Origin of the sequence: Aeromonas sp. Marseille-Q5825 (assembly GCF_946892685.1) — a bacterium.
Lineage (GTDB): Bacteria > Pseudomonadota > Gammaproteobacteria > Enterobacterales > Aeromonadaceae > Aeromonas > Aeromonas rivipollensis.
In genome coordinates, this window is the sequence record NZ_CAMPOU010000001.1 from 458243 (window position 1) to 683550 (window position 225308).

The following is a 225308-nucleotide window of genomic DNA, read 5'->3' on the forward strand; positions in this document are numbered from 1 at the left end:
GGGCGGTGCCGTGGCGCTGCTCGGCCCGACCGGGGTGGGCAAGACCACCACCATCGCCAAGCTGGCGGCCCGTTTTGCCATGAAGTATGGCGCCGAGCAGGTGGCCCTCATCACCACGGACAACTACAGGATCGGGGCCCACGAACAGCTGCAGACCTATGGTCGCATCATGGGTTGCCCGGTGCGTCAGGTACGGGATGCCGAGGAGCTGGCCAACGCGCTCTATCAGTTCCGTCACCGCCGGCTGGTGCTCATCGATACCGCCGGGGTAGGGCAGCGGGATATCCGTCTGACCGAGCAGCTCGACACCCTGGTCAAGAATGCCAAGGTGCGCATTCGCAGCTATCTGGTCATGTCAGCCACCTCCCAGCGCCGGGTGATGCAGGAGGCGGTGGATCACTTCCGGCGCATTCCGCTCTCCGGCTGCATCCTGACCAAGCTCGACGAGAGCCTGAATCTGGGTGAGGTGATTAACGTATGCATTCAGAACGCCCTGCCCATCAGCTACATCACAGATGGGCAGCGGGTGCCGGAAGATATTCAAGTTGCCAATGCGGCGCTGCTGGTCGGCGCGGCCATGGGCTCGCTGGAGCGGGAAACAGAAGACCCTTACTTCTGGGGTTCAGGCTTTGGCGAGGCCGAAGATTCGGAGTTTTATGAGTAACATCTATATGGATCAGGCGAGTGGTCTGCGCAAAATGCGTCAAAACAATCGAGTAAAAGTGATCGCCGTGTCTGGAGGCAAGGGGGGCGTTGGCAAGACCAACGTGACCCTGAACGTGGCGGGAGCCATGGCCGCCCAGGGCAAGCGGGTGTTGGTGCTGGATGCCGACCTGGGTCTGGCCAACGTCGACGTCATGCTGGGGCTGCGGGTGCACCGCAACCTCTCCCATGTGCTGGCGGGGGAGTGCACCATAGACGACATCATCGTCGAGGGGCCCTACGGCATGATGATAGTGCCGGCCACCTCGGGCACCCAGTCCATGGTCGAGCTGTCGCCGGTGCAACATGCCGAGCTCATCCGCGCCTTCAGCGAGATGAAGACCCAGGTGGACGTGCTGCTGGTGGACACGGCTGCGGGGATCTCCGATATGGTGCTGAGCTTCACCCGTGCGGCCCAGGACATCATGGTGGTGGTGTGCGACGAGCCCACCTCCATCACGGATGCCTATGCCCTCATCAAGATCCTCTCCAAGGATCACGGGGTGTTCCGCTTCAAGGTGGTGGCCAACATGGTTCGCTCCCTGCGCGAGGGGCAGGAGCTCTTCGCCAAGCTGACCCGGGTCACCGACCGTTTCCTCGACACCTCCCTGGAGCTGGTGGCCTGCGTGCCTTACGACACCAACCTGCGGGCCGCGGTGCGTAAGCAGAAACTGATCGTCGAGGCGTTTCCCAAGTCGCCCGCCTCTCTGGCATTCCGTGCCCTGGCGAACAAGGCGGCGAGCTGGCCCATCCCGAACCAGCCGGGGGGACACCTCGAATTTTTCCTGGAAAATTTATTGCAAAAGCCGGTCATAGCACAGGAAGACTCCCGTGAATAAAGCCCAAGCATACTTGCGTCATCAGGATTCCTACGTGCTGGTCGAGCGTCATGCTCCGCTGGTCAAGCGGATTGCCCAGCATTTATTGGCTCGCCTGCCAAGCAGTGTCTTGCTGGATGACCTGATCCAGGCAGGTATGATTGGGCTGCTCGAAGCCTCCCGCAACTTTGACGGCAGCAAGGGCGCCAGCTTTGAAACCTATGCCGGCATCCGCATCCGCGGCGCCATGCTCGACGAGATCCGCCGCGGGGACTGGGTGCCCCGTTCGGTGCACCGCAACAGCCGTGCCATCGCAGAGGCGATCGAGAACGTGGAGCAGGCCCATGGCCGGGATGCCAGAGACACCGAGGTAGCCGCCAACATGGGGGTCTCCCTTGGCGAATACCATGCCATGCTGCAGGATGTCTCCTGCGGCAAGATCATCGGCATCGAGGATCTCGGGGTCAGCGAGGATGTGATAGGGCATCCCGATGACGCCAGCGGTCACGGCGGCTTTGACGATCTGGCGGCCGAGCGCTTTCAGGGCGCCCTGGCCGAACACATCGCCCGCCTGCCCGAACGGGAAGCCCTGGTGCTGTCCTTGTATTACGACGAAGAGCTCAACTTGCGTGAAATCGGGGAAGTCCTGAGCGTGAGCGAGTCTCGGGTGAGCCAGATCCACAGCCAGGCCATGCACAGGCTGCGGGCCCGTTTGAGAGATTGGAATTTATAAGTGGTTGTACTGGCTACACTGGAACGCAACTCTAAGGCATAATCCGCACCATAAAACCTGCGATCTGCATCATGTAAGTGAGCCGTTTTGGCGGCTATTTAGGAGGGAATTTTGGACAAGAACATGAAAATCCTCATCGTCGACGATTTTTCAACGATGCGCCGGATTATCAAGAACTTGCTGCGTGACCTGGGATATAACAATACCCATGAAGCAGACGATGGCAACACGGCCCTGCCGATGTTGAAAAACGGCGATTATCAGTTCGTGGTCACCGACTGGAACATGCCCGGCATGCAGGGCATAGACCTGCTCAAGGCGATCCGTCTCGATGACAAACTCAAGCACCTGCCGGTACTGATGGTGACTGCGGAAGCCAAGCGCGAGCAGATCATCGAAGCCGCCCAGGCCGGGGTCAATGGCTATATCGTCAAGCCGTTCACTGCCGCCACCCTCAAAGAGAAGCTCGACAAAATCTTTGAACGAATCGGCTAAGGAGCGGCAGGGATGAAGGCCAAAACGAGTGCCATGATCTCGCTTGAACAGGCAAGGATGCTGGTTGCCCACCTGGAGCGAGAAGAGTTTGAACAGGCCGATACCATCCTCGCCGATGTGTGCGCCCCCAATGCGGCGGCCCTGTTTGACAAGGTGGGGCAGCTGACCCGCCAGTTGCACAACTCACTGCAAGATTTTCGCCTGGATCCCAGGATCCCCGACCTGGCCACCCATGAGATCCCGGATGCCCGGGAGCGGCTCAGCTATGTCATCGACATGACTGACAAGGCGGCCAATCGCACCATGGATGCGGTCGAGGCCAGTCTTCCCATCGCCGATCGGCTCAATGACAACATTCAGCTGGTGATGCCCAATTGGAATGCCCTGATGAGCCGGGATCTTGAACTGGGTCAGTTCAAGGCACTCTGCCATCAACTGAATGATTTTATTAAGGCTTCGGAGACGGATGCCGATAAGTTACGACAACTGCTGACTGAAATCCTGATGGCTCAGGATTTCCAGGACTTGACCGGTCAGATGATCCGCAAGGTGATCAAACTGGTGCAGGAAGTTGAAACAAAGTTGATAGAGATGCTGACCATGTTTGGTGAGGCCGTCATCGAGAATTCGGCGCGCAGCCTGCCGGCGAGCGGCATCGAGGCAGAAGGCCCCATCATGAACCCGCAGACAAGGTCCGATGTGGTCAATGGTCAAGATGATGTGGACGATCTGCTGTCTAGCCTGGGATTCTAATGGAGTGACGCATGGCCTTCGAAGTTGATGAAGACATACTGCAAGACTTTTTGGTCGAAGCATCAGAAATATTGGAACAGTTGTCTGAACAACTGGTCGACTTGGAAAAGCGGCCCGATGACAAGAATCTGTTGAATGCCATCTTTCGCGGCTTCCATACCGTCAAGGGGGGAGCGGGTTTCCTCTCCCTGACCGAGCTGGTGGACGTCTGCCACGGTGCCGAGAACCTGTTCGACATGCTGCGCAACGGCAAGCGAACCCTCAGTGCCGAGCTGATGGATGTCATCTTGCAGGCCCTTGATGCCATCAACGTCATGTTTGCCCAGGTGCAGAACCGGGAGCCGACCAGCCCGGCCTCTGCCGATCTGCTGCACGATCTGCACGAACTGTGCAAACCCGAAGGGCAGGAGCAGCTGCGTACCGCCAGTGTTGCCGCCCCGCAGCAGCCCGAGCCGGAACCCGAACCCGTCATCGTCGCCGAGAGCGCGCCTGTGGCCGTCAACGGTGGCGGCTCCATCGACGAGATCTCTGCCGACGAATTCGAGCGCCTGCTGGATGAACTGCACGGTGCCGGCAAGGCGCCGACGGTCTCTGCCGCCCCGGTATTGAGCGGTTCAGGCGACATCACGGACGACGAGTTCGAGGCTTTGCTCGATCAACTGCACGGCCAGGGCCAGCATGGCGGCGCTCCGGATCTCTCCCCGCTGCAATCGGTACAAAAAGAGGTGGATGAGCTCATCGACGATGACGAGTTCGAACGCCTGCTGGATGAATTGCATGGCCGTGGCCAGGCGCCGCAGCACAGCATGGCGGCGGCTGCTCCGGCTCCCGAGCCCAAGGCTCCCGCCGCGCCCGTGACCCCGCCCAAGGCGCCGGTCGCGGCCAGCGCCGCCCCCGCCAAACCCGCTTCTGCACCGGCCAAGCCGGCCCCGGCTCCCGCTCCTGCCAAGCAGGCGGCCCCCGCCGAAAGCAGTGCGGTGCAAAACGACACTACTGTGCGGGTGGATACCAAGACCCTGGACGTCATCATGAACATGGTGGGGGAACTGGTGCTGGTGCGAAACCGCCTGGTGAGCCTCGGCATCGCCAGCAACGACGAAGAGATGTCAAAGGCGGTGGCCAACCTGGATGTGGTGACCGCCGATCTGCAAGGCGCGGTCATGAAGACCCGCATGCAACCTATCAAGAAAGTATTCGGCCGCTTCCCGCGCGTTGTGCGCGATCTCGCCCGCACACTCAAGAAAGATATTGAGCTGGTGATGGTGGGTGAAGAGACGGATCTCGACAAGAACCTGGTGGAGGCCCTGGCCGATCCCCTGGTTCACCTGGTGCGCAACTCCTGCGACCACGGCGTCGAGATGCCGGACGTGCGGGAGAAGGCGGGCAAGCCCCGTCAGGGCACCATCACCCTGAGCGCCTCCCAGCAGGGTGACCATATCCTGCTCTGCATCGAGGATGACGGCGCCGGCATGGATCCGGAGAAGCTCAAAGCCATCGCCATCAGTCGTGGCGTGCTCGATGCCGACAGCGCGGCGCGCATGAGCGACAACGATGCCTACAACCTGATCTTCGCCCCCGGTTTCTCGACCAAGTCCGAGATCTCTGACATCTCGGGCCGTGGCGTCGGCATGGATGTGGTGAAGACCAGCATCGTCAGCCTCAATGGCTCTGTGCACATAGATTCGACCTGGGGCAAGGGCACCCGCCTTGAGATCAAGGTTCCCCTGACCCTGGCCATACTGCCGACCCTGATGGTGGAAGTGGGTGAACAGACCTTCGCCCTGCCGCTTGGCTGCGTGAACGAAATCTTCCATCTGGATCTGAAGAAGGCCAACGTGGTGGACGGCCAGCTCACCATCATAGTCCGTGACAAGGCGATCCCGCTGTTCTACCTGCACAAGTGGCTGGTCCGCGGTGCCGGCAGAACGGCACGCCAGGACACAGGCCACGTGGTCATAGTCCAGATCGGCACCCAGCAGGTGGGCTTCGTCGTGGACAACCTCATCGGCCAGGAAGAGGTGGTGATCAAGCCTCTGGACAATCTGCTGCAAGGGACCCCCGGCATGGCCGGCGCCACCATCACCAGCGACGGCGGCATCGCCCTCATCCTGGACGTGCCCAGCCTGCTCAAGGCCTATGCCCGCCGCCACTGAGCGTCTGGCCCAAGGAGTTAAAAGAATAACAATGGCAGTCAAGGTATTAGTGGTCGACGATTCGAGTTTCTTCCGTCGCCGGGTCAGCGAGATCATCAATCAGGACCCCCTGATGACGGTGATCGACACGGCCCAGAACGGTCGGGAGGCGGTAGACAAGGCGCTGCAGTTGCGGCCTGACGTCATCACCATGGACATCGAAATGCCGGTGCTCGACGGCATCAGCGCCGTGCGCGAGATCATGGCCAAGTGTCCGACCCCCATACTGATGTTCTCCTCGCTGACCCACGAGGGGGCCAAGGCGACCCTGGATGCACTGGATGCCGGTGCCCTGGATTTCCTGCCCAAGAAGTTCGAAGACATAGCCCGCGACAAGGATGAGGCCGTCAAGCTGCTGCAACAACGCGTCAGGGAGATAGCCCGCAAGCGCTTCCTGATGGCGGCCGCCAGACCCCGGGCGCCGGAGCCCTTGGTGCGCCCCGCCCTTGGCGCTGCCTTGACGCGTCCTCTTGATCGTCAGCCCGAGCCGGTCCGCGCTGCGGCGCCCGCCAGCTTCAAGCGCAGCGGCAAGAGCTATCAGCTGGTGGCCATCGGCACCTCCACCGGTGGCCCTGTGGCGCTGCAGAACGTGCTGACCAAGCTGCCCGGTGACTTCCCTCACCCCATATTGCTGATCCAGCATATGCCCGCCACCTTCACCGCCGCCTTCGCCGCCCGTCTCAACGGTCTGTGCCAGATCGGGGTCAAGGAGGCGGAGGACGGTGACGTGCTCAAGCCGGGTCACGCCTACCTGGCCCCCGGTGGCAAGCAGATGCTGCTGGAGGGGCGCGGGCCCGGGGCTCGCCTTCGCATCATAGAGGGCAATGACAAGGTCAACTACAAGCCCTGCGTCGACATCACCTTCGCCTCGGCCGCCAAGATCTACGGCGACAAGGTGCTCGCCATAGTGCTGACAGGCATGGGAGCCGATGGCCGGGACGGGGCGCGTCTGCTCAAGGAGCAGGGCGCCACCATCTGGGCCCAGGATGAAGCCTCCTGCGTGGTCTACGGCATGCCCCAGGCGGTTGCCAAGGCGGGCATAGCAAGCGAATCCCTGCCGCTGGATCGGGTGGCCCAGCGCATCCTGGTCGAGTTGGGTCGCTGACCATGGGCATGTTCGGCCTGGTGCTGGCGCTGCTCGCCGTGGCCGTCGCCCAATGGTGGCACGGGGGCAGCCTGCTGACCCTGCTGGATGGCCCGGCCTTCGTCATCGTGGTCGGGGGCACCTGGGGTGCCGTCATACTGCAGACGCCCCGCAAGTACATGCTGGCCGCGCTCGCCCAGGCCCGCTGGATGCTGTTCCCGCCGCAACTGGATCTGGTGCAGCAGGCCGAACGCCTGCAGGCCTGGGCCCAGTTTGCGCGCCAGCAGGGGTTGCTGGCGCTGGAGAATCAGGCCGAAGGGGAGCCTGATCCCTTCACCCGCCAGGGACTCACCATGATAGTGGACGGTGTCTCCATCGAGGATATCCGCCGCCTGCTGGAGGCGGACATCGACATCGAGCAGGAGCGCAACGAGCACGCCGCCAGGGTGTTCGAGGCCATGGGGGGCTACAGCCCGACTATAGGCATCATAGGGGCCGTGATAGGGCTCATCCAGGCCATGTTTCACCTGGAGGAGCCGGGCACCCTGGGCGCCGGCATCGCCATCGCCTTCGTCGCGACCATCTACGGGGTGGGCTTTGCCAACCTCCTCTATCTGCCGATAGCGAATCGCCTGCGGGCATTCCACTACCACTACGGTCTCTATCAGGAGATGACGCTGGAAGGGTTGCTGGCCATCGCCCACGGGGAGAATGGCCAGCAGGTTGAACGGCGGCTACGGGCTTATCTGAAAGGGGAATAGCCATGCGCAAGCGCTATCGTTTGCACCTGCAAGGGCGAGAACATCTCGATCGCTGGCTGGTCTCCTATGCCGATTACATGACGCTTATCTTCGCCCTCTTCGTGGTGCTCTACTCCGTGGCCATCGTCAACAAGGAGCAGTACCGCGCCGTCATCGAGGGCATGACCCAGGCTTTCAACCAGGTACCGCGCAGCGATGGCTTGCTGGAAGGGCAGGGCAACTCCCTGCTCAACCACCCGGTGTCGGCCGCACCTTCCCTGCTGGAGAGCCAGGCCTCCCCGTCGCCTTCGCGCGCCCCCATCACGGGCACCCCGATCCAGCAAGATGGCACGGCCCTTGCGACCATAGACCTGCAGTTGCAGGAGGCCATGGGCGCCCTGGTGGAGGCCGGCGTGGTCAAGCTGGCGAAGGATGACAACTGGCTGACGGTGGAGCTGAGTTCCGGCCTGCTGTTTCGCAGCGGCAGCGCCTTTCTGGGGAGCAATGCGGCCCCTGTGCTCGATACGCTTTCAGGTATTCTGAAACCGGTCGATAACTATGTCAGGGTGCGGGGTTACACGGATAACCAGCCGATCAACAACGAAATGTTTCGCTCCAACTGGACCCTGTCTGCCGCCCGCGCCGAGGCAGTGCTCGGCGCCCTGGTGGCCAAGGGGATAGCCCCCGAGCGGCTCGCCTACGAGGCCTATGGGGAGTTCTCCCCCTTCGCCGACAACGGCAGCGAGCAGGGGCGGTTACAGAATCGCAAGGTCGTGGTCGCCATATCCAGATTCGCCTGGGTGCCGCGAACCTCCGTCAACGCCCTGACGGTGACGCCGGCCCCGGCCGCGCCACAGAGCGTCGACAGCGAGGACGTCAGAGTGGTGACGCTGCCCGGTGGTGGCATACGCATAACAACAAGGCAGGATTGATACAGTGATTGTTTGGACGGTTGCCAATCAGAAGGGTGGAGTCGGTAAAACCACCACGGTCGTCTCCCTGGCGGGCATTCTGGCCCAACGTGGCCAGCGGGTTCTGCTGATCGACACCGATCCCCATGCCTCCCTGACCTCTTATTTCGATTTTGACTCGGACCGGCTGGAAGGCACCCTCTACGAGCTGTTCCAGGCGGCCAAGCCGAGCAGCGAGCTGGTCAACCGCATGACCCTGAAGACCAAGTTCGAGAACATCCACCTGCTGCCCGCCTCCATCACGCTGGCGACCCTGGACAGGGTCATGGGCAACCGGGAGGGCATGGGGCTGGTACTCAAGCGTGCCCTGTTGCGGGTGCAGGATCAGTATGACTATGTGCTCATCGACTGCCCGCCCGTGCTGGGGGTGATGATGGTCAATGCGCTGGCGGCCTGCGATCGCATCCTGGTGCCGGTGCAGACCGAATTTTTGGCCTTGAAGGGGCTGGAGCGGATGATGAAGACCTTCGAGATCATGCAGCGATCCAAGCGGGACAAGTTCCGCTATACCGTGATCCCGACCATGTTCGACAAGCGTACCCGGGCCTCCCTGATGACGCTGCAGTCCATCAAGGAGCAGTATGGGGAGGCGGTGTGGAATGCGGTCATTCCCATCGACACCAAATTCCGGGATGCCAGCCTGCTGCACATACCCCCGTCCATCTATGCACCGGGCAGCCGTGGCACCTATGCCTACGAGACACTGCTCAACTTTATTGATGCGCTGGAGCGTCAACGAACCCAGGAGGTGAAGCCATGAGAGAGACCACCCAGGTTCGGGCCATGGATGACTATTTCCACTCCCTGCTGCTCGATGATGTCCTGCTGCGGGACGATCCGGACGACGAGGCACCGGCCCCTGCGCCGCAGTTGCAGCCTCAGCCCGCCCCCTTGCCCGAGGTGGTTGCAGCCCCCTATCTCGAAGCCGACAGCCGGCTGGCGCAACTGAGCGAGCTGCTCGCCCAGGTGAGCCAGGTGCAGGACGAGATGGATGTCCTGAGTCATGAAGAGCTGCATGTCGAGCCCTTCCAGCTAGAGGCCGAGGTCGAGCCCGAGCCGGTCGAGGTGACCCTGGCGACGCCCGAGGTGATCCCGGTGATCGCCGAGCCCGTCGCACTGGCACTGGCCGAACCCGCGCTGGCGGCGGAACCTGAGCCTGCCCCTGCGGCCTGGGAAAATCTGGATACCGGCAACGAGTTTCAGGCGCTCTTCTTCGATGTGGCCGGGGTGACCTTCGCTGTGCCCCTGACCGAACTCGGCGGCATCCACCAGCTGGGGGAGGTGACTTCCCTCTTCGGCCAGCCGGGCTGGTACAAGGGGATCATGACCTCCCGGGAGCAGAAGATGAACGTGGTCGACACGGCCCAGTGGGTCATGCCGGGCCAGCATCTGGAGATAGACGAGTACAAATATCTGATTATGCTGGGGGAATCACCCTGGGGACTGGCCTGTCATCAGTTGAAGGGCACCGAACTGCTGCATCGGGATCAGGTGAAGTGGCGCCATCAGGAGGGGAAACGCCCCTGGCTGGCGGGCATGGTCAAGGAGAAGATGTGTGCCCTGCTGCACGTCAGGGAGCTGCTGGTGCTCCTTGGCCGAGGCGTGAACATTGAAGGCCGCTGACAACATCGGCACTGCCATGGTTTTATTGCTAATTTTACCCGTTGACGGGTTCATACAAGGATCAAGAAGATGACAGAGAAGCGCAATATTGCACAAAATCTGGCCGAAGACGAAGTGCTGCAGTGGGTGACCTTCCAGTTGGAAAACGAGACCTATGGCATCAACGTGATGCAGGTCCAGGAGGTGTTGCGCTACACCGAGATAGCCCCGGTACCGGGTGCGCCCGACTATGTGCTGGGCATCATCAACCTGCGTGGCAACGTGGTGACCGTCATCGACACCCGCTCCCGTTTCGGCCTGCCGGCCGGTGATGTGAGCGAGAATTCCCGCATCGTCATCATAGAGGCGGAGAAGCAGGTGATCGGCATCATGGTGGACAGCGTGGCCGAGGTGGTCTATCTGCGCTCCTCCGAGATCGACGCCGCCCCGGCGGTGGGCACCGAGGAGAGCGCCAAGTTCATCCAGGGTGTCAGCAACCGCGACGGTCAGCTGCTGATCCTGGTGGATCTCAACAAGCTGCTCTCCGACGAAGAGTGGGACGATATCGGCTCCCTGTAACGGCGGGTCAAAAAGTGATACAACAGCGGTCCCGGATCTGCCCGCGGCACCTTGATGCCGAGCGGGACCCTGTGATGAGGAAGGTGACAGTTTGATGATTGAATTCGCAGCCTTGGGGTTGTCCTTGTTGGCACTGGTGCTGGCCCTCTACGGTCTATTGGGTCACCGCCGCCGTCAGCGAGAGTCCGAGGCCAGAATGGAGACGCTGCAGGGGCAGCTCGAGAGTCTGCGCAAGCAGATGATGGAGCTGCATACCGGTGCCATCGGCATGGGTCAGCGCCTGCAATCCGCCGAAGGGGCCATGCAGAAGATCCAGGATAGCCAGCAGGAGTTGACCCTGCAGGATCCGGAGCGCCGCCTCTACAGCCGCGCCGCCAAGATGGTGGAGCTAGGCGCCGATCTCGACGAGGTGATGAGCGAGTGCGAGTTGCCCCAGGCCGAAGCCGAGTTGCTGATCTCCCTGCGCAAGGGTCGCAGCTGACCCCTGCTCCTGACCGAGAGGGGAGGCTCAGGCCGCCCCTCTTTTCCCTGCCACATCTTCCCCTGTCCATGCGCGATCTCCCCACTTTTCCCCTGCCACCCCTTCCTCCGCCAGTGCCTGGTCACTCCAGTTTCCCCTTGCCACATCTTCTTCTGCCGGTGCGCGATCTCCCCCACAAATCCTGTTGATTATTGGCATCTTTGAAAAGACGCCTCCGGATCCTGTGTTAAGATGCAGGCCGCCTCATTTTCAACGATTACACCCTCATGCTGCTTCAAGCCAACAATCTGAGCTGCGTGCGTGAAGATCGCACCCTGTTTGAACATCTCTCCTTCGCGGTGCGTTCGGGCGATCTGATGCAGATTGAAGGCCCCAACGGGGTGGGCAAGACCAGCCTGCTCCGGCTGCTGACCGGCCTCTCCCAACCCTTCGCGGGGGAGGTGTGCTGGAACGGGGAGAACATCCGCCACTGCCGGGATGAGTACCATGCCAGCCTGCTTTACCTGGGCCATCAGCCCGGCGTCAAGGCGACCCTGACCCCCCTCGAGAACCTCTCCTTCTACCAGAAGCTGCACGGCACGGCCGAGGCTTCCGTGGATCTCTGGCAGGTACTGGCCCAGGTCGGACTCGCCGGCTTCGAGGATTATCCCGCGGGCCAGCTCTCGGCAGGGCAGCAGCGGCGGGTGGCGCTGGCCAGGCTCTGGCTGTCGGAGCGCCCGGCGCTCTGGATCCTCGATGAACCCTTCACCGCCATCGACAAGCAGGGGGTCAGGGTGCTGGAGCGGTTGTTCCTGACCCATGCGGATCGGGGGGGCATGGTGGTGCTCACCACCCATCAGGACCTGACCCTGATGCAGGGGCGCCTGAAGACACTGTCGCTGACCTCGTTGTTGCAGGAGTAGCCATGCTGCGCGCCGTCATACACCTTATTCACCGCGAGTTGCTGATGGCCCTGCGCCAGCGCGCCGACATCTTCAACCCGCTCTGGTTCTTCCTCATCGTCATCACCCTCTTTCCCCTCGGCATCGGGCCCGAGCCCCAGCTGCTGGCCCGCATCGCCCCCGGCATCATCTGGGTGGCAGCCCTGCTGGCGGCCATGCTCTCCCTGGAGCGGCTGTTTCGCGATGACTTCAGCGACGGCGCTCTGGAGCAGATGATGCTGATGCCCCATCCCCTCGGGCTGCTGGCGCTGGCCAAAGTGATCGCTCACTGGTTGCTGACCGGCCTGCCACTGCTGCTGGTCTCCCCGCTGCTCGCCATCCTGCTCTCCCTGGACATGAAGAGCTATCTGGCGGTGGTGGCCACCCTGGCCCTGGGTACTCCGGTGCTGAGCCTGCTCGGGGCCGTCGGGGTGGCGCTGACGGCGGGCCTGCGCAAGGGGGGCGTGCTGCTCAGCCTGCTGCTGCTGCCGCTCTATATCCCGGTGCTGATCTTCGCCACCTCCGCCATAGATGCGGCCAGCATGGGGTTGCCCTACGGGGGGCAGCTCGCGATCCTGGGGGCCATGCTGGTGGGGGCCCTGACCCTGACGCCCCTGGCCATCTCGGCGGCACTGCGGGTCAGCGTCAACTGATTAATTATCAAAAAAGCCTCTTTTGAGGCTGTTTTATGAAAAATATAATTGAGATAGATCAAGGGGATGGCTGCTTATTGCTTTGGGGGGATATGATGTTTCCCGCCGGTGGGTATGGTAGGCCTCGCCACTTAAAAATTAATAACTGAAAGGTTCTGTGAGCTATGTGGAAATGGTTGCACCCTTATGCCAAACCCGAGCGCGCCTATGGGCTGGCCGGCACCCTGCTGTCCTGGTTTGTCGTGACAAGCCTGCTCGCCTTCATCATAGGCACCGTCTGGGGGCTGGCCTTTGCCCCCGCCGATTATCAGCAGGGAGACTCTTTCAGGATCATCTACATTCATGTGCCTGCCGCCATCCTCTCCATGGGAGCCTACTCCACCATGGCGGTGGCGGCCTTCATCGGCCTGGTGTGGCAACTGCGCATGGCGGACATGACGGTGGCGGCCATAGCCCCGGTGGGCGCCGTCTTCACCTTCATCGCCCTCTTCACCGGTGCCGCCTGGGGCAAGCCCATGTGGGGCACCTGGTGGGTGTGGGATGCGCGCCTCACCTCCGAGCTTATCCTGCTGTTCCTCTATCTTGGTGTCATCGCCCTCTACAACGCCTTCAGCGACAAGGTAGTGGCGGGGCGCGCCGCCGGCATACTGGCCCTAGTGGGGGTGATCAACCTGCCTATCATTCACTACTCGGTGGAGTGGTGGAACACCCTGCACCAGGGCGCCTCCATCACCAAGTTTGACAAGCCCTCCATCTCCCCCGAGATGCTGTGGCCGCTGCTCATCATGATACTGGCGTTTGCCACCTTCCTCGGGGCCCTGACCCTGATGCGGTTCCGCAACGAGCTGCTGATGCGGGAGTGGCACCGCCCCTGGGTTGCCGACATCGCCAGACAGGAGAAGTAAGCATGCACTTTGCCTCATTCAGCGACTTCATGGCCATGGGCGGTTACGCCTTCTACGTCTGGCTCTCCTTCGGTCTGACCGCGCTCTGCCTGGTCGGCATCGTCATTTCCACCCGGTTGAAAACCCGCAGCCTGCTCGGCGAATTGCGCAACAAGCAGGCCCGCGAGGCTCGTCGCAAGGCGGCCCAGCAGATGGAGAACACCCTATGACCCCGAGACGCAAGAAACGCCTCACCATCATTCTGGCCATCAGCCTGGGCCTCGCCAGCGTGACTGGCCTGGTGCTCTATGCCCTCAGCCAGAACATCGATCTCTTCTATACCCCGAGCGAGCTGGTGGAGGGCAAGGGGCCGGAGAAGGTCAAGCCGGAAGAGGGCCAGCGCCTGCGCATCGGCGGCCTGGTGGTGCCGGGCTCGGTGCAGCGTGATCCCCAGAGCCTCAAGGTGGCCTTCAAGCTGGTGGACAACGGCGGCCATCTGGTGACGGTGGAATTTGACGGCATACTGCCGGACCTGTTCCGGGAAGGGCAGGGCATAGTCGCTCAGGGCACCCTCAAGGACGCGACCACAGTCGCCGCCTTCGAGGTGCTGGCCAAGCACGACGAGAACTACATGCCGCCGGAGGTGGCGGACGCCACCAATGGCATGCACTTCAAGCCCGAATATACCGAGGCGCAATTGCAGGGGGCCAAGCAATGATGCCTGCAATCTTGATCTCGTGTTCAGCTCGTTTCGCCGCCGGATCTGTATGTCTCACCCTGCCATCGAAAGGAAATAGTCAATGATCCCCGAATTTGGGCAGTTCTCACCGTCTCATGCCTGTGCGCCGGTTCTGGTCGCGGCGCAATTGAAAGGAAGTCAGCCATGATCCCTGAACTGGGGCAGTTCTCACCGTCTCATGCCTGTGCACCGGTTCTGGTCGCGGCGCAATTCAAAGGAAGTCAGCCATGATCCCTGAACTGGGGCAATTCGCACTGATCCTGGCCTTTGCCACCGCCCTGCTGCTGGGGAGCTATCCGCTGATCGGCGCCAAATTGGGGCGCCTCGGCATGATGTCGGCGGCCCGTCCGCTCGCCTACAGCCAGTTTCTGCTGCTGCTGCTCTCCTTCCTCTGCCTGACCTGGGCCTTCGTCGACAACGACTTCACCGTGCAGTACGTGGCCACCAACTCCAACAGCCTGCTGCCGCTGCAGTACCGCATCTCGGCGGTGTGGGGGGCCCACGAGGGTTCCCTGCTGCTCTGGGTGCTGACCCTGGGGGGCTGGACCGCGGCCGTGGCCCTGTTCAGCCGTCGCCTGCCGCTGGATGCGGTGGCGCGGGTGCTGGGGGTGCTCGGGCTCATCTCGGTGGGCTTTACCGCCTTCGTGCTGTTCACCTCGGATCCCTTCACCCGCACCCTGCCGTACTTCCCGGTGGATGGGCGCGACCTCAACCCCCTGCTGCAGGATCCTGGTCTCATCTTCCACCCGCCCATGCTCTACATGGGCTACGTGGGCTTCTCGGTGGCCTTCGCTTTTGCCATCGCCTCCCTGATGACAGGCAGGCTCGATGCCACCTGGGCGCGCTGGTCCCGCCCCTGGACCATGGCAGCCTGGGTCTTCCTGACCCTTGGCATAGTGCTCGGCTCCTGGTGGGCCTATTACGAGCTCGGCTGGGGCGGCTGGTGGTTCTGGGATCCGGTGGAAAACGCCTCCTTCATGCCTTGGCTGGCGGGCACGGCCCTGCTGCATTCGCTGGCGGTGAGCGAGAAGCGCGCCACCTTCAAGGCCTGGACAGTGCTGCTGGCGCTTTCGGCCTTCTCCCTGAGTCTGCTGGGGACCTTCCTGGTGCGCTCCGGCGTGCTGGTGTCCGTCCATGCCTTTGCCTCAGACCCGACCCGTGGCCTCTTCATTCTGGGCTTCCTGCTGGCGGTGATAGGCAGCTCCTTGCTGCTGTTCGCCTTCAAGGGCTCCCAGGTCAAGAGCCACGGCAAGCATGAGCTGTGGAGCCGCGAGACCCTGCTGCTTGGCAACAACATACTGCTGGTGGCGGGCCTGCTGACCGTGCTGCTCGGCACCCTCTTGCCCCTGGTGCACAAGGAGCTGGGGCTTGGCAGCATCTCCATCGGCACCCCCTTCTTCAACCACATCTACAGCTGGCTGATCATCCCGTTCGCCTTGCTGCTGGGGGTCGGGCCGCTGTTCCGCTGGCGCCGTCAGGAGCTCGGTGAGCTCAAGGGCAAGGTGGTGCTGGCCCTGGGGCTGAGTCTGGCCGCCGCCCTGCTGCTGCCGCAGCTCTTCGCCGGTGAGTTCAAGCCCTGGGCCGCGCTCGGCATAGGCCTGGGTACCTGGATCATCATCACCAGCATCCAGGAGACCTGGGTGCGCGCCACCCACAAGCACAGCTTTGCCACCGGCGTGCGCCGCCTCGGCAACAGCCACTGGGCCATGATCCTGGGCCACGTGGGGCTGGCGGTCAGCATCATAGGCATCGCCTGCACCCAGAACTACAGCATCGAGAAGGACTTGCGCATGCAGGCCGGTGACAGGGTGCACTTCGCCGACTACGAATTCGTGTTCACCGGTATCAGCGAGAAGAACGGCCCCAACTACGACGGCTTCAAGGGGGTGCTGGAGGTGCACAGGAACGGCAAGCAGGTGGCCCTGCTCAAGCCCGAGAAGCGGATGTACAAGGTCAGTCGCATGCCGATGACCGAAGCCGCCATCGACGCCGGCTTCACCCGTGATCTCTATGCGGCGCTGGGCGAGCAGCTCGACAACGGCGCCTGGGCGGTGCGTATCTACTACAAGCCCTTCGTGCGCTGGATCTGGTTCGGTGGCGTCTTCATGGCCATCGGCGGCGTGCTGGCCATGCTGGACAAGCGCTACCGGTTCGGCCGTCGTGACGAGGAGACCAAGGCATGAGCAAGAAGACCTGGCTGTTTCTGCTGCCCTTCATCATCTTCCTGATGGGGGCCGTGTTCCTGTTCAAGGGGCTCTACTCGGACCCCACCAAGCTGGAATCCGTGATGGTGGACAAGGAGGTGCCCGTGTTCACCCTGCAGGATATCTATGACCTGGGCAAGCAGCATGACAGGAGCATCTTCAAGGGGCGCCCCATGCTGCTCAACGTCTGGGCCACCTGGTGCCCGACCTGCTATGGGGAGCACACCTACCTCAAGCAGCTGGCGGGGCAGGGTATTCCCATCGTCGGCATGAACTACAAGGATGAGCGGGACAAGGCCATCAAGTGGCTGGCTGAGCTCGGCAACCCCTATGAGGTCAACCTCTATGATCCGGACGGCATGCTGGGGCTGGATCTGGGGGTCTACGGTGCCCCCGAGACCTTCTTCATCGACAGCCAGGGCATCATCCGTTATCGCCACGTGGGGGACGTCAATCCCGAGGTCTGGGCCTCGACCCTCAAACCCATCTTCGACGCCATGAAGTGAGGGCCGCTCCGATGAAAACGCTTATTGCATCCCTGTTGCTGCTGGGGGGCCTGCTGGGTGCCGGCCAGGCCAGTGCCGCCATCGACGTCTACACCTTCGACAGCGATGCCCAGGAGCAGACCTTCCGCGAGCTGACCAAGGAGCTGCGCTGCCCCAAGTGTCAGAACCAGGACATCGCCGACTCCAATGCGGGGCTCGCCAAGGATCTGAGGGACAAGACCTACCAGATGGTGCGGGACGGTAAAAACAAGGAGGAGGTGGTGGATTACATGGTGGCCCGTTACGGCAACTTCATCCTCTATGATCCGCCCCTGATGGCCTCCACCCTGATCCTCTGGCTTGGCCCCCTGCTGGTCATCGTCATCGGTGCCGCCACTGTGGTGGTGCGCAGCCGCCGTGCCCCGGCGGCGACAAAACGAATGAATAACGCCCTGAGCGAAGAAGAGCGGCGCCGTCTGGCCGAGCTGCTCAAAGAGGAAGAGAAACAATGACCGCATTTTGGATAGTGATCGCGGCCCTGCTGGTGCTGGCGAGCCTGGCGCTGATCCTGCCGTTGTGGCGCGGCGAGGGGCGCCAGAGCATCAGCCGTTCGGCGCTCAACAAGCAGCTCTATCGCCAGCGTCTGCTGGAGATAGGCGAGGAGCGTGAGCAGGGAATACTGGCCGAGGAGTCCGAGTCCCTGGTGGAGCTGCAACGCAGCCTGCTGGACGACATCCCCGACGTGGAGCAGAGCGCCCGCGGCGGCAAGAGCCTGATCTGGATCCCGGGTGTGCTGGTGCTGGTGGTGGTGAGCCTGGGGCTCTACTACCAGCTGGGGGCCTGGCAGGAGGTGAGCCGCTGGCAGGATGCCAGCAGCCGGCTGGGGGAGCTGAGCAACCGCATCCTGGTGGAGCGGGATAGCGAGGTCACCGAACAGGATCTGCTGGACTTCACCCTGGGGCTGCGTACCCGGCTGAAAGAAGAACCGAACGACTACCGTGGCTGGCTGCTGCTGGGGCGTCTGACCCTGGATGGCAATGACCCCGAGATGGCCCGCGAGGCGCTGGAGCGAGCCTACTCCCTGGCGCCGCAGAAGGCCATGGTGGCGGTACCCTATGCCCAGGCCCTGATGATGACGGGGGAGGAGGCCCGGGCGGATCAGCTGCTGCAGGCGGCCATCGCCCAGGATCCGGCCAACATAGAGGCGCGCTCGGTCCATGCCTTCATGGCGCTGCAGAAAGAGGACTTCCAGACCGCGCTGGTGCGCTGGCGAGCCATGTTGCCGCTGCTGGAGAAGGGCTCGACCCGCCACGCCATGGTGGAGCGTTCCATCGAGTATGCCGAGCAGCAACTGCGTCAGCGCGGCATCGCCGTGACAGCCGCCCCCGCCGCTCAGGCCGGGCAGGGCAGTGCTCAGGTGCTGGCGGTGAAGGAGGGTGAGTATCCCCTGCACATCACCCTGGCACCCGGCATCCAGCTGCCGGAGGATGCCCACCTGTTCGTCTTTGCGGTGATCCCCAATGGCCCGCCCATGCCCATCGCGGTCAAGCGCATCCCGGGTCCGCAGTTGCCCCTCACCCTGTCACTGGGGGATGGGGATGCCATGATCGAGGGGAGCAAGCTGGCGGCCTATCCCGAGCTGCAGTTCAAGGCGCGCCTCTCCCGGGGCGGCAACGTCATGAACAAGGAAGGAGCCTTCGAGGGGGTCTCGGTCACAGTGCCGACGACCAGCATCCCTACAGCGCCGATTGACATCCGCATCGATCACGCACTCTAATACCCTCTTGGCCCGACCCCGGGATGGGGCGGGCCTACCTATAATCCATAAAGATTCCCAAAAAAGCTTAGGACTTTCATATGTATCTGCGTTCAGGAGCATTGGCAGTGGCACTGCTGTTGGGGGGCTGTGCGGGTGGCCCTCCCAAGCCGGGCCCAGAGAGCCTGGATCTCAACGAAACCCCCAGCCGCCCCGGGGCGTCCAGCACGGCCAGCGATCCCCGTGACCCCTTCCAGGGGGCGAACCGGGCCATGTGGGCCATCAACTACGACGTGCTGGAACCCTATGTGGCCCGCCCCGTGGTCCATGGCTATGCCCGCTATGTGCCGCAGGGGATGAAGGACGGCATCGACAACCTGGTGGAGAACTTCGACGAGCCGAGCAGCATGGTCAACCATCTGCTGGTCGGTGATCTGAAGGGGGCGGGGACCAACCTGGGCCGCTTCACCCTTAACACCACCATAGGTCTGCTGGGGATCTTCGACGTGGCCAAGCATGCCGGCCTCGAGCGCAACATGCTGGAGATGGATACTGTGCTCGGCAAGGCGGACATCGGGGATGGCGCCTACATCATGGTGCCCGTCTATGGCCCGACCACCACCCGCGAACTGGTGGGGGATACCATTGATACCATCTACTTCCCCTATGCCCTGCTGACCTTCCCGATGAAGTTCGTGCACTGGGCGCTGGATGGTCTGGGCACCCGCTCCAAGCTGATCGATCAGGAGCGGATCATCGACAACGCGCTCGATCCTTATGCCCTGACCAAGGACTTCTACCTGCAGTACAACGACGGCAAGGTGACGGGTCGCCAGCCTGAGCTCAAGCAACAGGGCCAGCAGGAGGATGACAGCAACCTGGACGAGTATCTGGACGAGATAGACCAGTAACGACCCATGGTTATCGAAAAGGCGCCCATGGCGCCTTTTTCGTTGCTTGTTCGCCATAAAAAAACGCCCCGCAGTGCGGGGCGTTTTGGCAAGAAAGAGGCTATCAGGCAGCCAGGTTCTTGGCCACGAATTCCCAGTTGACCAGGGTCCAGAAGGTTTCCATGTACTTCGGACGCAGGTTGCGGAAATCGATGTAGTAGGCGTGCTCCCACAGGTCGACGGTCAACAGCGGGGTGGTCCCGGCTTCGGTCAGCGGGCAGCCTGCGTTGGAGGTGTTGACGATGGCCAGGGAGCCGTCGGCTTTCTTCACCAGCCAGGTCCAGCTGGAGCCGAAGTTGCCGATGGCAGACTTGGTGAACGCATCCTTGAACTCGGCGAAGGAGCCGAACGCCTTGTTGATGGCATCGGCCAGGGCGCCGGTGGGCTCGCCACCGCCGTTCGGGGAGAGGCAGTGCCAGTAGAAGGTGTGGTTCCAGATCTGGGCGGCGTTGTTGAAGACACCGCCAGTGGAGGTCTTGATGATCTCTTCCAGAGACTTGCCTTCAAACTCGGTACCCGGCACCAGGTTGTTCAGGTTGACCACGTAGGTGTTGTGGTGCTTGCCGTGGTGATATTCCAGGGTTTCCTGGGAGATGTGCGGTTCCAGAGCATTGATTGCATAGGGCAGAGCGGGAAGTTCGAAAGCCATTTTCTACTCTCCATTGGCTGGGCCGTGCGAAGGCGACGGTTGCAAGACATTGCGTACTCTTTTCTATGTTGAAAAGAATTGTTCTTGAAATGATGGGGCCAGACGGCCCAAAGCCCGTCGATTGTAGCAGCATCAAAGATGGGCGAACAACTCTTGATTCTCGCCATGATCCGGATCAAGCTGCGGCGTATTGATTCATCACTTCTTGCATTCGGGACGGTTTGCCAGTTTGTGGTCTGCCCGGTTTGCAGTAGAATGGCCGCCGAAATCGCTCTAGTGAGGCATTTATGGAAACTATTGAAAAGATCAAACAGCAGCTGGCTGAGAATCCCATCATCCTGTACATGAAGGGATCCCCCAAGCTACCCAGCTGCGGTTTCTCTGCCCAGGCCTCCCAGGCCCTGATGTCCTGTGGCGAGCCCTTTGCTTACGTCGACATCCTGCAAAACCCGGACATCCGTGCCGAGCTGCCGAAATTTGCCAACTGGCCGACCTTCCCGCAACTCTGGGTGGAAGGTGAGCTGGTCGGTGGTTGCGACATCATGATCGAGATGTTCCAGGCCGGCGAGCTGCAGACCCTGATCAAGGAAGCTGCCGCCAAGCACAAGCAGGATGATGCCGCCGCCGAATAAGGTCGCATCCGCATCATGCAAAAAGGGGAGCCATTGGCTCCCCTTTTCTATGGGTGCGCAGGGCCTTAGGCGATGCGCTCGATCCGCGCCATGTAGAAACCGTCGAAGCCGGTCTCGGAGGGGCTGACAGTGTGGTCATCCCGCAGGCGATAGTTCTCGTTGGCCGCGAGGAACTTGTCCACCTGCTGGCGGTTCTCCTGGGGCAGGATGGAGCAGGTTGCATAGACCAGCAGGCCGCCCACCTTCACCATCTGGCTGTAGCGCTGCAGTATCTCTTCTTGCAGGGCGACCAGCACCGGCAGACGCTCGGCGGTATCACGCCACTTGGCATCAGGATTGCGCTTGAGTACGCCAAGACCGGAGCAGGGCACGTCCAGCAGTACGCGGTCGGCGCTCTCCTTGAGGCGCTTGACTGTCTTGCTGCTGGTGATGACCCGGGTCTCCACGTTGTGGGCACCGGCGCGGCGGGCGCGCTGCTTGAGGTTCTCCAGCTTCCACTCTTCCACATCCATCGCCAGCAGACGACCCTTGCCCTCCATCATGGCGGCGATGTGCAGTGTCTTGCCACCGGCACCGGCGCAGGCGTCGATGACCCGCATGCCAGGGGTCACTTCCAGGGCGGCGGCGACCAGCTGGGAGCCGGCATCCTGCTGCTCGAAGCAGCCATCGGCAAAGGCCTTGGTGCGGAACAGGGCGGCGTCAGAGGTGACCTGCAGGGCAGTCTCAACACCATCAACGGGAATGGTGGTGACATGCTCTTTGGCCAGAATGGCCTGCAGCTCTTCCCGGGTGCACTTGAGGGTGTTGACCCGCAGGTAGCGCTTGGGCATCCAGGCCAGGGCGGCACGCTCGGCAGGCCAGGCCTCGCCCAGCTGCTCGTTGCCCAGCTTCTCCAGCCAGGCAGGGCAACCATCCATCAGCACCGGGTTCTTCTTCGCCTCGGTCAGACGGCGGCGGAATGCCTCTTCATTGAAGCGATCCAGGGTCGGATTGTTGGGCTGGGCAATCTTGTGGAAGGCGTGCCAGCTGTGCAGCAGCGGCCAGACATTCTTTTCGGCCTGACGCACCTGGATGCCGGTCAGGAAGCAATAGAGGCTGAGACGACGCAGCAGGTCGCCGGTGACCAGGGCAATCCTTGCCTGTTCTTGCGGTTTGAGTTCGATGCCGGAGAAGTGACGGGCATAGGCGCGGTCCAGGGTGAGACCCTGACCGAGTACATCGTCAACAATGGCAACGACCAGATCCCCGAAACGGGGCAACAGTGGGGATTTGAGCATGAGATTAACCTTGGCCAAAAAAGGATGAACCGGCCCGTGACACAGGAGGGTTCTGAAACGGACAAATCCGCGCCATGATAGGGGCTAGACTGCATTGGTGCAACCGTCCCCATTCGGGGAATGTACAGAGGATGGGACTGGACTTCTCACCCGGGCAGGAAAATGATGCTGAGGCAGTTCAGGCGAACGCATGGAAAAAGGGATAATAAAGATGCAGTTGATGAAATACTCTCCGCTGGCGTTGCTGGTGGCCGGTCTGATGAACGCCACCGGCCTGGCCGCCAGTGAGTGGAATACGGTGGCGGCGCGGGCCACCGCTGCCGATGGCTATGAGGTGCGGGCCAGCCAATATCGCATTGCCACTGTGCCGGCCGATTACTTCGCCGGTTTGCAGGGAGGGGATCCTCGACTGACCCTGCCCCTGCCGGACGGCAAGGAGGTGACCTTCAACCTGCAGCCCTATGATCTGCTGCCATCGGATCTCGCCGCCAGGTATCCTGGCATTCTGGCATTCAAGGGATATGACGAGTCCAACCCGGTGGAGACGGGGCGCTTCGATCTCGGTCCCCAGGGTTTCCACGCCATGTTCAGCCACCAGGGCCGCATGGTGTTCGTGGATCCGCTCAGAAACGGTGACGGCTACGCCATCTATTACCAGCAGGATGCCCACAGCCGGCTGGAGGAAGAGGCGGACAAGGTCATCGGGACCCAGGCCAAGGCCCTGGCCCGTCAGGTCCTGGTGGATGGCAACCAGCGCAAGCGCTACGTCATCGCCATCTCGGCGGCGGGGGAGTACACCCAGTATCACGGCGGCACCGTCGAGGCGGGTCTCGGCGCCATCGCCACCCTGCTCAACCGGGTCAACGAGGTGTACCAGCGTGACGTCGCAGCCGAGTTCCAGCTCGCCAGCGGCAACGACACTATCATCTTCACCGACACCGCCACCGATCCCTTCAACAACGATGACGGTGACATAGATGCCAACGTCACAGTGCAGCAGAATGCACAGACCCAGGCTGGCACCAAGCTCGGCCCCTTCGACATAGGTCACGTGGTCAACACCGGGGGCGGCGGTCTGGCGGGGCTGGGAGTGCTCTGCACCGCTGAGAAGTCGGCGGGCATGACGGGCTCCCCCAATCCGGTGGGGGATGCCTTCTTCATCGACTACGTGGCCCACGAGATTGGCCACCAGTTCGGCGCCGACCACACCTTCAACGGCACCACCGGCAGCTGTGGCGGTGGCAACCGGGAGGCCAGCCAGGCCTGGGAGCCCGGCAGCGGCAGCTCCATCATGGCCTATGCGGGGATCTGCGGGGAGGAGAACCTGCAGGCCAACAGCCTGCCCTACTTCCACAGCAAGTCCATCGAGCAGATGCGGGCCCACATGGCCAAGGTCGCGAGCTGTGGCACTTCCCAGAGCCTGACCAACAACGCGCCCCAGGTCGCCGCCGGCAACGACTATGTGATCCCGGCCAACACCCCCTTCGTGCTCAAGGGCGCCGGGGCGGATCTGGATCAGGATCCCCTGAGTTACACCTGGGAGCAGATCGATCTCGGCACCGAGTCCTTCAGCGTCGCCAGCATGGTGGACGACGGCAGTCGCCCGCTGTTTCGCTTCGTGGCGCCGACCGCGTTGCCGGAGCGCACCCTGCCAAGCCTGCCCTCCCTGCTCTCCAACACCCTGGCGAAGGGGGAGGCCTGGCCTGCCACCAACCGGGCTCTCAACTTCCGCCTCACGGCGCGGGACGGCAAGGGCGGTGTCGCCAGTGACGACATGAAGATCCAGGTGGTCAATACCGGCAGCGCCTTCCGCCTGACCAGCCCGCTGGTGACCCCGCTGGGAGCCGGCGCCAACCAGACCATAGGCTGGGACGTGGCCGGCACCAACGCGGTCCCCATCAATTGCAGCAAGGTGGATCTCTCCCTGACTCGGGACGAGGGGGTGAGCTGGACCCTGCTCGCCAGCGGCCAGCCCAACTCCGGCTCGGCCAGCGTCACCATACCCGCCGGCAACGACGGCACCGCCAGGCTGAAGGTGGCCTGCAGTGACAACCTCTTCTTCGCCATCAGCCCGCTCAAGCTGTCGGTGACCCAGCGTGGGGATGAGGGCGGCGGTGGTGGCGGTGGCTCCCTCGGCTTCTGGACCCTGGCCCTGGCGTTGCTGGGCTGGCAACGGAGGCGGGCATGAGGCTGGCCGGCGTGCTGCTGCTCGCCCTGCTCGGCGGCTGTCAGGCGGATGCCGACACCCTGGATCAGGCAGTCAGTGACAGCCTGGCCCAGCAGGATTACCGGCTGATAGTACGGGCCGGCCGTGGCGAGGTGGCGCCCGGCATAGCGGCGGATCAGCAGGCGGCGGCCAAGGCCCGCTGTGGGGTGCGCTATCTGGAGGGGCTCGGCGATGTCATCAAGCCGGATCAGAAGGAGGCCCACGCCAGGCTGAGCGCCTATGCGGCGGAATATAACCAGCGCATGCTGGCCCATTGCCCGCCGATTGACGGCAAACCATAGGCAGGTGGCAAGCTGCAGACAGAAAAAGGGAGGCACAGGCCTCCCTTTCTGTTTTTGGTGCCAGCATTTGGGCGCCCCCAGGCTTGTACCCATGCCGTGCTCGTCGCACAATGCCCCCCATCCACAGCCGCACGGGCGGCAAAGAAAGAGAGAAGGAAAATCAAGATGATGGATGTGGCTGATCTGCGTCGTGAATACACCAGGGGCGGACTGCACCGGGCCGATCTGCCGGCCGAGCCTCTCGCCCTGTTCGAGAAGTGGCTGGCCCAGGCGTGCGAGGCCAGGCTGACCGACCCCACCGCCATGGTGGTGGGCACAGTGGATGCCGACGGCCAGCCCTGGCAGCGCACAGTGCTGCTCAAGCACTACGATGCCCTGGGCATGGTGTTCTACACCAACATGGGCAGCCGCAAGGCGCACCAGCTGGAAGGCAATCCCCGCATCAGCCTGCTCTTCCCCTGGCACACTCTGGACCGCCAGGTGCACGTGACAGGCCGGGTGGAGAAGATGAGCACCTTCGAGGTGATGAAGTATTTCCACAGTCGCCCCAAGGATAGCCAGATAGCCGCCTGGGTCTCCAAGCAGTCGACCCGCATCTCGGCCCGTGGCGTGCTGGAAGCCAAGTTCCTCGAGCTCAAGCAGAAATTTGCCAATGGCGAGGTGCCGCTGCCGAGCTTCTGGGGCGGTTTCCGGGTGGTCATCGATACGGTGGAGTTCTGGCAGGGGGGCGAGCATCGCCTGCACGATCGCTTCTACTACAGCCGCGAGGGGGATGGCTGGCACATAGAGCGACTGGCCCCCTGATGAACATAGCCCGGCTCAAGAACTTCACCGAGATAGTGAAGAACAACTTCAATATCTCGGCGACGGCGGAGAAGCTCTACACCTCCCAGCCGACCCTCAGCAAGCAGATGAAGATGCTGGAAGACGAGCTGGGGCTGGCGCTGTTCACCCGCAAGGGCAAGAACCTGGTGGGCCTGACCCCCATGGGGGAGCAGGTGATGGAGCTGGCCAAGGGGGTGGTGGCCCAGGTCGAACAGATTGGTCAACTTTCCCTCGGTGATCAGCTGGCCACCAGCGGGGTGCTGCGCATCGCCACCACTCATACAATGGCCCGCTACAAGCTGCCGTCGGTGATCACCGCCTTCTCCCACCGCTTCCCCGAGGTCAGCATCCAGCTGCATCAGGGGGCGCCGGCCCAGCTGGCACAGATGGTGCAAAACGGGGATGTGGAGATGGCCATCGCCACCGAGTCCATGCACCTGTTCGACGAGCTGGCGACCATTCCCTGCTACCGCTGGGGGCGCGGCGTTGTGGTGCCCCACGGCCATCCGCTGCTCGATTGCCAGCCGCTCTCCATGGCAGATCTGGCCCGTTATCCCCTCATCACCTATGTGTTCGGCTTCACCGGTCGATCCAAGATGGACAAGGCGTTCGGCCGTCATGGCCTCAGCCCGCGCATAGTGCTGACCGCCACCGACAGCGACATCATCAAGCACTATGTGCGCCTCGGCATGGGGGTGGGGGTGATCGCCACCTCGGCGTTCGACGAGGGGGACAGGGAGAGCCTGGTCTGCCTCAACATCGATCATCTGATCGCCTCGAGCGTGGCCCATGTCTGCCTGCGCAGGCACGCTCACCTGCGGGATTACATGTATGACTTCATCCACCTCTATGCCCCCCACGTGAGTCGGGAGACGGTGCAGCTGGCGCTCCTCAACCAGTCGACCCCCGCCAGTGCGGCGACCCTGCCCTGGTTGTAGCGCCGGATCTGTGCTGCGGCCCTGAATGGCAGAGACAAAAAAAGAGAGGCCATTGGCCTCTCTTTTGTTTATCGGTATGCGGGATTAATCGCGTCTGGTCGCCAGTTTGACAAAGATCTGGGCGCCGCTCAGCAGGCAGTCATCGTCCAGGTAGTAGGGGTTCCCATGCAGGTAGTTGCAGAGCCCCTGTTGCCCCTCAGGCTGCCCTGGTCGCCAGATTGACAAAGTCTGGGCGCCGATCAGCAGGCAGTCATCGTCCGGGTAGTAGGGGTTCCCATGCAGGTAGTTGCAGAGCCCCTGTTGCCCCTCAGGCTGCCCTGGTCGCCAGATTGACAAAGATCTGGGCACCGATCAGCAGGCAGTCATCGTCCAGATAGTAGGGGTTCCCATGCAGGTAGTTGCAGAGCCCCTGTTGCCCCTCAGGCTGCCCTGGTCGCCAGATTGACAAAGATCTGGGCGCCGATCAGCAGGCAGTCATCGTCCAGATAGTAGGGATTGGCGTGCAGGTAGTTGCAGATCCCCTTGGCCTGGCAGCCGCTGCCGAGGAAGAACATGGCCCCCTTGCGACCCGGGGTGGCGTTGATCATGTAGCTGAAGTCCTCGCTGCCTGTCATGGGCTGGCCCCGGGGGTTGATGCCCTCGGCCGGCAGCACGCCGGCGGCGGCCTGCAGCAGGCGCTCGCAGGCCTCTCCATGGTTCTCCACCGCCGGGTAGCCGGCATGGACCATGGTGGTCTTGAAGCCGCGCAGCTCGCTCTGGGCGACCATGTCCCTGAAGCTGTTTTTCAGGATCTGGTCGGTCTCGGCGTCCATGGCACGTATGGTGCCGCGGGCCTGCACATGATCGGCGACGGCGTTGGGGATGGTGCCGCCGTTGATCATGCCGCAGCCAAACACTGCGGGGCTGAACGGGCTGGTGCGCTTGGCGACTATGTAGTCCATGTCCTCTATGATGCGCACCGCCTCGCGGATGGCATCCAGCCCCTTGTGGGGGGTGGAGCCGTGGGCTGAGATGCCGTGCACATCCAGGGTCCAGGCCGAGCCCCAGGAGGACATGACCCCCTGATTGAACTTGATGGTGCCCGTCTCCATGGCGCCGTCGTTGTGGAGGGCGTAGATCTCGTCCACCCCCTTCATGCAGCCGAGCTCCACCATCTTCTCTGCCCCCGGCACCCGCATGTCCTCCTCCGCCATCTGGAAGATGACGCGAACGTTGTAGCGCAGCCGCTCCCTGTGCCCTGCCAGGAATTTGGCGGTGGTCAGGGCGATCGCCATGTGGGAGTCGTGGCCGCAGTTGTGGGCCATGCCCTCATGGGTGGATTTGAACGCCACCTCGCTCATGTCGTGCATCTCAAGGCCATCCATGTCGGCACGGAAGGCGATGGTGGGCAGTGTGGGATCAACGACCAGATCCCCGTGAAAACCGGTAAAGCCCGGATACTCGGTGATCTTGTAGCCAAACTCCTCCATCAAGCCCCGGCAGTAGGCGGAGGTCTTGAACTCGGCCCCCGAGTATTCCGGGATGCGGTGCAGGTGGTGGCGCACCTCGTGGCTGAAGTCGCGCAGGGCAAGGAGGTCAGGTTCGATATGGTAGTGGTTCATCAGATGATCCCTTGAATGGAGAAGCCGAGTTGGGCAACCAGCGAGGCGCCAAAGAAGCAGCAGGTGGAGACAATCATGAAGATGAGGATCACCTTCCAGGACATCTTCTTGAGCTCCTCGAGCTGACCGCCGACGGAGAGACCAGCGAAGGCCAGCAGCGGCACGCAGCAGGAGAGGAAGGAGATCTTCGCCACCGCATCGATGAAGAGGCCGCGCACCGGGGTTTCGGGCAGGCAGATGAGGATGCCGATGATGGTGGCATAGGCAAAGGCCGGCAGCGAAGAGGGCAGATAGCGCTTGGCCACCAGGGAGGCGAACACCACCAGGGACATGGCGACGAAGCTGTCGCCCATCAGCCAGAGCGGGGTGCCCGTGGTCAGGGTCTGGGTAAACATGGCCAGCAGGATCGCCAGAAAGACGAACCGCATATCCATCACGATGCTCTTCATGCTTTCTCTCCTTTGTCAGTCAGGGCATAGATCTTTTCGGCAAGGGGCAACCCCAGGTAGGTGAGGGAGAGGGCCCCCAGGGCAGACGAGAGCAGGTTCGAGGCGGCGGCTATGCTCAGCACCTGCTGGGCCAGCGCCTCGTCGAGGCCGTTGATCAGGGCGCCGGAGGCGGCGCTCAGCATGGAGCCTGAGCCCACGCCGGAGCCGGCGGCCAGGGCCAGCGGGTGCAGACCTGTGAGGGGCGCTATGCTGCCGAGTACGCTGAACCAGAGGGTGCCGATGACGGAGCCGCACAGGTAGATGGCGAGCACGCCTATGTACTCCTGGGAGCCGGTGCCGAACTTGCCCTGGATCACCGCGACCGAAGGCTCACGGCTGATGGAGGAGCAGGCCCCGATGGCGCGACGGCCGAAGCCGAATTTCACCGCCAGCGGAATAGCGATGAGGATGGGCAGCAGGTTGCCTATCTCCTGCAGGAAGAGCGGCACGCCGACGCTGAGGATCATCTTGAGGTTGGGGATGATCATGCCCGCATACTGGGTACCCAGGATCAGCAGGCTGAAGCCCACCATCTTGCCGCAGAAGCCCTCTTCCTTTTCGCTGAAGAGGCGCTTCCAGCCCGGGATGCGATCCTTGACCGGCTTGGCGGAGACTATCATGCCGATGATGACGGCAAAGAGCATGGGCAGTATGGGGATGATGGCGATGCCTATCCTGATCTCCTGTTTCCCGATGAGGTACTGGGCCACGAAGATCAGCAGGGCGGTCGCCAGGGTACTGACTAACACCGTTTTGAGGGGAGTGGTTTGCTGCATAGTGTGTTCTCTTGTTATGCGTTGTCATTCACGAGCGGCGCTGGCCGCTGCGAGATGGGGGCATGATAGGAAGGGCAGGGGGGCATTAATGTGACCGCCATCAAGCTGGCCATATGGCATTTTTTCATGGGGTATGCCGTTTAACCATGCTAAAGATATGGGTTAACAAACCATTAGCAGCCGGTTATGCTGCGCCGTTCGGCGGTCGCAGGGGGAAGGATGGAACTGTTGATAGAAGAGGCGCTCTGGCAGCCCCGCTGGCAGGAGGTGCTGCAGAGGTGGCAGGGGCAGGGCAACCGTTGGCAGTTGCTGCACGGCAGGCGCGGCGAGCAAGGGGCAGTGACCCCTGCGCCCTGGGCCCGCTGCCCGCCCGACGGCATCCTTTCGGCCAGCGGCTTGCTCGCCGCCTGGTTGGGGGAGGGTGAGTCACCCCTCATGACGGCGGACCCGAGCTGCCAGATCCTGGTTTCTGCCTCCAGCGTCCTCCTGACCCTGGCCAAGGAGAGCGGCCTGCTCACCCTGGGGCCCAATGGGGCGGATATGCTCCTCGGCGCCGATGGGGATCTGGCCGCCGCGCTGCAACGCCTGCTGGCCCGGCGCCTGACCACGCCCCTGCTGCGTGAACCCGGGGGCGCAGCCTCTCCAGCCCTGGTGCTGCGGCCGCTGCAAGCCGCTGACGAATCGGCCGTCCTGCGCTACTGCTCGGATGAGGCGCTCGCCCGCTACACCCTCAATATTCCTCACCCCTATCCAGCGGAGGCGGCCCGCGACTGGCTCGCCATGAGCGGGCGCAAGGCCGCCCTCGGGCTGGGGCGGACTTGGGCGCTGACATTGCCCATGGGTGATGAGTCGGCCCCCCTGCTCGGGGTCATCTCCCTGCACTGGCACGGCGAGTTGGCCTGGTGGGTGGGGGTCCCTTGGCAAAACCGCGGGCTGGCCACCCGGGCGGCGCGGCTGGTCAGGGCCTTTGCCTTCGAGCAGTTGCGCCTGCCCGCCCTGACTGCCCGCCACATGCCGGGCAACCTGGCCTCAGGCCGGGTGATGGCCAAGCTCGGCATGCACCATTGCGGGCGGCGGCCCGGGTCGGCGCGCCAACCCGCTGAACTGGATCATTGGCGGCTGGATCGCCCGCCGTGCCTGCCGGACGACCTCAAGGAGGCGCTGGCCCCTTGGCTCGAGGACGAGCGGGTGGCGGTGGCCATTCTCCATGAGGACGAAGTCGGGGGGCAGGAGGTGGCGCTCTTCATGGAAGGGGCCGGGGCGGACGGTGAGCGGCGCCTCCCCGCAGGGCTGACGGTCAGATGCTATCCACTCGCCTGGCTGGGGCCTGAGGCCCCCGGGGTGCAGGCCCATGGTGGTGGCGTCCTGCTCAAGGACAGGGGCGAGCTTGGCCTCGGGTACCTGCTGCGATTGCTGGAGCCTGGTGCTTGATGCTGGCAACGTCGGCGGGAAGAGGGGGTAGAGGGGGTATTGCGACGCTTGGCGCATGGATTGCCATTCGTTTTCCTGAGTCAGCCCTCCCATTTTCGGATAAAGGCGCTCAAGTCAGGAGCCACTTCTGTGAAATAATGGCCGTCCTGCTGTACGAGGAGTAACGCTGTATGTTGAGAACCGAGCGTCCCGGCGACATGCTGCCAGTCTTTGAGCTGGTGAGCGCCGCCTTTGGTCGTCCCGACGAGGCCGAACTGGTCAATCGCCTGCGCGAGTGTGGGGCCGCCGTGGTCACCATGGTCGATGAGGAAGAGTACGAGTTCATGGGGCACCTGATGCTGAGCCCGATCACCATTGACGGCCAGGAAGGTCCCTGGCTTGGGCTGGCGCCGGTGGCCGTCCATCCGGACTGGCAGGGGCAGGGCATAGGCTCGGATCTGGTGCGGGAAGGGCTGGACACGGCCCTCGAGATGGACTGGAAGGCGGTAGTGGTGCTCGGCGATCCGGCTTACTATGGCCGCTTCGGCTTCAGGCCCGCCAGCGACTTCGGCCTGCACTGCATCTACGAGGTACCCGCCGACTGCTTCATGGCGATGGAGCTGCAGCCCGGGGGGCTGGCCGGCCTGCAGGGCGAGGTGCTCTACCACCCCCTGTTCGATGAAGAGCCGGTGGAATAATCGCCTGAACACCATAGAAGAAGGACCCGCTAAGGGTCCTTCTTTATTTCAATTGCTGCCTCACTGGGCCAGAGACTTCAACTGCTGTTTGCCCGGCGGGTTGTTCCAGTCGATGGGGCCGTGGGTGAAGCGATACTGCAACCTTGGCAGACTGAGCTCCAGCCACTCCTCCCTGAAGTAGGCATAGCCCTGGTCCCAATCCGGGTCATTGGCCCAGCCAGTTTGCAGGAAATGGAGCCGGGTGCCCTGACCTTCGGGCACGAAACGCAGGCTGACCTGGGTCTTCTGCTGACGGATATGGGGAAACTGGGGCGGGAAATTCCAGCTGAAGCTGAGCAAGTCATGGGGCATGACCGCCATCACCCGGCACCCTTCACTGCCGCGCTCCCCCAGCGGGGCTTCTGGCCTGAAATAGATTTCGAAAGGACCGTTGGGTTCCGGCACCATCAGACATTCCGGCGCCAGGAAGCTGCGCAGACCGCTCTCCGTGGTCCAGGCCCGCCAGACATCGTCGATGTGGGCGGGTACCAGAATGCTGCCTTCTATTTGCTTGTTATCCATAAATCAGTGAACCTCAAACCAGTCATGGACGGGACCCAGGCAGTATAGCCCCTAAGGCGATAAAATAGGCAGCCCTGCGTCACAGCATCATGTATTCAAGAGGGTCCATCTTGCCGATTTGACACGGCGGCGGTATCCATCGAGAGTGGGAGGTAGTGAGCAGGCAAATCAAGGATGTCTTCATGATCAGAAAGATGCGAGAGGCAGATGAACCCATGCTGGCGCAGCTGTTTCTCAAGGGGAGGCGGCAGGCCTTCCATTGGGTAGAGCCCTCCCTGTTTAGGCTGGGGGATTTTGCCGAGCAGACCCGGGGGGAGCAGATCTGGGTGGCGGAGAAGGGCGGTACCCCCTGCGGATTCGTCTCCATCTGGGGTCAAGACAGTTTCGTGCATCACCTCTATGTGGTGGCCGACTGGCATGGGCAGGGAATGGGGCGGGCCTTGCTGGCCGCCGGGCTGGCCGGACACAAGCCCCCGGCATCCCTCAAGGTGGCCACCCGCAACACCACTGCGCTGGCGTTCTATCACCGCCTGGGCTGGCAAAACACGGACGAGACCGGCCACTGCGAGATAACGGGCCCCTGGCGCAGGCTGGTCCTGACATCCGGCGACTAGTCTCCCTCTCGAGGCACGCCCTCTGCCCCGGCAGAGGGCGGCAGCAGGGCCATCTCGCCCGCTACAGCGCCCCGGACAGGCCACCAGAGCCGGCTCAGGCATGAACGCAACCCACAAAAAAAGGCCACTTCCTGCGAAGTGGCCTTTTCCAAACGTTTGGGCTGGGGGATGTTGAACTAGACCGTTAATTATTTGATTTTAAATAAAAATTGCCAATTCAGAAAATTTCAATATGCCTAACTGTATGCCTAACATCAGAACTTCTGCAGTAACATAGTGTTATCTGGGCTGGAATGGCTCGTAATGGCTCATTGGCAGTGAAGGAAATTTTAACTCTTACCTTTCTCAAAAGGTAACTGCCTCTTGCGAAAGTCGGCGCTCTCTGTTGTATCAGTTCCTCGATTGGAAAAAAATTCCCCGTCCAAATTTGCCTATTCATAGAACCCGGAATCGTTCGTTCAACTTCAGATGGCAAATCACAGGAGAACGCTATATCAGTGTCCCCATCCTTCGATGCGCTTTAGGTTCGCTCTATTTCTGTAACACAGACATCGCTTGTGCAAGCAAGTCTGCAGTTACGAGCAACTCTTGCTTGGTGGCACAACGCAGCCCATTTTGAGCCCGCTGGTTAGCTAAGAGGCTTAACGCCTCTGGGTTGTCGATCAAGTGGTTAATCAGTTCTAGGGGGGTCATTCCCTGAGAGTTGCGCTGCCGTGCGAGTTTGGGGGATAGCTGCAGCAAGCGCCTGACGGCATGCAAATTGGCAGTCCAACTCGCCGTGTGCAGTGGTGATTGCCCGTCATCCGTGAGATTGCCTCGCTTGCACGGGTGATCGAGGAGTATATCCACACAACTATCTACCCCAGACTTGATCGCCGAATGTAGAGCAGTCATTCCGTTACTGCTTTGTATTTCTGGATCAGCGCCAGCTTTGAGCATGATGGTTACTAACTCGGTATCTCCTTTCTCAGCCATCAGCATCAAGGGGGTTTGCCCTTTAATATCGGGGATATTTAGTTGTTTAGGGCTCTCTTGTGCCAGTTGGCCGATAAACGAGCGCCAATGCGCCAACATGGCCTCGAACCGACGCGTTTCACTTTGCAGCTCGAGTGGAACAATTAACTTCATTGGAGGCATTATCTGCATAAAAGAAGAATACATCTTGAGAAGAGCCATCAATACGGAATTTCCATCGACATCAGGCAGGCTAGATTTCAACAATGAACGATTGGCTTTGATCCATTTTTGCAATCCTTCTTCATCACCAGCTTGGAACAATGGCAGCAGGTCGTTAAGTAACTTATCCATCGTACTTTGTATGCTACGGATTTCGGCCTCAATACCTGGATAGGGTTTGTATAGGTCATCCCAAAAGTAATCTGATGCCCAGCGTGCAATATCCTCGATAGATGGAATCGTATCGCACTCGGCCATCATTCCTCCGGCCAGCATCTCCCGATAGTATTTTTCGTGGTTATTGGTGATTAGTTTCTGGTTGGCAACTTCTAAGGCCAGACCATCCCTCGCGATCTCACCACGCACTGGGCCATAATTTCGTTCCAAAGCAGCGTCCAGCGCCTCTCTGAACAGTCTGGTTGCCCCCTCAAAATCATTACTGGCAAGCAGGTGCTTGGCTTTGTATTGCAAAATTGGGGCTTTCCATAACTCATACCCTGAGCTGGCTTCAGCTTCATCGAGTAGGATTTGTACCTTGGTTATTGTGTCTTTTGGCCTTTGTTTGCGATCACCATTCAGGTAGCCGTCCAGCCCGAACAGAATTGTTTGGACGGTTTCGGCTGGTGTTGCTGCTATCTCTTGCAAACGCTGGACCGCTGCCTCTTTGGCTCGTGGAGTTAGGGACGGATGCTGCGCGACCTGACTGACGACCCAATATCGATGCTCTGCCTGCAAGGCGCGCCAAGGTGATGAGGTTCTCATCCGGTCAATCAACCGATAGGTAGCTTGTGTCTCATCAGCATGCGCCTTGAGGAGTTCCAACTTTTTTTGAATGATGGGCATAGCGGATGCAGCGTCGAGTGCAAAGTGATCTTCAAGCATCGCCCCAGGCTGCAAATGGTAGAAATGATGAGTCAATAACTGAGCGAGTTCTAGGTTTGCAGTTTCCCAACGAGAAGGAAGGATCGAAAGGAATATGCCGTTTTTGTCCCATTCAGGCAGATGTGCTTCGAACCACACATTTTCAGCGGCTTCCCCCTGCTCTCTACAATATCGGTATGCATCGATAGTCAGGTTGTAGATAGCCTTATAGATGGCGAATAGTTGAAGTAATTTATTTTGCTGGGGATCTGCACACAACTTGTCAATATTGGGAAATAGGTATTTGAGTAGCCGTACATAACCATCCTGCACCGTCCGAGCAAGTAACAAGCGTTGGCGGATAGTGTTGGGTAAAGGTGCTGCATAACGCTCTGCGATGCATTTAACGAAGGTGGCTTGCTCGTCTTCATCTGCCTGCCCGGCCAGAATTGACTCTATGCGACCAGGTTGAGTCATGGGGATTTCCAACAGCAGCTTATCGGCACTCAGCCCTTTTTTTTCCAAAAAACTCAGAACGTTGTTGAATTGTGCAGAAGGGCTGCAATCGTTGTGGAGTAATATCGCGCCGTCAAAACGTAGTTTTATCTTGTCAGAAAAGTACTTATCGATGGTCTCTGGGCGAATCGTGGTTCCATTACGCCAGTTATATAAGGATCGGCGTAAACCATCATTGCCATCCTCGATCAATCCACTATGTTGCTCTGCGAATGCCTCTAGAGGCATACCCAGCAGGTCCAACAGCCAATCGACCACTTGGGCAACCGGCATATATAGGCTAGGTTTGCCATTCACCTCGCAGGGCTCTGGAAGATACCAGAAACGCCCACCCGGCATACCTCTATCTAGTGTTTGCTCAAGGTTCCAAAACCCCATCCGGCGGGCCAGACTCGGCATATAGAAATGCGTCAACATCGTCCAGATGATCTGGCGTTGATCTGCGGCGAATGTCCAAGTATTGAGCTCGAGCAACTTGTAGGCATGCACAAATTCCATGAAGTTGTCGAGTGCATCTAATTGTGCCAGTGGGTCCATTCCTAGCGCCCTGAGTATATCGTCAAAGACTTCTTCGACCATACTTTTGTGAGCTTTAAGACTTATCTGGCCGGTTGCAAACTTTGTTTTCTTGGTAGTCGGATAGCTTTGGCAGCCAAGGCTTTGATGAATTTCCAGCAAGATGGCTTCGGGTAGTGGCAAGGTGCTCATGTTGTGTCTCATCCTGAGGTTGTTTGATGTCTCGGCCATTCTGGCAATGTGTATCCATCGGATCACTGAAATACCCTGTACCCCCCTCTCACAGTCCGCAAAACTGGGGGATACACGGTGTTTCATATCGTTTAAGCCAACCCATAGGCACCCTTTGCGTATCCTTGACCAAAGAGAGCCTAATCATGTCGTTACCCGTTCAAATCGTTATCAATTGGCACTTAACGGAAGCCTGTAACTATCGTTGCCACTACTGTTATGCGACTTGGCATAAAATGACTTGCCAGAGAGCGCTGATCCGAGATCCGGAGCAAACCACTAAGTTTCTGACCGAGCTGTACCGTTTCTTTCGACCGGCTAACCGTGCAAACCCATTAGCTAGCCAATTAAAATGGAGTTCAGTACGGCTCAATCTGGCTGGTGGGGAGCCATTGTTGCATGCGGGCAAGCTTCCATCCATCGTCAGTCAAGCGCGAGACCTCGGATTCGAGGTCTCGTTAATAAGTAACGGCAGCTATCTCAACGATGGGCTGCTAAACCGTCTGGCGCCATATCTGACTTGGCTCGGTATCAGCATTGATTCGGCTTCAGCCGCAAACAATCATGCAATTGGGCGAGTAGATTATCGTGGCCGACAACTTGACTTGAATGGTCTGGCCGCCAACTTGGATAAGGCTCGTCAATTAAACCCAGAGCTGCGTATCAAGCTCAATACCGTGGTTAACCAGATCAACCACCACGAAGATCTGGGCCCACTGATCGTGAGTCTTGCGCCTGATAAGTGGAAAGTCCTGCGCATGCTGCCGGTAGTGAATCAACACCTGACTGTTAATGACGAGCAGTTTGCTGCGTTTGTTTCTCGCCATAACCCCTTCTCTCAAATCCTCTGTATCGAGGACAACCTAGACATGCATGAGTCATATCTGATGGTTGATCCATACGGGCGTTTTTTTCAGAACACCCCTCTGTTGCCTGCTGGTCAGGGTTATGCCTACAGTCGGCCAATCCTCGAGGTTGGTGCAGGGATGGCTTTTAGCGAAATGAGCTTTGACCATAAGCGATTTTGCACACGCTATATCCAGACCAATACGGATGTGGGCGTATGAAGTACTGTACAAATAAAGATATCGATCAGTTGATCCGCCAACTGATTCGTCAGGGGTGGGCCTTTCAAAATGGTGGTAAACATGGGCGACTGATCAGCCCTGATGGGCTGCTGACTTTGACAGTGAGCAGGTCACCCAGCGACAGCCGTTGCTTGTATAATCTACGGCGAGATTTGCGTAAGGGTATTTTATCTGTAGAGAATATGCGTGTTTTATAGGTATATCCTGCGGCCGTATGATGTTTGAGCTGGTGAATGTGGCTCTACCTCGCCACCGGCAGGTCCTCCCAGCGGGTGGTGTAACAGGGGCTCAAGTGCTCTTGTCGCATCATCCACTCAGGCGACCCCGTGCCTTGGCTGGCAAAGCCTACGCGCCCCAATCCCTTGGCTTTGATCTGGTCCATCACTGCCATCAGCGCATCCGATTGAGCGGAGGACGGGGCAAACAGATCTGCCTGTTGCTGTCCCTTGGAGGTGAACTCACTCAGCATGACACCCCCCTTCTGATAACGGTAACCGTCGCGCCAAATCTGTGGTAGCAGCACGTTCACTTGCTGCAGCAGCAACCGGGTATCATCGCTAGGGCAGACCAGCCGGACGCCAGCCTGCTCACTGTTGTAAGGGGCTTGTTCATCAAAGGGGCTGGTGCGCACGAACAGGTGCACCCGCTGGCAACACATCCCCTCGGCCCGCAGCTTCTCGGCTGCGCGAGCCATAAAGCCTGACAACGCTTGAGCCATTTCTCCACGGTCAGTCACGCGCTCCCCAAAGGAACGGCTCGAGAGGATCTGCTGCTTCGCCGCCGGTTGAACGGTCAGCTCTGCGCAAGGCAGGCCACGCAGCTCCTGTACGATCCGCTCGACCACCACGCCGTATTGGGCGCGCAGCCCTTTGGCATCACTGGCCACCAGGTCAGCCACGGTGTTGATGCCTTGAGCCACCAACTTGGCCCCCAAGCGCCGCCCTATGCCCCACACCTCATCCACCGGGGTGATGGCCATCAGCCGGGCGCGGCGCAGCTCGTCACGCAAGTCCACGACGCCGCCAGTGGCAGGCCACTTCTTGGCTGCATAGTTGGCTAGCTTGGCGAGGGTCTTGGTGGGGCCGATCCCGACCCCTACCGTTAGTCCGGTCCACTGCCACACTCGCTGCCGGATCTGTTGCCCATAGACTGTCAGGTCTCCGGCAAACGACTCCGACAGTGACAGGAATGCTTCATCGATGGAGTAGACCTCCAGCTCGGGGGCAATGGTCTCCAACGTGCTCATCACCCTGCCAGACATATCGCCATAGAGCGCGTAGTTGGAGCTGAACGCCACACCGCCATGCGCCTCGAACTGCTCGCGGATCTTGAAGTAGGGCCCGGCCATCTTGATGCCCATCGCCTTGGCCTCGGGGCTGCGCGACATCACGCATCCATCGTTGTTGGAGAGCACCACTATTGGGCGGCCACGCAGCTCAGGGCGAAACAGCCGCTCACAGCTGGCGTAGAAGTTGTTTACATCAACGAGCGCTATGGCCATCACGCTGCCTCAGATTGCCAATCACATGGGTGACCACCCCGAACAGCTCCAGGGAGAGGCTCATGCAAGGGTCGATAGGTGCGAACGCCGGATTGGCTGGCAACAGCCGCAACTTCGGCTTGAGCTGCAAGGTCTTTACCGTGAAGCCGCCATCGAGTAGTGCAATCACCACATCTCCATGGCGCGGGGTTAGGCTCTTATCGACTACCAGCAAGTCACCGGGAAAGATGCCGACCCCGGTCATGCTCTCCCCCTCGGCACGCAGATAGAAGGTTGCTGCAGGGTGTGGCACGCAGTGGGTATTGAGGTCCAACTTCCCTTCCAGATAGTCGCTGGCTGGGCTGGGAAAGCCGCAAGAGGCGCGGTGCAAGAACAGCGGGATGGTCACCTCGGCGGGTGATGGGTCTGGGGTTAACAGCTTCATGGCAAAACGTCTGTATTTATATACAGTCATTATAGTGCACCACCTTTGAACCAGCGCAAGTCCTGCATTCCACTGATGGCGTACCATAGTGCCAATGGATAACAAAAGCATCAGTAATGCAGATGCCACGTTGTTAGTTAGTTCCATTCAAGCTACATCGATTTGAGAAGCAACGTCGACATTCGTTTGTTAGTGGTTCATGGCACCAAGCATCGCACTGACCTACAAATTAACTTTTCTGTCAGCAGTGTTAGAAATAATGTTCTAAATCAATGGCCTCCAATCGAATTTTTGATTAAATTATTGCATTTGTGACCGACATTTCAGATCACAAAAGGCCTTTTAGGCACATTCATCACAGACCAAACCGTGAGAAAAAGGCTAGGCAAACAGAATGTGTTCATATTGAGTCTGTTACCATGGGTTTTGATAAAGAAAATAGGCTGTAACCATTTTGCAATTGGACTTAGCTTTTACCCATGCACGATCCCACAGACTGTATATCAGACCAGCACATAGTTCAGAGTGACAGTCGGTCATAGGCACTCAGATGCCCAACATGAAGTAGCTAGTTCGGTGCTGGCTACTAGATTCACTCCCGCTGAGTAGCTTTATCATGCTTGAAAATCAATCACCCCCCAGAATCAGTGCGATGTTGCGTTTTGCAATCAAATCCGGTGCCAAGGCTGCAGTGGAACTACAGATACGTAACCGCTCCATGCTTGATGCTAGAGATGATCAGGGGAGGACACCGTTGATGCTCGCTGCGGAAAAAGGAAGCCAAGAGTTGTGCGAGCTGTTGCTTGATGCGGGGGCCAATCCAGCACTGGTTAGCAACGAAGGTAAAACAGCATCTAGCATAGCTGCGGAGATGGGTTATGACGTGCTCGGATGCATGCTGCATCGCGCCCAAGATGAACCAGCTGGTTCTTCGTTATTTGAAGTTGTAGTGACGCCTGAAGACATTCATCGGCATGAAATAGTTGGTGATGATAAAGCTGCAGTTCTAGGGGATGAAAGAGCTGCTGAGTCCACATCCTTGGGTTATTTCATGGCCGTCCAAGCCGTATCTCAGACTCACCAAGATGTATTTTCTGCCGGAAGTTCTGGTGTTTCTTCAGCGGATACAGGTCCATCTGATTATGGAGATTCAGGGGATGAAGATATAGCTAGGTCCACTGATATTGAAGGTGATTCCTGTCAGTGGATTGCCTTATCAGATAATCTTGGTAAGGGGGGTACGCCGATCGTTCCGGATGTATTACTGAGCCAGCCAGATGTAATTGGTATAGAACAACAGAGGGTTAATTCCAGTTGGAATGAAGCATCTGATGGTCTAATTGATTTCCCCCCTTCGGAGGATTCTGCATGGGTTGATGCAGATACAAGTGCGCAGTTTGATGATATTGCACAAGCCGAGCCACATGATTTTGTTCGTTTGCGCCTTCCTTTTTCAGATGTTCCTGTTACTGAGCTGGAGGAGGAAAATGACTCAGCTCATTTACATGAAGAAGATGATTCTGGCTGGAAGGCAGAGGAGGAAGTGGTAACGCCAAAATCAGATGTGTCCCTTCTGATTTCCCTGACGCAAACCCATAGTCGTATATCCAGACACCGTGCTTTGAATACTGACGAATCTTGGGAGGATGTGGAGCTTGAGCTGCCAGAGGTGAAACCTGCAGTCATCCGGGGCTCCGAGGAGCAGGAGTTTCTGAGAGCAGTCTTTGTCGAGGGTTTTCAACGTGGGTGGGTCACTTTTGACAAGGTCGCTGAGGCTTGCCAGCTTGATGCGGGCCCTGCTGCTGATGCATTACTTCCCGCTACTCTTCAGATACTTGAAGATTTTGGTATCAAGGTTGAAGAAGCCAATCAGGACAGTTTCGCAGCGGAAGGTGTGGTGAATGAGGAGCTTGCGGTTCTGCTGGATGAGGCATTCGAGAGGTTGGAGGCATACCTAAGTGAATCATTGTCAGAGGTGCATACATTCAATTCAAGCACTCTGAGAACGTATTCGCAGGATGCACGTGCAGTCGGCTTGATTTCCAAAGATGGGGAAATATTGCTGGGGACCCGTATGGACTCCGCCATCAAGGCTCTTGCACGGTATCTGGCTGCCTTGCCCGATAGCGCTTGGGTGGACTGTTTTGAGGATGTGCAGCCGCAACAAGAGGTAAGTGCTGATGAGCTCGATGAGGATGAAGCTGCCGATCTGGAGCAGATCGAGAGAATTGATGAAGAAGGTCGTTTTTCCGGAAATTTTGAAGATTATGTAAACACTTTACGTGCCGGAGATATATCTGGTAAGACCGATGAAATGATCCCTCGTCCTTCTGCATTGTTACTGACCGGTTTGATAAAGAAATTACATCTGTTTGATCCGGTGCTTCAGCCTGAGCTGGCGTTAGAGCATATTCAGATCTTCGAGAAAGCCCGCAATGATCTAGTTAATGCCAATCTGCGATTGGTCATGAGCATTGCGAGCAAATATAGCAATAGCGGCATGTACCTAGAAGACATGATCCAAGAGGGTAATATCGGCTTGATGAAAGCTGCCGAGAAATTTGAAGTTCAACTTGGCTTCAAATTTTCTACTTATGCTACTTGGTGGATTCGTCAGGCCATTACCCGCTGTATTGCTGACCAGCTTCGTCTGGTGCGGGTGCCGGTTCATTTAGTGGAAAAAATCAACAAAGTGCAACGCGGTATTCGTGAGCTGGAAGGAAAATCTCCTGATGTTGTAAGCGATAGCGAGTTAGCGGTGTCGCTCGATATGAGTGTCGAGGAAGTCTGCAAGGTAAAACAAGTTGCCGGTCGCGAAGTAATTTTCCTTAGTAGCTTTGATGAAATTGACAGTCCGGAATTACTTGCTGGGAACGAGTCTGATGGTCTCCATTGCTTAGAAGAAGACGAGCTCGAGGATGCAATCAAAATAGCTCTGTCCGAGCTGTCAGATCGTGAACACATGATTATCAAATATCGTTTTGGCATAGGACTAAGAGACGATTTGACCCTAGAACAAGTCGGCCAAATTTTTGATTTAACGAGGGAACGGATTCGTCAGATTGAAGCCAAGGCCCTGCGCAAATTGCGTCATCCGTTTCGATGTGAGGCACTGGCTGCGTTTTGGGATGAAAACGGTCTATCTGATGATATTCGTGAAGGTTGATGAATATGAAAGTACAGAATATGCGACATGCACCGCCCCGTGCGGCCGCAATGATCGAAGCCTTGCGCGGGTTGGGTTACAACACTGCGACCGCGCTGGCAGATATCATCGATAACAGCATTGCTGCTGGTGCCGTAACGGTAGACTTGCGCTTTGTTTGGGACAATGAGCAGAGCCGGATTGAAATTCAGGACGATGGCCGCGGTATGAGCGCCGCCGAAATCGACAAAGCAATGCGGCTTGGGGAAAAGAGCCCTCTCGATGAGCGCAGCGCAGATGACCTAGGGCGTTTCGGCCTCGGCTTGAAAACTGCTTCGTTTTCACAATGCCGTTGTCTGACCGTGGCTGCTTGTGGGCCGGATGGTTTGCAATGCCTGCGCTGGGATTTGGATGTACTTGCCGCTGGAAAGAATGATGGTTGGTACTTGCTTGAAGGTCCAGCTGAAGGTTCAGAAGGATTTTTGGCTCCTCTCAAGAAGGCTGGGCGGGGGACTCTCGTTCTGTGGGAAGCGATGGATCGTATTGTGACTAAAGGAGTTGGAGAGCAGGAGTTTCTGGATCTGATCGATGCGGTAGACCGGCACCTTGGCATGGTTTTTCATCGTTATCTGGAGCATCCCCGACGTTTGTTGTTACGTATCAATGGTCAGCCGGTGAAACCATGGGACCCGTTCCTTATTGGGCATCCTGGCAAACCATGGCAATCACCTTCCGTATCACCGCCAGGAAATGCGGCAGTCAAGCTGCAATGCAATGTGCTACCGCATAAGGATAAGTTATCACCGTCCGAGTTCGAGACTGCAGAAGGACCTGACGGCTGGACGGCGCAGCAAGGGTTCTATGTCTATCGCAATGAGCGTCTTCTGGTTGCAGGCAGCTGGCTGGGGCTTGGCCAAGGGCGATCGTGGACAAAAGACGAGGCGCACCGTCTGGCGCGTATTCGCCTTGATATTCCTAACACAGCTGATGCCGACTGGAAAATCGATATTCGCAAGTCTACGGCTAGGCCCCCCGTTGCATTGCGAAGCTGGTTGATTGGATATGCCGAAGATACACGTTCCAGAGCCCGCAAAGCATTCGTGCATCGCGGAATCGCACCGAAAATGCCTGGGGGGGGGGAGGTTGCACAATCTTGGAAAGCAGAGCACTTTGCGGGCGGTATGCGTTACCGGATTGATACGGACCATCCGGTGGTCCGTTCAGTATTGGATGATGCAGGTGTTTTGCTGCCTCAGATAAAGGCCATGCTGCGCGTCTTGGAAGAAACTGTACCAGTTCAGAGAATCTGGCTGGACACCGCCGAGAATAAGGAGGCTCCGTGCACCGGCTTTGCCGGGGAGCCACCCGCAGAAGTGAAATCGGTGCTCGAGGTGCTTTATCGAAATATGGTAGGCGTGAAAGGAATGTCCTCGAGCATGGCGCGCGAACGGCTATCGAGAAGCGAGCCGTTCAATCAATATCCAGAGCTGGTTGCCAGCTTGCCTGATCAGCTATAAACAAGGAATGCCGTGTGTCTTTAATAGGTGAAGCAAACAAGATCAGTGTGGTCAAAATCGTTCAGGAATTGTTGCTGGCAGAAGATGCTCAGTCTATTCCGCACAGTCTGATCTCTGAAAAAATAAACCTCGTGCTCGCACTGAATCCTCGCTGGACTGAAGATCTGGATCGTGAATCCGTTATTAACGAGCTGATCCGCCGCCATAGCGAATGGGTTGGAACGGGGGGCATGCTCGGCGATGTGTCGGATCACGTTGCTTGGTTGACCGCGCAACGTAAGAAGGAATGGCGTTACTGGCAGCGTTATCGTGAAATGCAGGAGACACGACTATCAGCAAATGCTGTTGCCAATCTCGATGAAACATCCGATCAGGTTTTGTCCATGCTGGAGGATCCTTGCCGCGAAGGTGCTTGGGATCGCCGAGGTCTCGTAGTCGGTCATGTGCAATCAGGCAAAACGGGCAACTATACCGGGTTGATCTGCAAGGCGGCTGATGCTGGTTACAAGGTCATCATTGTTCTGGCTGGAATGCACAACAATTTGCGCTCTCAAACTCAGATGCGTCTTGATGAGGGGTTTCTGGGGTATGAGACACACTCTTCCAGTAACGAACCCCGGCCGATCGGTGTCGGTCTGATTGACCGGGATCCTGCGATTCGCCCGCACTACGCAACAACACGTTCTGAAAAAGGTGACTTCAGCATGGCCGCCGCGAAGAATCTCGGGATTTCTCCGGAAGAGCGACCGTGGTTGTTTGTTGTCAAGAAGAATAAGAAAGTCCTTGAACGTCTGCACAAGTGGATCGTCAATCATGTAGCCAACACCGTCGAGGCAGAGTCCGGTCGCAAGATCGTGACACATCTTCCCTTGCTGGTCATCGATGATGAGGCAGACAATGCTTCTGTTGATACGGGTGAACAAATTTTTGGCGAGAATGGACTGCCTGACGAGGAGCATCAGCCTAAAGCCATTAATGGACTTATTCGTAAGATACTGCACGCTTTTCAGCGTAAGGCCTATGTTGGCTATACAGCTACACCGTTTGCGAACATTTTCATTCATGAGCGAAATGCCACCCCGAAAGAGGGGCCAGATCTCTTTCCGGCCGCATTTATTGTCAATCTCGGCGCACCATCCAGTTATGTAGGGCCAACGCGCCTGTTTGGAATCAACAATGGTGGAACTCGTGCGGATGCATTGCCTCTTGTACGCAAGGTTGATGACCACTGTTCTGACGATGGCAAGGCTGGCTGGATGCCGATATCTCACAAGAATGGACACAATCCCAAAATCGACAATGAATTTGGCATGCCTGAGTCATTGGTACAGGCGATAGATTCATTTGTACTTACGTGTGCATTGAGAAAACTGCGGGGACAGGGTGATTCCCATAGTTCAATGCTTATTCACGTAACAAGATTTAATCAGACTCAGGCGGCGGTACATGCTGTAGTAGATCAGTATATTCGACAACAGTTGCAACGAGTAGAACGTCAAATCGGCCATGAAGGATTTTTGGGGCGCCTTGCCGAACTCTGGCAAAAGGACTTCTTGCCTGTTTCCACCGAATTGCATGCACAAATACCTGATATGGTCAGCCGGTACGATTATTCGTGGGAGCAAATTGTTGAGCAGATACCGGATATTGTTTCGGAACTTTCTGTCAGGATGATTAATGGTACGGCCAAGGACGCACTGGATTACGCAGATTCTGGAAAGGGACTCAAGGTTATTGCAATTGGTGGTGATAAGCTCGCACGGGGGCTGACCTTAGAGGGACTATGTGTAAGCTATTTCCTGCGTGCATCAAAAATGTATGACACTTTGATGCAAATGGGAAGGTGGTTTGGTTATCGGCCTGGTTACCTTGATCTTTGCCGTCTCTACACGACAGCGGATCTGGTCGAGTGGTTTGAGCATATTGCCGATGCCTCAGAAGAGCTGCGTGAAGAGTTCGACATGATGGTTGCCAGTGGTGGGACACCACGTGATTACGGTCTCAAGGTCGTATCGCACCCTGTACTGATGGTGACTTCTCCCTTGAAAATGCGATCTGCAAAGACATTGCGACTTTCCTTTAGTGGGCATGTGGTCGAAACAGTGTCAATGCACAAAGAGTCTGTGATTGTTCGTGCAAACTTCGATTCGTTCCAGAGTTTTGTTTCTGTGATCGGAAAGCCTTCAACCATACCGGAGAGGAAACGTGGGGATGGACGCGATCGCTGGACCGGAGCGTACTGGTCAAATGTATCCCATGCTGAGGTGACGTCGTTTCTTGCCGGTTATACGACTCACCCTAGCGCGTACAAGGTGAACAGCCAGATGCTGTGTGAGTTCATCGACTCAATGGCGCTTGATGGTTATCTGCTGAACTGGAACGTGGCTGTAGTTGGCGGAAGCATTGACAAGGGCGCTTGGCAGATCGAAGACCTTGTTGTACCGCTAACCCAACGAGCTAATCGACAGCAGGCCGCCGGTCGCTACGCAATTGGCCGACTGCTGTCTCCGCGAGATGAGGCGCTGGATCTTGACGAAGTAGCTTGGCTTGCTGCGCTCGATGAAACGAAAAGACTCTGGCATGCCGACCCCGCCAGACCGGATGGCAAGAAGGAACCTGTGACTCCAAATGGGCCAGCCCTGAGAAAGATACGTGGATTCGGTGCGGAGAGAATTCCTGCCTCCCCGGAAACGGGATTATTGCTGATTTATTTGCTGAATCCAGTGGATGCAGGTTTACCTGAGGGTCATGAGCCTGTCGTGGCATTCGGGATCAGTTTTCCCAGCAACAACAGTGGGATCAAGGTCGACTACAAGGTCGGACATATTTTCTGGGAGCAAGAATTTGGATCTGCTGAGTAAGGAAGACATCCTCGGGACATGGCGCGCGTTATCAGGTGTGTCGAACGAGGACGTATGGAGAACGATTTTGCTTGTGCCGGAAGGTGTGTGTACTTTGCGAGCTGGCCGTTGTTTTCCTGGGAATGAGGAAGGTTTGTTAGTCCGGTTTGGCAATGGAGATATTGGTTCATTACATGGACTACCTGCGGCCACTGGATTCAAGGTCAAAAAAATTAAGCTAGGGAATAATAATGAAGAGTGGTTGGCATTGGTACGCCAGCCAGGAGGAAACCTTGATCTGTTTGCTACGGTCGTGGCAGATCTTGTTGCAGTTTTGTTGGGTAGCTCAATTCTAGATGGGCGCCAACTATTGAATATATTCATGAAGCGTTTGCGTGCGTGGATGAGCTTCATGAAGAAAGGAGCTACCATGCTCAGCCCCGAAGCGGAGTTGGGTCTAGTTGGTGAATTACAGTGCATGTCCACATTGCTAGCTGCAGGCTGCTCGGCTGAAAGTGTTGTGGAAGGCTGGACTGGCCCGATGGATGGCTTGCAAGATTTTCAGCTTGGACATGGGGCTATTGAAGTCAAAAGCACATTGGCAAGAGACGGATTTTCCGCCTCTATTCTGTCGCTTGAGCAGTTAGATGACAGTGTTCGCAAACCTCTGTTTCTTTGTGCTTGCCGATTTTCAGTTGATCCGTCAGGGGTTTCTCTGCCTGTTCGTATTGCATCGTTAAAAGAGCAGATGGATGAGGCCACAGCAGTTGTTTTCGGTTTTGCCTTACTGCATGCGGGGTACCTCGATGCGCACGCCGATTTGTATACAAGACAGTTTGTCGAAGTGAGTACACGTTACATGCTTATCGATGAAACTTTTCCGAGGCTTACTGGCGGGAATGTTCCGGTTGGAGTGGTCCGTGCAAAGTATGAGATAGAGCTGGATGCGATTGATGCTAAAGAGTGCCTAGCTGACGCAGCAATTGAAATGATTGGGATGAATTGAATGGAATTGGTTGATTTTTTGCGTCAAACGCAACAACAGGTTCGTGATGAAACTGTCGAAAGAGGGATTGAGGGCGGAGAAGCAGCATTCCCGGAGCTACTTTTTACTGAGATCGTTACAAGACATATGGCCGATATCGGGATGACTTTTGATCCTGAAGTGTGTGCATACGATGCCAGAGTTGGAAGTGGATTAGGTTCAGGAAATGTGAGGTTGAGTGGTTTCGCTGTTTCTGAAGACAATGAACAGCTAGATCTGTATGTGAGCGACTACGAAGGCCTAGATGAAATTGTCGACATTCCTAATGCCGAAGCACAGAAAGCAGCCGAACAATGCCTGCGCTTTCTTTCGATGTGTGTGGAGGGCAAACTAGCCAAGGAAATGGACGAGTCCCATCCGGCATATGCTCTAGTGCTCACAATTAAGCAGGTTTATCCTGACCTTGAGCAGATCCGAGTCTTTGTTTTGACCGACAGGCGTGCAAAAGTTCGTACATATCAACCGCGTACAATATCCGGTAAGGTTGTAAAGCTTGAAGTTATGGATATCCAGCGTTTGTTTAATCACTGGCAGGAGGGGCGTCCACGAGATGAACTCATTGTCAATTTCCAGGATATATCTGGCGGCCCTCTGCCCTGTATCTGGGTTCCGGACCAGATGGGGGAATATGATTATGCAATGACAGCTATTCCCGGTGAAGCCCTACGATTTTTGTATGAAAAATATGGTGCACGTATTCTTGAAGCCAATGTCCGTTCGTTTCTGAGCCAAGTTGGCGGGGTCAATAAAGGGATTGCAGAGACTTTACGCAAGCAGCCTGAACGGTTTATGGCCTACAACAATGGGGTTGTCATTATTGCTGATGAGGCCAGCTTGGGACGTACCGAGGATGGCAGCCTCGGTATTTTCGGGCTTAAAGGCATGCAGATCGTGAATGGTGGTCAGACGACAGCATCGATGTTCTTCACGAAGAAAAAATTTCCAGATATTAATCTCTCTCAGGTCAGAGTTCCCGCTAAAATCATCGTGTTGAAAAATGTAGGTTCAGAGCAGGAAGAACGTCTGATTTCAGATATATCACGCTATGCCAATAGTCAGAATAAAGTTCAACTGTCTGATTTGTCTGCAAATATGCCTTATCACGTAGAGCTCGAAAAACTTGCTATGGCTACATATTGCCCTGATGGCGTTAGTCGGTGGTTCTACGAGCGGGCCACAGGCAGCTACAAAGTGATGCTTGAACGTGAAGGTAAAACACCAGCTGGTATCAAGCGTATACAGGAAGGTATACCATCAACTCGCAAGATTACTAAAACGGATCTTGCAAAATATCAAAGTGCTTGGATGCAGCGACCAGACTTGGTGAGTCTAGGGGGCCAAAAGAACTTCAAAGCGTTCATGGATATTATTAATGCAGCTGGCGAGGCTAGGGGGCTGACTGATGTTGCTGAGTACAAGAGCATCATTGCTCAAGTCATTTTATTCAAGGAAGCGCAGCGTAGAATACGCCCACGCTTTGCCGCATTCCAAGCGAACGTGATTGCATATACAGTCTCTCTTGTGTCCCTGAAGCTTGGTGAGCGTCTGAGTCTGGAGCGTATTTGGTCCACCCAGACTGTATCGCCGCAACTTCTCGAGCAGATTGAAATATGGTCAGACGAGGTGAATGCACAGCTTCATGCGACTGCAAACGGGCGAATGATTTCAGAGTGGGCGAAGCGGCCTGAATGTAGGGAGATTATGTTCTCTCGTCCATTTTCTCAGCCAAGAGTAGATATTCCAGAATTAAATTTCTCCTAATATTTAACATCGCATAGGTTAATTAAATTTATCGTATTAATCCTTACACTATGGCTTGGACTTACCAAGCCATAGTGTTATGGTTTCTTATGTACTTCTGACACAGATAAGACATCTAAGATATCAGCTTCTATAAGTAGAAGATTTTTGAAAAATGTCTAACACCAAACGAGCTATTTTATTTGCTAATAGGGGAGGCACTGCATTACCCACTTGATGATATTGCTGAGTTCGTCCACCTTGGAAAAAATAATTATCAGGAAAGGTTTGTAAACGAGCAGCTTCTCTTACTGTGAGGCTGCGACACTGTGTCGGATCAGGATGAATGAAGTAATGCCCATCTTTAGATATATGACTTGTAATTGTTGTAGAAGGTGCATCAGAAAGTTGAACTCGGAACCGATCCGAAAAATGCCCACTTTCCCAATTCTTGTGCGCTGGAGCTAAGGAGTCAAGACAAAATTCTTTGTGCCCCTTTGGCGATCTTCCTTCTATTTTAGCAAAACATGCAGCAAATCCGTATCGAATCAAATCATCAATTCTATGACCTCTGGTTTCGTGGTTCAGCCAAACTTTCAGTCGGTCATCATTGAACCATTTGTCAAGTTCACTAATACCAGTAGTACCTTCATTTTTCTCTCTTGGATATTGGAGAGAGCCTGTATCAACGTTCTGAAGAAAATCAGCTGTTTTACGAATATTATCTATCAGCTCTGAAGTGAGTTTGGACTCTTTAATTGCATTGTTTGCAAGCAGTTTTAATCCTTCTCGGATTTTTTGTTCCCATGCAGCAGCAGAGTCCTCTTCTCGACTTAATTTACTGCGTAATGGGGGCAGATTACCAATAGCATTATTAACTGTAATCCGACTCTCTTTGTTTAGCTTAGGCAAATTATGGCTGAAACGATCGTCTCTGATACCGAGTAGAATTACTCTATGACGAGCCTGAGGTATTCCATAGTCTTCGGAGCGAATAATGAAATTAGTTGCATCTATTTTTTGTGGATCATCACCATCCATGAATGTTTCATCATTGACAAGAGATACGATATTATATCGTAAGCCATTATCTTTTTTATCCAATGCCATGCTAGGATTTGCAAGATCTCTTAGGATTTGATGAAAAATAAAACCACCATTTATTTTTGATGAAAGAATACCCTTCACGTTCTCCATGACAAAAATGTCTGGTTTATTGTTTTTTATGATTCTTAAATACTCCAAGTATAGGAAGTGCCTAGAATCATCTTCGGGTATATAGTTAGAGTTACCTTTATTCCTCGAGCGCCCAGCAAGAGAATATGCTTGACATGGAGGTCCGCCAATGAGGACCCATGGTAAATCCTTATTGCCTAATGCAGCTGTAATTGCAGAGTCAAGGGCTGCATTCCCCTTATCACTACCGATAGCAATACACATCGCTTCATGATTTGCTCGCTCCCAATACTCATAGGTTCTCTCAGTGAAAGGATTAGGTAATTTCCCATTGCAAAACTGATAGTAATCTGATAGTCCATCAGGAAAGTTGCTTTTGAGTAATCGATAGTAAGCCCTGAGTCTTAGAGTCTGGTGAGCAACAGGATCCTTCTCTGCAGAGACCATAATCTGGAAGGAAGAACCTTCATTAAGTGAAGAGAAACCTTCGCCTAGTCCTCCTGGACCAGCAAATAAATCGATAATTGGGATCGGTGATAAAACGGTGTTCATGGTCTAATACTGTGTTTTTGATCAGCTAACAAAGATACCAGGAAGATGCGTGAACGGGAAGCCAAAGCGTGGCTCTTGTCGATAAAAAGCCTTGCGTAAGGCTCATGGCGGGGGCTGGTAACATCGGATGTATGCCGGAGAAGGCTGTTCAATCGGTTCCGTATGATGCATGGCGTCGGTGCCATGGCCTTATGAAGGCTTTCTTGGGACAACATCGCTATGACTTGCTTACTACCAAGTGTTAAATTATCTATCTGAGCTAAGCTGGTAGGTATTCGCCCAGCTTGATGTATATTGGGGGCTTTACATCGTTGCTTTCGCCATGTTTTCGCACGATTAATTGGGCAGATTGATAGTAACTTGGAATTTATTGTAATGGTTATGCATTTATAATATTTTTGAAAATTCCATCTGTATGAAAAATTATGTTGTTTTTAAAAAGAAATTTTTAGGATGTGGATGGAATAATTTATAACATCTGTTAACCCTCCTGAATATAACATTCTTTCATGGCGGTCTTCGTTTTTATAATAGAAATCAATAACTTCATAGCATTCTCTGTCCTCATTTTCAAAGATAACGGTCCCATTGTTTTTACTTCCATTTATTAACCATGTCTGGAATATCCAATCAGCAGATAAACCGACCATAGGAAATTTTTGGTTTAGCATGTCAATTTTATTAGTGTTGCCCATTTTATATCCCTTTGATATTAACTTATACTTTAATATGTTTAATCCGTAATGAAGGCGAAGAAGGGTTATGACCTCTATCGCACTTACAATTCCTACTGTAACAAATATTCATCGATAATAACCGTACTCTTTGCCTATGTCTGGAGATCAGTCTGGCTGGCGATCGTCAACAGCTCATCTTCGTTAACCAGAGCGGTGAGGAGATAGGTGCCGGGTTGCTCCCCGGCGATCAGTTTGTGATGCAGCATGATGGTGCTAGATACGCCATCGCCCCACTGCATGGGAAGCGGTAGGGTAGGCGAGGTGGTTAATGACAACAATCAGCTCGAAAGGTCAACAGCCTCTAATCATGCCAAAACATCCTCAACCACTTCCTCATCCTGATCTTCAGGCTCCGGTTCAGCTTGGATAGACTGCGAAATATACACACGACTTTTCAGCCGTTCTTTAAGCGCTGCTCTGCGCGCGGCAAAAAATTCCGGAAAATCCTCAAAGCCCAGATCGACACCCTCTACCAGCAGGTTTGCCGCTGTCAGATGAACAGAAGAGTCCTCAAGCCACTCCTTCAGTGGCCGATCAGACTTACTCCGGTTCTGGGAGTCATTCAGCAGATGAAGATTGGTAATAGTGTTCCAATGGCTGGAATCTGCATAAAACTCCATTCGCTCAGAATTATTGAGAAGGGCATCCACTTTAGCCAAACGCTTCTTGTCAAAGTGACTACGTGGGTGCAAGTGATCAATATGAAATACTTCCGTTGCATTCATTTCCGGGAACAACAAATGCAGCAGTGCACGGCAGCGCCCTTCGCCATGCTCAATATTCAGTACGCTCTCCATGTATTCATCATCAAACCGCAAATCCTTGTTGGTTGCCGTGTATCTCTCCACCACCTGCTGCAATGGGAAGTACTGCTCGTCCATATGCTGATCCAGCACATCACGCATCGATTTCAGGATGGTATCTGCTTGCCCGCCAAATACCCCTTTAAGCAGCGCCATATAAAACCAGCGACTGATCAGGTCTCGCTGCTCATTATGCTTGGAAAGATTGTTTATGCTCTTGAAGAGAGATTCATTGCCAACCTGCTTTTTGTACAGGTAGTAACAAATCGGGATCACCGCATTTTTGGATGTCAGCGATTGGGAGTTAATGCCCATGCGGCGGATCAGCCGCAGTGTTTCCAGAATGCAGTCACGTATTTCAGCCCATGCGTCTTGGATCTGGCGAACCTGCTCGGCACTGAAATTTTTCACTTTAAACCGCACGTCCGCACCGATAAGCACCAGGCAGGCTTTGAGCACCCAGTCGCGATCCATGTAGAAACCAATATCGGCGCTTTGATGAATCTGACGAATCAGCCCATCCACATCCTGACGGAAGTCACCATCCCAGTTTGCTACCGCAATCGACATCAACAGATCAGAAAAGTCCAGCTTGGTACCACCACTGTTGGTGCGGATAAACACATCCAGTACGTGGTCTATTTCCTGACTGCTCTCATTGAAGTAATGAACAATACGCTGCGAACGGATGACGTCATACAACTGACCCAAGGTGTCAGCAGCAAACTCATTCGCCTGCAAGTTATGGGCTTCCAGGTAAGGCTTGGTCACCTTGTTCCAGATATGGTTGCCACCATCAACCTGCGGCATCTTGAGGATGTCATGCAGGCAAAACCAGTGATGCTTACTATCCGATGCCGCCAAGGCGCTCTTGTACTGGGCGTCGGTCAGAAATTTAAAGTTGTAATGCATCAGTGATTCGTTGTCTTGCGAGTCGACAGCCTGTGCCAAGTCGAGGTACAACTTGCGTGGCGGCAGCAGCTTGTCATCCCGAGTTGTCGGCCACCACACCCGTGGTTGCTTGTAAGCATAAGTGCCACATAAGCCAATATACAATGAGGTAAGGCGCTGCTGGCCGTCGATGATGGCCTTGAAGTTTTTATAACTGGCAGTGGTCGGCTTATGCGGATTCTCCTCACTGAAGCGCTGGCAGTAGCACTTCAGGAACTCATAAAACTTGTAGTCGTTCTTGATTTCAGCGCTGTTCACCTCCCACATCATGAAGGAGTTAATCGGATATCCCCGCATGATGGAATCGAACAGCACACAGATCTGGTGACTGCTCCAGACAAACTTGCGCTGAATAGCAGGCAACAGATAGTCCCCACCATTAATGGCCGCAATCGCTTCCTGAATGGTAATTGCCTTTTCATACTCACCTGCCATGTTTAGTCCTCTTTCGCATGCATCTAGGCCTACGCTCTTCTTCAAGGCCGCGCCGAGTTTGAGATTGTAAAGAAAGTCACTGAATCAGAAAATTCTGATTCAGTGACTTGTATCAAACTATCTCGATGTTATCTGCAAGCCAGCCGCGTCGCTCGATGAGTATGTCTAGGCTGATAAGTGTAAGGTTCATATCAGTCCCCGTTCTGCCAGCGACACCACGCCCTTAGTACCGACGACCAGATGATCCAAAATCCGGATATCCACCAGTGCCAGGGCATCCTGTAGGCGCAGGGTGATCTCGATATCTGCCCGGCTGGGTTCCGGGTATCCCGATGGATGGTTATGCACCAGCATCAGGGCGGCAGCATTGTGGTGCAGTGCCCGCTTGACGACATCGCGGGGGTAGACGGTTGCTGCGGACAGGGTGCCAAGGAACAGCTCCTCGTAGGCCAGTATCCGGTGTTGGTTATCGAGGAACAGTGCCGCAAAAACTTCGCGATCCCGTGTTTGCAGCAGCCCTTGCAGGGCTTGATGGGCTAAGTGTTTATCGGTAATAGCTTCACCCTTGGCCAGTTTCTGCCGGGCAATAGCTTGGGCGATGGTGAGCAGGTCATCGTCGGTGACAAGGTCAGTCACCCGGTAGGTGCCGGGGGTCTCCCCGGCGATCAGTTTGTGATGCAACATGATTAGGCTCCATACGCCATCGCCCCACCGCATTGGACGCGGCAGGGTAGGCGAAGTAGTTGGTTAATGGGTTACTGAATGGGGTGTGACCGCAGGCTTGGTTGGCTGTGTTCAGGCCGCCAAGGTGTGCGGGGTGTAGTCGTGCAGCGGAATGTGGTAACTGGTGGCGAGCATGGTGCCTAACTGGGTTAGCCAGCGGTGATCCGGATGATCGCACAGCCATTGCGCCAGTGCATCGCCCCGTTCGTTTTCATAGCGCAAGTAGAGGGCATAACCGTTCACTGGTTGGCCTTGGTCATGCACCACTTCAATCTGACCGTTGTGCTCAAGGTAAGCCTCCAGCTCGATAGCGATCATGGTATTAATCATCCTTATTCTCCTGTTGCTCAATGGGGTTACTCTCTACCCGATAGCCACGATGGATGCAGATGCGCTGCAGGTCTGCCAGAAAGCTGGCCAGCACGCGGGGCTGTTCGGTGAGCGGCACGGGCCCTGCTTGGCATTGCCAGAAACAACTTCGCTTGGGGTCGATGCAGATCTCATCCCTCGGCTGGCTCATGGTGTGCCAGTCCTCAGCATTAGTGAGGGAGAGCAGTTGCCACTGCACGCCAGACCAACGCACTTGTAAGGTGACTGTGCGGGCTGGTGGGCTATCCGGTGTCAGGTGCAGCAGCCAACGCTGACCACTGCGAGTGGGGGTTAGCTTGGCGCTGGTGGCGACTCGTCCCAGCCACTGGCGTGAGTAGTGGGAGAGCGCTAATTCTTGGATCATCGTGACCTCCTAATCTCCTGCGACCGTGACGCTGAAGCATTCCAACCGGCAGTAGGCAATGAAGTTGCTTTGCCAGGTGTCGAACAATTCCCGCGCTTCGGCCAGCCGCAGAGGCCCCAACCCAGCATGGTGTGTTCCCCATCGAGGAAGTTGAAATCGAGCTCCTTGCAGAGCTCGGCATACTGCCCCAGCCCTTGATAACTGAAGTCGGTGACGTAATCGAATAGCCAGCCATCGAGTCCACGGATCAGGCGGATCTCGACCGGGTGTACGCCTCCTTGCTCGGCGCTGTAGCCGGGGTTACGAAAGTTGAAGGTCAGTTGGGTTAAGCGCTCGATGTCGAGCTCGGTTTTAGCGACTTCCTGGTTGAGCAGAACCAGCAACGCTTGGGCAACGGGCAGGGCAAAGCCATCCAGAAAAAAGGGAATGGTCATGGTGTACTCCTTGTGGGGTTTAATCTTGGCCGAACAGCTCGCGCATTTTTCTGGCTGCACGGGCACGGATCTGGGCGTCAATAAAGGCGGTAATGCTGGCGAGCGCCGCACTGAGTACCGCGATGTCATCGGTTAGCCCCATCGGTAACACGTCCGGGATCGCATCGATCGGTGAGATAAAGTAAGCCAGCGCACTGTAGATCAGCAGTTTGGCCCAAAGCGGCAGGTCATCCTTCTGGCTGGTGTAGTAGAGCAACAGGCAGGTCTCGATAAAGGGCCGACCGGCCCGTTTGGCGAAGGCCCAGAGTTTTTGCCAAAAACCTGGGTGATCAAACGGCTCGCATTCAGGGGGAATACAGGGGGGCATAGTGCGTCTCCTTTACGGGTGGGTGAATTGCAGAAATAAAAAGAGGAGGCAAATGCCTCCTCTTGGATGGGAATGGGTATGAGCTATTGGTCCCACATCAAGCAGTCAAACTCGGGGGTATTGGTGGCGGGCAGTACAGATGCGACCTCTTTGGTTGGCAGTGCGAGTTGCTTGCCGTCAGCCGTCAAAATGCGGATCGACTTGGCCTTGCGCAGCTTGCCCCACATGTCGAAAAAGTTGTTCTCACCGACACGGGACTCGGTCTCATAGGGCGCATCGTATTGGCTGCCATCGACGATGATGGAGAAAGCCTGCCCAGCATAAGAGCCGTACTCCTTGCCCTGCACAGTGGCCGTCATGCTGACTTTGCGGGTGTCATTACAGGCGATATAGAGATGGTTCTGTTCGTTGACCACCGCTGTGTATTCGCTGGTGCCCTGACCCCAGCCACTGCTCCAGCGTCCGGCCTCGCCATAAGCTAGGGCGTTGCCGCACAGCAGCAGTGCTGTTGAGATAATGAAGAGTTTATTCATCCCAGTGACTCCTAAAGGCTCAAGAATTTAGATGAGCCATTAACGTGGTTATTTTTTGTAAAGCACGCTGAGTGAGTTATCCACCAGGTGCTTGACGATTTCATAGTCTGGATTGTAAGTGGCGAGATTATGTGCCGCGATGGTGACGGCAGATGCGATCCCGGCTAGACCGGTAATACCGCCAAAGACGCTGGCCCCTGCTGCGGCGATCCGACCCTTGGTATAGACCCGGCATTTCAGCCCAGCAGGTTCGATGCTGTTTTCAAGTTTTGTCACAGCGGCGCTCATTCGCCCCGATAGCCCCACGACTTCGAAAGATTTTCGTGCACAGATCAGTGAGGTCAGCTTGTCAGTACCCAGATCTTCATAAGTCAGTCTTTCCATGTTTTGTGTCCTTGGTCGTGTAGTGAAAGCGTCTTATGGAGCCCACCTGTTGCGAGTTAGTCACGATGGTTTATTGGCTGAGGGCCTCGCATCCGTGTCAAATCAGCATCAATTGCTGTCTGGTGGACTCATTAAGTCTTTAGTCTACCTTTTGGGTCCTTATCGTCAATGGGTCCATGGTCAACCATACGGGTTGACTGGAGGAACCATGACAGATATCAACCTTGAGCTGTTAGCCAAGAGCGTTGGCAAGGCGATTAGCCACAAGCGTACTCAAGCCGGATTCACGCAAGAGCATGTGGCTGAACACCTCAATATCGGGATGGAAGCCGTCTCTCGGATGGAGCGGGGAATTGTGGTGCCGACCGTGGTGCGCCTGGCGGAGCTCGCTCAACTGTTTGGTTGTGAGCTAGCCGACTTTCTGCGTGAGACTAGTAACCGCCCGACCGAGCAGGGCATTGTGCTGAGCCAGCAACTGGCCCGGCTCGATGATGCTGACCGAACTCTGTTGCTGGAAACGGTAGAACGGTTGGTGGAGCGGTTGGCGCGTCCCCGCTGATCATCCACCATTCACTGGGGAGGGGATGGGTTCTCTTTCCCCAATTTGTTGGTGAGTGGACTCCTTCTTGGTTGTGGTCTCTGTGGCGTTCTGGTTGCTTGGCTTTGTGGTGGGTTAAGCGAGGCAGTCGCCACTGCCCCTGCGTTACCATTCGCCGTCTCGTCGCTGCAGACTTGCGGATAGAACTCCTCCAGCAGCATCGGCACCTCCTCATCGATATCCTCAAACTGGCCGTTACGCAGCAACTCACGAGCAGCCTGCTCCATCTGGTCGATGGCAAGGCCAGCCTCTTGGTCACGCTGGGCGGCCTCCTGTGCCAGCCTGACTGCTTCGGTCAGATTGGACTCTTCCCGCAAGGTCAAATCCACGTAGTAGACCGGTGTGCGGTAGGACTGGGTGGTGCTCTTGGCTCGTAGCCGTAGGGTGAGCGGCAAATAGCGGGTATGGCCACCGCTCACAGCCTCTAGGTATTTCAGTCGTGCCGCCAGGGTGCGTACCGAGTTGTAGCCGGTGGTGCGGAAAATAAAGCTACCCAGCTCATCCCCTTGCCCCTCCACAAACAGGTTCAGTCGCCCGTACAACTTGCAGCCCTGTTGCCCGGCAAAGGCACAGCGCTCAGGCCCAGTGCAGCTGACCTCCTCCATGCCTTGCGCCCCTACACGTCTCGCCACCTCCCCATTCCCGACACAGAGCGGCCTGCCGGTTTGCCGGTCAAAGGCGCTGTATTCCGCCCGCAAGTTCAAGTCGCTATCGTTGAACAGCACCCGCACCGGAATGGCGCGGATCTTAGTTTGTTCCTGCCCTTGGCCACTCTTTTGCGATGAATAGTGTTGATGCAGGGGATGGAGCAGCCATCCTCCCTTTTGCTGTATTTGGGTGGTGAGGGTGAAGCTGTCGTCCTTCTCCGGTACCCACTTATCCTGTTTTTGCACCAGCTTGCCGATGCAGATCCGCCCGATCACGGGCGGGGTAATTGCCAGTCCTTTGATCATGGTGTTTGCCTCAAGGGTTGAATGGTGAAACGGCGTACGCCGGGCACCGGTTTGACGTAACGGGTGAGCAAGTCTGGATGATCCTGTCCGAGCTTATCCAGATCCGGTGCCAGCCGGTCTTTGCTGCGCTTCCAGGTGATCTTGCCATCGGCAAACAACCCGGCTGTCGCTTCACCCAAGGTGGCTTGCAGCCGCTGCTTGAGTTGTGACTCTTGCAGCTCGACGGCTTCCTTTTGCTGACGCAATTGCAGTAGCTCGCCAAACAGCCGGTTGAACTCGGGGGAATCGGAGAGATCCACCGTCTGACCATCATCGCGGGGAAAGAGCCAGCTCAGGGCATTGGCGGCATCACTGGATCCATCAGGCTCGGGCTGTTGGTCTTGTTGCACCATCTGCCAGAACTGCGCTTCCCGCTCGGTGAGATCCTGGATCTTCTCCTCATCGCGCTCGATGCGGTAAATCCGAAAATCCTGGCCGCCGATCAGCACTGCCACCTCAGCCCAGGCATGGCCGGTGACGGCCAGCTGATGGAGTACCTGACACTGGTAAGCCACCGGCACCCCTTCCTCCCACTGGGGGGCGCTGTGATAGCTGGCGGTCTTGATCTCCAGAATGCCCGGCCCATCGGGATGGCCGACTATCTCCCGGTCGAGGTTGGCGAGCATGAAGGGTTGCTCGGGGTGTTGCAGTACAGCATTGACCCGGCGCACCTTGTAGCCAGTGCGCTTGGCATAGACCTGCGCCAAGACCGGTTCCAGCTCAATGCCCCACAGCACTGCTTCCTTGTGGGAGATATCTTCCGGCTCCTTGCGGCCGGTCTTCTCCAGCCACAGGCTGAGTGGGCACTTGTAAGGGGAGAGCCCCACTGCCACGGCGGCATCGGAGGAACCAATGCCGAGTTTGCGGATAGCGAGCCACTGCTCGCGGGTTAATTGGGTAGTGGAGGCCAGCCGCAGGGCTTGGCCGTATTTGGCTTTTGATTTCATGACGACTCCTTTTTGACGGCATAAATGGCAACGCCCGGATTGGCATGCGCCAGTCCGGGTGAGTTCGTTATGCGGTTTAAATGGGGAAGCGGGATTACTGCAGCAGAGTGAGTGCCTGATTCAGAGCCTGGGATTTGAGTTGGGCCCCCTGACCAAACCAGGCGGAATCGAGCCGGTGATCTTGGCTGCGGGCACGGCGGTGGTGATCCACGTATTCCGTTACCGCATTGACCAACCCCCAAGCGGTATTGCGGGAGCTGGCAAGCTCTGAGCCCATGCCTGCGCCCATATACAGCTCGTGCAGTTTTTGGGCGGGACGGCTGAGAATAATATTCTCATCATCGCCAGCCTGATCATTGAGTAGTTCACCGAAGAAATTAAGGGCTTCCACGGGTGATACCGGACGATTGCTCAACGATGTCATCTCTTGTTGGAAACGATCCCAATTTGCCATACCAAGGCCCAATGCCTCTTTGACGGCAGCAGCATTAAATTGAGTGGAGTGGGGAACCTTGATCGCACCAGTATTATCCCGTAGTGCTATTCGCAATGTGTTATTACAGACGACTCGTAGCGAGGTAAATTGTGCTGTGGTGCACAACGTACCATCACAACTGGTGGCGAGCAGTAGGTAGGATTTCACCCTGTCTCCCCCTTTCAATTTCATATCTTGCCCCGTTTTTGCAAGCGCCCATAATTTGCGGCCGCCCTTGAGCGAACCTGCAGTTTCCAACTCAAAGCCGCCCACTTCTACTAGATCTTGATAAAAATGCAGCACCTCATGAGGCTGTACCACATTATATCGGCGAGAGACGACGGATAGAGGCTCCAGATTATCAGAGCGGTACAAAACTTTGCTGTCTGAATAAGGGCGAATATGGAGTGCATCGGAGGCGACGTTAAACATTACGTCACTCTGCTCGATAGTCCAATCCATCCCGGCTGCCTGTAGCCAGATATCCAAAGATTGCCGTGGCGGCAATATATTGCCAAGGCCATGCCAGGGGGGTTGGCCGGTGTAGGCTATGGTGTCGATCAGATGTGCCATGTGTAAAATCCCATTCATTGGTTAATTCAAGATGGGAATATAGGTTTAAAATTATTTTGAGTTTCTTTTTGTTAAAATCAAAAAACAAGAAAGAATTCCAAAGGAGTCTCTTCTAGAGTGCTTTTTTTTGCTATTGTAGCGGGAGTAGCAGAAGCGCACTTCGCTGGAGGTGTATTGTTGGAACTGATTGTTATTTTTTTAATCGTTTTTTTATTTCGTTGGAAAATATTTCAAATGCATAATGGTTATACAGTTCCTCTTCAAGAGGAAAAGGAACATACTCTTGTAAAATACGCTGGCCATCACTCTTTAAAGTTAACTCGGCATAATTGAGCACATCATGATTTTTATGAAAATCTATTTTGTATCGATAAGGATCAATTGAATGAAGAATTTTTCCTTTTAAGTAAATAGATTCGCGACTAAATCGTTGAACATTAACGGATTGTTCCATTATCCAAGATGGCCAAAAATCAATGAGTGAATTTATCTCGCATAGACAGTTGTAAAGTGTAGATTTTGGTATGTAGGGAATGCAATTACTTTTCATGAATGGCGTCAATAATACTCTGATTTTATCTAATGGCGCAGAATGCAAGTCAGGATATGAGCTATAAAGTGTATTCAGAGCCCTTTCTAGCTTATTTGGAAATGGGATCATCATTGCTATTTTTTCTTCCATTGAAAGTGTCTCAATACACTCCAAAACATCTGCATAGGTTTGAATGGAAGAGAATGCATAAAGGATTGATGGTGTAGAAAACACACTTTCATTGACTTCTTTAAATGGATCTTGAGGGCTTTTCTCTAACGAAAAGCCTGTACCTCCAAGTAAAAATGCTACTTTCGCAATATTCTCATATTCGCGGTGTTTTATACTGGAAACATACAGCTTTATCTTTAATGCTAACATTAAACGGATTAAAATACTGTGGAATCGCCCGGCTGAAAAGTTATTTTCGCTATTTAGAATTGATAGCGAACGCTCGTGAGACTTTATTAGCTCACCATTGGCAATAAACGAGATTACAGCATTGAAGTCGTAACAGAATTGGATGATAGGCTTTATTATTTTTCCTTGTGGTGGGAGGATATTATATTTTGAACTATCTGATATAGTATTAAATATCACGTTAAGTTCGCCACTTGTTAGCGAGGATTTAGCTATTTTCGTACTGACTTTGTCAAAAAATGCCATCAGTGTATCTGAGTGCAGGTATGGAGAGTCAGATTTTAATAAGTCTGTGAATAAAGATAGACAGTTGTCCTTCAGCTCTTCAAGTGCATACATAGGACTAATTGAAAAATCAATATGTCTAGAGAAAAATATTGCAATTCTAGCCCCATACCAAAATGATTTCAGCTCATTCATTGAGGGAAATTCCTTAGAGGAAACAGAGACGTTATCCTCATGTAATTCCTGACAGAGCTTGTCGATAGTGTGCAGACTGATTATAGATGTTTTTCCTCTATACCCCCGAAGAGCCTTTTTAAAAGTTGTTCCAACACCATGGCTGAGAAATTTTTTTGTCTACACATCCATGCGTTAACGTTTACTTCGGCGTGTTGCAGATATTCAGGAGTCAGCATGTACAGCAGGTGAGTCATCAAGTTATCTGCTCGAAACTCATTTCTATCCAATGGTGAGTAGAAAATAGGTTCGTCTTGATTGGTGATAAGTGCGATTGCTTGTCTCATGAAAGGCAATTGCACATCACGTAGAAAATGTACATACAGTTGAGTTCTTGATAAATCAGAAAATATTTCAGTTCTATTGAAATGCAGTAACATCTGGTTCATGAAGTCAAACATGACCATGAGCTGATCTGACAGCATGAGCACATTGGTGCTTTTTCCATTATTACTCACAAGATGTTTAGCAAGGCCCATGGTCATTTTTTCGACCATATCTGAAAGGGCATCAATACTCTTTAATTCTTTAAGCTGATGTTGACGGCCATCCCTCAATCCAAAAGCGTCATACATAAATGTAACGAACTCATCGAGGCTATGGCTATTTAGTCTCAGCTTATCTGTTGTTGGTTGTGACACCTTGTTTAAACCTCTGCATATGTGCTGTGTTTTTAATTTTCTTCCCCGCATCTTTACTTCCGTCCAGTCTGCAAAGAAAAAAGCAAGCAGTGCTACGGGTCAACCATACCATGGCCTGTTCCTATACAAAATTTCTTGTCGAGGGGTTTGAAAGGCTCTCCAGCTTTAGCCATATCTCTGCACATTTTCGGCGTTTTCATTTTTCAGGAGGAGTTAGTCTGCCCTCAGTCCAAACCGAAGCGGAGATGAATCATGAACTTGCAAGAAGATGGTCACTACTGGGATCGTGAGACGCTACATCGAGTTGTGCGCATCAAGGAACTAGCTCGCATCCTGGGGCTTTCACGTTCGACCATCTACAACAAACTTAACCCCAAATCCAAGTCCTATGACCCCGACTTTCCCAAGCCGTTGCGCTTGGGGAGTAGTTCAGTGGGGTGGCTGCTGTCATCGGTACATCAGTGGCTTGTCTCACGCATCCAGTAGTTCCTCCCCTGTATTAACGAAGGAGATCTAAAAATGTACACAACCCCCGTGAAGCTCAATCTGATTGGAGAATTTCCTGTTCATGTACTTGATGAACAGCTGCAAGGCGTAATGCGTCAGATCCAACAGCAGACTCAAGCTCCCCTTGGGCTGATTGCCTCGTCCGTACTCAGTGCGATGGGACTGGCTTGCCAAGATCTGGTGGATGTCAGTCCTAAAGCAGACCTTATTCACCCAGTCTCCCTGTTTTTTATTACAAAGGCTGACTCGGGTGAACGAAAAACAGCGGTTGACGAGCTGGTGATGAAGCCTTTTCGTAAACTGGAACTATTGGCAGAACAGCAATATCGTGATGCGCATGCACAATACACGATCGAGCTCAGTGTTTGGGAAGAAGAGCAAAAGGCATGCAAGAAGGCGTTGCATAAAGCCATTTTGGCGAAAGGAGACGCCTCGCCTGAAAAACAGGCATTAAGAGATGTGGAGGCGGCAAAGCCTTCACTTCCATCGAATAAGAAGTGGCTTCTGAATGATGTGACGAGTGCAGCCATCAAACATGCCATTAGCGCCTATGGTCACACCATTGGCGTCTTCTCGGATGAGTCCGCACATCTTTTTGCCAGTGATTTCATGCGCGAGACCTCTGTACTGAACTCTTTATGGGGGGCAAAACCAATTTCGGCTCTGCGAGTATCGACTCAGGGGGCGACAACGATCGGTGATTACCGATTTAGCCTTTCCCTGATGGTTCAGGGGCCGCTCTTTGAACGGTTTCTTGAGCGTCAAGGTGATCAGGCTCGCGAGTCGGGTTTTTTCGCACGCTGTTTGTTGTCTGAGCCCCATTCAACCCAGGGATCGCGATTGTTCAGTGATGAATTGTCGCCAGGTGGCGTCAATGCCACCTCTTTGAACGACTTCTACCACACGGTAGAAAAACTGCTTAAGGCATCTCAGATGCGTCGTGAATTGAGTGAGTCCAGAGTGTGCTTAACATTGTCGCCAGAAGCCCGTGCTCGCTGGTTCGAAGCATCAAACCACGTTGAAAGCAAAATTGGTCCCTTCGGAGAATGGCGCGAGTACCGTGACTTTGCTTCTAAATTCATGGAGCATGCATCAAGAATTGCCGCAGTCTTGCACTGCTTTACTGAGCGTAATCCAGTCATCTCTGACGTGAGCATGCATGCATCGATAGTTATTGTTCACTGGTACTTCCAGCATTTCATCCAACAATTTAAAGAACGTACAGTGCCGAACGATATTCGCGAGGCGAATGAACTAGAACGTTGGCTGGAAAGCAATCTGCATCGCAGCCAGAATGGTGTATTCAAGAAGAATGATATCCGCAAATTTGGTCCAAATTGCATCAGGAATAAAGTGAAATTGGAGCAAGCCCTGAATGCACTTGTTAATCACATGGCAGTGACCCAGTACCAATTTAATGGCACGAGTTATGTCAACTATTACCTGCCAGGGCAAAGACGGTTACTTGTGTAACAGCAAGTGTTTTAATACGTAGCATCTAACACATTTCATATGTAGCTATAGAGTTGCTTATATAGCAATAAGCATATTTATAGCCAGCGGAGATAATGTTAAGCATCTACATAGCTAACATTGACTAACAAGAACTACTCTGGGTTAGATGATGGCGTGAGTACAGAGAAGGGGGTAATAGACCCTAACTATGCAAATTAAAAAAACTCTCACAGAGCATGTTTTTTGGCGAAATCAAGGTGTGCTCGAATGTTTTGTTCAAAAAAAATCGTGCCATTGAATCATGAATATTGGTTTTTAATGTTATTTATAGTTCGTCTAACTCATTACTCAACATAAATATAAACAACTACTTAGCTGGTTATCCAATCATTCAGACTCTCAGTCGACAATGATGGAGCAGAGTACAGGCGTAATCAACAGGATGAAGCCTGTAACCAGATGTACGAGTAGGACATGATCACATGTCCTTACACGCCACCAAAACCAAGGATTAAATGAAGGGGTAAATATGCCTAAGTATGTTCGTAATAGTATCGACATTGATGCTATCCCTATACAGAGAGAACCAAGGAAAGCATTGCGTATGAATAATGCAATTCCCATAACAAGAGCGTTGCGTGAAATGCTTGTTCAATCTGTTCATTATAAGGCGTTATTCAAATTCATCGAAAAACTGGAACAGATGGATGCCTACCCTGCTCTATTTTCGGCTGAAATGCTGGGGAGTATTTACCCCCTTACTAAGGAGGGGAGAGAACTATCAGATATCGTCACGCTTGCTATGCAGGTATACAAACATCAGGAGTGTTTTAATTTGCATCCCAAACTGGCCTGCTTGTGTAATTTCGTCTTCAAGCATCAACTTCGTGAGATGATCATCGATGGTGGCACCAGCCAAGATGCGCAGAAGAAGCTGGACCTCAGGTATCAGCAGCTGATGTCGGAATTGAAGTCTGAAGCCATGCAGGGCAAGTGCTGCACCTTCATGAAGGGAGCGCAGAAGAATACAGCATCACTGCATCGATACGTGAATGGGCTGTTTGGGCGATATGCTCGCCTCTTGGTACTGCGGGTTGATTTGTACTACAAAGCGGAGTTCTTGGATGCGCTTTCTATTGAGGAGATCATCAAGCACAAAAAAATGTTGTTTAAAACCCGTCGTAAGGGGACATTAACTGCCAATTGGGTGGGGTATGTTTGTCGTTTGGAATTTGCACCTCTAACAGGCTTTCATTTTCACTTGGCAGTTTTTATGAACGGTGCTCACTTCCAGCGTGATGTTTTCTACGCAGATGCCACCATTAAGGAATGGTTGCGTATCACGGGCAATCGAGGCAGAGGGCATAATTGCAATCAGAAAAAGGCTGAATACCGGGAGTGCGGGATTGGCATGGTGGGGCATGCCGACAAGACGAAACGGTGCTATTTACAAAAAGCCCTTGCTTATCTGACCAAATCAGAGTCAGCCGCTAGGCTGAAACTCAAAAAGCACCGTACCTTTTTCAAAGGCAACTTGCCCAAGCACGACACTGCACGAGGCAGACCGCGTGTGAAGGCGGCACTGAATTAGATTACCTGACACCGGCCTTAAACCGGTGTTTTACTTGTACAAGTTCAGACTTTATCTGACAGTTATCCTGCTTTTGTGGACGGTAGCCAAGTCAGTGCAGAGCCCGTTTTCGCTGCTGCATCAATATGCTCTGACCACCAGACCATCATTTCCCGGCGGCGGTCCAGATAATCAGTGCGGTTGTATGCACTACGCACTTCGTCTTTGTCAGAGTGCGCTAAGGCAGATTCTATAACGTCTCGATCAAATCCTCTCTCGTTAAGGGTCGTGCTGCCCAAGGCTCGCAGGCCGTGAGCGACCAAGGTCCCTTCATATCCCATTCGTTTCAAGGCAGCATTAGCCGTTTGCTCGTTGGTGTGCGTTTTGGGGTTACGGATACCAGGGAAGATGAACTCACGATGGCCGCTGATCGGTCGCATGAGGTCCAGATAGGCAAGTGTCTGTGGCGTCAAGGGTACGTCATGACCTCTGCGCTTCTTCATCCTCTCTGGTGGAATCCGCCAGAGTTTCTTTTCCATATCGATCTCTGCCCACCGGGCTCCGGCTGCTTCGCTGGGGCGAGCCAAGGTATGCAGGCTCCATTCGATGAGACAGCGGGTCTGCAAATTGATGCTTGCTTTGGAAAGCCGGTTCATCAGTTCTGGTAGCTGGTTGGGGTTAATGCTGGGCATGTGTTGCTTGGCTGGCCGCTGAAACACCTTGCTGATCCCCGAGCAAGGGTTGGCATCGATCAGGCCGGAGTTAACGGCAAAGGTCATGATCTCGTTCACCCGCTGGGTGAGGCGACGCACGGTTTCAAGTTTTCCGGCGGCGGCGATGGGCTCGATGATCTTGATTGTCCGCTGCGCCTTTATCTCCATCACGGGCACAGTACCGATCTCCGGAAACAGATACATTTCGAGCGAACGCCAGAGATCCTCGGCATATGCCGGGGTGACGGAAGGGCGCTTAACATCAAACCAGCGCTTGGCGACGGCTTCAAAGGTGTGCTCGCTCTGTGATAACGCAGCGGATGCCTGCTCATCACGATGGTGTTGGGGATCGATGTTTTGTTGCAGCAACGTTTTGGCTTCGGAGCGTTTCTCTCTCGCTTCAGCCAACGACATCTCCGGCCAGGAGCCAAAGCTGATCATGTTTCTCTGTTTAGTTAGGGGGCGGTAGTAACGCAGGCGCCACAACTTGGAGCCATTGGGCTTTCCAGACCAGCCCCGTCGCAGAGGGTGTATTCCTTCTCTTTGGGCTTGGCTGCTTTGATCTCGGTTGGGGATAAGGGACGGGTGATACGAGGCATAGGCATACGCTCCGGAAGGCATACAAAACGATATGCCTAACGATATGCCTAAAAGGGCTGGATGGCAACGCACCCCATTGGACAGCGTAAGACAACAAAAAACCCGCAAAGCCTTATGCTATGCGGGTTTCTTGGACTTCGTTGGTCACTGTTGGACCGGTATTTGGTGGAGCTGGGGGGATTTGAACCCCCGTCCAAAATTACTACATCCTCGGTACTACATGCTTAGTCACTCTTTACATTCGCCAACACGCTGCGGAGAGACACGCCACGCATTGACTAGCTCGATTGGTTTTAATGCTTCCGCCCCGAGCAGGACTTCCACACGATCCTGTGAAGGATGACCTTCCAATTCCCTAGGACACAGGCAAGCTAGGGGAGAAGGGCTCAGCGCAGGTTATTAAGCTGCGAGTGCGTAGTTTTCGTCGTTTGCGACTATTTTTTTGCGGTTTGTTAACGAGGCCTACCGCACCTCGGCATGCACCTTGGGTTTCGTGAATCTTGTCGAATCCAGAATCAGCCCCAAGTTGTCAAAAGCGATTGTACGCAAAAATCCTGCCATGGCAAGGCGTTGATGGCAATCGACCGGCACGGGCCGGTCGATTGCTGGTTTATTGGTCGCCCCACGGGCGCTGGCGGCGCACAATCAACCGCGGTTCTTGTTCTTCATGATGCGGGCCTTCTCCCGGTCCCATTCCCGGGCCTTGGTGTCTTCCCGTTTGTCGTGTTCTTTCTTGCCCTTCACCAGGCCGATCTCGACCTTGACCCAGCACTCTTTCCAGTACAGCGCCAGCGGCACTATGGTATAGCCCTGGCGGGCGGTCAGGCTCTCGAGCTTGTCGAGTTCACGGCGGCTCAGCAGCAGTTTGCGGGTGCGGGTCGGGTCACACACCACGTGGCTGGAGGCGGCGTTCAGCGGCAGGAAGCTGGAGCCGAACAGGAAGGCTTCGCCCTGCAGGAAGATGACATAGGCTTCGCTGATGTTGGCCTTGCCCGCCCGCAGGGATTTAACTTCCCACCCTTGCAGGGACAGACCGGCTTCCACGCGCTCTTCGATGAAGTACTCGTGACGGGCGGTTCTGTTGAGTGCAATGGTGCTGGACCCGGCTTTGTTTTTACTGTTCTTTTTGCTCATGACGGGGGCCTTCGGCAATGTTTAGGAAGGCGCATTATACGTGGGTGGCGGCGGCTGTAAAACGCGCAACCACTCGAGTGGCGGCTTTGTGAGCAGTTCAGTGATGTTTTTGGCCGGCAAGGTGATCTCAAGCTGGTCATCCGGGGCCGCAAAGGGGGGCAATTGCGCGCGTGGCGGCCAGGTGAGCAGTTTCGGCGGTGATTTTGGCTGGCAAGGTGATAAAATCGGCCCGATTGGATGAGGAAAGCCCATGCCCCGTATTACTCGCAGTGCCCTGGTGATGTTCAGCGCGGAACAAATGTTCCGTCTGGTCAATGATGTTCACGCTTATCCCGAGTTTCTGCCCGGTTGTGTCGGCAGCCGCGTTCACGAGACGGGTGAGGACTACATGATGGCCTCGGTGGATGTGGCCAAGGCAGGCATCGCCAAGACCTTTACCACCCGCAACTTGCTCGATGCCAACCGCGCCATCAAGATGGAGCTGGTGGAGGGCCCCTTCAGCAAGCTGGCGGGCTGGTGGACCTTCACGCCGCTGGATGTGGATGCCTGCAAGGTGGAGTTCGATCTCGACTTTGAATTTACCTCCAAGCTGATCGAGCTGGCTTTTGGCCAGATCTTCCGCGACCTGGTGGGCTCCATGGTGCTCGCCTTCTCCAACCGCGCCAAGGTGGTCTACGGTGTCTGATCTGCTCAATGTCGAAGTGGCCTATGCCCTGCCCGAGCGGCAAACCGTGTTGTGCATCCGAGTGGCCCCGGGCACCAGCGTGCTGGCTGCCATCGAGCAGTCCGGCATAGTGCAGAAACACCCGGAGATCGATCTCTCGGTCAACAAGTTCGGCATCTACAGCCGTCCGGTCAAGGGAAGCGAGCCGGTGCAGGACGGGGATCGCATCGAGATCTACCGCCCCCTCATCGCCGATCCCAAGGAGATGCGAAAGAAGCGGGCGGAGAAGGCCAAGGAAGAGGGACGGGCCGACGTGGTCACCGGCGGGCGTCCCGATGTGCACCGCAAGCGGGACGACGGCGAATCGACCTGATGCGGGGAGACCGAGCAATGAAAAGAGGCGCCACGGCGCCTCTTTTCTATTGGATGTTTTACCACAGGGGTTGCACTGGCCTGGGCCTTACAGGGTGAGCAATCGCTCGTTCTGCACTATCTCGACCCCCTGAGCCTGGTCGGCGAGCACCGTCATGGCGTGGGCCACCTGGCTCGCCTCTATGGCCCGCCAGCGCCTGAGGGGCCCCTGCAGCAGAGGTTTTATCCAGGGATAGATGGCCTGAACTATCTGCTCGGATCTGCGCGGTGGTTGGCGGTGGCCGAGCAGCATGGCGGGGCGCAGTATGACGAGCCGCTGCCACGCCTGCGCCAGCAAGGCCTGCTCCATCTCGCCCTTGGTGCGGGGATAGAGGGCGGGGGAGCTTGGATTGGCCCCCAGGCTGGAGACGACCAGCAGACGGCGGCAGCCGTGGCGGCGGGCGAGAGCGGCAAAGGCCAGCACATAGTCGTGATCGACCCGGCGAAAGGCCTCATCGGAGCCGGCATCCTTGCGGGTGGTGCCGAGGCAGCAGAAGGCCATGTCGACGGAGTTGGGCAGCGCCACCTCGTCGAGGCGTTCGAAGTTCACCGGCAGCCAGTGCCGATTGGGGGCAGCCTCGCCCGGCTGGCGGCAGAGCAGGGTCAGCTGGTGCTCGGGGCCGAGCTGACGGATGAGGGCCTGGCCGACCAGACCGGTTGCCCCGGCGATCAGGATCTGGCTCATGTGATCTCCTTGAGGGGATGACGAGGGGTGTTGACCTCCTTGATCATGGTTCAGGGAGTGCGCCCCTGTGAAACCCGATCGGGGGCCAGACAAGAGAAAACCGGCCTTGGCCGGTTTTATGATGCTATCAGAGCGGTGTCGTGAAGGCGGCGGGGAGGGGGAAGTCACCCGTGGCGGTGGCGAGTCTGTCACCCACGAAGTTCAGGGTCAGCTCCTTGCGCTCCTTGTCACCACGACCTGGCTGGAACTCATAGAGATAGTACCAGGTGTTGGGGTCAAAGCCGTCGCGCAGCATGGGAGAACCCAGCACGAACTCGACCTGCTCGCGGGTCATGCCCTGGCGCAGCTTGTCGACCTGCTTTTGTTCCACATAGTTGCCCTGAGGAATATCGATGCGATAGACCAGGCTGCAACCGGACAGGGTGAGGGCGGTCAGGGCCGCGGCAATCAGGTGTTTCATCCGCATATCGGGTTCAGATCATCCATACAGTCTTTTTAGCTCGGCAAATCATACCCACTCCCCGTGCGGAAGTAAAAAGCCATTGATCCTCCTGCCAATAAAAAGGGCCGCGTGGCGGCCCTGACACATAATCGCTCCGTCACATGGCGGCGCGGAAGATGGCGACTATATCTTCGTGGCTTGCCTGCCTGGGGTTGGTGAAGCCGCAGGCATCTTTCAGGGCATTGCTGGCCAGCAGGTCGAAGTCATCGGCCTTGACGCCCAGCTGCTCCAGCCCGGCCGGGATCTTCACGTCCAGCGCCAGCTGCTTGATGGCGGCAATCGCCGCCTCGGCACCCTGTACGTCGCTCATGGCGCTCACGTCCACTCCCATGTGGCGGGCCACCTCCTTCAGGCGAGCCGCGCTCACCTGAGCGTTGAACGCCTGAACGTGGGGCAACAGCACGGCGTTGCAGACCCCGTGGGGCAGGTCATAGAAACCGCCGAGCTGATGTGCCATGGCGTGCACATAGCCGAGGCTGGCGTTGTTGAAGGCCATGCCGGCCAGAAACTGGGCATAGGCCATCTGCTCGCGGGCGTGCAGGTCGTCCCCCTGGTTGACGGCGGTTCGCAGGTGTTTGGCGATGAGCTGAATTGCCATCACGGCACTGGCATCGGTGACCGGGGTGGCGGCGGTGGAGACATAGGCCTCGATGGCGTGGGTCAGGGCATCCATGCCGGTGGCGGCGGTGAGTCCGGCCGGCTTGGCCAGCATCAGCTCGGGATCGTTGACCGACATCAGCGGGGTGACATGCTTGTCGATGATGGCCATCTTCACCTGGCGCGCCTCGTCGGTGATGATGCAAAAACGGGTCATCTCGGAGGCGGTACCGGCTGTGGTGTTGATGGCGATAAGGGGCAGCTGCGGCCTGGCGGAGCAGTCCACCCCTTCGTAATCCTGGATGCAGCCCCCGTTGGTGGCCACCAGGGCGATGCCCTTGGCGCAGTCATGGGGGGAGCCGCCCCCCAGCGAGATGACGCAGTCGCAGCCATGGGCCTTGATCATGGCCAGACCGGATTCGACGTTGGTCATGGTGGGGTTCGGTTTGGTTTCATCGAAAACCACGCTTTCAATGCCATGTTCTGCCAGCAGGGCGGTGAGCCTGGCGACCACGCCTATCTGGTTGAGGATCTTGTCGGTGACGATCAGCGCCTTGCGAAAGCCATGACCCTGGATGTCGGCCGCCGCCTCTTGCAGGCAGCCCGCCCCCATCAGGTTGACTGCGGGAATGTAGAACTTGAATGTCGCCATGGTGGACTCCGTATGATTAGCCATTAAGTGGTATACGGGCCTCAACATAACAGCGCCAGAGGGGATGAAAAGGGGTCAATGGTATCTGATTGGCAACTTTATGGACTCGATCACGTACCGAAAAACCGGGGCCAGGCGGGGATTGACAAGGGCCCTTGCCTCTTGTTCGGTATAAAAACGTTTTTCAAGAAATTCATCAGGTTAGCAAACGTTTTGCCGGTTTTTTAGGGCCGTGGATGCGCGGAAGTGTGAAGCGCGTCAAGGAATTGGAAAGCGCTTTCGACCATAGTTGGCGCCTTCCCCAATGGAGGGAAACAGGCTCGAAAATACCATAAAGAATCACCTTAACTGCGCTCGGCTGCGAGGCGGCGGGATGCAACCAGGAGTCCACTATGTCTGATGTATTTCACTTGGGTTTGAAGAAAGCGGATCTGCAAGGCGCCACCCTGGCGATCGTTCCCGGTGACCCCGAGCGCGTGAAGCGCATCGCAGAGCTGTTGGACAACCCTGTGCACCTGGCCAGCCATCGTGAGTTCACTACCTGGCGCGGCGAGATGGACGGCAAGGCCGTGATCATCTGCTCCACCGGTATCGGCGGCCCGTCCACCTCCATCGCGGTGGAAGAGCTGGCCCAGCTGGGCATCAACACCTTCCTGCGTATCGGCACCACAGGCGCCATCCAGCCGCACCTGAACGTGGGCGACGTCATCGTCACTACCGGTTCCGTGCGCCTCGACGGTGCCAGCCTGCACTTTGCACCCATGGAGTTCCCGGCCGTGGCAGACTTCGACTGCACCACTGCGCTGGTCAACACCGCCAAGGAGATGGGTTCCAAGCTGCACGTGGGTGTGACTGCCTCTTCCGACACCTTCTACCCGGGTCAGGAGCGTTACGACACCGTATCCGGCCGCGTAGTGAGCCGTTTCCAGGGTTCCATGAAAGAGTGGCAGGCCATGGGCGTGCTGAACTACGAGATGGAGTCCGCCACCCTGCTGACCATGTGCACCAGCCAGGGCCTGCGCGCCGGCATGGTGGCCGGTGTCATCGTGAACCGTACCCAGCAGGAAATCCCGAATGCCGAAACCATGGCGAGAACCGAATCTGATGCCATCAAGATCGTGCTGGGCGCCGCCCGCAAGCTGATCTGATAGCACCACCACGAGTGGGGGGTGGGGGCCGTTGCGAAAGCGCGGCCCCTATCTTTATCCGCCGTTTGCCGCTGTTCTCACTTTCCCCTTCTCCGCGTTACGCTTTTTGCCCCGTCATTGCCCCAAGCACCTCCTCAAAGGGCGCCTCACATCTGATTTGCATCGGCTCGCCGCTCACCGGATGCACGAAATCAAGCGCGCTGGCGTGCAGCATCAGCCGTGGCGCCTGCTCACAGCCCGGCAACAGCAGACCGCCGTAGAGATCGCAGCCGAGTATGGGGTGACCCAGCAGCTGGCTGTGGATGCGCAGCTGATGGGTGCGGCCCGTCTCCGGCACCAGGCTGACCCTGGTCAATGGCAAGGGCTCGCCCCCAGCGCCCTCGCGCACCAGTCGCTCCACCACCCGATAGCGGGAGCGGGCGGGCTTGCCGCTGGCGCAGATCTTCATCAAGGGGAACAGCGCCGGATCCTTGGCGATGGGGGCGTCGATCACCCCCTCATCGTCCGCCAGATGGCCGCACAGCAGGGCGTCATAGGCCTTGCCCACCGCCCGCTGGCTGAACTGCTGGCACATCATCCCGTTGATGGCCTTGTCTCTGGCCACCACCATGAGACCTGAGGTGCCAAAGTCGAGGCGGTGCACCAGGGTGCAGCCGGGGTAATCCCGCACCAGCCGATGGTGGACAGAGTCGAGGTTCTGCGGGGTCTTGCCCGAGAGGCTCAGCAGGCCGCTCGGCTTGTTGATGAGCAGCAGGTGTTTATCCTCGAACAGGATCTCTATTTGGGCATTGCAAGGGGGGGCGATAAAGGTGTCGACGATGGCGGACATGGGCGGCTGCGGGCTGGAAACGGGGGGCGATCATACTCCAAGCGGCGGCGCGGGGCGAATCGGGACGAACTGGCCAGTGACTGCCCGGCGGACCTGGTGGCAAGTGATTGATAATGCAGGAAGACGCCGTTTTGTGACCCCTTCCAGAGTTCATTCGGCGCTGGCTTGCTAAGGTATGGCTCCCTGTCATGTCGTAAGGAGCCTCTCCATGGCGTTGCCCGTTATTCTCGATTGCGATCCCGGCCACGATGATGCCATCGCCCTCATACTGGCGCTGGCGAGCCCAGAGCTCAAGGTGCTGGCGGTGACCACCAGCGCGGGCAACCAGACCCCGGACAAGACCCTCAACAACGCCCTGCGCATCCTCACCCTGCTCGGTCGCCACGACATTCCGGTGGCGGCGGGGGCGCCCAAACCCCTGATGCGCGATCTCATCATCGCCGACAACGTCCACGGGGAGTCGGGACTCGACGGCCCCACATTGCCGGATCCCGCCTTTGCGCCCCAGGCCATGACGGGCCTCGAATTGATGGCCAAGTGCCTGCGCGAGAGCCCGGAGCCGGTCACCCTGGTGCCGACCGGCCCCCTCACCAACGTTGCCCTGCTGCTGGCGGCCCATCCTGAGTTGAAATCCAGGATTGCCCGCATCGTGCTGATGGGCGGCGCGGCGGGGGCGGGCAACTGGACCCCGGCGGCGGAATTCAATATTTATGTGGACCCGGAAGCAGCCGATATGGTGTTCAACGCCGGTATCCCCATCACAATGTGCGGGCTGGATGTGACCCACGAGGCCCAGGTGATGGACGAGGATATAGCACGGATGCGTGCCATCCCCAACCCGGTGGCCCAGTGCGTGGCGGACCTGCTCGATTTCTTCATGATCTACCACAGGGATCCCAAGTGGGGATTTGCTGGCGCGCCGCTCCATGACCCCTGTACCATCGCCTGGTTGCTGGCACCGACGCTGTTCCATGGGGTAGAGTGCCGGGTCGATATCGAAACCGGAGGCACCCATACTACCGGCATGACGGTAGTGGATCGCTACGGGCTCACCGGCAGACCGGCCAATGCGCGGGTGTTGCTGGGGCTGGACAGGGTCGGCTTTATCGATCTGCTGGTGGGGCGTCTAAGGGCATTTGACTAAGAACTCGGACATCGAATAAGGGGTTGGGCATGTGGAAAGGGACGTTGGCACTGCTGACATGTATGCAATTGACGGCCTGTGCCACCCCCTTCGAGAGGATGTGGCAGGGGCTGGCGACCTGCGATCTGGACGATCTCTACCTGGACAGCGAGAGCGGTGAGCCGTCCCACCCGCTGCTCAAGACCTTCACCCCCGACAAGACGTCAGACGGCTTCGCCTGGTACAAGACCCACCAGGAGCTTCATGGCCTGCCCATCACGGGATTTCTGATCCCGGCCTCGACCTTCGAGGTGCACGCCCTGTTTGTGGATACCCCCATCGCCAATGCGCGCAGGCTGACCCACAACGCCTACGGCAGCGAGTTTGCCGACGAGCAGAAGCACGACAGGGGGGAGGCCCCCCTGCTGCTGCGTGACCCGGGCAACCCCAAGCGCTCCATCATCGACTGCACCAAGGGGGAGTCGGCGGATCCGCTGCCGGAGGAGCCCTTCCCGGAATAGGGGGCACATCCTGCAGATAAATAGAGAGGGGAGCCTGGGCTCCCCTCTCTATTTATCGATTGCCAGCTCGCCCTCAGGGATAACCCAGGGTCTGCTTGATGACCGGCAGCTGAGCCTTGATCCAGTCAGGATTGATGGGGCCCCAGTCGCTGATGCGATAGTGGCCCTGCAGGTGGCGAGCCCCCTCGGTCTGCTCGAAGGCGCAGCTGATATCGAGTTCGGCCAAGGCACTCAGGGTGTCCTGGGCGGTGCGGCGCGGCATGCCGGTGGCGGCCATGATGGCGGGCACAGTGTCCGTGCCCTGGCTTATCAGATGGGCCACGTAGAGCCGCCGGTAGAAGCTGGTGCGGGTCTTGCTCGGTTCCGTCATTGCCCGTCTCCGCCTGATGCCGGTGTGCCCCTCATATCTCGTCCTCGAGACGGTCGAAGTAGCGCCAGGTCGCGATGGCGGCCTTGCCCATCACCAGCGCCCAGACACCGAACCAGAACCAGCGGAAGAAGCTCCAGGTGGAGGCATCGGGCTGGGTGCTCTCTATCTTGGTGACGTTGGGGAAGAGGGAGAACATGTTCACGCGCCAGCCGTAGGAGGTGATGATGGCCAGGCGCTTCTCGAACTCCATGGACTTGGCCTTGGCCTGGACGTCGGCGGCATTGAACTTGAAGTAGAAGGGCCAGCCCCAGCCGGTATCTTCATTGCGGAACACCCGGATCTTCTCGCCGGGACGCTCGGTGTAGATGTAATAGACGTCGGTGATGGGGCCGTCGGCCGGGTTCTTCTGGCTGATGGGACCATCCTTGTCGGTGCGCTTCACCTCGACCCCTGTGATGGTGGCTATGGTGTGTTCCGGCAGATAGAAATCGAGCCAGGTGGCGGACACGAGGGCGATGAGCCCCAAAGCGATAAAGGCGGGTTTCTTGAACTTCAGGCTCATGGTGTTCTCTGGGTGAGGGGGAATGACGTGCCTCTACCATACCCATATTTGTGGATGCAGCCCAGCCCCTAATGGCGCCTTGTGGGCAAAAAGCCGTTTTAAACGGGAGGGGGCAGACCCCGGTGCCGGGCCCGGAGTCTGCCAAAGAGAAGGGGGAGGATTACAGCTGGAACTGGGCGAGCTGCCTGCGCTGCTGCTCGGCGAGCTGTGACAGTTCGTGACTGGCGGCGGCGCTCTGGGTGATGCCGGCCACGTTCTGGTTCACTATCTCGTGGATGTTGGTGATGTTGCGGCTGATGTCGGCGGTGACGCAGGACTGCTCCTCGGCGGCGGTGGCCACCTGGGCATTGGCGCCATTGATCTGGTTGACCGCCTCCGTGATGCCCCCCAGCAGGTCTTGCACCTCGGCGGAGAGACGCTGGTTGTGGCCGAGGATCTCCAGGGTCTCCTGTACGCCGCTGTTGGCCGACAGGGACTGGCTCTGCAACTGCTCTATGATGGCCTGGATCTCCTTGGTGGAGTCCTGGGTCCGTGCCGCCAGCAGGCGTACCTCATCGGCCACCACCGCAAAGCCACGGCCGGTTTCGCCGGCGCGGGCGGCCTCGATGGCAGCGTTGAGCGCCAGCAGGTTGGTTTGCTCCGAGATGCTCTGAATCACCTCTATCACCTTGCCGATCTGCTCGGACTGGGACTTGAGCCGCGCCACTACGGTAGCGGCGTTCTCCAGGCTGCCCGCCATGCGGCCGTTGGCCTGGATGCTCTCGGCAAACAGGGCCAGCCCCTGCTCGACCCGGCTGTTGGCCTCTCGCGCCAGCTCATCGGCCAGGGCGGCATTGTGGTTGACGTTGTCGGCTGTGCTGGCCAGCTCGGTGACGGCGGAGGCCACCTGCTCGGTCTCGCTGCGCTGCTGCTGGGCATTGGCCTCGGACTGGGTCATGACGGCGGCCAGCTCGGTGGCGGCGGAGGCCACGTTGCCGCTGATGCCGGTCAGGGCCTGGATAGTGCTGCCAAGCTGGCTCAGGGTCTGGTTGATGTCCTTGGCCAGCTGGCCCAGCTCGTTGTTGCCTTCGGCTTTGGCGCGCACGTTGAAGCGACCGAGGGCGACGGCGTGCATCACCTCCTGCAACTGGCCTATGGGCTGGACGATGCGACCGGAGAGCCACCAGCCGCCGCAGAGCGCCGCGACCAGGGTGGCGGCCATCAGCAGCAGGGTTTGCAGCAGGGTGGCCTGATAGTGGGCCTGCTCCAGGGCTATCTCCTGCTGGATTAGCTGATTGATGTGGGCAGAGAGGGTGTCAATCTGCTTGATCAACTGCTCCCCCAGCTCGCGAAAACGCAGCCTGGATTGCTCATAGCCGGCGGGCTTGGTCCCGTCTCTGTACTGCTGGGTCAGCAGTGGCAGCATGTTGCTGCGGGTGTGGCCGAGATAGGCCTGCAGGGCTGCGGCCACCTGGCTGTTGTCCTGCTCGGCACCGGGGATCACCAGCCGGGACAAGAGGCCATTTATCTCCTGCTCGGCGGCATTGAGCGTGCCGGGCAGCTCGGCGAAGCGGGCCTGATCGTAGAGGCCGTAGATGGCATTGGTGCGCAGCCGGTAGGTGGCGTGGATCAGGGCTGCGATGTCATCCTTGTGGCGGGTGACGCTGGTGGTGGTGTCGTTCATGTCCTTGATGGCACCGTCTATCTCCTGCTTGCTGATCACGGCCATGAGCAGCATCAGCAGGCTGGCGAGCAGTAGTGGAATGAGAACTTGCAGACGAATGGACAGATTATTCAAAGACATGAAAGATCCTAACCCAAAAGAGGAGTGAGGCGGCATCTTACACAGGCGCGACAACTCTTGTCACAGGGTTTTTAATGCTGAATTCTTGCTGAACGCAAAGGTTTTTCTTGTGTTAAAAGAGTGTGATAGGCAAGATCGACTGCTTGTTACCTGGAGGTGTAGTGTGTCCGACTGGATTGATCCCGCCATCTTGGCGCTCTTTGTTCCCACGTTTTTCTTTGTCTCCGTGACCCCCGGCATGTGCATGACACTGGCGATGACCCTGGGCATGAGCCTGGGGGTGCGCCGAACCCTGCACATGATGTGGGGAGAGCTCATCGGGGTCGGCCTGGTCTCTGTGCTCTCCGTGGTCGGGGTGGCGGCCGTCATGCTCAACTATCCGGCCCTGTTCTCGGCCTTCAAGTACGTGGGTGGAGCCTATCTGGTCTGGCTCGGCATCCAGATGTGGCAAGCCAAGGGCAAGATGGCGATTCCGGCGGATCTCTCGGCTGGCCAGGAGACCAAGCCGCTCGGCCTGGCGCTGCAGGGTTTCGTCACCGCCATCGCCAATCCCAAGGGGTGGGCCTTCATGGTCTCCCTGCTGCCGCCCTTCATCAATGCGGCCAAGCCGATGGCACCCCAGATCAGCGCCCTGGTGGTGCTCATCCTGGTCATAGAATTCTCCTGCCTGCTGCTCTACGCGAGCGGTGGCCGCACCCTGCGCCACTTCCTCGCCAAGAGCGGCAACGTCACCCTGATGAACCGCATCGCCGGCTCGCTTATGCTGTTTGTCGGCGTCTGGCTGGCCTTCGGCTGAGGCGATCGGAATGAAAAATGCCACCTCCCCCGGTGAAGGGGAGGTGGCATTTTTATTGGGCGTCCGGCGAGGTGTCAGTCGGTGAGGCAGTCCGGATCGAACACATACTCCCCCGCCAGCCAGCGCAGGATCTCGTTCACGCAGCTCTGATCCTGGAACGGCAGGTAGCGGTGCTTGAGGTGGGTGAGTTGCTCGGGGGTGAGCTGGGCCAGGCCTATGTCCTGAAACAGCGGCAGATCCGCCTCTATCATGGCGGAGATCTGCGGCCCGCAGGTGGCGTTGAGGGAGGTGTGCAGCGCCTGATCCGGATCGTACTGGTGGCCGAGCCGGTAACTCATGGGCAGGGTGGCGAGCGGCAGCACGGAGAGCGCCGCCTGCTTCATGGGATTGACCGCGTGGCCGGCGGTCAGCTCCGCCAGCTCGGCGGGGCGGTTCTCGAAGGCGCGCAGGTGCAGGAAGCTGCTCGCCTTACTGCCGTCGTTGACCGGGTAGTTGTCCCACAGGAAGGGCTTGCGGTGCAGCCAGTCGGCGGCCTGCTTGAGGTGCGCGGCCGGGTAGTCGGTGGAGCAGACTCTGGGTCCTGTCCAGAAGATGTCAAAACCCTTGTCCAGCCCCTGGCCCAGATCCGTCAGATAGTGGGGGGGCATGGCGCCGAACACCTTCTCCAGCACAGGATCCGTCGAGTAGTAGCTGGGACAGAAGATGAGACGGCTGGCGCCGGTGTGGGCCGCGATGTCGTGGGCTATGGTGAGCTGCCAGTGGGCGAGATCCGGGGTGTCCCCCTTCATGTCGTCAAACAGCACCGCCAGTATGTCGGGCTTGAGCGCCTCCTCGATGAGGCGCACCTTCTCGAGCAGGGCCGGGCGCTTGTGCGCGTAGTCGTGATGGGCGCCCATGGGGCTCAACCCCACACCGAAGGCGAGGCCGTTGTCCCGGCACTGCTGGGCCAGCTGGCGCAGGTGGTCGAGCTGCTCCCTCGGCCAGGGTTCGGCCCAGTGCTTGCGCAGATAGCCGTCTTCCTTGGGGGCATAGAGGTAGAAACCATAGCCATGGCGGGGCAGCCACTGGGCATAGCGGGCGCGGGCCTCCCAGCTCCAGCCCTTGCCGAAGAAGCCCTCGATCAGCCCCAGTCGGGGGGAGGGAGGATAGAGACCAGACAACAGGGTTTGATAAGGCATGGGTCACTCCCTTCTCGCCGGGCGCCGGTTCACCGTCCTGGCGGGAACGGGCGCCGAGTATGTGTATTGAACAGGGTCCGGCTTGCGTCCTAGACCGGATCTTCTTCCAGGAAGCGTACCCCTATCTTGCGAGGCTCACCCTCTTCCATCTCCGCCACCGTCCAGAGCAGGCCCTGCCAGGCGACGTGGTCACCCACTACCAGATTATCGCCCAACTGAAGGGCAATGAAATCGCCCAGGGTCTGATCCGCCACCTCGCTCACATCCAGCCCGTAGAGCGGGGCGAGATCCACCAGCCTGGCGGTCGCCTCCAGCAGGAAGTCACCGAAGAAGCGCGGGCCCAGATCCTGCTCCGGCGCCTGGCTGAACAGCTGGCCGAGGGCGGGGAGATCCCGCTCGTGGCCGATGACGCAGAGGATGTCGTCCGACTGCAGGCAGGTACTGCCCGAGGGGTGCAGCAGCTCCTGGCCGCGGAACAGGGCGCAGATGCGGGTACCCTCCGGCATGCGCAGCTCCCGCAGGGGGGAGCCTATGCACCACTTCTCGGCGCTCAGGCGATAGACGAAGGTCTCCCACTGGCTGTCGAGATCGATCTCGAGCCCGGAGCGGTTGATGGGGGACGGCGGCGCCGGTACCTCCACCCGCGCCAGCCTGGAGGCCAGCGGCAGCGAGCTGCCCTGCAGGATGAGGGAGACCAGCACCACGAAGAAGGCGACATTGAAGTAGAGCTGGGCATTGGGCAGCCCCGCCATCATGGGGAAGACCGCCAGTATGATGGGCACGGCGCCACGCAGGCCGACCCAGGAGATGAACCAGCGCTCCCGGGGGGCGAAGTTCTTGAACGGCAGCAGGCCTATCCAGACCGATACCGGGCGGGCAAAGAGGATCATCCACATGGCCAGGGCCAGCGCCGGCACGGCGATGGGCAGCAGATTGCTCGGGGTGGCGAGCAGCCCCAGCACCAGGAACATGCCGATCTGGCTGAGCCAGGTCAGACCGTCCAGCACCGACAAGGTGGTGCTGCGGCTGCGCAGGGAGAGGTTGCCGAGCAACAGGCCGGTGAGGTAGATGGCGAGGATGCCGCTGCCCCCCACCGCCGTGGTGAGGGCGAAGATCAGCAGGCCGCCGCTCACCGTGAGCAGCGGATAGAGCCCAGGGGCCAGGCGGGCCGTGTTGATGAGCCGCCACAGCAGCCAGCCCCCTGCCAGGCCTATGCCGGCGCCGAGGCCAAACTGCTTGATGAGTTGCAGCAGCAGGAAGCCGGCGTCCAGCCCCTGCTGGGCGCTGGCCAGCACCTCTATCAGGGTGACGGTAAGAAAGACCGCCATGGGATCGTTGCTGCCGGACTCTATCTCCAGGGTGGCGCTGACCCGCTCGTTGAGGCTGCGTCCGCCGAGCAGGGAGAAGACAGCCGCCGCATCGGTGGAGCCGACGATGGCGCCGATCAGCATCCCCTGCATCAGGTTGAGGTCAAACAGCCAGGCGGCGGCCAGACCGGTCAGGCCTGTGGTGATGGCCACCCCGACGGTGGCCAGCGACAGGGCGGGCCAGAGTGCGACCCGAAAGGAGGAGACCCGGGTGCGCATGCCGCCATCCAGCAGGATGATGGCGAGCGCCAGGTTGCCCACCAGGTAGGCGACAGAGTAGTCGGCGAAGTGGATGCCGCCGGGACCATCCTCACCGGCCAGCATGCCGACGGCGAGGAAGATGACCAGGATGGGGATGCCGACCCGGGACGAGAGCGCACTTAACAGGACACTGGCTCCCACCAACAAGGCACCGATAAAAAAGAAACTGTTGATGGTGGTGGCATCCAATGGCGAACTCCTTATGGCGGGCGGCAAAACAGGCACATTATATGCAGATTGCACCCCTTTGTGTGGCTTAATTGTGCATCGATTTGCAGTTTTTTACGGTTGTTGTGCTGTTTTTAAGCAGTAGGCGCGGGGCCTGAGGGGACGAGAAAGAGGGGGAAGGAGTGGCGATTGGTGCCCATTTTCAGGGGCGGGTGCCGGGTTGTCAGCAGGCCGGGGTGGGGGCGCAGGAGCGCCATCGGGCTCCTGCGGGGGAGGTCAGTCGTCCTCGTCGTCCTTGACTTCCCGGATCTTGTCCTTGTATTTCGGCAACTGCTTTTCGAGCTGTTTCATGTCCTTGATGGCATTGAGAAACAGGCCGAGCAAAAACAGCAGCGGCAGGCCTATCCATAACCACACACTCATCGGATTCTCCTTTCGGTGTGACCGGCAGTGACATAACGGGCCAGGATCTCGTCGAGATGGGACAGTATGCACGCCTTGCCTTCAATATCCGCCTGTTGCAGGCAAAGCGCCAGCGCATCCGGATCCAGCCGCTGTTCAGCGGACTCCAGGGCGAAGCTGATGTGCCAGGGCTCGTAGGCGACCCCCTGAGCCGCGTCCAGCGGTTTGGCATAGGGCAGGAAGAAGCCGAAGTCGCTCATGTGATCCCCGAGCCACTCGCCGAGATCGGCAAACCAGCCTCCCGCCTCATACTCCCAGGGCTCCAGCGCCAGCCTGGTACCGGCGGGCAGGCAGTCGGGATCATAGATGTCGAGATCCGTGCCCCAGTGGTGGCGGCTGGTACCCGGCAGGGCGCTCCAGCGCAAGATGGCGTGCAGCCGCTCTGCCTCCCCCAGCTGCAGCGCATCCAGCGGCTGGTTGTCGGCATCCAGCAGGGGCCGCTCCCCGCGCCACTTGCCATTCCAGATGGCGAGCTGGCGCTCGAAGCTGCGCCAGCTGGAGGCGGCCTGCAGGTTGAACCCTTCATAGGCGGCCGCCACCTGCATGTCGTTGAAGGCCGCCGCCGTGGCGGCGGTCAGGCGGTGAGGCCCGCGCCCCACCAGGATGAGGTGGCTCTCGTCGAGCCCAAGCAGTTGATCCTGGGTCATGCCAGCAAGTGCTCCAGCACCCCTTGGTACATGTCCGCCAGCAGATCCAGATCGTCCGCCTTCACGCACTCGTTCACCTTGTGGATGGTGGCGTTGACCGGGCCCAGTTCGATGACTTCAGCCCCGGTGGGGGCGATAAAGCGTCCATCGGACGTTCCGCCCGTGGTGAGCAGGGCTGGTTGCTGACCGTTGACCGCGGCCACGGCGGCGACTGTGGCCTCCAGCAGGGCGCCGGTGTCGGTCAGGAAGGGCTGGCCTGAGAGGGTCCACTTCAGCTCAAAGTCCAGACCGTGACGGGTCAGCAGTGCCTCGACCCGCTCGCGGATATCCATGTCGGTCAGTTGGGTGCTGAAACGGAAGTTGAACTGCACCTGCAGTTCGCCGGGGATGACGTTGGAGGCGCCGGTTCCGGCCTGGATGTTGGCTATCTGGAAGCTGGTGGGGGGGAAGTAGGCGTTGCCCTCATCCCAGACGGTGGCGGCGAGTTCCGCCAGGGCAGGCGCCGCCTTGTGGATGGGGTTGTCTGCCAGATGGGGGTAAGCGACGTGGCCCTGTACCCCGCGTACCAGCAGATCGCCGGTGATGGAGCCGCGACGGCCGTTCTTCACCACGTCCCCTACCACTGCGGTGGAGGAGGGCTCGCCGACGATGCACCAGCGGATCTTCTCGTTGCGCGCCTCCAGGGTGTCGATGACGCGCACAGTGCCGTTGATAAAGGGCCCCTCTTCATCCGAGGTGATGAGAAAGGCGATGGAGCCCTGGTGATCCGGGTGGGCCGCCACGAAGCGCTCGGTGGCCACCACCATGGCGGCCAGCGACCCCTTCATGTCGGCGGCGCCCCGGCCATAGAGCATGCCATCCATGATGGTCGGCTCGAAGGGCGGCGTATGCCATTTGTCCAGCGGCCCTGCGGGCACCACATCGGTGTGGCCGGCGAAGCAGAACAGCGGCCCCTCGCTGCCACGGCGGGCCCAGAGGTTGGTGGTGTCTTCAAACACCATGGGTTCGATGACGAACCCGAGGCGCTCGAGGCGCTCCGCCATCAGGGTCTGGCACCCTTCATCCAGCGGGGTAACTGAGGGGCGGCGGATAAGATCCTTGGCCAGTGCGATGACATCCGACATCGGCGTTCCTTAACAGAAAAGTTTAACGAGAGAAGAGGGATTGGTAGTGGTCTGCCTTGAACCCCAGGGTGAGCTCGCCATCGCGATCCAGCAGCGGGCGCTTGATCATGGCGGGGTGCTCCAGCAGCAGTGCACGGGCTTTTGCGGTGTCCAGCCCTTGCTTGGCCTCCTCCGGCAGGGTGCGGAAGCTGGTGCCTCGGGTGTTGAGCAGGGCTTCCCAGCCCAGCTGGTTCAGCCAGCCGTCCAGCCGGGCAGGCTCGAGGCCGTCGGCCCTGTGATCGTGAAAGCGATAGTCGATGCCTGCCTCGTCCAGCCACTTGCGGGCCTTCTTGATGGTGTCGCAGTTCTTGATGCCATAGAGGGTGGTGGCCATGGGAGATCCTATATCTGCGGGCCCTGGGCCCTGAAATCCGAACGTGAAATCATGCAAGGGCCCGATTCTGGCATTGTGGCCCAGCCATGGCAACGCTCATGGCCGGGCTGGCTGGTTTTACCAGGGGGGAGGGGGGAGAAAACGCGAGGGGCCAGATAGCCAAAACGCGCCTGGGGGCGCGTTTTGTGGGAAGGGGGCTATCAGTGCAAGGTGGTCCACTGGTGGTCGAAGACCCGGGCCCGCTCCCAGGGCGCATCCGGCAGGCTGGAGGAGAGGCCTGTGTATTTGCCCACGTCGTCCACCACTATGGCGGAGAGGATCGGCAGGTTGTTTTCGGTGCAGTACATGCGGATGCGTTGCAGCAGGGTGCGCAGCTCATCCTGGCACTGTTCCAGCCCGGCCTGCCTGGCCAGCTTGGAATAACGAATGGTGGTGCGTTCCTTTGCAGACTCGACGAGGATGTCCCACAGCTTGTAGTCGCAGGTCGAAGTCCCTGCGGTGGCTTGGCTTGTCATAACTCTCTCCGGTGCGAAATGGTCGCTCTGTGTCGATGGGCATCTTGGCCAGTTCACCCCTGACGGGCGTTGATCCAACGCAAAAAAAGTGGAGGTTGTTGGTCAGGATCTGATGCAGGGCATTCTAGTGCGTCGGGACTGGATTGATGTACCAATTTTATTTGATAAATCAAAATTTAATGCTGCTTTTTGTCATTCAAGCCACTTTTATTGATAGGGATCAAGGGGAAAGGAGGGGCTCGCCACTAGATTTCGATCCTCGATAATCTTATCAGGAGCGCATTTTGGAACTCATATTCGTCTTGCTTGTGCTGGCGGCCGTGGTCTACGGCATCGTCAAGGATTACAACCCCCAGGCGGTGCTGGCGCTGGCAGGCATGGCCATCTTCGCGGTGGCCTACTGGCTGGGGTTGCACCCCATACTGCCTGCCGACAAGAGCACGGGGTTCGCGCTGTTCGACCTGTTCGAGGTGTTCAAGGGGATCTTCTCCTACCGGGCGGCGGGGCTTGGCCTCACCATAATGGCGGTGGCGGGCTTTGCCACCTACATGTCACACATAGGCGCCTCCCAGTCCCTGGTGCGGGTGGCGGTCAAGCCGGTAGCGGGCATCCAGTCCAGCTACCTGATGCTGGCCATCTGCTATCTGGTGGCGGTTTTCGTGTCGCTGTTTGTCACCTCCGCCACCGGCCTCGGCCTCTTGCTGATGGTCACCATGTACCCCGTGATGCGCAACCTCGGTATCAGCCCGGCGTCTGCCTGCGGCGTCATCGCCACCTCCCAGGCGTTCGAGATTGGCCCGACCCAGACCAACGCCATCTTCTCCGCCGGCCAGTCCGGCATGGATCCGACCAGCTACTTCGTCGACTACCAGATCTGGCTGGTGGCCCCCATGCTACTGGTGACCATGGTGCTGCACTTCTTCTGGCAGCGTCACTGCGATCGCCAAGATGGCTGGGATCCGGCCCTGCATCGCGGCGATCCGGCCGAGCTGGACGAGCAGGGGAAGGAGGAGGTGCCGGCGCCGACCTGGTATGCCCTGCTGCCCATCATCCCCTTCGTGCTGATGATGACCTTCTCCAAGCTGCTGGTGACCAGCATCAGCGTCAGCGTGGAGGTGGCCATGCTGCTGTCGGTCTTTATCGGCATGCTGTGCGAGCTGCTGCGCACCCGCTCGGTGCGCACCGCCATGGCCGGGCTCTCCAGCTTCCTCGACGGCATGGGCAAGGTGTTTGGCCCGGTAGTGGCGCTCATCGTCTGTGCCGAGCTGTTTGCCGAATCCCTCAAGGCCATCGGTGCCATCGACACCCTGCTGCACTCTGCCAGCAATGCCGGGATCGGCAGCGGTCTGATGACGCTGGTGATGGTGGGACTCATCATGGTGGCGGCCGTCATCATGGGCTCGGGCAACGCGGCCTTCCTGAGCTTCTCCACCCTGGCACCGGCGGTGGCGGCCAAGTTCGGGGTGCCGGCGGTGACCATGCTGCTGCCGATGCAGCTCGCCTCCAGCATAGGCCGCACCGTCTCCCCCATAGCGGCGGTGCTGATCGCCTGCGCGGGGATCGCCAAGGTCTCCCCCTTCGTGGTAGTCAAGCGCACCTGCGTGCCCATGGCCGGCGCCCTGGTGACGGCGCTGGCGCTCAACTATCTGCTGTTTATGTAATGGCGGGGCGGGTGGCCAGGCTGCCCGCTCCATTCACTCTGCGCAAGGGCGAGGCCCGACCTTTTGCCCTTTGGAGACGATGATGACAGATCCTCGCAACGCTTTTTCCCTGGACGCCTATCTGGCGGATCTGGCCCCCCTCATCAACCTGGATTGCGGCACCCGCACCCCGGCCGGGGTGGCTCGGGTGGCCGACATCCTGACCGAAAAATATGAGGCCATCGGCTGGCAGGTGAGCCGCCACCAGTTTGCCCCCGAGTGCGGCCCCTGCCTCGAGGCAACCAATGCCCCGGGGGCGGATCACTATGACGTCATGCTGGTGGGCCACATGGACACCGTCTTCCCCGAGGGGACGGCGGCCAAACGCCCGCTGAAAGTCGAGGGCAATCAGGCCTTCGGCCCCGGTGTGTCGGACATGAAGAGCGGCCTGCTCTCCACCTGGTATGCATTGAAGGGGATGGATCCGGCGCTGCTGGCCAGGCTCCGGGTGTTGGTCTGCTGCAATTGCGACGAGGAGATTGGCTCCCCCTGGTCCAGGGATTGGCTGGTAGCCAAGGCCAGGCAGAGCGGCTGCGTGCTGGTGGCCGAGGCAGCGCGCCCGAGCGGGGATCTCATCAGCGCCCGCAAGGGCAACGCCAAGTACCGCATCCGCTTCCACGGCAAAGCCTCCCACGCGGGCTCTGCCCTGGCGGAGGGGGTCTCCGCCATCACAGAGCTGGCCCATTGGGTGCTGGCCATCAACGAGCAGGTCAACATGGAGACGGGCACCACCATGAACGTGGGTGTGGTACAGGGCGGCACCGGCGTCAACGTGGTGCCGGACTTCGCCGAGGCCATAGTCGACCTGCGCTTCTGGAGCAATGACGAGGCTGCCGCCGTGCACGAGCGGCTCGGCTTTATGGCCAACAACCCCTTCCTGCGCGGTTGCCGGGTCGAGGTGGAGCGCCAGAGCTTCAAGCCGGCAATGCGCCCGAGTGGCGACACCGAGGCGTTGATGGCGCTGGTGGAGGCGGCGGCAGCGGATGAGGGGATCTCCTTCAACTGGCTGGAGGCGGGGGGCGGATCTGATGCCAACTTCACCGCCGCTGCGGGCGTGCCGTCCCTGGATGGCTTCGGCCCCATGGGCGGCGGCTTCCACTCGGAGGCGGAGTTCCTGCTGCTGGAGAGCATAGCGCCGCGCATCCGCCTGCTGCAGCGGGTGCTGGGCAAGCTGGCGAAATAGGTCGGTGTGCACGGCAAGCAAAACGGGAGGCCATCGCCTCCCGTTATTTTATGGTTGCTCGGTGGGCACAGGCTCGTCCTGGGCCAGATAGGCCAGATGATCCTGGCGCGCCAGCTGCCAGCCATCGAGGTGCAGCGGGGCGGCAAAGCCCGGGCCGTCAGTCACCATGCTGTGGTACTCCCCCTGCTCGCCACAGGCATCGAATCCCTCTCGCTCGGCCAGTTGCTGCAGCTCGCTGAGGGTGGCGGCATCCAGTGAACGCCCCACCCATTCCGGGGCCAGCACCCGGGTATCGACGCAGGAGAGGTGAGCCACTATGCCGCGGGCCAGCATATCCGCCAGCAAGGCTTGACGAGATTGCTGCCAGAGCGGGGTGTGGACGGTGAGCCCCAGCGGCTGGCAGCGTTCGCGGATCCAGTTTGGTGCGCCCCCCACGCTGTCGATGTCACCTGTCACCACACCATCGAGGGCCCACTCCTGCCGCAGGCGACTCAGTGCCATCTCATAGCCCTGCTCGAAGGGCGCTTCTATGGTGATCAGCAGATGGGGCAGCCCCAGGGCCGACGCCTGACGGCGCACCAGCGGCAAGGGGTGAGCCAGAAATCGGGGCTCTAGCGGTGCAAAGGTGGCCAGGGCCACCACCTGATGACCTGCATCGCGGGCATGGCAGAGGGCCAGCATGGCATCTTTGCCACCGCTCCAGAGCAGTATGACGCGAGACATGGGGGGAGATTCCGATGGTGAAAGAGGGAGCACATGCTACCCAGTGGCGGGGGCACAGGTAAAGCCGCAGCGGGAAATCGTGGCAGGAATTGACCGAGGGGAGAAAAGAGCAGGCCCCCAAAGCGGGGGCCTGTCTGGCAATGGCGTGCTAAACGCGACTGCGATTAGAGCAGAATGGTGGTCAGCACATAGCCCAGGGCGCAGGAGCTGCTGACCCCGATCAGCCCAGGAATGATGAAGCTGTGGTTGATGATGAACTTGCCGATGCGGGTGGTGCCGGAGCGGTCGAAACCGATACAGGCCAGATCGCTCGGGTAGGTCGGCAGCACGAAGTAGCCGTAGCTCGCTGGCAGGAAGGCGATCAGCAGCTTCGGCTCCACCCCCAGCGCCAGCCCCATGGGGGCGATGGCGGTCAGGGCGGCGGCCTGGCTGTTCACCAGCTTGGAGATGAGGAAGAGCACCAGGGCGTAGGTCCAGGGCTGGGCCTGTACCACGTGGGCCAGGGTCTCTTTGAGCAGCGGCATGTGGGCCTGGAAGAAGGTCTCGCTCATCCAGGCAACCCCGAACACGGAGAAGATGGCGACCATGCCGGCCTTGAAGACGGCGCCGTTGGAGATATCACCCGGCTTGACCTTGCAGCGCATCAGAATGATGGCGCCGGCGATCAGCATCATCATCTGGATCACCAGGTTCATGGAGAGGGGGCCAGTCTTGTCCTTGATGGTGAACACCGGACGCAACCCTTCGTTGGCACCGAGCAAGACCACGGCAGCGATGGCGGCGAAGAAGATCCAGGTAGACCAGTAGGCCTCTTTCGGGAACTTGGTGTTGAGCAGGGTTTCACCGCCGCCATAGACGAAGGCGCGCTGCTCCGGATCCTGGATCTTGGCCTGGAACTCTTCATCCTTGTCCAGATCCTTGCCACGGCGCAGGCTCCACAGGGCCGCCATGACCACACCGGTCAGGGAGGAGGGGATGGCGATCATCAGGATGTCGAGCAGGCCGTAAGCCTGACCTATGCCGTGACCGGCCGCCAGAATGGAGACCATGGAGACCACGGCAACGGAGACCGGGGAGGCGCAGATCGCCATCTGGGAGGCAACGGAGGCGACCGCCATGGGGCGCTCGGGACGGATGTTCTTCTGCAGCGCTATGTCGGCGATGATGGGGAACATGGTGTAGACCACGTGGCCGGTACCGCACAGGAAGGTGAGGGTCCAGGTAGTGAGCGGCGCCAGGATTGTGATGTACTGGGGGTGACGGCGCAGCAGGCGCTCGGCCACCTGCATCATCAGGTTGAGGCCACCGGCGGTCTGCAGGGTGGCGGCGCAGCCGATCACCGCCAGTATGGTCAGCATCACCTGCACCGGCGGCTCGCCCGGCACCAGGCCGAACACGAAGGTCAGCAGGAAGAGACCTATGCCACTGATGAGACCCAGTCCCATGCCCCCAAAGCGGGTACCCAGCAGCAAGCAGCCGAGCACCACCAAAAATTCCATCAAGATCATTCCATTACCTCGTGTGATTGAATCCATGTCCGCATTGGCCCTGGGGCCCGGGAGCATCAGTCGTTATTTGCCCCTAAAGGGTTAGTGGGTATTCTGGCACCCCTAAAGGGGTAAAAAATTGAGGTGGTTCAATAACAGACTCTTTTCCGATTTAAGTGCATAAAAACTATGGATATGCCCTTGAACAGGGGCGATCGGGAGGATGGCAGGCAGGGGAAGAGGGTGGTGGGATTTATTCGAGGATCAGGATGAGAGGCGGGGGGCCACAGCCGGGAGAGCAGGAAAAAAAAGCCGACCCAAGGGTCGGCTTTTGCAGGGTGCGAGTCTGGCTCGGCGCGTCTTAGAACTCGGCGGTGCGAGGGGTACGCGGGAAGGGGATGACGTCGCGCACGTTCCCCATGCCGGTCACATAGACCACCAGACGCTCGAAGCCCAGGCCGAAACCTGAGTGCGGTACTGTGCCGTAGCGACGCAGGTCGCGATACCACCAGTAATCTTCCTTGTTCAGGCCCATTTCGGCCAGACGGGCATCCAGCACCTCGAGGCGCTCCTCACGCTGGGAGCCACCGATGATCTCGCCGATCCCCGGGGCCAGCACGTCCATGGCGGCGACGGTTTTGCCGTCGTCGTTGAGGCGCATGTAGAAGGCCTTGATGTCTTTCGGGTAGTTCTTCACCACCACAGGAGACTTGAAGTGCTCCTCGGCCAGGTAGCGCTCGTGCTCGGAGGAGAGATCGATTCCCCAGGAGACAGGGAACTCGAAGCTCTTGCCGCAGTTTTGCAGCACTTCGATGGCGTCGGTGTAGTCAATCTGGGCGAAGTCGGAGGCGACGAAACGCTCCAGGCGGTCGATGGCATCCTTGTCGATGTGCTGGGTGAAGAACTCCAGATCGTCACGGCGCTCACGCAGCACGGCATTGAAGACGTATTTGAGCATGGCTTCGGCCAGGGCGGCGTTATCTTCCAGGTCCGCGAAGGCGATTTCCGGCTCCACCATCCAGAACTCGGCCAAATGGCGGCTGGTGTTGGAGTTTTCGGCGCGGAAGGTCGGGCCGAAGGTGTAGACCTTGGACAGGGCGCAGGCATAGGTCTCGACGTTGAGCTGACCGGAGACGGTCAGGAAGGTCTCCTTGCCGAAGAAGTCCTTGTCGTAATCCACCTTGCCTTCGGGAGTGCGCGGCAGGTTTTCCATGTCCAGGGTGGAGACGCGGAACATCTCGCCGGCGCCTTCGGTGTCGGAGGCGGTGATGAGGGGGGCGGCAATCCACAGATAGCCTTCTTCATGGAAGAAGCGGTGAATGGCCTGGGCCAGGCAGTTGCGCACCCGGGTCACGGCGCCGACCACGTTGGTACGGGCACGCAGGTGACCCTGCTCGCGCAGGTATTCGATACTGTGGCGCTTGGCAGACATGGGGTAGGTGTCCGGGTCTTCGACCCAGCCTACTACCTTGACGTCGGAGGCTTGCAGCTCGAAGGCCTGGCCGCTGCCCTGGGAAGCCACGACCACACCGGTCACTTCCACTGAGCAGGCGGTGGTCAGACGCAGCACTTCATTCTCGTAATTGGCCAGGGTATTGGGAACGACGGCCTGTACCGGATGGAAACAGGAGCCATCGGATATGGCCAAAAATGAGATCCCCGCCTTGGAATCGCGGCGGGTCCGGATCCACCCTTTCACTGTCTGGGTGGTGCCAACCGCATACTTACCGGTCAGCACATCTACTACGGATGCGTGCGTCATCGAAATATTGTCTCCAGCTTGTTCTTGCAGCGCTATTTGCAACACTAGGGGTCTGGCCCGGGCGTGAGTGGCCCACCATGGCAGACTAAGCCGTTAATCTTACCCGCGCGGGTTTGATAAACAAGCAAAAATGTCGGACCCTTGCGGGGTTTTCCCCATGAATCTTGCATGGATCCGGTCGGTTGGGCAGGGGGTGAGAGTGAAGGAACGCAGGCGGGGGCCGGATGGCTGGATACGGGTACTCCAGGGGCTGGTGATCCTCTGCTGGGGCGGCTTCATCGTCCTGCTCTCCCTTTACCACCATGCTCGTCCCGATATTGCCTACGGCTTTCTGGTCTATGGCGGAGTCAAGGTGCGCGACTATTGGGAGCCTGCCCTGACCCCCTGGCTGGTACACGGGCTCTGGGGTTGCTGCCTGCTGACCTTGGGGGTCTTGGCGCTGGAGCGCAGGCGCAGCCGACGGCAAGAGGATGCGCTGCATGTCAATTTGTTCATCCTGTTGCTGATCCTGATTGCCAGCCTGCTGTTTTACTATCTGGCGTGATCCGCCGGCTTGTCGTCCTGTGACGAGGGGGCGGGGCGCTTGCCGAGCTGGCGCTCCACGCTGTCGAGCATCTGGTTGTAGGCGAGTGCCACCCGGCCTATCTCGTCCCCTTCATCCCCCTCCAGCCGGTGGCCGAAGTCGTGCAGGTCGGTGGCCTCTTCCATGGAGCGGGTCAGCTGGTTGAGGGGGCGGACTATCCAGGTGCGGATGACCCAGAGGGTCAACAACAGCCCCAGCCCGAAGATACCGGTGAGAATAAGTGCCGAAGTGAGAATGTTCTGCTCGACCCGGGTAAAGAGGGTATCGAGGGAGTAGTCAAAGCGCACAGCCCCCAGCACGGTATTCTCCGGCACCTGGTGACAGCTGGTGCAGTCGGTGCCGCGAAAATCCGTCTTGGCCAGCAGGGGGCGGGTCACCACCAGCTTGCTGTGGGTGCCGTCGTGCACCACCTCCAGGCTCCCCTTGCCCGCCAGGGCCAGGGCATCGAATCTGTCCTTGGGGGCCTCGGTCTCGCGACCCGCCCCGTACTGCTTGTTGATCGCCGCTCCGCGCACTATGCGGGCATCTTCCACGTGGGCGTGATCGAGGAACTTGGCGCGCAGGGTGTCGCGGGCCTCCATCTTGCCGGTCAGCATCAGCATGTTGAGGCCGTCGAAATAGGCCTCGGTCTGCTCGCGGCTCTGCTCCTTGATGAGGGTCAGGATGAGGTCGCGCTCGCGCACCGCCTGATAGGCCGCGGAAAACACCAATACCATGGAGAAGATGAAGAGCAGGAAGAAATTGATCTTGGCAGTGATGGAGAGGCGCATGGGAAAGGTACATCTGTTGGGTAAAACCCGCGCAGTCTACTCCCCTCGCCAGCCGGGTTCTGGTGTCTCGCTCACATTCTGATGAAAAAGAGCCAAAAGGCCCTGCATTCTCATGCAGGGCCTATTCATCCAGACTCAGAATTCGCCGCTGGCGATGGCCTCATGGATGGCGCGGGTCAATACCCGCAGCTCCTCGGGGCTGATGACGAAGGGGGGCATCAGGTAGATGAGCTTGCCGAACGGGCGGATCCAGGCCCCAAGCGACACGAACTTGCGCTGGATACGCGCCACGTCCACCCGCTCCTTCATCTCCACCACGCCGATGGCGCCGAGTACCCGCACGTCCGCCACCGCCGGGTTGAGGGTCAGCTGCACCAGCTCGGTGCGCAGCTGATGCTCTATGGCGGTTACCCTTTCCTGCCACGGTGAGGCCAGCAGCAGATCGATGGAGGCGTTGGCCACCGCGCAAGCCAGCGGATTGCCCATAAAGGTGGGGCCGTGCATAAAGACGCCGGCCTTGCCGTCACAGATGGTGCGGGCGACCTGCTCCGTGGTGAGGGTGGCCGACAGCGTCAGGTAGCCGCCGGTGAGCGCCTTGCCAAGGCACATGATGTCGGGGCTGATGCCGGCCCAGTCACAGGCAAACAGCTGGCCGGTGCGGCCAAAACCGGTGGCGATTTCGTCGGCAATCAAGAGCAGGCCGAACTCGTCGCACAGGGCGCGCACCCACTGCAGGTAGCGGGGGTGATAGAAGCGCATGCCGCCCGCTCCCTGGACTATGGGCTCCAGCACTATGGCGGCTATCTCTTCGTGGCGATCGGCAACCAGCTCCGCCAGCTCCACCACGCAGCTCTCGTCCCACTGGGCGTGGAAGCGGCAGCTCGGGGCGGCCAAGAAATGGTGCTCCGGCAGGAAGCCCTTGTAGAGCTCGTGCATGCCGCCATCCGGGTCACAGACGCTCATGGCGCCGAAGGTGTCGCCGTGATAGCCGCCCCGCAGGGAGACAAATTTGGCCCTTGGCGTCCCCTTGGCGTGCCAGTACTGCTGGGCCATCTTGAGTGCCACCTCCACCGCCACCGACCCCGAATCCGCCAGAAACACCCGATCCAGCCCAGCCGGGGTGATCTCCACCAGCTTGCGGCACAGCTCCACCGCAGGAGCATGGGTCAGGCCGCCAAACATCACGTGGGACATCTTGCCGAGCTGGGCAGTGGCGGCAGCGTCCAGTTCCGGCACCTGATAGCCGTGGACGCAGGCCCACCAGGAGCTCATGCCATCCACCAGTTCACGGCCGTCGCTGAGGGTGAGGGTCACCCCCTTGGCGCTGGCCACTTCATAGCAGGGCAGGGGATGGGTGAGGGAGGTATAGGGGTGCCAGACGTGGTGCAGGTCGAATTCTTGATTGGTCATTTTGTGTTCTGTTGTCAATTGGTTTGATCTGGTCGGTGTTGACAGTCTACGCGCGCTCTCTACACTAGCCAACAATTTCAGCCACTTGGCGCCAGGCCTCACAACGAGGAGGTCGGCCTGTGGCGGCTTTTGCGGTCCTTCATCCCAGGATGGCGGCGCAGGATCCCACTTATAACAACTGGAAGCCATGTATGAATGCTCTCACCCTGGGCGGTCACGCCCTTCGTCACGACTGGACCCTCGCCGAGGTTCAGGCCCTGTTTGCCCTGCCATTCAACGATCTGCTGTTCCAGGCCCAGACGGTACACCGCGCCCATTTCGACCCGAACGAGGTGCAGGTGAGCACCTTGCTCTCCATCAAGACCGGCGCCTGCCCGGAGGATTGCAAATATTGCCCCCAGAGCGCTCGCTACCACACCGGGCTCGAAACCGAGCGGCTGATGGAGGTGGAAAAAGTGCTGGAGCGGGCCCGTGAGGCCAAGGCCAATGGCTCGTCGCGCTTCTGCATGGGGGCCGCCTGGCGCAACCCCAAGGAGAGGGACATGCCCTACATACTGCGCATGGTCGAGGAGGTGCGTGGGCTGGGGATGGAGACCTGCATGACCCTGGGGATGCTGACTGCGGATCAGGCTGCTCGCCTCGGCGCCGCCGGCCTTGACTACTACAACCACAATCTCGATACCTCGCCGGAGTTCTACGGTGACATCATCACCACCCGCACCTATCAGGACAGGCTGGATACCCTGGAGCACGTGCGCGGCGCCGGCATGAAGGTGTGCTCCGGCGGCATCGTCGGCATGGGGGAGCAGGCCAAAGATAGGGCGGGCCTCTTGATGGCGCTGGCTAATTTGCCGCGTCACCCGGAGAGCGTGCCCATCAACATGCTGGTCAAGGTGAAGGGCACCCCGCTGGAGAACGAGGAGAACCTGGATCCGTTCGAATTTATCCGCACCATAGCCGTGGCGCGCATCATGATGCCCGCCTCCCACGTGCGCCTCTCGGCAGGGCGGGAGAAGATGAACGAGCAGATGCAGGCCATGTGCTTTATGGCCGGGGCCAACTCCATCTTCTATGGCTGCAAGCTCTTGACCACCCCCAACCCCGACGAGAACAGCGACATGCAGCTGTTCAAGCGGCTCGGCATCCGTCCCGCCCAGCGGGCCCAGAAGCCGGATCAGGTACAAGAAGAGGAGCTGCTGGCCGAGGTGAGCCGCCAGAGCGAGCCGACCGAGATCTTCTACGATGCCACCCGTCCCCGCGCAGGTGCCGTCCGTCCATGACTTCCCCTGTTGTCACCGGCCCCTTTGCGCTGGGGGAGGCGCTGGCCGGGCGCGAGCAGGCGGCCCTGCTGCGCCGCCGCATCGCCACCGATGGCCCCACTGGCGCCAGGCTGGTGGTCGATGGGCGCGACTACCTCAATTTCTCCGCCAACGATTACCTGGGGCTCGCCGATCACTCCGCCATCAAGACCGCCTTCAAAGCGGGGATCGACCGCTATGGTGCGGGCGCTGGCGCCTCGCCCCTGGTGACAGGTTACAGCCGTGCCCACCAGCAGCTGGAAGAGACGCTTGCCGACTGGATCGGGGTGGAGGCTGTGCTGCTGTTCAACTGCGGTTTCTCGGCCAATCAGGCGGTGCTCAAGGCCCTGCTCGGCAAGGAGCACCTGTTGTGGCAGGACAGGCTCAACCACGCCTCCCTGCAGGAGATGGGCAGCCAGCTCCCCTGCAGGATGAAGCGCTTCGGTCACAACGACATGGCCGCGCTTGAGCGTCAACTCGAGCCAAACCGGGGCTTGATCGTCTCGGAAGGGGTCTTCAGCATGGACGGGGATCAGGGCCCCTGGCGCGAGCTCGCAACACTCGCCGCCCGGAGCGGCAACTGGTTGATGATCGATGATGCCCACGGCCTCGGCGTGCTGGGGCCACAAGGGCGCGGCACCCTGGCGGCGCAGGGGGTTGACCCTGGCAGCGTGCACATCCAGATGGGCACCTTTGGCAAGGCGCTTGGGGTGGCTGGTGCGTTTGTTGGCGGCAGCCGCGAGCTGGTGGAGTACCTGGTCAACTTTGCCCGCCACTATGTCTATAGCACCCATACGCCGGCCGCCCAGGCCTGTGCGGTCAGCAAGAGTATCGAATTGGTACGCGCTGCTGATGATGCCCGCGCTCATCTTGGCCAGTTGATCGCCCGCTTCCGGCAGGGGGCCGAGGCGCTGGGCTGGCGGCTCGGCGCAAGCGAGACCCCGATCCAGCCCCTGCTGGTGGGGGAGAGCGCGGCTGCCCTGCAACTGGCCCAGCGGCTGCGGGATAGCGGCGTCTGGGTGAGCGCCATTCGCCCGCCCACTGTGCCGGTCGGCACGGCGCGCCTTCGCATCACCCTGAGTGCCGCGCACCGCGAGCAGGATGTGGACAGCCTGCTCGACGCCTTGGGCCCTTGCCCGCCAGGTGTTGGTGCCGAGGGGGCTTGCCATGCATGAGCGCTTCCAGCAGGTCGACAAGGCCCAGCTCGCCCGCCGCTTCGGGGCGGCCGCCCGTCATTACGACGCCCATGCCCGTTTCCAGCAGGAGGTGGGGCAGGCACTGCTTGACCTGATGCCGGACGGGCCGGTCGGTTCTGAACTGACGGTTTGCGGGCTGGATCTTGGCTGCGGCACCGGCTTCTTCCTGCCCGCGCTGGCGGGCCGTTGTCAGCAGTTGCACGGGCTGGATCTCGCTCCCGGCATGCTGGCGCAGGCCGCCCTGCGTGGCAGCGGCGCCCGGCTGGTGTGCGGTGATGCGGAGGCGCTGCCCTTCGCGGATCAGAGCTTGGACTGGGTCTTCTCCAGTCTGGCCCTGCAGTGGTGCGAGCGCCCGGCCCAGGCGTTTGCCGAGATCCACCGGGTGCTCAAGCCCGGCGGCCAGCTGCTGTTCTCGACCCTGCTTGTGGATTCCCTCTGGCAGTTGCGCGAGGCCTGGGGCGTCGTCGACGGGCACGCCCACGTCAATCGCTTCCTCGCCCTGCCCCAGTTGCAGCAGGCCATTGGCGCTGCGGGTTTTCAGGCGCCTGAGTTGACCTCTGTCACCTGGTCCCTCGCCTATCTGGAGCTCAATGACTTGCTGCGGGATCTCAAGGGCATAGGGGCCAGCCAGGTCAATGACGACAGGGCCGCGGGGCTTGGCAACCGCCAGCGCCTGAGGCGTCTCGGGGAAGCCTATGAACGCCACCGCCAGCCCGACGGCCTGCTGGCCGCCAGCTATGAGGTCTGCCTCGGACGCCTGGTTCGCCGCTGATCGGCCGCGGGATCACTCATTTTTGCCTTGTGCCGGGCGGCCACCATCAGGTTCGCCGCCCGGCACAAGCCCATCACTGATACCCAGGTGGTGCCAGAGCGCCACCTTGAACTGCGCTGAGGAATCATCATGGTCAGATCCTATTTCATCACGGGCACCGACACCGACGTGGGCAAGACCCTGGTCGCCCGCACCCTGCTGCAAGCCTTCGCCGCCCAAGGCATAGCCTGTGCCGGCTACAAGCCGATTTCCGCCGGCTGTGCCCGCACCCCCGAGGGGCTTCGCAACCTCGATGCCCAGCAGTTGCAAGCGGCCGCCAGCCTCCCGCTGCCCATCGACTCGGTCAACCCCTATGCCTTCGAGCCCCCCATAGCCCCTCACATAGCCGCGCAGGAGGTGGGGGCGAGCATTCCTCTGGCGGGTCTGTCGGCTGGATTGCGGGAGATTGAGCGGGCCGGGGCCGAACTGGTGATAGTCGAGGGGGCGGGAGGCTGGTTTTTGCCGCTGGATCACCAGCATCTGCTGTCGGACTGGGTCGCCCTGGAGCGCCTGCCGGTGATCCTGGTAGTGGGGGCCAAGCTGGGTTGCCTCAATCATGCCCTGCTCACCTGCGCCGCCATCCGCCATCAGGGGCTGACCCTGGCTGGCTGGGTGGTCAATCGGGTGGATCCGCACATGAGTCGCTACCCGGAGAACCTGGCCACCTTGAAAGCCTTGTTGCCGGCCCCATTTCTGGGAGAGATCCCCTTCGTAGACCAGCCGCTCGAGGCGGATCTGCGCGGGTGTCTCGACATCTCGCCCCTGGGCTGACCCCTCGGCAGCTTAGCTGGGCCCGACATTCAGCAAACATTCATCGAGTCTGTCTATGATCGGGAGCAGGTGTGGTATCAGGTCGATCGTGAATTGGCCCGAACCATGCCTCTATATCTCACAAGGAGTCAATATGAAGCGAATTATGCTATTCCTGGTGACCAACCTGGCCGTCATGCTGGTGCTGGGGGTGGTACTCAATATCCTGTTCTCGGTTCTGGGGATCAACAAGTCCAGCATTTCCGGTCTGTTGGTGTTCTGTGCCGTGTTCGGTTTTGGGGGTTCCTTTATCTCCTTGCTGATGTCCAAGTGGATGGCCAAGCGCAGCTATGGCGTCCAGGTCATCGAGCAACCCCGCAACGAGACAGAACACTGGCTGGTGAGCACTGTTGCCCGTCAGGCCCGTGAGGCTGGCATCAAGATGCCGGAAGTGGGGATCTACGACTCCCCCGAGATGAATGCGTTCGCCACCGGTGCCCGTCGTGACGACTCCCTCGTCGCCGTCTCCTCCGGCCTGCTCTACAGCATGAGCCGTGACGAGGCGGAAGCCGTGCTGGCCCACGAGGTGAGCCACGTGGCCAACGGCGACATGGTGACCCTGACCCTGATCCAGGGTGTGGTGAACACCTTCGTGATGTTCTTCGCCCGCATAGTGGCCGGCGTCATCAGCAACTTCTTCAGCTCCAACAACAGCGAAGAGAGCAGCAGCTCCGGCGGCTTTGCCTACATGATCACCGTCTTCGTGCTGGAGATGCTGTTTGGCGTGCTGGCCTCCATGATCGTCATGTGGTTCAGCCGTCAGCGTGAGTTCCGCGCCGACGCCGGTGCCGCCAAGCTGGCCGGTCGCGACAAGATGATAGCCGCGCTGCAGCGCCTCTCCCGTGGTGCCGAGCCGCAGATGGAAGGGGCCATGATGGCCTTCGGCATCAACGGCAAGCGCTCCATGAGCGAGCTGTTCATGAGCCACCCGCCCATAGAGCAGCGCATCGCCGCCCTGCGTGGCTGATTGCCAGACGCCATAAGAAAACGGCTGCCTCAGGGCAGCCGTTTTGCTTTGTGGTGATGGCACCGCCCCCTGGCGGCGCCATCATCCTATTTGATCACCAGATCGGTCAGCGGCACGGCGCAGCAGGTGAGGATCTTGCCAGCGGCCCGCTCGGCGGCCGTGATGGCCGGGGCGTCCGGGTGATCTACCTCCCCTTCGAGCAGGGTCTGCTTGCAACTGCCGCAGATGCCGGCGCGGCAGCTCCAGGGCAGCTCCACCCCCTGCTTGTGGGCCTGATCCAGTATGGTGCCCTGGTTGTTGCCAGCGAAGGTCTGCTCGCCGATGCGCAGCTGCACCGCCTTGTGGGGGCGGGCCACCGAGAGGATGGCCCCGCCAAAGCTCTCCTGCCGGATGCGCTCGGCAGCGACCCCTTGCTCCTGCAGCAGCCTGACCGCCTCGCTCATAAAGCCGTGGGGGCCGCACAGGAAGATCTCCCGCGCCAGCAGATCCCTGACCTGCTCTAGGTGCCCCTTGCCAAGGCGACCGCTCATGCCCTGCCAGTGCGCATCGGGCTGGCTCAGGATCAGGGTCAGCTGCATGCCTGCCTGACTCATGGCGTGCAGCTCGGCGGCGGCCGGAATGTCGGCCTCGCTGCGGCACAGGTGCATAAAGTGCACGTCGTCGAGTTCGTGTCTGAGATGCAGGGTGCGGGCGATGGAGAGCATGGGGGTGACGCCTGAGCCCGCCGAGAGCAGCAGCAGCTTGCGCTCGGTGCCGAGGTGAAACTCCCCGGCCGGGGGGGCGGCCAGCAGGTGGTCGCCCACCCGCAGCTCATGGTGCAGCCAGGGGGAGATACGGCCATCGGCCAGCTTCTTGACGCTGATGCTGTAACGCTCGGGCCTCTCCGGGGTGGAGCTCAGGGTATAGCGGCGCTGTTGCCTCTCCCCCTTGATGTCGAGGCTGATGGGCAGGTGCTGGCCCGGCAGATAGTCGGGCAGGGGCTCGCCGTCGGCGGCCTCGAACCAGAAGGTCTCCAGATCCCGGGCCAGGGACTCACGGGCGACGCAGACCAGCTCCCGCTTCTTCGGCGCCGCATTGGGGTAGACGTGGGGGCGGGTGCTTTCCAGCACCTCGATCTCGCTGCCCGCCTCAATCCAGCCCTCGTTCAGGGCCACCAGATTCTGGCCGAAATAGACCTCGCCATCTTGGCCACGGCGGTAGCGGGTGAGGGTGGCGAGCGGCTCTTTCAGGGCGTTGAAGCGATCCGTGCCCGCTTCCACAGTGGTCATGATGCAGCGGCTGCAGGGCTTGGCCACCAGAAACTCCACCTCGCCGATGCGGATCCGCTTCCAGCCATCCTCCTCGAAGGGGCGGGTGCCGCTCGCCACCAGGTTGGTGCGAAACTGGCTCATCTGGTGCAGGGCATCGGACCTCAGGTTGAGATCATCGAGCGAACTCTGGCTTATCAGCAGCAGGGGATAGCCGTCGGCAAAGCTGACCCGGGTACCGGTTTTCTCCCGAAAGCGGTCAGAGGTTTCGCCGAGCCAGAGCAGGCGAACCGGCTCACCCGCCACCCGGCTCAGCCACTCATCGGCCTGGGACTGGGTGTGCAGGGCATGGAAGCTGTCACCCCAGACCCCGGTGGCCTGGGGGGCGCGGCTGAAGTCGGCCTCCTGCAACCTGAGCTGCGCCATTCCCGGGTAACGCAGTTGCAGGCCGCCCTCCACCGGGGTGGCCGTCACCAGTTGCAACTGGGGGTGGGTGCGGGCGGTGATGAAGCTGCCGTCCGGCTTGACCACCATGTAGCGGCGATCTCCCAGCAGCCCCTCCTCGGTCACCAGGGCACGGGTCAGCGGCATGCCCGCCGTCGATTTGATGGGGTAGAGATGAATGCTGGCGAGGCTGGGCATGTCAGGGTCCTTGTGCTGTGGCGATTCCAGTGAAGAGGGCAAGATAACGATTCCTGCCCCGTGCGGCAATCCTCTCTTGCCCCCCATCATGGGGGGCAAGAGAGGCGGTGCCAGCCAGCGGCGCCATGTGATCGGGGTCGGATCCCGGGGGAAACTCCTCATAAAGTGCAACATTTATTGATCCTGATCCCCAGGTACGTACAAAAAACGGCCCATCATCGAGCCAGCTTCCAGTTTCTGACGCTTTCGCTTCTTCCCTCTCCGGCCACCGTCTGCCTCGGCTACACGGTATCAAGTGCATTCGGATGGGGCCTGTTACCCAACAAAGAAGAAAGCAATGTATGAGCAAACAACTGGATATGACCCCACAGCCGGATCTCTCCCAGAAAACGGGGACGGGCCCGGTCCGCACCCGGCTGCCCGTCTGGCAGCCGGCCCTGCCCCCCTGCAATCACGCCTGTCCGGCCGGTGAGAATATCCAGGCCTGGCTTGCCCTGGCCGAAGCGGGCCGCTTCGAGGCGGCCTGGCAGACGCTTATCGAAGAAAATCCGCTGCCCGCCGTTCATGGCCGGGTCTGCTATCACCCCTGCGAGAGCGCCTGCAACCGCGCCCAGGTGGATGATGCCGTCTCCATCCACGCCATCGAGCGTTTCCTCGGCGACGAGGCGCTGGCCAAGGGCTGGCTGCCTGCAACCCCCGCGCCCGCCAGCGGCAAGAAGGTGCTGGTGATTGGCGCCGGGCCCTCCGGCCTCTCCTGCGCCTGGCACCTCAACCGGCTAGGCCATCGGGTGGAGATCCGCGAGGCGGGGCCGCTGGCGGGCGGCATGCTGCGTTTCGGCATCCCTGCTTACCGTCTGCCCCGCGATGTGCTGGACAGGGAGGTGGCCCGCATCCTGGCCGCTGGTGTGACGCTGACCCTCAATCACAAGGTGGAGGATGTGCTGCGCGAGCGCGATGAGGGGGGCTTTGACGCCGTCTTTATGGCCATAGGCGCCCATCTGGCCAAGCGGGTCGATATTCCGGCCCGGGAGGCGGGCAAGATCCTCGATGCGGTGAGCTTCCTCGAGCAGGCGAGTCTGGCCGAAGAGCAGGGCTTGCCGCCCCCCAGACTGGGACGGCGGGTGGCTATCTACGGCGGCGGCAATACCGCCATGGACGCGGCCCGCACCGCCCGCCGACTCGGGGTTGAGGAGGCGATGATCATCTACCGCCGCGACCGGGATCATATGCCGGCCCACGCCTTCGAAGCCCTTGAGGCCGAGGAGGAGGGGATCAAGATCAACTGGCTGCGCAGCATACGCCAGCTCGACAACACCAGCATCGAGGTGGAGGTGATGGCGCTAGATGCCGAGGGCAAGCCGGTGCCCACCGGCAAGTTTGAAACACTCGAAGCAGACTCCCTCATTCTGGCGCTCGGTCAGGAGGTGGACTTGAGCGTGCTGGAGAGCATTCCCGGCGTGCGGGTCAACAAGGAGGGGGTGGTGCAGGTGGCGGGCAACCTGATGACGGATGTGCCGGGTCTCTTTGCTGGCGGCGACATGGTGCCCTCTGAGCGCACCGTCACCATAGCCACCGGCCACGGCAAGAAGGCGGCGCGCCATATGGATGCCTGGCTGCGCGGTCGCCACTACCACAAACCGCTCTCCTACCCTCTGGTGGGGCCGGAGCAGTTGCAACTCTGGTTCCAGACTCATGCGCCCGCCAGCAGTCAGCCGGTCAAACCGGCGTGGGCGCGGGACGACTTTGGCGAGATCATCGGCGGGCTGGATGAGGTGGCCGCCCGTTACGAGGCGGCGCGCTGCTACTCCTGCGGCAACTGCTTCGAGTGCGACGGCTGCTACGGCAGTTGCCCCGAGCAGGCCATCGCCAAGCTGGGGCCGGGCAAGGGCTATCGGGTGGATGCGGCGCGTTGCACCGGCTGCGGTGCCTGCCACGACCAGTGCCCCTGCCACGCCATAGCGCTGCGCCAACCGGAGGAGTCCCAATGAAACATGAACTGATCATGGTCGACGGCAACGAAGCCGCGGCCCGGGTGGCGTACCAGCTGAGTGAAGTCTGTGCCATCTACCCCATCACCCCGAGCTCGACCATGGCCGAGCTGGCCGATGCCTGGGCGGACGAGAAACAGACCAACCTTTGGGGCAACATCCCCACAGTCGTGGAGATGCAGAGTGAAGGGGGGGCGGCCGGGACTGTGCACGGCGCCCTGCAGGCGGGGGCGCTCGCCACCACCTTCACAGCCAGTCAGGGGCTGATGCTGATGCTGCCCAACATGTACAAGATCGCCGGTGAATTGACCGCGGCTGTGTTCCATGTGGCGGCCCGATCCTTGGCGGCCCAGGGGCTGTCGATTTTTGGCGACCATCAGGACGTGATGGCGGCGCGCAGCACCGGCTTTGCCATGCTCGCCTCCGGCTCGGTGCAGGAGGCGCAGGACCTGGCCTTGGTTGCCCACAGCGTCACCCTGCAGTGCCGGGTGCCCTTTATCCACTTCTTCGACGGTTTTCGCACCTCCCACGAGGTGAACAAGATAGTCGCCCTGCATAGGGACGAGATCCGTGCCCTTATCGACAACGACTGGGTGCGGGCCCACCGCGCCCGGGCCCTCAACCCGGATCATCCGGTGATGCGCGGCACGGCCCAGAACCCCGATACCTATTTCCAGTCCCGCGAGAGCGTCAACCCCTTCTACGAGGCGGTGCCGGCCCGGGTGCAGCAGTGCATGGACAAGCTGGGATCCCTCACCGGCCGCCACTACCGGCTGGTGGAGTACCACGGCGCCCCGGATGCCACCGACGTTATCGTGCTGATGGGCTCGGGAGCTGCCACCGCCCGCACCACGGTCGACTGGCTCAATCGGCAGGATCGCAAGACAGGGGTCCTGGTCATTCGTCTTTATCGCCCCTTCCCGGTACAGGCGCTGCTCGATGCGCTGCCCGCGAGCGTGCGCCGCATCGCCGTGCTGGATCGCACCAAGGAGCCGGGCGCCGGCGGCGAGCCCCTGCTGCTGGATGTGCAGAGCGCCCTGATCGACGGTTTGCAGCGTGGCCTTCTCAAGCGCCTACCCTGGCTGAGCGGCGGTCGCTATGGTCTCTCTTCCAAGGAGTTCACCCCGGCCATGTGCGCGGCTGTGTTCGAGGAGCTGGCATCCGATGCGCCGCGCCCGCGCTTTACCGTGGGGATTGTCGATGATGTCTCGGGCCTCAGTCTGGCCTGGCACCCCATCGGCGATCTGGAGCCCGCCAGCCGGGTGCGGGCACTCTTCTTTGGCCTGGGTGCCGACGGCACCGTCGGCGCCAACAAGAACAGCATCAAGATCATCGGCGAGCTGGAGGGGTTCCACGCCCAGGGCTACTTCGTCTACGACTCCAAGAAGTCGGGCTCGCGCACCGTCTCCCACCTGCGCTTTGGCCCCGAGCCCATAGACGCGCCCTGGCTTATCGAGCAGGCGAGTTTTATCGGCTGCCACCAGTGGGGCTTTGTCGAATCGGTAGACCTGCTGGAACATGCCGCGGAAGGGGCGACCCTGCTGCTCAATGCCCCCTATGAGGCGGACAAGGTGTGGGGCCAGCTGCCCGAGCGGCTGCGCGCCCGTATCCGCGCCCTCAATATCCAGCTCTACTGCATCGACGGCGATCGGGTGGCCGAGCAAAACGGCATGGGCAATCGCATCAACACCATTATGCAGACCTGCTTCTTCGCCCTGGCCGGGGTCTTGCCGCGGGACGAGGCCATTGCGCTGATCAAGGAGAGCATAGAGAAGAGCTATGCCCGCAAGGGGCCAGAGGTGGTGGCGCGCAACTTCGCGGCGGTGGACGATACCCTGGCTCACTTAAGCAAGGTGGCGATCCCGGCCGGTGATGAGCCGATCAGCGACTATCCGCTGCCACTGGCCCCCGGCGGCAGCGAGTTTGTGCAGCGGGTCACCGGCGAGATGCTGGCGGGGCGAGGCGATCTCATCCCCGTCTCCATGTTGCCGGTGGATGGCACTTACCCCACAGCCACCAGTCGCTTCGAGAAGCGGGATATCGCCCGCGAGATCCCCATCTGGCATTCCGATATCTGCATCCAGTGCGGCAACTGCGTCTTTGTCTGCCCCCACGCGGCGCTGCGAGCCAAGTTCTATCACCAGGACTGGCTGGCCACCGCCCCCGAGGCGGCCCAGTCGGTGCCCGTCACCGCCAAAGGTTTCCCCGACAGCCGCTACACCTTGCAACTCTATCCGGAAGATTGCACCGGCTGCGGCCAGTGCGTTCAGGCTTGTCCGGTGCGGGCCGGGGCTGATGCAAGCCATCAAGGCGACCGTGCCATCACCATGATGGACAAGGCGCCGCACCTCGCTGGCCAGAAACAGGCGCTGCGCTGGTTCGAGAGCCTGCCCTGGCCTGCCCGCGAGCGGGTGGATTTCTCCACCGTGCGCGGTGCCCAGTTCCTGGAACCCCTGTTCGAGTTCTCCGGCGCTTGCGCCGGTTGTGGCGAGACACCTTATCTCAAGCTGCTGACCCAGCTGTTTGGCGATCGCATGCTGGTGGCCAACGCTACCGGTTGCTCCTCCATCTATGGCGGCAACCTTCCGACCACGCCGTGGGCCAAGAACGCGGAAGGGAAGGGGCCGGCTTGGTCCAACTCATTGTTCGAGGACAACGCCGAGTTCGGCTTTGGCTTCCGTCTCACCGCCGATCAGCATCACGGTCAGGCGGTGGCGGCCTTGCAGGCGATGAAGGGGGAGCTGGGGGAAGCATTGGTCGATACCCTGTTCAACGCCCCGCAGCGGTTGGAGTCGGAGATCCGCGCCCAGCGGGGCCGGGTGGCGCAAGTGCGCGAGCGGCTGGAAGAGGTGAAATCCGGTAAGGCCCGCGAGCTGCTGTCGCTGATTGATCAGCTGGTGCGCCGCTCGGTCTGGATCATCGGCGGCGATGGCTGGGCCTATGACATCGGCTCGGCGGGGCTCGATCACGTGCTCGCTTCCGGGCGCGATGTGAACGTGCTGGTGATGGATACCGAGGTCTACTCCAACACCGGCGGCCAGATGTCGAAATCGACGCCGCTCGGTGCCGTTGCCAAGTTCGCGGCGGGGGGCAAGACGCTGGCCAAGAAGGATGTGGCGTTGCAGGCCATCTCCTACGGCAACGTCTACGTGGCCCGCATCGCCTTTGGTGCCAACCCGCAGCAGGCGCTGCAAGCGTTGCGTGAGGCGGAGGCTTATCCGGGCCCATCGCTGATCATCGCCTACAGCCACTGTATCGCCCACGGCATCGATATGGAGTTTGGCCTGACCCAGCAAAAACGGGCCGTGGCCTCCGGTCACTGGCCGCTGATGCGCTACAACCCGGTCTTGCGCAGTGCGGGGCAGAACCCCTTTAGCCTCGACAGCCTGCGCCCCTCTATCCCCCTTGCTGAATATCGGCAGGAGGAGACCCGTTATCGGGTGCTGGCCCAGAGCCATCCGGAGGAGGCTGAGCGACTGATGCAGGTGGCGCAAAAAGTGGCGTGGCAGAAGTGGGCCACCTACGAGGAGATGGCCACCCGCGAGGCCAGCCAGTTCCATCCGCCGGTGTGAGAGGGGACTAAATCGGTATAACGAAGCGGGCCATTGGCCCGCTTGTTCATGAGAATAACTCTGATTGTTTAAAGAGAAAAATAATTTTCCCATCCGTTAAAAATATGGCCTGTTTTTTGAGGATATATAAGAAGAAAGTATTGGTGTGAAATGAGAAAATTATTGATGGTTCCGGATGTCATTGCTCATCATATAGTGGTAGGTTATTCTTCGATGTTGGTGATGATGAGAGTTCTAGAGCAACCTGAAGTGAAATTTAGCGATAGGATGATAAATGAAAAATGATGAAATGTTAGGAAGGTTAGTAGATAATGCTTTCGACTTCCTAAATAAGGCTGTCGTGGAATTAAACGATTACCCTAAGTTTTCAGTTATTAATTTCCATGCGGCTGTTGAATTGTTCCTGAAAGCTAGATTAATGAAAGAAGATTGGTCCTTGGTTGTCTCTCATAGACAAGAGCCTAACTGGAATAAATTTATATCTGGCAACTTTCAATCAGTATCACTTGATGATGCAGTTGATAGACTTGAAAAGGTTGTGGGGAGTGGACTGACGAAGCCAGAATTTAAATCATTTAAAGAAATAACAAAGCACAGAAACAAAGTTGTACATTTTTACCATGAAGCCCACTCTGCTGCGGAAAATAGTGAACAAATAAGAAGCATTGTTAAACAACAGCTGACAGCGTGGTATTACCTCCACAACATATTAACTAGCCGCTGGAATGATGTTTTTTGTAAATGGAGCGAACCTCTATTAGAAGTAGACAAAAAACTACGTTCGTTACATACATTTCTACAGATTGTTTATGATCAAATTAAGCCTGATATAGAAAAAAGAAAACAGAATGGTGAACTGTATTCAGTTTGTCCATCTTGTGGCTTTGAAGCTCAAAATCATCAGGTGGAACTGGATGAAATATATGAGGCAAGCTGTTTGGTATGTAGTCTGACTGAGAATGTTCTAAAGATTTTATGCCCTTCTTGTTACAGTGAGGTGATTTTTATAAATGAAGGATTTGGTAATTGTAGTTGTTGTGGTGAAAGTTTTGAACCAGATAACTTGGCTGAAATACTGATGGATGAGGGTTCTGCATATGTAGCGATTAAAGATGGTGATTCAACGTGGGATTTAGGTAATTGTAGTAACTGTGATGGTTACCATACTGTGGTGAGAACAGAATCAGACGAGTATATCTGCACTAGTTGTTTCCTGACGCAAGAGCAGGTTGAGAATTGCCAATGGTGCAATGAACCCAATACGGGAGACATGGGAAATAGTTATTGGTCGGGATGTAGCCATTGTGACGGAAAAGCAGGATGGGATAACGATGAATAAAAAACAAAATGCCACCACATTGGCGGCATTTGTCTATCTGAATGCCAAGGCTTTCTGTTCCTTCGAAGGCAGGCAAGCTTCGGGGCAAATAGCGTCAAGCAGGAGAAGGGGACGATGACAGAACAACATATAGCCGGGACGATAGGCATTCTGGGGGCGGGCTGGCTTGGGTCCTGCTGGCAGCATGCAAGCCGATGGCGGTGACGGTCAGCAGCGCCGAGAAGGCGGCCCCTCTACAGGGAGAGGGGATCGCTGCCTATCCGCTGACGATTTCTGCCGATATGCCCGATGAGTAGCCCATCCCCTGCGAGAGATCTGGTGATCTGCGTACTGTCCAGCAAGACCGACGATGACCAGCAGGCGGTGGCGGCCTGACATAGTTTGCCCCGCACCATCGTGAGCGGGCAACAAAAAGCCCGGCGTTGGGCCGGGCTGGGGGATAAGTTGCTTATCCGGGTATTCGTCGAGGCGTCAGTGTGGATGTTGTTTGAGGATGTCGTATATCTCCTCTTTCAGTTTAAGTTTCTGTTTTTTCAGATCCTTCACCTCGGAGCTGTAATCGCTGGCGTGATGTTTTTCCAGCTTCCTGATCTCCGCATCCAGGTCGTTGTGCAAGTCAAACTTCTTTTGGAAATGGACATCACTGCTCTTCAGTTTCGAGATGAGATCTCTGTACTCGGGGAACATGTAATGAAGCCTCCTTGGTGTCGTTTGATTGTGCCTTGACCTTCAAACTACCCCTTCCCCCGGGAGATAAATGTGATCCCGATCCAATTTGGGGCAACGGATTTGCTGCATCTGGCGGATGATTTTTAACTGATTGAATCACAAGCAGATAAGTGATTTATGAGGCGGGCAGAGAGGAGGGAATCGGGAGCTTGTTCACAGTTGTGACGCTTTGATGACGACAGGCTCGCGCCAGGCGGGCAGCAAGAAGGGGCGCAAGGCCCCTTTCTGAAAACCAGTGCAGTGTTTACTCTTTTTTCTTTTTCTTCTCGGGCAGGGGCTGACCGCCGCGGGCTATCACCTTGCCCACCTCGAAGCCTATCTGGGCCGCCAGCTCTTCCAGGTCCGGGGCCTTGGCCTCGTTGCCGATGGCGTACTGGTAGTTGGCTATGGTGATCTTCTCGGCCACCGGGGTGCCCGGCACTATGGGCTCACGCCAGCCCTGGCCCACATGGGCCACCAGGGTGCCGTTCATGATGAGCTCGCCGACTATCTCCTGGGTGGGGATGCCCTTGCCGTAGGTCAGGCCCTGGGGGTGTTTCTTGCCCACCAGGGGTTCGGTGCTTGCGGGCACCAGCTTGGTGCGGATCAGCCACTTGGGATCCTTGTGCTTGCCCACCGCCTTGCCGATCTGGTACTCGTTGATCTTGATGGTCTTGATCATCTGGGCCATGAAGTCCTTGGTCAGGGCCTTCTGCGCCTCGCTGGTCTGGTCGATGACGATGGGGGCCACGTACCAGGTCTGGGGGGCTTGCGCCTTGGGGGCCGCCGGGGCGGTTTGTGCCATGGCGAGCGGGCTGAGCAGGATGGCCGCCAACAAGAGTCCGATTTTCTTCATTGTGATTCCGCTTATGTTTCGACAAGAATTTTGTTTTGCCAGCGACGACTGCGCCAGCGCCAGAACATGGCCAGACCGCGTACCCACTCGTCGCAGGCCAGCGCCAACCAGATGCCTACCAGGCCATAGCCCTGCATGATACCAAGGAAATAGGCCAGGGGAACGGCAATGCCCCACATGGAGACGAGCGCCATGTAGAGCGGGAAACGGGCATCCCCGGTGGCACGCAGGGCGTTGATCACCACCAGGTTGAAGGTGCGGCCGGGTTCGAGGATGAGGCTGATGAGGAACAGCTGCGCCACCTGGGTGATGATGTCGGGGTCGTCGGTGAACAGGCTGATGATGGCGCGTCCGTTCAGGGCCGCGGCTATGGCAATCAGGCTGGTGACGATGAGGCCGAGCTTGAGGCTCTTGATGAGCTGGCGATAGGCCTGCTCGAAGCGACGGGCCCCCGCCAGGTGGCCGATGATGATCTCGTTGCCAAGGCCGATGGAGAGGCCGAACAGCAGGATGAACAGGCAGATCTGGAAGAAATAGGACTGGGTCGCCAGCGCCTTGTCGCCGAGCAGGCCGACGAAGGCCGTTACCACCATGAACTGCAGCATCCAGGAGAGGTTCTCCCCGGCCGCCGGCAGGCCTATGTGCAGCACCTTGTCCAGCATGACCTTGCTTGGCCGAAGGATCTCCGGCAGCCGCAGCCGTATGCCGGTCTTGCGCGCCACTAGCCACACCAGCAGCACCACGCCGACGATGCGCCCCACTACTGTGCTGATGGCGACCCCGGCGACCCCAAGTTGAGGCAGGCCGAACCAGCCATAGAGCAGCAGCAGGTTGCCGACGAAGGTGATGAGGTTGACGATCAGGGTCACGTACATGGCCTGACGGGTGTGGCCATGGGCGCGCAGGGTGGCGGCCAGGCAGAGCGCCGCCGCCTCCGGTAGCAGGCAGAGGCCGATGATCTGCAGATAAAGGGTGGCATCCCCCATCAGGTGGGCGGGCAGGTTCATCAGCGCCAGCATGGTGCTGGCACCGGCCATGACCCCGACCGCGGCCACCAGCCCCACCAGCAGGTTGAAGCCGATGGCGGTGTGGATGACCACCCGCGCCTTCTCTCTATCCCCCGCCCCCAGGTACTGGGTGATCACCACGCTGGTGCCTATGCTGACGAAGCTGAACAAGGTGATGGCGAGATCGAACACCTGGTTGCCGACTGCCAGTGCCGCCACCCCCTGATAGGAGACGTGGCCCACCATGAAGGTGTTGAGGGCCCCGGTCAGGAAGTGCAGGGCGAGATCGATGAACAGTGGCCAGGTCAGGGCGAAGAGGGTGCCCGGGCCCGCGTGGGATTGAGTCTGCATGGGATGTCCAAATACTGGGGATGGCCCTCGTCAGCGCCATCTGGACGGGCATTTAACACCAAGCGGGTGCGGGGTGCAATCCTGCCCTGAGCAAAGAGGGTGCTGGCCCGGCACCCTCTCGCAGTCTGGTGGCGCGCTGCCGTCAGACCGGGGTGGCGCCCGCTTCCTGCTCGCAGGGCCGGGTGAGGCGCGCCGAGTCCGGTAGCGTCTCATCCTGAGGCCAGCGGGAGAGCAGGGTATCAGTGGTGCTCTCCACCACTTCGTCATCCTTGAACACAGGCTCCCGGTAGCAGCGGGTCAGGCGCAGGGCCTGATACATGTCGGGACTGAGGATGACCCCCTCGTCCCCGATCCGGATCCCCGCCTGCTTGAGCCACTGGGTCATCTGGCCGTGGCGACCGGCCATCACCATGTGGATGCCGCGGCGCCTGAGCTCCTTGTGCAGCTCCCCCACCATGCTCATCACGCTGATGTCCTGGTGGGTGAAGCAGGCCACGGCATCCACGATGAGGCACTTGGGATTGTGGGGATCCTGCACCAGCAGCGCCAGCACCCGCCGCTTGAAGTAGGGGGCGTTGAAGTAGGTCAGCGGCGAGTTGAAGCGATAGACCAGGATGCCGGGGATGGCCTTGGCCTGCTCGTTGTCCCCCAGGGTGCGCACCACCCCTTCATCATCCATGCCGAGCAACTGATCGGTGGGGCGCATCACGTTGCGCAGGAACTGGAACAGCCCCAGCAAGACCGCGAGGGTGATCCCCGGGATCACCCCCATGGTGAGCACGCTGATAAAGGTGATCAGCGCCAGCCAGAAGGCGGCGCGGTCCGAGTCGCGCAGAGCCCAGAGGCCGCGAAAATCGGTGAGCGACAGAGAGGCCATCACCAGCACCACCCCGAGGGCGGCGGTGGGAATGAATTGCAGCGGCGCCGTCAGGTAGAAGGTTATGAGGGCGATCACAGCCGCGGCTATGATGGAGACCAGCTGGCTCTTGCCGCCGTTGGCGTCGTTGACCGCGGTGCGTGAATCCGCGCCGCTGATGGCAAAGCCCTGGGAGACAGCCGAGGCGAGGTTTGCCATGCCAAGGGCCCGAAACTCCTTGTCTGCATCGATTTCGTAGCCGTTCTTGGCGGCGAAGCTGCGGGCGGTGAGCATCATGGAGACGAAGCTCACCATGGCGAGGTTGAGCGCCGGCAGCACCAGTTCCCGCATCAGGCCGGGGGGGAACTCCGGCATCTGGAAGGCGGGCAGGCCCGAGCCCACGGCCCCCAGGGTGGCGATATCGAACTGGCCGAGATTGAGGGCCCACACTAGGGCCGCCGTCACCACCATGGCCACCATGGAGGAGGGCCAGGATGGCCTGTAGCGCTTGGCCAGCAGCAGGGTGAGCAGGGCGGTCAGACTCATGGCCAGGGTCGGCAGATGGGTCTGGGTAAGGTAGTCGGTGCCATTCAAGATCCGCTCGATGAGATAGCGCTCGCTGAAGGTGAAGCCGAAGATCTTGGAGAGCTGACTCACCATTATGGTGATGGCCACACCATTGAGCAGGCCCATCAGTATGGGGCGGGAGAGAAAGTCCGCCAGCACCCCCAGCTTGAAGCGGCTGGCGATCAGGCACCAGAAGCCGGTCATGGCGGTCATGGTCATCACCAGTTGCCACTGGCGGGTGGGATCCCCGGCGGCGAGCGGTGTCACCACGGCGGCAATGACGGCGCAGGTGGCGGCGTCCGGGCCGACGATGAGCTGGCGGGAGGTGCCAAAGAGGGCATAGACCACCATGGGCAGTATGCAGGAGTAGAGGCCGACGATGGCGCCCACTCCGGCGAGCTCCGCATAGGCGATGGCCACGGGCAAGGCCACGGCCGCCACCGAGAGGCCAGCGCGAAGATCCGGCATCAGCCAGGCCCGCTGATATTGCAGCAGGGCGGCGAGGCCCGGCAGCCAGCGTTCGAGAGAGAAGAAGTCGCGCATTATTTAACCCATTGAGTTATAAACAGCTTTTTCTTAGTGTGCCCAAGGTTGTCGGCCCATTGCAATCCGGTTATGGCCAGTTCACCACCAGATCAGGCCAGATGCGCTGCCACTCTTTGTCCCTGATCCTGTCGATGAAGATCCGGCTCTCCTGCCGGCAGCGCGGATTGGCATTCACCTGCAGCGACCAGTTGTGGCCAAAGCCATGGGGCGCCAGCCACTCGAACTCATCGTTGGCCAGCAGCCTGACCCCGATGCAGGTGGGGACCTCCACCCAGTGACTGAGCGCTTCCAGCGAGCTGGCGAAGGGGGGCACTCGCTGGCGCATATGCATGCGCGCCTGGTTGCGCACCTCCCAGCGTTGATCAGGCAAGCGAATTCTGAGCCAGGCTTCGTACTCCCGTTCGCCCGTACCTTCCGGGTCGCCCGGATCCAGATAGATAAGATCTATGTCGTTGAGGGGAGTCGGCTCGGCTTTCTGGTGCAGGTGATCCCAGATGAGGTTGCGCACGAAGCCCGCCCCCAGCGCCCAGTCCGGCAGGGCCAGCTCCCGCGCTGCCCAGAGGCAGGCCATGCGCAGGGGATCGGCCCGCAGCAGGGCCTCGGTGCGGGCTTGCAGCTGTGCCTCCCGGGTCGCTTGTGCCTCAACCCCCATGACGGCGCAGCCAGACGTCTATGTAGCTGCAGCTCGGCACTATGGTGAGCTCCTCTGCTCGGGCCCAGTCGTAGAAGCTGCGCGCCAGCCTGTCGGCAATGCCCTGTCCCCTCAGCTCGGACGGCACCTGGGTGCTGCAGGCATCGACAGTGCCCGCATCCAGCCAGCGGTAGCTGAGGCGAGAGGTCTTGCCGTCCACCACGCAGATGAACTGCTGCTGGTCGGCCTGATGAAGAATGTCGCTCATGGAGGCTCCTCAAAGGGTGGGGAAGGGGTATCAGAGCATGCTGGCCGGACTTTGCCAACAGTGCTCTTTGCGGGCCGAGGAGGCTCGCTTACACTGACCGGCCTGCGAGCGGCTCGTCAGGCAAGGTATAGAACAGTTAGCAGAGGATGGATCCCGTTATGGCCTTCGCCACCCTGGAAGATCTGATTGGCAATACCCCGTTGCTGCGCCTGCGCCGCATCAACCCCTATCCCGACGTGACCCTGCTGGTGAAGCTGGAGGGGAACAACCCCGGTGGCTCGGTCAAGGACAGGCCGGCCCTGAACCTCATCCGGGCGGCGGAGGCGAGTGGTCACTTAGGGCCAGGCGCGCGGCTTATCGAGGCCACCTCGGGCAATACCGGCATAGCGCTGGCCATGGTGGCGGCGGCCCGGGGGTACAGGATGCGCCTCATCATGCCGAGCAACATGAGCCAGGAGCGGCGCGATGCCATGCAGGCCTATGGCGCCGAGCTGGTGCTGGTGGAAGAGGGCATGGAAGCGGCGCGTGACCTCGCCCTCGCCATGCAGGCTCGCGGCGAGGGGCTGGTACTCGATCAGTTCAACAACCCGGCCAACCCCGATGCCCACTACCTCTCCACCGGCCCGGAGATCTGGCGCCAGAGCGAGGGGGCAATCACTCACTTCGTCTCGGCCATGGGCACCACGGGCACCATAATGGGGGTCTCCCGCTACCTCAAGGAGCAGAACCCGGCGGTAGAGGTGATTGGGCTGCAACCGGCAGAGGGGAGCCAGATCCCGGGCATTCGCCGCTGGCCCGCCGCCTATATGCCCGCCATCTTCGAGCCACAAAGGGTCGATCGGGTGCTGGATGTGACCCAGGAGGAGGCGCTCGCCACCATGCGCCAGCTGGCGCGGGAGGAGGGGATCTGCTGCGGGGTCAGCTCGGGGGGCGCCGTGGCCGGTGCCCTGCGGGTGGCGGCCGAGCTGAGCCAAGGGGTGGTGGTGGCCATCATCTGCGATCGGGGGGATCGCTATCTCTCCACCGGGGTCTTCACTCCACCCATCTGATCCTGCGCCCCGGGGTCATTCCCATACCTGCTCCAGCAGCGTCAGCAGCTGTTCCCTGTCCGCATCCTTGCGGTTGTAGAGCAGGGCACCGTCGTTGATGGCGAGATCCCGGATATCCTTGAGCACGGCTCTGTCCGTCACCCCGGCTTCCGCCAGGGTACGCGGCAGCCCCACCGCCTGCCAGAGACTGTCCCTCAGGGCGCAGAGTGCATCCAGGGCCGCCTGGGGGCGCAGGGCCTGTGGGGTGGCCGCGAAGCGCTCCGGCCCCGCCAGCGGCAGCAGCAGGCGGGCCAGCTCGGTGTCTATCTGGGGCCTGTTGTAGTCGAGCACCGTGGGCAGGAAGAGGTTCATGCACAGGCCGTGGGGCAGGTGACAGCGGGCCCCCAGGCTGTGGCCGAGGGCGTGCACCAGCCCCACCATGGAGTTGGAAAAGGCCATGCCCGCCAGGGTGGAGCCCTCCGCCAGTTGCAACCGCAGGGCCTTGTCCTCGGGGGCCAGCAGCACCCTGGGCAGGGCATCGGCTATCTTCTCCACCGCCATCAGGGCCAGGGCGTCGCTGACCGGGTTCTTGCCGTTGCCGATGAAGGCCTCGATGGCGTGGGTCATGGCGTCCATGGCGGTGGCGGCCGTGATGGGCAGCGGCAAGCCCTGGGTGAGGCGCGGGTCCAGCACCGCCAGCTGGGGCAGCAGGAAGGGGGAGGTGAAGGGTACCTTGCGCCCGCTCCCCTCGTCCCGGATCACTGCCACCAGTGTCACCTCCGATCCGGTGCCCGCCGTGGTGGGCACCACAGCCAGCGGCTTGAGGGGCCGGGTCAGGCAACCTGCCCCCGCGTGATCCAGCAGCCGCTCCCCGCCCAGGGTGACCAGGATGTTGACCGCCTTGGCGGTGTCGATGACGGAGCCGCCCCCCAGGGCCACCAGGCTGTCACAGCCGAGCTCCCGCCAGCGGGTGGCGATGCGCTCCACCACTGCGGTGGAGGAGTCGGCGGGGATCTGGTCCCAGATGGCGGCCACCGGCAGGCCCCCCTCCGCCAGCACATTGGCCAGCAGGGTGGCGAGCCCGCTGCCGCCGACCCCCTTGTCGGTGAGCAGCAGCGGACGGCGCGCCCCCAGCGCCATCAGCTCGTCCGGGAGCTGCTCCAGTGCCTGCTCCCCCGCCATCAACCTGACCGGACAGAAGAAATCGTAATAACGGCTCATGGTGTTCATCCTTCTCTTCAACCGGTCAGCAGACCCAGGTAGATGTGGCAGGCTCGCGTCAGCTTGTGGCGCGGGCTCGGGTAGTGGCGCAGCAGGGGCCGTGCGATGAAGGCCGGCAGGATCAGGGCTTGCAACTGCTCCAGCGCCCGCACCAGGTGCATGGCCGCACTGAGATCCCCCTCCACCAGCAGTCGGTTCTCGCAGAAGGCCTGATTGATGCCGAGGCGAAAGCTGAGGGCGCGAAAGGCGATGGCGGGGTGCTTGAAGCAGACGCGCAGCAGATGAGGGCTTGTTGCCCCCCGGGGCGCGGGGCCGCAGCGCCAGCGCCCGGCCCTCTTGTGCAGGGTCAGGCCATGAGGCAGCCCGTGAACCTCCAGCCGGATGTAGAGCCCCTCCGGCAGGGGGGCCAGCTCCCGGCGCACCGCCTCGTCGACCCGGGCGGCGCGGCACAGGGTGCGGCCGATGACCCAGAGCAGGCTCCCTATCCAGAGGCGCCTGCCGGTGGCGAGCAGGGGATCAAGCGTCATGAGGGCCTCCCGCTATGGCGGACCAGAAGAGGGCGAAGGCGCTGGCCTGCCAGTGGGGATCCTCCCCGAGCTCGGGTTGGTCCACAAAGAGGGAGGCGCAGGCCAGAAACTGGCTCTGGCACACCTCCAGCATCAGCACGGGGGGGGCCTGCATCAGCTCGCCGCTGGCCTGGCCCTGGCTCAGCAGGCGCGGCAGGAAGCGCAGTGTCTCCCCCAGGATCTGGCTGCGCAGGGATCTGGCCAGCAAGGGGGAGTGGAAGAAGCCCAGCACGAACTTGAGCTCGTGGGGATGGGCCTGCATCCAGCTCATCGCCTGGCGCCAGTAGTGGCGCGCCTGCTCCCTGAGGGGCAGGGCCGGATCCGCCTCGCTGATGGCGGCGCCAAGGCGCAGCTTGACGTCCTGATAGAGGCATTGGATCAACAGCTCCTTGCTGGGAAAGTGGTGAAACAGGGTGCCGTTGGCCACCCCGGCCGCCCGGGCGATGCGGGCGGTGGCGGCCCCCTGCAGACCATCCTCGGCGCAGAGGGCGAGGGCGGCATCCAGGATCTGGCGGCGTTTGTCTGTCATGGGTTCGCTCATGCAGCCTCCTAGCGCAGGAACAGGGCCATCATCAGCCGCTGGTACCAGCGCCGATAAGGGGGGTGGATCAGGGTTCCGGCGCTGAAACGGCCACGGCGCAGCACGGTTTTCGCCTTGGAGAAGGTGAGAAAGCCCTCGTGGCCGTGGTAGTGGCCCATGCCGGAGGGGCCTATGCCGCCGAAGGGGGCGTCGTCCGCCGCCACCTGGAACAGGCACTCGTTGATGGCCATGCCACCGGCGTGGGTCTCCCGGATGAGGCGGCTCTGCAGCGCCGGATCCAGGCTCATCAGGTAACAGGCGAGGGGGCGCGGGCGCGCCGCTATGTAGGCGAGGGCCTCGTCGATGCTGTCATAGGGCACCAGGGGCAGCAATGGGCCGAAGATCTCCTGCTGCATCAGCTGGCAGTGGCCGGGCACCTCGGTCAGCAGGTGGGGCACCAGGCGGCGGGCGCCGTCATCCCGGGCCGGCGAGGCGCAAGGGTGCACCTGGGCGCCCGCCTGCTTCGCCTCCGCCAGCCAGGCGGTGAGTCGCTCGTATTGGGCCCTGTTGATGATGGAGCCGTAATCCGGGCTATCCAGCCCCTTGGGATAGAGGCGGCGAAAGTGCGCCTGATAGGCCTCGATAAAGGCCTGCTCCTGCCCCCGCGGCAGCAGCACATAGTCCGGGGCCACGCAGATCTGGCCGGCGTTGAGGCTCTTGCCGAAGATCATCCGCTCCACCGCCAGGGCCAGCGGCATGTCGGGGGCGATGAGGCAGGGGCTCTTGCCACCGAGCTCCAGGGTGAGGGGGGTGAGCTGGGGGGCGGCGGCGGCCATCACCAGCCTGCCCACCGCAGTGGAGCCGGTGAACAGCAGATGATCGAAGGGGAGGGTGCTGAAGGCGGCCGCGAGTCCCGCGTCCCCCTCGATGACCACCACCTCGTCATCCCCAAACACCTGGGCCAGCAGGGTGCGCAACACGGCATTGGTATGGGGGGTGAACTCGGAGAGCTTGATCATGGCTCTGTTGCCGGCGGCGATGGCGCCGATGAGGGGCCCCAGGCTCAGCATCACAGGGAAGTTCCAGGGCACCATGATGCCGATGACGCCCAGCGGCTGATAGTGCACCTCGACCCTGGCGGGGGCCAGCAGCAGGCCGGGGTGGCGCCGCGCTGGTCTCATCCAGCCCTTGAGCCGTTTCAGGCTGTAGTTGACTTGCATGACGCAGGGCAGTATGTCGGCGACCAGGCTGTCGTAGTCGCTGCGCTGGCCATAGTCCAGGGCCAGGGCGTCGCACAGGGGTTGCTTGTGGGCGAGCAGGGCGCCCTTGAGTGCGCTCAGTCGGTTGCGGCGTTGCTCCAGGCTCGGCATGGGATGGGCCTGACAGGCCTGCTTGAGGCGGTTCACCTGCTCGGGCAGGGAGAACTTGTCTGGGGACTCTGTTCGTATGGCTTCCATGGCATGCTCCGCACAAAAATTGACCGACTGATTAGTCGGTCTAAGCCTATCGGCTTGTTGCCAGCTTGTAAACAAGGGCGTGCCAGAGCAAGGGCGGATGAGTGGGTTCTCCGATGGAACTGTGCTCGGCCACACAGTTTGGGGGTATCTCGATTGGTGGATTATCCAATAAGAGGTAGTTTTCAATCATCAACTCAAATGGAGAGCAGCACATGACCAGGGAATTGCACAGCCTGCTGGCCCGGCTGGACGATGTGATCGAGCGCATGCCGGACAGTTTCAACACCTATGAATTTGCCCAGAAGCTGGCGCTGCAACATCAGCGCGAGTATTTCGCCGCGGGTCACTCCCTGGCGGAGCAGGACAAAAACCTGCTGCGGCTGCTACACGAGAAGATTGCCGAGGCGCTGGCAGCAAGCGATGGGCTGATCGAAGGGGCCCTGCTGCCCTGCGTGACCCCCTGGGGCGAGCGGGCCACCTCGCCCCGCTGGCACCGCAAGCACTGAGCCTCTGCGCGGCACATAAAGAAGAAGGCCCCTCGGGGCCTTTTTGGTGTTCGTTGGTGGCGGCTACTGGGTCAGGCGGCGGGCCTGCCAGTAGCGGCTGTTCCAGTAGACGTTGTCGAGGCGCGAGCGGATCACCCCCTTGCTGGTGGAGGCGTGAATGAACTCCCCGGCACCGGTATAGACGCCGACGTGGTACTGCTGCCAGCCGGTCTTGAAGAACACCAGATCCCCGTGCTGCAGACGGTATCTGTCCACCGGCCTGCCGAGATTGGCCTGGGATTCAGTGGTGCGGGGCAGGGTGAAGCCCAGCACCTGCTGGTAGGCAAGCTGGGTGAAGGCGGAGCAGTCGAGGCCGGCGCGATTGGTGCCGCCCATGCGATAGGGGACGCCGCGCCACTGCTGATAGAAGCCGTCGAAGGCACTGGCCTGGCGGGCAGGAGGGGGCGGCTCCGGGGTACTGGAGCAGGCGACGACAAGCAGGGCCAGCAGGGGCGGAAGCAAGGTGCGAAACATCTCAACTCCTTGATAGGGCACGGGATTCATCATAGACGATGTTCCTGCCTGGAACCTGAACAGCGATAGCATAAAAACTTGCCGAGGGCAGAGAAAGGGCCCCGGCGAGCCAGGCGTCAGTCCGCCGCCTTGGGATTTATCAGCGGCGTGAGCAGTTCGGCAATCTTGTAGAAGGTCTGCACCCGGGTGGTGCTGGGGCGCCACACCAGGCCAATCTCGCGATAGGGCTTCTCCCCGGGCAGGGGGATGGCCACCAGATCCGAGTTGTCGAGGATGCCCGCATCTATGGCCATCTGGGGCAGGAAGGTGGTGCCAAGGCCGGCGCCCACCATCTGCACCAGGGTGTGCAGACTGGTGGCGGCGAAGGGGTTGATCTTGCTCTTGTCCCGCAGCCGGCAGGCACTCACCGCGTGCTCGGTCAGGCAGTGCTCCCGCTCCAGCAGGAAGATGCTCTGATTGGGCAGCTCCTTGTAGTCGAACGGCATGTGCAGGCCCGCCGCCATGTGGGAGGGCATCACCATGTGGAAGGGATCCAGCCCCACCGTCTTGCTGTGAAAACCGCCTATCTCCACCGGCAGCGCCAGGATCAGCAAGTCGAGCTGCCCCTGCTCCAGCTGCTTGAGCAGATTGGTGGTGGTGTCTTCCCGCAGCAGCAGCTCCAGCTCCGGATAGGCCTTGCCGCACACCTGCAGCAGCTTGCTGAGCAGGAAGGGGGCTATGGTGGGGATGCAACCCAGGCGGACTGTGCCGTGCATGACGCCCCCCTGCTGCTGGCCGAGCTCCATCAGATCCCGGGCGTCGGAGAGCAGGTTGCGCGCCCGCGCCACTATCTCCATGCCGACCGGCGTCATGATGAAGCTCTTGTGGTCACGCTCCACCAGTTGCAGGTTCATCATGTCCTCCAGGGTCTGGATCCCGGTACTCAGGGTGGACTGGCTGACATGACAGGCCTTGGCGGCGCGATTGAAATTCTTGTGCTCGTCCAGAGCGACCAGATACTGCAGCTGTTTCAGGCTGGGCCAACGTTGCATAGGGGAAACCCGATCGATGCTATCTATTTGATTTGATTAATCTACCATCGAGAGACTGCTTTGTCGCCGAGATTAGGCGCCCTCTTGGCAGGGTCTGTGCATTGCGGGGCAAGCGGATGGGGATAGGCCCGCCATCCACCTGCCCGTCGCTACAACAACTGCCATGGGAGCTTATCCCCTTGTGCCAGCCCGTTGAAGGGGGGTTGCCATGGGATGTGACGGGGATCGGCCTTCCCTGGCGTCTTGCGGGGCCGCCCATGGCTGGCCATAAAAAAACGCGCCTGTTGGCGCGTTTTTGCAGGAGTGAGGGCAGGCTATTCGTCGAAGATACCGAAGTGATCCTTGGCGAAGTTGACCCGCTGCTCCACGTTCATCTTGACCTGACCCAGCTTCTCGATGGTCTTGAGATTGGGCACCAGGCCGCGACCGTTGGCTATCTGGATGGCGAGACCGGGACGGGCGTTGAGCTCCAGCAGCATGGGGCCGCGGAACTTGTCGAGCACCATGTCGGTGCCGATGTAGCCCAGACCCGACATCTCGTAGCAGGAGGCGGCCAGGGTCAGCAGGGTATCCCAGTGGGGCACCTTGAGATCGTAGAGATCCAGGCCTGTGTCCGGGTGATGGCGCAGCGGGTTGCCAAACTGCACCGCCCGCAGGGCGCGACCGGTGCGCAGGCACAGACCCACCCCCACGGCGCCCTGGTGCAGGTTCGCCTTGCCGTCGGAGGCGGCGGTGGAGAGGCGCATCATGGCCATCACGGGGAAGCCCTTGAAGATGATCACCCGGGCATCGGGGACCCCTTCGAAGGAGTAGCCGTCGAACACGTCATCGAAGTTGATGAGGCCTTCCACCAGCGCCACGTCGGGCTTGCCGCCCAGGGAATAGAGGCCCGCCAGTATGTTGGAGACATGGCGCTCCAGATCCTGACCGGTGGAGGCGCTGCCGTTGGGCTTATAGAAGCTGCCCTCTTGCTGGCGCAGGATCACCAGTATCCCCTTGCCCCCCGAGCCGCGGGCCGGCTTGATGCAGAAGCCCGGCCAATCCTTCACCAGCTCGGTGATGCGGGTCACGTCGTGCTGCTCGCGTATGGTGCCGATGAGTTCAGGCACAGTCACCCCCGCATCCAGCGCTATGCGCTTGGTCTTGAGCTTGTCATCCACCAGCGGGTAGAGACGACGCGGGTTGTAGCGGCTGATGTAGGAGTGGTTGCGTTTGTTCATGCCGAGGATGCCTGCCTGGGACAGGCTCCACGGACTGGTGTATTTCTGCCAGAACCACATCTGTTACTTGTCCTTACCCGGGGTGGCACCGGACTTCATCTCGTCCACCAGCGGCTTGAAGCGCTTGAGCTCGCTCAGCTTGTAGCCGGTGTAGTTACCCATCACCAGCACGGTCGCCATCAGCACCAGTTGCAGGCCGAGGAAGTTGAAGGTGAGGTGACGAATGAGCTCGTTATCCATGGCCAGGTAGGCGATGACCGCCACCAGCAGGGAGCCGCCACCCTGACGGAACACCTCTTTGGGGCCCTCTTCTTCCCACAGGATGGACATCCGCTCTATGGTCCAGGAGAGGATGATCATCGGGAAGAAGGTGATCTTCATGCCGTCGGTCAGCCCCAGCTTGAAGGCAAAGGCCGAGAAGATACCGATCATCGAGATCACCATGATGATGATCGCCGATATTCGGGCCACCAGCAGCAGGTTGAGCCTTGAGAGGTAGGAGCGGATCACCAGGCCGGTGCCGACGATCAGCAGGAAGCCGATGAGACCGGTGACCAGGGAAGTCTGGATGAAGGCGACCGCGATCAGCACCGGCATGAAGGTGCCCGAGGTCTTGATCCCCACCAGAACCCGCAGGAACACCACCATCAGCACACCGATCGGGATCAGCAGCAGCCCCTTGAACAGGGCCTGCTCTTCCAGCGGCAGGCTGTGGATGGAGAAGTTCATCATCTCTGATTTTTCGAACTTCTGCGCCAGGGCCACGTTCACCGGTTGCTCCTGCTCGATCATCGAGAAGGTGACGCGGGAGTTGTGACCGCCGGTCACGTCCAGCAGGGCACCTGAGTTGTATTCCCACAGCAGCAGGTTGCCCGGTTGTCCCTGTTCGCCGGTCTGCGGGTTGAACAGCTTGTAGTCGGTCGGGCTGTTGAACACCTGCAGGTAGTCCACCAGCTCCTGACGACGGCGACCGTCTTCCAGGCTCAGGGCGTGCACCACGCGCGCCGGTACCTCGGCGTTGTTGAGCAGCTCGGCGATCAGGCTGGCGCGGCTCTTGTGGGATTTGAGCAGCTCGGCGTTCTGTTCCTGCTTCTCGATCTCCTTGATGATCTCGCGGGTCAGGGTGTAGCCGTCGGCGGAACGCTCCTGGGCGCGCTCGAGGATCTGCTTCATCGCGGTGGCGTAGGGCTCACTCTCGATCTGTTTCTCGATGGCGGGCGGCAGGGGGTTGGCGGCGGGCTTGGCATGGGCATCCGCCATCATATCGACCCGGTAGTAGAGCTCCTGGCGGCCGGAGGCGCTGCGAATGGACCACTCGGCGCGGGCATCCCCGTCTTTTTCCACGAACGACAGGCCGTAGCCCGGGCTCGCGGCATTCTCGTTCATCAGGGTGAAGCCGGGCTGGGTGCCCGGAATGGCCAGGGAGGCGATCACCGGCTCGCCGGTCGCCTCGAACTCGAGCTTGGCTTCGATAGACCAGATCTGACGTTTTTCACCGGGCGTGAGGGGCACGTCCAGGGCGACATGGTGATAAAACGTCATTCCCAGGCCGACAATGAACAGCAGGGCGACCAGCAGATAGAACGGCTTACGGGAAACCATGGATTATTTTACATCCTTGAGCTTGGGTTTTGGTTGGATATACTCGCGGGCCACGTCGACCACGGCGATGTCTTTCAAGAATTCACGGCCCAGCAGCACGGGGAAGGTCATGTCGCTGCGATCTTTGAGGGTAAACTCGGCCTTCTCGGTCATGTCGCCGATACGCACTGTGAGGCGCACCACGGGACGGCGGTCGAGGTCGTCGGCAGAAGCCTGACGCACCCGCACGTGACGCACCAGGGGCGCTTCGATCTGGATCTTGTCGTCCATCTCCTGGTGGCTCAGGAAGAAGCGCACCCAGTTCTTGCCGTTGCGCTCGAAGATGGTGATCTCCTGGGCGCTGATGGAGGAGGTGGTGGCGCCGGTATCGACCCGTGCCTGGAAGGCATCGTTGGCGGCATCGACCCAGATCCACTCGGCTTCACCCACCAGCAGCTTGCCGTCGACCGTGTGGCCCTGGCTCGGGGCCGGGCACTTCTCGGTCGGGATGGCCATGGGTTTGGGGGGCTCGGGTGGCAGGGTAGCCAGCTTGCTGTCGACTTTCTTCACGGACTCTTTCATGTTGGTGACATCGGTGTTGAGCTGAACCAGCAGGTGCTGTTGCTGCACATACTGCTTCTGTTGCTGTTCCATGGATGTTTGCAGGCGTTGCTCGCTCAAGCTTATCTCGTTGCGAAGCTCCGCCAGCGTCAGGGTCGGGACAGGGGGCGCTTTTTCCATACTGACACACCCGCCGAGACTGAGCAGGGAGAGCAGGGTCATTCCTTTTAATTTGCTTTTCATGTCATTCATTTAACTGTGCTTCCTGGAATTGGGTCAGTGTAACTTCCACAGCCGCCATCGGCTAGTCTTTGGCCTTTCTGGCGATCAGTACGGCACGCTTGGGTGCCGGGTATCCTTCGACCGTGAGTGCGGGATCATCGGGATCCAGATAGTCACTCAGGGACTCGTTAATCATCCAGTCGGTACGACGCTGTTCGTCGGTGCTGGTCATATTCTCGTCCACTATCCGCACGTCGCTGAAGCCGCAGCGCTCGACCCAGAGTTTGAGGGCCGCGCTGGAGGGGATGAACCAGACGTTGCGCATCTTGCCGTAGCGATCGGTGGGCACCAGCACTTCCCGCTCGTCGCCATCTATCACCAGCGTCTCCAGCACCAGCTCCCCATCGTCTTTCAACTGGTTGCGCAGCTGTTCGATGTGCTCGATGGGGGACTTGCGATGATAGAGCACCCCCATGGAGAAGACGGTGTCAAAGGCACGCAGCTCCGGCAGCTCCTGGATGCCGAGCGGCAACAAGTGCGCCCGTTGATCGTTGCCGGCGAAGTGGCGAATGGCCTCGAACTGGCAGAGGAAGAGCGGGCTTGGGTCTATGCCGACCGCGAGCCTGGCCCCTTCCCCCACCATGCGCCAGAGGTGGTAGCCGCTGCCGCAGCCCACATCCAGCACGTAACGCCCTTCGAGGGGGCTGATGTGGGGCAGCACCCGATCCCACTTCCAGTCGGAGCGCCACTCGGTGTCGATGTGGATGCCGTGCACGGTAAAAGGCCCCTTGCGCCAGGGCATGAAGTGGCGCAGCAGGCTCTCGGTCTTCTTGCGCTCCCCTTCGTTCATGCTCTCAAGGCTGCCGATCTCGACCCGGTTCTTAAGCTCGACCTGGCCTGGGGCGACCGTGGGCAGCTTGTTGAGGGCCCGGTTCCAGCGCGGCAGATCCCCGTGCAGGTTGTCGTGCTGCCAGGCGTGCAGCTGGGCGGGCAGGGTATGCAGCCAGTGGCTCAGCCGGTTCTTGGCGATCAGTTGATAAAAGTTGGCGAAATCGATCATGGCTGGGCGTCGCTTGATTTGATGGCAATCATGGAGCCGAAGTTGAAGCACTGGAACCAGAGATCCTGATGGGTGAAACCGGCGTCCCGCAGGCGGGCACGGTGGGTCTCCAGGCTGTCGGTGCGCATCACGTTCTCCAGCGCCGTGCGCTTCTGGCTTATCTCCAGCTCGCTGTAGCCGTTGGCCCGCTTGAAGTCCAGATGCAAGTCGATGAGCAGTTCGTTGACCTGGGCATCCTCGAAGCGGAACTTCTCGCTCAGGATCAGGATGCCACCGGGGCGCAGACCGTCATGGATGCGCTGGATGAGGGCGGCCCGCTTCTCGGGGGCGACGAACTGCAGGGTGAAATTGAGCACCACCACCGAGGCGTTCTCGATGGCGATGTCGCAGATGTCCGCCTCCACCAGCTCCACCGGCACCTCGGACTTGAAGCCCGACAGGTGGGCGCGGGCGCGCTCTATCATGGGGTGGGAGAGATCCACCGCCGTGATCTGGCAGCCGGGCTGGTTGACATGGCGGCGCATCGCCTGGGTCGCGGCGCCAAGGGAGCAGCCGAGATCGTACAGGCGGCTCTGGGGCTGGGCGTAGCGGGCGGCCATCATGCCGATGGCGGAGATGATGTTGCTGTAACCCGGCACAGAGCGCTGGATCATGTCGGGGAAGACATCGACGACCTGTTCGTCAAAGCAAAAATCCCCCAATTGGGCGATGGGGGCGGCAAAAATCTGATCGTGCATGCTGGCGCAACCTGACAGCCGGTGCGCGAACCGACTGTGTGTTCAATGGAGTCGTTGGGTGACGCCCGTCCGGGTCGTCACCGGTTTACGAACGGGGTGGCTGGCCTTGAGATCCTTCGGGCCCGCCCCGTTCGCAATGGACCATCATCCTGGTCCTTTATGGGGATGAGCCGTCTGCGGCAGGTGTTGCCATGGACAGCGGTCAGAGCCCTTTACCGGGAGCCGGACGGTCGCCTGCAACACTATGCAATGGCGGGCGTCCGGGTCCTTACTTGGGGCGGTAGTGTAGAGGAAAGGTGGGCGTTTGTCTTGACGCCGAGCCCCGTGGGGCCACAAAAAAACGGCTTTTTTTAGCGGTGAAACAGGGGCGGGGAAGGGAGCGGCTAAAAGGGCAGCAGGCCCTGGCGCGCGCGATCGTTTTCCCCCGGCCAGGGAGCCATCTCCTGACCGAGCAGCCGACTGACCTGACGGGCCAATTCGGGGGCCCGGGCGTTGTCGGCGGTATGGATAAAGAGGTAGAGATCCTTCCCCTCTGCCAACCATTGTTTCCAATGGGGCAACCATGAGGGCAAAAAGGGGTGATTGTCCTCGGGATGAGGAAGGCCGATGAGGCGCACCACAGGGCTGTTGGCCGTGGCGAGCAGGTGCACCGGCAGGCGCGGCTTCTTGCCCTGGGCATCGACGAGGGCCGGCGTAGTGGCGGGCACCGAGAAGAGCGGCCGGCTGTCGAGCATGATGCGGTTGATGCCTTTGTCCATCAGCAGCCGGTTGAGGGCGCGCTCCGCCTCCCCCTTGGCGAAGAAGTCGGGGTGGCGCACCTCGAGGGCATAGGTGAAATCCGGCGGCAAGCCCTCGAAGAAGGCGGCGAGGCGCGGCAGGCCGGCTGGGCCGAAGCGGGCGGGCAGTTGCAGCTGCCCCAGCTTGTCGTGCAGGGGCGCCAGCAGCTGAATGAAGTCCGTCACCTGCTTGTCGGCGCTCACCAGATCGCTCTGGTGGCTGATGGCCTGCGGGAACTTGAAGCTGAAGCGAAACTGGGGCGGCACCGCATCGGCCCAGCGGCGCACCGTTTCCGGGGTGGGGGAGGCGTAGAAGGTGGTGTTGCCCTCCACCGTATTGAACACCCGGGCATAGTGGGCGAGGTGTTCGGCAGGCTTGGCGCCCACCCCCAGCAGCTGGCCGGGCCAGGCCGGGTGTGACCACTGGGGCAGACCCAAATAGAGGCTCATGTTGGTTCCTGTCTGCGGATTTATGCTGTTTTGCTCCCCTTTTTGCGCCAGGACAACAAAAAACAGGGCAAAGGAGGCTGCGGGCCATTTTACCCAAATGGGGGTTTTCCTCTATAATGCCAGCCCTTTTGTTTGCCAAATCGTTGTGACTCACGGGGTTGTGCGCCTAAGGTGGCGATGACCGGGGTCATAAGGTTGCCAGACAACGACGCTTGCCGATGTTCTCGCCTCGCGCGTCGACCCCTCAGTGGGGCCACTCGGCGCGAGCCGGCATTGGCGGCAAGTATCCGGCTCGGGGAGCCGGATGATATGAGACTGATTTCAAACCGGGTAAGAACCAGGATCTGGCCAGCTGTGAGACAGACGGTGCTTGCCAGTCGTGCCCGGCGACCCAAGGTGAACCGTCTCTCTACCATTTCGAAGGAAGAAGTCCATGCGCTCTATCTATTGCGGACAGGTCAATGAGGCCCATGCCGGGCAGACCATTACATTGTGCGGTTGGGTCCACCGTCGTCGCGATCTCGGCGGCCTCATCTTTATCGACATGCGCGACCGGGAAGGGATCGTGCAAGTCTTCTTCGACCCGGACAAGCCGGACGCCTTCGCCCTGGCCTCCGAGCTGCGCGGCGAGTTCTGCATCCAGGTGACCGGCGTGGTGCGTACCCGTCCGGACTCCCAGCGCAACAGCGACATGGCCACAGGTGCCATCGAAGTGTTCGCCCACGAGCTCACCATCATCAACCGTGCCGAGCCGCTGCCGCTGGACTTCAACCAGGTCAACAGCGAAGAGGTCAGCCTCAAGTATCGCTACCTGGACCTGCGTCGCCCCGAGATGGCCAAGTACCTGAAGACCCGTGCCAAGGCCAGCGCCTTCGTGCGTCGCTTCATGGACGAGCAGGGCTTCCTCGACATCGAGACCCCCATGCTGACCAAGGCGACGCCGGAAGGGGCCCGTGACTACCTGGTGCCGAGCCGGGTCCACAAGGGCAAGTTCTACGCCCTGCCGCAGTCCCCGCAGTTGTTCAAGCAGTTGCTGATGATGTCCGGCTTCGATCGCTACTACCAGATCGTCAAGTGCTTCCGCGATGAAGACTTGCGTGCCGACCGCCAGCCGGAATTCACCCAGATTGACGTGGAGACCTCCTTCATGACTGCGCCCCAGGTGCGTGAAATCATGGAAGAGATGATCCGCAAACTCTGGATGCACATCCTGAACGTGGATCTGGGCGACTTCCCCATCATGACCTTCGACGAGGCCATGCGTCGCTTCGGTTCCGACAAGCCGGACCTGCGCCTGCCGATGGAGCTGGTGGATGTGGCAGACCTGCTGACCGCCGTTGAGTTTGCTGTGTTCGCCGGCCCCGCCAACGACCCCAAAGGCCGCGTGGCTGCCTTGAAAGTCCCGGGCGGCGCCGAGCTGTCTCGCAAGCAGATCGACGAGTACACCAAGTTTGTCGGCATCTACGGTGCCAAGGGCCTGGCCTGGATGAAGGTCAACGCCGCCGCCAACGGCCTCGAGGGCGTGCAGTCCCCGGTGGCCAAGTTCCTGTCCGACGAGATAGTGCGCGAGATCCTGGCCCGTACCGGTGCCGCCGACGGCGACATCCTCTTCTTCGGCGCCGACAGCAAGAAGGTGGTGTGCGACGCCATGGGCGCCCTGCGCCTGAAGGTGGGCCGCGATCTGGGTCTGGTGGAGAACGTCTGGAAGCCGCTCTGGGTCATCGACTTCCCCATGTTCGAGGAAGATGGGGAAGGTGGCCTGGCTGCCATGCACCACCCCTTCACCGCCCCGAGCAACCTGGGCCCGGCCGAGCTGAAAGCCAACCCGGTGAGTGCCTATGCCAACGCCTACGACATGGTGATCAACGGCTACGAAGTGGGCGGCGGTTCTGTGCGTATCCACAACAGCGAGATGCAGTCCACCGTGTTCGACATCCTGGGGATCACCCCGGACGAGCAGCGCCTGAAGTTCGGCTTCCTGCTGGATGCCCTGAAGTACGGTACCCCGCCCCACGCCGGCCTGGCCTTCGGTCTGGACCGCCTCAGCATGCTGCTGACCGGTACCGACAACATCCGGGACGTGATCGCCTTCCCGAAAACCACGGCAGCGGCCTGCCTGATGACGGATGCTCCCAGCTTCGCCAACCAGGCCCAGCTGACCGAGCTGGCCATCGCCACCGTTGCCAAGGCCGATGCCAAGGCTGACGCCTGAGAAGATTGAAGAACGGGTCGCCATGCGACCCGTATCCCATTGATTTCAAAATTATAACGGAGAGTTTTTATGGCAGGTCACAGCAAATGGGCCAACATCAAACACCGCAAGGCAGCGCAAGACGCCAAGCGTGGCAAGATCTTCACCAAGCTGATCCGCGAAATCACCACCTCGGCTCGCCTCGGTGATGCTGATCCCGCCAACAACCCGCGCCTGCGCGCGGCGGTAGCGGCTGCCCTGACCGGCAACATGACCCGTGACACCATCAACCGTGCCATCCAGCGCGGCGCCGGTGGTGGCGATGGCGAGCAGCTCGAGACCATCGTTTATGAAGGTTACGGCCCGGCGGGCTCCGCCGTCATGGTGGAGTGCCTGACCGACAACCGTAACCGTACCGTGGCCGAAGTGCGTCACGCCTTCAGCAAGTGCGGCGGCAACCTGGGCACCGACGGCTCGGTGGCCTACCTGTTCAGCAAGAAGGGTCTGCTGACCTTCGTGGGCGTGGACGAAGATGCCCTGATGGACGCGGCCCTGGAAGCGGGCGCCGATGATGTGGTCACCGAAGAGGATGGCTCCATCGAGGTCTACACCACCCCGAACGATTTCGGCACAGTGCTCGATGGCCTGGAAGCCGCCGGCTTCAAGCCCCAGAGCGCCGAAGTGACCATGATCGCCTCCACCGAGGCCGAGCTGGACGCCGACACCGCCCCCAAGCTGATGCGTCTGATCGACATGCTGGAAGACCTGGACGACGTTCAGGAGGTCTACCACAACGGCTCCATCTCCGACGAAGTGGCTGCGCTGCTCTGATCTGATCGCACCGCCCCTGACTGGGGACAAATACCAGACGGCAGCCTCAGGCTGCCGTTTTTTTATCTCACCGACTCTCCTCTGGCCCCATTTCCTTCGCTTTGCCTCCCTTAATGCCCGCTTAAGTTTGCCTTTCTAGGATCAAATTGCATCCGGGCCGCTGTGCCCATCACCGCGTTGTCTGCTCGGGAAGAGAGACGGGTGACAGGGATGCCCACAACGGAGCCCCCATGCAGGGTCTCCAGATCACTGGTTTGTCGGAGTCTTCTTATGCGCCTCACTCTGGGAGTGATGAAGGTCAATCTGTTGCTGGTGCTGCTGTTTGCACTGGTATTCAACTGGCCCATTTTTCTGCACTTTTACCGTATTCTCAGCGCCCTCGAGCACGTCAAGGCGGGGTTTGCCCTCTCTATCCCCCTGGTGCTGGTCGCCGCCCTCAATGCGGTCTTCCTGCCATTCACCTTCCGCTATCTGCTCAAGCCTTTCTTCACCTTCCTGATCGTCACCGCCTCCCTGGTCAGCTACGCCATGCTCAAATACGGCATCATCTTCGATGTGGGCATGGTGCAGAACATACTCGAAACCAACAGCGGGGAGGCCACTTCCTACCTCAATGGTTCAGTGGTGCTCTGGTTCCTGCTGACTGCCGTCCTGCCGGTGCTTGGCCTCTTGTGGCTGAAGATCGAATACCCAACCCCCTGGTACAAGGGGCTGGGCATGCGCCTGGCGGGGATCGCCCTCTCCCTGCTGTTCCTGGTCGGCGTCGCCGCCCTCTATTACCAGGACTACGCCTCGGTCGGGCGCAACAACCATACCATCGTCAAAGAGATAGTCCCCTCCAACTACGTGCGCGGTCTCTATCGCTACGCTAGGGATATTCTCTTCGCCACCCCTGTCCCTTATCAGCCGATAGGCACAGATGCCAGGGTGGTGGACAAGGGCGGCAAGCCGACCCTGATGTTCCTGGTGGTGGGGGAGACGGCCCGCAGCCAGAACTACTCCCTCAACGGCTACCAGAAGCAGACCAACGGCTTCACCATGAAGGAGCCGGATCTCGTCTCCTTCAGGGACGTGCGCTCCTGTGGCACCGCCACCGCAGTCTCGGTGCCCTGCATGTTCTCCAACCTCACGCGCCGTGGCTATGACGAGACCCTGGCCAAGTCCAGGGACGGCCTGCTGGACGTGCTGCAACACGCCGGTGTCTCTGTGCTGTGGAAGGAGAACGACGGCGGCTGCAAGGGGGTGTGCAATAACGTGCCCACCCTGGAGATCGAGCCCAAGGCCTTCCCCCAATACTGTGAAGGGGACTCTTGCTATGACGAGGTCTTGCTGCAGGGGCTGGATCGGCAGATCGCCGGGATGAAGGGCAAGCAGGGCAGCAAGCTGGTGGCCTTCCACCTGATGGGCAGCCATGGCCCGACCTACTATCGCCGCTACCCGGCCGGGGATCGTGTCTTCCTGCCGGACTGCCCGCGCAGCGACATCGAGAACTGCAGCAACGAGGAGCTGGTCAACACCTATGACAACACCATCCGCTATACCGACAAGGTGCTGTCCCAGCTTATCGCCAAGCTCAAGACCCTGGAGAGCCAGTACAACGTGGGGTTGGTCTACCTGTCGGATCACGGGGAATCCCTGGGGGCGCTGGGGCTCTATCTGCACGGCACCCCCTACAAGTTCGCCCCGGACGATCAGACCCGGGTGCCCCTGCTGACCTGGCTCTCTCCCCAGTTGCAGCGGGATCGCGGGCTCAATCAGGATTGCCTGCGCCAGGAGGCGGGCAGCAAGCGCTTCTCCCACGACAACCTGTTCCACTCCATGCTCGGCATCATGGACGTGCAGACCCAGGTCTATGACGGCAAGCTTGACCTGTTCAAGCCGTGTAGGGCGGGGTAAGCCACCGCGTCCGATTACGCCGCTACGCGGCTAATCGAACCTACGCTCGAAGCATCCATCAATAAAAAACGGCAGCCACTGGCTGCCGTTTTTGTTTCTCAAGGCTTGGGCCTTTACTTCTGCTCCATGATGATCTGCAGCAGATCCCCCTCCAGCAGGGAGCGCTTCACCAGGGCGAAGCCGCCTATGGTGGGTTGGTTCTGGAAGCGCGCCTTCACTATGGGCAGGCCACGGTGGAAGCTCGGCAGGGACTGGTGCTCGACGCAGCGACGGATGGCCGGGATCAGGATCTCTTCGGCGGCGGTGATTTCACCGGCGATCAGCACCTTCTGAGGGTTGAACAGGTTGACCGTGATGGCGATGGCCCGGCCCAGGTGTTCCCCCACGTTCTCGATCACGCTGCGGGCCAGTTCATCCCCCGCCACGGCAGCCTTGCACACCTCCTGGATGGTGATGTGCTTCTCCTGCAGCGAGCTCAGGTGGCCGCGGCTGATGAGCTCCTTCACCTTGTCGACGATGGCCTCGTTGGAGGCGATCGTTTCGAGGCAGCCGAAGTTGCCGCAGTGGCAGCGCTTGCCGAGGGGTTCGACCTGGATGTGGCCTATCTCGCCGACGTTGCGGTTATGACCGAGGAATACCTGCCCCTTGGTGATGATGCCGGAGCCGGTGCCCTGGTGCACGCTCACCAGGATGGAGTCCATGCAGTCGCGGGACTCGCCGAAGAAGTGCTCCGCCAGCGCCAGGGAACGGGTGTCGTTGCCCACGTAGCAGGGGAGGTTGAAATGGTGCTCCAGCAGCTTGGCGAGCCCCAGGTTGCGGATCTGGTAGGTGGGGGTATAGATGACCATGCCGGATTCCGGGTTGACCAGACCCGGCATGGTGAGCGCTATGCTGATGAGGTTGCGGCTGCGCTCGGTATTGGCGTCGATGAAGGCGCCAATTTCCCGCAGCAGCATGTCGACCACGGGCTGTTGCTCTATCTCTGTCACCTGGGTGATGTGCTGATCGAGCTCCTTGCCGTCGAGATCATACAGGGACAGCTGCAGATAGCCGCGGCCAAGCTTGGCGGAGACAAACTGAAAGCGATGCTTGATGGTGGTCAGGGAGATGGCGCGTCGTCCGCCGGTTGACGCCTGGGGCGACGTCTCCCTGATCAGCCCATGCTCGATCAGTTGCCGGGTTATCTTGGTCACGCTGGCCGGGGCCAGCTGACTCAACTCGGCAATTTTGACCCGCGAGATGGGCCCCTGCAGGTCAATGAGTCGATAGACGACGGCACTGTTCACCTGCTTGATAAGATCTACGTTTGCTATTTGTCCGCCAGTCATAGTGTCACTGTGTTGTGTAGTGTCCGTTAACCACGGTCCCGCAGACCGTGAAGGCCTGATCAAAGACGGTGAGGTTGGCAATTTTTCCGACCTGGATACTACCGAGACGTGAGTCCCATCCAATGGCGCGAGCGGGATAAAGGGTGGCCATTCTCAGTGCTTCATCGAGCGGTAATCCGACCTGTTTGACCAGATTCTCCACCCCTTCAATCATGGTGAGGGCAGAGCCGCCGAGTGTACCATTCTCATCGACGCACTGACCATCGCGGAAATAGACGGTTGCGCCACAAAAATCAAACTGCTCAAAGCCTTCCGGTGCACCGGCCGCGGCGGTGGCATCGGTGACCAGCACCAGTTTCTCGCCGAGGATCCTGTGTGCCAGGCGCACGTTGGCCCAGTGCACATGGTGACCGTCGACGATGACACCGGCATAGACATCCTTGCGATCGTAGATGGCGCCCACCACGCCCGGCTCGCGACCGTTGAGGGTCGGGGTCATGGCGTTGTAGAGGTGGGTGGCAAAGCGCATGCCGTTGTCAAACCCGGCCATGGCCTGGTCATAGCTGGCTGCGGTGTGACCGGCGGAGACCAGGATGCCGGCCTCCACCAGGCGACGGATGTGCTCCGGCTTGTTGCGCTCCGGCGCCAGGGTGATCTTGGCGATGGCGTCGCTGTTGGCGCAGAAGAAATCGATCATCTCGTCGACGGGCTGACGGATCTGCTCGGCCGGGTGTATGCCCTTGCGCTTGAGGTTGGTGTAGGGCCCTTCCAGATGGACCCCCAGCACCTCGTTCGGACGGGCGGCCATGTAGTCGCGGGTCACCGCCACCGCCAGCTTCATGTCGGCATCCGGACTGGTGATCAGGGTCGGCAGGAAGCTGGTGGTACCGGACTTGAGATTGGCCGCCTGCATGGTGGCCAGGGTCTCTGTTGTGATGTGACCGTTGAACATGACGCCACCGCAGCCGTTGAGCTGCACGTCGATGAAGCCGGCGCTGAGGTTGGCGCCCTTGAGATCAATCTGCTCAATGCCCGCTGGCAGTTCGGCCAGGTGGGAGATGGCGACAATCTTGTCGCCTTCGATCAGTACGCCGTGGCCGGTCAGCACGCAGCTGCCGGTATAGAGGGTGCAATTAGTCAGTGCGTACATGACGGCTCCTTACAGGCGGTCGATGTTGGCGGCTTCCAACTGCTGGAAGTAACGGACCGTCTTGACTTTCAGCTCCATGGTGGAGGGCTCGTCGCACACCATCATGCCCTTGGGATGCAGTTGCAGGGTGGAGATGGTCCACATGTGGTTGACGCAGCCTTCCACCGCGGCCTGCAGGGCCAGGGCCTTGGCGTGGCCGGTCACCAGGATCATGATCTCCTCGGCATCCATCAGGGTGCCCACGCCCACGGTCAGCGCCAGCTTGGGCACCTGCTCCATGTCGCCACCGAAGAAGCGGGAGTTGGCGATGCGGGTGTCCTCGGTCAGGGTCTTGACCCGGGTACGGGAGGCCAGGGAAGAGGCCGGCTCGTTGAAGGCGATGTGGCCGTCGTTGCCGACGCCGCCCATGAAGAGGTTGATCCTGCCGTAGGACTTGATCTTGTCCTCGTAGCGCTTGCACTCGGCCACCAGATCCTCGGCATTGCCGTTGAGGATGTTGATGTTTTCCGGGCGAATGTCGACATGATTGAAGAAGTTGTTGTACATGAAGCTGTGATAGCTCTCCGGGTGCTCCTTGGGCAGACCCACGTACTCATCCATGTTGAAGGTCACCACGTGCTCGAAGCTCACCTCGCCGGCCTTGTGCAGCTCGATCAGGCGCTTGTAGGTCGTCAGCGGCGTGCCGCCGGTGGGCAGGCCCAGCACGAAGGGGCGGTCGGCTGTCGGTTTGAACGCATTGATGCGGTCAACGATGTAACGGGCAGACCAGAGACCCACCTGGCTGGCAGACTTCAACGGGATCAGGCGCATTTTATATACCTCAGTACGGTTGCCGCACAGGATTGACGGCAAGGGACCAAACACGGATTCAAGTTGTTTTATAGCGTAAATAAAGATTGCGAACTAAGCCACATCTATCCGCTACCTTTATCTCTGTTGAGTGATAATGATCACGAAAGCCGGTTTATTAATTTGCGCAGCGAAATAAAACACATAGACTGCCAATCAAGCCTTGATGGCTTATGCGTCGAACGTGATAAGCACTTAATTTCTAGAAAAACATCAACTAAGGAGAGGAACCGTGAACATTCTCGGTTATTTGCAAAAGATCGGCCGTGCCCTGATGGTGCCGGTAGCGGTATTGCCTGCCGCAGCGATCCTGATGGGGATTGGCTATTGGATTGACCCGAACGGCTGGGGCGGTGGAAGTCCGGTCGCAGCTTTCCTGATCAAGGCGGGTGCCGCCATCATCGACAGCATGCCCGTGCTGTTTGCCGTGGGTGTCGCCTATGGCATGTCCAAGGATAAAGACGGTTCCGCCGCGCTGGCCGGTCTGGTCGGCTTCCTGGTGGTCACCACCCTGCTGAGCCCGGGCGCCGTTGCCCAGATCAAGGGTATCCCGGCCGACCAGGTGCCGGCAGCCTTTGCCAAGATCAGCAACCAGTTCGTCGGCATCCTCTGCGGTGTCATCGCGGCTGAGCTGTACAACCGCTTCAGCAGCGTCGAGCTGCACAAGGCGCTGGCCTTCTTCTCCGGCCGTCGTCTGGTGCCGATCGTGACCTCCGTTGTCATGATCGTTGTCTCCTTCATCCTGATGGCCGTCTGGCCGGTTATCTATGGTGGCCTGGTACACTTCGGTGAATCCATCGTCAGCATGGGCTCCACCGGTGCCGGCATCTACGCCTTCTTCAACCGTCTGCTGATCCCGGTCGGTCTGCACCACGCCCTGAACTCGGTGTTCTGGTTCGACGTGGCCGGCATCAACGACATCCCGAACTTCCTGGGTGGCCAATCCTCCATCGACGCCGGCAAGGCTGTCGTGGGCGTGACCGGCATGTACCAGGCTGGCTTCTTCCCCATCATGATGTTCGGTCTGCCGGGTGCAGCACTGGCCATCTACCACAGCGCGAAGAAAGAGCACAAAGAGAAAGTTGCCTCCATCATGATCGCAGCCGCCTTTGCCGCCTTCTTCACCGGGGTGACCGAGCCGCTCGAGTTCTCCTTCATGTTCGTGGCGCCGGTACTGTACGTCATCCACGCCCTGCTGACCGGCCTGTCCGTGTTCATCGCCTCCAGCATGCACTGGATCGCCGGTTTCGGTTTCAGTGCCGGTCTGGTGGATATGGTGCTCTCCAGCCGCAACCCGCTGGCGACCCAGTGGTACATGCTGCTGGTACAGGGCCTGGTGTTCTTCGGTCTCTACTACGCCATCTTCCGTGCCGTTATCGTCAAGTTCAACCTGAAAACCCCGGGTCGTGAAGATGACGAAGCCGTGCCGGTACAGGCTCAGACCACCGACCGCACCGAGCTGGCTCGCCAGTATCTGGAAGTGCTGGGTGGCCAGGACAACCTGGTGACCATAGATGCCTGCATCACCCGTCTGCGTCTGACTCTGAAAGATCGCAGCATCGTCGATGAGCGCAAGCTCAAAGCCCTGGGCGCGGCCGGTGTGGTCAAGCTCGGTGAGCAGAACCTGCAGGTGATTCTGGGCCCCTTGGCCGAAATCATCGCCGGTGAGATGAAAGCCCTGCGTTAATCGAGCGACTCGCTCACCTCAAGTCTAAGTCCATTGTTGACATAACTAAGGGCCCCGTTCCCGGGGCCCCATATAAAAAAAGCCAAGAAAATCCAACCTTTACTTCAAATGAGAGCAGCAGTTATGAACTTGAAACATTCTCTGTTAGCCATTGCCATGTCTACCGTTTTCGTCAGCCAAGTGCAGGCAGCCGATGCCGCCAAGCAAGCCGTGGTCGATTCCCTCGCCAGCAATCTGGTCGTCAAGTACGAAGTCGTCACCAATGACGGTGCCGGCGCCGGCCTCGACTGCCAGGCCCTGGGCTCCGAGTGGGCGAGCTGCGGTGTTGCCAAGCTGCACCTGACCAATACCGGTGCCGACGTCACCTCCAAGGACTGGAGCATCTATGTCTCCTCCATCCGCCGCATCCAGCGGGTGGACAACGACCAGTTCACCATCACCCACCTGACCGGCGACCTCTATCGTTTGACGCCAACCGAGAAGTTCCAGGGCTTTGCCAAGGACGCCACGGTCGAAGTGCCCCTGGTGGTGGAGTACTGGGTATTGTTCGAATCTGACATCATGCCGAACTGGTACGTCGCCAGCGAAGGGGCCGAGCCGAAAGTGCTGGCCAGCATGAGCAACATCGACGATGCCACCACCTACGAGAAGCCGATGCCGGCCGACGGCTGGAAGCGCACCAAGGATGACAACAACATCCTGATGAACAGCGAGACCCGTTTTGCCGCCAACCAGACCAGCACACTGCTGCCTGCCGGCAAGATTGACGACCAGATACTGCCGACCCCGATGAAACAGGTGGTCAAGGCCGGTCCCCAGGTCGATTTCTCCACCATCAAGCTCAATGCCCTGGACCTGCCAAGCGATCGCGCCGAGGCCATCAAGGCTCAACTGACCAAGCTGGGTGTTACCCTCTCCGACACCGGCTACCCGGTCACCATCAAGCTCGGCAGCAAGCTCAAGCAGGCCGAAGGCTATGACATGACCATAGGCGCCAAAGGCACTGTGGTGCAGGGTCATGACATCGACGGGGCCTTCTGGGGCGCCCAGTCCCTGATCTCCCTGCTGGGGGTCAACGACAAGCTGGTGAGCCAGATGAGTGTCGAGGATGCACCGCGCTTCGAATACCGCGGCATGCAGACCGACGTGGCCCGCCACTTCAGAAGCACTGAGACCATGAAGAAGCTGGTGGACCAGATGTCTGCCATGAAGCTCAACGTGCTGCACCTTGGCCTGACCAACGATGAAGGCTGGCGCATCGAGATCCCGGGCCTGCCGGAGCTGACCGACGTCGGCAGCCAGCGTTGCCACGATCTCTCCGAGACCCAGTGCCTGATGCCGCAGCTCGGCTCAGGCCCCACCAGCGACAACATGGGCTCCGGCTTCTACAGCAAGTCCGACTACATCGACCTGGTCCGTTACGCCAAGGCCCGCGGCGTGACCGTGATCCCCGAGATCAACATGCCGGCTCATGCCCGTGCCGCCGTGGTCTCCATGGAGGCGCGCTACAAGCGTCTGCTGGCGGAAGGCAAGGAAGCGGAAGCGAACCAGTTCCGTCTGACTGACCCGGATGACACCTCCAACGTCACCTCGGTGCAGTTCTACGACAAGATGTCCTTCATCAACCCCTGCCAGCCGGGTGCTGCCACCTTCGTGGCCAAGGTGATGGATGAAGTGGCCCAGATGCACCAGGCCGCCGGTCAGCCCCTGACCGCCTGGCACTACGGTGGTGACGAGGCGAAGAACATCATGCAGGGCGGCGGCTATCAGGATCCGGCCGTCACCCAGAAAGCCGATCTGGTCGCCTGGAAGGGCAACGTCGACTCCAGCAAGCAGGACAAGCCGTTCGGCAAGTCCCCGATGTGCCAGAAGATGATCGACGATGGCAAGATCAAGGACGTGGCCGAGCTGCCAGTTCATTTCGCCAAGGAAGTGAGCGAGATGGTCAAGGGCCACGGCTTCTCCACCCTGCAGGCGTGGGAAGATGGTCTGAAGTACGCCACGGACGCCAGCGTGTTCGCCACCGACAAGACCCGGGTCAACTTCTGGGAAACCCTCTACTGGGGTGGCTTCAACGAGGCGATGAAGTGGGCGCACAAGGGCTATGACGTGGTGCTCTCCAACCCCGACTACCTCTACTTCGACTTCCCGAACGAGGTACACCCGGCCGAGCGTGGCTACTACTGGGCGACCCGCTTCAACGACACCCGCAAGGTGTTCGCCTTCGCCCCGGAAAACCTGCCGCAGAACGCCGAGACCTCGGTTGACCGCGACGGCAACGCCTTCGTGGCCAAGGGTGACCAGGATCCGGTCAAGTTCAAGGGGATCTCCGGTCAGCAGTGGAGCGAAACCGTGCGCACCGACGCCCAGTACGAGTACATGGTCTACCCGCGGATCTTCTCCGTGGCCGAGCGTGCCTGGCACAAGGGCGGCTTCGAGCTGGATTACGTGAAGGGCCGCGAGTTCTCCGGTACCTCCAAGCACGTCAACAAGGCCACCCTGAACAAGGAGTGGAACCAGTTCGCCAACCTGCTGGGTCAGCGCGTGCTGCCGAAGCTGGATCAGGCCGGTGTTGAATACCGCCTCTCGGTGCCGGGTGCCAAGGTGGTGAACGGCAAGCTGGAAGCGAACGTGGATCTGCCGGGTCTGCCCATCCAGTACAGCCTGGACGGCACCACCTGGACCGCCTATGACGCCGCGGCCAAGCCGACCGTCAATGGCAAGGTCTGGCTGCGTACCACCAGCTTCGACGGCAAGCGCGCCAGCCGCGTCACCGAGCTGAACTGATAGCGTATCGTCACTGACACAGGGCGGGTCGCAAGACCCGCCTTTCCCAAGGCCGATATGTCATCGGATTTGGGAAAGGTTGACTGTGCGTGTGAACCTTTGTTGTGTGTGTATTGTCTGTTTTTCATCACTTGTGACCCCGCCTCGTGCGGGGCTTTTTTTGTTCGGCGATCAGGCAGGCCGCAGGCGTCATAGGGTGGGGAGGCAGGAGCGGGAAGAGGCAGGTCTGACGGGCTGGCGGCTCAGAGCGGATCCTCTGGCCAGTCGATGTCTTGCACGCAGCCGGGATCGTCCAGTGACAGAGTGCGCAGGCGCCCCTGATGGCGCAGCAATACGCCTTGCGCTCCCTGTTCTCCCTCCAGGCTCGCCAGCTCGGGTAGCAGATCGGCGGGGAAGCTGACAGGATGGCCCGGCTGCCCCTGATGGAGGGGGCGCACTATCTCCCTGCCAGTCTGGGCTGCTTGCAGCGCCCGCAGGCTGGTGGGGGAGAGGTGGGGCATGTCGGCCAGGGTGATGAGCAGGCTGTGGATGGGGCGGCCGCTTGCCAGCAGAGTGCGCACCCCGTGGGCCAGGCTGTCCCCCAGGCCGCCGTCCCGTGGCACCTGGGTCAGCTCGGCGCCGGAGTCCGCCAGCAGGCGGCACAGTGTCTCGTCTCGCTGCCTGAGCACCACCAGCACGCTGTCATGACAGGGGAGCAGGGTGGCCAGGGTGCGCAGGATCAGGGGCGGGGAGCCCGCGAGGCGCTTGTCACTGCCGTAGCGACGGGAGAAGCCGGCCGCCAGCAGCAGGGCGACGCGCTCAGGCTGCATCTGTGGCGTCTCGCAATCGGATGCCCTGGCGCACGGCGATCACCTCGGCCAGCACGGCGATGGCGATCTCTATGGGGGTCTTGCTGCCGATGGGTAGCCCTATGGGGGCGTGGATCCGCGCAAGCTGGACCTGACTCGCCTCGGCAATTCGCTGCAGCCGCTCCAGCCGACGGGCGCTGGTGCGGACCGAGCCCATGGCACCGAGGTAGAAGGCGTCGGATTCGAGCCCCGCCATCAGCCCGGCATCGTCGATCCTGGGGTCGTGGGCCAGTGCCAGCACGGCGCTCCGGGCCGTGGCATGGCGCTCGACGAAGCGCTCGGGATCGCACCACTCCACCGCTATGCCCCCTTGCTCCGGCCCCCAGTGCCAGTCGCGGCGGTACTGCTCACGGGTATCGCATAGCCGCACCTCGAAACCGGCGGCCTGACCGAGCCGCGCTACCTGCTCGCTCACCTGGCTGATGCCGAGCAGCAGCAGGCGCCAGCGCTGGGCATAGCTCAGGCGTACCCGGCCTGGCGCCTCTTGCTCGCTGGGATCCGTCGTCTCTTCGTCCAGATAGGTGCGTTTCCCCTGCTCGAGCAGCACCTCCCGCACGAAGGGACGGGCCCCTTGCAGTCTGGTGAGCCACTCATCGAGATCCGCGCTGGCCGCGTCCCCTTCGAGGCGCTCCACCAGCAGCCGGATGCGACCCCCACACGGCAGCTCGAACGCACTGCCATCGGGGGCCAGGTGGGAGCCATAGTCCAGCAGGCTCAGGGGGGCGTCATGCTCCCCCCTGGCCAGCATGTCGACGAAGGCATCCTCGATGCAGCCGCCCGAGATGGAGCCGCTGCGGTGGATGCCGTCGGTGGCGAACAGGGCCCCCTTGGGGCGGGGGGCCGAGCCGTAGGTCGCGACTATGCTGCACAGCCAGATGCCTTTCCCCTGGGCCAGCCAGGCGAGGCTCTGACGCAGCACCTCCAGCTGAGCGTCACTCATCGTGCGCCTCGACGATCTCCTTCTTGAGCGTCTTGATGTCGTCGACACTCAGGGCGGAGGGCTGATGGGCCCAGGTCTGGCGCAGGAAGTTCACCAGATCCGCCAGTTGCTGGTCGTTGAGCTCTTTGGCGTAGCTGGGCATGGGGGCGAAGCGCTCGGTCTGGCTGTAGCTCTGGGCCGGGATCCCGCGCAGCAGCACCGCCAGGGTGTTGGTCGCGCTCGCCTGATCCAGGGTGGCGTTGGTGTACATGGAGGGGGTCACGTTCGGCTTGCCCTGACCCTCCTGGCCGTGACAACCGGCGCAGTAGTCCCGGTAGAGCCCGTAACCAGGGTGCGATGCGTCCATAGTGACCGGCTTGGGTGCAGGCTCCGGCAACGGGGTGTCGCTGCCGAGCAGGTAGCTGGTGGCGGCATGCATGTCCTCGTCGGTCAGGTAGGCGAAGCTCTTCTCGACCACGGGATACATGCCGGCGAAGACGCCGCCCTTGACCGAGTAGCCCTTGCGCAGCAGCCGGGTCAGGGAGTCATGGGTCCAGCCCTGGCGCCTGAGCTCGGTGGCGGTGATCTCCGGGGCCATCACCCCCTCTATCATGGCCCCTTTCAGGTAGCGGGAGCCGTCCATCGCCATTAAGGTATCCCGCGGCGTGTGGCACTCGCCGCAGTGTCCCAGCCCATCCACCAGGTAGCGGCCACGGTTCCAGTTGCTGCTCTTGGCGGGATCCGGTTGGAAGGGACTGTCCTCGTGGGCCACCAGGTTCCAGAACACCAGGCCGGTGCGCACGTTGAAGGGGAAGCCGACCTCGTTGTCGCGGTTCGGGGTGGCGGCTGGCTTGGTCTGCATGAAGTAGGCGTAGAGCGCCTTCATGTCCTCATCCGTGACCATGTGATAGGAGGTGTAGGGCATGGCGGGATAGAGGCGTCCCTTGGGGGCGTTGCCGTTGTGCATCACCTCATAGAAATCCTCATAGCTGTAGCTGCCTATCCCCTGGTTCTTGTCGGAGCTGATGTTGGTGGAGTAGATGACGCCAAAGGGTGTCTTGAACGCCAACCCACCGGCGTATTTCTGGCCCCCCTCTGCGGTGTGGCAGGCGGCGCAGTCACCCACCTTGGAGAGGTATGCCCCCTGTGCCACCAGTGGATCCTGGGTGTCGGCCGCAGAGACGGCGCCAGCGCCCAGCAAGAGCGCGAATGTGAGTCTGGAGAGCATCATGTGCGTACTACCCCCTCCGAGATCAGCATGGCCTTGACCCCCTCGTAGTACTTCTTGTAACCGGTGCAGCGGCAGACGTGATCTTTAAGCGCACCCTCTATGGTGGATTCAAGATCGGCCATGGCCACCGGCTCTTTGCGCAGCCGCTCCAGCAGCACTGTGGTCTCGTTGACAAAACCCGAGGTACACCAGCCGCACTGGAAGGAGAAGTGATCCAGGAAGGTCTTCTGCACCGGGCTCAGGGCGATGATCTTGCCCAGGTTGTTGCGCTTGGCATGGCCTTCCACGGTGCGGATGCGCTGGCCGTTGAAGCGGCCCACCCCGTTGATGCAGGTGCGCACGCTCTCGCTGCTGCCATCCGCCCCGTCGACCACTATGGTGCAGGCATGGCAGACGCCGACGCCACAGCCGAACTTGGTACCGGTCAGGTTCACATACTCGTGCAGGAAGTCGATCATCATGGTGTTGTCATCCACTTCGATCGGGCCAATGAGACGGTCGTTGATGGTCATGTTTACGGTGATCATTGGATGGCCTTCTGAATGTCGGTTGCAGTGACGGGAAGATGATAGAAACGGGTGCCGGTCGCCTGATAGATGGCTTCGACCAGGGCGGCGACCACGGGGATCATCACCACTTCGCCTATGCCCTTGGTGGCATCGGTCGGCGAGAGGGGATCGAGCAGGGTGTGGGTCAGATTCCAGACCGGCAGCTGGTGCGCCAGGGGGACCTGATAGCGGTTCAGGTTCCAGGTGCCGTTGCCCGGCCCGTCCTGCCCTGCGGGCAGGTATTCATAGAGGGCGTGACCGACCCCCATGGCCAGGCCGCCCTGGATCTGCCCTTCCACCAGTTCGGGGACTATGACACGGCCGGCGTCCAGCCAGCTGTGGGCAGACAGTATGTGCACCTTGCCGGAGCCCTTCTCCAGCGCTATCTCGACCAGGGTGGCGCAAGGGGCGTAGTAGGTCACCATGGCGTTGTTCAGGCTGGTGCTGGGGTAGTGGGCCTGGGTGCGATCGAGCAGCTGGTAGCCGTTGGCATCCGCCTGTGCACGTTTCTCGCTGCTGGCGCCGTCGCCGTAGCGCAACGCCAGCGCATCTATGGGCAGGCGCTGGCTCTGACCCTCTATGGTGAAGTCGCACTCGGCCCAGGCCCAGCGGTTGAAGCTGTGGACCATGGCGCCGGTAATCAGGCCGTTGGCGTGAGCGTGGGCCGCCAGCAGGGCGAGCGGCAGCGGCGGCATGCCACGGGTCGTCAGTCCCGCCGGGGTCCAGCTCGCCTCGCTGGCGGGGCCCAGATCCAGGCCTGCCTGACCGACGAAGTACTGCTTGCGCCAGATGGCGGTTGCCGCCGGCCAGAGCGTCTGCTCGAACAGGATGCGGGCCGCGGTGACGGTGGCATGGCTCTGGAAGTAGGAAGAGATGGAGGCCGAGGAGGCCTGCGGAATGGCCAGGGTCCAGCGCGGGTTCTTCTGCATCTCGTCCTGGCGTTCCTGCGAGATGGTGTAGGGGTTGTCGGTCGAGACCAGCTTGAAGCTATCCCAGAGGGCGATTTCGGCGAGCGCTATGGTGTCGGCCGGTTGGCCCAGGTAGCGGCTGACGATCTCGGCCTGGGAGGTCTGGATCCCGGTGCCCATCTCCATGCCGCTGATCTTGAGGAGTATCTCCCCCTTGCTTGTCAGCTCGACGCAGGCGGAGGGGGCCACGGCGCCGGTGCCATAGTCCTTGGTGGTGATGCCAAAGCCAGTGCCGTGCAGACGATCCGGATGCTGGGCCTCGTAAGCCTGCTTCCTGGCCTGGCGCTGGGCCCAGATCTCGTGCTGCTCGGCCATCGCCAGGATCTCGGGGTAACGGTTGTTGCCCTCGGGAATGGCCCCCTGGGTATTGGGCTGGCCGGGCTTGATCAGGTTGCGGCGCCGCAGCGCCAGCGGATCCATCTTCAGCAGTGCGGCGGCCTCGTTGACCATCATCTCCATGGCCGCCATGGTTTGCAGGGATCCATACCCTCGCATGGAGCCGCAATCCGGGTTCTCGGAGGGCAGGGCGACCGCCGTGATGTCGTTCTTGGGCAGGTAGTAGACCCCCTGGATGGCGCTGGCGCCCACGCTGGCCACCGAGCCGGTGAAGTTCAGGCGACCGCCGCCGTCCACTGTCATGGCGCTGATCAGGGCGCGGAACTGGCCGCTCTGCTTGTCGATCACCAGCTTGTTGTGCATGTTGAACGGATGACGCTTGAGGCCACCCTGGAACTGTTCGAAACGATCGTTGGCCAGACGCACCGGGCCCTCGCCATAAAGGGTCGCGAGCAGGCCATAGAAGGGGAATATGGTGTGATCCTTGGCCCCGAAGCCACCCCCGATGAAGGGGGAGTGCACCACCAGCTTGTCGACCTTGCCGGCCAGCGGCCCCTTGGCCAGCATCTCGGCGGCTTCGTAGTAGAAGTCGTGAGGGGACTGGGTGCTCACCACCAGGTGCATGGTGCGCGCCTTGGCGTCGAACCAGCCGTTGAAGTTTTCCGGCTCCATCATCATGGGCTCGATGAACTGGGTCTGGTAGCTGCGATCCAGCACCAGGGCGTCCTCGGCCTCCAGCTCCTTGTGCACCTGCTCGGCCTGATACATCCCCTGCTCACCGGCGTTGCCATCGGCTCTGGCCGTCGGCCATACCGGCTGGTGGCTGACGATGGCCGGGAAGAAGAGGCCGTTCTTCAAGGTACTGTATTGATCTTCCCTGCCGAGCTTGCCCTCGATCCGGATGATGCGCCAGCAGGCCCAGGGATCCCGGGTGGTGGCGACCAGGGGGGTCACATCTCCGTAGCGCACCACCTTGTTGTTGAACTGCAGGATCTGCTTGGCCCGGTTGAAGGTGGCGAAGTCAGCGAAGATAAGCATGGCGGCCGCATGACCCAGATAGTCCGGGGTGGCCCCTTCGCTGACCATCATGTTGATGCCGTAGAAAGCGGGCAGCTCGACACCGTCGCGCACCAGGTCGGTGGCCGTGATCACCCGGCGGGGCTGGGCATTGGCGGGCAGCATGGAGAGATCCAGCCCCAGATAGACGCGATCCGCCTTGTCGAGCCGGATCAGCAGCGCATGTTGCTGCTGGGACGGCCAGCCAGCCAGATCCTGCGCACGATAGTCCCGGCTGTAGATCTTCTGGCCGGTGACCTTGGCCAGGCCATCGCTGCGAAACTTGATCTTGCCCCCCTGCTTCCACTGGCCGAGCAAGGCGGGATCGAAGACCTCGTCTTCCATGCCGGACAGGGAGAGGTTGGCGAGGAGGGGGGCGCTGTAGACGGCGATGCCGGCGATGACGCACTGCTTGATGAAATCACGTCTTGATACGGAGTAGGACATGGCTCAGCTACCTGTGTGAGGATGAGGCGAGTGGCTCGGGGGGAGGGAGGGGACAGGTGTTGTCGACCATCTTCCCTGATGTCGCAGTAAAAATGACAAAGTTATAAATAGGATACTAGGATGATGCAGTTTGGAAAATGCCTGGTTTCTGTTGGTTCCAATCCTGTTCAGCTTGGCGAGGTGATTCGCCAAATGTTACAAGCTTGTTTCAAAACATTGAAGTGTGATCTCGCCGCAATATCAAGCAGCCATGTGTTTGTACTCACAGGACACCTTTATGCCCAGGTGCGTCCCACGCTTCTCAGTGGGGAAGTCGCTTGCTCGAGAGCCGATGGCGGCGACATAAAGGAAGTCTGTGGCTGGGAAGCGACCCCCCGTCGAGGCAAATGGCGTCTGGCGTGACGTCAGCCAGGGCGCGGCGGCAAATTCCTGTTGAGCCTCATGGATGAATAGTGGATCATTGTCGGTTTCTAAGCGGGGGCGCGCGGTTGCCCCATGAGCTGAGACATTCGAGGTGAATTCATGAGCGAGGCGAGCAGCCCAACCAACTTTATCCGTCAGATCATCGATGAAGATCTGGCCAGCGGTAAGCACAACCACGTGCATACCCGTTTTCCGCCGGAGCCGAACGGTTATCTCCACATCGGCCACGCCAAGTCCATCTGCCTGAACTTCGGCATCGCCCGTGACTATCAGGGCCAGTGCAACCTGCGCTTCGATGACACCAACCCGGCGAAGGAAGACATCGAGTTCGTGGAGTCCATCAAGCAGGACGTACAGTGGCTCGGCTTCCAGTGGAGCGGCGAGATCTGCTACTCCTCCGACTATTTTGACAAGCTGCACGGCTATGCCATCGAGCTCATCGAGAAGGGTCTGGCCTATGTGGACGAGCTCTCCCCCGAGCAGATGCGCGAATACCGCGGCACCCTGACCGCACCCGGCAAGAACAGCCCGTTCCGCGATCGCAGCGTGGAAGAGAACCTGGCGCTGTTTGCCAAGATGAAGAGCGGCGAGCTGGCAGAAGGCAGCGCCTGCCTGCGCGCCAAGATCGACATGGCATCCCCCTTCATGGTGATGCGCGATCCCGTCATCTATCGCATCAAGTTTGCTCACCACCACCAGACAGGTGACAAGTGGTGCATCTATCCGATGTACGACTTCACCCACTGTATCTCGGACGCCCTGGAGGGGATCACCCACTCCCTGTGCACCCTGGAGTTCCAGGACAACCGCCGCCTGTATGACTGGGTGCTGGACAACATCAGCATCGACTGCCACCCCCGTCAGTACGAGTTCTCCCGCCTGAACCTCGAATACACCGTCATGTCCAAGCGCAAGCTGAACCTGCTGGTGACCGAGGGGCACGTCAGCGGCTGGGACGATCCGCGCATGCTGACCGTCTCCGGGCTGCGTCGCCGCGGTTACACGCCGGCCTCCATCCGCGAGTTCTGCCAGCGCATCGGCGTGACCAAGCAGGACAACATAGTCGAGATGAGCATGCTGGAAGCCTGCATCCGTGACGATCTCAACGAGAACGCCCCCCGTGCCATGGCGGTGCTGCACCCGGTGAAGGTGGTCATCGAGAACCTGGCCGCCGACGAGGTGCTGACCGCACCGGCTCACCCGAACAAGCCGGAGATGGGTAGCCGTACACTTCCCTTCACCCGCGAGATCTTCATCGACGAGGCGGACTTCAAAGAGGAAGCCAACAAGCAGTTCAAGCGTCTGGTGCTGGGCAAGGAAGTGCGTCTGCGCAATGCCTACGTCATCAAGGCCGAGCGAGTCGAGAAGGATGCGGACGGCAAAGTCATCTGCATCTACTGCTCCTACGATCCCGAGACCCTGGGCAAGGATCCGGCCGATGGCCGCAAGGTGAAGGGGGTGATCCACTGGGTCAGCGCCACTCAGTCTCTGCCTGCCGAGATCCGTCTCTACGATCGTCTGTTCAAGATGCCGAACCCCGGTGCCGAGGACGACTTCGAGGCGGCGCTCAACCCGGATTCCCTGGTGATCATCGAGGGTGCACGGGTCGAGGCTTCCCTCAAGGACGCCAAGCCGGAGTTTGCCTATCAGTTCGAGCGTGAAGGGTACTTCTGCGCCGACAACAAGCTCTCCAGCCCGGAGCAGCTGGTGTTCAACCGCACCGTGGCCCTACGCGACGTCTGGGGCAAGGCCGAGGCCTGATCGCTGCGGTCTGACAAGAAGAGGGCAGGGGAGACCCTGCCACTCTGGTCCGGATTGCGGACACAAAAAAAGCCAGCGTGATGCTGGCTTTTTCATGGCTGCTCGCGGCCGACGGCGTTATTCGTCGTGCTTGCAGTCACCGTTCGCGCAGTGACCATACAGATAGAGGCTGTGGTTGGTCAGGCGGATGTTGTGGTGTTTGGCGATATCGCGCTGACGCTGCTCGATCACCTCGTCGGAGAACTCGATCACCTTGCCACAATCGAGGCAGACCAGGTGGTCGTGATGTTCCTGGGTCGCCAGCTCGAACACCGACTTGCCCCCTTCGAAGTGGTGACGGGTGACGATACCGGCATCATCAAACTGGTTGAGAACGCGATAGACGGTAGCGAGACCAATCTCCTCACCCTGGTCGATCAGCCGTTTGTACAGATCTTCCGCACTGGTGTGCTGGCAGTCCGGCTGTTGCAGGATTTCCAGGATCTTGACGCGGGGCAAGGTGATCTTGAGCCCGGCCTTTTTTAACGCTTGGTTGTTGTCTGCCATATTCTATTTATTCGCATTCTCGAAGGTGTGGTTATTCTGATTGACTGCCGAAGGAATGGCAACCACGAACTCGTATGGCCTGACATTATAGGTCGTAGCCAAGCCAAAAATAAACCCATTGATTCAAGGGGTTTAGCACATTTCTCCCCTGTGGAAGATTAATCTGGCCGGCCCGGACCGGGCTTGCTCCACGAGGGAATGTTGATACTATGTCACTTCTCTATAGTCTGGTCGGATGAGATCCATGGATTGGCTTTTTGGCAACGCGGCCTGGGTGCGCCACGCCCTCAACGCCTGGCCCCCCTTCTGGGGAGCCGGCATCAAGATAGAAACATTGAGCCCCGATTTTCGTTTCTGTCGGGTCACCCTCAAGTCCCGCTGGTGGAACAAGAATGCCAACCGGACCCAGTTCGGCGGCAGCATGTTTGCCATGACGGATCCCATCTATCCGCTGATGCTGATGGGCCATTTCAAGAACCGCTATTACGTCTGGGACAAGGCGGGCAGCATCAATTTCATCAAGCCTGGCAAGGGGATGCTGGTGGCGGAGTTCAACCTGACCGACGCCAAGCTGGCATCCATAGTGGCGGCGACCGAGGGGGGCAACAAGCATTTCCCCGAGTTCGAGGTGCAGGTACAGGACAAGCGGGGCGAGCTGGTGGCCCAGGTCAGGCGCACCCTGTATGTGAAACCCAAGCCGGAACACAGAACGCAGGGCCAGGCAGCGCCAGCCAGTCAGGAGTAGAAACAACAAGGGCCCCAGCGGGGCCCTTGTTGTCAGAGGAGGGAGATCACTCCAGCTCGCTCAGACACATCTCTTCGTGCAACTGCTTGCACCAGCCCTTGACGCGCTCGGCGGTCAGTTCCGGCTGGCGATCCTCATCGATCCCCAGACCGACGAAGTGCTTGTCATCCACCAGTGCCTTGGAGGCCTCGAACTCGTAGCTCGCGGTTGGCCAGTGGCCGATGATGATGGCACCTTTGGCTTCGACTATGTCACGCAGGGTGCCCATGGCGTCGAGGAAATATTCGGAATAGTCTTCCTGATCGCCGCAGCCGAAGATGGCGACCAGCTTGTTGTTGAAGTCGATCTCTTCGAGCTCGGGGAAGAAGTCATCCCAATCGGCCTGGGCTTCGCCGTAGTACCAAGTCGGGATACCGAACATCAGCAGATCGAAGCTGTCGATGTCGGCCTTGCTGCTCTTGGCAATGTCACGGACTTCAATCAGTTGTTTGCCCAGTTCTTTCTGGATCATCTTGGCGACAGCTTCGGTATTACCGGTATCGCTGCCGAAAAACAGACCTACACTAGCCATAGTGTTTAGTTACCCGTATCTGGTTAATGCTTAACGGTTCAGATTGCGATGCCTGCTGCATGCGCAGACTCAATCTGTTGCTTCAGGATAGATTGGATCAGCTCGGCTCGGCTGACGTTCTGTTGTAGCGCAAGTTGGTTCAGGCGCTCCAGCAATTCGGCCTCCACCTTTAACTCGACCCGCTTCAGGCCGTTCTCCCGATCGCGCTTGAGCTGGTTGCGCTTGTTGATCTTGAGTTGGGTCTCACGGGGGAGTGGATTGGTCTTTGGCCTGCCGGGGCGCTTCTCAGTTGCGAACAGATCCAGTGTTGTTCGATCAGTTTGCTGTTTGGCCATACATCACAGATGAAAAGTAGTTAGCCGATCCCAGAGCCTTCCCAGCCCATTTCGATCAGCCCCTTGGCGACAAAACCCGCGCAACCCAGAAACAGAACCAGCCAGACGATAAAGCGGCCGAAACGGGGCACGTTGCCGCGTTTGAGCACGTCGTGAATGGCCAGACCAATCAGCAGGAAGATGGCCACGAAGAACAGCTTCAGGCCCAGACTCTCGATCAGATCGATATGTTCATACAGCATGGATTGCGCACACTCCTTATGACGGGCGCACTATATCACAAAGGATTTGAAACTGTTAACCGCCTGTCGACAGGAAATCCACAACCAGTTTATTGAACAAAACCGGCTTTTCGGCGTGCAGCCAGTGGCCGGTTCCGGCGATGACACGGGCCTTGGCGGCCGGGAATTGTGCCATCACAGTCTCGGTATATTGAGGCTGCACATAGTCGGAATCGCCCCCCTTGATGAACAGGGTCGGCCCCTCGAAGCGGGTCTGGTCGTCGGGCCAGCCCATGATGTTGGCGTAGTTGCGCTCAAGGGCTGGCACATTGAAGCGCCAGGCCCAGCCCGCCTCGGTTTTGGCGAAGGACTTGAGCAGGAACTGGCGCACCCCGGGGATCTCGACGTACTGGGCCAGCAGGGCCTCGGCCTCGGCACGGCTCTGGGGGGGATTGGCCAGCGTGGCGTTGAGTCCGGCAAACACATTCTGGTGGCGGGCATGGGGGTAGGCCACCGGGGCTATGTCGGCCACCACCAGCCGGTCGACCCGGGCAGGGGCCAGCTTGGCGACCTGCATGGCGACCTTGCCCCCCATGGAGTGACCGACCAGGGATACCTTGTCCAGCGCCAGGTGATCCAGCAGGGCGATCACATCCGCTCCCTGCTGCGGGTAGCTCATCTCATCCGAGTGAAAGGAGGCACCGTGGTTGCGCAGATCGACGCTGATGATCCTGCAGTGTTCGCTCAGGGGGCGGGCCAGCAGGCCGAGGTTGTCCAGGCTGCCGAACAGGCCGTGGATCAGCACGACGACAGGGCCTTGTCCCTGATCCTTGAAATTCAATAATGAGTTTTGTTGCAAAATGACACCTTGTCGGTCGTGGGCTGTTTCGCCAGATTTTTAACACACTGAAAGAAAAGGATTTCATTCCTCTAAGGGCATTTTTTTGTGGTTTTTTTCCAAAAAAACGGCCCGGGATCGGCTATCAGTGCGGGGGATCACACACTTGGCCCGCCATTATGCCGTATTCTCACCGAGATTCATGCACATCTGCCAGCCCCTCCCTTGGGCTGCCGGGTCTGCCTATGTATAATCGCCGCATCCGAATTTCGACGAGTCCAGCGCATCCCTATGAAAACCATCGAGCTTGATGACGATCTCTACTTCTTTATCGCCAGCCAGACCCGGCACATCGGCGAGAGTGCTTCCGATATCCTGCGCCGTCTGCTGGAACAACCCGTCAAGGCGGGGACGACAGTGCCGGCCGCGCCTGTGGCCCAGCCTCAGCCCCTGGCCGATGCTATGGGACTGGAGGCCCTGCTCGATTCCGGCGAGCTGCAAAAAGAAGAGAAGTCCATCAACCGCTTCATGCTGGTGCTCAGCACCCTGTACCGGGACAACCCGGGGAGCTTCACTCAGGCGACCGAAATAAAGGGGCGCAAGCGCGTCTATTTCTCCCAGGATCCCGAGGCGCTGCGTGCCAGTGGCAGCACCACCAAGCCCAAGCAGGTGCCGGATACCCCGTTCTGGGTCATCACCAACACCAACACCAGTCGCAAGCAGAACATGGTGGCCCAGCTGATGACCAGCATGGGTTATGACGAGGATTTGACCGCTCGGGTGTGCGGCACCGTTTAACGCATCAACGACTCAAGGCCTTGCCGGGCAAGGCTTCTGCTCAAGGAAAACGCCATGGCACAGCATCCCCACGCCGGTCAGCCGGCCCGTTTAAGCGACTTGACCAACATTCCCCGTCTGGTCAGCGCCTACTACCTCAACAAGCCGGACATGAGCCGCCCCGAGCAGCGGGTCGCCTTTGGCACCTCCGGCCATCGGGGCAGCGCCCTGCACAACGCCTTCACCGAATCCCATATTCTGGCGGTGACCCAGGCGCTGGTGGAGTATCGCCAGCAGGCCGGCATCACGGGCCCGCTGTTTGTGGGCATGGACACTCACGCCCTCTCTGAATCCGCCTTCTCCAGCGCGGTGGAAGTGCTGGCGGCCAACGGCGTCGAAACCCGCATCCAGGCAGGCCTCGGCTTTACGCCGACCCCTGTCATCTCCCACGCCATTTTGCGCCACAACGCGGGCAAGCCGGCTGCGCGAGCTGACGGCGTGGTGATCACCCCGTCCCACAATCCGCCGGAAGACGGTGGCTTCAAGTACAACCCGCCCCACGGCGGTCCTGCCGAAGGGGAGATCACCAAGTGGGTGGAAGACAGAGCCAACGCCATTCTGGAAGCCGGCCTGGCTGGCGTGAAGCGGATGCCGTTCGCCGAGGCCCTGGCCAGTGAGTTCGTGGTCGAACACGACTATGTCACCCCCTATGTGGATGATCTCGAGAACGTGCTGGATCTGGCCGCCATCAAGCGGGCTGGCATCAAGATAGGGGTGGACCCCCTCGGCGGCTCCGGCGTGGCCTATTGGGACGTGATCGCCAAGCGCTACGATCTCGACATCGAGGTGGTCAACTATCGCGTCGATCCGACCTTCTCCTTCATGACCCTGGATAAAGACGGCAAGATCCGCATGGACTGCTCCAGCCCGTTCGCCATGGCGGGCCTGATTGCCCTGAAAGACAAGTTCGACATCGCCCTTGGCAACGACCCCGACTACGACCGTCACGGCATAGTCACCAAGGCGGGTCTGATGAACCCGAACCACTATCTGGCGGTGGCCATCCAGTATCTGTTCACCCACAGAACCGGCTGGCCCAAGGCGGCGGCCGTCGGCAAGACGCTGGTCTCCTCTTCCATGATCGACCGGGTTGCCGGCGAGATAGGCCGTACCCTGAAAGAGGTGCCGGTCGGCTTCAAGTGGTTCGTGGATGGTCTCTACAGCGGCGAGTTTGGCTTTGGCGGCGAGGAGAGCGCGGGCGCCTCCTTCCTGCGCAAGGACGGCACCGTCTGGACCACCGACAAGGATGGCTTCATCCTGGCGCTGCTGGCTGCCGAGATCCTGGCTGTCACCGGCAAGGATCCCCAAGCCCACTATGACGCCCTGGAAGCCAAGTTCGGTCGCTCCAGCTACCGCCGCATCGACGCTCCCGCCAACAGCGCCCAGAAGGCGGTGCTCTCCAAGCTGGATCCCGCGCTGGTAGAAGCCTCGACCCTGGCGGGTGAACCCATCATCGCCAAGCTGACCAAGGCGCCCGGCAACGATGCCGCCATCGGTGGCCTGAAAGTGGTGACCGAGAACGGCTGGTTCGCGGCGCGCCCCTCCGGCACCGAGTCCATCTACAAGATCTACATGGAGAGTTTCAAGGGCGAGGCGCACCTGGACCTCATTCAGCAGGAGGCCCAGCAGATAGTCTCTGCGGCCCTGGCCAAGGCCGGCGTCTGAGCCTGAGGCCAGTTTTTGAAGCGCATAAAAAGGAGCCATCTTGGCTCCTTTTTGCTGGGTGTCAGGTGGGGTTCTGGTGCCCGATCAGCCATTTCCCGGCTGGTCGGGGCAAGCCTTGGCAGCCTGCCTGCCCTTGAAGAGAGGCCGGGTCGGCAGCTTCATCAGGAACAGGGAGAGCAGGATCACCGCTATGCCGAGCCACTGGCGAACGTCCAGGGTCTCTCCCACCAGCAGCACGCCGAAGGAGACAGCCACCATGGGATTGGTGAGGGCCAGCATGCCCATCACCTCGGGGCCGTGGCGCTTGAGCCCCCAGAGCCAGGCCCAGTAGGCCAGCGCCGTGTTGAGCAGGACAAGCCAGATCAGGCCGGGGGCACTCGCTGGCTGCGGCAGCGGCATGGGGCCCGCCAGCCACCAGGCGAGCGGGATCAGCATCAGGCCCCCGAGAAGCAGTTGCCAGGCGGTCAGCGCCAGCAGATCGCTCACCGGCCAGCGCTGCATCCAGCGGCTGGACTGGCCGATGAGCAGTGTGGCCAGCAGGGCGCACGCCACGCCGACGGGATCCAGGTTGGCGGAGGGGTTGAGCAGCAGGAGCACACCCGCTAGCCCCATCAGACCCAGCAGCAGCCACTTCAGGCTGGGTCGCTTGCCGTCCTGCCACCAGGCCAGCCCCATCAGGACGAGGGGCAGGGTGGCACCCAGGGTGCCCGCCACCGCCCCCGGCAGGCGATAAGCCGCCACGAACAGCAGGGCAAAGAAGGCGGTGATGTTGCAAAACGCCAGCAGGAACTGCCGGTTCCAGGTGAGCGGTGGTCGGCGGGGATGGAGCAGCAACAGCAGTATACCGGCCGGCAGCGCCCGCCACACGGCCACCCAGTAGGGGGAGTAGTCGGTCAGGTAGAGGCTGACGACGGCATAGGTACTGCCCCAGAGCAGGGGGGCGAGCAGGGCAATCAGCAGTGGCATGGTTGTCTCGCAATGAAGTATCTTGAAGTAAAGATAAATTAGCCGCGAGTTAGTTTATTATCAAGTATCTTTTCGAAAAGATAATGGAGCCGGAATGGATAGTGATCATGTAGACCTGTTGCTGGCCCAGTGGGCACGGCAGAGACCGGACCTCGACTGCTCCCCCATGGGGGTGCTGGGACGGGTGGCGCGCATGGCGGCCATCGCCGGGCGCGAGGTGAGTGAAGAGCTCAAGGGGTGCGGCCTGCTGGGCTCGGACTTTGACATACTGGCGACCCTGCGCCGGGCCGGTGAGCCGCTGACCCCGACCGCCCTCTACCAGTCCGCCATGCTGAGCTCGGGGGCCATGACCGCCCGACTCGACAAACTGGAAGAACGGGGCTTGATCGAACGCCAGGCCGCCCCGAGCGATCGGCGAAGCCTCTTGGTCTGCCTGACGGAGCCGGGGCGGGAGCTGGTCGACCAGGCGGTGGAGCGCCACGTGGCGAACGAGCGCCGCCTGCTGGCCCCGCTGACGGACGAGGAGCAGGGGCAGCTGGCCGCTCTGCTCAAGCGCTGGCTGCTGGAAAACGAATAGCAAAACGGGCCCCTGGGGCCCGTTTTGCATTGGCAAGGTGCGGTTTCAATAACCGCCTCTGGCGTCCTTGACCGCCAGACCCAGCTGCCACACCGCCATGGCGTAGTGGGTGCTGTGGTTGTAGCGGGTGATGGCGTAGAAGTTCGGCAGTCCGTACCAGTACTGATAGCCGGTGCCCACATCCAGGCGCAGCAGGCTCGCCTCCTTGTGGTTGCCGAGCGAACCTGTGGGGGCAAGCCCGGCCCCGCGCAGGGTGGCGACCGGGTAGCGGGTCTGGAAGCCGTGCTCATAGCCGGGCAGTTGGCCCTGACCGCGCACCGCCACCGGTTGCCCCTTCTCCCAGCCATGGGCCTTGAAGTAGTTGGCCACGCTGCCGATGGCATCCACCGGATCCCACAGATTGGTGTGGCCATTGCCGTTGAAGTCCACCGCATAGCTGCGGAAGCTCGACGGCATGAACTGGCCATAGCCCATGGCGCCCGCGTAGGAGCCCTTGGGTTCGGTGGGATCCATGCCCTCATCCCGGGTCATCACCAGGAAGGCCTCCAGCTCGCCGGTGAAGAAGGTCGCCCGGCGCGGGTAGTCGAAGGCCAGGGTCGCCAGGGCATCCAGGATGCGGGTCTTGCCCATCACCCGGCCCCAGCGGGTCTCCACGCCTATGATGCCGACGATGATCTCGGGGGGCACCCCGTAGATCTGCTGCGCCCGATTGAGCTCGCTCTCGTACTCACGCCAGAAGCTGACGCCGTTTTGCACATTGTCCGGGGTGATGAACTTGGCGCGGTAGCGATTCCAGGCGCCGGTCGGCCCTGTGGGCGGCGTGGTGGTGGGCGCCTGGGCGTCCATCAGCCGGATGATCCAGTCGTAGCGCTCCGCCTGGGCCAGCACCCGGTGCAGCTCGGCGCCGTTAAAGCCGTGCTTGTCGACCATGCGCTGCACGAAGTTGTCCACGTTGGTGCGGTTGGCGAAGTCTCCCTTGCTGACTCCCTGGCCGCTCCCCTGCTGGTAGAAGGGTTTGCTCGGCGGCGTCTGATTGATGAAGGCGCTCTGGGGCTGCGGCTTGACCACGGGCTTGGGGGCCGGTGTGCTGCTGCAGCCATAGAGCAGGGGGAACAGGGAGAGGGTGAGGAGAAGGCGACGCATACGGTTCTCGTGAGCCTGAAAAAGAGTGTCGTCATGGTAAAACATTGGCGTCCATGCGCAAGTGCTCAGTGCAGGGCCGGGGGCCCATATTCATCAGCCGCTGAATTCGCCGACAGGCCCGCCCCCTCTCAACGCAGGGTGTGGTAGCCGCTCCAGAGCCGAGTCAGGGTGGTGATGGCGCAGAGCAGGGCGAAGCCGTAGGCCAGCGGGGCGAAGGCGGCGGGCCAGAGGCACATCAGCACGAACAGGGCTATGGTCTCGCTCCCCTCGGTCAGGCCGCCCAGATAGTAGAGTGACTTGTGGTGGTAGACGGGATTCTCGATGCCGCGCTTGCCCGCCATGATGGCAAAGGCGAGAAAGCTTGAGCCCGTGCCCATGAAGGCGAACAGCAGGGTGGCGGCGGGCAGGGCGTTGGCGGGGTCGCTCAAGGCAAAGCCCAGCACCACGGCGGCATAGAAGATGAAGTCGAGGCTGATGTCGAGGAAGCCGCCGCAGTCGGTGATCCCGCTCTGGCGCGCCACTGCCCCATCCAGGCCGTCCAGCAGCCGGTTGAACAGGATGGCGAGCAGCGCCCAGCCGTGCCATCCCAGCGCCAGCAGCGGCAAGGCCAGCATGCCGATGGCAAAGCCGGTGAGGCTTATCTGGTTGGCGCTGATCCCGGCCCGGCACAGGGGGGCGGCCAGCAGCTGGAGGGGGCGGCGAATGAGGGGGATCAGATGGCGGTCAAACAAGGTCTATGTCCTCTTTGGTCAAGCAGGGAGTGGTCAGGGTGAGGATAGCCCCCGGGGCATCCTCCTCGTCGTGGGTGACCAGCAGGGCGGGTATCCCCAGCGCCTTGAGCCGCTCGAACACCAGGGTTCTGAAGGCCGCGCGCAGCGGCTTGTCGAGCCGGGAGAAGGGCTCGTCCAGCAGCAGGGCCTCTGGTTCTGCCAGCAGGGCCCGCAGCAGGCTGACGCGCGCCTTCTGACCGCCGGAGAGCTGGCCCGGCAGCTTGTCCGCCTGCCCTTCCAGTCCCACCTCTGCCAGCGCCTCCAGGGCGCAGGCCCGCCTCGCCTCCATCCCCTTGAGATGAGCCGGCATGCCGAACATCAGGTTCTCAGCCACCGTCAGATGGGCAAACAGCAGGTCGTCCTGAAACAGCATGCCGATGCGCCGTACCTGGGGCGCCAAGGGGGTGAGCAGCCGCTCGCCGAGCCGTATCTCCCCCGCCAGCCGGATAGGCCCCCCCGGGGGCAGCACCCCCGCCAGGGCCGCCAGCAGGGAGCTCTTGCCGCAGCCGCTCGGGCCCATCAGGGTCAGTACCTCGCCGGGGGCCACCGTCATGGGGGGCAGTGTCAGCAGGGGCTGCTCATCCAGGTAGAGGGTGAGCGCGGTGGTATGCAGCATGATCAAGGCCTCAGTGCGGGATTGATACGGCGGGGCAGCCAGAGCACCAGGCCGTAGATGAAGAGTGGCAACAGCAGTTGCAGCAGGCCATAGAGGCCAGCCAGTCGCCGGTTGAGGCCGCTGCCGATGGCCACCGCCTCTGTGGTGATGGTGACCACGCGGCCCGCACCGAACAGCAGGGTGGGCAGGTATTGGGCCAGGCTCACCGCCGCCCCTACCCCGAAGGCGAACAGCAGCGGCCGCGCCAGCAGCGGCCCTTTCACCCGCCACCAGGCGCGCCAGGGACTGGCCCCGAGGGAGAGCGCCGCCCGGGTGAGGCGATCGTCGAACTGGCGATAGGGGCCGTGCAGGCAGAGATAGACGTAAGGGAAGACGAACAGCAGCTGGCTCCAGAGCACCCAGCCCGGCCCTATGCCGTCGACGGCGCCGAGCCAGTCTATCTGCAGGCGCAGTCCGAACAGCAGGCTGGCCTGGGGCAGCAGCAGCGGCAGGCAGATGAGCCAGAGCGGCCACTGGCGGTCAGGGGTGCGGCGGCCCTGTTGTGCCTCCAGGGCGAGCACCGCCAGTAGCAGCGAGAGAGCAGAGCAGAGCAGGGCCAGCCACAGGCTCTGCCACAGCAGGGGCCCCAGGGTGGGCAGCAGCTCCAGCCAGTGACGGCCGCTCCATTCGCTGGGCCAGAGTGCGGGGAAGGACCAGCGCCGGGCCAGGGACCAGAGCAGCAGGGAGGCCAGCACCAGCAGGTTGGTCAGGATCAGTCCCCACATGGCGGTGCGGGCGACTAGCGCCAGCCAGGGCGCGGCGGGGGCGCGTCGCCCATTCAGCCAGCGGGCCTTGCCAAGCGCCCCCTGGCCCCACTCCAGCAGCCGCAAGGCCGCGAGCAGCAGGAGGTTGAGCACCAGCAGCAGCAGGGCGCCGCTGGCGCTGGCCCCGCGCCACTGGAGGTCCGGGTCCTGATACCAGAGCCAGAGCCGCACCGCCAGGGGGGCAGGGGCATCGGGCCCCAGCAGCAGGGCGAGATCCACCACTCCCAGGCTATAGGCCGCCACCGCATAGAGGGGCAGGCGCAGGGCGGGCCAGAGCGCGGGCAGTAGCAGGCGCCACCAGATCTGCGGCCCGCTGAAGCCCATGGTTTGTCCCAGCCACTGCTGGCGGCTGACTCTGGCGGGGTCGAGGGCCGAGAGCGCCATCAGCAGCAGAAAGGGGGTCTCTTTCAAGATGAGCGCCAAGATAAGGCCGAGCCCCCAGGGATCTTTCAGGGTCTGCCAGTCGGGCGGCAACTCAAAGCCGGTGAGGGCGGGGGAGATCAGGCGCAGCAGCCAGCCGGAAGGGGCGAGCAGGAAGGCCACGCCGATGGCGAAGGCGACGTGGGGCAGGGCCAGCAGGGGGGAGAGCAGGCGGCGAAGCCAGCGCATCCAGGGCCGCCCCTCCCCCTGGGCGAGCAGCAGGGCGGTGAAGATCAGGGCCCCCAGGGTGGAGGCGCCCGCCACCCAGAGGCTCAAGCCTGCCGAGTGCCAGAGCCCGGGCTGGGCGAGCAGCAGGCTGACATGGCCCCTGGCCAGCCCTTCAAGCAGCAGGAGCAGCAGGCCGCCGGCGATAGGGGCGGCCAGCGACAGGGCACACAGCAGGAGAAAGAGGAGGCGCCAGGGCCGGATGCTCATGGTTTAGTGGCCGTAGCGTTCGGCCCAGGCCGCTTCCAGCTGGGTCTGCCAGCTGGGGTGGGGTTCGGCCACCGCCTTGAAGCGCAGGGCCGGCTGACTGTTCCCGGGCAGGGCATCCTGGCGCAGCACGCTGGGGTCGCCCCAGAAGGCGGGATCCGCCTTGCGGGCCTGGGCGGTGGGGCTCAGCAGGAAGTTGGCCACCACCTTGGCACCGGCCCGGGCGCTGGCGTTGAAGGGGATGGCGAGGAAGTGGCTGTTGGTCAGGGCCCCCTTGCTCATGGCAACGGCCCTCACCGCAAGGGGCAGGGTGCCGTTTTGCACCGAACTCTGGGCCTCGCCCGGGTTGAAGCTGATGGCCATGGCCAGCTCGCCGTCATCGAGCAACTGCCCGGTCTCGGCGGCGCTGGTGGGGAACAGCTTGCCCTTGCGCCAGAGCGCGGGGTGAAGCGCATCGAGCCAGGCCCAGAGCGGGGCCGTGAGGCGGGTGAAGTCGGCGTCGTTCGCCTCCCGATACAGTGGCGCGGGATCATCGGTCAGCTCCAGCAAGATCTGCTTGAGAAAGCTGGAGCCATGAAATTGCGGCGGCTTGGGATAGGTGAAGCGCCCGGGATGGGCCTTGGCCCAGGCGAGCAGCTCGGCCGCCGAGCTGGGGGGCGTGCCCACCTCGTCGCCGTTCACCATCAGATTGAGCTGCCCTATGCCCCAGGGGGCCTCGAGCCCGGCGACCGGCAGGGTGAAGTCCTCGTGCACCGGCAGCTTGGTGTCCACCAGAGCCATGTTCGGCAGCTCGTCGGTGAAGGGGGCTCCCAGCAGCCCCTGCTCCTTGAGCGCCTTGAAGTTCTCCCCGTTGACCCAGAGCAGGTCTATGGGGCCGCCCGACGTCTTGCCCGCCTGCTTGCTGGCCAGCAGCTGGCTGACGCTCTGGGCTATGTCATCCACCTTCACCTGCACCAGGGTGACCTGATAGTCGCGCGCCAGCTCCTGCCCGGCCCATACCAGATAGGCGTTGATCTCCGGGCTGCCGCCCCAGGCATTGAAATAGACGCGCTGGCCCTTCGCCTCGGCGAGGGTCTGCTGCCAGGCCTCCTGGCTTGCGTGGAGCTGGTTCGCCAGCAGCAGGGGGAGGGCTGCGACGAGCAGGGGGTGGAGCAGGGCGCTTAGCCGGGTCTTGAACATGATGAGGGTCTCGTGGGCTCAGGCGCCGCGGCGCCAACTGTGATAACGGGCCAGCAGGGCCAACAGGCGGGTGGGCTGGTGGGCCCGCTTCCACTCACCGGCCAGGTACTTGTTCCCCTCCATCAGGGTGGGATAGGCGTGTATGGTGCCCAGGATCTTGCCAAGCCCCAGACGGTGGCGCATGGCGAGCACAAACTCGGCGATCCGCTCGCCGGCGTGAGCGCCCACTATGGTGGCGCCGAGGATCCTGTCCTTGCCCGGCACCGTCAGCACCTCGATAAAACCGTGGCGCTCGCCGTCGGCGATGGCGCGATCCAGCTCGGCCAATTCGAAGCGGGTCGCCTCGAAGGGAATGCCTTGCGCCTCGGCCTCCTTGCGATTGAGACCGACCCGGGCAATCTCGGGGCTGGTGTAGGTGGCCGCCGGGATCACGCGATAGTCCGCCTTGAAGCGCCTGAACTGGCCAAAGAGGGCGTTGACGGCGGCATACCAGGCCTGGTGGGCGGCGAAGTGGGTGAACTGGTAAGGACCCGCTACGTCCCCCACCGCCAGTATGCTGGGGTAGTTGGTAGCCAGAAAGCCGTCGACCTTGACAGTGCCGCGGGAGGCCAGCTCCACCCCCAGCTCTTCGAGCCCGAAGCCGCTCACGTTGGCCACCCGGCCTAGGGCCAGCAGCAGCTGATCCCCCTCAACCAGGTGCATCTCATCGCCCCGGCGCAGTTGCAGCCGGATAGGCAGGGTGCCTTCGGCCGCGGGCTCATAGTCGGCGCGCTCTGCCCGCCAGCCGGTGAGTAGGGTCACGCCGTCGCGGGCCATCTGTTCGGCCAGCGCCTCGGCCACCTCCCGCTCTTCCCGGGGCAGCAGCTGGTCGGCCAGCTCCACCAGGGTGACGGGAATGCCGAGCAGGGCAAGGCTTTGAGCCAGCTCGCAGCCGATGGGGCCGCCGCCGAGTACCAGCAGGTGGCGGGGAGGTTCGCGCAGTTGCCAGAGGCTGTCCGAGGTGAGGTAGGGCACCTGCTCAAGACCCGGCAGCTTGGGCACCAGGGGCCTGGCGCCGGTGGCAAGCACGATATGGCGGCTGCTAAGGCGCCTGCCGTCCACCTCCAGCTCCCAGGGGGAGACGAAGCGGGCCCGGCCCTGAATGCACTCCACCCCCAGCCCCTGATAGCGCTCAACCGAGTCATGGGGCTCGACCTCCTTGATCACCGTCGCCACCCGCTCCATCACGGCGGCAAAATCGGCCCGGGATTGGCTGGGGCTGAAGCCGAGTTCGCCAGCCTTGTGCTGATCAAAGGCGAAGCGGGCGCTTCGGATCAGCGCCTTGGAGGGGACGCAGCCGGTGTTGAGGCAATCTCCCCCCATCTTGTGCTGCTCGATGAGGGCCACCCTGGCCTTGACTGCGGCGGCTATGTAGCTGGTGACCAGGCCCCCGGCACCGGCGCCTATCACCAGCAGGTTGTAGTCGAAGCGAGCCGGTTTGCGATAGGGGGCGTGCAACCGGCGCAGGGCGAGCCGGCGTTGCAGCCCTCGCATCAGCCAGGGCATCAGGCCGAGCAGGGTCAGGGCCGCCACCAGGCCGGGGGAGAGGATATTGCCCGTGCTGGTGAGGCTGGCGAGCTCGCTGCCCGCCAGCACGTAGACGAAGGTGCCCGGCAGCATGCCGAGCTGGCTGACCCAGTAGTAGGTACTGACTCTGATGGGGGTGAGCCCCATCAGCAGGTTGATCAGAAAGAAGGGGAAGAGGGGGATGAGGCGCAGGCTCAGCAGGTAGAAGGCACCATCCTTCGCCATGCCGGCCTCAAAGGTGGCCAGCTTATCCCCAAAGCGGCGGCTCACCCAGTCGCGCAGCAGGAAGCGGGCGCTGAGAAAGGCCAGGGTGGCCCCGAGCGAGCTGGCAAAGGAGACCAGCAAGAGCCCCCAACCGACGCCGAACAGGGCGCTGCCCCCCAGGGTCAGCAGGCTGGCGCCGGGCAGGGAGAGGGCTGTGGTTGCCACGTAGAGGAGGGTGAACAGCAGGGCCGCCTGGCCGAAGTGGGCCTGCACCCAGGCCGAGGCTTGCTCCTGGTGTGCCTGCAACCGGGAGAGGCTGAGGTAAGCATCGAGATCCAGGGCGAAGAAGGCGCCGACCAGGCACCCCATCACCAGCAACAGCAGCAGGCGGCCCCGGCTCATTGGTGCTCCCTGTCGGAGGGCGCCGGGCGCTCGGGTTGCACCGGCAACTGGCAGAAGCCCTGGGGGGCTATGTCGAGGGCGGCATTGAACTTGGCCGACATGTTCTGGAAGGCGATGAGGCCGGTCAGCTCCACCAGGGCATCGTCATCGAACCAGGGCTTGAGGCGCGCGGCCTGCTCGTCGCTCACCCCATCCAGCCCGGTCATGGCCTCGGTGTAGTCGAGCACTGCTTTCTCCCGCTCGTCAAACAAGGGACTGGTGCGCCACTGGGCCAGCGCCTCCACTTTCTCGCTGGAGCCCGCCCGTTTGATGAGGGTCATGGCATTGATGTCGACGCAGAAGCGGCACCAGTTGAGCTGGGAGACCCGCACCGTCACCAGAGAGCGCAGCACGGGATCTATGGGGGAGCGCTTGCGGTTGATGACGCCGTAGAGGGTGGCGACGGCGGCAAACAGGCGCGGTGAGCGACCCCAGCATTTGCCCGGGATCAGCACCTGACCGTAGTTGCGTTGCTGCAGCCAGAAAAAGGGGCGGATAAACCAGGCATATTCCCGATCCGGCTTGACCTCAATGCGCATGTTGTTCCTCGTCGAGTCTCTGCATCTTGGGTTTGTAGGCGCCCCCCAGCCGTTCGTTGAGCCGGTTCAGGAAGTTCAGGATCCGCCCCCGGTTGACCCCCAGATCGCTGCGCCCCTGGCGTGAGGCTGAGCGCATGTCGACCCGGGTCTCCTTGGGGCCCGTAAAGACCCGCAGCGCCACATCATCCTCAAAGCCGAACCAGCCGGTGGTGACCACGGCATCGAGGCCGTCCGGGCCCGGGCGTACCCGCCAGCCGAGCTCCGTCATCAGCTCCTCCGCCTCGGCGAGCACCTCGGCCGGGGAGGCGTGGGTATAGAGAGGACCGGGGTCGCCGGGAAAAACTTGCAAGGGGGGGGCATTGACGGGGAGATCCTGCGCCGTCCTCAGCTGCTCTGCCCACAGCAGACGGGGCGGATGATGGGGATCCGTGCTGACGTCGTTGGTGAGGGGCGAGCGCAGCGCCTGAATGACAAACAGCAGGGGCAGCAGCAGGGGGGCTATGCCCCAGGCATAGGCCCACAGACAGGGGGAGCTGCGGTAGCGCCAGGGCAGGCGCAGCAGGAGCCAGAGACTTATCAGGGCGCTCGCGAGGCAGAGGGCGAAACCGACCCACCAGGGCCAGAGATGAGCCCGGCTGCCGAGGGCGCCCCCCAGGGGCAACAACCAGGCCAGCAGGGGCCACCACAAATAGCTGTGCATATGCAGGATCCACTGGTTATGATGGAGTAATGCCCAGAAGGATAAACTTAATTACCTGATAACGTTAGTAAATTATCTTTATCTTGGCGCTTTTTGCCGCCCTGCACGCAGGGGCGGCAGGGCGGTGGCCAGGGCCCGGCCGGGCAGGGAGCCGGCAGGCGCCCTTGTCAGGGCAGAGGGGACACGGGTAAGGGTGCCTGCCCTCAGTTGCGGTAGAGCACCTTGATGAGGTGGAAGCCGAACTTGGTGCGCACCGGCCCCAGCACGGTCAGGAGTTCCCCCTTGAAGACGGCATCGTCGAAGGACTTGACCATGTCCCCCTTTGAGAACTCCCCCAGATCGCCGCTGCGCTTGGCGGAGGCGCAGGTGGAGAAGCGCTTGGCCATCTGGCCGAAGTCGGCACCCTTGGCGAGTTTTTCCTTGATCTCGAGACACTCTTTCTCGGTCTTGACCAGGATGTGCTGGGCACAGGCTTTTTTCATCGAAACGCTCCTCGGCGAGGGTAAAGGGGGCGCAAGGGTACTCCAATTCGGCGCGCGCGTCAGCCCCGCCGGCGGCACATCAGCCGCGGGTATGGGTCGCCAGACGCGCTCTGGGGCGAGACTGCCAGAGGATCTCCAGTCCCAGCAGGGCGTAGAGGCTCCAGATGGCTAGGGGATTGAGCCAGTCGCCACCGAGCTGCAGGGTGAGCAGGGCGCCGCCGACCAGCAGCAGGGCTATCCCGGGCAGGCGCCAGTGGGCCGGCAGCGGCGCCAGTATGGCCAGCCCCAGCAGCAGGGCGAGACCGAAGGGCAGGTTGAGGGCGGTGAAGGCCAGGGCCTGCTGGCCGTTCATGCCGGTCAACAGGGCCAGCAGGGCACTGCAACAGGCCAGGAAGGTGACGAATTCGAGTCTGTCGGCTATGTAGTCAGCCAGTTGTTCGCTACGTAAGGGCATGGGATCTCTCCTGCGATTGATGACATCAGTGTGGGGCAGGGAAGGAAGCAGTGGCAGCGGGATAAATCGATTGGATTGAACGAAGCTTTAGTGCCACCTATTCAAGTTGTTGATTTAAACTTATTTTCCTGTTCAATAGCAGGATATGGCAATGGGGGCGCCAGACGATGATGTCAAGCCTGCCAGGGCATCCGGGGTCTCAAGGTCCGGGGCCGTCCGACAGGGGCTGTCGCGTGGCGAGCACTGCAGCGCCGCGGGCGGCGACGGGAATGAACCGCTGGCATCGGACTTGAGTGCCGTTTTTTTGTACGCCCCTTGCCGGGAGAGTGCGCACTTTCCCCCGCTGGCGGGCTGTTTTCCCTGTCAGACCCCAGTGAAAGCCGGCCCCGGAAGAGGACGCCAGCCCAGGGGGAGAGGGGGATTTCGCGACTGCGGTTATGCTAGGATGAGCCGCGCTCGCCTGGGGTGAGCCCCATTATCATTCTAAATCGAACAGTTTTTTACTTATGTTATTCGGGGAAATTGACGTTTGACAGGATGCCATCCTATTTTGCCTGCCGGGTTCAGCTCACCCGGGCGAACCGGTCGCCGTGGGCTCGGTACCTTGCTGCTCGCCCTCTGTCTGTGGCTGCTGGTGACCCCCGCCATGGCGGCCAAGCTGACCTATCAGATCAAGGGCATCAAGGGGGAGCAGAAGGATAACGTCGAGGCCTATCTCAATGCCCTGCCGGTCTACCAGGAGCGCCAGTATCGTCCCGCCCGCGCCAAGATCACCGAGAGCGTGCAAAAAGCCCTGCAGGTCTATGGCTACTACCAGCCGAAGGTAACCCTCAAGCGCGACAAGAAATCCCCCGCCAAGGTGGTGATCGAGATAGCGCGGGGGGAGCCAGTGCTCATCTCGCGCCTCGATATTCTGCTGGAAGGGGAGGCGGGCAGCGACGAGGTCTACAGCGAGCTGCTGGACAAGCTGCCCCTGAAGGAGGGGGATCCCCTCAACCACGGCAAGTACGAGTCCATCAAGGCGGATCTCGGCAGCCTGGGGCTGGCGCGGGGCTACTTTGACGCCAAGATCAGCAAGAGCCAGGTGAAGGTCTTCCCGGATCAGGGCAAGGCCGAGATCTATATCCTGTTCCGCTCCGGTCCCCGCTATCACTTCGGCGAGATCCACTACGATGCGACGCCGGAGGCCCTGCGCCTCATCCGGCCGCTCATCAACATCAAGAGTGGCGACCCCTATCTGGCGATCCGGCTGGCCGAGATGTCCCAGGACGTCTCCTCCACCAAGCTGTTCAAGCAGGTGGACATCAAACCCATGATCAGCCAGGCCGAGGGCAATCGGGTGCCGGTGCAGGTGACCCTCTCGAACCGGGTCGACCACGAGATCGAAACCGGTATCGGCTATGCCACCGACGTGGGGCCGCGCCTGAGTGCCACCTGGGAGAAGCCCTGGGTCAATCGCTATGGCCACAGCCTCTCCAGCACCGCCAAGGTCTCGGCCCCGGAGGCGGAGCTCAGTTTCGATTACCAGATCCCGGTCGGCAACCCGCTGCGGGACTACTACTCCCTGCAGGCCGGCTACCAGTACACAGACAACAACGATACCCGATCCGATCTGGCCACCTTGGGGGTGCACCGCTGGAAGCGGCGGCCGGAGAGCTGGGACAGGGACGTCTTCATCCGGCTGGAGAACGAGCGCTACGTGCAGGGTAACGACGAGGGGAACAGTCTGCTGCTGATCCCCGGGGTCTCTTGGTCGCGGTTGCGGGTGCGCGGCGGTCTGGTGCCGGACTGGGGGGATCGTCAGCAACTGACGACGGAATTCTCCAGCCCTTACTGGGGCTCGGACATCAACTTCATGCGGGTATGGGGGCGCAGCAAGTGGCTGCGCACCCTGGGGCAGGATCACCGCTTCCTGATGCGGGTCGAGCAGGGGGCCATCATAGGGGATGACTTCTCGCTGGTTCCTCCCTCCCTGCGTTTCTTCACCGGTGGCGATCAGACCATACGTGGCTACGGCTATGAGACGGTCTCGCCGAAGGACGAAGATGGCAAGCTCACCGGCGGGCGCTACACCAGCGTGGGCAGCCTGGAGTACAACTACCGCTTCAGCGACAAGTGGCTCGGCGCCCTGTTCGTGGATGGCGGCACGGCCACCGTCGACTACAGCGAGGCCTGGAAGATAGGCACCGGGGTCGGGGTGCGCTGGGTGACGCCCATAGGTCAGGTCAGGCTGGATCTGGCGGTGGCCATTTCCGAGGAGGACAAGCCGTTGCGGCTGCATTTCGCGCTGGGGCCTGAATTATGATCCGGTTTGAACCCACTCATCCTCTTTGTTCTCTCTCCTGGCCGCTGCGGCTGCCTCTTTCTCGGGGGTCTGCGCTGTGATCTGGGTAAAGCGTATTTTCTTGTGGCTCATGGGGCTCTTCTTCCTGCTGCTCATCGGTGTCAGCCTGCTGGGCTTTACCCATCAGGGCAACAAGTGGCTGTGGCAGCAGGCCAGGGGGGCGCTGCCTTCCCTCAAGGGGGAGCTGGTGGCGGGCCAGCTCGGCTATGGCTGGACCCTGGAAGGGGTCGGCTGGCAGGACGAGCTGGTGGATGTCACCGTCGAGCGGGCCGTGCTGGATTGGGATCTCGGCAAGCTGCTGCAGGGCAAGCTCTGGATCAAATCCCTGACGGTCACCCACCCTGTGGTGAAGGTCGCCGACGCTGAGCCTGTGCCGGAAGAGCCCACCGAGCCCTTCGTCTGGCGCCCGTTGCCACTGCGCATCCAGGTGGACAGCCTCAAGGTGACGGATCTGGATCTGGCCGTCCCCGGGGTGGGGGTGACCCTCAAGGATCTGGAGATAGGCGCCACCCTGGATCGCAAGGGGCTCATAGTGCGCGGGCCCGTGCTCGATGGCCTGAACGTGACCCTGGCCGAGGCCCCTCCTGCCGACGAGGCAGCCAAGCCGGCCGCCAGCAAGACGGCCAAGGCGCAGGGCGCAGCCAAGGCCAAAGCCGACCCCAAGGAGAGCGAGACCGCCAAGGCGAAGCCAGAGGCGGCAGCCCCCATAGCGCTGCCCGAGATCCGTCTGCCATTCCCTATCCAGCTGGAAGGCCTGACGGCGACCCGGGTGCGCTATCAGCAGGGGGAGCTCATCGAGGGGCTCGACAAGTTGCTGTTGTCGGCCCGTGCCCAGGATGCGCGCATCGACGTGCGGGAGCTCTCCTTGCGCCACGCCATGGCGGATCTGGCGCTCAAGGGCCATGTCACTCTGACCTCGGATTATCCCCTCGCCCTGACCCTGGAGGCCAAGGCGCGCAAGGGGTTGCTGGACGGTGAGCTCAAGGGGGAGCAGGCGAACCTGACCCTGGATGGCTCCGTGGGCAAGCTGGGGCTGTTGCTCAAGGCCAAGGGGCCGGTGAGCGCCAACCTCAAGGGGACGCTGGCGACGCTGGATCCCGACTTGCCCTTCGATCTGGCGCTGGACTGGAAGAGCCTCGGCTGGCCGCTGCACAAACCAGCCAAAGACGAACCCAGCTATCGGCTGGACAAGGGCAGCCTGAGCGCCAAGGGCAAGCTCTCGGGCTATCAGTTTGCACTCAAGACCGCCGGCAAGGGCACGGATCTGCCCCCCTTCAAGCTGGCGCTCTCGGGCAAGGGGGATCTCGGCCAGCTGAGCCGTGTCGAGCTGCTACTCAATGCCCTGAAGGGGGAGCTCAAGCTCGATGGCAAGCTCGCCTGGCGCAAGGGCGTCCAGTGGCAGGGGACCACCGAATTCAAGGAGATCAACCCGGCCGAGCTGGTGCCCGAGATCAAGGGCAAGCTGGCGGGCAAGATAGCCAGCCGCTTCGAGCTTGACGAGGCGGGCCATTGGCAGCTGGCGCTGCCGGAGCTCAGGGTCGAGGGCAAGCTCAACCAGTATCCCTTGGCGCTCAAAGGCGCCCTCAGCGGCAACGACAAGATGGAGTGGACCATCCCGGCCCTGGCGCTGCAAAGCGGCCCCAACCAGTTGCAGGCCAAGGGGGCGCTCACCGCCCAGGCCTGGAAGCTGGATGCGCAGATAGATGCCCCCAAGCTTGGCGGCATCTATCCCGGCCTTGGTGGCGACCTTAAAGGGCAGGTGCGCCTTAGCGGCAGCCAGCAGGCGCCGAGGGTGAATGCGGATCTGGTTTCGAGCCGCCTCTCCTATGCCGGAACCGTGCTGAAGGAGACTGTCATCAAGGGCAACGCCCTGGTGGGGGACAAGCCGGCCGGCGAGCTGGCCCTGACGGTGGCGAGCCTGGTGCAGGGGACGACGACGCTCTCCCAGATAGCCCTGAACCTGAGCGGCGATCTCGATCGCCACAGGCTCACCTTGACCATGAAGGGGGATCCGGTGGCCGCCGATCTGAGCCTGAATGGCAGCCTGCGCGGGGATCGCTGGCGCGGCGCCCTCTCTGAGCTCAAGGTCAAGACCCCGTTCAAACGCTGGACGCTGGCCGCACCCTGGTCCCTGGATCTGGACTTGCCCAGACAACAGCTGACCATGGGGGATCTCTGTCTGGGTTCCCAGGGGGCCAGCCTCTGCGTCAAGGGCAGCCAGGTCTCCGCCGCCCAGGGTAGCCTGGAGTTTGCCCTGAACGAATTCGATCTCAAGCGGCTGCGCCCCTGGCTGCCGGACAACTTCCGCTGGCAGGCGGTGCTGTCGGCCGACGGCCGCGCCAGCTGGCGCGGCAATCAGCCGACCCTGCATGCCAGGGTGAGCACCACGCCGGGTACATTGGTGGCCGACGAGATCAAGACGGAGTACCAGCGCCTGGAGCTCGGGGTCGATTTCGAACGTCAGCAGGCCGCCATCCGGCTCGATTTCGCTTCCAAGCAGATAGGCAACATAGACACAGATCTGCTGATAAAGGAGCCTGCGGGCCGCGGCCTGCTGTCGGGTCAGCTCAAGTTTGACGACCTCAAGCTGGCGACCTTTGCCCCCCTGATCCCTGAGGTGCGCTCCCTGCAGGGCGTCATCTCGGCGGATGCCCGCTTCGATGGCACCCTGGCCGCGCCCCTGCTGTACGGTGAGCTGAACCTGCTGGAGGGGGAGGTGCAGACCCACTCCGACATGGTGACGCTCTCCAAGCTGGTGACCCGCCTCAAGATAAACGGCAACCGGGCCGAACTCGACGGCTCCATGCTGGTTGGCAAGGGGCCGCTCGCGCTGGGGGGATGGCTGAGCTGGGCCAGCCTGCCGGTGACCGGCAGCCTCACCATCCAGGGCAAGGATCTGGAAGCTCAGTACCCGGGCATGGGTCGGGTCAGGGTGACACCTGACATCGCCATCTCCCTGGGGGAGGAGACCAGGGTGAGCGGTCAGGTGGACATCCCCTGGTCGCGGATCCTGGTCAAGACATTGCCGGAGAGTGCGGTGGCGGTCTCCGATGACGTGACCGTCATCTATGACGATCTGCCGCCCGTGCCCAAGACGGCGCCCCTGCCGATGGAGATCAAGCTCGCCATCCGGCTCGGCGACGATGTCCGGCTGGAGGCCATGGGGCTCAAGACCAAGGTGACGGGGGCGCTCGGCATTCGCCAGGAGCCCTCCAAGCCGCTGTCGGGCAATGGTCAGCTGGAGCTCAAGGATGGGCGCTTCAAGGCCTACGGTCAGAACCTCATCATCAAGGAGGGGCGGATCCTCTTCTCCGGCCCCATCGACCAGCCCTATCTCAACATTGAGACTTACCGGGATCCCGACACCATAGAGGACAACGTCACCGTCGGGGTCCGGGTGACGGGGCCGGCGGCCAAGCCGAAGATCACCGTCTATTCCGAGCCGCAGATGGCGCAGTCCGAGCAGCTCTCTTATCTGCTGCGTGGCAAGGGGCTGCAGACCAGTGGCGAGGATGGCGGCTTCAACGGCCTGCTGGTGGCGGGGGCGGTGAGTCAGGCGAGTGGCGTGGTCTCCAGTATCGGGGAGTCCCTTGGCATGAGCGATGTGGCCCTCGACACCGCAGGGAGCGGCGACGATACCCAGGTGACCCTGTCGGCCTACCTGCTGCCCGGCTTGCAGTTCCAGTACGGCGTCGGGGTATTCAGCCCCATCGCCGAGTTCAAGCTGCGCTACGAGCTGATGCCCAGACTCTATCTGCAGGCCATGAGCGGGGTGGCCCAGGCGGTAGACATCTTCTATCGCTTCACCCTGTGAAGGGAATGAGCATGAAAACGGGAGGCCTTGGCCTCCCATTTTTCATGGCGCTGTCTGGCGGGACGGGAGCGAGATGACCCGGAAAAGCAAAAACCCGGCGCCAGGCCGGGTTTTCTGAATGATGGTGGAGGGAGAAGGATTCGAACCTTCGAAGGCAGAGCCGTCAGATTTACAGTCTGATCCCTTTGGCCGCTCGGGAACCCCTCCACGGGGTATGACCTGATTGTTGCACTTGAATGGTGGAGGGAGAAGGATTCGAACCTTCGAAGGCAGAGCCGTCAGATTTACAGTCTGATCCCTTTGGCCGCTCGGGAACCCCTCCCCAAGTGCGAGCCGCATACTAACAGATCTGTCGCGCTTGTGAACCCCTTGGCAGGGATTTTTAATGCTTAAAGGATTGGGTTGACGGCCGATAAACAATGAAACCCTCATTTCCAAGATTTATCCCATGCTGCCCAGTGCCATTCGTGATCGCCTGCTCGTCGATGAAGCCCAGTTGGGCCAGCGGCTCAACCAGGATCTCCGCCAGGGGGACAGGGCCGACTTCAGGCTGCACCTGGCGCTGCTGACCGACGCGGTCGAGGAGCAACCCTGGTTTGGGGCCGCTCCGGCGGCGGCACCGCAAGCGCAGGCATGGCGCACCCGTTTCGGTTTGATGCCCCAAGCCGATTTGCAGGGCGAGCCGGGGGACGCCGACGCCTGGGCACTCAACGAGCGGCTGCAGCAGGGGGGCTGCATGGCCGATGTGCGGCTCTGGCTGGCGCTGCGATCCCCTGCGCTGGTCAACCGGACACCGGCGCTGGATCCCGCCGTGTATGACAATCTGTCGGCGCTCGGGCGCGAACGCTGGCAGGGCAAGCTGGCCTCCCAGCCCAGAGGGGAGGATCCCTTGCTGATGCTGCCGTTGCTGGAGGATTTGACGCGAGGGGTGGATGCTCGCTTGCGCTGGCTGGCCTGATGCCAGAGGCGCAGGGAGAAGATGCAAAAAGGCGGGATGACCCGCCTTTTTGCGCAATGGATGGGATAACCGGGATTAAGCGTCGGCTTCGTCCACCTCGGGAACGTCCTTGCCTACGACAGCCGCGCGGCGGGCGAGGGGTTTCTCGATATGACGATTGAGCTGACGCTCCAGCTTCTGGCCCAGATCCGTGATGGCGGCATACAGATCCTCGTGCTCTGCCTGCGCAAACAACTTGCCGTTGGGAATGCCGGCGGTGGCTTCGACGATATACATCAAACGCTCTTTGGAGATGATCACATGGGGTGTGATAAGAGGCACCTGAAGACGCTCGAGCTTTTCAAAACGGGATTCAATGCGCTCGCGGATGGCTGGGGTAATGTCGATGATTTTACTGGTCATTTCGATTTTCATATTGGCCCCCTTCGGGTCGTCTTGCTTGTGTCTTCACCCTCAGATTACCCATGTGGCCGGATAGAAATGTGATTTGGGTCACAAAATATCCCCTTGGTGATCCGGCAATCCCTAAATTGTGAGCTTTTCCCGTTTCATGCCAAAAACCGCTTGAGCTCAGCGAAACGGGCAGGCAGTATGCGCGAATAGGATCGTTTCTGTCCCCCCTTGGCAGCGCCTTGTGTCGACCCGATGTCTGGTTTTCACCGCTCAGTCTCGCATTTTCTCTACCCACATCGTTTATCGCATCGCAAAAGGATTGCCATGCGCCGGTGGAGATATGCGCACAAACGGATATGCTTTTCTGCATGTGTCGGGGTGGATAACGTGGTTGTAGTGTTGGAGTCGTAAATGAAGCAACAAGCCACCCAGATGATGTGGTTTTATGATCGGCAGCATGAGCAGTGGAGTCTGTCTGATCATCTCTCTTGCCAGCCCTGGCAAGGGGAAGGGGCTCATCCCTGGGCCAGCCAACTGGCGCCAGAAGATGAGTCCGGTTTCGCCGATTTTCTCGCAAGACTCCACCATTCGGGCCAGCCCGGCCAGTTCATCGGTCACCTCTGCGATGAGGCAGGCAAAGTGCATCACGTGCTCTGGTACGGCCAATATGTGCCGGCCCAGCAGCTCTGCTGCGGCTGGCTGGCGCCCCTGGAGATGGCTCACAACGCCGCGAGCCGCGTCGAGCCGCCTGCCAGTCTGGCCCCGCCGCTTCCCCTGCTGCAAGCCCCCTTGCTGGCCCAGCTGGCGCAGGCGCTCTCCGCGAGGACGGGTCTCGATTTCTGCCATACCCTGGTCAACGAGCTGGCCCATATCCTCGGGGCCAACGCTGTCTGGCTGACGGAGCGGGTGGGCCTTGACCGGCTCAGGGTGCTGGCGAGCCACGGCATCGACTTCAAGGAGTACGCCCTGGCAGACATGCCTTGCCAGCAGCTCTATCGGGGCGCCGCCAGTGCGACCCCCATCAGCGAACCCCTGACCGGCTGTACCTGCCTGCCCCCGGGCCAGCACTACTATGCCCAGCCCCTGCTGGATCGCAGTGGCCAGATCCTGGGCCATCTCGCCCTGTTGTTCCCGAACCAGACCCAGACTGCCGATCTGGGATCCGTGCTGACCATCTTCTCGGTGCGCATGGTGGCCGAGCTGGAACGCCTGCAGAGCGACGCCCTGATGCGGCTCTCTGCGGTGGCGTTCGAGACGCATGAAGGCATCATCATCACGGATCCGGACTTCAAGATCCTGAGGGTCAACTACGCCTTCAGCCAGATCACCGGCTTCGACAGCCAGGGGGTGATAGGCCTGCACCTTGGCAACGACCTCTGGTCCGGGCTCGGGGGGCTCGGCTATGAGCTCAACGCCCTGGATCGCTGGCAGGGTGAGACCCTGCGCCTGCATGCCGACGGCCATGTCTATCCCCAGTGGGAAATCGTCACGCCGGTGCAGGATGACAAGGGGGGCATCAGCCACTACGTCATCTTCTTCGAGGACATCTCCGAGCGTAAGGCGGCGGAGCGCCGCATCCAGGATCTCGCCTATTACGACGAGCTGACCGGTTTGCCCAATCGCCGCCAGCTCCACGAGACCCTGGCCCAGGCATTCAGCGAGGCGAGCCGCGAGCACCTGATCGGCGCCCTGCTGTTCATCGACCTCGATCACTTCAAGACCATCAACGACTCCCTCGGTCATGCCACCGGCGACTGGCTGCTCAAGGAGGTGGCGAACCGCCTCAAGCGGCTGGTGCGGCAGGGGGATTGTCTTGCCCGGCTCGGCGGCGACGAGTTCGTGCTGCTGCTGCCCGGTCTCTCCATCAGCCCGCCCCAGGCGGAGATGCAGGCCGATCTCATCGCCGAGCGGCTCATCGGCGAGATTGCCGCCCCTTACAGTCACGGGGGCCAGGTGCTGCACATCGGGGCCAGCGTCGGCATCACGCTCTTCCCCGGAAGGGAGCAGGAGGCCGGGGACCTGCTCAAGCAGGCCGACACCGCCATGTATCAGGCCAAGTCGGCGGGCCGCAAGACCCGGCGTTTCTTCGATGCCTCCATGCAGTTGCAGGCGGACAGGCGTCTGCTCATTCACAACGAGCTGCGCAGCGCCCTCAACAATCAGGAGCTGACCCTCCACTATCAGCCCCAGCACATGGTCGAAGGGGGAGACATCATAGGGGTGGAGGCTCTGATCCGCTGGCAGCCGCCGGGCCGGGCGCTGGTCTCGCCCGCCGAGTTCATCCCCATCGCCGAGGAGACGGATCTCATCGTCGACATCGGCAACTGGGTATTGCATGAGGCCTGCACCCAATATGTCTCCTGGGAGGAGAACGGGATCCATGTGCCCCAGCTGTCGGTCAACGTCAGTGCCAAGCAGTTCCATGCCCACGATTTCGTCGATCGCATTCACGATGTGCTGGCCGCCACCGGCATGGATCCCTCCTGCCTGAACCTGGAGATAACCGAGTCAGTGGTGCTCGGTCATGCGGAGGACACCATCAGCAAGATGGCCGAGCTCAAGACCCTTGGCATCAGCTTCGCCATCGACGATTTCGGCGCGGGCTACTCCTCCCTGAGCTACCTCAAGCGGCTGCCCGCCGATGAGCTCAAGATCGACAGATCCTTCATCCAGGACATCCCCAAGGATGGCGACAACATGGCCATAGTGGAGGCGGTGATCGCCATGGCCCGTCACATGGGATTCAACGTGACGGCCGAGGGGGTAGAGTCCCGCCAGCAGCTGGAATTCCTGCAGGCGCAAGGCTGCCATTTCTTCCAGGGCTATCTCGCCTCCAAGCCGCTGCCCGTGCCCTATCTGGAGCGCTACATCAGCCGCCTGACCCGCCATGATCGCGCCGCCCCTGCAGACAAAAATAGTGTGGCGTAGCGCCCATCTTTAACGGGTAGAATGAAGGTATCTCACCACCGCCAGCGGGCGGTGGTTATGCCTCTTCTTAAGGGAGAATGCCTTTCGTGAAAGCCGTGCAGGGAATCATCTTTTCGGCGCTGTGCGTGCCAGGGCTCGTGGCACCCGTCTTTGCGCAAACCATGGAGCAGTCCCTCTATCGCGAGGGTTATGACGCCGTGCGTGCCAATGATCAGGAGCGTTTCCAGCAGATCCGCGCCCGCCTGAACCATTATCCGCTGCTGCCCTATCTGGATTACTACCAGCTGGCGTTCCGGCCCGGGGCGGCAGATTACAACGACGTGACCCGCTTCATCCGCCAGCACGGGGATACCCCCCAGTCCAACCGCCTGGAGCGCAGCTACCTCACCTATCTGGCCCAGAGCCAGCAGTGGTCCCAGTTCCTGCGTTTCTACCCGGCCAAGCCGAACTCCACCGATCTGCTCTGCATGCACTACCAGGCCCGTTATTACACCGGACACAAGAGCGAGGCCCTGCAGGAAGCGGGCAAGCTCTGGCTGAGCGGCCAGTCCAGGCCAGATGCCTGCGATCCCCTGTTCCAGCTCTGGCAGCAGGCGGGTCTGCGCACCCAGGATAAGATCTGGCAGCGGATGAACCTGGCCTTCGAGGCGCAGAACCCCAATCTCATCCGCCACCTCGGCGCCCAGCTGGGGGGCAGTCTGAAACCCTATGGGGATCAGATGATAGCCCTGTTTGATCAACCGGCCAGGGCGATGAACCCGGCCTCCTTCTCGACGGCGCCGCCGTCGAGACAGCTGCTCTCCCTCGGGCTGGCCCGCTATGCCAACGAGCAACCCGAGCCCGCCCTGCGTCAGCTGGGGGAGATGAAGCGTCGCTTCGGTCTGAACCAGGCCGAGGTCGCTCGGGTGGAGCGGGCCGCCGCCCGCCGCCTGCTGCTTGACAGATCCCTCGCCCAGCGCAGCTGGCTGGATGCGACCCTGGTGCGGATGAAGGATGCCGAGCTGGTGGAGCTGCGGGCACGCCTCGCCATCTGGGAGCAGGATTGGCGCGGCCTCGAAGGCTGGGTCAAGCGGATGCCCATGGCACTGCAGAAGGAGGATCGCTGGCGCTACTGGCTGGCGCGTTCCCTGGAGGTGCAGGGCCGGCAAAAACCGGCGCGGGAGCTCTATCTCGAGACTGCCAACCTGCGCGGCTTCTATGGCTTCATGGCGGCGCAGCGCACCGGGGTGCCCTATCGCATCAAGAACCAGAGCGTGGGGCACAAGGTGCCGGACTGGCGTACCGCCAGCAGCCGCTGGCCTTTCCTGGTGCGGGTACGCGAGCTGCTGGCGATGAACGAGATCACGGCGGCGCGCTCTGAGTGGATCCACAACATGGATCGCAATCCTGTGGCCCAGCGCCTGGAGTTTGGTCATATCGCCCTCAACCAGGGTTGGCACGAGCTGGCGATCCTCTCCAGCATCCGGGCCGAGGCCTGGGATGCGATCGACTTGCGCTTCCCCTTGCCCCTCAAGCGCACCTTCTCCCAGATGGCGCAGGAGCGCACCATGAACACCAGCCTGCTCTACGCCATCTCCCGTCAGGAGAGCGCCCTCTATCCGCTGGCCCAGTCGCCGGTCGGGGCGCGCGGCCTGATGCAGCTGATGCCGGCGACGGCCAAGGAGACGGCCGCCAAGCTGGGGGTACCCTATCGCAATGAGCAGCAGCTGTTCGATCCCACCATGAACATCCGCCTCGGCAGCGCCTACCTCAAGCGACTGCTGGACGTCTATGACGGCAACCGGATCCTGGCGGCGGCGGCCTACAATGCGGGCCCTGGCAGGGTCAAGCGCTGGCGGGATCAGAGCACCAACAAGCCGATGGATGTCTGGGTGGAGAGCATCCCCTATAGAGAGACGCGCAACTACGTCCAGAACGTGCTCTCCTTCGATCTCATCTACCAGCACAAGCTGCAGCAGCCCCTGCGTTTCATGTCGGAACGCGAGCTCAATCACGCCTATTGAGGACAGAGGCAGTCGCGTCAGCGACTGCCTCCCATTCTTGCCTCAGAATGGTTATCATCCCTTAAGCTTTGTTACAAAAGGAAACCTGTCAGGTGATCGGGCGCCGCGTCTTGGTCTGACTGGTTCGATATAATGCCCGATCAACACAGACAGGCTTCCCCAACAAAGGAATTGAGAGTGGCAACGATCAAAGACGTATCTCAGCTGGCGAATGTGTCCATTTCGACGGTGTCGCGAGTCATCAACAACACGGCGCAGGTTGCACCCGAGAAGCGCGAGGCCGTGCTCGCGGCCATGAAGGAGCTGAGTTTTCGTCCAAACAGCTTCGCCCAGGCCCTGGTAAGCAAGCGTTCCAACTGCATCGGCGTCCTGGTTGGGGATCTCTGCGGTGGCCCCTTCTTCGCCCAGATGATGCGTGGCATCGAGAGCATGGTCGACAAGGCGAACAAGTTCACCATAGTGGTCTCCGGCAACCACGACGCGGCCCGGGAGCGTCACGCCATCCAGGCGCTGCTGCAACGCCAGTGTGACGCCCTGATCCTGCACAGCAAGGCGCTGCCGGACGAAGAGCTGAGCGAGCTGGCGTCGGGATCCACCCCCATCGTCTTCATCAATCGTCAGGTGCCGGGCTGCGAGGAGCGCTGCGTCTGGCTCGACAACCAGGCGGGCATCACCACCGCCTGTCAGCACCTGCTGGACGCAGGGCACAGCCGGATCGCCTTCATCACCTCGGATGACGAGGAGTTCGTCGATGGCCAGCAGCGGATGGCCGGCTATCGCTTTGCCCTGCAACGGGCCGGCATAGAGCTGGATCCCGCCCTCATCGGTCGCGCCTTTGCCGACGAGAAGGGGGGTTATGTGGCCATGAGCGAGCTGCTGGAGCGCGGCGTTCCCTTCACGGCCGTGCTGGGCTTCAACGATGCCATGGTGGCGGGGGCCATCTCCTGCCTGCTGGAGCGGGGCTACAAGATACCGCAGCAGGTTTCGGTGGTCGGTTTCGACGACATACCCTATGCCCGTTACATCTATCCCAAGCTTACTACTGTGCGCTACCCCATCGAGGAGATGGGAGAGCGGGCCGCCGAGCTCGCCTTGCGACTGCTGGATCACAAGCCGGTAGAGGGGCTGGCGCTCAAGTTTGAAGCTGAACTGGTGCGTCGGGAGTCCGTGGCCTGAGCCATGAGGTTGGCCCCAAGCGGGCCAGCTTTTTTGTCAAACATTGAAAGCGCTTTCAGAAATCCTTTTCAACTGTGATCCGCTTCAAAGCTTTTTGACCGCGCTGCCACTAGGATAGGCCCACGAATTAGGAGCGTGCGCTCCCGATTTTCCCGCTGTGGGAGGTAACCGGTTCATCCGGCTATTTCCTTCGTTACTTTCGACGGTCATCATGGATGGCCGTTTTTTTTTGTCAGGATTTTGCCAATGACGACCGAACATGAGTATCAGACGGGAATAGTGGGAGCAGGTTGGCTGGGGTTGCCCCTGGCCAGGGCGTTGCAGGCGCAGGGTCAATCCGTCGCCGTGACGGTCAGCTCCCTTGAGAAGGCCACCCGGTTGTGTGACGGGGGCATTGTGGCCTGGCCGCTCCTGCTGGCCCCTGACATGGCGGGCCCGCCGCCCTTTCGCTGCCGCGATCTGGTGATCTGCGTGCCCCCCAGCAAGACCGAGGACTACCCGGCGTCGGTGGCACGGCTGTGCCAGCTGGCCAGGGAGGCAGGCGTTGGCAAGGTGCTCTTTATCAGCGCGACCTCTGTGTGGGCGCCAGGGCAGGGGGAGGATGAGATCCCGAGCCCGGCCAGCGCCAGGGGAGAGCGGATGCGAGCAGCCGAGCGGGCGGTCCAGGAGGGTGGCTTCGCCTGCGCCATGGTACTGCGCCCGGCCGGCCTGTACGGTCCGGACAGGCACCCCGGCCGTTTCCTCACGGGCAAGACGCTGGCGGGGGGAGGGCAGGCGGTGAACCTGGTGCATCTGGACGACGTGGTGGCAGCCTGCCAGCTCATGCTGGCTGCGGGGCAGGAGGGGGATGCCTACAACCTGAGCGCCCCGGTACATCCGCGCCGGGAGCAGCTCTATCCCTTCGCGAGCCGTCTGCTCGGGCTGGCGCCCCCGCAGTTCATCGAGCCCGCCGGCGTCTTTGCGCCCATAGAGGGACAGCGCATCTGCCAGCGACTGGGTTTCGTCTACCGCTGGCCAGATCCGGCCCACTGGTTTGCCGAGCAGGCCACCTTGCAAGGGTGAGTCCGGATGGGCTTCAACCTGGTCTTTTTTGCATGGGGTTGGGCACGGGAGCCCCGTGCGGCGCGGGTTCGCTCGGCAATTGAGGTTTGCCAAGGGCGGGATCGCCCCCTATCATGCCGCCATCCATATAGAGAGAGCGGTAATGATGGAAGAGACAAAGCGTCATCCCGATGGGGAACTGTTGCTGAGAACCCTGGCGATGCCAGCCGATACCAACCCCAATGGCGATATCTTCGGGGGGTGGATCATGTCCCAGATGGATATAGGTGGGGGCATCATGGCCAAGGAGCTGGCAAAAGGACGCATCTGTACCGTCTCGGTGGAGGGCATGACCTTCCACAGTCCGGTCAAGGTGGGCGACGTGGTGTGTTGCTATGGTCGCTGCCTGAAGGTCGGACGCAGCTCCATGCGCCTCAAGCTGGAGGTCTGGGTCAAGCCGGTGCTGCGGGAGAATGAAGCCCAGCGTTACTGCGTGACGGAAGGGGTCTTTACCTACGTGGCCATCGACGATCAGGGCAAATCCCGTCCCGTTCCGGTCTGAATATGCTCAGATGAGCCGGGCGTTGATGATGGATATTTCCTGCTCAAGCCCGGTTTTTTGCCGTATCATGCGTTCCAGCATCTCTTCCGAGCCGACGCACTGATCCGTGTCGAACAGGCAGAGATCGCACTGGGGATCCCGTCTGATCTGATAGACGGTGGAAAGCTCCACTTGATGACAGGTTCCTTGTTGATCATAAAATGTCACGCGGTACTGGTGCTGTCTCGCCATTGCGGGATCCCTCATGGATGAGTCGGGCCGGACACGAATAATGAGACTAGTCGGCGTCCATGACCTCTGTGAGGATCATGGCGCCTTGCAGAGGCAGGTGATTGTTAGCCAATGAAAAATAGTTATCGGATTCTGGGGACTTCCCTGCTGACGCTGGGACTGGTTGGCTGTTTCGAGGTGCCGGATCAGGATCACCTGGTCACGGCGGCGGGCATAGTGCCCGGCGTCGATTGCCAGAAGCCCCCCCTGGTGGCCCTGGCCACCACCGCCTTGCCCCGCGAGTTTGGCATCACCGTCTGGAATCTCTACAAGGGGCAGCGCAAGAACTGGCGCGAAGGGCTGGACGAATATGCCAAGTCCCAGGATCTGGTGCTGCTGCAGGAGTCGGCGACCCGGCCCGAGATGCTGCAATGGCTGCGTGCCGGCGACTTCCAGTGGCAGCAGTTGCAGGCGTTCACCCAGGGCGGTGTCTCCTTCGGTGTCATGACGGTGGCCAAGACGCCGCAGGCCTTCGTCTGTGGCGTGCGCTCCCCCGAGCCGCTGCTGCGCATCCCCAAGTCCGGTCTGGTGAGCCTCTACCCCTTGCAGGGGGATCCTGACGGCGTGCTGGTGGTCAACCTGCATGCGGTCAACTTCGAGCTGGGGATGGCCACCTTCCGCGAGCAGCTCAACGATCTGACCGCTTTGATCCATCGTCATCAGGGCCCTGTCATCCTGGGGGGAGACTTCAATACCTGGAGCGACAAGCGCGAGTTCTGGCTGAACAAGCTGGTCGGCGAGCTTGGCCTGCAGGAGGCCATCCCTGTGCCCGACTTGCGCCGTACCGCCTTCGGCCGTCCGCTGGATCACCTCTACTACCGCAACCTGGACCTGGTGGAGGTGAGCTCACCGGCCACCGATGCCTCGGATCACAATCCCATCATGGCGCGGTTCGCGGCCCAGGCCATCACCCCCTGAGGTTTGATGGATTGCAGGTAAAAAAATACCCCGCATTCGCGGGGTATTTTTTTATGCGGTGATAAGCCATCAGCTGTTGTTCTTCACGAACAGGGTCAGCTCCTGCCCCGGCTTGAGGTAGTCGGTTTTGCCGAGCTGATTCCAGCGCATCACATCGTTGACGGCGACCTGGAAGCGGGCGGCGATGGAGGAGAGGGAATCCCCGCGACGCACCTGATAGACCATGGATTTGTTGCTGCCCTTGCCCTGCTTGGGCCAAACCACCAGCTTCATGCCCGGTTTCAGGGCTGACTTGGCGCTCAAACCGTTCCACTTGGCCAGATCGGCGTGGGTCACCCCGTGGGCCTGGCTGATGCTCCACAGATTGTCACCGGAGCGCACCTGATACTGGATCTTGCTGCCACTGCGGCTGGCCAGTTGCTGGGGCTTGCTGCGGGTGACCTGGCTCGCGGTGCCGCCGTTGGGGATCACCAGGCTCTGGCCACGGCGCAGATTGTTGCCGCGCAAATTGTTGGCCAGCTTGAGCTGCTGCACGCTCACCCCGTGATTCTGGGCGATGCGGGAGAGGGTATCGCCGCTGATGACCTGATAGGAGCGCACACCACGGGTACGTTCACGCTGAGGCAGATCGGCCAGGGCCAGCTCCAGGGTGTCGGCGTACTCGATGGGTACCAACAGGTTGTAGGGGCCCCGCGGCGAGGTCATGCCACGCTTGAGTGCGGGATTGAGGGCCTTGAGCTGGGAAGCGGAGACGCCTGCCAGCTGAGCCGCCACGTTCAGATCGATCTGGCCACCCGTGTTGATGGTCCGCAACTGCGGCTTGTTGGCCAGCACCGGCAGGGTGACATTGTATTTGTCCGCATTGCGGATCATGTCGGCCATGGCCAGGATCTTGGGCACATACATCCGGGTTTCACGGGGCAAGTCCAGCGACCAGTAATCGGTCGGCCGACCGGCCTTCTGATTGCGGATGATGGCGTTGCGTACCCGGCCTTCACCGGCATTGTAAGCGGCCAGCGTCTGCAGCCAGTCGCCATCGAAGAAACGGTTCAGGTACTCCAGATAGTCCAGTGCGGCATTGGTGGACGCCAATACATCGCGGCGGCCGTCATACCAGTTGTCGTGGCGCAGGCCGAAGTTCTTGCCGGTAGCCGGAACGAACTGCCAAAGACCCACCGCATTGCTGCGGGAGCGGGCATTGGGATCGAACATGCTCTCGATCATGGGGATGGTAATAAGCTCCATTGGCAGCTCACGCCGTTCGATTTCCTCTACCATCAGATACAGGTAGGGCTCAGCCCGGCTGGCAATGGTCGCCATATGCTTATCATTACGCAGTAACCAATCACGCTGCTGGCGGACACGGGCGTTTTCGTGCGAGTCCAGCTGCATATCATCGCTGATACGCACCCACAGGTTATCCGTGTCATCCAGCTCTTCAATCTGTTCATCGCCGAACAGGAAGCGCGCTGAATGTTTTTTGTATGTTTTCTTGCTGACTTGGGGGGATTTGATCGGCTCGATTGCCGTTACCGCCCGGTCATCCTGATGGCTCAGGTTTTGACAGCCGCTGAGAAACAGCGCCGCCAATAAGGCCGTTCGTAGCTTCATCTCGCTCAGGTCATCTCTTGAAAAACAGCTCGCATCATAAGGGGCAATGGCCCCCTGATCAAGGTTTGTTCAAAAAACGTCCTTCCAGCCCCTCAGTACGGTGAAGGTATCCTCTGGATTTTCCAAGCATTTAAGGGCGTATTTCTCAGCAGAAAATTTCACTGAGTCCTCATTGCAGCGCAGAAAAACATTGAAATGCCGCTCATCCCCCAGGCGTGAGGGGAGACTCGGCAAGCCCTGCTGACGCAGCTTGCTGATCACCCCGATCCGCCGCTGGATCGCCAGGTTGTCCGGCTCGACCGCGTGGGCGAAACGCAGGTTGGAGAGGGTGTATTCATGGGCACAATAGAGGAGGGTGTCATCGGGCAGGGCCGCGAGCCGCTGCAGGGATCCGTACATCTGGGCGGGGCTGCCCTCGAACAGGCGGCCACAGCCGGCACTGAAGAGGGTATCACCACAAAACAGCATGCCATTGCCGTGATAGGCGATGTGGCCCAGGGTATGACCGGGGATGTGGAGGACATCCAGGCTCAGGCCGTGCCAGTTGATCTGATCGCCGTCATCGAGCCACTGGCCGTGATGATCCGGCATGGGGTCATGTTTGGGGCCATAGAGGCGGGCATGAGGGAAACGATGAAGCAGATCCGTGACGCCGCCCACATGGTCGCGATGATGGTGGGTCAGCAGGATGGCGTCGAGCTCAAGCCCGAGCGTCTCGAGCCGCTCCAGCACGGGGGCCGCCTCGCCCGGATCCACGACCAGGCAGTGATTTTCGTGTCGGATCAACCAGATGTAGTTGTCGCTGAAGGCGGGAACTGTGATGACGGTATACATGGGTCGGCTTCTCTTTGTGTTCTCTTTGTGGAAGGGATCTTATATAACAAGATGGCATTCGCACCCCGGATTGGTCCCATTATGCAGCTGGCACGTACCGAACAACAGATCGCGATCCCGACCAGCTGGTCGGCACTGCCCATGGGTGACTGGGTGGCGGCCGAGATCCAGGAGCGGCTCGACAACTGGTGCCCTCATCTGTTTGGCTACCATCTGCTGAAAATTGGCGCTCTGAGCGCCGAGCTCTCCTGCGGCAGTTCCACCATTCGCCACCAGCTGGGTGTCGCCCCCGGCGGGCGTCTGCTGGATATCAAGGGCGATCCCCTTGCCTTGCCGATCCGCACCGCCAGCGTGGATGCCTGCCTGCTCGCCCACTGCCTAGACTTTTCACCGGATCCCCACCAGGTGCTGCGCGAGGCTGAGCGGGTGCTGACCGATGACGGCTGGCTCATCGTCAGTGGCTACAACCCCACCAGCCTGGTCGGTTTGGGTCATTACCTGCCTTTCATGCGACAGCACCTGCCCTGGTCGGCGCGCATGTTCACCCCGGCCCGGGTGACCGACTGGTTGCAACTGCTGGGATGCGAGGTGATGTTTGACGATCGCTTCGGCTTCTCCTTCATGGGGAAGCAGAGCCGGATCGGCTGGTGGCGGGAGAGCCTGGGGCGGGATTACTGCAGAGCCTTTGCCTCTGTCTATGTGATAGCCGCCCGCAAGCGGCGTTTCCCCGTCACTCCGGTGCGCCGCCGCTGGCGCCTGCCGGAGTCGATGGCGGCGCCTGGCATGGCGCGCCAGGGCTGGTGACTGTCCGGCAGGCCGCTTGCCGTTCCCTTCATTAATAGAGAAGCTTCGGCCTGCCTGGCATCTCAGGGCTGGTAGCCCGTGTCTTCGGCGAGCTGCTTGCCGCTGGCGGCATCCCGGGCCAGCACGTCGCAGCGTTCGTTTTCAGGGTGACCTGAGTGACCCTTGACCCAGAGCCATTCGATCTGGTGGCGCGCCACTTCCGCATCCAGCGCCTGCCAGAGATCGACGTTCTTGACCTGTTGGCGACTGGCGGTCATCCAGCCTTTCTTCTTCCAGCCGATGATCCACTGGGTGATCCCCTGGCGCACATACTGGCTGTCGGTGGTCAGGCGAACCTGGCAGGGTTCGTTCAGGGTGCGCAGCCCCATGATGGCGGCCATCAGCTCCATCCGGTTGTTGGTGGTCAGCCGATAGCCCCCTGCCAACTCCTTGCGATGCTTGCCATAGACCATGACGGCGCCATAGCCGCCGGGGCCCGGATTGCCGAGGCAGGAACCATCCGTATACAAATCAATCTTTTTTAGCATGTGTCTTGGGGTAAACTAGCGAATAAAACCGAAGTTTGACATGGATTCGATCATGAGCACACCCCAACTGAATCGCCAGATCATTCTGGATACTGAAACCACAGGTATGAACACGGCAGGCGGCCCCATCTATCAGGGGCACCGCATCATCGAGATCGGCTGTGTGGAGGTGATCAACCGCAAACTGACCGGCAATCATTTCCATGTCTACATCAAGCCGGATCGGTTGGTGGACCCCGAGGCCATCGCCGTGCACGGCATCACCGACGCCTTCCTGGCGGACAAGCCTTCCTTTAGCCAGATAGCCGACGACTTCATCGCCTTCATCCGCGGTGCCGAGATCATCGCCCACAACGCGCCCTTTGACGTGAGCTTCATGGACTATGAGTTCAGCAAGCTCGGCCTCGGTTTCAAGACGGCGGACATCTGCGGCATCACGGATACCTTGGCGATGGCGCGGGATCTCTTCCCCGGCAAGCGCAACAATCTGGATGTGCTGTGCGATCGCTACGGCATCGACAACTCCCACCGTACCCTGCACGGGGCCTTGCTCGATGCGGAGATCCTGGCGGACGTCTACCTGCTGATGACGGGTGGCCAGACCAAGCTCAATCTGGCCAGCGAGAGCAACGAGAATGACAGCAACCAGGATACCGGGATCCGTCGGTTGGAGAGCAACCGCGCCCCCCTCAGGGTGGTGCGCGCCAGCGACGAGGTGGTCGCCGTCCATGAGGCCAGGCTGGATCTGGTGCAGAAGAAAGGGGGAGCCTGCCTGTGGCGGCAATGAGTTCGCTCTGGGGGGGCCTGCTGCTGCTGACCTCCCTCTCCGGCATGGCCAACGAGGTGTTTGCCCCCTCTGACATTCCACTGCTCGACAACCGCTTTCGCATCGATTACGGGGTCAAGGAGATCACCTTCATCATCAAGCGCAAGCCGGGCACGCCGTCGGTGATCCTGGTGCGGCCGGATGGCAGCAAGCTCTATGTGGGCAAGGTGACGCCGCCAGATGTGGGCTGGCTGACGCAGCAGGATCAGGATCTCATCACGGTGCGCAACCCCATGCCCGGCCCCTGGCAGGCCATCGGTGAGGTGGACCCCGACAACAGGGTGCGCCTGCTCACCGACATCCGGCTCGAGAGCGAGCCGCTGCCGGCCCGCCTCTATCAGGGAGAGCGGGTCAAGCTGCAGTCCAGGTTGCTGATCGATGGAGCGGCGCCGGGGGCGGGCTACTACCTATCCGATCTCGGCATGACGGTGAAGCTGCAACAGTTCAACGACGCCGCCCAGAGCGGGGAGCCCATCGTCGAGGAGACCCTTGGACATTATCTGGATGATGGCAAGGGGCTCGACGAGGTGCCCGGGGATGGCATCCTGACCGCCGAGGCGGTGCTGGACGTGCCGGCAGGCAAGTATCGCGCCCTCTACAGCAGCGGCAACCAGGTGTTCTCCCGTGCCCAGTCCCAGCAAGTGCTGCTCTTCCCCTGGCCGCTGAGCTACACCCTGGATGCCCCTTCCGGCGACATTGGGGCCAGGCTCTCCTTGCTCATCGATGCCGACGAGCTGGATCCGGCCTCAGTGGTGATCCAGGGCAAGGCCATCGACAGCGCAGGGGTCAGCATGGCCTTCAATGCAGTGGCAACCGAGCCCCGCCTTGGGGTCGATCTCTCCGCCCTCAAGGCGGCGGGTCAGTACAGGGTGGAGGCGACCCTGTTTGGCACCACCCGGCTCGGCCGCGAGGTGCAACTGCAACTGCCGGTCAAGTCGTTCACCATAATGCCGCCACCGGCGCCCACCCCGTCAGCGGCATCTCCCACTTCGGCGGCGGTACCGACCAAGGCCAAGTTTGAGGAGCGGGAGAGCCCGGTCTGGTTGCCCTGGGCCCTGGGAGGCGGCGGCCTGCTGCTGCTCCTGCTGGGGGCGGGTGGCTTCATCCTGCTGCAAAAACGCCGCACCCTGCACAAGGCGATGGCGGCCCAGAAGGCGCAAAGCGAGGCTGCGGCCCCGGCGGCGCCCAAGCTGGATCTCAATCTGCCGGAGCAGTAGCCCGCGCTCAATGCTAAGAAGCCGCCCGATGGGCGGCTTCTTCGTGATGGCGAGTCGGCGGCTCGCTGGGCACTCTTATCTCAGTGGGCGCCGATATAGATGTCCTTGTACTGCTCGCGGATCTCGAGGAACTTCTCCAGGTTGGCCAGCATCAGATCCACCAGCAGGGGATCGAAGTGCTCTCCCTTCTCTGCTCTTATCAGCGCCAGCACCTGCTCCAGTGGCCAGGCCTGCTTGTAGCAGCGATCCGACCCCAGGGCATCGAACACATCCGCCAGCGCGACTATGCGCCCCTCCAATGGGATGGCATCCCCTTTAAGTCCGCGGGGGTAGCCGGTGCCGTTCCACTTCTCGTGATGGTTGCCAGCTATGGTGGCCCCTATCTGGAACAGCGCGAGATCGCTGCCGGAGAGCATGTCCTGCCCCAGCTGGGCGTGGGTCTTCATGATCTCCCACTCATCCGGGGTGAGCTTGCCCGGCTTGTGCAAGATGGCATCCGGGATCCCCACCTTGCCGATGTCGTGCAGGGGAGAGGCGCGCTTGATGAGCTCGCACCTGTCTTCGTTCATGTCGAGCAACTGGCAGAACAGCTCGGTGTAGAGCGCCACCCGTTTGACGTGCAGGCCGGACTCCTTGGAGCGACTCTCCACCAGCTCGCCGATGCGGTAGATGATCTCGCGCTGGTTGTCGCCGATGACCTCGTTGAGCCGGATGTTCTCCAGCGCCACTATGATGTTCTCGGTGAACAGGCTCAGCAGGCCGGTATCCATCTGGCTGAGGGGGCGAGTGGTCTCGATGTGGAACAGCAGGTGGTGACGGGGGTTCTGGCAATAGAGCACCATCTGGTTGCCATCGTAGACGTTGGCGCCCTTGTCCATGGCGCAGCGCAGTATGGCTGGCGCCTCACTGAGGCGCAGGGCCGGGCCCTCGCTGAGCAGGGGTTCCAGCACCTGGTCCCGCACCTCGTAGGCCAGATGCTTCACATCATAGATCTGGGACTCTTCCAGGTTGAGCAGGGCGCTGAGCTGGGTCTGGGCCCCTTCGACGAACTGGCGCAGTGCCCGTTGCTCGAAGATCCCCTTGGAGGCCTCGATGACCTTTTCCAGCCCCTGGCGATTGCTCTCCAGGGTGCGAATGTCACGGTAGGAGCGCAGGCTGGCGCGCAGCAGGGTGCGCAGCTTCTGGGAGGTGAGCTCCGTCTTGTCCTTGTAGTCGTTGATGTCGTAGTTGGTGACGACGTCATCTTCCGGGGCCTGACCGGGTTGGCCGGTCCGCAGCACTATGCGCACCATCTTGTTTTGCAGCTCGTCGCGCACGAACTTGACCACCTCCAGACCGGCGTGATCGGCTTCCATGACCACATCGAGCAGCAGCAGGGCGACATCCGGGGTGACGGCGAGCAGGGCCTTGGCTTCTGCGGCGGAATAGGCGTGCAGAAAATCGATGGGCTTGCCGTCGAATTCAAACTTGCTCAGGGTAATCTTGGTGATGCGATGCACCTCGGGTTCATCGTCCACTATCATCACCTTCCAGCCGGCGGGTCGCGGTGCTGTTTGGGGCAGGTCTTCATCGTCAATTATCAGGATTTGATCATCCATTACGCAATCCTGTGTGTGATCCTGTGCTTACCTTAACCGCTTCATTCAAGTTAGGAAACGGATTGATATCCAAAATATGATCCAGCTGGTTGCTCTTTCTCCATCCGGGGTTGCCGGGCAGATGCCAGCATGAAAAACGCCTCCACGAGGGAGGCGTTTTGGCATTCATGGCATCAAGCTGCCCTGTGATAGGCGGACGCTTCAAACAGCGCCTTGTTGGCCACCAGATCGATGGGGTCGAAGTCATCGACGTTGATGGTGCGCAGGCGGCTCTCTTCGGCACGGCGCAGCAAGTCGGCCTCGGTCTGGTTGATGACGCCAAGGGCCAGGCCGGCGTCTGCCACCTTGTCCAGCTGGGTGAAGGGACGCTTGCGGCCCTCTGCCTTGCACACCTTGTCAAACAGCGGCTCGGCGGTCAGCACGTCATCGAGGGCCTGCTCCAGCAACCCGAAGGGGTTGCCCTCCTCGCGGGTGAGGTACTGCCCTTCGGCCAGACGGTCGCGGGTGGCACTCGGGGTCTGCAGCAGACGGGCAACCTGGCTGTCCAGCTTGTCGGAGGGACGCTTCATGTCGCGACCCAGCGGCAACACTATGACGCGCAGGGCCAGGCCAATCCAGCGATTCGGGAAGTTGCGCAGCAACTCGTCGATGGCTTCTTGCGCCTTGAACATGGCGTCTTGCAGCGCCCAGTGCAGCAGCGGCAGGTCGGCCTGCTGGCGTCCCTCATCCTGATAGCGCTTGAGTGCGCTGGAGGCAAGATAGAGCTGGCTCAGCACGTCGCCGAGGCGGGCGGAGACCCGCTCCTTGCGCTTGAGCTCGCCACCCAGGGTGCCCATGGCCATGTCGGACAGGAAGGCCAGGTTGGCACTGAGGCGCGAGAGCTGCTGGTAGTAGCCCTTGGTCTGATCCCTGTAGGGGGCGGAGGCGAAGCGGGCGCCGGTCAGGCCCAGCCAGAAGCTGCGCACCAGGTTGCTGATGGCGAAGCCCACGTGGCTGAACACCGCCTTGTCGAACTGCTTGAGGGCCACTTCCTGATCAGGATGGCTGGCGGCCAGCATCTCCGGCAGCACGTAGGGATGGCAGCGGATGGCACCCTGACCGTAGATGATCATGCTGCGGGTCAGTATGTTGGCACCCTCAACGGTCACCGCGATGGGCGCACCCTGATAGCCACGGGCCAGATAGTTGTTCGGCCCCATGCAGATGGCCTTGCCGCCGTGGATGTCCATTGCATCTATGATGCACTTCTGGGCACGGTCGGTGAGGTGGTACTTGACGATGGCGGAGATGACGGACGGCTTCTCCCCCAGATCGATGCCGGTCACCGTCAGCTTGGCGGCGGCACCCATGATGTAGGCGTTGCCGCCGAGGCGCGCCAGCGGCTCTTCGATGCCTTCCATCTTGCCGATGGGCAGTTTGAACTGGCGACGGATGCGGCTGTAGGCACCGGTGGCCAGGGCCAGCATCTTGACGCCGCCCGTGCTGTTGGAGGGCAGGGTGATGCCGCGACCGACCGACAGACACTCCACCAGCATGCGCCAGCCCTGACCGGCCATGGCCGGGCCGCCGATGATGAAGTCCAGCGGCACGAACACATCGTTCCCCTTGGTCGGCCCGTTCTGGAACGGCACGTTGAGGGGGAAGTGACGGCGGCCTATCTCGACGCCCTTGATGTCGGTGGGGATCAGGGCACAGGTGATGCCAAGCTCCTCTTCCTCACCCAGCAGGTGATCCGGGTCGCGCAGCTTGAAGGCCAGCCCCAGCACAGTCGCGATAGGGGCCAAGGTGATGTAGCGCTTGTTCCAGGTCAGGCGCATGCCGAGCACCTCTTCCCCTTCCCATTCACCTTTGCAGACAACGCCAAAGTCGGGGATGGAGCCGGCATCCGAGCCCGCTTCCGGGCTGGTCAGGGCGAAGCAGGGGATCTCCTTGCCGACGGCCAGGCGCGGCAGGTAGTGGTCTTTCTGCTCTTCGGTGCCGTAGTGTTGCAGCAGCTCGCCCGGGCCCAAGGAGTTGGGCACGCCGACGGTGGAGGCGAGCACGGCGCTGGCGCCGCACAGTTTTTGCAGCACGCAGGACTGGGCGTAGGCGGAGAACTCCAGGCCACCGTACTTCTTCTTGATGATCATGGCGAAGAACTTGTGGTCCTTCAGGTACTGCCACACCTCGGGGGAGAGGTCGGCCCGCTCGTGGGTCACTTCCCAGTCGTTGACCATGCGGCACACGTCTTCAACCGGGCCGTCCATGAAGGCCTGCTCTTCGGCTGACAGAACGCTGACCGGAATGGCGTGCAGCTTCTTCCAGTTCGGGTTGCCGGCAAAGAGATCCGCTTCCCACCAGGTGGTACCCGCCTCTATGGCTTCCTTCTCGGTGCGGGACATCTCCGGCATGATGGATTTGTAGATCTTGAACAGGGGTTTGGTCAGCTGGTTGCGACGAAACTCCACCAGGTTGAGCGGGATGGCGATCACCGCGAACAGCACCCACACCAGCAGGGGCACATGGCCATAGAGGGCGCCGGCGACCAGGGCGGCGGCCGTGGCAAGCGTGGAGGTGAACAGTGACGCCCGGCGGTAAGCCATGGCGCCGATCACCAGGATCACCCCGAACAGAGTGAGGGTCGTCGTCATTTTTCGCTCCTTGCATGAGTTGCCGAAGTTGGGGAAACGTGGGTTAACTGATCCAGAGGTCTGACCTGTTGGATGTGGCCCCTGTTGTAATTCATACGCACAAAATTATCAAGATGTTTACAAGCTTGTTACCTTGACACCGTGATCGGCCTAACGTACCGGGGCCGCATCTTGGCGGGCGGGGGGGCGACGATTGGATTGGCTTGTGCGACAATGCAAAACCCTATGTTGGACGATACAAAGAGACATCAGACGCCATGTACCAAGAACTTATCCGCAATGAATTGACCGAAGCTGCCGGCGTGCTCCAGGCCTTTCTGGCCGATGAGCAAAATCTGAAGAACATAGAAGCGGCCGCCAAACTGCTGGCTGACTCTTTCAAGGAAGAGGGCAAGGTGCTCTCCTGCGGCAACGGCGGCTCCCACTGCGATGCCATGCACTTTGCCGAAGAGCTGACCGGCCGCTATCGCGAGAACCGTCCTGGCTATGCCGGCATCGCCATTTCCGATCCCAGCCACCTCTCCTGCGTCTCCAACGACTTTGGCTATGACTATGTCTTCTCTCGCTACGTGGAAGCGGTCGGCCGTCGTGGCGACGTGCTGCTCGGCATCTCCACCAGCGGCAATTCCGGCAACATCCTCAAAGCCATCGAGGCCGCTCGTGCCAAGGGCATGAAGGTGATTGCCCTGACCGGCAAGGACGGTGGCAAGATGGCGGGTCTGGCCGATGTCGAGATCCGGGTGCCGCACTTCGGCTATGCCGACCGCATCCAGGAAGTGCACATCAAGATCATTCACATCCTGATCCAGCTGGTCGAAAAAGAGATGGCCAAGTAATCAGAGAAAGAGGGCGGGTGGGGCTGCCGCGGGAGCAGATGACCGATCCTGGCGCCTCGCATCCAGCTTAAGTTCGCTGATTGACGCAGAGATGATCAATTAATTCAGGGAGTGGACTGGACATGTGCGAACTGCTCGGCATGAGCGCCAATGTGCCGACCGACATCTGCTTCAGCTTTACCGGGCTGATGCTGCGGGGCGGCAAGACAGGCCCCCATAAGGATGGCTGGGGGATCACCTTCTACGAGGGGCGAGGCTTTCGTACCTTCAAGGACCCCGAACCCAGTGCCCAGTCACCCATCGCCAAGCTGGTGCAGGCGCTGCCCATCAAGAGTCGCGCCGTGGTCAGCCATATCCGGCAGGCCAACCGGGGATGCGTGTCGCTGGAGAACACCCACCCCTTCACCCGCGAGCTGTGGGGACGCTACTGGACCTTTGCCCACAACGGCCAGCTGACCGGCTACAAGGGGTTGCGGACCGGGCGCCATCGTCCTGTGGGGGACACCGACAGCGAGCACGCCTTCTGCTGGCTGCTCGACAGGCTGGAGCAGAAATACCCCAAGCGTCCGGCCAATTTCCCCGCCATGTTCCGCTACCTTGCGACCCTGTGCGACGAGCTGCGCGGACTCGGGGTATTCAACATGCTGCTGTCGGATGGGGAGTTCGTGATGACCTATTGCAGCAACAACCTCTACTGGTTGACCCGCCGGGCCCCCTTTGGCGAGGCCCGTTTGCTGGATGAAGATGTGGCCATCGACTTCCAGAGCGAGACCACCCCGAATGACGTGGTGACCCTGATAGCCACCCGCCCGCTCACCGGCAATGAGAGCTGGGTGAAGATGGCGCCCGGGGAGTTCTGCCTGTTCAGGCTGGGTGAGCTGGAATACGGCAATGCAGCCAAGCTGCTGACCCGCCAATAAAAAAATACCAGGGTAGAATCCTACCCTGGTTCTTCGCAGCAGCCATACAGGCAAAAAGGGATGAGAGAGGTGTTGCTGAGCCGCATCATTCTCATGGCTTGCATTGTTATGTCATTGTTAATTTTGTGACAATATTTATCTCTTTCCTGCTTGGAACTGCGTGTTGATAACTTGAACTGGCTCACATTCTGATGGCGGCACGCCGCTTCAACCGACTCTCGCCGCAGAGCGGGTGACAGCCGGTGTGCGGGTCGGCTATATTGTGGTCTGTTTGAATACCATCATAGGGAAGAGAAGATGGAGTGGCTGGATCAGAAAGTGCTGAGACAACTGGCAGATGACATAGGTCACGACATGATGCCGGTCGTCATCTCGGTGTTTGTCGAGGAGGTGGGCGGGCAACTTGCCCAGCTCAGGCCGCTCTTTGATCAGCGGGACTGGACCGCCCTGGCCCGCCTCGCCCACAGCATGAAGTCCTCTTGTGGCAGTTACGGTGCCGAGCCCAGCTATCAGCAGGTGATGGCGCTGGAGCTCGCCTGTCGCCGGGAGGATGCAGAGGAGGCCGGTCGCCTGCTCGAGCAGCTCGAGCACTCCCTGCCGCAGGTGTTCTCCCATCTGGCCAAGTATCACTAGATTGCACTGGCGGATTAGCCCGCCTTGTCACGCTCTGCGTACCAGCTCAGTATCACCGCATCCAGCGCCTGTCGAAGCTTGAGGCGATCGTGGCGATGGGGCAGGGCCGCCTCACCCAGACTGGCCTGAATCAGGCAATGCTGCAGCTCCGGGGCCCCATGGCCTTCGGGGGCCAGGATGGCATCGATCCGCCCTTGGCCGATCCGCTCTTCCAGCCAGCGATGCTGATGGGACAGGGTCAGCTTGCCAGCCGGCCCGTTTTCGGCCACCAGATTGCTGATGAAGACGACGATGGCGCCGCTGCTGCGGATCGCTTCTGCGATCTCGCTCAGCAACAGGGGCGGCATGATGGAGGTGAGGAAGCTGCCGGGCCCCAGAATGATCATGTCGGCCTGGCTCAGGGCGTCGATCGCCTCGCGGGTGGCGGGCACGATCGGATTCAGGCTCAGGGCCCGTGGCGGCGTGGTGAGCAGATCGATGGAGACTTCCCCCAGGATCTGATCGCCACAGACGGTGTGGGCACACAGATCCGTGGGGTGCTCGGACATAGGTAGCAGGCTGGGCGCTATGTGCAACATGTCGCTGATGAGCCGGATGGCATCCAGGGGACGGACACAGAGGTTGTCGAGGGCCAGCAGCATCAGGTTGCCGAGGTTGTGACCCGCCAGCTCGCCGCGACCCGTGAAGCGGTATTCGAACAGCTGGCTGCCGATGCTGGGCTCGGTCACCAGCTGATTGAGGCAGTTGCGCAGATCGCCCCAGGCGATGCACTCCTGGCTCTTGCGCAGGCGTCCGGTGGAGCCGCCATCATCCGTGGTGGTGACTATGCCCGTCAGCCGAGTGCCTAAAAAAGAGAGGGAAGAGAGCACCCGACCCATGCCGTGACCACCGCCGATGGCGACGACCCGGTCGAAGTCATTGATATTTTTCTGCCACATGCAGTCATCCTGTGGGAGGCCAGTGCGCATCAGTTTAGTCCGACTGGCCAGGTAATTGTTTGATAAAGGTATGATTTTTGCTTGATGCCCCTGCATCACATACCACTAGGAGATGGTGTTGAACTTCCTGACGGCTCACTCTCTTGCCGAGACGACCCCGCTGGCCGCCCAACAGATAGCTGAACGGTTGCTCGCTCAATCACCTCATTCCCCGTCGCTGTTGCTGGTCTATTTTACCCAAGCACACGATGCCGCGGTACTGCGCCGTGCGCTCAAGGCCCGTTTCCCCCATACCCGGCTCATCGGCTGCAGCTCCTGTGGCGGTATCCTGACCCAGGCTGGCCATCATGGCCGGCTGGGCTGGAGTCTGGCAGTGGCGGCCCTCTATGACGACAAGGGGGCCTACGGCGTGGCCGGTCAGGCAGGAGACGAGCTGGATGTGCGCCAGTTGCTGCGCCGCGCCATCGCCGATGGCGGGCGTCCCGGCGAGTTGCCGCAACTCATCTTGCTGCACACCAGCCCAGGGCAGGAAGAGGCGGTGCTGGCGGGCATAGATGCCGAGTTCGGGGCGACGGTTCCCGTCGTCGGCGGGTCGGCTGCGGACGACAGTGTCAGCGGCGAGTGGCAGCTGTGCTGGGATGAGGGGGAGGGTCGCCAGGGCTGCGTGGTGGCTGTGCTCTATCCCGATTGCCAGCTGGCCTTCCAGTTCCACTCCGGCTATGTGCCCACCGAGCGCCATGGCACCATTACCGCGCTGGATGGCCGCGAGGTGCTGACCATAGACAATGAACCTGCGGCCCGGGTCTATGCCCGCTGGACAGAGCGCCAGCTCCCCTGGCCTGTGGGCCCCATTTTGCGGGAGACGACCCTCTCCCCGCTGGCCCGCCAGGTCGGTACCCTGGATGAGATGCCCTACTACAAGCTCTCCCATCCTGAGGCGGTGACGGAGCGGGAAGGGTTGCGCCTCTTTACCGAAACCCGGCTGGGGGAGCGGCTGCAACTCATGTACAGCAGTCAGGAGGGCCTGCTTCAGCGCAGCCTGAATGCGGTGCGCATCGAACCCGAATATGGCATGGCGGGGAACCTGCAGCCCATAGGCGCTCTGGTGGTGTTCTGCGCGGGCTGCCGTCTGGCGCTGGGAGATTCGCTCAGCGATGTCGTCGGCCATTTCAGCCAACGGCTGGGGGAGATCCCCTTTATCACGCCATTCACCTTCGGCGAGCAGGGGCGATTGCCCCACGGTGAGCTGGCGCATGGCAACCTCATGGTATCGAGCGTAATCTTCCTCGAGAACTGACAAGGTGCTGGACACAAGATGATAGGCAATAGCGAACTCGAAACCCTGGGCGACAAGCTGCAAACCACGCTGGTGGAGCTGATGCGTTGCCGGGAGCGGGAGGCCAGATATCGCCAGGAGTCACAGGCTCTGCTGTGCGGCGTGGCGACGCTGGCACAGGCCAAGAGCCTGGAGCAGGTGCTGGACAGCCTCATTCTGGCGCTCAAGCCCTTCATCGGCTTCGAACAGGCTGACGTGGTCGCCTGGGAGAGCACGCGCGGCACCACGCATTTGAGCACCCAACCCGGGGAGGTCGGCCGCACCTGGCCGCTGACGGCGCTCTTCTCCCGCGCCATCGCAGGTGAAACCCTGGTCATCTATGATCCGGCCCAGTTGCCCGAGCTGGCCTCCCTGGCGGGGGCGGCGGGCTGGGCCAGCGTCATGATGACGGGCTTGCAGGCGCCGGGCTTCTCCGGGGTGCTCATCTGCCGGCACAGTGTCGCGGGCACCTTCGATCTCCAGAGCAAGGCAGCGATGCAGCGTTGTCGCCCGCTCATCTCCCAGGCGCTGGTCAACATTGCCTATAGAGCCCGCCTGCAGGAGCAGGTCGACCTCAAGACCCTCGCCTTGCAGGCCAGCGAGCAACGCTTTCGCAGCTTTGCCGCCATGGCGTCCGACTGGTTCTGGGAGACGGATCCCGAGCACAGGCTGAGCTATGTCTCTGCCCCCGGCTATCAGGGGGAGGCGCTTGTCCGCCAGGCGGGGCGCAGCCTCTATGACTTTGCCCACGACAAGCAGGATCCCGCCTGGTGCAAGTATCAGCACCAGATAGCTCGCCATCTGCCGGTGCGGGCGATGCGCGCCCAGGTGACGCTGGCGAGCGGCCCCTGCTGGATGGAGATCAATGCCGAGCCCTGCTATGACGCCAGCGGTGCCTTCATCGGCTACAGGGGCACGGCGCGGGAGATTGGCAGCCAGATCCGCCGCGAGCAGGAGCTGGCGCGGGCGCGGGATGAGGCCGAGAGTGCCAACCGCGCCAAGTCCCAGTTCCTGGCCATGATGACCCACGAGATCCGCTCCCCCATGAATGCGGTGCTGGGGATGCTGGATCTGCTGCAACATGGCCGGCTCGAGACCCCGCAACAGACCCTGCTCGGCCACGCCACTCACTCTGCCCATCTGCTGCAGACCATCATCGACGATGTGCTCGACTTCTCGAAGATTGAATCCCATACCCTGGCCCTGCACTGCGAGCCCTTTCAACCCGCCGAGCTGTGCCGGGCCCTGGTTGAGCCGCTGCAGGCGCAGGCCAGCGGCAAGGGCATAGCGCTGCACTGGCAGCTGGATGAGGAGGTGCCGTCCCAGCTGCAGGGGGATGCCGTCCGCCTGTCCCAGGTGATCGGCAACCTGCTCGGCAATGCGGTGAAATTTACCGCCGCCGGTAGCGTGCGGCTCGCGCTGGCGTGGCAGGATGAACGGCTGAGGGTGTCGGTCAGCGACACCGGGATTGGCATATCCCCCGAGGATCAGGCGCTGCTGTTCGAGCCGTTCTATCAGGTCGACAGCTCGGCCACCCGTCGCTTCTCCGGCTCCGGGCTTGGGCTGGCCATCTGCCGGCGGCTGGTGCAGCTCATGGGGGGCGACATCCGCCTGCAGAGCGCCCCTGGGCAGGGCAGCTGTTTCTGGTTCGAGCTGCCCGGGATGGCCTCACCTTGCGTCGCGTCGACCAACCCCGCCATCGAGGGGGTCTCCATGCTGGATCTGGATGTGCTGGTGGTGGAGGACAGCCCGGTCAATCAGCTGGTGGTGTCGCTCATGCTGCAAAAGCTGGTGTGCCGGGTGAGGCTGGCAAGCAATGGCCTGGAGGCGCTGGCACAGGTCGGCGAGCGGCGACCGGATCTCATCCTGATGGATATGCGGATGCCGCAGATGGATGGGCTGGAGGCCACCCGTCGTCTGCGAGCCATGGGATGCGAGATTCCCATAGTGGCGCTGACGGCCAATGCCATGACGGAGGACAGGGCCCGTTGTCTGGCCCAGGGGATGAACGATTTTCTGGCCAAGCCCATCAGTCTGGCCCGGCTGCGCAGCTGTTTGCTGCGCCATTGCCGGCTCCCGTAGCCCGATTTTGGGTAAAAAAAATGGTCAACCTGGTGGTTGACCAATTCTTCAGCAAATACTGAAGAGAGCACGGGATAAATCGGGTTGTACGGTCTTATATGAAAAAGTCGTGCCAACTTTTCATGACCTGTTATTGCGGCTTGCAGCCGTGTTATCTGTTTTATATGGTGGCTGCTGGTTGCAAAATGCAAATGTCTTGTTTCATTGTAAGAATTGTCAGTCGTTATTTTCGCATTTTGCAAACCACTTCTTGACTCACTGTGCGATCAGTCGGCGCAGGAACTGGCGCGCCGCTTCACTGTTTTGTTTGGCAATCAACATCTGTTTCTCATAGATCGGCATGGGCAGGATCTCGAGCCAGCGCTGGCAGAGCCAGGCCGCGTCGTCGAACTGCTTGTCCGGGTAGAGCTCATCCAGTTCCGGATATTGTTCAAATACCTCCTGCAATCTGCTGACCAGCTGCTTGTCGCTGAAGTCCGAGTGCGCGCTCGGCCAGTTGGGCAGGGTTTCCACCTGAGCGTGGCGCAATCCGGAGCCATCCGTTTCCATTTCATGGATGCAGAAACGTTCCAGACCGAGCACTGTGACCCCGAGCAGGCCATCGTTGAGGGTATAGAAATCAGTCACTTTGACACGAGTGCCGACCGGCAGTATGCGTCCGCAGGTGCCCGTGCTGGTGGTCTCTTCCATCACTATGCCAAAGCCCCGATCATCGACGAAGGACTCCTTGAGCATCTGCAGGTGGCGAGGCTCGAACAGGCGCAACGGGAGTTTCCCGCCCGGCAATATGTGTGAGGGCAAGGGGAACAGTGCCAGGTGTTGAAGTTTCATGTTCCATCCTCCGATAAGTTGCATCTGGATATGACAATGCAGTGACTGTGCCAGAGCTCGGGGAAAAGGGAGGAACGGCAGGAAAATGAGGCCGATAATTTAAATATCCATTAGTAATCAAGCTATTAAGATTTGATTCAATGGCAGGGACGGGACAACTCAGGAAGGGATTCAGGTGGCCTTGTAGGGGCTCGTACATGCCCCACCTGCAGAATGGGGCAGAGTTCGCATATTGCAAATGATCCCCCTGCAAAATGCGTATCTGCCGTCCATCTTAAGCGGCAGGATCTCTCGGGCGTGATGGCAGAGGCGGCTAGGCGACGGATTCGGTGGGCTGACTGAGCCCTTCCAGCATCAGGGCGGCTATCTCGTCGTACATCTGTGACCAGGCATCAGAGAGCGCTGGCGTGAAATGCTCCCCCAACCGACGTGCCAGCACCAGGGTCAATGCCTGTTTCAACAGGGCGAACTGGTGTGACTGCACCTTGAATTTTTGATGCCGCCTGCCGAGATCCCGGATGATGAAGCGCAAGGCATCCAGCTGCTCCAGGCTGGTGATCACCGTATTCAGGGTATCCGACACCTTGGCGACCGGCATTCCCGCAGGATCGGGAAAGAGGTTGATCAATTCCGGCGACAGTCGGAACAGCTCCGCATATACCTCCTGGACATAGGTGTTGTTCAGTGCGGTGACCTTGCCCCAGGCCCTTTGTACCAGCTCGATCTGTTCGGATGTCATGTCGTGCGCCCTCCATGTGCTGTCTCCTGAACATAATAATTCATTTGCTCAATAAGATGCGGGGGACTGTGACGTTTTGTGAGGCGGGGGAGGCAGCCAGCAAAAGGCCCCGGGATGGCGGGGCCTTGGCTGGCATGAGATGGGGCGCGTAACGGGAGCTTAGTTGCGCTGCTCCAGATACATGACGGCGGCTTCGACCCGGCTCTGGGCCTCGAGCTTTTTCAGCAGGCTCTTGACGTGTACCTTGACGGTACCTTCCGAGATGTGGAGCACTGAGGCGACCTGCTTGTTGGAGAGACCCTTGGCAATCTCGCGCATGATCTGCATCTCGCGGCGGGTCAGGCTTTCCAGCTTCTGCTGCAGGTGATCCAGCTCGTAGATGTTCTCGAGGTAGGGGCGCAGCGGCTCGCTCAGGATTTGCTTGCCGGTCATGACATCGGCCAGCTGGCCCAGCAGCATGTCGGGCTCGGTGTCCTTGAGCAGGTAACCATCGGCGCCGGCCTTGAGCAGGGCAACCACGTCCTGGCGGGCATCGGAGACGGTCAGGATCACGACCCGGGAGGTGACCTCTTCGGCGCGCAGGGCCTTGAGGGTATCGAGGCCGGACAAGCCCTTCATGTTGAGATCGAGCAGGATGAGGTCCGGCTCCGACTCCTTGGCCATGGCCACGGCGTCAGTGCCGTTAGAAGCCTCACCTATCACTTCGATGTTATCTTCCAGCTCCAGCAGTTGCACAATGCCTTTGCGCATCAGGGGATGGTCATCTACGACCAGAACACTATATTTCATCTCGTCCATCAGGCGTCTCTTGTTAGGCTGGTGGGAAAGGTCAGGTGTACACGGGTGCCCCCGGAGGGCGGTTCACTGATGGTCAACTGACCGTGCAACTTGCTGGCACGCTCGTTCATGATGCTGAGACCGTAGTGATTCACCGCCGAGCTTGCGCCCCCTATTCCGACACCATCATCTGCAATCTGAACCTGGATGTTACCATCAGCCAGGGTCTCACAGCTAACGTCAATGCGCTGGGCGCAGGCATGTTTGATGGCATTGAGCACTGCCTCACGGATCAATTGCAGGATGTGAATGTGTTGCCCCGCCTCGAGATCCGTATCGGTCAGTCCGTATTGGAGCCTGATCTCGGCCCGGGTCTGGGGCTTGAGCTGCTCCAGCATGACGCCTATGGCTTCGCCGAGGTTGGCATCGCCGATGCTGAGGCGGAAGGTGCCGAGCAACTCGCGCAACTGGGTATAGGCATTGCTGAGCCCCTCGTCGATCTGCTGCATGGCGGCCTCGGCCTTGCCATTATCCCCCTTGGCGACGGAACGCTTGAGCAGGGTGGACTGGATCTTGAGGTAGGAGAGCGCCTGCGCCAGCGAGTCGTGCAGCTCGCGGGCGATGACGGCCCGCTCCTCCATCAAGAGCAGGCGCTGGTGTTGCAGCAGGGTCTGATCCTTGTGCAGCACCTGGGCCAGCAACATGGAGAAGTTCTTCATCAGCCGCTCGTCTATGGGGTGTTCGCTTATCATGTCGAGCCGGCCGTACTCCTCATCATCCATCTGCAGATAGAAGCTCACCACGGCCTCCAGATCACCGGGCCAGCCCTTGCGCCCCGTGATGTAGACCGGCATGGCATTGTGCTCGAAGCGGGTCAGCCGGATATGGTCTATGTGCTGGTGGGCGGCGGCCCGCTCCAGCAATTTCTGCAGGGTACGCCGGCTCAGCGGCGCCGCGTGCAGCTTCTGGGCGGTGGAATAGAGGAAGGAGAGGGTGTCGTTGGCCTGCTGCAGCTTGGCGGTTTTCTCTTCCACCTTGCTCTCCAGCTCCCGATAGAGCTTGCCGAGCTCGTCCGCCATGGTGGCGAAGGCACCGGACAGTTCCCCTAACTCGTTTTCGCAGTGGGGGGGCAGGGTCAGGTCGAACTCCTGGCGCTGGATCTGGCGGGCGCAATGGACCAGCTGATTGAGGGGGGCCACCACCTGCTGGCGGGTGAAACGCACCGTGAACCAGGCGATGGTGATGATGGAGAGCAAGCCAAGTCCCTCCGCCAGGGCCAGCATGCGCACCTTGAACTCCACGTGATACTGCATCTGGTTGACGAAGTCATCGATGGCGGCGACGAACTGCTCGGTGTTGTCGGTATAGCGGCTGGGGGTGGCGTTCTCGATGTGCTCGCGCATCATCTGCCATTGCAGCAGCACCTCGCCATAGGTGCGGCGCAGGGAGGCGGGGGTGATCCAGCGTTGGGTCTCCTGCAACTCGGAGGCGTGCAAAGTCTGCTCGAACTGGTCGAGTCGGCCGAGGACGGCCTGATCCTTTTCGATTTCGTAGGCCATGCGATAGGCCTGCATCCGCAATGATCCCGACAGGTTGATCGCCTTGGCATCGGGTACCGAGTAGAAGAGGGTGACCATGGCCACCACGGCGATCAGGCTGGCCATGAACAGGATCAGCACCATGGAGCGGCCGATGGCGCTGCTGACCGAGTGTACTTTGAACCACTTTCCCATGCTGATTGGCTTCCTTCAGATCAGACAAAGACCCCACAAAGTAGCATGGGAGTGTACTCCAACTTGTGCTAGCATCGAAAAACTAGATGAACTCCGAGCGTTTTTGCCTAAGTCATTGAGATAGGGGGAAAACGCCGTCAGCCGTCGTTCGAGCTGAAAGGGTCAGGAAAGAAATGCCCTGGCCTCCCGTATTTGGAAAGGTGTTTATGTTGCCACTTGAAGATGGTTTTTCCCGTCGCTTTTACTATTTGCGCCTGTCGATTACCGACGTGTGCAATTTTCGTTGTACCTACTGTTTGCCGGACGGTTATCGCCCCCCGGATGGAAACAAGGAGGGGCGCAAGTCGTTTCTCTCCCTGGAGGAGATACGCCGTATCGTCTCGGGCTTCGCCGCCATGGGCACCCGCAAGGTGCGCCTGACCGGGGGGGAACCCTCCCTGCGCCGTGACTTCACCGCCATCATAGAGACGGTGGCCAATACCCCCGGCATCGAGAAGGTGGCCATGACCACCAATGGCTATCGCTTGAAGGAGCGGGCCCAGGAGTGGTTCGATGCCGGGCTCAATGCCCTCAATGTCAGTGTCGACAGCCTGGATCCGCGCCAGTTTCACCAGATCACCGGCGAGAACAAGCTGGTGGAGGTGATGGAGGGGATAGAGGCGGCACTGGCCGCCGGCTTCAAGTCGGTGAAGATCAATGCAGTGCTGCTCAGGGGGCTCAACGACCAGCAACTGGATCAGTTTCTGGCCTGGATCAGGCACAAGCCCATTGAGCTGCGCTTCATCGAGTTGATGCAGACCGGGGAGATGGACAAGCTGTTTCGCGACCACCACACCAGCGGCGAGCTCATCAAGGAGCAACTGCTTGGCAATGGCTGGATCCAGCAATTGCGCGCGGTGGACGACGGCCCGGCCCAGGTGTTCATGCATCCTGAGTCAATGGGGGGAGTGGGGCTCATCATGCCCTACAGCAAAGACTTCTGCGCCGGTTGCAATCGGCTGCGGGTCTCCTCCGTGGGCAAGTTGCACCTCTGTCTGTTCGGTGACAACGGGGTGGAGTTGCGGGATCTGCTCGGTGACGACAGCCAGCAGGAGGCCCTGCAACAGCGGATCCGTCAGGCGCTCACCGGCAAGGCCGCCACCCATCGTCTGCACGAGGGCAATGCCGGCATGACCCCCCATCTCGCCTCCATCGGCGGCTGAGAGCTCGCCGTCAGAGCAAAATAGCCATCGATTAATAAGCAATCCTCACATAGGGGTAATTTACCTTGCCCCTCTGCTGCCTTATTGCGCCAAGGGTTTGATCCAGCGCAATAATCCCCCCTGTTTATCTCCCTGGTGGTATATCGCTGGACTTGTGAGAGTCGCAATATACACCCACGCTTATAATTGGTATTGAAAATGCCAGTCACTGCTTCCGCGCTCGAATTCTGTCCTGTGAAGAGGAATTGATATGCCTGATGGGGTCAATCTGTCACGCCGCAGCCTGTTTCGAGGACGACTGAGTGCGCCCAAGGCCGGGATTCAGCTGCCCTGGTCCGTCTCCTGGGCCGACTTCGTAGCCGATTGTACCCGGTGTGGCGACTGCCTGACGGCTTGCCCGGAGCAGATCCTGGTCAAGGGGGACGGCGGCTTCCCGACGGTGGATTTCCAGCGTGGTGAGTGCACCTTCTGCGGCGAGTGCGTCAGCGCCTGCCAGGCGCCTGTGTTCAGGCCGACGACGCAGACGCCCTGGGACTATGTGGCCCACATCGAAGCGGGATGCCTGGCCAGTGCCCAGGTCTTCTGCCAGCGCTGTCAGGACAGTTGCGAGCAGCAGGCCATCCGTTTTTCTCCTCAGCTGGGGCGAGTCCCCACCCCCAGCATCCATACCGAGTCGTGCAATGGCTGTGGTGCCTGCGTGGCAGATTGTCCGGTCGGCAGTATCAGGGTGGGCGCCCCCCATCAGGGGGCGTCCACATGAAGCAAGGGATGAGCAAGTTGGAAAACAACCATATGACCCGAGAAGAGTTCCATGTATCCAGCCTGGTGGTACTGACCCAGCCCCCCTTGCGCCACCGTCTCGCAGAGCAGATTGCGGCTCTGGACGGGGCCGAGATCCATGCCGTCAGCGACGAAGGCAAGCTGGTGGTGACCCTGGAAGGGCCCAGCCAGCGCCCCATCATGGCGGCCATCGATGCGATCAATGCCATGCCGGGCGTGCTCTCTGCCGCCCTGATCTACCACCAGTTTGATGAAGTCGAAGCCGAGGGCAGGGAATAGCGCCATGAGGCTGGGCCGCGAGGTTCGCGATGCCCGAAGAAAGCAATAAAGCGCCATGACGCTGAGCCAGCGCGGCTCGTGACAATGGCTGTCATTGATGTGATTAAGCAATGCGAGGATATGTCATGAAGCTGAGTCGACGCGACTTTATGAAGGCCAATGCGGTGGCGGCAGCCGCTGCCGTGGCCGGAGTCAGTGCCCCCACCCTGGCGGCGAACCTTATTACCAGCACCGACAAGACGGCCATCACCTGGGACAAGGCGCCCTGCCGCTTCTGCGGCACCGGCTGCTCAGTGCTGGTGGGCTCCCAGGCCGGCCGTGTCGTGGCGACCCAGGGTGATCCCGATGCGCCGGTCAACCGTGGCCTCAACTGCATCAAGGGCTACTTCCTCTCCAAGATCATGTACGGCGAGGATCGCCTGACCCAGCCCATGCTGCGCATGACCAATGGCAAGTTCGACAAGAATGGCGACTTCGCCCCCATCAGCTGGGATCAGGCGTTCGACATCATGGCCGAGAAGTTCAAGGCCACCCTCAAGGAGAAGGGCCCGACCGCGGTCGGCATGTTCGGCTCCGGCCAGTGGACAGTGTGGGAAGGCTATGCCGCCGCCAAGCTGATGAAGGCAGGCCTGCGTACCAACAACCTGGATCCCAACGCCCGTCACTGCATGGCCTCCGCCGTGGTCGGTTTCATGCGCACCTTCGGCATGGATGAACCCATGGGCTGCTACGACGACATCGAGCAGGCCGACGCCTTCGTGCTCTGGGGCTCCAACATGGCCGAGATGCACCCCATCCTCTGGTCGCGGATGTCCGATCGCCGCCTCTCCAACCCGGATGTGCAGGTGCACGTGCTCTCCACCTTCGAGCACCGCAGCTTCGAGCTGGCGGACAACGGCATGGTGTTCACGCCCCAGACCGACTTGGCGATCCTCAACTACGTCGCCAACTACATCATCCAGAACGACAAGGTGAACTGGGACTTCGTCAACAAGCACACCCAGTTCCGCAAGGGGGTCACCGACATCGGCTACGGCCTGCGTCCGACCAATCCGCTGCAGCAGAAAGCCAAGAACCCGGACAGCGGCGACTCCACCCCCATGAGCTTCGAGGACTTCGCGAAATTCGTGGCGGATTACGACGTCGACTCCGTATCCAAGCTCTCCGGCGTCTCCAAGGACAAGCTGGAAAAACTGGCCCAGCTTTATGCCGATCCGGACAAGAAGGTGGTCTCCTACTGGACCATGGGCTTCAACCAGCACACCCGTGGCGTCTGGGCGAACAACCTCTGCTACAACATCCACCTGCTGACCGGCAAGATCTCCACCCCGGGCAGCGGTCCCTTCTCCCTGACCGGCCAGCCCTCCGCCTGCGGCACGGCGCGGGAAGTGGGTACCTTCGCCCACCGTCTGCCCGCCGACATGGTGGTCACCGATCCTGCGCACCGGGCCATCGCCGAGAAGATCTGGAAGCTGCCGGAAGGCACCATTCCCGAGCAGGTGGGGTATCACGCCGTGCTGCAAAACCGCATGCTCAAAGACGGCAAGCTCAACGCCTACTGGGTGATGTGCAACAACAACATGCAGGCCGGCCCCAACATGAACGAGGAGGGGCTGCCCGGTTATCGCAACCCGGCCAACTTCATCGTGGTCTCCGACCCTTACCCGACCGTCACGGCGCAAGCGGCTGATCTCATCCTGCCCACCGCCATGTGGGTGGAGAAGGAGGGCGCCTACGGCAACGCCGAGCGCCGCACCCAGTTCTGGCACCAGCAGGTCAAGGCGCCGGAAGGGGCCAAGTCCGACTTGTGGCAGCTGATGGAGTTCGCCAAGCGCTTCACCGTGGAAGAGGTGTGGCCGGCCGAGCTTATCGCCAAGATGCCGGAAGTGAAGGGCAAGACACTGTTCGAGGTGCTCTATGCCAACGGTCAGGTCAACCAGTTCCCGAAAGAGCAGAGCAAGGGGGCACTGAACGACGAGGCGGAACACTTCGGCTTCTACGTGCAGAAGGGGCTGTTCGAGGAGTACGCCTCCTTCGGTCGCGGCCACGGTCACGATCTGGCTCCCTTCGATCAGTACCATGAGGCCCGCGGCCTGCGCTGGCCCGTGGTGGACGGCAAGGAGACCCTGTGGCGCTATCGCGAAGGGTTCGACCCTTATGTGAAGGCGGGGGAAGGGGTGCGTTTCTACGGCAAACCCGATGGCAAGGCGGTGATCTTCGCGCTGCCTTACGAGCCGGCCGCCGAGGCACCGGACCAGGAGTACGACATGTGGCTCTCCACCGGCCGCGTGCTGGAGCACTGGCACACCGGCACCATGACCCGTCGGGTGCCCGAGCTCTATCGCGCCTTCCCGGATGCTGTGCTCTTCATGCACCCGGAAGATGCCAAGGCCCGTGGCGTGCGCCGTGGCGAAGAGGTGATAGTCGCCTCCCGCCGTGGCGAGGTGAAGACCCGGGTCGAGACCCGCGGTCGCAACCGTCCGCCCAAAGGTCTGGTGTTCATGCCCTTCTTCGATGCGAGCCAGCTGGTCAACAAGTTGACCCTGGACGCCACGGATCCGCTCTCCAAAGAGACGGATTACAAGAAGTGCGCCGTCAAGGTCATGAAGGCGTAAGGCGGGGCCGGGGGGATGAGTCGCAGCCGTCGCCAGTTCCTGGCAGACCTTGCCAAGGGGGCCTGCTCGGTGGGCCTGCTTGGGGCAGGGCTCGGCACCGTGGCCCGCCAGCAGGCGCAGGCGGTGCCCGCCCAGGCACTGCGGCCGCCGGCGGCACTGGGGGAGGCTGACTTCCTCGGTGCCTGCGTGCGCTGCGGGCTCTGCGTCGACGCCTGCCCTTATGACACCCTCAAGCTCGCCCGGCTGCTGGATCCCGTGACCACGGGCACCCCCTATTTCGAGGCGCGCGCCGTCCCTTGCGAGATGTGTGACGACATCCCCTGCGTGGCGGCCTGCCCGAGCGGTGCCCTGGATCAGGGGATGACCGACATCGATCAGGCTCGCATGGGGGTGGCGGTGCTCATCGATCACGAGACCTGCCTCAACTATCTGGGGCTGCGCTGCGATGTCTGTTACCGGGTCTGCCCCTTGATAGACAAGGCGATCACCCTAGAGCTGCAACGCAATCCGCGCACCGGCAAGCACGCCATGTTCCTGCCCACTGTACACAGCGACATCTGTACCGGCTGCGGCAAGTGCGAGCACGCCTGCGTGCTGGAGACGGCGGCCATCAAGGTGGTGCCCCATGGGCTCGCCAAGGGGGAACTCGGCCATCACTACCGGCTCGGCTGGGAAGAGAAGGCCAAGGCGGGCAAGTCCCTCATCGGTGAGCGACTCACCCTGCCGACCCGCAAACCGGAGGGGCTATGAGTCGTTATCCGGGGGCCGAGGCCAGCGCCAGGCTGGGCTGGTGGCGCGCCCACCGCTTCCTGCTGCTGCGCCGCCTCAGCCAGTTTGGCGTGCTGGGGCTCTTCCTGCTGGGGCCGCTGGCGGGGGTCTGGATCCTCAAGGGCAACCTCTCCAGCTCTTTATTGCTGGAGACGGTGCCGCTGAGCGATCCCCTGACTCTGCTGCAGTCGGTGGCGGCGGGCCATTGGCCCATCACCACCCTCTGGCTCGGGGCGGCAATAGTGCTGCTGGGGTACTGGCTGGTCGGGGGACGGGTGTTCTGCTCCTGGGTCTGTCCGGTCAACCTGGTCACGGACGCCGCCGCCTGGGTCAGGGCCCGGCTCGGGCTCAAGGGCAACGGCCAGTTCAACCGCAACACCCGCTACTGGCTGCTGGCCATGGTGCTGGTGGCGCCCGCCATCACGGGCGTGCTGGTGTGGGAGCTGGTCAATCCGGTCTCTTTGGCCATGCGCGGCCTGCTGTTTGGCATGGGGGCGGGCTGGGGTCTGCTGGTGGCCCTGTTTCTGTTCGACCTCTTGGTGGTGGAGCGGGGCTGGTGTGGTCATCTCTGTCCGGTGGGGGCCTTCTATGCCCTGGTCAACCGGGTCGGGTTTATCAAGATTTCTGCCAGGGGGCGTGAGCGGTGCAGCAACTGCATGGATTGTTATGCGGTCTGCCCGGAGCGTCCCATCCTGCGCGGCCCGGTTCACGGGGCCAGGCGCGGTCACGGGCCCTTGATTGTGGCTCAGGAGTGTACCAACTGCGGCCGTTGCATCGATGTCTGCGCGGAGCAAGTTTTCGAAATCACTACAGGTTTTGCCGTCAAGGCAGAGAAAACGTCGGAGAACAAATAATGAAAAAGCTGATTGGAGCAATGCTGGCCTGCCTGATGGCGGGCTCCTTGATGGCAGCCACCCCCGAGATCACCAACAGCACGGGGGGGATCAAGTCGGAGCGGGGGAGTACGGATCTGGTCACGGAGGCAGATGCGGCCCCCATGAAGAACTATCGCAAGGATGGCGACCTCTACGATCGCCAGTACATGCATCAACCGCCGCTGATCCCCCACGATACCCGCAACTACGAGGTGGACAACAAGGTCAACAAGTGCCTGGCCTGCCACAGCTTCAAGAACGCCAGCAAGATGAAGGCCCCCAAGATCAGCCCGACGCACTTCGAGACCCGCGACGGCATGACCCTTGGCGAAGTGTCACCCCGCCGCTACTTCTGCCTGCAGTGCCACGTGCCGCAAGCGGATGCCAAGCCGCTGGTGGAAAATACGTTTAAACCAGTTGAAGCGCTGAACTGAGGAGCCAACTAGATGAAATTACCCGGCTTTATCCAGCGTCTGTGGACCACCTTCAAGTCCCCGTCGAAGGCGGCCCTCTGGGTGCTGCTGCTGATGGGCTTCTTCGGCGGCGTCATCTTCTGGGGCGGTTTCAACACCGCCATGGAAGCCTCCAACACCGAGAAGTTCTGTACCGGCTGCCACGAGATGAAGGACAACGTCTTCGTGGAGTACCGTGACACCATCCACTATGCGAACCGCTCAGGGGTGCGCGCCAGCTGCCCGGACTGCCACGTGCCCCACGAATGGACCTACAAGATCATTCGCAAGGTGCAGGCCTCCAAGGAGCTGTGGGGCATGCTGACCGGCAAGGTGGATACCCGCGAGAAGTTTGAATCGCATCGGCGCGAGATGGCCGAGCGGGAGTGGCAGCGGATGAAGGACACGGATTCGCGCGAGTGCCGCAACTGCCACAACTTCGAGTACATGGACTTCTCCCTGCAAGGGCGGCGGGCGGCCCAGATGCACTCCACCAACCTGGCAAGCGGTCAGAATACCTGCATCGATTGTCACAAGGGGATAGCGCATCAGCTGCCTGACATGAAGGGCGTGGAAGGGTTCTAAGGTGCCGGGCCATCGAAGCGCATAGCGCCGCTTCGATGGCCTTTGATTTTTATGGGCCTTTTAACCCCCTCAGCCAGACATCTTTTGATAGAATCCCTCCCCGGCAACGCGGCGCCCCTGTCGGCGCGCATTCACCGACCGGCATGGCCGGGTGACGCGTCCCCCTCTTCTCCTCTCGTGGTCAATGAATGATTGACAGGATTTGTCCTATGGCATCCAGAAACATGGCACCCAAAAACAGCGAATTCATCCCTCTCAAGATCGCCGTGCTGACGGTCTCCGACAGCCGCACCGCCGCCGACGACAGCTCGGGGGATTATCTGGTATCGGCGTTGACCCAGGCGGGGCATCAGCTCGCGGATCGGGCCCTGTGCGCCGACAACCTGTTCCGGATCCGGGCCCAGGTGAGCCAGTGGATCGTCGACGAGGCGGTGCAGGTGGTACTGATCAACGGCGGCACCGGCTTCAATGAACAGAACCGGGTGCCGGAAGCTGTGGGGGTGCTGTTCGAGCGCACCGTACAGGGCTTTGGCGAGATGTTCCGCCAGCTCTCCTTCGCCGAGATAAAAGGCTCGGCCATGCAGAGCCGCGCCCTGGCGGGGCTCGCCAATCGCACCCTGATCTGCTGCCTGCCGGGCTCCACCGGCGCCTGCCAGCTCGGCTGGGAGCAGCTCATCCGGGATCAGCTGGACGCCCGCACCAGGCCGTGCAACTTCGTGTCCCATCTGTGATCTCGGGAGTTTCTCTAGATCATCCATCTTATTTTTCGATAGGGGAATAGATGAACCTGACCCATCTCAACCAGAGCGGCGAAGCCCACATGGTAGATGTGACCGACAAGCAGGTCACAGAACGTGAAGCCCGCGCCGAGGCCTTCGTGACCATGGCCCCCGCGACCCTGGCCCTGATCCTCGGCGGTCAGCACCACAAGGGGGACGTGTTCGCTACCGCCCGCATCGCCGGCATCATGGCAGCCAAGAAGACAGCCGATCTCATTCCCCTCTGTCACCCCCTGGCGCTGACCCGGGTGGAGGTAGAGATCGAGGCCCAGCCCGAGCACAATAGGGTCCATATCCGCACCCTCTGCAAGCTCTCGGGCAAGACAGGGGTGGAGATGGAGGCGCTCACCGCTGCGTCCGTAGCGGCGCTGACCATCTACGACATGTGCAAGGCGGTGCAGAAGGACATGGTGATAGAGCAGCTGCGGTTAGTGGAGAAGAAGGGCGGCAAGTCCGGCCACTTCCAGCTGGGCTCCCAGGCAGGAGAGAAGGCATGATCAAGGTACTGTTTTTTGCGCAAGTGCGTGAGCTGGTGGGCTGCGACGAGCTCAGCTTGCCCTGTGACTATGCCAGTGCCAACGCCCTTCGCGCGGCCTTGTGCGAGCGCGGCGACAAGTGGGCCCTGGCGCTGGAGTCGGGCAAGCTGCTGGTGGCGGTCAACCAGACTCTGGTGCCGCTCGAGACGCCGCTTAATGATGGCGATGAAGTCGCCTTCTTCCCCCCCGTGACCGGAGGCTGAGCCCATGTCCCACGAGATGCCCACTGACTCGACCGATCGCATCCTGGTGCAGCGGACCGACTTCTCCCTGGGAGAGGAGTATGAGCGCCTCGCCGCGCGCCATGACAGCGGCGCCATCGTCACCTTCGTCGGCAAGGTGCGTGACTTCAATCAGGGGGAGGAGGTTAAGGGGCTCTCCCTCGAGCACTACCCCGGCATGACCGAGAAGGCGCTGGCGGACATAGTCACAGAGGCCCGTGGCCGCTGGCCGCTGCAGGAGTGCACCCTCATTCACCGCATCGGCGATCTGCTGCTCGGGGATCAAATAGTGCTGGTGGCGGTGAGCAGCGCCCACAGGGACGCCGCCTTCGAGGCCTGCCACTTCATCATGGATTTTTTGAAGACCCGGGCACCCTTCTGGAAAAAAGAGCTGACCGCCGAGGGTGTTCAACGCTGGGTCGAGGCGAAGCAGAGCGATGACGCCGCCGCCGCCCGCTGGCGGCAAGAGTCCTAGCCGCCCCGGTTCGATGACAGGCGAGTGCCCGCGGGCGCTTGCCACCACTAGCTTCGGGTTCGCCGGAGCCTCAAGGAGACAGGGAATGAAGAAACAGTTGTCCGTGGTGTTGTTCGGTCTCGTCGCCGGCGCCTTGCACAGCGGGGCCGCTTTGGCCGATGAAGTCAAGGTGGCCGTGGCCGCCAACTTCAAGGGAACCCTGGAGCGCATCGGCAAGGAGTTCACCGCCAAGACAGGCCACAGCGTCGTCATCAGCTCGGCGGCCACCGGTGTGCTCTACACCCAGATCACCCACGGTGCCCCCTTCGATCTCTTCCTCTCTGCCGACGTGGCCACCCCTCAAAAACTGGAGGCGGAGGGCAAGGGGAGCGGTCGCTTCACCTATGCCATCGGCCAGCTCGGCCTCTGGAAGAAGGGGGGACCTGCCCCCGATGAGGCAAGCCTGCGCAGCTGGAAGGGTAACCTCGCCATCGCCAACCCCAAGACCGCCCCCTATGGCACCGCCGCCATGGCAACCCTGACCCACCTCAAGATAGATCCCAGGCAGTATCGCCTGCTGACCGGCACCAATATCAGTCAGACCTGGCAGTTTGTGGACACGGGCAACGCTAAGCTCGGCTTCGTCGCCTGGGCCAACCTGGTGGAGGCGGGCAAGACAGGCGAAGCCTGGGCCGTGCCGGCCAGCTTCTACCCGCCCATAGAGCAGCAGGGGCTGGTGCTGAAGAAAGGGGAGGCGGTGGATGCGCTGGTGGCCTGGCTCAAGGGCCCGGGCCAGGGTCAGATCAAGGCTGCGGGCTATGCCTTGCCGCAATGATGGCATGAATGCCAATCTCCCATGACCACTGGCCGGCCTCAGGGCCGGCCAGGCTTTGCAATGAGGATGCATAACATGTTGCTGCTCGAACCAGGGAGGGATATGCCCCATGAGTGAAGGGGATCTGCTGGCGGCGTTTAGCTCGACCCTGAAGCCATGTCCTCGCCCCCATGGCTTCGCATTTCTCATTCAAACCCGAGAGGTGCCGCTATGAGTGAAGGGGATCTGCTGGCCGTCTGGCTCACCCTGAAGCTGGCGGCCAGCACCACCGTCATACTGCTGCTGCTGTCGCCGCCGCTCGCCTGGTGGCTCTCCCGCAGCCAGCACCGGCTGCGGCCGCTGGTGGAGGCCCTGGTGGCGCTGCCCCTGGTGTTGCCGCCGACCGTGCTCGGTTTCTATTTGCTGCTCGCCTTCTCCCCCGAATATGGCCTCGGCGCCTGGTGGCGGGAGACCTTCGGGACAACCCTGGCCTTCAGCTTCCTCGGCCTGCTGTTTGCCTCCATCCTCTATTCGCTCCCCTTCGTGGTGCAGCCTCTTACCTCCGCCTTCGTCAACATGGGCAACAAGGAGCTCGAGGCCGCCGCCACCCTGGGGCTGGGGCCCCTCGAGCGCTTCTTTCAGATCATCTTGCCGATGACGCTGCCGAGCTTCGTGATGGCGGCGGCGCTGGGCTTTGCCCATACCCTGGGGGAGTTTGGCGTGGTGCTGATGATTGGCGGCAACATCCCGGGGGAGACCCAGGTGCTCTCCATCGCCCTCTTTGATCACGTGGAGGCCATGGATTATCAACATGCCCACTACTTGGCAGGCGGCCTGATGGGCTTCTCCCTGGTGATGCTGGTGCTGGTCTATGGCGTCTTGCAGCGCCGGCAGCGGAGGTTGTTCGGATGAGCCTGCACCTCAAGATCAGCCGTGCGTTCGGCTCCTTCACCCTGGCATGCGATCTGGCGCTGCCCCTTGGCGGCATTCTCGGCCTCTTTGGCCCCTCCGGCTGTGGCAAGAGCACCTTGCTGCGCATCATCGCCGGGCTGGACCGCGCCCCCTCGGACGTCTTGCACTGGCAGGGGCGTGATCTGGCGGCCCTACTGCCGGAGGCGCGCCGCATCGGGCTGGTGTTCCAGGACTCCCGCCTCTTCCCCCATCTGAGCGTGCTCGGCAACTTGCAGCTGGCGGCGGGCAAGGGGCGAGGGCGCTGGCAGCCCGAGGCGCTGGCGCTGCGGCTCGGCTTTGCCGATCTGCTGGAGCAGCCCGCCCACGCCCTCTCCGGCGGCCAGCGCCAGCGGGTGGCCCTGGGGCGGGCCCTGCTGGCGGAGCCCGATCTGCTGCTGCTCGATGAGCCCTTCTCGGCGCTCGACAGCCGCAGCCGCATCCATCAGGCCCATGTGCTCAAGGGATTGCAGCGTGAAAGCGGCATCCCCATGATCTTCGTGAGCCACGCCATGGAGGAGGTGAGCCTGCTGTGCGATCAGTTGGTGCTGCTGGCTGACGGCAGGCTGGAGGCGCAGGGCAGGCCGAGCGAGATCTTCGCCCGCACCGACCTCTCCTTGGCCAGTCGCGACGATGTGGGCGTCATGCTGACGGCGACCCTGGCCCATTACGACAACGATGAACAGATGGCGACCCTGCAACTCGGGGATCAGAGCCTGATGGTCACCATGGAGCATGCCCCCGACGAGACAGGGGAGTTGCAGATCAAGGTGGCGGGGCGGGATCTGGTGATCGCCACCGCTCCCATAGCGCACTCCAGCCTCTCCAACTGCCTCACGACCCGACTGCTCGAGGTGAGGGAGGTGAGGCCGGGGCAAACCCTGTTGCAGTTGGCGCTGGGGCAGCAGATACTGCTGGCCCGGATCACCAGCCGCTCCGCGAAACGGCTGGCGTTGGTGCCCGGGCAGCGCCTCTACGCCTACATCAAGGCGGTGAGCCTGGTGGGAGAGGGCTGAGGGGCGTGTCGCCACAGCATGGGCAGCAAGGCCGTCGGTGGCCGCTATCGAGTCGAGAGGGAGAGCACGGGTGCGTCGCAACCAGGTAATGAAATCCCATGGATTGGCCTTGCGCAGCGCGGGGGAGGGCCCTTTGCTGCTGTTGCTGCACGGCCTTGGCTCCTCCAGCCTCGACTGGCAGGCCCAGATCGAGCACTTCTCCCAGCACTACCGGGTGGTGGCGCTGGATCTGCGCGGCCACGGCCAGAGCATGCAGGAGGGCCCCTTCGACGTGCCCACCCTGGCGGCGGACGTGGCCCGCTGGCTCGAGGAGCAGCCGGAACCCGCCTGGGTGGTGGGGCTCTCGCTCGGGGCCATGGTGGCGCTGGAGCTGGCGCTGCGACTGCCCCACAAGGTGCGGGGGCTGGTGCTGGTCAACGGCTTCAGCGAGTTTCTGCTGGAGACGCCGAAAGAGCAGGAGCGCCATGCCATGCGCCTCAAGTGGTTGCGCTGGTTCGGCATGCGGCCGCTGGCCTGGTGGCTGGGGCGCGAGCTCTTCCCCGGCCCCGAGCTCGCTCCGGTGCGCCACACCTTCCGGCTGCGCTTCGTGCGCAGCAACAAGAAAAAGACTTATCGTGCGCTGCTGGAGGCGCTGCCCGGCTGGTCGGTGCGTGCCCGGCTCGGTAGCCTCTGGCAGCCGGTGGCCATCATCTCCACCAGTCACGACTACCTGCCGCTCGCCAAACGGGTGGAGCAGTTCGCCTCCCTGCCCAACGCCAGCATCCATACCCCGGAGGGCCATCACGCCTGGCCCGCGGAAGATCCCGCCGGGTTCAATCATCTGTTGCAACGGATCCTGGCGACTCACTGAGCCTGCATGGGCACAACAAAGCCGAACCCCTGGGTTCGGCTTTTTTGTGGGTGCGCTTTGCCACTCAGGGCTGGGAGCAGACCGGGCAGTCCGGGCGCTTGGGCAACTTCATCTCGCGAAAGCTGCCACCCAGGCCGTCGATCATCAGCAGGCGGCCGCTGTGGTTTTTGCCCATGCCGGCCAGCAGCTTGATGGCTTCCAGCGCCTGCAGGCTACCCACCAGGCCCACCACGGGGGCCAGCACCCCGGCCTCGACACAGGTCAGGGACTGCTCGCCAAACAGGGCGCTGAGGCAGGCGTAGCAGGGCTCGTCCGCCTGCCAGGTGAAGCTGCACAGCTGCCCCTCCAGCCGGATGGCGGCACCGGACACCAGCGGCACCCGATGCTGGCGGGCACGCTGGTTGAGCAGGTTGCGGATGGCGACGTTGTCGGTGCAGTCGAGCACCAGCTGGTGGCTGGGCAGCAGGGCATCGAGCAGCGCCTCGTCTGCGAGGAGGGCGTGAGTCTCCACCTCGAGCCAGGGATTGAGGGCCCGCAGTGCCAGGGCGGCGGAGTCCACCTTGTACATGCCGATGCGCTCGTCGGTGTGCAGCACCTGGCGCTGCAAGTTGGAGAGCTCCACCCGATCGAAATCCACCAGGGTGAGGTGGCCGACCCCGGCCACCGCCAGGTACTGGCTGGCGGCGCAGCCGAGTCCCCCGGCGCCTATCACCAGCACCCGCGCCTGCTTGAGCGCCTCCTGCCCCTCGAAATCGAAAGACTTGAGTACTATCTGACGGTTGTAGCGAAGGAGCTCGGCATCGCTCAGGATCTCGCTCACAGCAGCAGCCCCGAGAAGGGCTCGACGGTCACCGTCTCACCGGCGGCCACCTTGCCCCGCGCCTGCTCGAGGACTATGTAGCAGTTGGCCCGGGACAGGGAGCTGAAGACGCCGGAGTCCTGGGAGCCGGTGCTGCGCACCTCCAGGCCGTTCGGGCCAAGGCTCAGGATGCCGCGCTGGAAGTCCAGGCGCCCCGGCGCCTTCTTGAGGGTCTCGGCAGCCATGGCCTGCAACGGCAGGGGGCGCGCGAAGTGGTGGCCGGCCAGTTTGGCCAGCGCCGGTTGCACCAGCTGATCGAAGGTGACCATAGCGGAGACGGGGTTGCCCGGCAGGCCGAAGAACCAGGCGTTTGGCAGGCGGCCGAAGGCAAAGGGTTTGCCCGGCTTGATGGCGAGCTTCCAGAAGCCGATTTCGCCAAGCTCCTCCAGCAACTGCTTGGTGAAGTCTGCCTCCCCGACCGAGACGCCCCCTGTGGTGATCAGGGCATCGGCCTCGCGGTCGGCCTGGAGGAAGGCGGCGCGCAGGGCGGCCGGATCGTCGGGGATGATGCCAAGATCCAGGCACTCTATGCCCATGCGGGTCAGCATGGCCTTGACCCCGTAACGGTTGGAGTCATAGATGTCGCCATGGGCGAGGGGGGTTCCCAGGGGTTTGAGCTCGTCCCCTGTGCTGAAGATGGCCACCTTGAGGGGGCGGCGCACCGTCACCGTGGCGATGCCGAGCGATGCCAGCAGCGGCAGCTCCCGGGGGCTGAGGCGCAGGCCGCTGGCCAGCACCCGGGACCCTTCGGCCAGGTCCTCGCCGCGGCGGCGGATGTTCTGGCCAAGGAAGGGGGTCGTCAGAAAAGTGATCCCGTTGGCGCCCTCCCGCGTTTCTTCCTGCATCACCACCGCCTCCGTGCCCGCGGGCACAGGGGCGCCGGTCATGATGCGGATGCAGTGACCTGCCGGCCACTCCCCCTCATAGGGTTGGCCGGCGAAGGCCTTGCCCGCCACGGGGAGCGGGGCGCCGGCGGCGAGATCGGCAAGGCGCAGGGCATAGCCGTCCATGGCGGCGTTGTCGAAGGGGGGCACCGACAGGGGGGAGCTGATCTCCTCGGCCAGTATCCGATCCAGCGCCTGGGGCAGCGGCAACTGCTCCGTCTCGCAGCGGCAGCTCAGTTGTTCCAGCATCCCTTGCAGGGCCTTGTCCAAGGGGAGGAGTGCACCGGTATCGAATCCCATCATCATGACCTCTCTGGTGTATAGGGGGCGGATTATCCCAAAAATCCGCCCCCATGGGCAGGCGGATCGCGCAGGAAGGGGGGATAAAGCCGCTTTTGCCGCGATGACGAGGGCTGTCATCCCCTTGAATTACCTCCTTGTGGGTGGTGTGGCTGGGGGGCATGGGGAGTTGCCGGACCATTGACCCTATGCCCCCCGAACGGGGAGGGGGGGAGAGGGTAAAACGGGGCGGTTTGGCATAAAGTCGGGTAGCGGGCTTGAGTTAGTTTGAATTATGACAATAATCGCCCTGTAACATTGCGCCACGGCACCACGTCGATGGCCAGCACAGTCCCTGAGCGTGGGAGAGAAACAAGATGACGAGCTTTAGCCAGGAAGCCCTGTTGGTCAGGGCAGCGCTCGAGGCCGAGGGCCTGGAGACACCACTGGTGGCCAATGGGTTGAACGGCCAGCAGAAGAAGGAAAACATCGAAGGCCATATGCGCGCCATCATGGAGACGCTTGGGCTGGATCTGGCCGATGACAGTCTGGCCGAGACGCCGCACCGCATCGCCAAGATGTACGTGAACGAGATCTTTTCCGGCCTCGACTACGCCACCTTCCCCAAGGTGACGGTGATCGAGAACAAGATGAAGGTGGACGAGATGATCATGGTGCGGGACATCAGTCTCACCAGCACCTGTGAGCACCACTTCGTCACCATAGACGGGCTGGCCCACGTGGCCTACATCCCCCGTGGCAAGGTGATCGGGCTGTCGAAGATCAACCGCATAGTGCAGTTCTTCGCCCGCCGTCCCCAGGTGCAGGAGCGGCTCACCCAGCAGATACTGCTGGCGCTGCAGACCCTGCTCGGCACCAGGGACGTGGCCATCAGCATCAAGGCGACCCACTTCTGCGTGAAGGCTCGTGGGGTGATGGATTCGACCTCCTATACCACCACCACCTCCCTCGGCGGTGTCTTCAAGACCCAGCCAGACACCCGTGCCGAGTTTCTCGGTGGCCTGAAAGGCTAGTCACTCAGGGGCATGTCCCACCGACATGCCCCGACTTCTTCTTCCTCCTCTTCCCTCCCGTCTGCCCACCCCGGTTTATTTTCTGAAAAAATCCTAAAGGGATGCCCGCGTGCGCCGATACAGCTCACCGTGCCGCGAGATGGTCTGTTTGACACCCGTTTGGCCCCCTCGTCCGTGTCGATACGGATGAGATTTGAATGACTGCTATGGATGGCAGCTAGCGTGCTCGCGCCTCGAAGGGCCAGCGCCGACGAATGCCACTTGATGACCCATATGCAGGACATGCCATGAACACCATGACGATAGGCAAGAAACTCACCGCCGGCTTTGCCGTACTCGGCCTGATGATGGCCTTTATCGGCGGCTTTTCACTGTTTGAATTCAGCACCATGAACCGGGCCGCCACCGGGTTCACCGACAGCATACTGCCCGCCGTGGTGCGCACCAGCACCCTGGGGGAGACCATCAATGCGGTGCGCCGCTATGAGCTGGATGTCTTTCTGGTGGCGGACGATCCCCAGCAGCAGGCCCATTACCGCAATGAGAGCGAGAAGAGCCTGAGGGAGGCCGGGCAGCAGATAGCGGCCCACGATGCCACCATCTGGGCGGAGGATGTGGAGGAGCGCCGCACCTTCGACATCGTCAAGGCGGACTGGGAGAAATACCTCGGCCTGCACCAGCGCATCAGGCAGATGCAGGACGCCGGTCAGATGACCGAGGCCCAGCACCTCTTCATGGGGGAGGGGATCACCCTCTACACCAACCTGGCCAAGTCGGTTGGCGATCTGGTACGCATCAACCATGGCTATGCCGACGCCTCCCGCAAGGTGGTGGTGGGGGCGTATGACTCCGCCAAGCTGAGCGTCACCCTGGCCCTGCTGGTCGGTCTGGCGCTGGTGGTCTGCCTATCTGTGGTACTGACCCGCCAGATCCGCGACCCGCTCATCATGCTGGCCCGTCAGGCCCAGCGCATTGCGGGCGGCGATCTCGGCAAGGGGGAGCTGCAGGAATGGATCCGTGGCAGTCGCTTCAACCGCGACGAGCTGGGTCAGCTCGGCTCGGCCATCGACCGCATGCAGGGGGCGCTGGCGGACCTGGTGAGCGAGATAGCCGGCTCGGTGAGCCAGCTCAGCAGCGCTGTGGAGGAGGTGAGCGCCATCTCCGAGCAGTCCGCCAAGGGCATGGCCAGCCAGCAGAGCGAGGTGTCCCAGGTGGCCACCGCCATGAACGAGATGCAGTCCACCGTCAATGAGGTGGCCCGCAACACCACGGATGCCATGAGCGCGGCCAAGGATGCCTCCCGCACCTCGTCCCAGGGCAACCAGGTGGTGCGCAGCGCCATCGGCAGCATAGAGCAGGTATCTCAGCAGATAGAGCAGGCGGGTACTGTGGTGTCGCAGCTGGAAGCGGACAGCGCCAGCATCAGCATGGTGCTGGATGTCATTCGCGGCATCGCCGAGCAGACCAACCTGCTGGCACTCAACGCGGCCATAGAGGCGGCCCGGGCCGGCGAGCAGGGGCGTGGTTTTGCGGTCGTCGCGGACGAAGTGCGCTCCCTGGCCCAGCGTACCCAGGCCTCCACCGCCGAGATCAGCAAGATGATAGCGCTGCTGCAGGAGCGCACCGCCGAAGCGGGCAACGCCATGCAACTGAGCCGTCAGCAGATGCAGGAGAGCGTCGGGCTGGCACGGGAAGCGGGGGGCAGCATCGACAGCATCAACGGCGCCGTCACCCAGATCAGCGACATGAATACCCTGATCGCCACCGCCACCGAAGAGCAGAACGCGGTGACCGAGGAGCTCAACCGCAGCATAGTGAACATCCACAATGCCGCCGACGAGAACGCCCAGGGGGCGCAGCAGACCGCCCAGGCCTGTGTCGAGCTGAGCAAGCTGGCCAACAACCTGCACCATATGACCCAGCGCTTCACCCTCTAAGCCCATGGTCCATGGACAGCACAAGGCCCCGCCAATTGGCGGGGCCTTGTTGTTTCTGGCGTATTGCTTGGGGCTGACTATGTCGCCGTCAGCTCAGGCCCACTATCTCGCCGTTATCGTCGATGCCGATATGGCGGTTGGGGAGGGCAGGCTGCCGGTGCGGTTATCAGCTCAGACCCACCATCTCGCCGTCGTCGCCGATGTCGATATGACGCTCAGGGAAGGCAGGCTGCCAACAGGGTTCTTAGCTCAGTCCAATGATCTCGCCGTCGTCATCGATATCGATATGGCGATAAGCCGGCAGACTACCAAGGCCAGGCATTGTCATGATGGGGCCTGCCAGGGCATAGACGAAGCCGGCGCCGGCGCAGAGCTTCACCTCCTCGATGGGCACCTCGAAGTCCGTCGGTACTCCCTTGATGGCAGGATCATGGCTGATGGAGAGCGGCGTCTTGGCCACGCAGATGGGCAGGTGATCCCAACCCTCGGCCGAGAGCCGGGCCAACTGCTGGCGCGCCTTGTCCGAGAGCCGCACACCGCGCCCGCCGTAGCCGCACTCCACCAGGGTGGCGAGCTTGGCGCCGAGGCTCATCTCGTTTGGGTAGAGCAGCTTCACCTTGCTGGGTTGCTCGCAGGCGGCGACCACGGCCCGGGCCAGTTCGCTGGTGCCCGCGCCCCCCTCGGTGAAGGCGTGGGAGATGGCGGCGTCACAGGCGCCGGCGGTCAGTGCCTCGCGAGCCAGCAGATCCAGCTCGGCCTGGCTGTCGCTCGGGAAGCGGTTGATGGCGACCACCACGGGCACCCCATAACGGCGGGCGTTGCGGATATGCCAGGCGAGGTTGGCGCAGCCCTGCATGAGGGTGGGCAGATCTTCCCCCTGGAGGCTCGCCGGCAGCGGCTGGCCCGGGCGAATGTCGAGCAGGCCGCTGTTGGCCTTGAGACCGCGCACCGTGGCCACCAGCACCACGCAGGCGGGGGTGATGCCGGACTGGCGGCTCTTGATGTTGAAGAACTTCTCCAGCCCCATGTCGGAGCCAAAGCCCGCCTCGGTCACCACATAGTCGGTGAGGCCCAGGGCGATGCGATCGGCGATGACGGAGGAGTTGCCGTGGGCGATGTTGGCGAAGGGGCCGGCGTGCACCAGCACCGGGGTCTGCTCCGTGGTCTGCATCAGGGTCGGTTGCAGGGCGTCTTTGAGCAGCACCGTCATGGCGCCCGCCACCTCCAGCTGCTCGGCGGTGATGGGGTTGCCGCGGATGTCCAGCGCCAGCTGGATGCGGCCTATGCGCGCGCGCAAGTCTTTCAGATCGCTTGCCAGCGCCAGGATGGCCATCAGCTCGGAGGCGGCGGTGATGACGAAGCGGTCGGCACGCTCCACCCCGTCGGCGGGGCCGCCCTGGCCTAGGGTGAGGTGGCGCAGGGCGCGGTCATTCATGTCCAGAGTGCGCGGCCAGAGGATGTTGGCCGGGTCTATCTCGAGGCGCGAGAGGCCGGTTCTGGCGCTGAACTGCTCGCCCAGTTTCTGCTCGTGGAACAGACGGGCATCCAGGGCCGCCGCCGCCAGATTATGGGCGGCGCAGAGGGCATGAAAGTCCCCGGTGAGGTGCAGGTTCATCTCCTCCATGGGCACCACCTGGGCATGTCCGCCGCCGGCGGCGCCCCCCTTGACCCCGAACACCGGCCCGAGACTCGGCTGGCGTATGGTGGCTATGCTGGGCTGGCCTATGTGGTTGAGGCCCATGGAGAGGCCGAGGGTGGTGACCGTCTTGCCCTCGCCAAGGGGCGTCGGGGTAATGGCGCTCACCAGCACCAGTTGACCTGCCTGCCTGGGCCGGGACTTGAGCAGCTCGAGACTGAGTTTGCCCTTGTGGTGGCCCTGGGGGCTGAGCTGGTGGGGTTGGATGGCGAGGCGTTCGGCCAGCGCCTGAATGGAGAGACGGGGGGACTGGCGGGAGATCTCGATATCGCTTAGCATCAGCACCTCGTTGGCATGTCAGGTCAAAGATGCGGCGAAGTCTAGAGGAATCAATAAGGTTATCCAATGAGTAATACTATTTTATCCGGCAGTCGTGAGCCCCATCAAAGCCCCATACTGCTGGACCTCAATGCCCTCTACCATCCTCCCAAGCAGCCGCTCACCGCCCTTGGCATCGTCAGCGCCTTGGTCCCGCTGTTCGGCTACGGCTGGCAGGCGATGACCCAGGATCCCGAGACTCACTTTCGCCAGGAGCTCGCCAAGCGCATCAACAAGCGCAAGACGGACGAGGCCAACCTCACGCTGATCCTGCAACTGGCGGCCATGCTCGATTGCCACTGTCTGCACATCACCCTGCCCTATGCGCTTGGCGAGGAGCAGCTCGCCACCCTGGCGCGGCGCCTGCCGCACTGGCAGCTGACTTTGCGCGATCTGCTGCTGGTGGCCGAGCTGCCACTGCCGGCCGGCCCAGCGCGCTAGTTCACACCTCCCTGTCCCAGTAGTGGGGGGCCAGGTAGCGCTCCTGCACGAACTCGATGAAGCAGCGCACCTTGGCCGAGACGAAACGGCGGTGCGGATAGAGGGCATAGAGCCCCACCTGTCCCTTCTCCCATTCCGGCAACAGGGGCACCAAGGCGCCTGAGCGCAGCGCATCCCCGACGATGAAGGTGGGTTGCAATATGATGCCCTGGTGGTCGCAGGCGGCCCGGGTCAGGGCCACCCCGTTGTTGGCGCGAAGGGGCCCTTGCGGACGCACGCTTTGCTGCTCACCATCCCGTTTGAAGACCCAGTCCGGCTGGGTCAGGGTATAGATGAGGCAGTCGTGCTGCTTGAGATCCTCCGGGGTCTTTGGGGTGCCCCTGCGGGCCAGATAGTCGGGGCTGGCACACACCACCAGCTTCATGGTGGCCAGCGGCTTGGCCACCAGGGAGGAGTCCGGCAGGTTGCCGATCCGCAGCGCCAGATCGAATCCCTCCTCCACCAGGGCCACCCGCCGGTCGCTGTACTCTATCTCCAGCTTGAGCTCGGGAAAGCGCGTCCGAAACAGCGGCAGGGCGGGGGAGAGATGCAGGTAGCCAAAGTCCATGGGCACCGAGAGCTTGAGGGTGCCCTGGGGCTGCTGGTTGTTGTGGGTGAGCTGGCTGTGGGTCTCTTCCAGCTCCGCCAGCAGGGCCAGGGAGCGCTGGTAGTAGAACTGGCCCGCCTCTGTGGGGTTGACCTGGCGGGTGGTGCGTGACAGCAGTCGGGTCGACAATGACTCCTCGAGCTGCTGCATCAGCTTGGAGGTCATGGCGACCGAGATGCCGAGCTGATGGGCGGCCTTGGTAAAGCTCTGGCACTCCACCACCTTGATGAAGGTGCGCATGGCGGCTAT

Annotated in this window: 209 protein-coding genes, 2 tRNA genes, 1 other RNA gene, 2 pseudogenes and 1 riboswitch (2 of these 215 running past the window's edge); of the genes and pseudogenes, 107 read left to right on the forward strand and 107 right to left on the reverse strand. The window is 60.8% G+C overall.

Annotated elements, in window-relative coordinates; translation table 11 throughout:
- From flhF to OC537_RS02285, 23 genes are all read left to right on the forward strand, one after another.
- A protein-coding gene (flhF, locus tag OC537_RS02175) for a flagellar biosynthesis protein FlhF (protein WP_262108949.1) crosses the window boundary here: on the forward strand, nucleotides 1–664 show its 3' end. Its footprint begins 839 nt before the window's first position; only the last 664 of its 1503 coding nucleotides appear in the window; its start codon lies beyond the left edge, outside the window; it ends in the stop codon at nucleotides 662–664.
- Nucleotides 657–1541, forward strand: coding sequence for a MinD/ParA family protein (locus OC537_RS02180; RefSeq protein WP_162520111.1), 885 nt, complete (start codon nucleotides 657–659; stop codon nucleotides 1539–1541). Before flhF ends, OC537_RS02180 begins: the two co-directional genes overlap by 8 nt.
- Nucleotides 1534–2253, forward strand: a complete 720-nt coding sequence (locus tag OC537_RS02185) for an RNA polymerase sigma factor FliA (protein WP_025326255.1) — start codon at nucleotides 1534–1536, stop codon at nucleotides 2251–2253. The genes OC537_RS02180 and OC537_RS02185 overlap by 8 nt, the downstream gene beginning before the upstream one ends.
- Nucleotides 2254–2364: 111 nt before the next feature.
- The gene (cheY, locus tag OC537_RS02190) at nucleotides 2365–2748 is read left to right on the forward strand and encodes a chemotaxis response regulator CheY (protein WP_025326256.1); all 384 of its coding nucleotides are present in this window, start codon (nucleotides 2365–2367) and stop codon (nucleotides 2746–2748) included.
- Nucleotides 2749–2760: 12 nt separating this feature from the next.
- Nucleotides 2761–3501 (forward strand): protein phosphatase CheZ, encoded by a 741-nt coding sequence (locus tag OC537_RS02195; RefSeq protein ID WP_025326257.1) that lies wholly within the window; start codon nucleotides 2761–2763, stop codon nucleotides 3499–3501.
- 11 nt (nucleotides 3502–3512) lie between these two features.
- Nucleotides 3513–5654 carry a chemotaxis protein CheA gene (locus OC537_RS02200; protein WP_213345000.1) on the forward strand — a complete coding sequence of 714 codons (2142 nt, stop codon included), beginning with the start codon at nucleotides 3513–3515 and terminating at the stop codon, nucleotides 5652–5654.
- Nucleotides 5655–5685: 31 nt separating this feature from the next.
- On the forward strand, nucleotides 5686–6798 hold the full coding sequence (locus OC537_RS02205; protein ID WP_111912509.1) for a chemotaxis response regulator protein-glutamate methylesterase: 1113 nt from the start codon (nucleotides 5686–5688) through the stop codon (nucleotides 6796–6798).
- Nucleotides 6799–6800: 2 nt separating this feature from the next.
- Complete coding sequence (locus OC537_RS02210) at nucleotides 6801–7538, forward strand: flagellar motor protein (protein WP_163148311.1); 738 nt, start codon at nucleotides 6801–6803, stop codon at nucleotides 7536–7538.
- 2 nt (nucleotides 7539–7540) lie between these two features.
- Entirely contained in the window at nucleotides 7541–8449 is a 909-nt protein-coding gene (locus OC537_RS02215) for a flagellar motor protein MotB (RefSeq protein WP_205642175.1), read from the forward strand.
- A gap of 4 nt (nucleotides 8450–8453) precedes the next feature.
- Nucleotides 8454–9248, forward strand: a complete 795-nt coding sequence (locus OC537_RS02220) for a ParA family protein (RefSeq protein ID WP_111912507.1) — start codon at nucleotides 8454–8456, stop codon at nucleotides 9246–9248.
- Nucleotides 9245–10111 carry a chemotaxis protein CheW gene (locus OC537_RS02225; protein ID WP_234677467.1) on the forward strand — a complete coding sequence of 289 codons (867 nt, stop codon included), beginning with the start codon at nucleotides 9245–9247 and terminating at the stop codon, nucleotides 10109–10111. Before OC537_RS02220 ends, OC537_RS02225 begins: the two co-directional genes overlap by 4 nt.
- Nucleotides 10112–10180: 69 nt before the next feature.
- Nucleotides 10181–10669, forward strand: coding sequence for a chemotaxis protein CheW (locus OC537_RS02230; RefSeq protein ID WP_005333026.1), 489 nt, complete (start codon nucleotides 10181–10183; stop codon nucleotides 10667–10669).
- Between the two features lie 94 nt (nucleotides 10670–10763).
- Nucleotides 10764–11150 (forward strand): DUF2802 domain-containing protein, encoded by a 387-nt coding sequence (locus tag OC537_RS02235; RefSeq protein ID WP_025326264.1) that lies wholly within the window; start codon nucleotides 10764–10766, stop codon nucleotides 11148–11150.
- A 266-nt stretch (nucleotides 11151–11416) separates the two neighbouring features.
- Nucleotides 11417–12052, forward strand: coding sequence for a cytochrome c biogenesis heme-transporting ATPase CcmA (gene ccmA, locus OC537_RS02240; protein WP_025326265.1), 636 nt, complete (start codon nucleotides 11417–11419; stop codon nucleotides 12050–12052).
- Between the two features lie 2 nt (nucleotides 12053–12054).
- The gene (gene ccmB, locus OC537_RS02245) at nucleotides 12055–12723 is read left to right on the forward strand and encodes a heme exporter protein CcmB (RefSeq protein ID WP_025326266.1); all 669 of its coding nucleotides are present in this window, start codon (nucleotides 12055–12057) and stop codon (nucleotides 12721–12723) included.
- Nucleotides 12724–12887: 164 nt separating this feature from the next.
- The gene (locus OC537_RS02250; RefSeq protein ID WP_262108975.1) at nucleotides 12888–13628 is read left to right on the forward strand and encodes a heme ABC transporter permease; all 741 of its coding nucleotides are present in this window, start codon (nucleotides 12888–12890) and stop codon (nucleotides 13626–13628) included.
- A gap of 2 nt (nucleotides 13629–13630) precedes the next feature.
- Complete coding sequence (ccmD, locus tag OC537_RS02255; protein ID WP_106887463.1) at nucleotides 13631–13837, forward strand: heme exporter protein CcmD; 207 nt, start codon at nucleotides 13631–13633, stop codon at nucleotides 13835–13837.
- On the forward strand, nucleotides 13834–14325 hold the full coding sequence (gene ccmE, locus OC537_RS02260) for a cytochrome c maturation protein CcmE (protein ID WP_106887462.1): 492 nt from the start codon (nucleotides 13834–13836) through the stop codon (nucleotides 14323–14325). Before ccmD ends, ccmE begins: the two co-directional genes overlap by 4 nt.
- Before the next feature lie 248 nt (nucleotides 14326–14573).
- Nucleotides 14574–16529: a heme lyase CcmF/NrfE family subunit gene (locus OC537_RS02265; protein ID WP_262108981.1), complete on the forward strand. Its 1956-nt coding sequence runs from the start codon at nucleotides 14574–14576 to the stop codon at nucleotides 16527–16529.
- The gene (locus OC537_RS02270) at nucleotides 16526–17056 is read left to right on the forward strand and encodes a DsbE family thiol:disulfide interchange protein (protein WP_139744875.1); all 531 of its coding nucleotides are present in this window, start codon (nucleotides 16526–16528) and stop codon (nucleotides 17054–17056) included. The genes OC537_RS02265 and OC537_RS02270 overlap by 4 nt, the downstream gene beginning before the upstream one ends.
- An 11-nt stretch (nucleotides 17057–17067) precedes the next feature.
- Nucleotides 17068–17547, forward strand: coding sequence for a cytochrome c-type biogenesis protein (locus OC537_RS02275; protein WP_234569918.1), 480 nt, complete (start codon nucleotides 17068–17070; stop codon nucleotides 17545–17547).
- Nucleotides 17544–18812 carry a c-type cytochrome biogenesis protein CcmI gene (gene ccmI, locus OC537_RS02280; protein ID WP_262108982.1) on the forward strand — a complete coding sequence of 423 codons (1269 nt, stop codon included), beginning with the start codon at nucleotides 17544–17546 and terminating at the stop codon, nucleotides 18810–18812. The genes OC537_RS02275 and ccmI overlap by 4 nt, the downstream gene beginning before the upstream one ends.
- 80 nt (nucleotides 18813–18892) lie before the next feature.
- The gene (locus OC537_RS02285) at nucleotides 18893–19702 is read left to right on the forward strand and encodes a VacJ family lipoprotein (protein ID WP_163156149.1); all 810 of its coding nucleotides are present in this window, start codon (nucleotides 18893–18895) and stop codon (nucleotides 19700–19702) included.
- A 103-nt stretch (nucleotides 19703–19805) separates the two neighbouring features.
- Here the strand turns inward: OC537_RS02285 and sodB are convergent, their stop codons facing one another.
- Nucleotides 19806–20390, reverse strand: coding sequence for a superoxide dismutase [Fe] (gene sodB, locus OC537_RS02290; RefSeq protein WP_100860353.1), 585 nt, complete (start codon nucleotides 20388–20390; stop codon nucleotides 19806–19808).
- Between the two features lie 287 nt (nucleotides 20391–20677).
- Between sodB and OC537_RS02295 the strand changes: the two genes are divergently transcribed.
- Complete coding sequence (locus OC537_RS02295; RefSeq protein WP_025326276.1) at nucleotides 20678–21022, forward strand: Grx4 family monothiol glutaredoxin; 345 nt, start codon at nucleotides 20678–20680, stop codon at nucleotides 21020–21022.
- Between the two features lie 65 nt (nucleotides 21023–21087).
- Here the strand turns inward: OC537_RS02295 and OC537_RS02300 are convergent, their stop codons facing one another.
- The gene (locus OC537_RS02300; protein WP_106887457.1) at nucleotides 21088–22299 is read right to left on the reverse strand and encodes an RsmB/NOP family class I SAM-dependent RNA methyltransferase; all 1212 of its coding nucleotides are present in this window, start codon (nucleotides 22297–22299) and stop codon (nucleotides 21088–21090) included.
- A 211-nt stretch (nucleotides 22300–22510) separates the two neighbouring features.
- On the opposite strand from OC537_RS02300, the gene OC537_RS02305 reads away from it, so the two are divergent.
- The 4 genes from OC537_RS02305 to OC537_RS02320 all read left to right on the forward strand — a co-directional run bounded on the left by OC537_RS02305 (nucleotide 22511) and on the right by OC537_RS02320 (nucleotide 26570).
- Complete coding sequence (locus OC537_RS02305; protein ID WP_262108983.1) at nucleotides 22511–24487, forward strand: reprolysin-like metallopeptidase; 1977 nt, start codon at nucleotides 22511–22513, stop codon at nucleotides 24485–24487.
- Nucleotides 24484–24807, forward strand: coding sequence for a hypothetical protein (locus OC537_RS02310; protein ID WP_139744880.1), 324 nt, complete (start codon nucleotides 24484–24486; stop codon nucleotides 24805–24807). Before OC537_RS02305 ends, OC537_RS02310 begins: the two co-directional genes overlap by 4 nt.
- Before the next feature lie 165 nt (nucleotides 24808–24972).
- Nucleotides 24973–25611: a pyridoxamine 5'-phosphate oxidase gene (gene pdxH / locus OC537_RS02315; RefSeq protein WP_262108984.1), complete on the forward strand. Its 639-nt coding sequence runs from the start codon at nucleotides 24973–24975 to the stop codon at nucleotides 25609–25611.
- Nucleotides 25611–26570, forward strand: coding sequence for a LysR substrate-binding domain-containing protein (locus OC537_RS02320; protein WP_262108985.1), 960 nt, complete (start codon nucleotides 25611–25613; stop codon nucleotides 26568–26570). The genes pdxH and OC537_RS02320 overlap by 1 nt, the downstream gene beginning before the upstream one ends.
- Before the next feature lie 84 nt (nucleotides 26571–26654).
- Here the strand turns inward: OC537_RS02320 and OC537_RS02325 are convergent, their stop codons facing one another.
- The 4 genes from OC537_RS02325 to OC537_RS02340 form a co-directional block, all read right to left on the reverse strand.
- Complete coding sequence (locus OC537_RS02325) at nucleotides 26655–26906, reverse strand: hypothetical protein (protein ID WP_262108987.1); 252 nt, start codon at nucleotides 26904–26906, stop codon at nucleotides 26655–26657.
- A gap of 83 nt (nucleotides 26907–26989) precedes the next feature.
- Nucleotides 26990–28171, reverse strand: coding sequence for a M20 family metallopeptidase (locus tag OC537_RS02330; RefSeq protein WP_262108989.1), 1182 nt, complete (start codon nucleotides 28169–28171; stop codon nucleotides 26990–26992).
- The gene (locus OC537_RS02335; RefSeq protein ID WP_005339141.1) at nucleotides 28171–28620 is read right to left on the reverse strand and encodes a hypothetical protein; all 450 of its coding nucleotides are present in this window, start codon (nucleotides 28618–28620) and stop codon (nucleotides 28171–28173) included. Before OC537_RS02335 ends, OC537_RS02330 begins: the two co-directional genes overlap by 1 nt.
- A complete protein-coding gene (locus OC537_RS02340) occupies nucleotides 28617–29435 on the reverse strand; it encodes a DUF3100 domain-containing protein (protein WP_163156139.1) in 819 nt (272 codons plus the stop codon). Before OC537_RS02340 ends, OC537_RS02335 begins: the two co-directional genes overlap by 4 nt.
- Before the next feature lie 219 nt (nucleotides 29436–29654).
- Here OC537_RS02340 and OC537_RS02345 point away from each other — a divergent pair, with 219 nt between their 5' ends.
- Both OC537_RS02345 and OC537_RS02350 read left to right on the forward strand, forming a co-directional pair.
- Nucleotides 29655–30866 (forward strand): GNAT family N-acetyltransferase, encoded by a 1212-nt coding sequence (locus tag OC537_RS02345; protein WP_262108994.1) that lies wholly within the window; start codon nucleotides 29655–29657, stop codon nucleotides 30864–30866.
- A 170-nt stretch (nucleotides 30867–31036) separates the two neighbouring features.
- On the forward strand, nucleotides 31037–31543 hold the full coding sequence (locus OC537_RS02350; RefSeq protein WP_234678219.1) for a GNAT family N-acetyltransferase: 507 nt from the start codon (nucleotides 31037–31039) through the stop codon (nucleotides 31541–31543).
- 60 nt (nucleotides 31544–31603) lie between these two features.
- On the opposite strand, the gene OC537_RS02355 is transcribed toward OC537_RS02350, so the two are convergent.
- Nucleotides 31604–32104 (reverse strand): SRPBCC family protein, encoded by a 501-nt coding sequence (locus OC537_RS02355; protein WP_025326286.1) that lies wholly within the window; start codon nucleotides 32102–32104, stop codon nucleotides 31604–31606.
- Nucleotides 32105–32286: 182 nt separating this feature from the next.
- On the opposite strand from OC537_RS02355, the gene OC537_RS02360 reads away from it, so the two are divergent.
- Nucleotides 32287–32718: a GNAT family N-acetyltransferase gene (locus OC537_RS02360; RefSeq protein WP_262108999.1), complete on the forward strand. Its 432-nt coding sequence runs from the start codon at nucleotides 32287–32289 to the stop codon at nucleotides 32716–32718.
- A 531-nt stretch (nucleotides 32719–33249) separates the two neighbouring features.
- Here the strand turns inward: OC537_RS02360 and OC537_RS02365 are convergent.
- A complete protein-coding gene (locus OC537_RS02365; protein WP_262109002.1) occupies nucleotides 33250–35979 on the reverse strand; it encodes an ankyrin repeat domain-containing protein in 2730 nt (909 codons plus the stop codon).
- A 185-nt stretch (nucleotides 35980–36164) separates the two neighbouring features.
- Between OC537_RS02365 and OC537_RS02370 the strand changes: the two genes are divergently transcribed.
- Nucleotides 36165–37085 (forward strand): viperin family antiviral radical SAM protein, encoded by a 921-nt coding sequence (locus OC537_RS02370; protein WP_262109004.1) that lies wholly within the window; start codon nucleotides 36165–36167, stop codon nucleotides 37083–37085.
- A 262-nt stretch (nucleotides 37086–37347) separates the two neighbouring features.
- Here OC537_RS02370 and umuC read toward each other — a convergent pair whose 3' ends face one another.
- Both umuC and OC537_RS02380 read right to left on the reverse strand, forming a co-directional pair.
- The gene (gene umuC, locus OC537_RS02375) at nucleotides 37348–38607 is read right to left on the reverse strand and encodes a translesion error-prone DNA polymerase V subunit UmuC (RefSeq protein ID WP_262109006.1); all 1260 of its coding nucleotides are present in this window, start codon (nucleotides 38605–38607) and stop codon (nucleotides 37348–37350) included.
- Nucleotides 38588–39031 (reverse strand): LexA family protein, encoded by a 444-nt coding sequence (locus OC537_RS02380; protein ID WP_257684550.1) that lies wholly within the window; start codon nucleotides 39029–39031, stop codon nucleotides 38588–38590. Before OC537_RS02380 ends, umuC begins: the two co-directional genes overlap by 20 nt.
- Nucleotides 39032–39647: 616 nt before the next feature.
- Here OC537_RS02380 and OC537_RS02385 point away from each other — a divergent pair.
- The 5 genes from OC537_RS02385 to mzaE are packed head-to-tail and all read left to right on the forward strand — an operon-like array spanning nucleotide 39648 to nucleotide 49339.
- A complete protein-coding gene (locus OC537_RS02385) occupies nucleotides 39648–42197 on the forward strand; it encodes a sigma-70 family RNA polymerase sigma factor (RefSeq protein WP_262109011.1) in 2550 nt (849 codons plus the stop codon).
- A complete protein-coding gene (mzaB, locus tag OC537_RS02390; RefSeq protein ID WP_262109013.1) occupies nucleotides 42197–43693 on the forward strand; it encodes an MZA anti-phage system associated ATPase MzaB in 1497 nt (498 codons plus the stop codon). The genes OC537_RS02385 and mzaB overlap by 1 nt, the downstream gene beginning before the upstream one ends.
- 14 nt (nucleotides 43694–43707) lie before the next feature.
- A complete protein-coding gene (mzaC, locus tag OC537_RS02395; protein ID WP_262109015.1) occupies nucleotides 43708–46554 on the forward strand; it encodes an MZA anti-phage system associated Z1 domain-containing protein MzaC in 2847 nt (948 codons plus the stop codon).
- Entirely contained in the window at nucleotides 46538–47539 is a 1002-nt protein-coding gene (gene mzaD / locus OC537_RS02400) for an MZA anti-phage system associated PD-(D/E)XK motif protein MzaD (RefSeq protein ID WP_257684546.1), read from the forward strand. The genes mzaC and mzaD overlap by 17 nt, the downstream gene beginning before the upstream one ends.
- Nucleotides 47540–49339, forward strand: coding sequence for an MZA anti-phage system associated AIPR family protein MzaE (mzaE, locus tag OC537_RS02405; RefSeq protein WP_193558668.1), 1800 nt, complete (start codon nucleotides 47540–47542; stop codon nucleotides 49337–49339).
- A 123-nt stretch (nucleotides 49340–49462) separates the two neighbouring features.
- Here the strand turns inward: mzaE and OC537_RS02410 are convergent, their stop codons facing one another.
- The 9 genes and pseudogenes from OC537_RS02410 to OC537_RS02450 form a co-directional block, all read right to left on the reverse strand.
- Nucleotides 49463–51046: a DNA cytosine methyltransferase gene (locus tag OC537_RS02410; RefSeq protein WP_262109021.1), complete on the reverse strand. Its 1584-nt coding sequence runs from the start codon at nucleotides 51044–51046 to the stop codon at nucleotides 49463–49465.
- Nucleotides 51047–52088: 1042 nt separating this feature from the next.
- Nucleotides 52089–53972, reverse strand: coding sequence for a DUF262 domain-containing protein (locus OC537_RS02415; protein ID WP_262109023.1), 1884 nt, complete (start codon nucleotides 53970–53972; stop codon nucleotides 52089–52091).
- Between the two features lie 186 nt (nucleotides 53973–54158).
- Nucleotides 54159–54656, reverse strand: a complete 498-nt coding sequence (gene radC, locus OC537_RS02420; RefSeq protein ID WP_262109025.1) for a RadC family protein — start codon at nucleotides 54654–54656, stop codon at nucleotides 54159–54161.
- Nucleotides 54657–54767: 111 nt separating this feature from the next.
- Complete coding sequence (locus OC537_RS02425; protein ID WP_257684542.1) at nucleotides 54768–55025, reverse strand: hypothetical protein; 258 nt, start codon at nucleotides 55023–55025, stop codon at nucleotides 54768–54770.
- Nucleotides 55018–55428 carry a hypothetical protein gene (locus tag OC537_RS02430; protein ID WP_257684541.1) on the reverse strand — a complete coding sequence of 137 codons (411 nt, stop codon included), beginning with the start codon at nucleotides 55426–55428 and terminating at the stop codon, nucleotides 55018–55020. The genes OC537_RS02425 and OC537_RS02430 overlap by 8 nt, the downstream gene beginning before the upstream one ends.
- 9 nt (nucleotides 55429–55437) lie before the next feature.
- Nucleotides 55438–55862 (reverse strand): annotated as a pseudogene (locus OC537_RS02435) (DUF2787 domain-containing protein).
- A 19-nt stretch (nucleotides 55863–55881) separates the two neighbouring features.
- Nucleotides 55882–56229, reverse strand: a complete 348-nt coding sequence (locus tag OC537_RS02440; RefSeq protein WP_262109028.1) for a YkvA family protein — start codon at nucleotides 56227–56229, stop codon at nucleotides 55882–55884.
- 83 nt (nucleotides 56230–56312) lie between these two features.
- A complete protein-coding gene (locus OC537_RS02445) occupies nucleotides 56313–56762 on the reverse strand; it encodes a hypothetical protein (RefSeq protein WP_262109030.1) in 450 nt (149 codons plus the stop codon).
- A gap of 48 nt (nucleotides 56763–56810) precedes the next feature.
- A complete protein-coding gene (locus tag OC537_RS02450) occupies nucleotides 56811–57146 on the reverse strand; it encodes a hypothetical protein (protein ID WP_262109032.1) in 336 nt (111 codons plus the stop codon).
- 208 nt (nucleotides 57147–57354) lie between these two features.
- Here OC537_RS02450 and OC537_RS02455 point away from each other — a divergent pair, with 208 nt between their 5' ends.
- A complete protein-coding gene (locus tag OC537_RS02455) occupies nucleotides 57355–57705 on the forward strand; it encodes a helix-turn-helix domain-containing protein (protein ID WP_101530889.1) in 351 nt (116 codons plus the stop codon).
- 11 nt (nucleotides 57706–57716) lie between these two features.
- On the opposite strand, the gene OC537_RS02460 is transcribed toward OC537_RS02455, so the two are convergent.
- From OC537_RS02460 to OC537_RS02480, 5 genes are all read right to left on the reverse strand, one after another.
- Entirely contained in the window at nucleotides 57717–58697 is a 981-nt protein-coding gene (locus tag OC537_RS02460; RefSeq protein WP_257684534.1) for a hypothetical protein, read from the reverse strand.
- Complete coding sequence (locus tag OC537_RS02465) at nucleotides 58694–59683, reverse strand: YqaJ viral recombinase family protein (RefSeq protein ID WP_262109037.1); 990 nt, start codon at nucleotides 59681–59683, stop codon at nucleotides 58694–58696. Before OC537_RS02465 ends, OC537_RS02460 begins: the two co-directional genes overlap by 4 nt.
- Nucleotides 59684–59777: 94 nt before the next feature.
- The gene (locus OC537_RS02470) at nucleotides 59778–60731 is read right to left on the reverse strand and encodes a DUF932 domain-containing protein (protein WP_262109039.1); all 954 of its coding nucleotides are present in this window, start codon (nucleotides 60729–60731) and stop codon (nucleotides 59778–59780) included.
- A gap of 190 nt (nucleotides 60732–60921) precedes the next feature.
- Nucleotides 60922–62103 (reverse strand): hypothetical protein, encoded by a 1182-nt coding sequence (locus tag OC537_RS02475; protein WP_262109041.1) that lies wholly within the window; start codon nucleotides 62101–62103, stop codon nucleotides 60922–60924.
- Nucleotides 62104–62183: 80 nt separating this feature from the next.
- Nucleotides 62184–62834: a hypothetical protein gene (locus tag OC537_RS02480; RefSeq protein WP_262109043.1), complete on the reverse strand. Its 651-nt coding sequence runs from the start codon at nucleotides 62832–62834 to the stop codon at nucleotides 62184–62186.
- Nucleotides 62835–63035: 201 nt separating this feature from the next.
- Here OC537_RS02480 and OC537_RS02485 point away from each other — a divergent pair, with 201 nt between their 5' ends.
- The 3 genes from OC537_RS02485 (at nucleotide 63036) to OC537_RS02495 (ending at nucleotide 66336) form a co-directional block, all read left to right on the forward strand.
- Nucleotides 63036–63269: a helix-turn-helix transcriptional regulator gene (locus tag OC537_RS02485; protein ID WP_257684530.1), complete on the forward strand. Its 234-nt coding sequence runs from the start codon at nucleotides 63036–63038 to the stop codon at nucleotides 63267–63269.
- A gap of 33 nt (nucleotides 63270–63302) precedes the next feature.
- Entirely contained in the window at nucleotides 63303–64763 is a 1461-nt protein-coding gene (locus tag OC537_RS02490) for a YfjI family protein (RefSeq protein ID WP_262109045.1), read from the forward strand.
- A 586-nt stretch (nucleotides 64764–65349) separates the two neighbouring features.
- The gene (locus OC537_RS02495; RefSeq protein WP_262109048.1) at nucleotides 65350–66336 is read left to right on the forward strand and encodes an inovirus Gp2 family protein; all 987 of its coding nucleotides are present in this window, start codon (nucleotides 65350–65352) and stop codon (nucleotides 66334–66336) included.
- Between the two features lie 62 nt (nucleotides 66337–66398).
- On the opposite strand, the pseudogene OC537_RS02500 reads toward OC537_RS02495, so the two are convergent.
- The 3 genes and pseudogenes from OC537_RS02500 to smpB form a co-directional block, all read right to left on the reverse strand.
- Nucleotides 66399–67627 (reverse strand): annotated as a pseudogene (locus tag OC537_RS02500) (integrase domain-containing protein).
- 164 nt (nucleotides 67628–67791) lie between these two features.
- Nucleotides 67792–68151, reverse strand: a transfer-messenger RNA (tmRNA) gene (gene ssrA, locus OC537_RS02505).
- A 122-nt stretch (nucleotides 68152–68273) separates the two neighbouring features.
- Nucleotides 68274–68762: an SsrA-binding protein SmpB gene (gene smpB / locus OC537_RS02510; RefSeq protein WP_025326288.1), complete on the reverse strand. Its 489-nt coding sequence runs from the start codon at nucleotides 68760–68762 to the stop codon at nucleotides 68274–68276.
- A 250-nt stretch (nucleotides 68763–69012) separates the two neighbouring features.
- On the opposite strand from smpB, the gene OC537_RS02515 reads away from it, so the two are divergent.
- Both OC537_RS02515 and OC537_RS02520 read left to right on the forward strand, forming a co-directional pair.
- Nucleotides 69013–69447, forward strand: coding sequence for an SRPBCC family protein (locus OC537_RS02515; RefSeq protein ID WP_043133123.1), 435 nt, complete (start codon nucleotides 69013–69015; stop codon nucleotides 69445–69447).
- Nucleotides 69440–69799 carry an RnfH family protein gene (locus OC537_RS02520; RefSeq protein WP_106887445.1) on the forward strand — a complete coding sequence of 120 codons (360 nt, stop codon included), beginning with the start codon at nucleotides 69440–69442 and terminating at the stop codon, nucleotides 69797–69799. Before OC537_RS02515 ends, OC537_RS02520 begins: the two co-directional genes overlap by 8 nt.
- Nucleotides 69800–69886: 87 nt before the next feature.
- Here the strand turns inward: OC537_RS02520 and OC537_RS02525 are convergent, their stop codons facing one another.
- From OC537_RS02525 to yiaY, 3 genes are all read right to left on the reverse strand, one after another.
- Nucleotides 69887–70522: an NAD(P)H-binding protein gene (locus tag OC537_RS02525; protein ID WP_262109054.1), complete on the reverse strand. Its 636-nt coding sequence runs from the start codon at nucleotides 70520–70522 to the stop codon at nucleotides 69887–69889.
- A gap of 127 nt (nucleotides 70523–70649) precedes the next feature.
- Nucleotides 70650–70988, reverse strand: a complete 339-nt coding sequence (locus OC537_RS02530) for an outer membrane protein assembly factor BamE (protein ID WP_005325779.1) — start codon at nucleotides 70986–70988, stop codon at nucleotides 70650–70652.
- Nucleotides 70989–71121: 133 nt separating this feature from the next.
- Nucleotides 71122–72273, reverse strand: coding sequence for an L-threonine dehydrogenase (gene yiaY, locus OC537_RS02535; protein ID WP_262109059.1), 1152 nt, complete (start codon nucleotides 72271–72273; stop codon nucleotides 71122–71124).
- 392 nt (nucleotides 72274–72665) lie between these two features.
- On the opposite strand from yiaY, the gene udp reads away from it, so the two are divergent.
- Nucleotides 72666–73421 (forward strand): uridine phosphorylase, encoded by a 756-nt coding sequence (gene udp, locus OC537_RS02540; RefSeq protein ID WP_106887442.1) that lies wholly within the window; start codon nucleotides 72666–72668, stop codon nucleotides 73419–73421.
- A 97-nt stretch (nucleotides 73422–73518) separates the two neighbouring features.
- On the opposite strand, the gene OC537_RS02545 is transcribed toward udp, so the two are convergent.
- On the reverse strand, nucleotides 73519–74250 hold the full coding sequence (locus OC537_RS02545; RefSeq protein WP_262109062.1) for an RluA family pseudouridine synthase: 732 nt from the start codon (nucleotides 74248–74250) through the stop codon (nucleotides 73519–73521).
- Between the two features lie 208 nt (nucleotides 74251–74458).
- Between OC537_RS02545 and rihA the strand changes: the two genes are divergently transcribed.
- The gene (gene rihA / locus OC537_RS02550) at nucleotides 74459–75394 is read left to right on the forward strand and encodes a pyrimidine-specific ribonucleoside hydrolase RihA (protein ID WP_262109064.1); all 936 of its coding nucleotides are present in this window, start codon (nucleotides 74459–74461) and stop codon (nucleotides 75392–75394) included.
- A gap of 29 nt (nucleotides 75395–75423) precedes the next feature.
- Nucleotides 75424–75894 carry a hypothetical protein gene (locus tag OC537_RS02555; protein WP_111911189.1) on the forward strand — a complete coding sequence of 157 codons (471 nt, stop codon included), beginning with the start codon at nucleotides 75424–75426 and terminating at the stop codon, nucleotides 75892–75894.
- A 73-nt stretch (nucleotides 75895–75967) separates the two neighbouring features.
- On the opposite strand, the gene OC537_RS02560 is transcribed toward OC537_RS02555, so the two are convergent.
- From OC537_RS02560 to OC537_RS02570, 3 genes are all read right to left on the reverse strand, one after another.
- Complete coding sequence (locus OC537_RS02560) at nucleotides 75968–76264, reverse strand: helix-turn-helix domain-containing protein (protein WP_106887438.1); 297 nt, start codon at nucleotides 76262–76264, stop codon at nucleotides 75968–75970.
- A gap of 31 nt (nucleotides 76265–76295) precedes the next feature.
- Nucleotides 76296–76826 (reverse strand): DUF1523 family protein, encoded by a 531-nt coding sequence (locus tag OC537_RS02565; RefSeq protein WP_106887437.1) that lies wholly within the window; start codon nucleotides 76824–76826, stop codon nucleotides 76296–76298.
- Between the two features lie 160 nt (nucleotides 76827–76986).
- On the reverse strand, nucleotides 76987–78609 hold the full coding sequence (locus tag OC537_RS02570; RefSeq protein WP_262109073.1) for a methyl-accepting chemotaxis protein: 1623 nt from the start codon (nucleotides 78607–78609) through the stop codon (nucleotides 76987–76989).
- 163 nt (nucleotides 78610–78772) lie between these two features.
- Between OC537_RS02570 and OC537_RS02575 the strand changes: the two genes are divergently transcribed.
- Nucleotides 78773–79405 (forward strand): LysE family translocator, encoded by a 633-nt coding sequence (locus tag OC537_RS02575; protein ID WP_111911193.1) that lies wholly within the window; start codon nucleotides 78773–78775, stop codon nucleotides 79403–79405.
- Between the two features lie 74 nt (nucleotides 79406–79479).
- On the opposite strand, the gene OC537_RS02580 is transcribed toward OC537_RS02575, so the two are convergent.
- The 7 genes from OC537_RS02580 to OC537_RS02610 all read right to left on the reverse strand — a co-directional run bounded on the left by OC537_RS02580 (nucleotide 79480) and on the right by OC537_RS02610 (nucleotide 85500).
- Nucleotides 79480–80583 carry a beta-N-acetylglucosaminidase domain-containing protein gene (locus OC537_RS02580; RefSeq protein WP_106887434.1) on the reverse strand — a complete coding sequence of 368 codons (1104 nt, stop codon included), beginning with the start codon at nucleotides 80581–80583 and terminating at the stop codon, nucleotides 79480–79482.
- A gap of 89 nt (nucleotides 80584–80672) precedes the next feature.
- Complete coding sequence (locus tag OC537_RS02585; RefSeq protein WP_262109077.1) at nucleotides 80673–82400, reverse strand: potassium/proton antiporter; 1728 nt, start codon at nucleotides 82398–82400, stop codon at nucleotides 80673–80675.
- Nucleotides 82401–82655: 255 nt separating this feature from the next.
- A complete protein-coding gene (locus OC537_RS02590; protein WP_080675092.1) occupies nucleotides 82656–82802 on the reverse strand; it encodes a hypothetical protein in 147 nt (48 codons plus the stop codon).
- Complete coding sequence (locus OC537_RS02595) at nucleotides 82799–83488, reverse strand: M15 family metallopeptidase (protein WP_163136009.1); 690 nt, start codon at nucleotides 83486–83488, stop codon at nucleotides 82799–82801. The genes OC537_RS02590 and OC537_RS02595 overlap by 4 nt, the downstream gene beginning before the upstream one ends.
- A complete protein-coding gene (gene dapE / locus OC537_RS02600; protein ID WP_111911197.1) occupies nucleotides 83485–84612 on the reverse strand; it encodes a succinyl-diaminopimelate desuccinylase in 1128 nt (375 codons plus the stop codon). Before dapE ends, OC537_RS02595 begins: the two co-directional genes overlap by 4 nt.
- Before the next feature lie 22 nt (nucleotides 84613–84634).
- The gene (locus tag OC537_RS02605; protein ID WP_262109087.1) at nucleotides 84635–84985 is read right to left on the reverse strand and encodes an ArsC family reductase; all 351 of its coding nucleotides are present in this window, start codon (nucleotides 84983–84985) and stop codon (nucleotides 84635–84637) included.
- Between the two features lie 200 nt (nucleotides 84986–85185).
- Nucleotides 85186–85500, reverse strand: coding sequence for a hypothetical protein (locus OC537_RS02610; protein ID WP_163136004.1), 315 nt, complete (start codon nucleotides 85498–85500; stop codon nucleotides 85186–85188).
- Nucleotides 85501–85784: 284 nt separating this feature from the next.
- On the opposite strand from OC537_RS02610, the gene dcuC reads away from it, so the two are divergent.
- Both dcuC and OC537_RS02620 read left to right on the forward strand, forming a co-directional pair.
- Nucleotides 85785–87161, forward strand: a complete 1377-nt coding sequence (gene dcuC / locus OC537_RS02615) for a C4-dicarboxylate transporter DcuC (protein WP_262109091.1) — start codon at nucleotides 85785–85787, stop codon at nucleotides 87159–87161.
- A gap of 82 nt (nucleotides 87162–87243) precedes the next feature.
- A complete protein-coding gene (locus OC537_RS02620) occupies nucleotides 87244–88383 on the forward strand; it encodes a M20 family metallopeptidase (RefSeq protein ID WP_262109094.1) in 1140 nt (379 codons plus the stop codon).
- Nucleotides 88384–88431: 48 nt separating this feature from the next.
- Here the strand turns inward: OC537_RS02620 and OC537_RS02625 are convergent, their stop codons facing one another.
- The 3 genes from OC537_RS02625 to asnS all read right to left on the reverse strand — a co-directional run bounded on the left by OC537_RS02625 (nucleotide 88432) and on the right by asnS (nucleotide 92355).
- A complete protein-coding gene (locus OC537_RS02625; protein ID WP_262109096.1) occupies nucleotides 88432–89106 on the reverse strand; it encodes an adenine nucleotide alpha hydrolase in 675 nt (224 codons plus the stop codon).
- Nucleotides 89107–89270: 164 nt separating this feature from the next.
- Complete coding sequence (locus OC537_RS02630; protein ID WP_025326310.1) at nucleotides 89271–90614, reverse strand: anaerobic C4-dicarboxylate transporter; 1344 nt, start codon at nucleotides 90612–90614, stop codon at nucleotides 89271–89273.
- Nucleotides 90615–90954: 340 nt separating this feature from the next.
- On the reverse strand, nucleotides 90955–92355 hold the full coding sequence (gene asnS, locus OC537_RS02635; RefSeq protein WP_234569157.1) for an asparagine--tRNA ligase: 1401 nt from the start codon (nucleotides 92353–92355) through the stop codon (nucleotides 90955–90957).
- 199 nt (nucleotides 92356–92554) lie between these two features.
- On the opposite strand from asnS, the gene OC537_RS02640 reads away from it, so the two are divergent.
- Nucleotides 92555–92899 (forward strand): hypothetical protein, encoded by a 345-nt coding sequence (locus tag OC537_RS02640; protein ID WP_262109103.1) that lies wholly within the window; start codon nucleotides 92555–92557, stop codon nucleotides 92897–92899.
- On the opposite strand, the gene OC537_RS02645 is transcribed toward OC537_RS02640, so the two are convergent.
- Together OC537_RS02645 and bioA are read right to left on the reverse strand one after the other, a co-directional pair.
- A complete protein-coding gene (locus OC537_RS02645; protein ID WP_025326317.1) occupies nucleotides 92887–93708 on the reverse strand; it encodes a HAMP domain-containing protein in 822 nt (273 codons plus the stop codon). The genes OC537_RS02640 and OC537_RS02645 overlap by 13 nt on opposite strands.
- A 135-nt stretch (nucleotides 93709–93843) precedes the next feature.
- On the reverse strand, nucleotides 93844–95118 hold the full coding sequence (bioA, locus tag OC537_RS02650; protein ID WP_262109107.1) for an adenosylmethionine--8-amino-7-oxononanoate transaminase: 1275 nt from the start codon (nucleotides 95116–95118) through the stop codon (nucleotides 93844–93846).
- 191 nt (nucleotides 95119–95309) lie between these two features.
- Between bioA and bioB the strand changes: the two genes are divergently transcribed.
- From bioB to htpX, 5 genes are all read left to right on the forward strand, one after another.
- A complete protein-coding gene (bioB, locus tag OC537_RS02655; RefSeq protein ID WP_262109109.1) occupies nucleotides 95310–96398 on the forward strand; it encodes a biotin synthase BioB in 1089 nt (362 codons plus the stop codon).
- Nucleotides 96395–97591, forward strand: coding sequence for an 8-amino-7-oxononanoate synthase (bioF, locus tag OC537_RS02660; protein ID WP_262109111.1), 1197 nt, complete (start codon nucleotides 96395–96397; stop codon nucleotides 97589–97591). The genes bioB and bioF overlap by 4 nt, the downstream gene beginning before the upstream one ends.
- A complete protein-coding gene (bioC, locus tag OC537_RS02665; protein WP_262109113.1) occupies nucleotides 97584–98384 on the forward strand; it encodes a malonyl-ACP O-methyltransferase BioC in 801 nt (266 codons plus the stop codon). Before bioF ends, bioC begins: the two co-directional genes overlap by 8 nt.
- Before the next feature lie 129 nt (nucleotides 98385–98513).
- The gene (gene bioD / locus OC537_RS02670) at nucleotides 98514–99194 is read left to right on the forward strand and encodes a dethiobiotin synthase (protein ID WP_262109118.1); all 681 of its coding nucleotides are present in this window, start codon (nucleotides 98514–98516) and stop codon (nucleotides 99192–99194) included.
- A gap of 133 nt (nucleotides 99195–99327) precedes the next feature.
- Nucleotides 99328–100200 carry a protease HtpX gene (gene htpX, locus OC537_RS02675; RefSeq protein ID WP_106887413.1) on the forward strand — a complete coding sequence of 291 codons (873 nt, stop codon included), beginning with the start codon at nucleotides 99328–99330 and terminating at the stop codon, nucleotides 100198–100200.
- Nucleotides 100201–100286: 86 nt separating this feature from the next.
- Here htpX and OC537_RS02685 read toward each other — a convergent pair whose 3' ends face one another.
- Nucleotides 100287–102089 carry an MOSC N-terminal beta barrel domain-containing protein gene (locus OC537_RS02685; protein ID WP_316044141.1) on the reverse strand — a complete coding sequence of 601 codons (1803 nt, stop codon included), beginning with the start codon at nucleotides 102087–102089 and terminating at the stop codon, nucleotides 100287–100289.
- Between the two features lie 341 nt (nucleotides 102090–102430).
- Here OC537_RS02685 and OC537_RS02690 point away from each other — a divergent pair, with 341 nt between their 5' ends.
- From OC537_RS02690 to OC537_RS02700, 3 genes are all read left to right on the forward strand, one after another.
- Entirely contained in the window at nucleotides 102431–104077 is a 1647-nt protein-coding gene (locus OC537_RS02690; protein ID WP_262109122.1) for an NAD(P)-binding protein, read from the forward strand.
- Nucleotides 104074–107649, forward strand: coding sequence for a pyruvate:ferredoxin (flavodoxin) oxidoreductase (nifJ, locus tag OC537_RS02695; protein WP_262109124.1), 3576 nt, complete (start codon nucleotides 104074–104076; stop codon nucleotides 107647–107649). The genes OC537_RS02690 and nifJ overlap by 4 nt, the downstream gene beginning before the upstream one ends.
- A gap of 274 nt (nucleotides 107650–107923) precedes the next feature.
- Nucleotides 107924–108988, forward strand: a complete 1065-nt coding sequence (locus tag OC537_RS02700) for a hypothetical protein (RefSeq protein WP_262109127.1) — start codon at nucleotides 107924–107926, stop codon at nucleotides 108986–108988.
- A gap of 471 nt (nucleotides 108989–109459) precedes the next feature.
- Here the strand turns inward: OC537_RS02700 and OC537_RS02705 are convergent, their stop codons facing one another.
- The 6 genes from OC537_RS02705 to OC537_RS02730 all read right to left on the reverse strand — a co-directional run bounded on the left by OC537_RS02705 (nucleotide 109460) and on the right by OC537_RS02730 (nucleotide 114778).
- Nucleotides 109460–109675 carry a YdcH family protein gene (locus tag OC537_RS02705; protein WP_005313020.1) on the reverse strand — a complete coding sequence of 72 codons (216 nt, stop codon included), beginning with the start codon at nucleotides 109673–109675 and terminating at the stop codon, nucleotides 109460–109462.
- A gap of 286 nt (nucleotides 109676–109961) precedes the next feature.
- Entirely contained in the window at nucleotides 109962–110552 is a 591-nt protein-coding gene (locus tag OC537_RS02710) for a hypothetical protein (RefSeq protein WP_262109129.1), read from the reverse strand.
- An 11-nt stretch (nucleotides 110553–110563) separates the two neighbouring features.
- The gene (locus tag OC537_RS02715) at nucleotides 110564–111910 is read right to left on the reverse strand and encodes an MATE family efflux transporter (protein WP_111911229.1); all 1347 of its coding nucleotides are present in this window, start codon (nucleotides 111908–111910) and stop codon (nucleotides 110564–110566) included.
- Between the two features lie 142 nt (nucleotides 111911–112052).
- The gene (locus OC537_RS02720; RefSeq protein ID WP_106887406.1) at nucleotides 112053–113876 is read right to left on the reverse strand and encodes a SulP family inorganic anion transporter; all 1824 of its coding nucleotides are present in this window, start codon (nucleotides 113874–113876) and stop codon (nucleotides 112053–112055) included.
- A 70-nt stretch (nucleotides 113877–113946) separates the two neighbouring features.
- The gene (locus OC537_RS02725) at nucleotides 113947–114531 is read right to left on the reverse strand and encodes a nucleotidyltransferase family protein (protein ID WP_262109133.1); all 585 of its coding nucleotides are present in this window, start codon (nucleotides 114529–114531) and stop codon (nucleotides 113947–113949) included.
- Nucleotides 114521–114778, reverse strand: coding sequence for a GNAT family N-acetyltransferase (locus OC537_RS02730; RefSeq protein ID WP_262109135.1), 258 nt, complete (start codon nucleotides 114776–114778; stop codon nucleotides 114521–114523). Before OC537_RS02730 ends, OC537_RS02725 begins: the two co-directional genes overlap by 11 nt.
- 146 nt (nucleotides 114779–114924) lie before the next feature.
- Here OC537_RS02730 and cysM point away from each other — a divergent pair, with 146 nt between their 5' ends.
- Nucleotides 114925–115827, forward strand: coding sequence for a cysteine synthase CysM (cysM, locus tag OC537_RS02735; RefSeq protein WP_262109137.1), 903 nt, complete (start codon nucleotides 114925–114927; stop codon nucleotides 115825–115827).
- A 15-nt stretch (nucleotides 115828–115842) separates the two neighbouring features.
- Here cysM and OC537_RS02740 read toward each other — a convergent pair whose 3' ends face one another.
- The 4 genes from OC537_RS02740 to OC537_RS02755 are packed head-to-tail and all read right to left on the reverse strand — an operon-like array spanning nucleotide 115843 to nucleotide 119570.
- Nucleotides 115843–117027 carry an iron-containing alcohol dehydrogenase gene (locus OC537_RS02740; protein WP_163155993.1) on the reverse strand — a complete coding sequence of 395 codons (1185 nt, stop codon included), beginning with the start codon at nucleotides 117025–117027 and terminating at the stop codon, nucleotides 115843–115845.
- A 17-nt stretch (nucleotides 117028–117044) separates the two neighbouring features.
- Nucleotides 117045–117554 (reverse strand): hypothetical protein, encoded by a 510-nt coding sequence (locus OC537_RS02745; RefSeq protein WP_262109142.1) that lies wholly within the window; start codon nucleotides 117552–117554, stop codon nucleotides 117045–117047.
- Complete coding sequence (locus OC537_RS02750) at nucleotides 117544–118134, reverse strand: TetR/AcrR family transcriptional regulator (RefSeq protein WP_262109144.1); 591 nt, start codon at nucleotides 118132–118134, stop codon at nucleotides 117544–117546. The genes OC537_RS02745 and OC537_RS02750 overlap by 11 nt, the downstream gene beginning before the upstream one ends.
- An 8-nt stretch (nucleotides 118135–118142) precedes the next feature.
- On the reverse strand, nucleotides 118143–119570 hold the full coding sequence (locus tag OC537_RS02755; protein ID WP_163155991.1) for a coniferyl aldehyde dehydrogenase: 1428 nt from the start codon (nucleotides 119568–119570) through the stop codon (nucleotides 118143–118145).
- A gap of 212 nt (nucleotides 119571–119782) precedes the next feature.
- On the opposite strand from OC537_RS02755, the gene OC537_RS02760 reads away from it, so the two are divergent.
- On the forward strand, nucleotides 119783–120076 hold the full coding sequence (locus OC537_RS02760) for a hypothetical protein (protein ID WP_106887398.1): 294 nt from the start codon (nucleotides 119783–119785) through the stop codon (nucleotides 120074–120076).
- Nucleotides 120077–120139: 63 nt separating this feature from the next.
- On the opposite strand, the gene OC537_RS02765 is transcribed toward OC537_RS02760, so the two are convergent.
- The 8 genes from OC537_RS02765 to OC537_RS02800 form a co-directional block, all read right to left on the reverse strand.
- Entirely contained in the window at nucleotides 120140–120589 is a 450-nt protein-coding gene (locus OC537_RS02765; protein WP_106887397.1) for a C40 family peptidase, read from the reverse strand.
- A gap of 116 nt (nucleotides 120590–120705) precedes the next feature.
- Nucleotides 120706–121620 carry a hydrogen peroxide-inducible genes activator gene (locus tag OC537_RS02770; RefSeq protein WP_262109149.1) on the reverse strand — a complete coding sequence of 305 codons (915 nt, stop codon included), beginning with the start codon at nucleotides 121618–121620 and terminating at the stop codon, nucleotides 120706–120708.
- A gap of 314 nt (nucleotides 121621–121934) precedes the next feature.
- Entirely contained in the window at nucleotides 121935–122900 is a 966-nt protein-coding gene (locus OC537_RS02775; protein WP_106887395.1) for an alpha-L-glutamate ligase-like protein, read from the reverse strand.
- Between the two features lie 3 nt (nucleotides 122901–122903).
- Entirely contained in the window at nucleotides 122904–124442 is a 1539-nt protein-coding gene (locus OC537_RS02780; protein ID WP_106887394.1) for an inactive transglutaminase family protein, read from the reverse strand.
- A gap of 3 nt (nucleotides 124443–124445) precedes the next feature.
- A complete protein-coding gene (locus OC537_RS02785) occupies nucleotides 124446–125204 on the reverse strand; it encodes an ATP-dependent zinc protease (RefSeq protein ID WP_025326342.1) in 759 nt (252 codons plus the stop codon).
- 82 nt (nucleotides 125205–125286) lie between these two features.
- A complete protein-coding gene (gene cmoB, locus OC537_RS02790) occupies nucleotides 125287–126264 on the reverse strand; it encodes a tRNA 5-methoxyuridine(34)/uridine 5-oxyacetic acid(34) synthase CmoB (RefSeq protein ID WP_163135958.1) in 978 nt (325 codons plus the stop codon).
- Entirely contained in the window at nucleotides 126261–127001 is a 741-nt protein-coding gene (cmoA, locus tag OC537_RS02795) for a carboxy-S-adenosyl-L-methionine synthase CmoA (protein ID WP_171275751.1), read from the reverse strand. Before cmoA ends, cmoB begins: the two co-directional genes overlap by 4 nt.
- A 383-nt stretch (nucleotides 127002–127384) precedes the next feature.
- Nucleotides 127385–128227, reverse strand: a complete 843-nt coding sequence (locus OC537_RS02800) for a DUF72 domain-containing protein (protein WP_262109158.1) — start codon at nucleotides 128225–128227, stop codon at nucleotides 127385–127387.
- A gap of 433 nt (nucleotides 128228–128660) precedes the next feature.
- Between OC537_RS02800 and aspS the strand changes: the two genes are divergently transcribed.
- The 3 genes from aspS (at nucleotide 128661) to OC537_RS02815 (ending at nucleotide 133145) form a co-directional block, all read left to right on the forward strand.
- Nucleotides 128661–130439 carry an aspartate--tRNA ligase gene (gene aspS, locus OC537_RS02805; protein WP_106887390.1) on the forward strand — a complete coding sequence of 593 codons (1779 nt, stop codon included), beginning with the start codon at nucleotides 128661–128663 and terminating at the stop codon, nucleotides 130437–130439.
- 69 nt (nucleotides 130440–130508) lie between these two features.
- Entirely contained in the window at nucleotides 130509–131249 is a 741-nt protein-coding gene (locus OC537_RS02810; RefSeq protein ID WP_005325689.1) for a YebC/PmpR family DNA-binding transcriptional regulator, read from the forward strand.
- A 270-nt stretch (nucleotides 131250–131519) separates the two neighbouring features.
- Complete coding sequence (locus OC537_RS02815) at nucleotides 131520–133145, forward strand: phosphoethanolamine transferase (RefSeq protein ID WP_139750775.1); 1626 nt, start codon at nucleotides 131520–131522, stop codon at nucleotides 133143–133145.
- 113 nt (nucleotides 133146–133258) lie between these two features.
- Here OC537_RS02815 and OC537_RS02820 read toward each other — a convergent pair whose 3' ends face one another.
- Genes OC537_RS02820 through nagB form a run of 3 tightly spaced genes read right to left on the reverse strand, consistent with a single transcriptional unit; the run spans nucleotide 133259 to nucleotide 136433 of the window.
- Nucleotides 133259–134473, reverse strand: a complete 1215-nt coding sequence (locus OC537_RS02820; RefSeq protein WP_162519201.1) for an ROK family protein — start codon at nucleotides 134471–134473, stop codon at nucleotides 133259–133261.
- 4 nt (nucleotides 134474–134477) lie between these two features.
- Nucleotides 134478–135623 carry an N-acetylglucosamine-6-phosphate deacetylase gene (nagA, locus tag OC537_RS02825; protein ID WP_111911259.1) on the reverse strand — a complete coding sequence of 382 codons (1146 nt, stop codon included), beginning with the start codon at nucleotides 135621–135623 and terminating at the stop codon, nucleotides 134478–134480.
- A 9-nt stretch (nucleotides 135624–135632) separates the two neighbouring features.
- Nucleotides 135633–136433 carry a glucosamine-6-phosphate deaminase gene (gene nagB / locus OC537_RS02830; protein WP_025326350.1) on the reverse strand — a complete coding sequence of 267 codons (801 nt, stop codon included), beginning with the start codon at nucleotides 136431–136433 and terminating at the stop codon, nucleotides 135633–135635.
- 271 nt (nucleotides 136434–136704) lie between these two features.
- On the opposite strand from nagB, the gene nagE reads away from it, so the two are divergent.
- Entirely contained in the window at nucleotides 136705–138159 is a 1455-nt protein-coding gene (nagE, locus tag OC537_RS02835) for an N-acetylglucosamine-specific PTS transporter subunit IIBC (RefSeq protein WP_111911261.1), read from the forward strand.
- A 123-nt stretch (nucleotides 138160–138282) separates the two neighbouring features.
- Complete coding sequence (locus tag OC537_RS02840; protein ID WP_106887385.1) at nucleotides 138283–140946, forward strand: beta-N-acetylhexosaminidase; 2664 nt, start codon at nucleotides 138283–138285, stop codon at nucleotides 140944–140946.
- A 242-nt stretch (nucleotides 140947–141188) separates the two neighbouring features.
- On the opposite strand, the gene OC537_RS02845 is transcribed toward OC537_RS02840, so the two are convergent.
- From OC537_RS02845 to OC537_RS02865, 5 genes are read right to left on the reverse strand one after another with little or no spacing between them, the layout of a single operon-like run.
- On the reverse strand, nucleotides 141189–141755 hold the full coding sequence (locus tag OC537_RS02845) for an NTP transferase domain-containing protein (RefSeq protein ID WP_262109175.1): 567 nt from the start codon (nucleotides 141753–141755) through the stop codon (nucleotides 141189–141191).
- On the reverse strand, nucleotides 141745–142734 hold the full coding sequence (locus OC537_RS02850) for an XdhC family protein (protein WP_262109177.1): 990 nt from the start codon (nucleotides 142732–142734) through the stop codon (nucleotides 141745–141747). Before OC537_RS02850 ends, OC537_RS02845 begins: the two co-directional genes overlap by 11 nt.
- Nucleotides 142727–143944, reverse strand: coding sequence for a c-type cytochrome (locus OC537_RS02855; protein ID WP_262109178.1), 1218 nt, complete (start codon nucleotides 143942–143944; stop codon nucleotides 142727–142729). The genes OC537_RS02850 and OC537_RS02855 overlap by 8 nt, the downstream gene beginning before the upstream one ends.
- Nucleotides 143941–144471: a (2Fe-2S)-binding protein gene (locus OC537_RS02860; RefSeq protein ID WP_111911271.1), complete on the reverse strand. Its 531-nt coding sequence runs from the start codon at nucleotides 144469–144471 to the stop codon at nucleotides 143941–143943. The genes OC537_RS02855 and OC537_RS02860 overlap by 4 nt, the downstream gene beginning before the upstream one ends.
- Nucleotides 144468–147299, reverse strand: a complete 2832-nt coding sequence (locus OC537_RS02865) for a xanthine dehydrogenase family protein molybdopterin-binding subunit (RefSeq protein WP_262109180.1) — start codon at nucleotides 147297–147299, stop codon at nucleotides 144468–144470. Before OC537_RS02865 ends, OC537_RS02860 begins: the two co-directional genes overlap by 4 nt.
- Nucleotides 147300–147419: 120 nt before the next feature.
- Between OC537_RS02865 and OC537_RS02870 the strand changes: the two genes are divergently transcribed.
- Nucleotides 147420–147701 (forward strand): hypothetical protein, encoded by a 282-nt coding sequence (locus OC537_RS02870; RefSeq protein WP_262109181.1) that lies wholly within the window; start codon nucleotides 147420–147422, stop codon nucleotides 147699–147701.
- Nucleotides 147702–147821: 120 nt separating this feature from the next.
- Nucleotides 147822–149483 (forward strand): glutamine--tRNA ligase, encoded by a 1662-nt coding sequence (gene glnS, locus OC537_RS02875; RefSeq protein WP_262109183.1) that lies wholly within the window; start codon nucleotides 147822–147824, stop codon nucleotides 149481–149483.
- 117 nt (nucleotides 149484–149600) lie between these two features.
- Here the strand turns inward: glnS and fur are convergent, their stop codons facing one another.
- On the reverse strand, nucleotides 149601–150029 hold the full coding sequence (gene fur / locus OC537_RS02880) for a ferric iron uptake transcriptional regulator (RefSeq protein WP_111911275.1): 429 nt from the start codon (nucleotides 150027–150029) through the stop codon (nucleotides 149601–149603).
- 244 nt (nucleotides 150030–150273) lie between these two features.
- Here fur and OC537_RS02885 point away from each other — a divergent pair, with 244 nt between their 5' ends.
- Entirely contained in the window at nucleotides 150274–150774 is a 501-nt protein-coding gene (locus tag OC537_RS02885) for a DUF4442 domain-containing protein (RefSeq protein WP_262109185.1), read from the forward strand.
- Between the two features lie 46 nt (nucleotides 150775–150820).
- On the opposite strand, the gene fldA is transcribed toward OC537_RS02885, so the two are convergent.
- Genes fldA through OC537_RS02905 form a run of 4 tightly spaced genes read right to left on the reverse strand, consistent with a single transcriptional unit; the run spans nucleotide 150821 to nucleotide 152742 of the window.
- Entirely contained in the window at nucleotides 150821–151345 is a 525-nt protein-coding gene (gene fldA / locus OC537_RS02890; protein ID WP_005325673.1) for a flavodoxin FldA, read from the reverse strand.
- 38 nt (nucleotides 151346–151383) lie between these two features.
- Complete coding sequence (gene ybfE / locus OC537_RS02895; RefSeq protein WP_005325670.1) at nucleotides 151384–151680, reverse strand: LexA regulated protein; 297 nt, start codon at nucleotides 151678–151680, stop codon at nucleotides 151384–151386.
- Nucleotides 151681–151700: 20 nt separating this feature from the next.
- Nucleotides 151701–151922: a DUF2788 domain-containing protein gene (locus OC537_RS02900; protein ID WP_106887376.1), complete on the reverse strand. Its 222-nt coding sequence runs from the start codon at nucleotides 151920–151922 to the stop codon at nucleotides 151701–151703.
- A 55-nt stretch (nucleotides 151923–151977) separates the two neighbouring features.
- On the reverse strand, nucleotides 151978–152742 hold the full coding sequence (locus OC537_RS02905) for an alpha/beta fold hydrolase (RefSeq protein WP_262110544.1): 765 nt from the start codon (nucleotides 152740–152742) through the stop codon (nucleotides 151978–151980).
- Nucleotides 152743–153030: 288 nt separating this feature from the next.
- Here OC537_RS02905 and seqA point away from each other — a divergent pair, with 288 nt between their 5' ends.
- On the forward strand, nucleotides 153031–153537 hold the full coding sequence (gene seqA / locus OC537_RS02910; RefSeq protein WP_262109188.1) for a replication initiation negative regulator SeqA: 507 nt from the start codon (nucleotides 153031–153033) through the stop codon (nucleotides 153535–153537).
- Nucleotides 153538–153591: 54 nt separating this feature from the next.
- On the forward strand, nucleotides 153592–155241 hold the full coding sequence (pgm, locus tag OC537_RS02915; RefSeq protein ID WP_262109190.1) for a phosphoglucomutase (alpha-D-glucose-1,6-bisphosphate-dependent): 1650 nt from the start codon (nucleotides 153592–153594) through the stop codon (nucleotides 155239–155241).
- Between the two features lie 84 nt (nucleotides 155242–155325).
- Here pgm and OC537_RS02920 read toward each other — a convergent pair whose 3' ends face one another.
- Entirely contained in the window at nucleotides 155326–156207 is an 882-nt protein-coding gene (locus OC537_RS02920; protein ID WP_262109192.1) for a DMT family transporter, read from the reverse strand.
- Nucleotides 156208–156301: 94 nt separating this feature from the next.
- On the opposite strand from OC537_RS02920, the gene OC537_RS02925 reads away from it, so the two are divergent.
- The gene (locus OC537_RS02925) at nucleotides 156302–156784 is read left to right on the forward strand and encodes a MarR family winged helix-turn-helix transcriptional regulator (RefSeq protein ID WP_262109194.1); all 483 of its coding nucleotides are present in this window, start codon (nucleotides 156302–156304) and stop codon (nucleotides 156782–156784) included.
- A 45-nt stretch (nucleotides 156785–156829) separates the two neighbouring features.
- Here the strand turns inward: OC537_RS02925 and mltB are convergent, their stop codons facing one another.
- From mltB to OC537_RS02975, 10 genes are all read right to left on the reverse strand, one after another.
- The gene (gene mltB, locus OC537_RS02930) at nucleotides 156830–157927 is read right to left on the reverse strand and encodes a lytic murein transglycosylase B (RefSeq protein ID WP_139745993.1); all 1098 of its coding nucleotides are present in this window, start codon (nucleotides 157925–157927) and stop codon (nucleotides 156830–156832) included.
- A gap of 128 nt (nucleotides 157928–158055) precedes the next feature.
- Nucleotides 158056–158658 carry a CDP-alcohol phosphatidyltransferase family protein gene (locus tag OC537_RS02935; protein ID WP_262109197.1) on the reverse strand — a complete coding sequence of 201 codons (603 nt, stop codon included), beginning with the start codon at nucleotides 158656–158658 and terminating at the stop codon, nucleotides 158056–158058.
- Entirely contained in the window at nucleotides 158651–159313 is a 663-nt protein-coding gene (locus OC537_RS02940) for an ATP-binding cassette domain-containing protein (protein ID WP_262109199.1), read from the reverse strand. The genes OC537_RS02935 and OC537_RS02940 overlap by 8 nt, the downstream gene beginning before the upstream one ends.
- A 2-nt stretch (nucleotides 159314–159315) precedes the next feature.
- A complete protein-coding gene (locus tag OC537_RS02945; RefSeq protein ID WP_262109201.1) occupies nucleotides 159316–160971 on the reverse strand; it encodes an ABC transporter permease in 1656 nt (551 codons plus the stop codon).
- Between the two features lie 3 nt (nucleotides 160972–160974).
- The gene (locus OC537_RS02950) at nucleotides 160975–162147 is read right to left on the reverse strand and encodes an ABC transporter substrate-binding protein (protein ID WP_262109203.1); all 1173 of its coding nucleotides are present in this window, start codon (nucleotides 162145–162147) and stop codon (nucleotides 160975–160977) included.
- Nucleotides 162148–162165: 18 nt separating this feature from the next.
- A complete protein-coding gene (locus tag OC537_RS02955) occupies nucleotides 162166–164319 on the reverse strand; it encodes an FAD-dependent oxidoreductase (RefSeq protein ID WP_171275765.1) in 2154 nt (717 codons plus the stop codon).
- Complete coding sequence (locus OC537_RS02960; protein ID WP_111911301.1) at nucleotides 164316–164897, reverse strand: carboxymuconolactone decarboxylase family protein; 582 nt, start codon at nucleotides 164895–164897, stop codon at nucleotides 164316–164318. Before OC537_RS02960 ends, OC537_RS02955 begins: the two co-directional genes overlap by 4 nt.
- Nucleotides 164887–165597: a DUF1499 domain-containing protein gene (locus OC537_RS02965; protein ID WP_262109207.1), complete on the reverse strand. Its 711-nt coding sequence runs from the start codon at nucleotides 165595–165597 to the stop codon at nucleotides 164887–164889. Before OC537_RS02965 ends, OC537_RS02960 begins: the two co-directional genes overlap by 11 nt.
- Nucleotides 165598–165800: 203 nt before the next feature.
- Nucleotides 165801–166079 (reverse strand): peptidylprolyl isomerase, encoded by a 279-nt coding sequence (locus OC537_RS02970; protein WP_005325619.1) that lies wholly within the window; start codon nucleotides 166077–166079, stop codon nucleotides 165801–165803.
- Between the two features lie 79 nt (nucleotides 166080–166158).
- Nucleotides 166159–166533, reverse strand: a complete 375-nt coding sequence (locus OC537_RS02975; protein ID WP_025326375.1) for a hypothetical protein — start codon at nucleotides 166531–166533, stop codon at nucleotides 166159–166161.
- A gap of 529 nt (nucleotides 166534–167062) precedes the next feature.
- Here OC537_RS02975 and OC537_RS02980 point away from each other — a divergent pair.
- Both OC537_RS02980 and OC537_RS02985 read left to right on the forward strand, forming a co-directional pair.
- Complete coding sequence (locus OC537_RS02980) at nucleotides 167063–168838, forward strand: autotransporter assembly complex protein TamA (RefSeq protein WP_139745206.1); 1776 nt, start codon at nucleotides 167063–167065, stop codon at nucleotides 168836–168838.
- A gap of 76 nt (nucleotides 168839–168914) precedes the next feature.
- Nucleotides 168915–172691, forward strand: coding sequence for a translocation/assembly module TamB domain-containing protein (locus OC537_RS02985; protein ID WP_262109211.1), 3777 nt, complete (start codon nucleotides 168915–168917; stop codon nucleotides 172689–172691).
- A gap of 122 nt (nucleotides 172692–172813) precedes the next feature.
- On the opposite strand, the gene OC537_RS02990 is transcribed toward OC537_RS02985, so the two are convergent.
- Together OC537_RS02990 and OC537_RS02995 are read right to left on the reverse strand one after the other, a co-directional pair.
- Nucleotides 172814–172898, reverse strand: a tRNA-Tyr gene (locus tag OC537_RS02990).
- Nucleotides 172899–172928: 30 nt separating this feature from the next.
- Nucleotides 172929–173013: transfer RNA gene (locus tag OC537_RS02995), tRNA-Tyr, on the reverse strand.
- Nucleotides 173014–173139: 126 nt separating this feature from the next.
- Between OC537_RS02995 and OC537_RS03000 the strand changes: the two genes are divergently transcribed.
- Nucleotides 173140–173649: a VC2046/SO_2500 family protein gene (locus OC537_RS03000; RefSeq protein ID WP_262109214.1), complete on the forward strand. Its 510-nt coding sequence runs from the start codon at nucleotides 173140–173142 to the stop codon at nucleotides 173647–173649.
- 75 nt (nucleotides 173650–173724) lie between these two features.
- On the opposite strand, the gene hpf is transcribed toward OC537_RS03000, so the two are convergent.
- The gene (gene hpf / locus OC537_RS03005) at nucleotides 173725–174063 is read right to left on the reverse strand and encodes a ribosome hibernation-promoting factor, HPF/YfiA family (protein ID WP_005325604.1); all 339 of its coding nucleotides are present in this window, start codon (nucleotides 174061–174063) and stop codon (nucleotides 173725–173727) included.
- A gap of 390 nt (nucleotides 174064–174453) precedes the next feature.
- Here hpf and OC537_RS03010 point away from each other — a divergent pair, with 390 nt between their 5' ends.
- From OC537_RS03010 to yciA, 5 genes are all read left to right on the forward strand, one after another.
- Nucleotides 174454–176970, forward strand: a complete 2517-nt coding sequence (locus tag OC537_RS03010; RefSeq protein ID WP_106887360.1) for a putative bifunctional diguanylate cyclase/phosphodiesterase — start codon at nucleotides 174454–174456, stop codon at nucleotides 176968–176970.
- Between the two features lie 86 nt (nucleotides 176971–177056).
- A complete protein-coding gene (locus tag OC537_RS03015) occupies nucleotides 177057–178973 on the forward strand; it encodes a transglycosylase SLT domain-containing protein (RefSeq protein ID WP_262109220.1) in 1917 nt (638 codons plus the stop codon).
- 177 nt (nucleotides 178974–179150) lie between these two features.
- Complete coding sequence (locus OC537_RS03020; protein WP_106887359.1) at nucleotides 179151–180149, forward strand: LacI family DNA-binding transcriptional regulator; 999 nt, start codon at nucleotides 179151–179153, stop codon at nucleotides 180147–180149.
- 246 nt (nucleotides 180150–180395) lie between these two features.
- Entirely contained in the window at nucleotides 180396–181211 is an 816-nt protein-coding gene (locus OC537_RS03025; RefSeq protein ID WP_262109223.1) for an NAD-dependent epimerase/dehydratase family protein, read from the forward strand.
- A gap of 142 nt (nucleotides 181212–181353) precedes the next feature.
- Nucleotides 181354–181752, forward strand: coding sequence for an acyl-CoA thioester hydrolase YciA (gene yciA, locus OC537_RS03030; RefSeq protein WP_005325590.1), 399 nt, complete (start codon nucleotides 181354–181356; stop codon nucleotides 181750–181752).
- 6 nt (nucleotides 181753–181758) lie between these two features.
- Here the strand turns inward: yciA and OC537_RS03035 are convergent, their stop codons facing one another.
- Nucleotides 181759–181983: a hypothetical protein gene (locus OC537_RS03035; protein WP_025326386.1), complete on the reverse strand. Its 225-nt coding sequence runs from the start codon at nucleotides 181981–181983 to the stop codon at nucleotides 181759–181761.
- A gap of 111 nt (nucleotides 181984–182094) precedes the next feature.
- Between OC537_RS03035 and OC537_RS03040 the strand changes: the two genes are divergently transcribed.
- Nucleotides 182095–182940: an endonuclease/exonuclease/phosphatase family protein gene (locus tag OC537_RS03040; RefSeq protein WP_106887356.1), complete on the forward strand. Its 846-nt coding sequence runs from the start codon at nucleotides 182095–182097 to the stop codon at nucleotides 182938–182940.
- A gap of 69 nt (nucleotides 182941–183009) precedes the next feature.
- On the opposite strand, the gene OC537_RS03045 is transcribed toward OC537_RS03040, so the two are convergent.
- Together OC537_RS03045 and gloB are read right to left on the reverse strand one after the other, a co-directional pair.
- Nucleotides 183010–184551: a LysM peptidoglycan-binding domain-containing protein gene (locus tag OC537_RS03045; protein WP_262109229.1), complete on the reverse strand. Its 1542-nt coding sequence runs from the start codon at nucleotides 184549–184551 to the stop codon at nucleotides 183010–183012.
- Between the two features lie 69 nt (nucleotides 184552–184620).
- The gene (gene gloB, locus OC537_RS03050) at nucleotides 184621–185385 is read right to left on the reverse strand and encodes a hydroxyacylglutathione hydrolase (RefSeq protein WP_262109231.1); all 765 of its coding nucleotides are present in this window, start codon (nucleotides 185383–185385) and stop codon (nucleotides 184621–184623) included.
- An 81-nt stretch (nucleotides 185386–185466) separates the two neighbouring features.
- Between gloB and OC537_RS03055 the strand changes: the two genes are divergently transcribed.
- Nucleotides 185467–186189 (forward strand): class I SAM-dependent methyltransferase, encoded by a 723-nt coding sequence (locus OC537_RS03055; protein ID WP_162520138.1) that lies wholly within the window; start codon nucleotides 185467–185469, stop codon nucleotides 186187–186189.
- A gap of 62 nt (nucleotides 186190–186251) precedes the next feature.
- Here the strand turns inward: OC537_RS03055 and rnhA are convergent, their stop codons facing one another.
- Entirely contained in the window at nucleotides 186252–186716 is a 465-nt protein-coding gene (rnhA, locus tag OC537_RS03060) for a ribonuclease HI (protein ID WP_262109234.1), read from the reverse strand.
- A gap of 52 nt (nucleotides 186717–186768) precedes the next feature.
- Between rnhA and dnaQ the strand changes: the two genes are divergently transcribed.
- Both dnaQ and OC537_RS03070 read left to right on the forward strand, forming a co-directional pair.
- Complete coding sequence (gene dnaQ, locus OC537_RS03065) at nucleotides 186769–187503, forward strand: DNA polymerase III subunit epsilon (protein WP_163138154.1); 735 nt, start codon at nucleotides 186769–186771, stop codon at nucleotides 187501–187503.
- Nucleotides 187500–188759: a TIGR03503 family protein gene (locus tag OC537_RS03070; RefSeq protein WP_262109239.1), complete on the forward strand. Its 1260-nt coding sequence runs from the start codon at nucleotides 187500–187502 to the stop codon at nucleotides 188757–188759. The genes dnaQ and OC537_RS03070 overlap by 4 nt, the downstream gene beginning before the upstream one ends.
- 80 nt (nucleotides 188760–188839) lie before the next feature.
- On the opposite strand, the gene OC537_RS03075 is transcribed toward OC537_RS03070, so the two are convergent.
- Both OC537_RS03075 and fadE read right to left on the reverse strand, forming a co-directional pair.
- The gene (locus OC537_RS03075; protein WP_262109241.1) at nucleotides 188840–190357 is read right to left on the reverse strand and encodes an HD domain-containing phosphohydrolase; all 1518 of its coding nucleotides are present in this window, start codon (nucleotides 190355–190357) and stop codon (nucleotides 188840–188842) included.
- 173 nt (nucleotides 190358–190530) lie between these two features.
- A complete protein-coding gene (gene fadE, locus OC537_RS03080) occupies nucleotides 190531–192987 on the reverse strand; it encodes an acyl-CoA dehydrogenase FadE (RefSeq protein ID WP_163148557.1) in 2457 nt (818 codons plus the stop codon).
- Nucleotides 192988–193244: 257 nt separating this feature from the next.
- Here fadE and lpcA point away from each other — a divergent pair, with 257 nt between their 5' ends.
- From lpcA to OC537_RS03095, 3 genes are all read left to right on the forward strand, one after another.
- Nucleotides 193245–193823 (forward strand): D-sedoheptulose 7-phosphate isomerase, encoded by a 579-nt coding sequence (lpcA, locus tag OC537_RS03085; protein WP_106887349.1) that lies wholly within the window; start codon nucleotides 193245–193247, stop codon nucleotides 193821–193823.
- Between the two features lie 122 nt (nucleotides 193824–193945).
- Nucleotides 193946–194743: a class II glutamine amidotransferase gene (locus OC537_RS03090; RefSeq protein ID WP_106887348.1), complete on the forward strand. Its 798-nt coding sequence runs from the start codon at nucleotides 193946–193948 to the stop codon at nucleotides 194741–194743.
- Between the two features lie 297 nt (nucleotides 194744–195040).
- Entirely contained in the window at nucleotides 195041–195376 is a 336-nt protein-coding gene (locus OC537_RS03095) for an Hpt domain-containing protein (protein ID WP_262109252.1), read from the forward strand.
- Nucleotides 195377–195390: 14 nt separating this feature from the next.
- Here the strand turns inward: OC537_RS03095 and yvcK are convergent, their stop codons facing one another.
- A complete protein-coding gene (gene yvcK, locus OC537_RS03100) occupies nucleotides 195391–196314 on the reverse strand; it encodes a uridine diphosphate-N-acetylglucosamine-binding protein YvcK (RefSeq protein WP_262109254.1) in 924 nt (307 codons plus the stop codon).
- A 112-nt stretch (nucleotides 196315–196426) separates the two neighbouring features.
- Here yvcK and OC537_RS03105 point away from each other — a divergent pair, with 112 nt between their 5' ends.
- Together OC537_RS03105 and OC537_RS03110 are read left to right on the forward strand one after the other, a co-directional pair.
- Nucleotides 196427–197611 (forward strand): FIST signal transduction protein, encoded by a 1185-nt coding sequence (locus tag OC537_RS03105; protein WP_106887345.1) that lies wholly within the window; start codon nucleotides 196427–196429, stop codon nucleotides 197609–197611.
- Between the two features lie 18 nt (nucleotides 197612–197629).
- Nucleotides 197630–199711 (forward strand): ATP-binding protein, encoded by a 2082-nt coding sequence (locus OC537_RS03110; RefSeq protein ID WP_262109260.1) that lies wholly within the window; start codon nucleotides 197630–197632, stop codon nucleotides 199709–199711.
- Between the two features lie 255 nt (nucleotides 199712–199966).
- On the opposite strand, the gene OC537_RS03115 is transcribed toward OC537_RS03110, so the two are convergent.
- The 4 genes from OC537_RS03115 to narQ all read right to left on the reverse strand — a co-directional run bounded on the left by OC537_RS03115 (nucleotide 199967) and on the right by narQ (nucleotide 203791).
- Nucleotides 199967–200542 carry an LON peptidase substrate-binding domain-containing protein gene (locus tag OC537_RS03115; RefSeq protein WP_111913686.1) on the reverse strand — a complete coding sequence of 192 codons (576 nt, stop codon included), beginning with the start codon at nucleotides 200540–200542 and terminating at the stop codon, nucleotides 199967–199969.
- 313 nt (nucleotides 200543–200855) lie between these two features.
- Nucleotides 200856–201281: a globin domain-containing protein gene (locus OC537_RS03120; RefSeq protein WP_262109266.1), complete on the reverse strand. Its 426-nt coding sequence runs from the start codon at nucleotides 201279–201281 to the stop codon at nucleotides 200856–200858.
- A 159-nt stretch (nucleotides 201282–201440) separates the two neighbouring features.
- Nucleotides 201441–202079, reverse strand: a complete 639-nt coding sequence (gene narL / locus OC537_RS03125) for a two-component system response regulator NarL (RefSeq protein WP_005325544.1) — start codon at nucleotides 202077–202079, stop codon at nucleotides 201441–201443.
- Entirely contained in the window at nucleotides 202079–203791 is a 1713-nt protein-coding gene (gene narQ / locus OC537_RS03130; protein ID WP_106887342.1) for a nitrate/nitrite two-component system sensor histidine kinase NarQ, read from the reverse strand. Before narQ ends, narL begins: the two co-directional genes overlap by 1 nt.
- Before the next feature lie 79 nt (nucleotides 203792–203870).
- A riboswitch (molybdenum cofactor riboswitch) is annotated at nucleotides 203871–204010 on the forward strand.
- Here narQ and moaA point away from each other — a divergent pair.
- From moaA to OC537_RS03210, 16 genes are all read left to right on the forward strand, one after another.
- Nucleotides 203998–204993, forward strand: a complete 996-nt coding sequence (moaA, locus tag OC537_RS03135) for a GTP 3',8-cyclase MoaA (protein WP_262109270.1) — start codon at nucleotides 203998–204000, stop codon at nucleotides 204991–204993. Its footprint overlaps the riboswitch before it by 13 nt.
- 250 nt (nucleotides 204994–205243) lie before the next feature.
- Nucleotides 205244–205753 carry a ferredoxin-type protein NapF gene (gene napF, locus OC537_RS03140; protein WP_262109272.1) on the forward strand — a complete coding sequence of 170 codons (510 nt, stop codon included), beginning with the start codon at nucleotides 205244–205246 and terminating at the stop codon, nucleotides 205751–205753.
- Nucleotides 205754–205761: 8 nt separating this feature from the next.
- Nucleotides 205762–206052 carry a chaperone NapD gene (locus OC537_RS03145; protein ID WP_226989672.1) on the forward strand — a complete coding sequence of 97 codons (291 nt, stop codon included), beginning with the start codon at nucleotides 205762–205764 and terminating at the stop codon, nucleotides 206050–206052.
- 125 nt (nucleotides 206053–206177) lie between these two features.
- Nucleotides 206178–208667, forward strand: coding sequence for a nitrate reductase catalytic subunit NapA (gene napA / locus OC537_RS03150; RefSeq protein WP_168235444.1), 2490 nt, complete (start codon nucleotides 206178–206180; stop codon nucleotides 208665–208667).
- A gap of 15 nt (nucleotides 208668–208682) precedes the next feature.
- A complete protein-coding gene (napG, locus tag OC537_RS03155) occupies nucleotides 208683–209417 on the forward strand; it encodes a ferredoxin-type protein NapG (RefSeq protein WP_262109282.1) in 735 nt (244 codons plus the stop codon).
- Nucleotides 209414–210289, forward strand: a complete 876-nt coding sequence (gene napH / locus OC537_RS03160; RefSeq protein ID WP_262109285.1) for a quinol dehydrogenase ferredoxin subunit NapH — start codon at nucleotides 209414–209416, stop codon at nucleotides 210287–210289. The genes napG and napH overlap by 4 nt, the downstream gene beginning before the upstream one ends.
- On the forward strand, nucleotides 210289–210744 hold the full coding sequence (locus tag OC537_RS03165) for a nitrate reductase cytochrome c-type subunit (protein ID WP_106887336.1): 456 nt from the start codon (nucleotides 210289–210291) through the stop codon (nucleotides 210742–210744). Before napH ends, OC537_RS03165 begins: the two co-directional genes overlap by 1 nt.
- 12 nt (nucleotides 210745–210756) lie before the next feature.
- Nucleotides 210757–211347, forward strand: coding sequence for a cytochrome c3 family protein (locus OC537_RS03170; protein ID WP_025326410.1), 591 nt, complete (start codon nucleotides 210757–210759; stop codon nucleotides 211345–211347).
- Nucleotides 211348–211571: 224 nt separating this feature from the next.
- The gene (gene moaB / locus OC537_RS03175; RefSeq protein WP_106887335.1) at nucleotides 211572–212078 is read left to right on the forward strand and encodes a molybdenum cofactor biosynthesis protein B; all 507 of its coding nucleotides are present in this window, start codon (nucleotides 211572–211574) and stop codon (nucleotides 212076–212078) included.
- A 50-nt stretch (nucleotides 212079–212128) separates the two neighbouring features.
- Complete coding sequence (gene moaC, locus OC537_RS03180; protein WP_106887334.1) at nucleotides 212129–212623, forward strand: cyclic pyranopterin monophosphate synthase MoaC; 495 nt, start codon at nucleotides 212129–212131, stop codon at nucleotides 212621–212623.
- Nucleotides 212620–212865 carry a molybdopterin synthase sulfur carrier subunit gene (gene moaD, locus OC537_RS03185; RefSeq protein WP_106887333.1) on the forward strand — a complete coding sequence of 82 codons (246 nt, stop codon included), beginning with the start codon at nucleotides 212620–212622 and terminating at the stop codon, nucleotides 212863–212865. The genes moaC and moaD overlap by 4 nt, the downstream gene beginning before the upstream one ends.
- A gap of 4 nt (nucleotides 212866–212869) precedes the next feature.
- A complete protein-coding gene (moaE, locus tag OC537_RS03190) occupies nucleotides 212870–213358 on the forward strand; it encodes a molybdopterin synthase catalytic subunit MoaE (protein ID WP_410050454.1) in 489 nt (162 codons plus the stop codon).
- An 85-nt stretch (nucleotides 213359–213443) separates the two neighbouring features.
- Complete coding sequence (gene modA / locus OC537_RS03195) at nucleotides 213444–214172, forward strand: molybdate ABC transporter substrate-binding protein (protein ID WP_262109292.1); 729 nt, start codon at nucleotides 213444–213446, stop codon at nucleotides 214170–214172.
- A 210-nt stretch (nucleotides 214173–214382) separates the two neighbouring features.
- Complete coding sequence (gene modB, locus OC537_RS03200; RefSeq protein ID WP_106887331.1) at nucleotides 214383–215063, forward strand: molybdate ABC transporter permease subunit; 681 nt, start codon at nucleotides 214383–214385, stop codon at nucleotides 215061–215063.
- Entirely contained in the window at nucleotides 215060–216115 is a 1056-nt protein-coding gene (modC, locus tag OC537_RS03205; protein ID WP_262109296.1) for a molybdenum ABC transporter ATP-binding protein, read from the forward strand. The genes modB and modC overlap by 4 nt, the downstream gene beginning before the upstream one ends.
- 70 nt (nucleotides 216116–216185) lie before the next feature.
- Nucleotides 216186–216965 carry an alpha/beta fold hydrolase gene (locus OC537_RS03210; RefSeq protein WP_167402274.1) on the forward strand — a complete coding sequence of 260 codons (780 nt, stop codon included), beginning with the start codon at nucleotides 216186–216188 and terminating at the stop codon, nucleotides 216963–216965.
- 64 nt (nucleotides 216966–217029) lie between these two features.
- Here OC537_RS03210 and moeB read toward each other — a convergent pair whose 3' ends face one another.
- On the reverse strand, nucleotides 217030–217785 hold the full coding sequence (gene moeB, locus OC537_RS03215; RefSeq protein ID WP_262109304.1) for a molybdopterin-synthase adenylyltransferase MoeB: 756 nt from the start codon (nucleotides 217783–217785) through the stop codon (nucleotides 217030–217032).
- Nucleotides 217782–219008, reverse strand: coding sequence for a molybdopterin molybdotransferase MoeA (gene moeA / locus OC537_RS03220; RefSeq protein WP_316044146.1), 1227 nt, complete (start codon nucleotides 219006–219008; stop codon nucleotides 217782–217784). Before moeA ends, moeB begins: the two co-directional genes overlap by 4 nt.
- 356 nt (nucleotides 219009–219364) lie before the next feature.
- Between moeA and folE the strand changes: the two genes are divergently transcribed.
- Both folE and OC537_RS03230 read left to right on the forward strand, forming a co-directional pair.
- Nucleotides 219365–220021 (forward strand): GTP cyclohydrolase I FolE, encoded by a 657-nt coding sequence (folE, locus tag OC537_RS03225; protein ID WP_106887327.1) that lies wholly within the window; start codon nucleotides 219365–219367, stop codon nucleotides 220019–220021.
- A 287-nt stretch (nucleotides 220022–220308) separates the two neighbouring features.
- Nucleotides 220309–221958 carry a methyl-accepting chemotaxis protein gene (locus OC537_RS03230; RefSeq protein WP_262109309.1) on the forward strand — a complete coding sequence of 550 codons (1650 nt, stop codon included), beginning with the start codon at nucleotides 220309–220311 and terminating at the stop codon, nucleotides 221956–221958.
- A 244-nt stretch (nucleotides 221959–222202) separates the two neighbouring features.
- Here OC537_RS03230 and OC537_RS03235 read toward each other — a convergent pair whose 3' ends face one another.
- Complete coding sequence (locus tag OC537_RS03235; protein ID WP_262109311.1) at nucleotides 222203–223933, reverse strand: formate--tetrahydrofolate ligase; 1731 nt, start codon at nucleotides 223931–223933, stop codon at nucleotides 222203–222205.
- 66 nt (nucleotides 223934–223999) lie between these two features.
- On the opposite strand from OC537_RS03235, the gene OC537_RS03240 reads away from it, so the two are divergent.
- Entirely contained in the window at nucleotides 224000–224413 is a 414-nt protein-coding gene (locus OC537_RS03240; RefSeq protein WP_262109313.1) for a hypothetical protein, read from the forward strand.
- Between the two features lies 1 nt (nucleotide 224414).
- Here the strand turns inward: OC537_RS03240 and OC537_RS03245 are convergent, their stop codons facing one another.
- Nucleotides 224415–225308, reverse strand: partial view of a LysR family transcriptional regulator gene (locus OC537_RS03245; RefSeq protein ID WP_262109316.1) — the 3' portion only. Its footprint extends 9 nt past the window's final position; the window shows 894 of its 903 coding nt (coding positions 10–903); its start codon lies off the right edge, out of view — the gene reads right to left on this strand; the stop codon is at nucleotides 224415–224417.

What these genes read in the sequence shown, in the direction of transcription:
- moaC (WP_106887334.1), top strand. Translation starts at nt 212,129, where the DNA reads ATGAACCTGACCCATCTCAACCAGAGCGGCGAAGCCCACATGGTAGAT.
- cmoA (WP_171275751.1), bottom strand. Translation starts at nt 127,001, where the DNA reads ATGCACGATCAGATTTTTGCCGCCCCCATCGCCCAATTGGGGGATTTT.
- OC537_RS02685 (WP_316044141.1), bottom strand. Translation starts at nt 102,089, where the DNA reads ATGCCCAGCCTCGCCAGCATTCATCTCTACCCCATCAAATCGACGGCG.
- OC537_RS02755 (WP_163155991.1), bottom strand. Translation starts at nt 119,570, where the DNA reads ATGGAAGCCATACGAACAGAGTCCCCAGACAAGTTCTCCCTGCCCGAG.
- OC537_RS03045 (WP_262109229.1), bottom strand. Translation starts at nt 184,551, where the DNA reads ATGAAGCTACGAACGGCCTTATTGGCGGCGCTGTTTCTCAGCGGCTGT.
- ybfE (WP_005325670.1), bottom strand. Translation starts at nt 151,680, where the DNA reads ATGGCCAAACAGCAAACTGATCGAACAACACTGGATCTGTTCGCAACT.
- bioA (WP_262109107.1), bottom strand. Translation starts at nt 95,118, where the DNA reads ATGACCAATCAAGAATTCGACCTGCACCACGTCTGGCACCCCTATACC.
- OC537_RS03230 (WP_262109309.1), top strand. Translation starts at nt 220,309, where the DNA reads ATGAACACCATGACGATAGGCAAGAAACTCACCGCCGGCTTTGCCGTA.
- OC537_RS02345 (WP_262108994.1), top strand. Translation starts at nt 29,655, where the DNA reads ATGGAACTGTTGATAGAAGAGGCGCTCTGGCAGCCCCGCTGGCAGGAG.
- OC537_RS02555 (WP_111911189.1), top strand. Translation starts at nt 75,424, where the DNA reads ATGTGGAAAGGGACGTTGGCACTGCTGACATGTATGCAATTGACGGCC.
- OC537_RS02860 (WP_111911271.1), bottom strand. Translation starts at nt 144,471, where the DNA reads ATGATCACCGTAAACATGACCATCAACGACCGTCTCATTGGCCCGATC.
- OC537_RS02760 (WP_106887398.1), top strand. Translation starts at nt 119,783, where the DNA reads ATGACCAGGGAATTGCACAGCCTGCTGGCCCGGCTGGACGATGTGATC.
- OC537_RS02715 (WP_111911229.1), bottom strand. Translation starts at nt 111,910, where the DNA reads ATGCAGACTCAATCCCACGCGGGCCCGGGCACCCTCTTCGCCCTGACC.
- OC537_RS02295 (WP_025326276.1), top strand. Translation starts at nt 20,678, where the DNA reads ATGGAAACTATTGAAAAGATCAAACAGCAGCTGGCTGAGAATCCCATC.
- OC537_RS02730 (WP_262109135.1), bottom strand. Translation starts at nt 114,778, where the DNA reads ATGAGCGACATTCTTCATCAGGCCGACCAGCAGCAGTTCATCTGCGTG.
- OC537_RS02610 (WP_163136004.1), bottom strand. Translation starts at nt 85,500, where the DNA reads ATGACAAGCCAAGCCACCGCAGGGACTTCGACCTGCGACTACAAGCTG.
- OC537_RS03105 (WP_106887345.1), top strand. Translation starts at nt 196,427, where the DNA reads ATGGTGTTGAACTTCCTGACGGCTCACTCTCTTGCCGAGACGACCCCG.
- OC537_RS03170 (WP_025326410.1), top strand. Translation starts at nt 210,757, where the DNA reads ATGAAATTACCCGGCTTTATCCAGCGTCTGTGGACCACCTTCAAGTCC.
- OC537_RS02850 (WP_262109177.1), bottom strand. Translation starts at nt 142,734, where the DNA reads ATGAGTGACGCTCAGCTGGAGGTGCTGCGTCAGAGCCTCGCCTGGCTG.
- fur (WP_111911275.1), bottom strand. Translation starts at nt 150,029, where the DNA reads ATGGCAGACAACAACCAAGCGTTAAAAAAGGCCGGGCTCAAGATCACC.
- dnaQ (WP_163138154.1), top strand. Translation starts at nt 186,769, where the DNA reads ATGAGCACACCCCAACTGAATCGCCAGATCATTCTGGATACTGAAACC.
- nagB (WP_025326350.1), bottom strand. Translation starts at nt 136,433, where the DNA reads ATGCGCCTGATCCCGTTGAAGTCTGCCAGCCAGGTGGGTCTCTGGTCT.
- mltB (WP_139745993.1), bottom strand. Translation starts at nt 157,927, where the DNA reads ATGCGTCGCCTTCTCCTCACCCTCTCCCTGTTCCCCCTGCTCTATGGC.
- OC537_RS02270 (WP_139744875.1), top strand. Translation starts at nt 16,526, where the DNA reads ATGAGCAAGAAGACCTGGCTGTTTCTGCTGCCCTTCATCATCTTCCTG.
- radC (WP_262109025.1), bottom strand. Translation starts at nt 54,656, where the DNA reads ATGTTGCATCACAAACTGATCGCCGGGGAGACCCCCGGCACCTACCGG.
- OC537_RS02545 (WP_262109062.1), bottom strand. Translation starts at nt 74,250, where the DNA reads ATGTCCGCCATCGTCGACACCTTTATCGCCCCCCCTTGCAATGCCCAA.
- OC537_RS02460 (WP_257684534.1), bottom strand. Translation starts at nt 58,697, where the DNA reads ATGATCAAAGGACTGGCAATTACCCCGCCCGTGATCGGGCGGATCTGC.
- modC (WP_262109296.1), top strand. Translation starts at nt 215,060, where the DNA reads ATGAGCCTGCACCTCAAGATCAGCCGTGCGTTCGGCTCCTTCACCCTG.
- OC537_RS02250 (WP_262108975.1), top strand. Translation starts at nt 12,888, where the DNA reads ATGTGGAAATGGTTGCACCCTTATGCCAAACCCGAGCGCGCCTATGGG.
- OC537_RS02480 (WP_262109043.1), bottom strand. Translation starts at nt 62,834, where the DNA reads ATGCGGGGAAGAAAATTAAAAACACAGCACATATGCAGAGGTTTAAAC.
- OC537_RS02920 (WP_262109192.1), bottom strand. Translation starts at nt 156,207, where the DNA reads ATGCCACTGCTGATTGCCCTGCTCGCCCCCCTGCTCTGGGGCAGTACC.
- OC537_RS02475 (WP_262109041.1), bottom strand. Translation starts at nt 62,103, where the DNA reads ATGAATGAGCTGAAATCATTTTGGTATGGGGCTAGAATTGCAATATTT.
- OC537_RS02925 (WP_262109194.1), top strand. Translation starts at nt 156,302, where the DNA reads ATGGATAGTGATCATGTAGACCTGTTGCTGGCCCAGTGGGCACGGCAG.
- OC537_RS02765 (WP_106887397.1), bottom strand. Translation starts at nt 120,589, where the DNA reads ATGTTTCGCACCTTGCTTCCGCCCCTGCTGGCCCTGCTTGTCGTCGCC.
- OC537_RS03040 (WP_106887356.1), top strand. Translation starts at nt 182,095, where the DNA reads ATGAAAAATAGTTATCGGATTCTGGGGACTTCCCTGCTGACGCTGGGA.
- lpcA (WP_106887349.1), top strand. Translation starts at nt 193,245, where the DNA reads ATGTACCAAGAACTTATCCGCAATGAATTGACCGAAGCTGCCGGCGTG.
- OC537_RS02340 (WP_163156139.1), bottom strand. Translation starts at nt 29,435, where the DNA reads ATGCAGCAAACCACTCCCCTCAAAACGGTGTTAGTCAGTACCCTGGCG.
- bioD (WP_262109118.1), top strand. Translation starts at nt 98,514, where the DNA reads ATGGTCAGATCCTATTTCATCACGGGCACCGACACCGACGTGGGCAAG.
- ccmA (WP_025326265.1), top strand. Translation starts at nt 11,417, where the DNA reads ATGCTGCTTCAAGCCAACAATCTGAGCTGCGTGCGTGAAGATCGCACC.
- OC537_RS03110 (WP_262109260.1), top strand. Translation starts at nt 197,630, where the DNA reads ATGATAGGCAATAGCGAACTCGAAACCCTGGGCGACAAGCTGCAAACC.
- yvcK (WP_262109254.1), bottom strand. Translation starts at nt 196,314, where the DNA reads ATGTGGCAGAAAAATATCAATGACTTCGACCGGGTCGTCGCCATCGGC.
- OC537_RS02900 (WP_106887376.1), bottom strand. Translation starts at nt 151,922, where the DNA reads ATGCTGTATGAACATATCGATCTGATCGAGAGTCTGGGCCTGAAGCTG.
- rihA (WP_262109064.1), top strand. Translation starts at nt 74,459, where the DNA reads ATGGCGTTGCCCGTTATTCTCGATTGCGATCCCGGCCACGATGATGCC.
- OC537_RS02205 (WP_111912509.1), top strand. Translation starts at nt 5,686, where the DNA reads ATGGCAGTCAAGGTATTAGTGGTCGACGATTCGAGTTTCTTCCGTCGC.
- OC537_RS02885 (WP_262109185.1), top strand. Translation starts at nt 150,274, where the DNA reads ATGGATTGGCTTTTTGGCAACGCGGCCTGGGTGCGCCACGCCCTCAAC.
- OC537_RS02525 (WP_262109054.1), bottom strand. Translation starts at nt 70,522, where the DNA reads ATGAGCCAGATCCTGATCGCCGGGGCAACCGGTCTGGTCGGCCAGGCC.
- ccmB (WP_025326266.1), top strand. Translation starts at nt 12,055, where the DNA reads ATGCTGCGCGCCGTCATACACCTTATTCACCGCGAGTTGCTGATGGCC.
- OC537_RS02285 (WP_163156149.1), top strand. Translation starts at nt 18,893, where the DNA reads ATGTATCTGCGTTCAGGAGCATTGGCAGTGGCACTGCTGTTGGGGGGC.
- OC537_RS03090 (WP_106887348.1), top strand. Translation starts at nt 193,946, where the DNA reads ATGTGCGAACTGCTCGGCATGAGCGCCAATGTGCCGACCGACATCTGC.
- OC537_RS02200 (WP_213345000.1), top strand. Translation starts at nt 3,513, where the DNA reads ATGGCCTTCGAAGTTGATGAAGACATACTGCAAGACTTTTTGGTCGAA.
- OC537_RS02440 (WP_262109028.1), bottom strand. Translation starts at nt 56,229, where the DNA reads ATGCCCCCCTGTATTCCCCCTGAATGCGAGCCGTTTGATCACCCAGGT.
- OC537_RS02840 (WP_106887385.1), top strand. Translation starts at nt 138,283, where the DNA reads ATGAACTTGAAACATTCTCTGTTAGCCATTGCCATGTCTACCGTTTTC.
- narL (WP_005325544.1), bottom strand. Translation starts at nt 202,079, where the DNA reads ATGGACGAGATGAAATATAGTGTTCTGGTCGTAGATGACCATCCCCTG.
- OC537_RS02430 (WP_257684541.1), bottom strand. Translation starts at nt 55,428, where the DNA reads ATGATCCAAGAATTAGCGCTCTCCCACTACTCACGCCAGTGGCTGGGA.
- dapE (WP_111911197.1), bottom strand. Translation starts at nt 84,612, where the DNA reads ATGTCGGATGTCATCGCACTGGCCAAGGATCTTATCCGCCGCCCCTCA.
- OC537_RS02625 (WP_262109096.1), bottom strand. Translation starts at nt 89,106, where the DNA reads ATGTCTCGCGTCATACTGCTCTGGAGCGGTGGCAAAGATGCCATGCTG.
- OC537_RS02750 (WP_262109144.1), bottom strand. Translation starts at nt 118,134, where the DNA reads ATGAGCGAACCCATGACAGACAAACGCCGCCAGATCCTGGATGCCGCC.
- OC537_RS03115 (WP_111913686.1), bottom strand. Translation starts at nt 200,542, where the DNA reads ATGAAACTTCAACACCTGGCACTGTTCCCCTTGCCCTCACACATATTG.
- fadE (WP_163148557.1), bottom strand. Translation starts at nt 192,987, where the DNA reads ATGACGACGACCCTCACTCTGTTCGGGGTGATCCTGGTGATCGGCGCC.
- OC537_RS02275 (WP_234569918.1), top strand. Translation starts at nt 17,068, where the DNA reads ATGAAAACGCTTATTGCATCCCTGTTGCTGCTGGGGGGCCTGCTGGGT.
- folE (WP_106887327.1), top strand. Translation starts at nt 219,365, where the DNA reads ATGACGAGCTTTAGCCAGGAAGCCCTGTTGGTCAGGGCAGCGCTCGAG.
- OC537_RS02415 (WP_262109023.1), bottom strand. Translation starts at nt 53,972, where the DNA reads ATGGCAGGTGAGTATGAAAAGGCAATTACCATTCAGGAAGCGATTGCG.
- OC537_RS03095 (WP_262109252.1), top strand. Translation starts at nt 195,041, where the DNA reads ATGGAGTGGCTGGATCAGAAAGTGCTGAGACAACTGGCAGATGACATA.
- OC537_RS02330 (WP_262108989.1), bottom strand. Translation starts at nt 28,171, where the DNA reads ATGAACCACTACCATATCGAACCTGACCTCCTTGCCCTGCGCGACTTC.
- moeA (WP_316044146.1), bottom strand. Translation starts at nt 219,008, where the DNA reads ATGGGATTCGATACCGGTGCACTCCTCCCCTTGGACAAGGCCCTGCAA.
- OC537_RS02975 (WP_025326375.1), bottom strand. Translation starts at nt 166,533, where the DNA reads ATGCCCTTACGTAGCGAACAACTGGCTGACTACATAGCCGACAGACTC.
- OC537_RS02955 (WP_171275765.1), bottom strand. Translation starts at nt 164,319, where the DNA reads ATGAGCCGGGGCCGCCTGCTGCTGTTGCTGGTGATGGGGTGCCTGGTC.
- cysM (WP_262109137.1), top strand. Translation starts at nt 114,925, where the DNA reads ATGGATCCCGTTATGGCCTTCGCCACCCTGGAAGATCTGATTGGCAAT.
- pgm (WP_262109190.1), top strand. Translation starts at nt 153,592, where the DNA reads ATGGCACAGCATCCCCACGCCGGTCAGCCGGCCCGTTTAAGCGACTTG.
- modA (WP_262109292.1), top strand. Translation starts at nt 213,444, where the DNA reads ATGAAGAAACAGTTGTCCGTGGTGTTGTTCGGTCTCGTCGCCGGCGCC.
- OC537_RS02530 (WP_005325779.1), bottom strand. Translation starts at nt 70,988, where the DNA reads ATGCGGATGAAACACCTGATTGCCGCGGCCCTGACCGCCCTCACCCTG.
- napF (WP_262109272.1), top strand. Translation starts at nt 205,244, where the DNA reads ATGCCTGATGGGGTCAATCTGTCACGCCGCAGCCTGTTTCGAGGACGA.
- OC537_RS02300 (WP_106887457.1), bottom strand. Translation starts at nt 22,299, where the DNA reads ATGCTCAAATCCCCACTGTTGCCCCGTTTCGGGGATCTGGTCGTTGCC.
- OC537_RS02595 (WP_163136009.1), bottom strand. Translation starts at nt 83,488, where the DNA reads ATGACCCAGGATCAACTGCTTGGGCTCGACGAGAGCCACCTCATCCTG.
- OC537_RS02720 (WP_106887406.1), bottom strand. Translation starts at nt 113,876, where the DNA reads ATGCGCGACTTCTTCTCTCTCGAACGCTGGCTGCCGGGCCTCGCCGCC.
- OC537_RS02425 (WP_257684542.1), bottom strand. Translation starts at nt 55,025, where the DNA reads ATGATTAATACCATGATCGCTATCGAGCTGGAGGCTTACCTTGAGCAC.
- moaE (WP_410050454.1), top strand. Translation starts at nt 212,870, where the DNA reads ATGTCCCACGAGATGCCCACTGACTCGACCGATCGCATCCTGGTGCAG.
- OC537_RS02360 (WP_262108999.1), top strand. Translation starts at nt 32,287, where the DNA reads ATGATCAGAAAGATGCGAGAGGCAGATGAACCCATGCTGGCGCAGCTG.
- mzaB (WP_262109013.1), top strand. Translation starts at nt 42,197, where the DNA reads ATGAATATGAAAGTACAGAATATGCGACATGCACCGCCCCGTGCGGCC.
- OC537_RS02785 (WP_025326342.1), bottom strand. Translation starts at nt 125,204, where the DNA reads ATGACCCTGCTCTCCCTGCTCAGTCTCGGCGGGTGTGTCAGTATGGAA.
- OC537_RS02940 (WP_262109199.1), bottom strand. Translation starts at nt 159,313, where the DNA reads ATGCTGCATACCACCGCGCTCACCCTCTACCTGGATGAGCAGCCCCTG.
- OC537_RS02310 (WP_139744880.1), top strand. Translation starts at nt 24,484, where the DNA reads ATGAGGCTGGCCGGCGTGCTGCTGCTCGCCCTGCTCGGCGGCTGTCAG.
- OC537_RS02215 (WP_205642175.1), top strand. Translation starts at nt 7,541, where the DNA reads ATGCGCAAGCGCTATCGTTTGCACCTGCAAGGGCGAGAACATCTCGAT.
- OC537_RS03035 (WP_025326386.1), bottom strand. Translation starts at nt 181,983, where the DNA reads ATGGCGAGACAGCACCAGTACCGCGTGACATTTTATGATCAACAAGGA.
- moaB (WP_106887335.1), top strand. Translation starts at nt 211,572, where the DNA reads ATGGCACCCAAAAACAGCGAATTCATCCCTCTCAAGATCGCCGTGCTG.
- OC537_RS02515 (WP_043133123.1), top strand. Translation starts at nt 69,013, where the DNA reads ATGCCCCGTATTACTCGCAGTGCCCTGGTGATGTTCAGCGCGGAACAA.
- OC537_RS03000 (WP_262109214.1), top strand. Translation starts at nt 173,140, where the DNA reads ATGCTGCCCAGTGCCATTCGTGATCGCCTGCTCGTCGATGAAGCCCAG.
- OC537_RS02320 (WP_262108985.1), top strand. Translation starts at nt 25,611, where the DNA reads ATGAACATAGCCCGGCTCAAGAACTTCACCGAGATAGTGAAGAACAAC.
- ccmD (WP_106887463.1), top strand. Translation starts at nt 13,631, where the DNA reads ATGCACTTTGCCTCATTCAGCGACTTCATGGCCATGGGCGGTTACGCC.
- OC537_RS02705 (WP_005313020.1), bottom strand. Translation starts at nt 109,675, where the DNA reads ATGTTCCCCGAGTACAGAGATCTCATCTCGAAACTGAAGAGCAGTGAT.
- nagA (WP_111911259.1), bottom strand. Translation starts at nt 135,623, where the DNA reads ATGTACGCACTGACTAATTGCACCCTCTATACCGGCAGCTGCGTGCTG.
- OC537_RS02350 (WP_234678219.1), top strand. Translation starts at nt 31,037, where the DNA reads ATGTTGAGAACCGAGCGTCCCGGCGACATGCTGCCAGTCTTTGAGCTG.
- seqA (WP_262109188.1), top strand. Translation starts at nt 153,031, where the DNA reads ATGAAAACCATCGAGCTTGATGACGATCTCTACTTCTTTATCGCCAGC.
- OC537_RS03235 (WP_262109311.1), bottom strand. Translation starts at nt 223,933, where the DNA reads ATGCTAAGCGATATCGAGATCTCCCGCCAGTCCCCCCGTCTCTCCATT.
- OC537_RS02970 (WP_005325619.1), bottom strand. Translation starts at nt 166,079, where the DNA reads ATGAAAAAAGCCTGTGCCCAGCACATCCTGGTCAAGACCGAGAAAGAG.
- mzaE (WP_193558668.1), top strand. Translation starts at nt 47,540, where the DNA reads ATGGAATTGGTTGATTTTTTGCGTCAAACGCAACAACAGGTTCGTGAT.
- modB (WP_106887331.1), top strand. Translation starts at nt 214,383, where the DNA reads ATGAGTGAAGGGGATCTGCTGGCCGTCTGGCTCACCCTGAAGCTGGCG.
- bioF (WP_262109111.1), top strand. Translation starts at nt 96,395, where the DNA reads ATGACTTCCCCTGTTGTCACCGGCCCCTTTGCGCTGGGGGAGGCGCTG.
- asnS (WP_234569157.1), bottom strand. Translation starts at nt 92,355, where the DNA reads ATGACGCACGCATCCGTAGTAGATGTGCTGACCGGTAAGTATGCGGTT.
- OC537_RS02960 (WP_111911301.1), bottom strand. Translation starts at nt 164,897, where the DNA reads ATGCGCATTGAGGTCAAGCCGGATCGGGAATATGCCTGGTTTATCCGC.
- OC537_RS02770 (WP_262109149.1), bottom strand. Translation starts at nt 121,620, where the DNA reads ATGCAACGTTGGCCCAGCCTGAAACAGCTGCAGTATCTGGTCGCTCTG.
- OC537_RS02570 (WP_262109073.1), bottom strand. Translation starts at nt 78,609, where the DNA reads ATGTCTTTGAATAATCTGTCCATTCGTCTGCAAGTTCTCATTCCACTA.
- OC537_RS02645 (WP_025326317.1), bottom strand. Translation starts at nt 93,708, where the DNA reads ATGCGCCTCTCCATCACTGCCAAGATCAATTTCTTCCTGCTCTTCATC.
- OC537_RS02230 (WP_005333026.1), top strand. Translation starts at nt 10,181, where the DNA reads ATGACAGAGAAGCGCAATATTGCACAAAATCTGGCCGAAGACGAAGTG.
- OC537_RS02370 (WP_262109004.1), top strand. Translation starts at nt 36,165, where the DNA reads ATGTCGTTACCCGTTCAAATCGTTATCAATTGGCACTTAACGGAAGCC.
- OC537_RS02725 (WP_262109133.1), bottom strand. Translation starts at nt 114,531, where the DNA reads ATGGGGGTTGAGGCACAAGCGACCCGGGAGGCACAGCTGCAAGCCCGC.
- umuC (WP_262109006.1), bottom strand. Translation starts at nt 38,607, where the DNA reads ATGGCCATAGCGCTCGTTGATGTAAACAACTTCTACGCCAGCTGTGAG.
- OC537_RS02845 (WP_262109175.1), bottom strand. Translation starts at nt 141,755, where the DNA reads ATGCAGCCTGAGCGCGTCGCCCTGCTGCTGGCGGCCGGCTTCTCCCGT.
- sodB (WP_100860353.1), bottom strand. Translation starts at nt 20,390, where the DNA reads ATGGCTTTCGAACTTCCCGCTCTGCCCTATGCAATCAATGCTCTGGAA.
- OC537_RS02335 (WP_005339141.1), bottom strand. Translation starts at nt 28,620, where the DNA reads ATGAAGAGCATCGTGATGGATATGCGGTTCGTCTTTCTGGCGATCCTG.
- htpX (WP_106887413.1), top strand. Translation starts at nt 99,328, where the DNA reads ATGAAGCGAATTATGCTATTCCTGGTGACCAACCTGGCCGTCATGCTG.
- OC537_RS02495 (WP_262109048.1), top strand. Translation starts at nt 65,350, where the DNA reads ATGAATAATGCAATTCCCATAACAAGAGCGTTGCGTGAAATGCTTGTT.
- OC537_RS02775 (WP_106887395.1), bottom strand. Translation starts at nt 122,900, where the DNA reads ATGTGGTTCTGGCAGAAATACACCAGTCCGTGGAGCCTGTCCCAGGCA.
- OC537_RS03010 (WP_106887360.1), top strand. Translation starts at nt 174,454, where the DNA reads ATGAAGCAACAAGCCACCCAGATGATGTGGTTTTATGATCGGCAGCAT.
- pdxH (WP_262108984.1), top strand. Translation starts at nt 24,973, where the DNA reads ATGATGGATGTGGCTGATCTGCGTCGTGAATACACCAGGGGCGGACTG.
- OC537_RS02385 (WP_262109011.1), top strand. Translation starts at nt 39,648, where the DNA reads ATGCTTGAAAATCAATCACCCCCCAGAATCAGTGCGATGTTGCGTTTT.
- OC537_RS02690 (WP_262109122.1), top strand. Translation starts at nt 102,431, where the DNA reads ATGAGCAAACAACTGGATATGACCCCACAGCCGGATCTCTCCCAGAAA.
- OC537_RS03240 (WP_262109313.1), top strand. Translation starts at nt 224,000, where the DNA reads ATGAGTAATACTATTTTATCCGGCAGTCGTGAGCCCCATCAAAGCCCC.
- OC537_RS02870 (WP_262109181.1), top strand. Translation starts at nt 147,420, where the DNA reads ATGATGCAGTTTGGAAAATGCCTGGTTTCTGTTGGTTCCAATCCTGTT.
- OC537_RS02490 (WP_262109045.1), top strand. Translation starts at nt 63,303, where the DNA reads ATGTACACAACCCCCGTGAAGCTCAATCTGATTGGAGAATTTCCTGTT.
- moaD (WP_106887333.1), top strand. Translation starts at nt 212,620, where the DNA reads ATGATCAAGGTACTGTTTTTTGCGCAAGTGCGTGAGCTGGTGGGCTGC.
- OC537_RS03165 (WP_106887336.1), top strand. Translation starts at nt 210,289, where the DNA reads ATGAAAAAGCTGATTGGAGCAATGCTGGCCTGCCTGATGGCGGGCTCC.
- OC537_RS02235 (WP_025326264.1), top strand. Translation starts at nt 10,764, where the DNA reads ATGATTGAATTCGCAGCCTTGGGGTTGTCCTTGTTGGCACTGGTGCTG.
- OC537_RS02810 (WP_005325689.1), top strand. Translation starts at nt 130,509, where the DNA reads ATGGCAGGTCACAGCAAATGGGCCAACATCAAACACCGCAAGGCAGCG.
- OC537_RS02410 (WP_262109021.1), bottom strand. Translation starts at nt 51,046, where the DNA reads ATGAACACCGTTTTATCACCGATCCCAATTATCGATTTATTTGCTGGT.
- OC537_RS02620 (WP_262109094.1), top strand. Translation starts at nt 87,244, where the DNA reads ATGACAGATCCTCGCAACGCTTTTTCCCTGGACGCCTATCTGGCGGAT.
- rnhA (WP_262109234.1), bottom strand. Translation starts at nt 186,716, where the DNA reads ATGCTAAAAAAGATTGATTTGTATACGGATGGTTCCTGCCTCGGCAAT.
- OC537_RS02195 (WP_025326257.1), top strand. Translation starts at nt 2,761, where the DNA reads ATGAAGGCCAAAACGAGTGCCATGATCTCGCTTGAACAGGCAAGGATG.
- OC537_RS02710 (WP_262109129.1), bottom strand. Translation starts at nt 110,552, where the DNA reads ATGAAGAAAATCGGACTCTTGTTGGCGGCCATCCTGCTCAGCCCGCTC.
- napH (WP_262109285.1), top strand. Translation starts at nt 209,414, where the DNA reads ATGAGTCGTTATCCGGGGGCCGAGGCCAGCGCCAGGCTGGGCTGGTGG.
- OC537_RS03055 (WP_162520138.1), top strand. Translation starts at nt 185,467, where the DNA reads ATGCAGCTGGCACGTACCGAACAACAGATCGCGATCCCGACCAGCTGG.
- smpB (WP_025326288.1), bottom strand. Translation starts at nt 68,762, where the DNA reads ATGAGCAAAAAGAACAGTAAAAACAAAGCCGGGTCCAGCACCATTGCA.
- OC537_RS02180 (WP_162520111.1), top strand. Translation starts at nt 657, where the DNA reads ATGAGTAACATCTATATGGATCAGGCGAGTGGTCTGCGCAAAATGCGT.
- aspS (WP_106887390.1), top strand. Translation starts at nt 128,661, where the DNA reads ATGCGCTCTATCTATTGCGGACAGGTCAATGAGGCCCATGCCGGGCAG.
- OC537_RS02865 (WP_262109180.1), bottom strand. Translation starts at nt 147,299, where the DNA reads ATGTCCTACTCCGTATCAAGACGTGATTTCATCAAGCAGTGCGTCATC.
- OC537_RS02630 (WP_025326310.1), bottom strand. Translation starts at nt 90,614, where the DNA reads ATGATCTTGATGGAATTTTTGGTGGTGCTCGGCTGCTTGCTGCTGGGT.
- OC537_RS02745 (WP_262109142.1), bottom strand. Translation starts at nt 117,554, where the DNA reads ATGACGCTTGATCCCCTGCTCGCCACCGGCAGGCGCCTCTGGATAGGG.
- glnS (WP_262109183.1), top strand. Translation starts at nt 147,822, where the DNA reads ATGAGCGAGGCGAGCAGCCCAACCAACTTTATCCGTCAGATCATCGAT.
- udp (WP_106887442.1), top strand. Translation starts at nt 72,666, where the DNA reads ATGTCTGATGTATTTCACTTGGGTTTGAAGAAAGCGGATCTGCAAGGC.
- OC537_RS02470 (WP_262109039.1), bottom strand. Translation starts at nt 60,731, where the DNA reads ATGGCACATCTGATCGACACCATAGCCTACACCGGCCAACCCCCCTGG.
- OC537_RS02365 (WP_262109002.1), bottom strand. Translation starts at nt 35,979, where the DNA reads ATGAGCACCTTGCCACTACCCGAAGCCATCTTGCTGGAAATTCATCAA.
- OC537_RS02465 (WP_262109037.1), bottom strand. Translation starts at nt 59,683, where the DNA reads ATGAAATCAAAAGCCAAATACGGCCAAGCCCTGCGGCTGGCCTCCACT.
- cmoB (WP_163135958.1), bottom strand. Translation starts at nt 126,264, where the DNA reads ATGATCGATTTCGCCAACTTTTATCAACTGATCGCCAAGAACCGGCTG.
- bioB (WP_262109109.1), top strand. Translation starts at nt 95,310, where the DNA reads ATGAATGCTCTCACCCTGGGCGGTCACGCCCTTCGTCACGACTGGACC.
- moaA (WP_262109270.1), top strand. Translation starts at nt 203,998, where the DNA reads ATGTTGCCACTTGAAGATGGTTTTTCCCGTCGCTTTTACTATTTGCGC.
- OC537_RS02225 (WP_234677467.1), top strand. Translation starts at nt 9,245, where the DNA reads ATGAGAGAGACCACCCAGGTTCGGGCCATGGATGACTATTTCCACTCC.
- OC537_RS02740 (WP_163155993.1), bottom strand. Translation starts at nt 117,027, where the DNA reads ATGAGCCGTTATTACGATTTCTTCTGTCCGGTCAGGTTGATGGCGGGG.
- nifJ (WP_262109124.1), top strand. Translation starts at nt 104,074, where the DNA reads ATGAAACATGAACTGATCATGGTCGACGGCAACGAAGCCGCGGCCCGG.
- OC537_RS02700 (WP_262109127.1), top strand. Translation starts at nt 107,924, where the DNA reads ATGAAAAATGATGAAATGTTAGGAAGGTTAGTAGATAATGCTTTCGAC.
- OC537_RS03070 (WP_262109239.1), top strand. Translation starts at nt 187,500, where the DNA reads ATGAGTTCGCTCTGGGGGGGCCTGCTGCTGCTGACCTCCCTCTCCGGC.
- yciA (WP_005325590.1), top strand. Translation starts at nt 181,354, where the DNA reads ATGATGGAAGAGACAAAGCGTCATCCCGATGGGGAACTGTTGCTGAGA.
- OC537_RS02450 (WP_262109032.1), bottom strand. Translation starts at nt 57,146, where the DNA reads ATGGAAAGACTGACTTATGAAGATCTGGGTACTGACAAGCTGACCTCA.
- OC537_RS02445 (WP_262109030.1), bottom strand. Translation starts at nt 56,762, where the DNA reads ATGAATAAACTCTTCATTATCTCAACAGCACTGCTGCTGTGCGGCAAC.
- OC537_RS03120 (WP_262109266.1), bottom strand. Translation starts at nt 201,281, where the DNA reads ATGACATCCGAACAGATCGAGCTGGTACAAAGGGCCTGGGGCAAGGTC.
- OC537_RS02965 (WP_262109207.1), bottom strand. Translation starts at nt 165,597, where the DNA reads ATGCACAGCTATTTGTGGTGGCCCCTGCTGGCCTGGTTGTTGCCCCTG.
- OC537_RS02800 (WP_262109158.1), bottom strand. Translation starts at nt 128,227, where the DNA reads ATGAGCCTCTATTTGGGTCTGCCCCAGTGGTCACACCCGGCCTGGCCC.
- OC537_RS02590 (WP_080675092.1), bottom strand. Translation starts at nt 82,802, where the DNA reads ATGAGTGTGTGGTTATGGATAGGCCTGCCGCTGCTGTTTTTGCTCGGC.
- OC537_RS02950 (WP_262109203.1), bottom strand. Translation starts at nt 162,147, where the DNA reads ATGTTCAAGACCCGGCTAAGCGCCCTGCTCCACCCCCTGCTCGTCGCA.
- ccmI (WP_262108982.1), top strand. Translation starts at nt 17,544, where the DNA reads ATGACCGCATTTTGGATAGTGATCGCGGCCCTGCTGGTGCTGGCGAGC.
- ccmE (WP_106887462.1), top strand. Translation starts at nt 13,834, where the DNA reads ATGACCCCGAGACGCAAGAAACGCCTCACCATCATTCTGGCCATCAGC.
- OC537_RS02265 (WP_262108981.1), top strand. Translation starts at nt 14,574, where the DNA reads ATGATCCCTGAACTGGGGCAATTCGCACTGATCCTGGCCTTTGCCACC.
- bioC (WP_262109113.1), top strand. Translation starts at nt 97,584, where the DNA reads ATGCATGAGCGCTTCCAGCAGGTCGACAAGGCCCAGCTCGCCCGCCGC.
- OC537_RS03145 (WP_226989672.1), top strand. Translation starts at nt 205,762, where the DNA reads ATGAGCAAGTTGGAAAACAACCATATGACCCGAGAAGAGTTCCATGTA.
- OC537_RS02855 (WP_262109178.1), bottom strand. Translation starts at nt 143,944, where the DNA reads ATGATGCTCTCCAGACTCACATTCGCGCTCTTGCTGGGCGCTGGCGCC.
- OC537_RS02355 (WP_025326286.1), bottom strand. Translation starts at nt 32,104, where the DNA reads ATGGATAACAAGCAAATAGAAGGCAGCATTCTGGTACCCGCCCACATC.
- OC537_RS02485 (WP_257684530.1), top strand. Translation starts at nt 63,036, where the DNA reads ATGAACTTGCAAGAAGATGGTCACTACTGGGATCGTGAGACGCTACAT.
- OC537_RS02605 (WP_262109087.1), bottom strand. Translation starts at nt 84,985, where the DNA reads ATGGCCACCACCCTCTATGGCATCAAGAACTGCGACACCATCAAGAAG.
- OC537_RS03075 (WP_262109241.1), bottom strand. Translation starts at nt 190,357, where the DNA reads ATGGATGATCAAATCCTGATAATTGACGATGAAGACCTGCCCCAAACA.
- OC537_RS02305 (WP_262108983.1), top strand. Translation starts at nt 22,511, where the DNA reads ATGCAGTTGATGAAATACTCTCCGCTGGCGTTGCTGGTGGCCGGTCTG.
- gloB (WP_262109231.1), bottom strand. Translation starts at nt 185,385, where the DNA reads ATGTATACCGTCATCACAGTTCCCGCCTTCAGCGACAACTACATCTGG.
- yiaY (WP_262109059.1), bottom strand. Translation starts at nt 72,273, where the DNA reads ATGGCGACATTCAAGTTCTACATTCCCGCAGTCAACCTGATGGGGGCG.
- OC537_RS02565 (WP_106887437.1), bottom strand. Translation starts at nt 76,826, where the DNA reads ATGAGCCTGAAGTTCAAGAAACCCGCCTTTATCGCTTTGGGGCTCATC.
- OC537_RS03025 (WP_262109223.1), top strand. Translation starts at nt 180,396, where the DNA reads ATGACGACCGAACATGAGTATCAGACGGGAATAGTGGGAGCAGGTTGG.
- OC537_RS02380 (WP_257684550.1), bottom strand. Translation starts at nt 39,031, where the DNA reads ATGAAGCTGTTAACCCCAGACCCATCACCCGCCGAGGTGACCATCCCG.
- OC537_RS02560 (WP_106887438.1), bottom strand. Translation starts at nt 76,264, where the DNA reads ATGACGGAACCGAGCAAGACCCGCACCAGCTTCTACCGGCGGCTCTAC.
- OC537_RS02945 (WP_262109201.1), bottom strand. Translation starts at nt 160,971, where the DNA reads ATGAGCATCCGGCCCTGGCGCCTCCTCTTTCTCCTGCTGTGTGCCCTG.
- OC537_RS02455 (WP_101530889.1), top strand. Translation starts at nt 57,355, where the DNA reads ATGACAGATATCAACCTTGAGCTGTTAGCCAAGAGCGTTGGCAAGGCG.
- OC537_RS02780 (WP_106887394.1), bottom strand. Translation starts at nt 124,442, where the DNA reads ATGGTTTCCCGTAAGCCGTTCTATCTGCTGGTCGCCCTGCTGTTCATT.
- narQ (WP_106887342.1), bottom strand. Translation starts at nt 203,791, where the DNA reads ATGGGAAAGTGGTTCAAAGTACACTCGGTCAGCAGCGCCATCGGCCGC.
- hpf (WP_005325604.1), bottom strand. Translation starts at nt 174,063, where the DNA reads ATGAAAATCGAAATGACCAGTAAAATCATCGACATTACCCCAGCCATC.
- OC537_RS02815 (WP_139750775.1), top strand. Translation starts at nt 131,520, where the DNA reads ATGCGCCTCACTCTGGGAGTGATGAAGGTCAATCTGTTGCTGGTGCTG.
- OC537_RS02820 (WP_162519201.1), bottom strand. Translation starts at nt 134,473, where the DNA reads ATGACTGGCGGACAAATAGCAAACGTAGATCTTATCAAGCAGGTGAAC.
- OC537_RS02210 (WP_163148311.1), top strand. Translation starts at nt 6,801, where the DNA reads ATGGGCATGTTCGGCCTGGTGCTGGCGCTGCTCGCCGTGGCCGTCGCC.
- napA (WP_168235444.1), top strand. Translation starts at nt 206,178, where the DNA reads ATGAAGCTGAGTCGACGCGACTTTATGAAGGCCAATGCGGTGGCGGCA.
- napG (WP_262109282.1), top strand. Translation starts at nt 208,683, where the DNA reads ATGAGTCGCAGCCGTCGCCAGTTCCTGGCAGACCTTGCCAAGGGGGCC.
- OC537_RS02580 (WP_106887434.1), bottom strand. Translation starts at nt 80,583, where the DNA reads ATGCCTTATCAAACCCTGTTGTCTGGTCTCTATCCTCCCTCCCCCCGA.
- fldA (WP_005325673.1), bottom strand. Translation starts at nt 151,345, where the DNA reads ATGGCTAGTGTAGGTCTGTTTTTCGGCAGCGATACCGGTAATACCGAA.